We start from the raw sequence: 222,868 nt of genomic DNA, 5'->3' as shown, positions 1-222,868 counted from the left end.
CAGTGCACTGGATCGGCCACATGACAACGACATCAGGCAAGCGCTGGCAGCACTGGACCAGGTGACGGCCATCGTCACCTCGGGCCGCCGGCTGCAAGGTCTCGCCGAAGCGCTGGCGCTTGGCCTTACCGAATTGTCGCGCCTGCCATGCTTTTCGCTCGAGGGCGGCCAGTTGCGTCACGGCCCGATGGAGATGCTTGGCCCGCACATCGGCGTCATCCTGTTTCGCGGCAATGACCCGACGTCAGAGCTGGTGACCGCCATGGCCATATCCGTGGTCGAAGCCGGCGCGCCGCTGGTCGTCTTTGATTCGTCCGGGCAAGCGCCTGTTGCGGGTGCCATCACGCTTTCGTTCAAGCCGGCCTCCGGCATGGCCGCGATGTTCGCCATGCTGCCTCTAGCGCAGCGCCTGATGATCGCCTTCGCCGATGCCCGCGTCGACAATGCCGGCACGCCTGTCCGCTCCACCAAGATCACCAGGAGCGAGTGATGCGTCCGCTTGCGGTGATCGGCAACGTCAATGTCGACCTGATTGTCGGCCCGGTCGCGCCATGGCCAAAGGCGGGAACGGAGACCGTCGTCGACCATGACGAATTGCGCGTCGGCGGCCAGGCCGGCAATAGCGCGCTGGCATGGCAGGCATTGGGCGTCGATTTCGCCGTTGCCGCCAATGTCGGCGACGATCAGTTCGGCCGCTGGCTTCGCGAGGCCTTCGGCCGCCGTGCCGAGAAATGGCCGGTCCGTCCCGAAGGCACGACGTTGTCCGTCGGCATGACGCACCCGGACGGTGAGCGGACCTTCTTCACCACACGCGGACATCTGCCGCGCTTCAGTCTCGCCGATGTGTTTTCCGTTCTCGACGGTAGGGCGCTCTCCGGTGGCTACGCGCTGTTGTGCGGCTCCTTTCTGACCGAGGATCTGACACGCAACTACGAAGCGTTTTTCGACTGGGCGGACAGCCACGATATTGCCGTCGCGCTCGACACCGGCTGGCCGATCGATGGCTGGACCGAGGCCAATTGCGCCGCGACGCGCGCATGGCTGTCGCGCTGCGAGCTGGCGCTGTTCAACGAGGTCGAGACCGTGACCCTGGCGGGAAGGCCGAGCCCAGTGGAGGCCGCACGCGAAATCCGGTCGAGTATGAGGCGAGGCGCGACCTTCGTCGTCAAGCGCGGGCCGCTGGGCGCCATCGCCATCGGCCCGGATGGAGCGCTCGTCGAAGCCATGGCGCCCGATGTCCGGGTTGTCGACACGATCGGCGCCGGCGATGTCTTCAACGCCGCTTTCCTGGCGGCATTGGCCCAGGAGCAGCCGCTGTCGGCCTGTCTCTCCGCCGCGACGCATGTCGCCTCGCGTGCGATCTCCACCTTGCCCCGCAACTATGGCGGGCCGATGCATTTCGAGGAATCCACACATGAGCGCGCTTGAAATCCGCGACATCCGCAAGAGCTACGGCAGTGTCGAGACGCTGAAAGGCATCGACATCGCACTGCAGAGCGGCGAGTTCCTGGTGCTGCTCGGCTCGTCGGGCTGCGGAAAATCGACGCTGCTCAACATCATCGCGGGGCTGGCCGAAGCCACAAGCGGCGATGTGCTTATCGGCGGCCGCTCGATCCTTGGCGTTCATCCCAAGAACCGCGACATCGCCATGGTCTTTCAGTCCTATGCGCTTTATCCGAACCTGACCGTCCAGCGTAACATCGGCTTCGGGCTGGAGATGCGCGGCGTTGCCGCCGACGAGCGCGACAAGGCCGTGCGCGACGCGGCAAGACTGCTGCAGATCGAGACCTTGCTCGACCGCAAGCCGAGCCAGCTTTCCGGCGGCCAGCGCCAGCGCGTCGCCATCGGCCGGGCGCTGGTGCGCAAGCCGCAGGTCTTCCTGTTCGACGAACCGCTGTCCAACCTCGACGCCAAGCTGCGCCTGGAAATGCGCACCGAGCTGAAACGCCTTCACCAGATGCTGCAGACAACGGTCGTCTATGTCACCCACGACCAGATCGAGGCGATGACGCTAGCGACCAGGATTGCAGTGATGCGCGACGGCAGGATCGAGCAGCTCGGCACGCCCGAAGAGATCTACAACCAGCCGGCAACGCTCTATGTCGCGAGCTTTGTCGGCGCGCCATCGATGAACATGCTGCAGGCGGCTATCGCCGACGGAAAGCTGGCCATCGCCGATTCCAACGTGCTGATACCCTTGCCCGCAAGCTATCGGAACTCGGCCCGTGACGGCGCACAGGTGGTCGTTGGTATCCGCCCTGAAGCGCTTCGCGTGGCGACCAGTGCTGCAACGGAGTTGTCGTTGCCAGTGGAGATCGAGGTGACCGAGCTGACCGGACCCGAACTGGTCACCACGGCTCGCATCGGCGCGCAGCGGCTGACGGCCTGCCTGCCGCCACGGACCCGGCTTGCCAAGGGTGAAACATGCTGCTTCGCCTTCGACGACGCTGCACTTCGCTTGTTTGACCCGGAGACCGGCAAGGCTTGCCTGGATCAGCCCTGACCGGTGTCCTTGGGGGTCTGTGGCAATGCCGCAATTTCGAGAAGGGACGACACCAGCAGCTGCCGCTCGTCTTTCGACAGGACATCCGCATCGAAGAGGTTCATGCTACGCAGCCCCTCGATGGCGAGATAACAGACCAGCAGCGATTTCAGATCCTGCGTCTCGCCCTTCAGCCGTTCGAAAAGCTGCCGCTTGAATGTCTTTATCGGCGTCATGAAATCGGGATCCTCGGCGATCGCCGAAAAGATCCAGGATGCCGACGGCTGCTTGTCCTCGCAATCATCCGCCGACAGCCTGATGTAGACGGCGAGCGGGTTTTCGCCTTTGTCGCTGCTGTTGGCGGTTTCGAGCGCCTGCCCGAACTCGCGCAAATAGCCCTCGACCAGTCCCTGCATCAACTTGGCCTTGGTCGGGAAATTGTAGAGCAAGCCGCCCTTCGATACGCCGGCACGGCTGGCGACCGCGTCCAGCGACAGGCTGCCTGGCCCGGTTTCTCGTGCGACATCGGCCGCCGCGGCGAGGATTTTCTCACGCGAATTCGATCTTGGAGCTTTCATGGCCCCTCCCATCGCAAGCTTAGGCCCAATTGACAAGACCGTCCAGACGGTACAGTAAGACCGCCATTATTTGAAATCGGGACCTGCAGTCGATATGTGTCCCGATGTCCGAGCTTCGCGCCGGATTTCGACTGAGGGGACTTTCTTGTTCAAGCGCATCCTTCGTATCGTCATCATCGCCCTGGTTCTGCTTGTCCTTGTCGTCGTGGTCGGCGGCATTGTCGGCTTCAACTTCCTGCGCGACAACGGCATCAAGCAGTATTTCGCCTCGATGAAGCCACCGGCGGCGACCGTGTCGACGACGATCGCCAAGCCGTCGAGCTGGACACCGGGAGTCGAGGCGATCGGTACGGTCAGGGCGGTGCGTGGTGTCGATCTGACGGTTGAAACCACCGGCATCGTCAAGGAGATCCTGTTTCACGCCAATCAGAAGGTTGCGGACGGCGCAGTCCTGCTGCAGCTCGACGGTGCGGTCGAGCGTGCCGATCTAGAAGCGACGAAGGCGCAAGTGGCGGTCGTCCAGATGGCGCTGACGCGCGCCATTGAACTGCAGAGGCGCGGCGTTAATGCGGAGGCTACACTCGACACGGCGCGGGCAACCGCATCGGCAACCGCCGCGCAAGTGAACAAACTGCAGGCGGTGCTCGACCAGAAGCAGCTGACGGCGCCTTTCAGCGGCACGGTGGGTATCCCGAAAATCGAACTCGGCCAATACCTGGCGCCCGGCACCGTAGTGGTGACGCTACAGGATCTCGACACGATGCGGGTCGATTTCACGGTACCGGAACAACAGCTGCCTTCGCTGAAGATCGGCCAGACGGTGCGGCTGGGCATCGGCGGCGGCGAGATGCCCTACGCCGGCACCATTCGCGGCATCGACCCAAAAATCGACCCTTCGAGCCGGCTGGTCAACGTCCGGGCCGAGGTCGCCAACACCGAAGGCAAATTGACCCCTGGCCAGTTCGTGCAGGTTCGTGTCGAACTGCCCGAAGAGCAGAATGTGCTGACGCTGCCGCAAACGGCGCTGACGACCAGCCTCTATGGCGACTACATATTCGTGGTGCAGCCGGCGAAGCCCGCTGGAGCGCCGCCCGCGCAGACAGCCAAGCCGGAAGAAAAGCCCACTTCGTCGGCAACCGAAAAGCCGGCGGACGCCAAGCCTGCAGACACCAAGGCGGCTGATGCCAAGCCGGCTGATGCCATGAAGCCAACGGCTGATGCAACCAAGCCTGCCGCCGATGCGGCAAAGCCAGCGGACAAGCCTGCCGATCCGGCCAAGCCGGCCGCGGAAGGCGACAAGCCTGCGCTGGTGCTGTCGCAGGTCTTCGTCAAGCCAGGCCGCCGCAATCAAGGCATGGTCGAGATCGTCGAGGGGCTGAAGGCCGGTGACGAGGTCGTTACCGCCGGTCAGAACCGACTCTTCAATGGCATGTCCGTAGCCGTCGACAACACCATCGACCCGACCAAATCGGCGAACAAGCAGGCCGACCCGCAATGAGTTTTTCCGATATCTTCATTCGCCGGCCTGTCCTTTCGACCGTCCTGGCATGCATGATCCTGCTCCTGGGTTTCCAGGGAATCTTCAACCTGTCGATCCGGCAGTATCCGAAGGTTGACGAAACCGCGATCACCATTACGACGGCGTATCCGGGCGCTAGCGCCGACCTGATCCAGGGCTTCATTTCCGCCCCGATCGCCCGCGCCGTCGCCTCGACCGAAAACATCGACTACGTCACCTCGTCGAGCCGTCCTTCCTCCAGCACCGTGACGGTGCAGATGAAGCTCGGCTCCAACCCCGACGTCGCGCTGACCGAAGTGCTGTCCAAGGTCCAGGGCGTGCGCGGCACCTTGCCGGACGCCTCCAAGGACCCGGTCATCGTCAAGGGCACCGGCCAGCAGTTCGCGATGATGTACATCTCGATGCAGAATCCGAACATGACGAAGGAGCAGCTGACGGAGTATATCGAGCGCGTCATCCGGCCACGCATGTCGACGGTCGAAGGTGTCGCCGACGTGCAGATCTTCGGCGCCCAGGAATATTCGATGCGCGTCTGGATCGACCCGATCAAGCTTGCCGCGCGCGGCGTGACGGCCTCGGACGTGCTGACGGCGATCAACAATTCCAACTTCCTGTCGGCGCCCGGCAATACACAGAACGAGTATGTCGTCTCGTCGATCACAGTACGCTCGACGCTGCAGACGCCGGAAGCGTTCGCCGAGCTGCCGCTGCGCTCGACCGACGGCAATGTGGTACGGCTGCGCGACGTGGCCCGCGTCGAACTCGGCGCCGAGAATACCGACACCAGGGTCAGCTTCAACGGCAAGCCCGGCACCTTCCTCGCCATCTTCCCGACGCCAGCGGCCAACCCGCTGACCACGGCGGCGGCGCTCACCAAGCTCGTGCCGCAGATTCAGGAGACGCTGCCGAAGGGCATGACGATCGAAGTCGTCTACGATGCGACCGGGCAGATCAGCGCCTCGATCGACGAGGTGTTCAAGACCATCGCCGAGGCGGTTGCCATCGTCATCGTCGTGATCCTTTTGTTCCTTGGCTCTTTCCGTTCGGTGATGATGCCGATCGTCACCATCCCGCTGTCGCTCATCGGCGTCTGCTTCCTATTGTTTGCGGTCGGCTATTCGATCAACCTTCTGTCGCTGCTGGCCATGGTGCTGGCGATCGGCCTTGTCGTCGACGACGCCATCGTGGTGGTGGAGAATATCCATCGCCACATGGAAGAAGACCATATGACGCCAATGCAGGCGGCGTTCAGTGGCATGCGCGAAATCGCCTCAGCCATCGTCGCCATGACCATGACACTGGCCGCCGTGTTCGCGCCGCTGGCCTTCACCGGCGGCCTGACCGGCGCGCTGTTCCGCGAATTCGCCGTCACGCTTGCCGGCTCCGTGGTGCTGTCAGGCGTCATCGCCGTCACCATCACCCCGATGATGTCGGCGCGCCTCTTGAAGTCTGGCACGCCCGGCCGGTTCCAGCGCATTGTCGACGGCGCTTTCGCGCGGGTCGAGCACGTCTACGAGAGGGCGGTCACCGGTTCGCTGAACTATCGTCCGCTGACGCTGATCATCGTGCTTGCGCTTGTCGGCGTGACCGGCTTCATGTTCACCAAGACCTCGACCGAACTGGCGCCGGAAGAGGACCAGGGATTTCTGCTCTCGATTGTGACAGGGCCACGCTATGCGACGTCCGATTACACCGAGACATACGTCAACCAGATGCTCGGCCTTGTGAAGGATATTCCCGAGACGCGGGCACAGTTCTCGGCCGTCGCCTTCAGCGGCGAGACAAACAGCGCTTTCGTCGGCTTTGCCTTCAAGGACTGGGCGGAACGCAAGCGTAATTCCAAGGAATTGCAGGCCGACATTACGGCCCGTCTCGCCAAGGTGGCGGGTGTCCAGGCCTTCGTCTTTGCGCCGCCGACGCTGCCGGGCTCCGGTGGCGGCCTGCCCATCGCCATGGTGGTGCGATCGACCGGCGATTCCTCGGAAGTGTACGAGGTGGCCGAGCAGATCAAGAACAAGGCGCAGGCCTCCGGCCGCTTCATCGTCGTGCAGAATTCGATGGCCTATGACGCACCGCAGGTGACGGTGACCATCGATCGCGACCGCGCCGCGGCACTAAACCTGCCGATCGCCGATATCGGCCGGACGCTGACGCTGCTGGTCGGCGGTGCCGAAGTGGCGCAGTTCGATCGCGACTCCAACAGCTACGACATCATCCCGCAGGTGCCGCAGGAATTCCGCGACAATCCCGAAAAGCTCGGCGAGTACTTCGTGCGCAGCGTCACCGGCGAGATGGTGCCGCTGTCGGCCGTGGTGAAGATCTCCAACAATGCAGCACCGGCCGCCATCGAGCAGTTCAACCAGCTGAACTCGGCGACGATTTCCGCGCTCCCACTGCCCGGCGTCACCACCGGCGACGGGCTGAAGGCGCTGGAGGACATCGCCAAGGAGAACCTGCCCGATAGCTTCTTCATCGACTACTCCGGCCAGTCCAGGCAGGAGAAGGAACAGGGCAACACCATCCTGATCGCCTTTGCGGCGGCCGTCATCGTCATCTATCTGGTGCTGGCGGCGCAGTTTGAAAGCTTCCGCGACCCGCTGATCATCATGATGGCGGTGCCGCTGTCCATCTTCGGCGCCATTGTGCCGCTCAATCTGGGCCTCGGCACGCTCAACATCTATACGCAGGTCGGCCTGATCACGCTGATCGGCCTGATCACCAAGCACGGCATCCTTCTGGTCGAGTTCGCCAACCAGCAGCGCGAGGCCCATGGCATGCGGCGGCGTGACGCCATCATCGCCTCGGCCAAGGTGCGCCTGCGGCCGATCCTGATGACGACGGCGGCCATGGCGCTCGGTGTGGTGCCGCTGATCACATCCAGCGGCGCTGGTGCCGCGGCCCGCTACTCGATGGGCCTGGTGATCTTCACCGGCATCCTGGTCGGCACCATGTTCACGCTCTTCGTCGTGCCCATGTTCTACACCTTCATCGCCAGCAAGGACCTGCCGCACCACGCCGAGAAGCCGGATCCCAAGCTGATGCCGGCACTGCAGGACTGAAGCAATTCCAGGAAAAGTGTGTCGCAGTTTTCGTCCGGAATTGCGTAAAGGCAGATGACAAAAAAAGAGGCCGGAAAATTCCGGCCTCTTTTTTTGGGCTGGGCTCAATACCGTCGGTTTAAGCTGCACTCAATACCCGAGAAGCTTTCCTGCGGGAGTCTCGAACGAGGCACGGCAGTTGGCCGGCCCGTTCCACAGCCTGCTACTTGACGATGAGGATGCTGGTGTTGGTTGGCCCGAACATTTCGACAAGCTGATAGAAATCTGCCGCATTGTCGGGATGCAGCCGCACGCAGCCATGCGAAGCCGGCCGGCCAAGGCGCTTGATTGCATTGGTGGCATGCACCGCATAGCCGCCACTGAAGAAGACCGAATGCGGCATCGGCGCGTTGTCGTACTTCTTCGAATACCACATCGCATGCATGCGCGTCGGCTTGAACGAGCCGGTCGGCGTCACATGTGCCCCGTCGCCGGTGGAAACTTTCCAGGCGAAGGCCGGCCGGCCGTCGACCGAGACTTCCATGATCTGCTGCGAGAGCGAAACCCGCGCCACGATCTTGTTGGCGGCATGGGCAGCGCCTGAGCCGGCGCCGAGCAGAAGTGCTGCACCCGTCAGGGCGGCGGCCGTGATGTTGATGAGCTTGGCGGAAATGGCGGTGTTCATGATGTCCCCTCTCTCTGCCGGGCTGGCCGGCTCCAATTCGATGGCCGCTTATCCCAACATCATGTTTCAAGCAGATTTCGCGAAATGCGCGTTTGTGTTTCGAATCTGTTTCCCCTGGTTAACAAGCAGTGCCGTCCACGGAGCCGAAATAGGGACCAGGACGCTGCCTGCTGGCGAGACCGTGATCCCCAAAAACATGAGTATTTGTCCCTAAACTAAATGCAAATTTCCTACATACGAAAGAAGAACCATCAATCCCGAAACCAACCTGCAACAGAGCGCAGCTTCGAGCGGCATGATCCGGATACGGGCCGCCAGCAAAGTTGACGCAACGAAAACAGCCGGTAACGAAAATGGAAACGAAATCGAACGCACTGTCCTGGCTTCTCAGGATCAGCATCGCGGCAACGGTCATCGGCGGCGTCGGCACGGTTGCCGGCAACCCGCTGACAAGCCTCGGCGCGATGACGTCTGGCGAGATTTCGACACTGCATGCCGCACTGTTTTTCGCCACGGTCTGGATTGTTTCCAGCCTGCGCATCGCTCGGCTCAAGGCCCTCTGGCGGGTCGGTCTTAGGCTGACGAGAATGCGCGGCCCCTCCGGCAACTTGCTGCCGAGAGGACCGAAGGCCCGCGCCGCGACGGGGGGCTCCTGAGCGGCGCGGGCTCTTCGGGAGTATCCTGAAGAGCCCTGCAACACACATTTGGGGAACTGGTTCGATGAAAACGAAATTTGCCGCTTCGGTGCTTTCCGCACTGCTTTACGCGCAGGGCCTGCTCGGCTTTGCCGGCGTTGTCACCGTGCTGCTCAGGGACCGCGCCCATGCGAGCGAACTCACCATGGGCAATGACATGCCATCGGGGCCATCGCTGCTGGTGGTGCGCTGAGCGTCGGGGCATCGGATCCAAGTGGAGAATCCGATGCTCAACCGAAGAGATGGCCTCAGCGCCCGTTCGTCAGTCGGCGAATTGCTGCGGCGGATCGAACCGATAGCCGGCGCCGCGTATTGTGGTGATGGTGTCGGTGTCGAGCTTGCGGCGCAGCCGCACGATGCGCGAATCGATCGAGCGATCGAAGGCGTCGGCGTTTTCGGCCGGTGCCGCGGCTATGATGTCGTCACGCGTCAGCACTTTGCGCGGACTGGCCAGGAACAGCCTGAGCAGCGCCACCTGACCGGGCGAAAGCTGTTCTTCCGTCCCGGAGCGATGCATGACCATGGCCGATCTCAGATCGACGGTCGCGTTCTCCAGCACGATCAGCTCCTGGGTGCCCCTGCCGCGCCGCGACAGCAGGCCGCCGACACGGGCGGCGAGTTCTCTGACATTGAGCGGGCTCTCGACGACGTCGGCCGCGCCAAGCTCGAGCGCCAGCACCTTGTCAACGAGATCGGCCGGCCGGCAGATCAGGATGAAATCCGGCCCGCCCTCGCCGCCATGGCGCCTGAGCAGGTCCCGCCCGTCCGCCTGGCTGACGCTGTCGCCGACGACGACGACGTCGATGCCCTTTCCCGACAGCAGCGATTCGGCCTCCCATGGCTGCCGCGCCTGGCGCACATCGTGGCCCCGCCGATCGAGATGGTCGGCGAGTTCGGTCGCGACCACTTCGGCGACGGAAACGAGCGCAATGACGGATCGTGCGGCCATATTTTCCAACCGTTCCCTGGCAACCGGATATGAGTGCTGGACATCATGTTTATACCCAATCTACTTTCCACTGAAAGTGGGAGCGAAAGCATCGTGCGGGCAAGAATTGTCATCGTCGAGGATGAGCCCGACCTGAGGGACGCGGTCGCCGAGTATCTGGGCGCCGCCGGCTATGACGTGGTCACCGCCGAAAGTGCCGCCGCCGCGCGCAGCCTTGTTGAAACGCGGTCGTTCCATCTCGCCATCCTCGACATCGCCATGCCGGGCGAGGATGGCCTCTCGCTCGGCCGCTGGCTGCGGTCGCGGCTGCCGATCGGCATCATCTATGCGACCGCCGCGGGCACCGCGCTCGACCGCATCGTCGGGCTGGAACTCGGCGCCGACGACTACATCGTCAAGCCCTACGAATTGCGCGAGGTGCTGGCGAGGGTCCGCAGTGTGTTGCGCCGGGTCCCTCAGCCGCAGGAGCCGCAGGGCAAGAAGGCCTCGACGGATCGCCGCTCCGTTGCCTTCGGCCCTTTCCAGGCCGATCTCGACGGCAGGCTGGTCACCGGCGTCAATGGCGCGGTGATCGACATGGCCAAGAGCGAATTCGACGTGCTGGAGGTTTTCCTGACCCGCGCCAACCGGCTGCTGACCCGCGCCGCGATCTCCGAGGCGATCGGCTTCACCGAAGACCCGGAATCGTCGCGCGCGGTCGACATTCGCATCATGCGGCTACGCAAGAAGATCGAGACGGACCCGGCCAATCCGAAATTCCTGCGCACGGTGCGCGGCGAAGGCTATATCTTCTCGCTGCCGACCGGCGACGGCAACTGAGCACCGAGGCCAGAGGGTTCGGTTTGCGGCCGTTGCTCGTCGATCGAAATTGGCACGACTCTGGAATGACGGCAGAAGATGACCGCTGAAGCAGCAAGCACGGATATGCAAGGGCTCAGGCAGGGCGCGGCGATGGCGGCCGTGCGTGTCGTTCGCCGGCTGCGCGAGGCCGGCGACTGGCAGCGCGAGATGGAAGGCATATTGGAGACGCTGTGCCGTGCCATGGAATGCCAGCGCGGCATCCTGTTCCGCTTGCGCGAACTGCCCGGACAGGGCTTCGCGCAGTCTGTCGCCGCCTACTGGATCGACCCCGACTTCGGCGGAGAACTGGCATCCCCTACCGTCATCATGCAGTCGGTCGTCAATTCGGACCCATTGCTGGAGCGGGTGGCCGAGGATGAACGGCAAGGCAAGATCTTCGCCGGGCATACGCGCAACCTCGAAGGATTCCTGAGAACCGATTTCGAAAAGCAGAACATCAAGTCGTTCCTGTCGGTGTCGGTCTTCGCGCACGGCCATCTTTGGGGCACGCTGGCGGTCAATGACTGCGTCGACGAGCGCGAGTGGACCGACGAGGAAGAAGCGACGCTGCACATCATCGCGCTCGCTATCGGCGACGCTATCGAGCGATCGCCCTCCGACGCCCATGCCAGCGAGGTCATCCGCCGCACCATGTTGCAGGCCTCGCTCGATGCCATCATCGTCATCGACGAGACCGGCTCGATCATCGAGTTCAACCCGGCCGCCGAGAAGATGTTCGGCTTCCTGCGTAGCGACATCCTCGGCAAGGACCTGCTCGACACCGTCGTGCCGGAATACTACCGCAAGGGCTATTCGTCGGGGGCCGAATACATGTCCGGCCGCGGCGCTCCGATGGTCGGCCAGCGGCTTGAGACGGTGACCCAGAACGCCGCCGGCGAGGTGTTCCCGATCGAGCTGACGGCAACCGAGATGCGGGTCGCCGACCGCCGCCTGATCTTCGGCTCGATCCGCGACCTGCGCGACAAACTGCGCGCCGAGGAGGAGATCGGTCGCCAGCGCGAGAAGCTGCACCAGAACGAGAAGATGGCGGCGATGGGTTCGTTGCTGGCCGGCGTCTCGCACGAACTCAACAACCCGCTGGCCGTGGTGGTGGCGCAATCGACGCTGCTGCACGAATTCGCCTCCGATCCGCAGACCAAGGTGCGTGCCGAGAAAGTGCGCGCCGCCGCCGAGCGCTGCGGCCGCATCGTCAAGAGCTTCCTGTCGATGGTCCGTCTTCATCCCGCGGCACAGGCCGAGACCGATCTCAACCAGGTGATCCGCGCAGCCCTCGAGGTGACCGCCTACGGCGCGCGATCAAGCGGCATCATCATCGACACCGATTTCGCCGCCGGCCCGCTGTTGGTCATGGCCGATGCCGACCATGTGACCCAAGTGGCGGCCAACTTCCTCATCAACAGCCAGCATGCATTGGCCGGCGTCGCCGGCGACCGGCTGATCAAGGTGCGGACGTTCCGCAGCGACCGTGCCAACCCCTGCTTCTCGGTCGAGGACAACGGCCCCGGCGTGCCTGAAGCGATCCGCGGCCGCATCTTCGAATCCTATTTCACCACCAAGCCGGTCGGTGTCGGCACCGGCATCGGCCTGTCGATCTCAAAATCGATCATCGAGCGGCACAATGGCAATGTCTGGTTCGAGGAAGTCGTGCCGAGGGGCGCGCGTTTCGTCGTCCAGCTGCCGCCCATCGCGGCCGGCGTCGCCAGCGCCGGCGAGAACCAGCCGCGCTCGAGCGGCTTGCGCCATGCCTTGATCATCGATGACGAGCCGGATGTCGCCGGCTCGCTCTCCGACATTCTCGAATTGATGGGCATCAAGTCGCGGATCGTTCCTGTCTGGGAATCGGGCACCGCCACCTTGAGCGGCCACATGCCGCCCGACATCGTCTTTTCGGACCTGCGCATGCCAGGCATCAGCGGCATATCGATCTATCGCGAGTTGCTTGCCGAAAAGCCTGATCTGGCACGACGTTTCGTGCTGGTCACCGGCGACCTGATCGGCGCGAAAGCCGAAATCGAGGCCTTGCCCGTGCAACAGCGGCCGCAGATCCTGGAGAAGCCGTTCAGCACGCTGGACGTACGCAGCGTGCTGTCCGCCATTGCCGAACAGGCTGCATTGAAAGGATAAAAAAAGAGGCCCCCGGCCGACGTCGCGGCGGGGAGCCAAAGAAGAGCGCGCTGGAGGCAGCGCTCGGGGAGGTCGGAGCTTGATCCCAAGATGGGAACCGGTTTCGGGATCAGGCTTCGACAAAAATCAGAAAACGTTCGGCGTGCCGGTCAACGGTGCGGCATTGGCGATCATGCGGATCGCGCGGGTCTTGTGCGCTCCGGACTGCATGGCGATGGCGCGCAGGCAATCGATGCTCTCGGCACCCCAGGCCTGGCCCTTGCAGGCGAAGTCGATCGCCGGCACCGGCAGACGCGCCGTCTTGGTCGTGGTCTGCGCGCCGTCAACGACGTTGGCTGGCGGATTCAACGAAGCGAAGGCCGGCCCGATTGTTGGCGTGAACGCCATGCCGATGAAGGCACAGGCAGCCAGCATGATGAACATCGCCATGGGGTGGTCGCTGGCGCGCTGGCGCAGCGCCAGTTTCGGACGGCGGTCATTGCGCTCTGGAGCCTGGAAGCGGCACTCACCGCGGGTGGTCTGGATTTTCGCAAACATCGTCTTCCCCTTCGCTGAGTTTCTTTTTGGCGATGAAACGAACTTAGCTGAGCTGTGTAACAGCGCGAAGGTGACGCAAGACTGGCAATGTAACGGGTTATGAAACAGTGTTTCGGGCAGAATCGGGCAAAAGCGGTCACTCAGTTCGCATATCTTCTCGAAGGATGATCCTTCGCCCAGATCCGACGTTGATTGCCGTGGCGCCGCCGGAACGCAGTCAAAGCCAGCGAGCGGCAAGGCCTTTTTTGCCCCTGCAAGGCGCTTTGTCCTCCGCTCCGTTTGCTTCGCGAGTTCGTGTCGGGACAGCGCCTTTGAAACCATGACTAACACCCGGATTCTTCGGGATTTTCCGGACCGACAGCCGCGCGGATTTTGGCTCCAGTCGACACGAAGATTCCATCCTGAAAGTTGATGAATTTTCACAAGTCATTGCATTTCAATGAAAAATATGTTTTTATTGAATGAGTATTCAACAAAAAGAAGAGACGTTTATGAACCCGCACCTCCGTGACGTGGCGATCCCCAACGATTGGGACCGGCGGGGACTACCGGGCTGGAGTTACCATTCCGATGCCCTTCTCGAGCTTGAGAAGGAGCTCGTCTTTCGCAACCATTGGCAGATCGTCGGACATGTCTCGGACATACCGAATGCCGGCGATTACCTGACCATGGACGTGGTTGGCGAACGCGCTTTGATCGTGCGCGGCAAGGATGGCGCCGTGCGCGGCTTCAACAACATGTGCCGCCACCGCGGCAGCCGCGTCGTCGCCGACAGCCAGGGCAATTGCAAGAATGCGCTGGTGTGCCCGTTCCATGGCTGGGTCTACAATCTGGACGGCTCGCTGCGCGGTGCTGCACGCCCGCGCTCGTTCCCCGATCTCGACAAGACCGAATTCGGCTTGATGCCGCTCGATCTGGAGGTCTGGATGGGCTTTATCTTCATCCGCTTCCGCAATGGCGGGCCGCAGCCTTCAGTGGCTGAGCTGATGAAGCCGATCGAGCCCGAGTTCGCGCATTACAACGCCGCAGACATGGTGCCCTCCTGGGGCATCTGGACCCAGAAGACCCCGGTCAACTGGAAGTCGGTGCGCGATGTCGACAATGAGGGCTATCACGTTGCCATGGCGCATCCCGCCCTGCAGGATCTCTACGGCGCCACCTATTTCGACGAGCCCTTCATCAACGGCGTGTCGCGCTCCTTTGCCACCTACAACCCGCATGCCGGCCGCCGCTGGAGCGTCAGGAACTACGTCAAGATCGCGCCCGAGCCGGCGCATCTGCCCGACTATCTGAAGAAGGCCTGGGTCTATTACGGCATCTTCCCCAATGCGGTCATTTCGGTGATGCCGGAATCGGTGCAGTTCTACCAGGAGTTCCCCCTGTCGACCGGGCAGACCCTGCTGCGCGGCGCCATCTATCGCTACCGCGACGAGAGCCGCGAGCAGGCCGCCGCCCGCTATCTCTCCTTCCGCATCGATCGCGATACGATGTCGGAGGACGTCCAGCTTTCGGTGTGGTCAAACGAATCCATGCTGTCCGAAGCCTTCGAGGGTTTTTATCTCTCGGACCTCGAATATGGCGTGCGTACGCATCACGACCATCTGCGCAAGATGCTGCCGGTGCTGGGCCTGGAGACCGCACCCGACGAGAAGGATATGTGGAATCTGAACGACGCGCTCAGGTCGCGATCGTAGCCTTCTGTTCTGCAACGCCCAGCAATTGGCGAAACCATCGATGAGAGTGCCCCTCTCCCCCGTCACTATACGGGGAGAGGATGCCGGCAGGCAGGTGAGGGGCAGCACCAGGCTTGTGAGGTAACTACACAGGCAGGGCATCGGGTGCAGCCAGTCGCCAATGCGAGCGCCGCCCCTAATCCTGCCGGCACCTTCTCCCCGTGGAACGGGGAGAAGGGACTATCCCCGCCACACCCCTTCCTTCCTCAAATCATCCATCGTGCGCGAAATGCCCTCGCGCAAGATGCCGACCATGTCGTCGATCTGCTCGCGCGTGATGACCAGCGGTGGCGACATCACGCACATGTTGATCAGCGGCCGGACCAGCAGGCCAAGCTCGTGGCAATGTGCGTCGATGCGCTTGCCGACATCCTTGTCGAGCTGCAGCGGATCCTTGCTCTCGCGGTCCGCCACGCATTCGACGCAGCCCATCAGCCCGAGGCCACGCACCTCGCCGACCAGCGGCAGCTCTTCCAGCGTCTTCAGCTGCGCCTGGAAATAGGGCGCGACGTCCTGTGCATGGGCAAGCACACCCTCTTCCAGCAGGTCGAGGTTCTTCAGCGCCACGGCGCAACCGACGGGGTGACTGGTGTAGGTCAGGCCGTGGCCGAACATCGCGTCGGGGTGATTCGAGCGCCGCAACTCTTCCAGCAACCGCTCCGAGATGATGATGCCGCCAAGCGGGAAATAGCCCGAGGTGACGCCCTTGGCGAAGGTGATCATGTCGGGATCGATGCCGAACACGTCGCCGGAGGCAAAGACATGGCCAAGCCGGCCGAAGGCCGTCACCACCTCGTCGGAGACATAGAGGATGTCGTTGTCGCGGCAGATCTCGCGGATACGCTTTAAGTAGCCGTCGGGCGGCACGACGACGCCGCCGGATGCCTGCACCGGCTCGCCGACGAAAGCGCCGATCCTGTCGGCGCCGACGCGGGCGACCGTGTCACGAAACTGATCGACCAGGAAATCGGTGAAGGCGGCAAGGCTCATACCGTGCGGGCGGCGGAACGGATCGGGCGAAGACAGCTTGATCACCAGCTCGTCGGCGCCGTCCATCCAGTCGCGGTCGCGCGGACGGCCGTTGAGCGAGGCCGACAGATAGGTCGAGCCGTGATAGGCGCCGCCCCGGCTCAGGATCAGCTTCTTTTCCGGCCGGCCGCGCACATTGTTGTAGAATTGCATGAAGCGCAGCGCCGTCTCGACGGCCGAAGAGCCGCCTGTGGTGTAGAAGACGTGGCTGAGATCGCCTGGCGCATGGCCGGCGATGCGCATGGCGAGTTCCGCCGACGGCGCGTTCATCGTGTACCACGGCGTGTTGTAGGACAGCGCCATCGCCTGGTCGTACATCACCTTGGCGAGTTCCTCGCGACGGTGGCCGACATTGACGCACCACATGCCGGCAGGCCCGTCGATCAGCCGCTTGCCGGCGCTGTCGGTGATGTAGATGCCGTCGCCTTCGCCGATCAACGCGCGCGCTTCGGCACCGACAGAGCCGGCGAACGGCCATGGCTGGATGAGATGGCGCTTGGCCAGCTCGACGGCATCGTCAACACCGATATCAGCCGGTTCCGTCGTTCTCAGATCTCTCGCAGCAGCCACAATCGCCTCCACATCATCCAATCGAATTTCTCAGGCATGAAACTCAGCGTCAAATGCCGGAAATGCCAGCTTTCTTCACTCAATTTTGAATGTCCGTTCAATCAATATCGCAGAAATAGCGCTTGATTTCAATCCGCGGATGCGCGCATGATGAAAGAAAGCCGGCAAGGAGAACAAGGAACCGGCGCCAGCACAATGGGAGCCGCATGGCGGGACAGTCCAGGCCAGCAACCGACATCACACCCGGAGCCCTGCAATGACGGCGGCGGCGGAAGGGTCGTCCCCGTTGCGGATGACGCGGGCCAGACGAAATGCCCTTCTGCAATCCGAACCCGTCCAGGGCCTTGCCCTGATCAGCCCGACCTTCATCTACGCGCTTGTCCTTCTCGTCCTGCCGATCCTGGTGGTCATTGCCCACTCCTTCTGGACGCAGAACTACCTGACCATCGACCGCACCTTCACGCTGGAGAACTACCGCGTCGCACTGACCGAGCCGATCTACCGCGACCTGTTGTGGCGCTCGCTCTACATCTCGCTGACGGTCAGTCTGTTCACGGTCATCCTGGCCTATCCGATCGCCTACTTCATTTCCTTCCATGGCGGCCGCCACAAGAGCCTGTGGCTGTTCCTCATCACCATCCCGTTCTGGACCAGCTATCTGTTGCGCGTCATGTCGTGGAAGGTCATCCTCGGCTACAACGGCGTCCTGAATTCCGGTCTGATGGGCCTCGGCATCATCGACGAGCCATCGACCGCGCTGCTCTACAATTCGACCGCCGTCATCATCACGCTCACCCATGCCTGGGCGGCCTTCGCCATCCTGCCGATCTTTGTCTCGCTGGAAAAGGTCGACCGCACGCTGGTCGAAGCAGCCACCGATCTCGGCGACGGCCCGCTGCGCTCGTTCCTGCGCGTGACCCTGCCGCTGTCGGCCCCCGGCGTCATCTCGGCGGCGCTGATCGTCATGATCCCAACCGTCGGCGACTATGTCACCCCGAAGCTCGTCGGCGGCAAGGACGGCGTCATGATCGCCAACGCCATCCAGGCGCAGTTCGGCAAGGCCTCCAACTGGCCGCTTGGTGCTGCCCTGTCCGTCACCACCATGCTGATCGTGACGCTGATGGCGGGCGCCACGGTGCTCATCATCCGCGCCCTGCAGAGGCTGGCGCGATGACGGCGGTGCGGCGCTTCCTGTCAGGCGGCTGGCTGCCGGCCTACGCGTTCCTCTACGTCGTGTTTCTCTACCTGCCGGTCATCTTCCTGCCGATCTTCTCGATCAACACGGCGGCGACGCCGAAATTTCCGCTCTCCGGCTTCACCTTGCACTGGTACGAGGATCTGCCCCGCACCCCGGCTTTGCTCGACGCCGCCTGGAACAGTCTGATCGTTGGGGTGTCGGCCGCTATCCTCTCCACCGTGCTCGGCATCCTCGCCGCCCGTTCGATCACCCGCTACCGCTATCCCGGCCGTCGCACCATCAACGGCCTGATCATGGCACCACTGGTGCTGCCCGAAGTGATCGTCGCCATCTCGATGCTGCTGGTGATGCTGCAGCTTGGCTTGAGCCTGTCGCTGTTCACCGTCGTGCTCGGCCATGTCCTGGTCTGCATCCCCTATTCGATGACGGTGCTGACCTCCGGCTTCGAAGGCTTCGACCGCAGTCTGGAAGAGGCTTCCGCCGATCTCGGCGAGAGTGCCTTCGGCACGTTCCGCCGGGTGACGCTGCCGATGGTGGCGCCAGCGATCATCTCCAGCCTGCTGGTCTGCTTCACCATCTCGCTGGACGAGTTCATCATCGCCTTCTTCCTCACCGGCACCGATGCGACGCTGCCGATCTACATCTGGGGCCAGCTGCGCTTCGCTGCGAAGCTGCCCGGCGTGCTGGCGCTGGGCACGCTGCTGCTGGTTGCCTCCTTCGTGCTGATGACCGTCGCCGAAATCCTGCGTCGCCGCGCGGCCAGACGCACCCAGAACGAGGGAGGCCTCTATGCCTGAGCAGCCGCAAATCGACCTGCCCAAAGTCGAGCGTCCTCAGGACGACCGGTCCAGGCCGGAACGAGCGATGATCGAAATCCGCAGCGTCACTCGCAGCTATGGCGCGTTCAAGGCGCTCGACGACGCCTCCTTGACCATCATGGAGGGCGAATTCTTCTCGCTGCTCGGTCCGTCCGGGTGCGGCAAGACCACGCTGTTGCGCATGATCGCCGGCTTCGACAATCCGACCAGCGGCTCGATCTCGGTCGGCGGCCAGCCGATGGAAGGCATCCCGGCCAACCGCCGGCCGACCAACATGGTCTTCCAGAGCTATGCGATCTTCCCGCATCTCAATGTCGAGCAGAATGTCGCCTATGGGCTGAAGCGGCTGAAGCTGCAGGGCGTCGAAGAAAAGCGTCGGGTCGAGGAAGCGCTGGCGCAGGTGTCGCTGACCGGCCTCGGCAAGCGCCTGGCGACAGAACTTTCCGGTGGCCAGCGGCAGCGCGTCGCGCTCGCCCGTGCTCTGGTGATGCGCCCAAAGGTGCTGCTGCTCGACGAACCGCTGTCGGCGCTCGACAAGAAACTACGCGAGCAGATGCAGGTCGAACTGCGCCGCCTGCAACAGGCGGTCGGCATCACCTTCATACTGGTCACCCACGACCAGTATGAAGCGCTCGCCATGTCCGACCGCATCGCGGTGATGTTTGGTGGAAAAATAGCGCAGGTCGCCTCACCGAAGGAAATTTACCAACGGCCAGTCAACCGGCAGGTTGCAGACTTCCTCGGCGGCATGAATTTCGTCAAGGCGCAAATTGTCGAGGAGAATGGCGCCTCGCTGGTTGTCGACACGCTGGGCTTTGGCCGCGTCAAGACCGACAAGCCCAAGGCCTTCGTCCGCAATGGTGGCACAGCCACGCTCGGCATCCGGCCGGAGCGCCTGCGCGTGCTGTGGGACAATGCGACGGCGAAGTTCGAGGTCGCCGGCAAGGTGGTCGAACGCCACTATTTCGGCGAGATCACCCATCTGATCGTCGAGATACCGGGACTGGAAAAGCCACTGTCGGTGACCGAGACCAACGATTTCGGCGCCGACGACATCCCGGTCGGCACCTTGATCCGCCTTGCCTACGATCCCGAGGCGCTGGTGGCTATGGCCGACTAGAGCAATTCCAGGAAAAGTGTGAAACGGTTTTCCCGGGAAAAGCGCGTAGCGCTTTCCCTAGGGAATTGCGTCAAAACAAGGGGAGCATGATCCCGAAAGTGGGAACCGGTTTTCTCGGACCAGCGGAAACCGTTTGTCCAGAGATCAGGCTCAGCCAAGAATTTGAAGCTCGGCCATGATCTTGCGCGCTGCGATGCGTCCGGCGACGATGGCGCCTTCGACATAGCCTGGAAATGACGGCGACAGTTCTGAACTGGCGAAATGCACCGGTGGCGCGCCGGTGAGAAGCGTATGCTCGGCGTCGGTCGCCGTCGCATCGATGATGAGATCGCCGTAGGCGCCGCCGCTCCAGCGATCATCCGTCCACTCGCGAAAGCTGAAATCGGCCATGTCTGCCGATTCCGGACCAAGCGCTTCCGTCAGCCTCGCCGTCACCTCGGCGCGCAATCCAGCATCGCCGAGCCCGCGCCAGCGCAAGGCGAGCGGCCCGCCGACGAAGACGACCAGCGCCGCGTGATCGTCGTCCTTGCCGACATCACAGGCAAAGAGCCCCGGCAGGTCGCGCCACATCACCATGCCGCTCAGGCCGCGGTCGCGCCAGAAGGCGGTGGGATAGCGCACCAGCACCTTGATCACCGCGCCGCTTTGCCAGACCGCCAGGGATCTTTGCAGGCCAGCCGCCAACGGCGGCGTAAAATCCAGTTTCGCGGCCATCGTCGGCGGAACGGCAATCAACACCGTCCGTGCCTCGACGGTGCCCGCCACCGATGCGAGACGAACCCTTCCCGGCCCATGGTCGATCGCCATGACCGCTGCACTCAACCGCAGCCGGTCGCCGAGATCGCGGGCCAGTTCGTCGGCCAGCGAATGCATGGTTTCGCGCACGAAATACTGCAGCTCCGTCACCTCATTGGTGATCCGCCGGTCATTGTCGATCAGGTGCCACAACGGCAGCTTTTCCAGGGCCTGACACCACAGGCCCTGGATCATCGAACGGAACACCGCCTTGGCGTCAGCAGGATCATTCTGGCCATCGAGCCATGTGGCGACGGTCAGGCCGGCAATCGCCGGATCGTCAGGCGCGATCGCATTCATGCGGTCGCGGATCACCATCGAGCCGGCATAGGCGCGTTCCCCCTCCCGGGCGGACATCGCCGGTTGGGCGACGAAGTCGCCATCGAGATAGGTCTCAACCAGCGTCTTGCCGCGCGCCTCAACCATGGCCATCAGTTCCGGCATGTCCTCGCACAGGAACTGGCCGCCGCTGTCGATGCGCTCGCCAAGCCCGTTCTGTCTGGACTCGACGCGCCCGCCGACTCGGTCGCGCGCCTCGAGCAGCAGAAAGTCGATGCCGGCGGCCTTCAGCTCAAGCGCTGCCGACAGGCCAGTGAAGCCGGCGCCGACGATGACGACGTCGGTCCTTTCCGGTTCGCTCGTCAATAGCCGGCCTTAATCTTCTCGAACTCGGCCACCATGCGCTGCTTGAGTGCCGGCGCCACCGGCTGCTGGAACAGCGTCTTGTCGAGGAACGCGTCGAGATTGTCGAAGCCGCGGTCGGCCAGCACCTTGTGGTCGATAGCCGCCATGCCGGCGCCATTGCCATGGCCATAGCCGAAGGTCTTGACTATGTAGTCCGACACCGCGGGTGCGTTGACGGCATTGAGGAAATTATAGGCTTCATCGAGCTTGCCCGGCGCATCCTTCATCAGCACATAGCCGCACACCCAGGTCGAAATGCCTTCCTTGGTGTCGCGGTTCATGACGATCGGCATGCCTTGACCCTTGAGCGTCACGAAGGTCTCGTTCCAACCCCAGACGAGGTCGACCTCATTGCCGATAAAGGCCTGGTTGAGGTCGGTGTCGTCGGTCCAGTAGAAGCGGATGTTCTTGTGCACGTCGCGCAGGAACGCGGACGCCTCCTGGAACTGCGCGTCGGTCATCTTGGTCCAGTCCTTGAGGCCTATGACCAGACTTGCCAGCGCATAGGCGTCGTCGACATTGTCGCCGATGGTGACGCGGCCCTTGAACTTCGGATCGGCGAAGATCCTGAGCGACTGTGCCTGATCAGCCGTCACCTTGTCGGAGCGGTAGAGCAGCGAGGTGTTGCCCCAGTCGAACGGCATGAACCAGGCCTTGCCGTCGGCGGTGGTGGCGAGATCCCTCATCGCCATGATGCCGGGATTGAGGTCTTTCCAGCCGGCGATCCTGGAGGTGTCGAGCGGCTGCAGCATGCCGGCCTCGCGCCACTTGACCACGCTTTGCGAGCAGGGGTGGGCGATATCGGCCTTGAAGCCCGCCCGCATCTTCTCGAAGGCTTCGTCCTCGTCGCCAAAGAAAGCGAAGGTCGGCTCGGCGCCGTATTTGGCGGCGTAGGCGGGGTGCAGCAGCGGATCCTCATAACCCGACCAGTCGAACACCACGAGGTCGCCACCGCCTTCCGCCCACGCATAGACCGCGCCGGCGCCGATCAAACACGCGGCGGCGAGGGCAAGGCTGCGTAGCACTGACTTCATGGCGCGAACTCCCCCATCGCGAAAAACATCGCTGCGAGGTTAGGAGAATTCGGCGGCCTTGGCGAGCCCGTCCGCTCGCCATGTCGGCGGGCGGACGACACTCCAAACAGGCTCAATAACCGGCTTTGATCTTCTCGAATTCGGCAATCATCTTGAGCTTGAGGTCCGACGGCACCGGCGACTGGAACAGCGTCTTGTCGACGAATTTCTGCACGTCGTCATAGCCCTTGTCCTTCAGGATCGCCTGGTCGACGCCGGCCATGCCCTTGGCGTTGGCCTGGCCGTATCCCCAGTCCTTGACCAGCACCTTGGCGGTCTCCGGATCGTTGACCGCGTTCAGATAGTCATAGGCCTTGTCGATATTGCCGGGCGCGTCCTTGAACAGCACGTAGCCGCAGACCCAGGTCGAGATGCCTTCGTCGGTGTCTTTCTTGGCCTTGATCGGCACGCCGGCCGCCACCGACTGCACGGTTGCATCGTTCCACGCCCAGGCGAGATCGACCTCGCCGCCGCTCAGCAACTGCACGACGTCGGTGGTGTCGGTCCAGTAGGAGCGCACGTTCTTGTGCACCTGGCGCAGGAAATCCGATGCCTGCTTGAACTGGTCGTCGGTCATCTTGGTCCAGTCCTTCAGCCCGATGGCCAGACTGGCAAGCGCGTAGGCGTCGTCGACATTGTCGCCGATCGACACCCGGCCCTTGAACTTGGGATCGGCAAAGGCCTTCAGCGACTGCACATCCTTGGCGTCGATCTTGGAGGAGTTGTAGGTCACCTGCGTGTTGCCCCAGTCCCAGGGCATGAACCAGGCCTTGCCGTCCGATGTCGTGGCAAGATCCTTCATCGCCATGATGCCGGGATTGAGGTCTTTCCAGCCTGTGATCTTGGACGTGTCGAGCGGCTGCAGCAGGCCGGCTTCGCGCCATTTGATCACGCTTTGCGAGCAGGGATGACCGAGATCGGCCTTGAAGCCCGAGCGGACCTTCTCGAACGCTTCGTCCTCGTCGCCGAAGAAGGCGAAGGTCGGCGAGTCGCCGTTCTTCTCGACATATTTCGGATGGAAGCTCGGGTCTTCGTAGCCGGACCAGTCGAACACGATCAGGTCCTTGTCGGCCGCGATCGCCAATGCGGCGGCGGACGCCGCCAGCGTTCCAGCCAGTGCCAGGGTCAATGTCAAGCGTCGAGTGAATGTCTTCATTGCTGTTCCATCCTCTGTCTTGTTCTGATTTTCTTATGGTTTCGTCGCACCGCTGGCCTTCCCCGGATAGTGTTTGGGGAATGCCGCCGACAGGAATTCATTGGCCGCTTGCAAGGCAGTCTCGCGGGTGGTGTCCTCGGTCCCCATCATCAACCGCAGCCACAACCCCTCCAGCATGGCACTGAGCGCCAGCGCCATGACCTGCGGCTCATAGGCGTAGTCGCCGCTCTGCTTGAGCGTCGCGCACAGGTCGATGAAGATGGTCTGATAGAGGGCGTCGCGGGCGCTGCTCAGCGCCTGATAGGTCGGCCGTGACTTGGCCTCGCCCCAGAAGGCGCACCAGGCGGCGAGCTTGCGCTTGTTGCAGATCGAGCGGTCGAAATCGGCCGCGACTAGGGCCTGGAGCTGGCGGGCGGGATCATCCCCTGCCTTCTGCAGGGCATTGCGCCAATGCGCGGAGTACTCGTCATACATGTACTGCAAGGTCGCAATGAGCAGCTTTTCCTTGCTCTCGAAATGGAAATTGACGATGCCGCGCGACAGCCCCGCACCGTCGGCGACATCGGCCATCGTCGTCTCCGAATAGCCGCGCTTGGCGAGTGAATCGATCGTCGCTTCGATGAGCTGAAGCTGCCTGACCTCCTTCGAGGCCTTGCGGCCGCGCTTCTCGGATTCGGTTTTCCGCGCCGGTTCAAGAACGGGATCCCTGGCCTCTGCCGTCTTCATGGGTGTGATGGTCTCCAGCATCGCCGGCTATCCCTTTGCATCCGGCTTCCACCCGCGAAGATGAGTGGGACGGTGTTCGCCACTGTCAAGCACCTTCTGCATGGCTTCCCAGGTTCGGATGTTCTTGTCGACATAGGCGGCGCCGACCACGGCCGCGACCGTCGGATAGAGCGGCCCTTTCAGTCTTTCCAGCTCGCCGCGCGCGACGTCGCGGTACCAGGGATTGCGGTCCCTGACGGTGACATCTGCAAAGCCGGCCCGGCGCATCGCCTGCGCGTAACGCGCCGGCGACGCCATGGCGAACGACAAGCCTTCGGCGGCGACGTACGCCTTCATCTCGGACGACGGTTCGCCGTCATGCGAGATCATCCAGTTGGAGGCGGCGAAGACGCCGCCCGGCTTCAGCACCCGGAAAATCTCCGCGAACAGGCCCTCCTTGTCCGGCACATGCAGCAGCGCATCCTTGGAGAACACGACATCGAAGGAGCTATCGGCGAACGGCAGTGGTCCCGACGGGGCCTGAACGAAGCTGGCGCGATCCGTGAACCCGCGAGCGGCGGCGCGCTTCCTCGCCGTTTCGATCACCGGCTGTTCGACATCGAAACCGGTGGCGTGGGCGACGCCATGGCGTTCGACCAGATGCAGCGTGATGCCGCCCGAGCCGCAGCCGATGTCGAGAATTGTCTTGCCCTTGAGCGAGAGCCCTTCGACCACCCGGTCGACCTCGTCCGGCCCGCCCGGCGACAGGTAACCATCGCCCCACAGCGCCTCGAGGAAGCGGATGGCGGTGTCGTCATACTCAGGCTCGGCTGCTACCGTTTCGATCATCGCACCTCGGCCCCATCAGCCGATTTGAGCACTTTCGATTGCCGGCAAAGCGTAGCGCATACAGGGCAAAACGCAACACCATTTGTTGAACATTCATTCAATATGGCTGGACAAAATAGCGGCTGCCATGCCAAATTCCGCGCATTCGGGAACAGATCACGCAAAAATGAAGAGCGGGTCAGAATGAAGACTGGGCCAAAATGAAAGCTTGGGATGCGATCATCATCGGCGGCGGACACAACGGATTGGTCAACGCCTGCTACCTGCAGCGCGCCGGCCTCGACGTGCTGGTGGTCGAGAAGAACGACTGGGTCGGCGGTGCCGCCACCAGCCGGGAATTGACGCCGGGCTTCCTCTATTCCAACTGCTCCTATGTCTGTTCGCTGTTTCGCCCCGAGATCATGCGCGACCTGGAACTGCCGCGCTTCGGCCTGCAGGTCATCTCTTACGAGGGCGGTGCGGTGTTCACCCGCGACGGCGACTACCTCGCCAACTACCGCGACCACGATGCCCACCGGCGCGAATTTGCCCGCTTCTCGAAGCGCGATGCCGAAGCCTATGACTGCTACGCACGCGACGTGACGCGGCAGTGCCGCTTTATCCAGCCGCTTCTGATGCGCACCGCGCCCGACCCGACCAGTTTGCGGCCGCGTGATCTCGGTGAACTGCTCTATCTCGGCAAGAAATTCGCCGGGCTGTCGGCCGAGGAGATGGCGCTGACGCTGCGCTTCTGGACGATGTCGATCTCGGAGTTCCTAGACGAATATTTCGAGACCGATGTCATCAAGGCAAACTTCGCTTTGTCCGGCATCATCGGCACAGCGCTCGGCCCGATGTCGCCCGGCACGGCTTACGTGCTGCTGCACCACTATATGGGCGAGGTCGACGGCTCGGTCGGCGCCTGGGGCTATGCGCGCGGCGGCATGGGCGCCGTCACCAAGGCGCTGGCCGCGTCGTTCAAGGCGTCGGGCGGAACCATCCGCACCGGCGCCGAGGTCGATCATGTGCTCGTCCAGCGCGGCAAGGCCAAGGGCGTGGTGCTGGCCGGCGGCGAGGAGATCCCCGGCAAGCTCGTCGTCTCCAATGCAGATGTGAAGCGCACCTTCCTGAAGCTGGTCGAGGAGAAGGAACTGCCCGACATTTTCCTGCGCCGGGTCAGGAACTTCAAGATCCGCGGCTCGTCCGGCAAGGTCAACATCGCGCTCGATTCGCTGCCGGAATTCCCGGCCCTGCCGAAGGATTCGCCGGTGTATCGCGGCGACATGCATTTCACCGATTCGATGGAGCGCATGGAGCGCGCCTATGACGACTGGAAGGCTGGCCGCTGGTCGGCGGATCCCTTCCTCGACATGGTCATCCCGACGACGCTCGACCCGACCATGGCGCCACCCGGCAAGCACTTCATGAGCTGCTTCGTGCAATACGCACCACCGAAGATTGGCGGTCGAGAATGGACCGATGCCGACCGCGACGGCTTCGCCGAAAGCGTGATTTCGCAGATCGCCGAGTACTCGCCGGGTTTCCGCGACCGCATCGTTCACATGGAGGTTCGCACGCCACGCGAGATCGAGGCCGAGGTCGGCCTCACCGAGGGCAACATCTTCCAGGGCGAACTGACCTTCGACCAGCTTTTGTTCAACCGTCCCGTGCCGGGTTACGCGCAGTACCGGTCGCCGGTTGGTGGCCTCTATATGTGCGGCTCCTCGACCCATCCCGGCGGCGGGGTCATGGGCGCGCCCGGCCGCAATGCCGCGGCCGAAATCCTGCGCGACCTCGCCAAATCGACCTCGCATATGAGCCCTGCCCATGACGTCATTTGATGCGATCATCGTTGGCGGCGGCCACAATGGCCTCGTCGCCGCGGCCACGCTGGCGAAAGCCGGCCGCAAGGTGCTGGTGCTGGAGGCCGGAAGCGAAGTCGGTGGTGCCGCGCGCACCGAGGAATTCGCGCCAGGCTTTCGTGTCTCCTCCGTCGCCCATCTGCTGAACCGGCTGCATCCCGATGTGGTGAAGACGCTGGATCTTGAGAAGCACGGGCTAAAAGTCGCCCGCGGCGACTTCATGCCATCGGTTGCGCTGTCGAAGGATGGCCCGCCGCTGATCCTGCATGGCGCCTATGGCGAGGTGCTGACCGGCTCCAATTCGTCCGAGCAGTCCGCCTGGAAGGAATTGCGCGCGCAGCTGCTGCGCTATGCCGACATCCTGAAACCGTTCCTCTCCCGTCGGCCGCCCGATCTCGCCGGCATGTCGCTGCTCGAGACCGCTTCACTCGGCCAGACCGCGCTGGCGCTGAAAAAACTCGGCAAGGAAGACATGCGCGACTTCCTGCGCGTGCTGCTGATGAACGTTGCCGATCTGCTCGACGAGCAGTTGGATGACGAGCGGCTGAAGGGGCTGCTTGCCTTCGATGCGACGCTTGGCAGTCATCTCGGCCCACGCTCGCCGACCTCATTGCTCGGTCTCTACTACCGGCTGGCAGGCGCGACCGGCGGGGCTACCGGCGCGCAGATACTGCCGCAAGGCGGCATGGGCGCGGTTGTCGCCGCCATCCGTTCCTCGGCGGAAAAGGCCGGCGTCGCCATCCGCACATCGGTGCCGGTGGCGAAGATCATCGTCGAGAACGGCCGTGCCGTCGGCGTCGCGCTCGACAATGGCGAGGTGCTGCGCGCCAGGACGATCGTCTCCGCCATCAATCCGGCGACCACCTTCCTCGACCTCGTCGGGCCGCGCGAGATCGACACCGGCTTCGTTCGCAAGGTGAAGAATATCCGCATGAAGGGCGATACCGCCAAGCTCAATCTGGCGCTCGACCGGCCACCGCAATTCACTGGTGTCGATACCGCCAGCCACAAGGGACGGCTGGTCATCGCCCCCTCGCCCGATCACGTCGAACGCGCCTTCAACCCCTCCAAATATGGCGAGTTCTCGGCCGAGCCGGTGATGGAGATCACGCTGCCCAGCCTTGCCGACCCGTCGCTCGCGCCCGGCGGCGCCTGCGTGCTGTCGGCGGTCGTGCAATATGCGCCCTACGCGCTGAAAGAGGGCTGGGCTGCCGGCAGGCCGAAATTCCTCAAGGCGATCATGGCGCAGCTCGAGGCCTATGCGCCTGGCATCGGCAAGAGCATTGTCCACGCCGAGTTGCTCACGCCAGCCGACATCGAGAGGCGCTATCGCATGCCGGGCGGCCATTGGCACCACGGTGAATTGCAGGCCGACCAGATGCTCATCTCGCGGCCCGTCTCGGGTTGGTCAGGCTACGATACACCCGTCGATGGGCTGTTCCTGGCCGGCGCAGGTTCGCATCCCGGGGGCGGCGTCTCTGGCGCTCCCGGCCTCAACGGCGCGCGGCGCATCATCGCGATGAAGGGGTAAGCCATGGCCCGGGCAACCAAGAACAAGCCCATCTCCGCGCGCATCGCCGCGCAGGGCCATTTCCGCACGCTTCGGCTCGGCACGCCGTTCCAGCCGCGCATCGACGCACTGGCCAAAACTCAGGACTGGTACAATTGGGCCGGCTACCGCGCGCCGCATTCACTGTGGGACGAGGAACTCGAGTATTTCGCCATCCGCAGTCAGGCGGCGCTGTTCGACATTTCGCCGATCACCAAATACCGGATCGAGGGGCCGGACGCCGAAGCCTTCCTCAACCGCGTTACCTTGCGCGATGTCACCAAGCTAAAACCCGGCCGCGTCCACTACACGGCGTGGTGCGACGACGAGGGCTTTGTCCTCGACGACGGCACGCTGTTCCGGCTGTCGCCGACGCGCTTCCGGCTGTGTTCACAAGAGCGGCATCTCCCCTGGCTGCTCGACAGTGCCATCGGCTTCGACGCAACAGTTGAGGAGGAGACCGAGGCCGTCGCGGGCCTCGCTTTGCAGGGACCGACCTCCTTCGCCGTGCTGCGCGATGCCGGCTTCGCCGGCGTCGATAAGCTGAAGATATTCGACCTAGCGGACTTCCCGCATGACGGCGGCGTCGTCAGTATTTCGCGCACCGGCTTCACCGGTGATCTCGGCTACGAACTGTTCGTGCCGGTCGACAAGGCGCTGAGCCTGTGGGACCGGCTGATGACGGCGGGCGAACTGCGCGGCATCAGCGCCATCGGCTACACCGCGCTCAACCGCGCCAGGCTCGAGGCCGGGCTGATCGTCGCCAATGCCGACTTTACCACCGCCGAGCACGCCATCCGCGCCGATCGCCTGCGCATGCCAGACGAGATCGGCCTCGGCTTCATGATCGATCTCGAGAAAGGTCATTTCAACGGCCGCCGCGCCATCCTCGAAGCCAGGGCGAAACGCAAGCTGCGTCATGTGCTGGTCGGGCTGGAGATCGAAGGCAACATCCCCGCCGAACACGCCATCGTCTACTACAAGAAAAGCCAGGAGGTCGGCCTGGTCAGCGCCGCCATGTGGTCACCGATGGCCAAGCGCAACATCGCCATCGCCTCGCTGGCGCGGCCGTACGGTGATAGCATGGTCGAGGACCTCTGGGTCGAGATCTACGCCATGCGCGAGCTGCAGTACCAGAAGCTGATGAAGCGGGCCAAGGTGGTGGCGCGGCCCTTCATCAAGCTCGACCGCCGCACCGCCAATCCGCCGGCGGATTTCTGACCATGACCGACGAAGCCGAACTGGAAGCAGCCGAACAGTGGGAGCTGGTCAACACGCCGTTCGGCGAGAAATGGTCCGGGCGCACACGCTATGCCGCCGCGATGTTCTTCTACAAGCGTGGCGAGATGACCGCCGAGACGCTTGAGGTCTACCGCATCTGCGCGCGGCTCGATTCGGAAAATCCGCTGCCAATCATCCGGGATCGTGGCGTTGGCAAGGACTGGCTGAAGCGCATAGGTTTCGGATAGATCTTTCTAACCGATGGTTTTCTCGAGCATGCTGAGCCAGTTGCGATAGGCGATCTTCTCGATCAGCGCGCGGCCGAAACCGCGCGCCGCCAGCGCATCGATCAGCTTGGGCAGGCCGGCGACGTCGCCGATGACGGCCGGGATCATGGCGCCGTCGAAATCCGAGCCGAGGCCGACACCGTCTTCCCCCAGCGCCTGCAGCAGCGAATCGACATGGCGCACCATGATGTCGAGGCTGGTGTCGGCATTCATGCGGCCGTCATCGCGCAGAAAACCGGTGGCGAAGTTCAGCCCGACCATGCCGCCGGACTCGCGGATCGCGCCGAGCTGCCAGTCGGTGAGATTGCGCGAATGGCCGCAGATCGCATGCACGTTGGAATGGGTGGCGACCAGCGGCGCATCGCTAAGCGCAGCGACATCGCGAAAGCCCTTCTCGTTGAGATGCGACAGGTCGATCATGATCTTCAGCTGGTTGCAGCCCTTGACCAGCGCCTTGCCGGCATCGGTCAGCCCGGGGCCGGTGTCCGGCGAAGACGGAAAGCGGAACGGCACGCCATGACCGAAGGCGTTCGGCCGGCTCCAGACGATGCCGAGCGAACGCAGGCCGGCGGCATGCAGCACGTCGAGCATGGTAAGTTCGGGATCGATGGCCTCGACGCCTTCGATGTGAAACACCGCCGCGATCGAGCCTTGCACCATGGCGTTGCGCACATCGCCGGCACTACGACAGACGGTGAGCGCTCCGGCTCGTTCCAGCCTGAACAGGATCGAGGCCATCGCGATCGTCGAGGTCAAAGCATCGGCGCGCGGAACCTCGGGCGGCAGCGGCTCTGCATCGCTCGGCGCCAACGGCACGGCGCTGCGCCTGGATTTCTCGACGGGCGGCGGAAAGATGGCGAACATGCCGCCGGCAAATCCGCCGGCCTTCGCGCGCGGCAGGTCGATGTGGCCGCCCGATTTCCCCTCGAGGAACAGCTTTTCGACGTCTGTGTCTTTGGACTGGTAGAGTCTGAGCAACGTATCGTTGTGGCCGTCGAAGACGGGAACGAGGTCGGTTTCGGTCATTGGGGGATCATTCGGTTCGTTTGTCGGCGCGGTGGCTGCGGCATATCATATCCACTTGGGCAAGATGCGCTACCCGTGCAAATGCCAAAGCCATCCCGGCGGCCAAAGCCAGCGGGATGACAGCCTGATGTCGCGCCGTTCCGATCGAAGAAATGCCGGCCGATCCTACTGCTTCAGCACGTCGGCCCATTCGTGATGGCGGCGGAACTGGGCATTGGCGAAGGGGCAAAGCGGGATGATCTTCTTGCCCGCCGCACGCGCATCCTCGACGGCGCGAGTGACGAGCCGAAGCCCGGCACCCTGGCCGCGAAAGACGTCCGGCACTTCTGTATGGTCGATGATGATCTGGTGCTCGCCGATCTTGGTGAAGGTCATCTCGGCCTCGGCGCCATCAGGCCCGCGCAGGACATAGCGACCCTTGGAACCGCGATCCTCCAGTTCGATTTCAGGCAGTTGGTCCGGCATCGCTATACTCCCTGGATGGCACCGGCAAAGAGACGCCGTGCCGCCTCGATTTCGTTTGGCCGCACCTCGTGCCCGCCTTCATGCCACTCCACTGTGACATCGGCGCCGTCGGCGCGCAAATAGGCTTCGAGCCGCGTGGTCAGGTTCGGTGGGCAGATCGGATCGCGCCTGCCGGCGGTCACGAGAATGTGGCGACCGGCAAGGCTGCCTTTCACCTCCGGTTCGAACGGGATCAGCGGGTGCATCAGCACCGTGGCATCGAACACTGCCGGCGCGGCGAACACCACCGAGGCCAGGATGTTGGCGCCGTTGGAATAGCCAAGACCAAACACGGCCGAAGGCTTTGCCGCTTCGACATGGGCCTTGACGAAGCCGGCCATCTTGTCTGTCGCCCGCGCCAGATCGTCCATGTCGTAGACGCCCTCGCCGGTGCGGCGGAAGAAGCGCGCAGCACCTTGTTCCGACACATCACCGCGCGGCGAGATGATGGTCGCCTCAGGCGCGAGATCGCGCCCCAGCGACAGCAGCTGGTTCTCATCGGCCCCCGTGCCATGGAAGACGAAGAGCAGCGGACCGCCCGGTGAACCGGGCAGCAGCTTGTGAATGTAAGCGTCCTTGCTCATGATCTCAGCCTTCCAGCTTCTGCAGATGCTGTTCGAGGTAGGGCCGCAGGTGCTGGTGCTGCGTCGGCAGCTTCAGCGCCTCACCGAGATGAGCGGTATCCTCATCCCTGTCAAAACCCGGTTCGTTGGTGGCGACTTCGAACAGCACGCCACCCGGTGTGCGGAAATAGATCGCCCAGAAATAATCGCGATCGATCACCGGCGTCACGCCATAGCCGGTGTCCATCAACGCCTTGCGCACTTCGAGCTGCTTGGCGCGGTTCTCGACGGCGAAGGCGACATGGTGGACGGAGCCGGCGCCGAGATCGGCGAAGGCGGCAGCCGGCAGCGATTCGATGTCGACGACATCTGCGCCATTGCCGTTCTTCACCGCCAATCGCCTGACGTTGCCGGACTTTTCGATTTCCTCGTAACCCATGAACTTCAGCAGCTCCGCGGTGGCGCCGCCATCCTTCAGGCGCAGCGACACGGAATGAAAGCCGCGGATCGCCTCATCAGTGGGAACACCGCCCTTTGCCCACGGCGCTCTGCTGTCGGCCTTGTCCTCGACCAGCGCGAAACCGTCGCCATCGGGACCGGCAAAGGCCAGACGCTTCTCGCCGAAGGTCTCTTCGCGCGACAAGCCGGTGACGCCCTCATCGGCGAAGCGCTTTTCCCAATAGGAGAGCGTGCCTTCCGGCACCGAATAGACCGTCGTGCCGACTTCGCCGACGCCATGACGGCCCTTGCCGATGTCGGGAAACGGGAAATAGGTCATCACCGAACCGGGGGTGCCGGCCTCATCGCCATAGTAGAGATGATAGACGTCAGGCGCGTCGAAATTGACTGTCTTTTTGACCCGGCGCTGACCGAGTTTCCTGGTGAAGAAATCATTGTTCTGCCGGGCATCCCTGGCCATCGAGGTGACGTGATGCAGGCCCTTGATCTGGTCGAGCATTGTCTTGCTCCTTCCCTTGGTGCTGGTGCGGCCCTTGCCGCTGTCCACGCCAATATGAGGACGCGACCGCATGCGGCAAAGGCGGCAAACGCAGAATGGACTGTGCTGTAAAAGTGAACAATCTAAAGAAGTCTGTTCACCAATTGATAAACTTGTCAGGCTTGCGCCATGGCCGGAATTCGGTTCCATGATCGGCGTTTGACCATCATGGGACAAGGGTATCGCGAGTGACAGGAAAAGCCAGGCGCCCGAACATTCTCCTGATCACATGCGACCAATGGCGCGGTGATTGCCTGTCGGCCGCCGGCCATCCGGTGGTGAAGACCCCGAATGCAGACGCGCTGGCGGCCGACGGTGTGCTGTTCAGGCGGCACTACGGTGGCGCAGCACCTTGCTCGCCGGCCCGCGCCTGCCTCTACACCGGCCTCTACCAGATGAACAACCGCGTTTGCCGCAATGGCACACCGCTCGACGCCCGTCACGGCAACATCGCGCTGCATACCCGGAGCCTCGGCTATGATCCGACGCTGTTCGGCTACACCGACGTGTCGCTCGACCCGCGCCTGCTGGCGCCGAGCGACCCGCGGCTGCAAAGCTATGAGGGCGTGCTGCCGGGATTCACGGTGCGCCAGTTGCTACCCGAGCATCAGAAGCAGTGGCTGTCCTGGCTGAAGCAGCGGGGCATCGATGTCAGCGCCGGATCTCCCGACATCCATCGCCCGGTGAACGACGGCGGCAAGGTGGAGGCCACCGTCAGCAACGCACCGCCCGTCTACTCGAAGGACGCAACGCCAGCGGCCTTCCTGACCGGCGAATTCATGCGCTGGCTCGGTGAGCAGGAGCAGGCCACGCCGTGGTTCGCTCATCTCTCCTTCATCAGCCCGCACCCACCCTTCATCGTGCCGGAGCCATACAACACGCTGTATGATCCAGCCGACGGTGCCGCCTTCCGCCGTGCGGCGAGCTGGCAGGCCGAGGCAGAGAGCCATCCCTATCTCGCCTATGATCTCGGCCAGCAGAAGCAGGCCAAGTTCCGTCCTGGCTCCAGCGGCAAGGTGCATGATTGGAGCGATGACAACTTTCGCCGCGTCCGCGCGATCTATTATGGCATGATCTCCGAGGTCGACGCGCAGCTCGGCCGGATCTGGCAAGCGGTCAAGGCGGCGGGCGCCTGGGACGACACCATCATCGTGCTGACCTCCGACCACGCCGAGATGATGGGCGACCATTTCATGCTGGGCAAGGGCGGCTACTTCGACGGCAGCTACCACATTCCGCTGATCATCCGCGACCCGCGCCAAGGCAAGGCGGCCGGTAGCGTCGATCATTTCACCGAAGCGGTGGATATTTTGCCGACGCTTCTCGACCTGCTTGGTCAAGATGCCGCTCCGCACCTCGATGGACACTCACTGAAGCCGTTCATCAAGGGTGAGCAGCCGTCAGTCTGGCGCGATGCCGCGCACTGGGAATTCGATTTCCGCTCAATTGCCGGAGGCGAGGCCGAACGGCATTTCGGCATCGCCTCAAATCAGTGCAACCTCGCCGTCATCCGCACGGAAAAATTCAAGTATGTGCATTTCGGCGGCGGCCTGCCGCCGCTGCTTTTCGACCTGGAAAGCGATCCGGGCGAATTGAACAGCCTCGCCGCTCATCCTGCCCATCAGGCCGTGCGGCTGGGGTTCGCCGAAAGACTGCTTGCCTGGCGAGCCGAACATCTCGACCAGTCGTTGGCATTGGCCGAACTGACCGACCACGGCGTCGTGGGTTATATCAGCAGAGGACAAGGAGAGGGCAGTAGGTAAGCCGACGGCCGCAACCCTACTGCCCTACTGCCATTATTCGTTCCTACTGCACGATCAGACGCTGCTGGTCGCGTTTCTCGGCATAGCTGCCCTTATCGTAGGCGGTTTGCGCCTCGAGCTGTTCCTTGGTGAAGGTCGTGTACAGGTACTTCTTGCCGTCCTTGTCGGTCATGAATTTGAGATTATCCATGCCGACCGCGACTTCCTTCTCGCCAATGCCGAGGAAGCCGCCGACATCGACGATCACCGCATCGGTCTTGCTGTCGGGCGCCAGCACGACGTCGCCAATCTCGCCGACCTTGGCGTCGTTGGCGCCGTAGACGATCGTGCCCTTCAGTTCATCGCCTCGGATTTCGCCAACCGGCATCTCGGTCAGTGTCGACTTGTCGATAGCTGCCGTCTGAGTTTGATCCGGAGCCGTGGCATCGGGTGTCGTAGCCTCCGCGGTCTTGTCCGCCGTGGTGTCGGACGGTGCAGCGGCCGGCGCCGTTGCCGCGGGCTCATTGGACGCCGTCGTCGCCGGTACCGGGTCATAGGCCTTGCGGTTGAAGTCCGGCTGCGCCTGTAGCTCTTCTCTGGTGGTCTGGGCTACGAGCCAGCGGTCGCCGTTCTTCTCGGCCCACTGAGCCTTGCCGAACTCATAGGCAACATTCTTGGCGCCAAGACCAAGGAAGCCACCGACGCCGATGATCAGCGACTCGGCCTTGCCCTCCTTCGTCAAAACGATGTCGTTGACGCTGCCGATGTTCTGCGCGTCATCACCGGTGCCGTTGTAGACGGTTTCGCCGATGATGTTGGTGGCGAGATTGCCGTCGGCACGCTTCACCGCCTCAGCCGGAGCAGCATTCAAATCGACAGGCGTCTGCGCGGTATCCGTCGTCGCCGGCGCCGTCGGCGCCGTTGCATCGGTCGATGCGGCAGGAGCAGGAGCCGGCGCATAGGGTTTGCTGTCGAACTCCGGTTGCGCCGTCAGTTCGTCCTTGGTCGTCTGGGCGACCAGCCAGCGGTCACCGTTCTTCTCGGCCCATTGCAGCTTGCCATAGTCGAAAGCGACGTTCTTCGCTCCGACACCCAGAAAACCACCGACGCCGATGACGACGGATTTGGCCTGGCCTTCCTTGTCGAAGACGACATCGCTGACCTTGCCGATGCCCTCGGCGTCATCGCCGGTGCCGTTGTAGACGGATTCGCCGATGATGTTGGTGACGATGCTGCCTTCGGCACTCGGCACCGGAGCGGCGGCTGGTTCCTGGACGGCAGGGGTCTGCGCTGGCGCCGCGGTTGTCGCACTCTGCGCGTAAGCCCCGGTCGCGACCAGCGTTGCGATTGCAGTCGTGGCTAAGAGGTTGCGGATCATGTCAGTCTCTCCTCGTGCGTGATTTCGTGCACGCCACGCCCAGTTGAACCCTCACTGAGGGGATCGGACGCGGCATCTGCTACAGCTTCACAACGTCGTGACCATGCTGTTGTTCCGACAAAAAAATGCGCGCCGATGGTGAAAACCAGGGGGATATACGAGGCGGCCGTAGAATGCGTCGTGTGAATTTCGCTGCTCTTGAAACGGAACCTTTCCCGCTTCGTCACGTTTCAGCCTGTGGCTGGGCCTGTCCCGGCCCAATTGCGATTGAATGACGGAGCGGGGCATGAAATTTGCAGCGGTGCTGAACCGGGACGGCGGCACCTTGCGCAATACGGACCTTGCCGTTTTCTCCGACAAGATGCGTCAGACCCTGGAAACGGCAGGCCACTCGCTCAGCATTGAAATTGTTGACGGCAAGGACGTGGTGGAGACGCTCGACGGCGCTGCATCGCGCCGCTCCGTCGACGTCGTACTGGCCGGCGGCGGCGACGGAACCATTTCTGCCGCGGCCGCTCGGCTGATGGGCACCAGGAAGGCGCTCGCCATATTGCCGGCCGGCACCATGAATCTGTTCGCACGCGGACTGGGCATTCCACAGTCGCTCGATGCCGCGCTGAAATCCTTCGCTGACGGCGAAATCATCGCGGTCGATATAGCCACCGCCAACGGCCGGCCCTTCGTTCACCAGTTCTCGATCGGCATGCATGCGAAGATGGTGCAGCTGCGTCAGAAGATGGAATTCGGTTCGCGCTTGGGAAAAATCCGCGCCTCGGCCAGGGCGGCCTGGGCGACGATCAACAATCCACCGGCGATGAATGTGACGCTCAGCATCGGCAAAGCCGAGATGGCGGCCCGCATTACCGGCATCGGCATCACCAACAACCTGTTCGGTGAAGGTCACCTGCCTTACGCCGACAACCCGGCGGGCGGCGTACTTGGTGTCTATGTCACGGTGGCGCAACAGCGCGCCGAACTGGTCAAATTCTTCTTCAACATGGCGCGCGGCAAGTGGCGCGACAACGAGCACGTGGAAATCCATCAGGCGGACAGAACGGTCCTGAAAATCCATTCGGGCAGCAGGAGGTTTCGCGCCGTCATGGATGGTGAACTGGTCAGGCTTGACCGTGAGACGACGATCGAAATCCGGCCCGGCGCGCTGAATGTCCTGGTGCCGGCCAGCATCGCCGAGGCAAAGGCTGCCTGATGCGACCGCGGACGATGAAGGTTGAAAATCTAGCCGCCTGGCGCGCTTCCTTGCTCTGTCGCCGGCGTCTTGGCCAATTCACCATAGATTTCGGCGATGCCCCAGGCAACGAAGGCCAGAAGCAGCGCGGCAATCAGGATACGCAAGCCGTGCCAGCCCCACCGGCCCTGACGCGCTTTGTTTTCAGGAATGATCTTGACCATTGTCGGTCCTTGTCTCGTTTCGCGCCGACTGGCGCGCTCGGCAAAACACGGTCGGGTAACGGTTCCTCGCTAGGATGGTTCCGGGAAGCCGGCTGGTTGCAGGCCGGCAGGTCCGTGAATCGGGCAAGACCAGGACGGGGTATTGGGGACTTGGGTGGATAGCAAGGCAGAAACAGTGCCGGATCTGCCGGCCGAAGTTGCGCGCGCGGTCAAGGACGAGGACCGGCTTGCCGTGCTGAAGGGGCTGGAGGTGCTGGACACGGCGGCCGATCCGGATTTCGACCGCATAAGCAGCCTTGCCGCGGCGGCGATGCACGCGCCCATTGCCTTGGTGACGCTCGTCGACCACCAGCGGCAGTGGTTCAAATCCTGTGTCGGTCTGGACGAGACCGAAACGGCGACCGACATATCCTTCTGCGCCCATGCCATTGCCGCCGGCGACGAGCCGATGGTGGTGACGGATGCAACGACGGACCCACGCTTCAAGGCCAACCCGCTGGTCACCGGCAAGCACCATGTGCGCTTCTATGCCGGCGCGCCGATGATCGTGGCGGGCGCCCGCATCGGCACGCTGTGCGTGCTCGACCGCAAGCCGCATGCCTTTCCGTCCCGCGCCAGGCTTGAGCAGTTGAAGGCGCTCGCCGGCCTCGCCGCCAGTCTGTTCACCTTGAAGGATGCAACCCGCAGCGGCGCCATCGCCGAGGCAGCACTCGTGCGCGAGGAAAAGCGGCGCGCCATCGCGCTCGATGCCGCTTCGCTCGCCAGCTGGGCATGGGACATCCGCACCGACATCATCGAATGCGACACCTTGCTGTCGGAGCTGTTCAACTTGCCGCGCTCGAACCGGCTGCGGGCGCGCGACATCCTCACCGCCATCGATCCACGCGACGTCTACCAGACCGAAACCCGCTTTCGTGACGCCTTGACCGGCAGCGACGACTATTTCGGCGAATACCGGGTGAAGGACTTTCATCCACCGCGCTGGCTCGCCACGCGCGGCCGTGTCATCGAGCGCGATGGCGGCGGCAGGCCGACACTGATTTTCGGCGTCAACTACGACATCACCGAGCGCAAGCTTGGCGACGAGCGGCAACGGCTGCTGCTGCGCGAGCTCAACCACCGCGTCAAGAACACGCTGGCGACCGTCCAGGCGTTGGCGACGCAGACCGTGCGGCATGCCCGCCAGCCGAGTGAATTCCTCGAAGCCTTCGGCTCCCGGCTTCAGGCCCTGGGCATCGCCCACAATCTGTTGTCCGACCGCGAGTGGCGCGGCATCGGTATCCGCGAACTCGTCCAGATCGAGGTCAGGCCGTTCGACACGACCGAACAGCCACGCATGACGATCTCCGGCGACGAGTTGTTGCTGTCCCCCGACCAGGCCGTCGGACTTGGCCTGATCCTGCACGAGCTGGCCAGCAATGCGCTGCAATATGGCTCGCTGTCGGTGGCGTCCGGCAAGGTTGATCTCGACTGGAAGACGCAAGGCAGGAAGGGTGCCCGACGCCTCGTGCTGACCTGGCGCGAAAGCGGCGGCCCGCAAGTCGCTCCGCCGGAGCGACACGGCTTCGGCTCGATCCTCATCCGCCGCAGCCTCGCCAAGGTCATTTCAAGCGAAGTGATCCATGAGTTCCGGCCGGAAGGCGTGTTTTGCCAGATATCGATGCCGCTGGAAGATCTGTCGAAGTGACAGATCATGAAGGTCAGCGAAGCAAAAGTGGAAGCCGGTTTTCGGATCCCCCAATTCACCCGGGGGAGACCGACGACCTTACTTCCGCTCGTCTTCATCCGAATCGTCGGGTTTCACGTTTTCGCGGTAGATGGCGTAGGCGGCCAGCGCCACGGCCGGGCCCAGAATGACGCCGAGACCGCCTTTTCCCTTGAGCAGTGCCGGCAGCACGGCAAGCGCGGCGGTGATGCCTATCGCTTTCATGTCGGCATTGCGTCGTTGCGCCCGGCGCCGGGCGCGCGCGCCTGCGGATATCTGGTAAATCAGCAGGATCAGCCCGGCAAGCACCAGGAACCCGGCGCCGAAGCCCAACGCGGCCGCTTGCGATCCGTAGCGGGTTGCGGCCCAGATGTAAGCTGCCCCGACCAGAAAGCCGAGGCCGCAGAGTGCAGCGATTGCGGCGAGCCCATAAACGATTGCCGCCGTGCGTGCACGCCGCATGGCGGCCACGGTTTCGCCAGAGGCGAGACCGGAAATGAGGGATGCCAGCATTCCCATCTGGTATGCGACTAGCGACGCGCGAGAAGCGCGAAGAGGAAGCCGACGCCGGCAGCGATCGCCAGTGACGTCACCGGCTTTTCGCGCACGCTTGCCATCATCTGCGCTTCGATATCCTTTGCGTTGCCGCGCAGACTGTCAAAGGCTGCTTCGCCCTGCGCACGCAGCTGCTCGACCCCTTCCGTGGCCGCACGGCGCGCGGTGCCGTAACCATGCTCGCCGGTCTTGGCCAGCTGCTTGGTTAGCTTGTCGATATCGGCCTTCAACTGCCTGATATCGGCTTCCAAGTCTGAATTCGGCCGGCCTTCGTTAGCGGTCTTTCCTGCGGCAGTTGCCATTGCTTAACTCCTTGTGATTGCTTGATTTCAAACGCGCCGCATGTCTCAAGGTTCCGAGAACCGGGACAAAGTAGCCGAAAACGCCTGCGCGCGCACCCGATCCTAGCGCCTCGCGAAAGTCGCTTCGTCAGATCAGCGGCCGGCGCGCCTCGCCCAGCCCTTCCCAGCCGGCGAGCTGCTTGAGCCCTTCATTGTCGGTGACCTCGCAACCGCCGTCGCGCCAGACAATCAGCTTGCGATCCATCAGCTTGCGGATCGTCTTGTTGGTATGAACCAGCGACAGGCCGAGCGTGTCGGCGATGTGCTGTTGCGTGATTGGAATCTGGACGGATTGCTTGCCGTTCAGTCCGACGACCTTGGCCCGGCTGCCGATGAAGGCGATAAGGTAGGCGGCACGCTCGATTGCGCTGCGGCGCCCGAGGCTGAGCAGATTCTCGTCCAGCATGCGCTCTTCGCGCGAGGCGATCCAGGTGATGTCGTAGGCCAGCCCGGGATGGTTGCGGTAGAGCTCGTGGAGATACTCGCGTTCGAAAACGCACAGCAGCATCGGCGACAGGGCCTCGACGGAATGCTGCATCTCGCCCATCACGCTGCCCTGTAGGCCGATCAGATCGCCGGGCATGAGATAGTTGAGGATCTGGCGGCGGCCGTCCCGCATCAGCTTGTAGCGAAACGCCCAGCCGGAGAGCACGGTGTAGAGATGAGCGCTGTGGCTTCCCTCCACCAGGACCGTGGCTCCCTTGTCGACGGCGAGCTCGCCCTTCTTGAATTTGCTGATGAAGGCCAGTTCCTGCTTTTCGAAGTCGCGGAAAACCGGTAACGGCCGCAACGGGCAGTTCTCGCAAGGATATTGGCGGCTGGAGAAAGCGCGACCGGTCTGGCCTGACATTTCGACCCCTCTTCGAGTAGCCCGGTCTTCAGAAGGCTGCGTGTCAAACGCGTTGCGCAGATCGAGGTTCCGGGGCGGGCACATGTCTTTTTTAAATGACAGCTCACCAAATAGCGATCATGACTTTCGGTGCGTTTCGAGGAGCCTTTGCCTGTGCCCCCTTTGCTTGACGGATTGCGGATTCTGGTCCTGGAGGATGAATTTCTCATCGCCATGGATGTCGAGCAGCTTTGCCGTGACCATGGCGCCGGCGAGGTGGTGATCGCTCGCGATCTGGCCGAGATCGACGGCCGGCAGGTCGCCACGCACTTCGACGCCGCCATCGTCGACCTCATGCTGGGCGGCACCTCGACGCTCGATTTCGCCTCGGGACTGCGCGCCGCGGGGGTCCCTTTCGTGTTCGCCTCGGGCTATTCGGATCCCGATGAAATCAAGGCATCGTTTCCCGGCGTCAGGCTGGTCGGCAAGCCCTATTCGGGTGATGACCTCATGCAAGCCGTGGCGGCGGCCTGCGGGCGCGCTGCTCCCGGTTGCGACACGATCCCGACTTAAGGTGTGTAGAGGTTCAGGTCTGGCCGAAATGCTGGTTTTCGAGAACCGGAGCTGAGCGCACTTAAAGTACGTGAGCGCCGGAAGCGCAGAAACCGGCGTTTGCAGGCCAGCATTCATCTGAACATCACCACACCTTGGTGCGATCGCGCCTCGCGATCGCAGGTCAGCTGGCCGGTGAGCCAGTTACCTGAGCCGAGATTGCATCCGGACCATACTCGTCTTCCCCGGAGATCTTCAGGATCTCCTGCAATCGCGTGCGGGCCCGGCTGACGCGGCTCTTGATCGTCCCGACCGCACAACCGCAAATCTCGGCGGCTTCCTCGTAGGAAAAGCCCGACGCACCGATGAGGATGATGGCTTCGCGCTGGTCCTCCGGCAATTGTTCGAGAGCGCCGCGAAAATCCTTCAGGTCGAGCTGGCCATGCTGGGCCGGATGAACGGCAAGCCTGGCCGTCATGATACCGTCGCTGTCCTGCACCTCACGCCCACGCTTGCGCATCTGCGAATAGAATTCATTGCGCAGGATGGTGAAAAGCCACGCCTTGAGATTGGTGCCGGGCTGGAAGCTCTCATGCTTGTCCCAGGCCTTGACCAGTGTTTCCTGGACGAGGTCGTCCGCCTTGTCGGCGTTTTGCGTCAGCGACACGGCAAAGGCGCGCAAGCTCGGGATTGCCCCAAGCAGATCGGTCTTGAAGCCTTGGGAGACCGCTGCCATGCCTCAGTCCTTCTTCTGTGCGGGTTCGGCCTGTTCCAGCTGACTGAGCAACTGGGCGAAGCGATCCGGCACATCGTCAGAGACCAGCTCGTCGTAATATTGTTTAAGTTTGCGTCCGATTTCGGAGTTCGGCCCGAGTGCGTCACCGGAACCGTTCCGGCGCCTGCCCGCGACGCCAGCCAGAATATCTTTCGTCATATCCTTCATTTTGCCCTTGTATTCCCAGCGCCCAAGCCGCTCACAATATTACTCGACACAACGCAAGCGACACCCTCGTCTGGTTGCCCATCCCGAATTCAAACGCCGTCCCGGCGCTTTAGTTCCATCAAGGTCGGAACTTTTTCTCAAGACCCGCGTTGTTTACCGGGGCTTGCAATCAGCTTGACCTGCAATATGCAATCACGTCATTCTGAGGGAGACGTCTTACCATGAGCTTATCCGCCACCATCGCACCACATCTGCCGTTCCTGCGCCGCTTCTCGCGGGCCGTTTCCGGATCGCAGGAGAGTGGCGACGCGCTGGTCGCCGCGATGCTCGAGGCCATCATTGCCGATGTCGATATCTTTCCCGAGGCTTCGAACGAGCGCATTGCGCTGTACAAGGTTTTCGCCAAGCTGTTCACATCGGTCGCCATCCGCGTTCCGCAGGAGCAGCCGCAATCAGCATGGGAACAGCGCGCCGCCGCCAATCTGAATGCGATTGCGCCGCGCCCGCGCCAGGCCTTCCTGCTCGTCGCCGTCGAAGGTTTCAGCGAAGACGAAGCCGCCGAGATTCTCGATGTCGGCGACCAGGAGTTTTCAGAGCTGCTTGCCCAGGCAAGCAACGAGATATCCCGCCAAGTGGCAACGGATGTACTGATCATCGAGGACGAACCGCTGATCGCCATGGATATAGAAGAAATGGTCGAGAGCCTCGGCCATCGCGTCGTCGGAACGGCGCGCACTCATGCCGAGGCGGTGACTATGTTCGCCAAGACGCGGCCGAAGATGGTGCTGGCCGACATCCAGCTTGCCGACGGCAGTTCGGGCATCGAGGCTGTGAACGAGATCCTGTCGTCGACATCGGTGCCGGTGATCTTCATCACCGCCTTTCCCGAGCGTCTCCTGACCGGCGAACGCCCCGAGCCAGCCTTCCTGGTCACCAAGCCGTTCAACCCCGATATGGTCAAGGCACTGATCAGCCAGGCGCTGTTCTTCGATCGCCAGGCGAAAGCCGCCGCGTAAGGCCGCAGCACTTCCTGACGACGCCACATCAAGGACCGCCTGACGCGATGCATCAGGCGGTCTTTTGGCATGCCGCACCCGTCACCAGCGAATTACCGGCGCCACCCTGCTCAGAACGATTTGCAGGCATCGCCTTTTTCGGCAAATGGTGGAACAAACCGCATCTAACCACGTTTTCATCGCACCATTCGAAGGAGATGGATCATGCTTTACTGGGCGCTCGTATTTCTCGTCGTGGCAATCATAGCCGGCGCGCTTGGTTTCGGCGGCATCGCCGGCACGTCTGCCGGCATAGCGCAGATATTGTTTTTCATCTTTCTCGCTTTCCTTGTGATTTCGCTTCTTGCCGGCCTGTTCAAACGGGCGTGACGACCGAGCGATCATCCGAGCGAACACTGGAAGCCGCACCCCTCAAACGGTTTCCAGCCACCGCCGGGCGGTATCCTTAAACGGATGCCGCTCGGCGGACTGCTTTTGGAGCCCGGTTTTCGGGTAACCCTCGTTGGAACCCATTTCACAGTGAGCCGTTCAGCCTTCAGCCCTGAGTTGGGTGGACAGATTGGCCGATGCGTTCCAGAACCGAAGATAGGAAAGACAACGTGCAGAGCGATGAAGTCATCGCCCTGCATCCTGCCGAAAGCGGGATGCAACTTGGCCGGGCTCTTCTCCACGCGCTGCACAATGCCGGCATTTCCGTTCTCTATCAGGATCGAGAAATGAAAACGGTGTGGGCGCGCAACATGCGTGCGCCCTGGGTTTCCGACACCGCTGACGGCAACGGCATCCTCCCAGCGGCGCAGGTCGACCGCATCGGTGCGGCCAAGCGCGACGTGATCGCATCCGGCAATCCGCAACGCCTTGAAATCAGTGTTCCCGCCGAAGACGGCTTTCGCTGGTTTCAGGTGTGGGTCGACGCCGACCATGGCGATGGCGGCACAGTGCAGGGTGTCGTCACCACCATGGTTGAAACGACCGACCAGAAGCGCCGTGAGCAGACCCTGACGACGCTATTGCGCGAAGTCAGCCATCGCTCGAAGAACCTCCTGGCGATCATTCAAAGCATAGCCACCCAGACTGGGCGCTATTCCGATGGCATCGCTGATTTCCTGACCCGCTTTCGCGGCCGGCTGCAATCGCTGGCCTCGTCCCAGGATCTGGTGACGTCCTCCAACTGGCGGGGCGCGGCACTTCGCGAGTTGGTGTCGGGCCAAGTCGGTCGCAACGGGGTGGATCCGTCGCACGGCCTGCGCTTCCGCGGCGCAAATCCCTATCTCAATCCCAACGCCGCGCTGCACATCGGCCTTGCCATACATGAACTCGCCGTCAATTCGGTCAGCTATGGCGCCCTTTCGCATGCGGACGGCTTCGTCGAAGTAACGGCCGATCTTGAAACCGCTGCCGAGGGCGTCGCGCTGTCGCTGATATGGGCCGAGGCGATATCGGCGAGCGACATCGAGCGCAGCCAGAAGCGCTTCGGCAGTGTCGCGCTTGAGCGGGTCGTGCCCGCCTCGCTGAACGGAACTGCAACGCTTGAAATAATGCCGGACCGCCTTGAATACCGCCTTGTCGTTCCTCATGGCAATTTCGAGACGGAATGAGCGCGCGCCTTCGCTAGCTCGTCCTTAACCGGCTATTCACCATAAAAGCGGATGCTGTTTTTCCCAGACACCGCTGGAACCCGCCGCGCCGCCGGACATTGCCGCAGCTGCCTGGGTCTGACCGCGGTGATCGTCGCGGTCGTCCTGTTGCAGCTGGTCTCCTGAGGTCCATCCCCGCGCCTGCAACCGCAGCCAACGCCGGAATTACCCATCGCGCCGCGTTATTTCGCTCGGCGGCCCGGCGGTCAGGAACTTTGGCGACCATCGACCGTTACTATGGCGAGAGGACATGTCGCCATGGAACACATCGCTGCATTGCTGCTGGTTATCGGTTGCTCGAACACGATGGCCGACTGCCGTGAACTCCAGGTACCGGTTAGCGTTTTCGAGACCGCCGAGCAGTGTGTCGCCGAACGGCCGTTCGCCATGGGCGACTTGCAGGGGCAGGCCCAGCGCATCGTCGCCAAATGCCTTGCCGTGGATCCGGCGCTCGAAGACGACTATGATCAGATCGTCTGGAACGTGCGTGCGGATGGCACACTCGATGCTTCCCTGGAAATTTCCAACGTCGTGATGGCATCGAGCGCGGTGCGCCCAGAAAAAGACTATCTTAGCCAAGAATAAATTCGAGCAGCAAAGGCCGTCATTTCGTGCTAAATGGTTGCTGGAGCTTACCAAAAGTGTGGACACCAAGTGAGGAGTGACTCTATGCGGAAGATGATTATTGCCATGATTGCGGTGGCTGCCCTCAGCGGCTGCACCAGCACCGAGCAGGATGTCGTTGGCGGCGGCCTGATTGGCGCCGGTATCGGTGGCCTGGTCGGCGGCGGCAAGGGCGCGCTGATCGGCGCGGCTGTCGGTGCCGGATCCGGCCTGCTGGTTCGCAGGCTGCAGAACGGCTATTGCCAGTATCGCGATCATCGCGGCCGGATCTACACGGCTCGCTGCAACTAGTTCGGCGATAATCGAAATGTCGATCCGGAGACCGGTCCGCCGGTCTCCGGATTTTCGATGTCTGGACGCTAAATTTTTGTTCGCCTGACGGTCGCTGTTGGATCAATTCCAGGAAAAGCGTGAAACGGTTTTCCGTCCGGAATTGCGTCAAACAAGGCCCTAGGCCGTCAGCGGAATTCTGATCTCCACATTCAATCCGTCATCGCGATAATCGCGATGGATCGTACCGCGCAATTCGCGCGTGACGTTGAGGTCGATCAGCTTGGTGCCGAATCCGGTCTTGGCAGGCGCTTCGAGTTTCTTCTGCCCGGTTTCCCGCCAATTGAGAGCCAGCACGCTGTCGCGCCCACGTCCTTCGACCGACCAGTCGACCTTGAGCGCGCCAACTGAATTGCCGGCTTCGCCATATTTCAGCGCATTCGTCGCGAGTTCGTGGAAAGTCAGGCCGAGCGCTTGCGTCGTGGTTTCGTCGAGCAGCACCTCCGGTCCCGACAACAGCTCTTCAGGCAGCTCCTTGCCGAACACCTGACCAAGTTCGATGCGCAGGAGGTCGCCAAGATCGGCCTTCTGCCAGCGCGAGCGCGTCAGCATGTCCTGAGATGCCGCCATCGCCTGCAGCCTGGCGGAGAAGGATGAGGAAAACTCGTTGACGTCAGTGGCTCGCGAAGCCGTCTGGCGCGCGATCGCCAGCACCCTGGTGATCGAGTTCTTGATGCGATGCTTCATCTCCTGCAGCATCAGGTCTTTTTCGAGCAGGCTCTTTTCTGTCGTTTCGTGCAAACGCGAGGCCGCCTCATAGGCCCGCTCCTGATAGCGTGCCACCAGCGCGATGGCGCCCGCCAGCAGCAGTCCGAACAGCCCCAGCATCACCGGAATGGCGCGCGACGACGGCTGCGAGAAGGCGCTTGTCGGCCGGAACAGGACCGTCCACGGTTGGCCGGCCACCGTGATCTTGCGGGTGATCAACAGCCTGTCCCCGAAGGAGGAAGCCGGCGGCGTCTCCGACCGGAACAAGAGATTGTCGCCACTCACCTCGCCGTCGTAGATTTCGGTGTTGACCGGCAGCAGCGGCGAGCGGCTGAGCGCTATCTGGAACAGGTCCCGGGCCCGAAAAGCCGCATAGAGAAAGCCGGCCGTCGAGGACCTCGACGCATTGATGACATCGGGTGCGGTTTCGACATTGAGCCGCACGAAGACGAAGAAGCCGGTGAAGGTCTGCGCAGCACCCGTATTCTGGCCCAGTTGCACCAGCCCGCTGGCGTGCTGCTGGTCGTCCGACATTGCCTTTTCGATGGCCGCGCGCCGCACAGGTTCGCTGAACATGTCGTAGCCGATGCTGGTCTGGTTGGACGGGTCCAGCGGCTCGAACAGCACGATGGGGGTACGCCAGGGCTGCGTGGTATCAGGATAGATTGGGTGGCTGACACCCCAGTCGTGCAGCATATCGCGTTCGACCGCAGCCTCGTCGCCGGCCTTGGCCAGCCTGAGAAAGCCGATACCGCGCAAGCCGGCGAAATTGTTGTCGACATCGAGTGCGTTGAAGAACGCCTTGAACTCGTTCTGGGAGATATCGCCGTTGCGGGCATCGAACAGCGCCCGGGTCGACCGCAGCAGCGACAGATGCAGGTCGATGCGGCTCTCGATCCGGTTGAGCGCATCGTCGGCCGTTGCTTCGAACTTGATGCGTGCGGCCTCCTGGGTCGCGAAATAGGCAAACCCCGCCATCGTCATGCTGATCAGCGCAACGGCGATGAACGCGACGATTGGAAAAAGCTTCTTCAACGTATGATGCGGTCCATGGGCAATGTCGGACCTTTATGGGCAAGTCGCCGTGCCAACACAATGGCAAGGCCAAGCCATCATGACAGCTGGCATATCACATGACCGGCAACCTGCGACCGGCATGCTCGTCCGGCCAGGGCGATACTGCCTGCCGGCAGGCCGGAGCATGATCCCGAAGAGTAGTCCCAAGTTTCGGAAATGATCATACTCGAACAGGCTCTAGGCGGCGATTTTCAGCGCGCCTGGCCCCGGAATGGCGCCGGGTGGGCATTTGCCCAGAATGATCATGCCGAGCACCTCGTCCTGGGTCACATCGGTGGTGTGCGCGGTGCCGACGACCTGGCCGTTCTTCATGACGCAGACCCGATCGGCAAGCTCGAACACGTCGTGGATGTCGTGACTGATCAGGAAGATGCCGATGCCGTCGGACTTGAGCTGCTTGACCAGCTCGCCGACCTGCGCTGTTTCCTGCGGACCAAGTGCCGCCGTCGGCTCGTCCATGATCAGGATGCGGGCGTTGAACAGGATCGCGCGCGCGATCGCCACCGATTGCCGCTGTCCGCCCGACAGCTTGATCACCGGCTCCTTGAAGCGCTGGAAGCGGGGATTGAGCCGACCCATCACCTTGCGCGCCTCGGCCTCCATCGCAACGTCGTCGAGCGTGCCCCAGGCGGTCATCAGTTCACGGCCGAGGAACAGGTTGGCGGCGGCATCGACATTGTCGGCCAACGCCAGCGTCTGGTAGATCGTCTCGATGCCGTATTTCTTGGCGTCGCGCGGGTTGGAGATCGATGCCTCCTCGCCATTGACGAAGATCTGGCCTGAGTCGCGCTTGTAGGCGCCGGACAGGATCTTGATCAAAGTCGACTTGCCGGCACCGTTGTGGCCGAGCAGCGCCACGACCTCACCGGGGAAAAGATCGATCGAGGCGTCGTCAACGGCGCGGATGCCGCCAAAGGCGATCGATATGTTCCTCATGTCGATCAGCGCGGTGGCGGCGGGATCAGTCTTGTCAGTCATGGCCATGCCTCCTAGACGCGCTTGCGATAGACAGTGTCGAGCCAGACGGCGATGACCAGCACGGCGCCGACGACGATGCTCTGCAGGGGTGAGTCGACTCCGAGCAGCACCATGCCGGACTGCAGCGACTGCATCAGAAGTGCGCCGAGCATGGCGCCGATGATCGTTCCCGAACCGCCGGCGAGCGACGTGCCGCCAATGACGGCGGCCGCGATGACCAGCAGTTCATCGAGCGTTCCAAGCACGTTGGTGGACGAATTCTGCCGGGCCGAGGAGATCGCGGCGGCGATCGTCGCCAGCACGCCCATGATCATGAACACCTTCATGGTGATCCAGCGCGTGTTGATGCCGGCGAGATTGGCAGCCTCCGGATTGCCGCCGATGGCAAAGACATAGCGGCCAAAGCGGGTGCGGTTGGTGATGAAGGTCATGACCAGCCCGACCGCGACCGCCATCAGCACCGGTATGGCGATGCCATGGGCGATGAACAGGCCGCCTTCGGGAACGGTGATGTTGTTGGCCGCCGCGTATCTGTTCACGATGCCGATCGGCCATGGATAGGAATTGGCGAGCCACACCGCACCCATGATGACGGCGCAAGTGACGGCGCCGAGCAGCGTCTCGGCCCAGATCGGCCGCAGCGGGAACCGAAAACGCTTGCGCTGCACGCGGCCGTTGAACAGCGCAAACACCACGGCAAGGCAAGCGACGATACCGACAACCCAGCTCCAGGTCGCACCGATCGATCCCGCCGGTCCGCCGCCCATCAGCTGGAAAGTGGCGTCAAGCGGCGCCACCGTCTGGCCGCTGGTGACCCACCAGGCGGCACCGCGCCAGACCAGCAGGCCGCCCAGCGTGACGATGAAGGCGGGCACTTCGAGATAGGCGATGACAAAACCCTGGAAGGCGCCGATCAGCAGGCCGAGCGCCAGGCCGATGACCAATGCCAGAACCCAGATCCATGGATTGCCGAGTTCGAGCCCGACGAACCGCACCAGGAAATGCACTTGCGCAAAGCCCATCACCATGCCGATCAGGCCCTCGGCGGAACCGACGGACAGGTCGATGTTGCGCATGACGATGACCAGCACCATGCCGCAGGCCATGATGGCCACCGCGGATGTCTGCACCGACAGGTTCCACAGATTGCGCGGCGTGAGGAAGGTGCGGCTGTCGAAATCGAGCGGATTGACACCAAGGCGCAGGCTGGAAATGACGTGCAGTCCGATCCAGATGATCAGCAGCGCGCCGACCATGCCGAGCATGCGGGTGTCGATCTCGGTCGCTTTCAGGAACCGGGCGACCACGCCGAGTTCCGACGCGCGCGCGGTGTCGACCTGCGGGTTGGACGTCGTGTCGGTCATGATTTCCTCCCACCGGCTTGCCGTCTGACGCGGATGCCGGAACCCAGCCTAGAAGCTATCCGCCTGATGCGGAAACACAAAACTTTTGAGAAAACGCCGCGGCCTTTGGGCCGCGGCGTTGATATCGAGCAGGTTCGGCCGCTATTAGTTGCAGGCCGCGACGGTGCCGGCGGCAACACCCGCGCAGACTTCGTCCTTCTTGATCCAGCCAGCGTCGATGACGACGTTGAGATTGTCCTTGGTGATGGCAACCGGGGTCAGGAACAGCGACTTGACGGTGTTGCCGCCCGGCGTCGTGAAGTCCTTGGCGCCGGCGATGTCGCCCGTCTTCTTGCCGTCGGCCAGCTGCGAGGCGATCTCGGCGGCATTCTTGCCGAGTTCGCGCGCGTCCTTCCACACCGACACGGTCTGCGTGCCGAGCGCGATGCGGTTCAGCGCGGCGTGGTCGCCGTCCTGGCCCGAGACCGGCACGGTGCCGGCCAGGCCTTGCGCCGTCAGCGCCGCGACGACGCCGCCGGCGGTGCCGTCATTGGCCGCGACCACCGCGTCGACCTTGTTGTCGTTGGCGGTTAGGAACTGCTCCATGTTCTTCTGGGCGTTGGCAGGCAGCCAGCCGTCCGTATAGGCCTCACCGACATTCTTGATCTTGCCGCTGTCGATGGCCTCCTTGAGCACTTCCATCGAGCCCGAGAACAGGAAGTCGGCATTCGGGTCGGCACCCGAGCCCTTGATGAAGACGTAGTTGCCTTCCGGCTTGGCCTTGAACACTTCGCGGGCCTGCATGCGGCCGACTTCCTTGTTGTCGAAGGTCAGATAGAAGACGTCCTTGTTCTCGATCAGCCGGTCATAGCCGACGACCGGAATGCCTTCGTCCAGCGCCTTCTGCACCGCCGGGCCGATGGCCGAGGCATCCTGCGCCAGGATGATCAGCGAATTGGCGCCCTGCGAGATTAGGCTCTCGACATCGGTGAGCTGCTTGCCGGGATTGGACTGTGCGTCTGCGGAGATGTACTTGTCGCCGGCGGCCTCGATCGCCGTCTTCATGGCGGCCTCGTCGGTCTTCCAGCGCTCTTCCTGGAAGTTGGACCACGACACGCCGATGACCTTGTCCTTCGCCTGCGCGACCGACACGAGCGTCAGCGACATGGCGACACCCGCCAGGATGGCGGCTGTGAATCTTTTCATATTATCCTCCCTGCGCCGCGTATGGCGCGACCAAACTGACCCGTAGGCCGGCACAGAAGCTCTATTTTTTCGAGCCTCGAAAAAATACTGATCCAACAGCCGAACGCTGTCAACATCGATTCTGATGGATTTTGATGTCTCTCTGAATTTTTTTCGAGCCCCGGAATAAATAATGACAGGATGGCAGGCTTCTGCCAGAATTTGATCGGCGCATGTCGCCCAAAAGTGCGCAGCGGTTTTGGGCGACATGCGCGGAAACAAGGCCTGAGGTGCTTCGCGCTTCAGGCTCCGCTGACAGCCTTCGGGGGGCACGAAAGGCTGCAGCGACCGGGAGGATGTGAAAAAACATGTCGGTCGGAATCCGCCACGACGATCTGCGCCGTCGCAACCGGGCGATGGTGATTGCGGCCGTGCGTCGCGCCGGACAGCCGTCACGCACCGAGATCGCCGCGACCACAGGCCTCAGCCACTCGACCATATCGGCGATCTCCTCCGACCTGATCGGCGAAGGCATCTTGGCCGAGAGCAAGCCGAGCGAGGCCGGCTCGCTCAAACGCGGCCGGCCGCAGGTCGGCCTCAGCCTCAATCCGGAAGCAGCGGCAGTGATGACCGTGGTGCTGTCGCTGAACTTCCTCTCCGTCGCCGTCATCGACTATGCCGGCCAAGTGATCGCCGAGGAACAGCGCCGGCTCGACACGCTGACCATGTCGCGCGACGCGCTGGTCGGCGAATGCGTCGCCATCGTGCGGCGCCGCCTCGAAGATCCCGATCTCGACGTCCGCAATGTCGCCCGCATCGCGCTGGCGATCCAGGGCATCACCGACACGCGTGCCCGCGCCATGTTGTGGTCGCCGATCACGCCGCACACCGATATCGCCTTCGCCGACATACTCGAGGACGAGTTCGGCATTCCCGCCACCATGGAGAACGACTGCAACATGATGGCGGTGGCGCTGCGCTGGCGCGACCCTGATCGCTACCGCGACGACTTCATCGCCATCCTTTTGTCGCACGGCATCGGCATGGGCCTGGTGCTGAAGGGCGAACTGTTCACCGGTACCCATTCATCGGGCGGCGAGTTCGGCCACATGATCCATCGGCCGAACGGCGCGCTGTGCCGCTGCGGCCGGCGCGGCTGCGTCGAGGCCTATGCCGGCAACTACGCCATCTGGCGCAACGCAAGGCAGATGAGTGAGGACGCAGAACCAGTCGCCGATGTCAGCGACGCCGATATGCGCGCCCTGGCGACCGCGGCCCGCGAAAGCGATGGACCCGAGCGCGAGGCCTATCGCAAGGCCGGCGAAGCGCTCGGCTACGGTCTCGGCAGCCTCTTCGCGCTGATCGATCCGGCGCCGGTCGCCATGGTCGGTGTCAGCGCCGCGGCCTTCGACCTGATCGAGCCGGCATTGCGCGAGGCGATTGCCCAGACCGCAGGCGGCCAGCACTCGAAATCGATTTCCTTCGACACCGAGCCGAACGAACTGCCACTGATCCGCGAAGGCTGCGCCATGCGCGCACTGACCTTCGTCGACCAGGAAATTTTCGCGCTTGGCACTCACACAAGATCCGGCATCGTCGGCAAGAACGTCGCGTGAATCAGACGGGAGTCAATCTTCCCTGATCGCGTATCCCGCCCCACGAATGGTACGGATGACGTCGGGCATGCGGCCATTGTTGACCGCCTTGCGCAGCCGGCCGACATGCACGTCCACCGTGCGCTCGTCGATGTAGATCGTCTCGCCCCAGACATTGTCTAGCAGCTGGCTGCGCGAAAACACCCGACCGGGATGACGCATCATGAACTCGAGCAGGCGGAACTCGGTTGGTCCGAGCCGGATCTCGCTCTTCTTGCGATAGACCCGGTGCGATTCACGATCGAGCACGATGTCGCCGACCTTGAGCACGCTGGACAGCACTTCCGGCTTGGCGCGGCGCAGCAGCGCCTTGACCCTGGCCATGAATTCGGGGGTCGAGAACGGCTTGACCAGATAATCGTCGGCGCCGGTCGAGAGGCCGCGCACACGATCGCTTTCCTCGCCGCGCGCGGTCAGCATGATGATCGGCAGCCGCTCGGTCTCGGGACGCATTCTTAGCCGGCGGCAGAGTTCGATGCCGGAAACCGCCGGCACCATCCAGTCGAGCACCAGAAGGTCGGGGACGTTCTCCTGCAGCCGGATTTCGGCCTCGTCGCCGCGCGTCACCACCTCGACCTGGTAACCCTCGGACTCCAGATTGTAGCGGAGCAGCACGCCCAGCGGCTCTTCGTCCTCCACCACCATGATGCGTGGCGCGATCATCGACTGGTCACCCCTGTCATCATGCCGCCGGCGCGGACATTGTCGTCTCGTCCTGCTTCGGACGATTGGCGGGCAACTGCGTACCGGTCAGAACATAATACGCATTCTCCGCGATGTTGGTGACGTGATCGCCGATCCGCTCGAGGTTCTTGGCGCAGAACAGAAGATGCGTGCAGGCGGTGATGTTGCGCGGGTCTTCCATCATGTAGGTCAGGAGTTCGCGGAACACGGAGGTGTATTTGACGTCGATGCGCTCGTCGTCTGCGCGCAGTTTCGCCAGGGCCGCGGCGTCGCGCGCCGCATATTCCTCGATGACACCCTGCACCTGGATCAGCACCAGCTGCGCCATTCCGTCAATGGAATGCGACAGGTCGCGCGGCGTGACGCTGAGGCCGACGGTGCCGACGCGCTTGGCGATGTTCTTGGCAAGGTCGCCAATGCGTTCGAGATCGCCGGCCATGCGGATCGAACCGACGACATGGCGCAGATCGTCGGCCATCGGCTGCCGCTTGGCGATCAGCGTGATGGCGCGGTCATCGAGCTCGCGCTGGCGCGCGTCCATGATCGCGTCGTCTGAAACAACGCGCTGTGCCAGCGCGTTGTCGGAATTCAGCAGCGCCTTGGTGGCACCACCGACCATCGAGCCGGCGAGATCGCCCATGTCACTGATGAGCCTGCTGATCTGTCCGAGATCCTCGTCGAAAGAAGCGACTGTGTGTTCGCCCATGATCCTGTCCCTCGTATGCCTGAGCTCAGCCGAAGCGGCCGGTGATGTAGTCCTGCGTGCGCTTCTCGCGGGGCGACGTGAAGATCTTCTCGGTGCGGTCGAACTCGACCAGTTCGCCCAGATACATGAAGGCAGTCTGCTTCGACACGCGCGCCGCCTGCTGCATGTTGTGGGTGACGATGACGATCGTGTAGTCGGCTTGCAACTCGTCGATCAGTTCTTCGATCTTGGCGGTCGACAGCGGGTCAAGCGCCGAGGCCGGCTCGTCGAGCAAGATGACTTCCGGCTTCACCGCCACGGTTCGGGCGATGCAGAGCCGCTGCTGCTGGCCACCGGAGAGGCTGAGGCCGCTGGCGTTGAGCTTGTCCTTGACCTCGGTCCACAGAGCCGCACGCTTCAGCGCCTGCTCGACGCGGCCGTCCATCTCCGACTTGCTGAGCTTCTCATAGAGCCTGACGCCGAAGGCGATGTTTTCATAGATCGACATCGGGAACGGCGTCGGCTTCTGAAACACCATGCCGATCTTGGTCCGCAAAAGGTTGAGGTCCTGCGAGCGGTCCAGAACGTTCTGGCCGTCGAGCAGCACCTGACCCTCGGCGGTCTGCTTGGGATAGAGTTCGTAGATGCGGTTGAAGACGCGCAGCAGCGTCGACTTCCCGCAGCCCGAAGGACCGATGAAGGCGGTGACGCTGCGCTCGGGCAACGACAGCGTGATGTCCTTCAGCGCCTTGCTCTGGCCGTAGTAGAAGTTGAGGTTCTTGACCTCGATCTTGGCCTTGCTGGCGGTTGCCTCGGCGGCGATCGTCATGTCTGGAGACAACATCTGGCTCATTTGTCCTCTCTGCGTCCTGTCAGGCTGCGCGCAAAGATGCTGAGCGCGAGAACCGTCAATGTGATGATGAGTGCGCCGGTCCAGGCCAGTTGCTGCCATTCCTCGTAAGGGCTGAGAGCGAACTGGAAGATGGTCACAGGCAGGCTGGCCATTGGCGCGTTGAGATTGCTCGACCAGAACTGGTTGTTGAGCGCCGTGAAGAGCAACGGCGCCGTCTCGCCCGAGATACGGGCGATCGACAGCAATATGCCGGTGACGATGCCGGACAGGGCAGCGCGGTAGGCGACCGACTTGATAACCACCCAGCGCGGCGCACCGATCGCAGTGCCGGCTTCGCGCAGCGCGTTCGGCACGAGGTTGAGCATGTCCTCGGTGGTGCGCACGACGACCGGGATGACCAGGATGGCAAGCGCGACGGCGCCGGCGATCGCCGAGAAATGCCCCATCGGCCGGACCATCAGTTCGTAGACGAACAGGCCGATGATGATTGATGGCGCCGACAACAGGATGTCGTTGATGAAGCGCACCACGGTGGTGAGCTTCGAGAAGCGGCCGTATTCGGCCATGTAGGTACCGGCCAGCACGCCGATCGGCGTGCCGACGATGACGGCGATGATGGTCATCACCACGCTGCCATAGATGGCGTTGAGCAGGCCGCCGGCGTCACCGGGCGGCGGCGTCATCTGCGTGAACACGTCGAAGGACAGGCCGGCAGTACCCTTGTAGACCAGTGCGCCGAGGATCAGCGCCAGCCAGGCAAGTCCGATGCCCGCGGCGGCGACGCAGAGCGTCATCATCACGGCATTCTTCCGCTTGCGGCTCTGGTGAAGCGATGTGGCTGTCGACATCGGTCAGGCTCCCGTGCGGGCGTCAATGCGCATCAGCATGTAGCGTGCGATGGCGAGGATCAGGAAGGTGATGACGAACAGGATCAGGCCGAGCGCCACCAGAGAGGAGGTGTAGAGGTCGCCGACGGCTTCGGTGAATTCGTTGGCGATGGTGGCGGAAATCGTCGTCGCCGGCGCGAACAACGAGGAACTGATGCGGTGCGCGTTGCCGATGACGAAGGTCACCGCCATGGTTTCGCCGAGCGCGCGGCCGAGGCCGAGCATGACGCCGCCCATGATGCCGATCCTTGTATAGGGAATGACCACGCGGCGGGTCACTTCCCAGGTCGTGCAGCCAATGCCGTAGGCGGACTCTTTCAGCACCGGCGGCACCGTGTCGAAGACGTCCTTGGTGATCGAGGTGATGAAAGGCAGCACCATGATGGCAAGGATCAGCGACGACGTCAGCAGGCCAATGCCATAGGGCGGACCGGCAAACAGGCTGTTAAGACCGGGAATGCCGTGGAACGTACCGATGATGAATGGCTGCACGGTCGTCTGCAGGAAGGGCGCCAGCACGAACAGGCCCCAGATGCCGTAGATGATCGAGGGGATGCCGGCGAGCAGCTCCACCGCCATGCCGATCGGGCGCCGCAGCGGGCGCGGGCAAAGTTCGGTGAGAAAGATGGCGATGCCGATGCCGAGCGGCACGGCAATCAGGATGGCGATGGCGGATGTGATGATGGTGCCATAGATCGGCGCCAGTGCGCCGAATTTCTCCGTCACTGGATTCCAGCTCTCGCTGGTCAGGAACGAGAAGCCAAACGTCGACAGGGCCTGCCAGGAGCCGGCAAACAGCGAGATCGCAACGCCGCCGAGCAGGACCAGCACCAGTATGGCGGCGCCCCGGGTCATGCCGTGGAAGATCGCGTCGGTCAGCGCGAACCGCCTGACAGTCGCGTCGCGCGAACCTCGAATGGCTGGCAAGGCTTCCTGGACAGCGCTCATGTGAAGCTCGGCTCTTTGAGTGGAGGGAAAAGGAGCGCCGCGGCGCGGCGCTCCCTCAAGGGGATATTATTCGCCGACGTAGATGGGCTTGCCGTCGGTCTGGATGTCGGCCTTCCACGAGGCCTTGATCAGGTCGACGACGCTGTCGGGGATCGAGACGTAGTCGAGCGCCTTGGCGGTTTCCTTGCCGTCCTTGTAGGCCCAGGCAAAGAACTTCAGCGCTTCGCCGGTCGCTGCGGCGTCGTCGGGGGTCTTGTGGATCAGCACCCAGGTCGAAGCAGCGATCGGCCAGGTGGCGTCGCCGGGCTCGTTGGTGATGATGACGTTGAAGTTCTTCGCGCCCTTGAAGTCGGCATTCGAAGCAGCCGAGCCGAAGGATTCGAGCGACGGCTCGACGACCTTGCCGGCGGCATTCAGCATCTTCGAGTAGGACAGGTTGTTCTGCTTGGCGTAGGCATACTCGACGTAGCCGATGCCGCCGTCGGTCTGCTTGACGGTGTTGGCAACGCCTTCGCTGCCCTTGGCGCCGACGCCGACCGGCCATTCGACCGCCGTGTCCGAACCGATCTTGTCCTTCCAGTCGGGCGACAGCTTGACCAGATAGTTGGTGAAGTTGAAGGTCGTGCCCGAGCCGTCCGAACGGTGGACGACGGCGATTGCCGTCGACGGCAGGGTCAGAGTCGGGTTCAGCGCCTTGATCGCGGCATCGTCCCAGGTGGTGATGGCGCCGAGGTAGATCTGCGCGATCGTCTTGCCGTCAAGGATGAGTTCGCCCGGCTTGACGCCGGTCAGGTTGACGATCGGCACGATGCCGCCCATCACCATCGGGAACTGCACGAGGCCGTTCTTTTCCAGGTCTGCGTCGGACATCGGCTTGTCGGTGGCGCCGAAGGTGACAGTCTTGGCGATGACCTGCTTGATGCCGCCGCCCGAACCGATCGACTGGTAGTTGAGGCCGACGCCGGTGTCTTTCTTGTAGGTGTCGGCCCACTTGGCGAACACCGGATAGATGAAGGTCGAGCCGGCGCCGGAAAGATCAGCTGCCATCGCCGCGGAAAGGGTGAAGGTGGACGCCGTAGCCATTGCAATAGCAACGGCCGCCGAGCGGATGAAATGTCTCATGTGGCCTGCTCCTGTTCGGAAGATGGTCTCTCGGCGCCATTCCTCTCGGCGCCCGCTGAGGCCAATAGCCTTCGATTATTACAGTCGCATGACAGTTTGATGTCACCCCGGTAACGCGTCATCGGAGTGGGGAAAATGCCGGCCGGCCGGCATTCGCGACGGAGCCCGGCTTTGCGCCGGAATCAGGCACTTGCACCGTTTCAACTCGAGACCGGTCTGCGGTTTCGCGATCGCCGGTCGGCAAAGAAAATCCGGACGGGAGCGCGTTGCTCTCGACCACATGTTGTGGCCGGGCCATCGCCGAAAACAGGTCCGTTGGGGTAGGTTGACGCTGTCTCATGCCGGCGGTCGCTGCTCCCGCCCGTAACTGGAGGAGCGGAATTCGATGTGGCCATTGTCTCGGCTGGACGCCGCCTTTGATATGGTGCGATCGCGCCATAGTCTTGCGTCGGCGCGCAAAGCGAATCTCCGCCGAATCTACCACAACGCGGCCAATGCATGTCGCCCGAACTGGCCCCGGTCATGGGAAGAACGACGTGCGCAAACAAAGATCTGAAGCGCGCATCGCCTGGATCCGTTCAAATGCGACGCGCTTTAGGGGGCGACGCCGGCCTTTAGCCGGCGTTGCGCTGAGCCTGGCGGCTGACACCGACCCAGCGTTCGACCTTCTCGAGAAGGGCCCTGGGGCTGATCGGCTTGGGCAGATAGTCATCCATGCCGGCCTCCAGGCAGCGTTCGCGATCGCCCTTCAGCGCATGCGCGGTGACGCCGACGATCGGCACATGCGTGCCGGTTTCTTCCTCCAGCCGGCGAATGGCGGCGGTGGCTTCGAGCCCGTTCATCTCCGGCATCGAGACGTCCATCAGGATCATGCACGGGTTGAGCCGGCCGAAGGCGTCGAGCGCCTTGCGGCCATTGCCGACGATCTCGAAACCATACCCGGTCTCGCCGAGAATCTGGGTGAAGACCATCTGGTTCACCTCATTGTCCTCGGCGACCAGGATATCCAGCCTGTCGCCGCCGCCCGTCGCGGGTGGCCGGGGGCGCACCGAGGGCGGCTGCAGCAGCGCCCTTTGTTCCGACGGTGTCGACTGCTGTGGCCGCGCGACGCTGCGTGGAGGGATCCCGGCTGCCGGCGGCTGGGTGTCGGTCGTGTTGTGGCGATGCCGCTGGATGGTGGCGACCAGCGTCTCCAGCAGCACCGATGACCGCGCCGGCTTGATCAACTGGGCGTCGATGCCGAGATCGCGATAGCTGGTGTTGGCGAGCGACTGGTCGACCGAGGTCAGCATGATGATCGGCGTGCCAACAAGGCCGGCGGTGTTGCGCACGATCCGCGCCATTTCGGCGCCGCTCATGCCCGGCATCTGGTAGTCGAGCACGACGCAGTCGACCGGCACGCCATAGGCGGCGGCGGCGATCAACACCTTGAGACCCTCGGCACCGCTTTCGGCTGCGCAGGAATCGAACGTCCACGATGTCATCTGCTCCGTCAGGATGGCCCGGTTGACGGCATTGTCGTCGACGATCAGCACGCGTGCGCCGGTCACGTCGACAGGCATGATGCGTTGCCCGTTCTGCTGTCCGGCCCTCGGCAGCGTGACCGAGAACCAGAAGGTCGAGCCCTTGCCCTCGGCGCTCTCGACACCGATGTCGCCGCCCATCAGTTCGACGAGCCGCGACGTGATGGCAAGGCCGAGGCCGGTTCCCTCGTGCCGCCTCGTCGACGAGGTGTCGACCTGGCTGAATTTTTCGAACACCAGTTTTAGCTTTTCCTCGGGGATACCTATGCCGGTATCGGTGACCGAGATCGTCAGTTTTGTCCCGGTTGGAACCCTTTCGCCGGTAACGTCGACCAGCACGTGGCCTTCATCGGTGAATTTCACGGCATTGCCGAGCAGGTTGGTGACGATCTGTCTGATGCGGCCGACATCGCCGACGAACAGGCTCTCGAGACGAGGCTCGATGCGCACGATGAGCTCGAGGTCCTTTTCCTTGGCGCGTGTCGACACCAGCGTCGCCACATCCTCGATCGCCTCGGCAAGGTTGAAGGGCGCCGGATCGAGCACCAGCTGGCCGGCGTCGATCTTGGAGAAATCCAGGATGTCGTTGATGATGGTGAGCAGCGCGTTGCCCGATTTGACGATGATGTCGGTAAACGTCTTCTGTTTCGGATCGAGGTCCGATTTGGCCAGCAGTTCGGCCATGCCGAGCACGCCGTTCATCGGCGTGCGGATCTCGTGGCTCATATTGGCGAGGAATTCCGACTTGGCGCGGTCGGCGAGTACGGCGCGCTGCCGCGCCTCGCGCAGCTCGGCCTCGCGCGTCTTCAGCTCGGTGATGTCGGTGGTCGATCCGATCAGGTAGAGCGAACCGTCGGAGGCGATCATCGCCCCCTTGCGGGCAAACTGATGCCTGACGCTGCCGTCGGCTGCCGTCACCGTCTCTTCGACCTCCTGGGTTTCACCGGTGCGCAGCACCGCAAGGTCGCTGTCGACAAAGGCCTGGCCGTCCGGCCCGAAGATCTCGATGTCGGTCTTGCCGATCGCCTCTTCCTTGGCGAAGCCGGTCAGATCGCACCAGCCCTTGTTGACGTAGAACTGCCTGAGGTCGGAGCGCTTGGCGTAGATCGACACCGGCACGTTGTCGATCAGGCTGCGGAACACCTCGTTCTCGCGCATGCTCTCCTCCAACGCGCGCTCGCGCGCCTTGACGTCGGTGATGTCGGTGCTCGAACCGACCAGGTGCACCGATCCGTCCAGCGCTACCAGGCGGCTCTTGCGCGTCATCAATTGCCGAACCGTGCCGTCGCGATGGGTGACGGGTTCCTCGACCTCCTTGACTGTGCCTCTCACGGCGACTTCGGTGTCGTCATGGCTGTAGCTATCGGCGTCCTGCGCACCGAACAGCTGGCGGTCGGTTCGGCCGATGACGTCTTCCTTGGCGAGGCCGGTTATCGCGCACCAGGCCTTGTTGACGAACTCTATGCTCAGGTCCTGCGCCTTGATGAAGGCGGCCACCGGCAACTCATCCAGCACGTGCCGGAACAGATCGATCTGGCGCATGCTGTCGCGCAGCGCCTTTTCGCGGCTCTTGATCTCGGAGATGTCGACGCGAACGCCGATGAACGTGCCATCGTCGGTCCGCATGTCGTAGACCTGATACCAGCGCCCGTCGGGATTGAGGCGCTCGAACGAGGAACTCGGCAAGCGATAGCGGGCGAGGATCGCGTCCAGCCAGCGGGCGGCGTCGTCGTCGTAGAGCTTGTCGACTTGCGGGTCGCCGCTTGAGCGGAAATAGCCGTTCGAATGGCCGAGAATGAGCGCTTCGCGGAGTGTGCAGCCGGGCTGCCATGCCGGCTTCAAAGCCGGCAGCGTATCCTGGATCTTGCGGTTGGCGAAAACGAACTTGTCGTCGCGATCGTAGATGATCACGGCCGCCGGCAAGGATTCCAGCACGCTGGCGAGATGCTTGCGAGCATCCTCGGCCTCGGTCTCGCGGCGCTTCATGTCGGAAATGTCGAACAGGAAACCGGCGACGTAGTTGCGGCCGCTTGGCATGCCAACGCGGCTCTTCCTGACGATGCGCGAGCGGCTGGCGCCATCGGCCTCGAAATTTTCTTCCACCTCGTAAGCGCGCCCGGTGGCAAGCACGTCCCGTTCGCTCTGTTCGAAAAGCGCGACGTCGCGCCCTGACAGGAAATCGCCGCCGGGCTTGCCAAGCATGGCTTGCTGCGTCTGGCCAAACAAGGCAGCGAACGCCTCGTTGACGAACACAAACCGCAAATGATCGTCCTTGACGAAGATCGGATCCTTGACGGCGTTGATCACCGCTTCCGCCAGCCGCGCTTTCTCCAGCGCGTCGGCAAGTTCGGCCTCGCGATCCTTCATGTCGGTGACGTCGACATAGGAGATCAGCCGCTTGCCGCCGGCGAGCGGCGCCATCGACGAGATCAGCGTGCGGCCGTCATTGCGCGGGAACTGCCGTGATCCGCATGTGCCGGCCCTGATTTCCGCCTCGCGATCGGTGATATGCCGCTGCCATGTCGCGTCGTCGGAACCAAATGGGTCGACGTCGCGGCTGGCGTCCATCAGCTCACGGAAGCTGCAGCCGATCTCGGCCCGCCGGGCGTCGATCTGCCAGAAATCGTAGAACGCACGATTGATGACTTCAGCGCGCAAATCGGCATCAAGGACGAGGACACCGATCGGCATCTGGTCGACCATCGTACGAAGGTTGGCGAAGGTCTCGGTGGTCCTGGCATTGGCGTTCTCGACTTCGGCGTCGCGAAGCTTCAGCTCGGTGATGTCGTAGTAGGTCAGCAGGCGCTTGCCACCGGACAGTGCGGTGACCGAGAACATCATGGTTCTGCCGTCAGCGTGGAGAAACTCGCGTGGCGCCACCGAGCCGGCGCGGATCTCCTCCATGCGGGTGGCGAGGTAGCGCTGCCATTGCCGTTCGTCGATATCGCCATAGATGCCATTGCGGCGGTTGAGTTCCATCAACAGGCTGAACGGAGCGCCGACGGTCACGGCACCTTCCGGAATCCTGGAGAGGTCGCGATAGGCCTTGTTGACGATCAGCGTGTCGAGCCTCGCATCCAGCAGCACGACGCCCATGTGCATGGCGTCCATCGTCCGCTCGAGATCGGTAAGATGCTCGGCGGGTTCGCCGTCCGTCGGCGGTCTCTGCTCCAGGGTCCCGAAGGCGGCGGCCAGCGCTGTGACGTTGCGGCCAATGCCGCGATAACCGGCAAATCTTCCCTCGCCATCGAACCTTGGAAAGCCTGATGTCAGGATCCAGCGGCAATCGGCGCGGCCACCTTTCAGTTTATGGACGACATCGCGAAACGGCCGCTGCGCCTGCAGATCCGCCAGATGCGCGGCACCGCTGCGGTCACCGTTCAGGTCCTGATTGAGGAAGTCGAAGCGGAACCGGCCAAGCACAGCAGCCGGGTCGATGCCGGTGGCAGCCTGGTAGTTCTGCGAAAGCCAGGAGAAGCGCAACTCGGCGTCGGTTTCCCAGACCCAGTCCGAACCGGCTTCAACCAGTTGGCGAAGCGTGTCACTCGAACCCATGTCCGCAACGGACGACAAGCCATCGTCGCCATGCGCTACCGATTTGCGAGGCCCGCGCTTGCCGCGCGCGCCGATTGTGTCGTCCGATTCCGCCATGCCATCCCCACCCCGAAACCAAGGCCGAACCCTCCTTCGCGGTCCGTCGGCGGAATGTGCCCGAGAAGCATTAACGATCCGCTAACCTTAACGATCGGTTAGATATATCGGCCGACACGGCCAGCGCTATTCCGCCGGGTTGCCGGCGGGATCGAAGCCGCTATATAAGTCCCAAGGGATATTGCGGATGCTTGGACGGATTTTGCCTTTTTTCATGGGGCTGGCGCTGCTTTTCGGCGGCGGCTGTTCACGCAGCTATGACGGCACAGTCATCATCCCGAGGCCACTCGATGTCCGGCGCATCTGGGACCGGCCGCCACCACATGTCGAATACGGGCAGGTTGAAGAAGGTGCCTTTCCGGTAGCGCCGCAGCCGCCACAGCGGTTTTCCGAGCGCAGGGTCGTGAGCCATGCCGCGCCAAGGCGGCACCGGACGAGGGTCTCGACACCGCCTTCCTCGACTGAACCGGCGAAGCTGCTGACGTGCAGAAACGTCAGCGAGCCCGGCAAGAGAGCCCGCATGGTCTGCGAATAGCAGATTGATCGGCAAATGCCTGTCAGCAAGCTCTGTGTTCAGAGCGAGGCGGCGCCCTTTTTGGGCTCCTTCGCACCGAGCTTGTCGAGGGCAAAACGCACCTGGCGCAAATCGTCCTGCCAGCCGTCTTCGTCGCCCATCGAGCTCTCCGAGGCAGCCCGCTGCAGCCCACGCGCCTCGGATTCAATCTCGCGCAGTTCAGCGATTTTCTGTTCGGTGGTCAGGGAGCCGTCTTCGACGATCTCCAGCACCCGCATTTCCCTGAACGTGGCCATGGCGTTTCTCCTGCCTGATGTCGATCACAACGCCGTGAGCGCCCCTCTGTTCCAGACCAGGCTAATGTTCCAGCCAGATCGGGACAGCCCCTGCAACCAGCCTTCCGCCAATCGCCAAGGGCCAGCGGTCAGTTGCCCGGGAAGAAGGCTGGGCCAACCACGCGCACCTTCAGGCTGAGTTCCCAAACAATCCGGCAAGGCCGACGATCGCCGAGGGTCCGCAGCGCGATGGGGCGGAATCCGTCGTTACCGCCCGCTGCCTTTGAAACCTTTGCCCGACCTTCAGCGTTGATGGCCAAAGGAGAACGCAGATGTCGATCCACTTCACGGTCTCGGACCTGACAAGAAACCTGTTTCACTCGCTGGGGCTGGATCACGAGCGCGCGCCAAGGCCTCTCAACGCCGAGCAAAGGCTGTTGCTGGAATGCTATCTGGCCGGCCATGTCCCGGAATCGGCCTGGAACGACTACGTCTTCGAGACGCCTGACCTGGCCCGGCATGCCGAGGCAAGGCGCAATCATCACTGAGCCGCCACGGGCCGCGAGCACCACCCCTGAGGTGCTTGTTGGCTTACTTGGGGGAAGCGAATTGCAACGTGAACACGTTGCCGGCGACCCCTTGCGCCAGCTTCGGTGAGAAGGTCAGGGGCAAGCAATTCTGCAGGGCCGTTGTTGCGGCATCGACAAATGACTTTTTCGCATTGGCGTCGCCGTTGACCTTGATGGCTGTCGGCCTCGGCGGGCCGATCAGCGTGCCGTCCCGCTTGAAGCTGAAGCTCAAGGTAACGCTGGCAGTCCCGGCATCCGCCGGTGGCGTCCAGCACGCCTGGATCGCGGCGCCGACATCGCTCATTGTGTTGAGTTCAGCGGCATTGGAAGGATGAACAGCGCCCGCCAGCATCACGCCCGCAATCGCAACCTGCCTCGCAACGCTTTTCATCGCCAGCCCTCGTCTCACTCCTGACCGGCAATCCATGCCGGACTGCCGAAATGGATGGTAGGGCCAACGCCGGCAATGACAATATCTCTCGGCAAAAGTTGACGCCAAAAAAGCGACGCCCGACGAGGCTTGCGTGGCCTTATCCCTGCTCGATCGTGTCCGGCGATAACGTGCGAAAGCAAAAAGGCCGGCATTGCGCCGACCTTTCCTTCCACCTCGGCGCCAGTACATCCGTGGTCGGGGGGGTGAATTATCGGCAGTAGACAGGGCTTTGGTTAACGAATCCTTAACCTCAGGTCCCCTTAACCTCAGGCTTGGGCCTGCGACTTCACATGGGCGATGTAGCCGCGCACGTCGCCGGCCGGCTCGCTATAGGCCTTGCCGAGCGCCTTCTCGATCGCCGCCATATATTCCTTGGCCCATTTGGGCAGTGGATAGTCGATGACCGCCAGGAACTCGAGTGTCGCCGCCAGGCGGATGTCGGCGATCGACGGGCTCTTGCCGCCGATGAACGGCTTGCCGTCCCTGAAAAAGCTGTGGAAGACATCCAGCGGCTCGGCGATCGCGGCCATCGCGGCCTTCTGGGCTTCGGACTTCTTGTCTGGGTGGGCGTCGCTGTGGCCGACCTCGCCGGCATATTGCGGAAAGCCGAGGAACGGATAGGTGGCGCGCGCCACATAGGGGTAGAGCGTACCGACCAGGTAGAACATGGCACTATCGATCATCGCCCGCTTGGCCGGCGCTTTAGGGTAGAATTTCTCCAGCCCGTGTTTGTTGGCGAGGTATTGCATGATGGCGCAACTCTCCCACAACACGCCTCTGGGAAGGCCCTTGTCCTCGATCATTGGCGTCAAATGCGAGGGGTTTCGCGCCGTGAATTCCGGCGAACGGGTGTGGCCCCAGGCATCGGTCTCGTCGGCACCCAGCCCGGCCGCGCGCGCGAACACGCGAACGGTCATGTTGTTGACGCTCGGCTTCAGCATGCTGAGCTTCACGCCGGGTTTCTTCCCCGGCTTCGCCTTGGCCTTCGCAGCGGGCTTGGCCGCTGCCTTGGCCGCCGGCTTTGCCGCCGCTTTCGCCGCCGGCTTGGCGGCTGCCTTGGCCGCGGGTTTCTTCAGGCTCTTCGTCGCTGTCTTGGCCATTTGTTCCTCCCTCTGGTTTTGTTCAGTATGGGTTCTTCGGTGCCCGGTCATCCGACAAGGTTGCGCGGGAACGCTCTACCAGCGCCTGGATCGCATCGGCGAGATGCACTTCGGCAATATTGTAGTCGCCGCGCGCGACACGCAGCCTGTGCGCTTCCATCAGCACGTCGGCATGGGTGAAGCCCGCCGGCGGCTCGAAGCGGTAGGAGGCGAGCTCGATCAGCAGGCCGAGCGTATCCTCGAAATAGATCGAATCCATGAAGCCGCGATCCTTGACGCCGCTGTGCTTGATGCCGCGCTCGTCGAGCCGGGCAACCGCCTGCAGGAAGGTGACGCGCGACACCGAAAAGGCGATGTGATGGACGCAACCCGGATCGGTCGGCGTGCGTCGCTTCTCCGGCGTGCGGCTCTCGTCGGTGAAGATGGTGATCAGCCGGCCGTCGCCCGGATCGAAATAGAGGTGGCTTTCCCTGGGCTTGTCGAGATTGGGCTGTTCGAAGATGAACGGCATGCCGAGCACGCCTTCCCAGAAATCGATCGAGGTCTGGCGCCCGGCGCCGACCAGCGTGATGTGATGGACACCCTGCGATTGCAGTTTCTGCATTGGCCTTCCTCCCCGCGCGGCATCACCTGCCGGTCTGGACCTGGTCAGGGTCTGACGTTCTGCGCGCCGTTTGAGCCGTGCCTCGATCCATGATGCGAATGCTAATGCAATCGGCCCCGCTGCGCCAGAAGCGACGAATGCCGCCTGGATTGAACGATCGTTGGAGACGGAAATCCTTGGTACGCCCAAGGGGAATCGAACCCCTGTTCCCGCCGTGAGAGGGCTGACTTTACGAGGCTCCGACGTTCGCGTTAGTGCGCAGAAGTTCTTATTTTACAAGGCTTTCGTTCTCTATCGTTCACCTCTGTACACGGACGTATATTCGACGTATATTCGACGTGTTTTCAAATCAACACGGCGGAAACACGATGGCAAAGACCCTCAAGGAAGCCCCAATCACCACGGCAAGCGCCCGCTCGAAACTGGCGGCCGGCGAATATCCCCGGCGCCTCGATGCAGACGCGGCTGTCTGGTATCGCAAGGGCAAGCGCGGCGGTGTCTGGTTTGCGCGCTGGCGCAATTGGGGCGAAGGTGCCAACTACCTTCAGTCATCTGTTGGTCCGGCGAACGACGTCAACGACAAGCCGACTGACGGTCTGCTGACCTTTCCACAAGCAGAGACGCAGGCACGCCAGATCGTTCAACAGGCCCGCCAGGAGCAAAAAGCCGCCGCCGCCGGCCCCGCTCTTACCGTTCGTGGCGCCGTCGAAACCTACATTGCCGAGCGCGATGCGCGGGACGGCCGCAGAAAGGGCCGTGCGGTACGCTCTGACGCCGGTCAGCGGCTCAGGCGGTATGTGCTCGGGCAGGACAAGCGCGGCAATCAGGAGGCTATTCCCGCCGCCCCGCTGGCGACGGTGATCTTGCACATGTTGAAGGAAAGCGACCTCCTGAGGTGGCGGGCAGACTTGCCCGAAGAATTGAAGGGCTCGACCGAGCAGCGGCTGATCAACGATCTGAAGGCAGCGCTTAACGGCGCCTATTCCACGCACCGGGAGCGGCTGGAGCCGACATTGCCGGCCATCATCAAGCATGGGCTTAAGGCCGAGAAGTCGGACAGCGACGACGCCGTACCACTCGCCCGCGACAACCAGATTTTGACCGCCGCTCAAGTGGGGACGGTGATCAGCGCCGCCCGCAAGATCGATGCTGAACAAGATTGGGATGGTGATCTGTTTCGTTTCGTTGTGGTGCTCGCGGCGACAGGAGCACGGTTTTCACAGATCGCCCGCATGAAGGTCGGCGACGTACAGAGACCCCAAGGCCGGTTGATGATTCCAAGCTCTCGCAAGGGCAGAGGAGGCAAGATTGCCAGCATACCCTATCCAGTCGGCAAGGACGTATTGGACGCGCTGCTGCCTGCCACCGCAGGCCGGGGCAATGGTGAAATCCTGCTGGAGCGATGGCGCAGCAAACAGGTTGCCGGTTCGATAGGATGGGAACGCGCTGGCCGCGCCGGGTGGCAGTCTTCGAGCGAATTGCAACGGCCCTGGAACGAAGTCCGGCAGCGGGCCGGAATGCCAGCGGTGATCCCTTACGGCCTGCGGCATAGTTCGATCGTGCGAGGCATCCGGGCAAACCTGCCAATCAGGCTTGTGGCAGCGCTTCATGACACTTCAGTGCCGATGATCGAAAGGCACTACGGCCGATGGATTGTTGACGGCCTCGAAGATCTTGCCGCCGCCGCCGTTGTGCCACTGGTTCCGCAGGATAATGGCGCCCGCGTGGTTCAGTTGAGAGGCGGGGCTATATGAGCCACCTCCCCCTCTTGGAAGCTTTGGAAAAGGCGGCAGCAACGTGGTTTCCCACCGGTGGCAGTCCGGAAGAGGGCGAGCAAGCCGTGAACAAGTTCCTTGGTATGCTTCGAACCGGCAATTTGACCGTCTATTACTTCGACATTGTGCGGACGCGCCAAACCATCGGAGCAAGCTTCTGGCAGCCGCCCGAGGCCGTTGCCGATCTGGCAGACGGGCGATATTGGCCGTTCGGGCGGCCGGAAAAGTGGTACGAGAACCGCCCGAACCATCAAATGCTTGTCGATGCCGATGAATTGCAGCTTGCGATGTCACCCGGCCGCAACGAGACCGTGGCGGCGGAAAACGACTGCTGGAAATGGCTCCATGCCGAAATGTCCGCTTCTCCGGCATTGAACCCACGAACGAAAGAGGGTTGGCGAACTGAAGCAACCGACAGGTTCAAAGTCGGCAAGAACGCCTTTGACCGAGCTTGGGCACGCGCTATCACGTCATCCGGTTCCGTTTGGGGCGAGTCCGGTCGGAAATCGGCTCACTGAAATCAACCCACCAGTTTAATCGCACCGGCTATTTCTCGGGTCGCTCATTCACAACATTGCCCATGAACTTCAACACGTTCATGGAGCACTGCAATGGACGACTACCACCACAAAATCGGCCTCACAATCGAGGAAGCAGTTGATCGCTCCGGCATCGGCCGCACGAAGATTTTCGAGGCAATCAAGCTGGGCAAACTGACGGCAAGGAAGGCCGGCCGCCGCACGATCATCCTCAACGAGGAGCTTTCCGACTATCTAAAGTCGCTTCCGGTGAGGGAGGCCGCTTGATGACCGGCCTCTGTCATGTCTCGGAGCAGGCTATCACCACTGCAGCGGAATGGCTTGCCCGCACCCCACGCGAGCGCATCGGGACGCCGATTGTTCCGACCTTGCGGAATCAGTTTGGCCTTACCGTCGAAGGCGCTATCGAGGCTATCAGAGAGGCCCAGGCGCTAAGGAGCGGCGCCAATGCTGCATCCTGAAAAGCGAAACCCCAGCGCTGCTAACGCCGGGGTCGCTCTAAATATCAAGGCGCAGGGCAGCACAATTGACACTTCGGAAATTAACTGGAAACCAGTTGATTTTCAAGCGAAACGATTGCAGGCCCGTTTTCATATCTCGTGGCCGCTGGCGGTGATCACCGCAGAGCATATCTATGGGCGGGCACCCGCATGATCGCGACGCTCGACACTCCACACCAGCAGCACATTGACTGGCTCCTGAAGAACGGCGTCACGACGCCTGCGATGGTCAACCCGTTGGCGATCCTGCTTGCTCGTGGCGAGCGAGCTCGTGATGGTTGGTTCGAAGCCGATGAGGCTGGCCCCTTCTGGTTTGTGTTTGATGAACCGGAAGACGTTGTCTTCTGGCAACCCCGCACTGGTCAGCTTGCCACCCATGAAGGCCGCGCTTTCGCTCTCGGCGAGGATGCGATCTGTAATCCTTGGACGTTCAGTTTCGACGGCCATCTGAACATCTTCGCAAACCCCCTCGATTGGCTTCGGGCAAAGCGAGACGGGATTGTCGTTCTCGACTGGACGCGGGCATTCGATCGGCTGCGGGACTGCCCCAGGATCTCCGTCGCCGAAGAGTGTCTGTTTCTCTATCGCCGGCACATGCACCCGCCGCAACTGCCTGAACTATACGTCCAGGCCGGCAGGATGGCGGTTGCATGAACAATTCCGTCATCCCGATCGAAGAATATGACGCGGCATACCGTGGCGTCGACTATGACGGCAAGCCGGCTCAGGCTCAGTTCCGGCTTACAGCAGCGCCTTTCGTGTGGCGCGATCCGACCGACATCCCGCCACGGAGATGGCTGTTCGGCGGGCACTACATTCGCGGCTACGTCACCGGCACGGTGGCTCCCGGCGGCATGGGCAAAACGTCTGTTGTACAGACCGAAGCCCTGTCAATGGTCACAGGCCGCGATATTCTCGGAATCAAGCCAGTCCTGGCATCGCTCAAAGCCTGGATATGGAACCTGGAAGATCCGACCGAAGAGGTGGAACGACGCTTTGCTGCCTCAGTCGTTCACCACGGCATCGACCCGCAAACCCTCGCCGGCAGGATGTTTGTCAACTCCGGCCGCGACACGCCCTTAGTGATCGCCCGCAAGGTCAAGGATGCGATCACGGTCGCCGAGCCGGTCATTGATGCCCTGGTCGCCGAGATCGTCGCCAACGGGATCGACGTGCTGATAATCGACCCGTTCGTCAGCAGCCATGGCCTTCCCGAGAACGACAATGCGGCGATCGACGCCGCCGTGAAGGCGTGGGGGCGTGTTGCTGGTCGCGGCAACTGTTCAGTCGAACTGGTGCACCATGCGCGCAAGCTCAATGGCGATGCAATATCGGCTGACAGCGCACGAGGCGGCAGCGCCTTTGTGGATGGCTGCAGGGCGGTGCGCGTTATCAACCGCATGTCCGACGAGGAAGCGTCTCGGCTTGGCGTTGCCGAGCCTAGGCGGTTTTTCTACATGCTCGCCGATAAGCAGAACATGGCGCCACCAGCGGACAAGCGCGACTGGTATCAACTCGTCTCTGTGCCGCTGGCCAACGGTGACAACGTTGCAGCCGTGGATAAGTGGACGCCGCCTAACCCGTTCGATGATGTCACGCCCGATCACCTGCGGCGCGTCCAGGCACTCTTTGCCGCCAGCGATTATCGCGAAAGCGATCAGTCACCGGAATGGGGCGGCTATGCCGTGGCCACCGTGCTAGCCCTCGATGCTGGCAACGGCAGAAAGGCAAGCGAGCGAACAGGGGCACAGAAAGCCGCCAGATCCAAGGTCAAGGGCATCCTGCGGACATGGCAGGACAACGGCGCAATCATCACGGAGATGCGTCAGGACGCCAAGCGTATGGACAAGCTGTTCTATGCCTGCGGTGAACCAGCATGAGAGCCGGCGGAAAACTTTTCCGTGGCCTCCTGCCGCACTGCCTCACCCCCAAGTGCGGCAAGGTGCGGCAACTGCGGCAAATGCACTGCCTCACCACCACCCTTATAGGGGTGTGGGGTGGGGCGGGGCAGGCAAGCAGGGCAAACTTCAGGTGCGGCAAAAGGTGGGCCCAAGACACGCCCCGCCCAAGACACGCCCCAGCAACGCTACTTTTCCCGAGAGAGCCACAAGAGGGCTCCGTCAACCCTGCCAAAGAACTGGTCGCATCGCATGTCTTCGCCGTGCAAAGGCGGAAACAGTACGCTGCCGAACGTAGGCGAACGTTTGAAATCAATGACTTAGGTTTCGCCTCATGATACATATCGCATATATGTCGAATAAGGAGCCTTTTGAAGTGCTCGCCAATACCCAAGCCATAGCCGCCGCAAAGGTAGCCGAAAGCCCTGCGAATAGCCGGCCATTAGCGATTGACATGCTCGATCGGCGTACGCGCGAATGGCGGCGGCGTGGCGAGTTGATCGCCGTCTTCACCGCAGCACTTGCCGGGAACGCCGTTTCGCCCATCCTGGCAGCCAAGATCGAAACTGCCGCAGAGCTTGCCGTCGTCGCCGAGATGACCCGCGCAAGCTTCATGGCTGGGTCTGGGGCCGTGGCCGATGATGTCGTGCGCACTGCAAACCAGGCCGCGAAGGCAGAGAAGGCGCTCGGCATCGCCGCTCGCACCAAGCCGCAGAAGCCGAGCCTCAACACCTACCTGTCAGGCGCCGGTGCATGAAGCCACGCGTCACAATGAGGCATGCGCTCACCGACCCGCAGTTGCTCGGCGGCGCCCTTCCCGGTGAAAGCTGGGCGATCTGGCGCACGCTGCTAATCGCAGCCATGGGAGAGGCTCTAACCGATGACGAGCGTGCGGCCTTCACTGCCATCACCGGCCTTGAGCGGGAGTCGCTGGAGCGCGTTGACGAGCTTTGGGCGATCGTCGGCCGCCGAGGCGGCAAGACCCGCGCTGCTGGCACGTTGGCGGCCTATGTAGGCGGCCTGTGCGACCATTCCGAGTATCTCGCGCCCGGCGAGCGTGGTGTGATCCCGATCCTCGCCGCGAGCACGGCACAGGCGGGCAGGGCCTTCATGCATGCAAAGGGCATCCTGCAGCATTCGCCGGTTCTCTCGGCGGAGATAGACGGCGAGCCTACGGCTGACACAATTCGGCTCACCACTGCCATCGATATCGAGGTGAGGCCCGCCAACTTCCGGACGGTGCGATCGATAACCGCCGTCGCAGTGATCGCCGACGAGATAGCCTTCTGGTCAATCGAAGGGGCGGCAAACCCAGACACTGAGATCCTGAACGCAGTCCGGCCATCGCTGGCCACGACAGGTGGGCCGATGATGGTCATATCGAGCCCGTATGCCCGCAAGGGTGAACTCTGGACCACCTATCGCAAATACTACGGTCCGGAAGGCGCCGATCCGCTGATATTGGTGGCGAAGGGACCAAGCACGACGTTCAACCCGCTCTTGCCGCAAAGAGTGGTTGAACGTGCCTATGAACGGGACGAGGCTGCGGCCAAGGCTGAGTACGGCGGCGAGTTCCGCAACGATATCGAGGCACTGCTGACCCGTGAGGCTGTCGAGGCGGTGACGATCAAAGGCATGCTCGAGCGGCCACGCATGTCAGGGCACGGCTACTTCGCCTTTGTAGACCCATCGGGCGGCTCAGCAGATAGCTTCACGATGGCGATTGGCCACAAGGAGGGCCTCGATAACCCGCACGCCTTCATCGACGCGGTGAGGGAGCGCAAGCCGCCATTCTCGCCCGAGCAGGTGGTGGTCGACTTCGCCACGCTGCTCAAATCATACGGCATCACGACCGTCCAGGGAGACCGCTATGCCGGCGAGTGGCCTCGTGAGCAGTTTCGCAAGAACGGCATTCAGTACGAGCTTTCCGATCTCAACAAATCCGAGCTCTACCGCGATCTGGTCCCGGTCATCAATTCGCAGTCCTGCAGCCTGCTCGATATCGACAAGCTCGCGTTGCAGTTGATTGGACTGGAGAGGCGCACCGCCCGAGGCGGTCGCGACAGCATTGACCACCCGCCTGGCGGCCATGATGACGTAGCGAACGCTGTTGCCGGCGTGCTGTCGCGGATCATGTCGCGTCAGTCGAGCTACACCCTGGATCATGTCTGATGAGATCAAGCGTCGTCCACCTTACAGCGCCAGAAACAGAGCGCTATTCCCGCGCGGTGCTTATGCGCCACGATGACATCATTGGCGTTAAGGCGGCTGCCGACCACGCTCATCGAGACGACAAGACAATCCGGCGCTGGTGCAAACTACATGGCATTGGCCGTCAGGCAGGCCGCAATGCGCCCCTGGAGATAAGCAGGATCGGACTGGAGATGGTCATGCATGGTGACTGGCAGGCTCTGGAACTGCTCAGGGCCGGGCAGCGGACCCATCCCGACGTTATGACGTATTTCGATTTCGTCGGGGTCGCGCCTTAAATCCTGGAAGCTGTTCGAACCGAGAACTAGGTGATAGGCGTTTAGCACTGGCTGAACCCTATTCGAATGAGGGCATCGCATTGGTTCCCATTTTCCTCGACCCGGTATTGCTCGCACCACTTGCCCTTTGGCTCTACCATGTAAGAAATCTGGCCTGGCAGGTGGTCGGAGCAATAATCATCGGGGCGGCGTATGCAGCACTTTCGATCAAAATTTTATATATACACGCGGCTCCCGAAGCTGTTGTCGCCGCCGCAGTCTTATCGTCTTTGCTCATTACCGCACTTGTTCGGGTCGCGACGGCTTATTCGCCACCCGTCATTGAATGGTTCTCTGCAAACCCGCTTCGCCGATCTTTAGGTCTGGCGATTCTGGTCGCCGTTGGTCTGGCTGCGGTTATCGCCCCCGGAGCAATAATGGCAACACAGGTCCAGAATCAAATAGCCGCCAAGCAGGCCGGCTAAGCCACTGAAGTTTGCGGCAACCAAATGTCCGCACATGCCCATCCATGTCCAATCCCCAAGATGATGGAGCCATGATCTCTTAGCCCGATCGAAATCGAATCGGGATTTTAAGAGATGGCTCTTACCCCTACCAATCAGACCCGGAAGGCCGATGACATCGTTGCCGTCGCGCTCAATGGCGGCCGCGTCACGTTCGGCTTTCGCGCCGCGCTTTTCGAGGCCGCCGCGCGCGCCGGCGTCAGTGTGAACGAATTCGTCTTGCAGTCCGCCGCCGAAAAGCTGGTCGCTGCCGGCCTTGACTTCCCAGGCGTCTTCCATCCCGGCGATATCGACGCCCACAACGACAACCATGGACAGAAGGCAAGGCGCAAAGCATGAACGCGACCATTTCCCTCGATGATCGGATTGCCGCAGCCTTTACCGGCTCGCCGACCTCTGCCGACCTTGCCGCGCTGCTCCAGGCCGTAGGCGCCGCCGATGCCAAGGCAAAGGCGGACCACGCTGCAGCCAAGGAACGGGCGCTCGACCCCGTCATACCAGCCGCCGACGTCGCGAAGGCACGAAAGGCGATGGAAGACAGCGAATTCTCTTCCGCCCGAATGAGCACCGCTACGGCGCGGCTCAACGAACTGCTTGCGACGGCAAAGGCTCGCGAAGCGGAGGAAGCCAGAAAGCAGGAAATGGCCGCTGCCATAGTCGAGCGTGACGCGCTCGCCACCGACCTGGCCAGGGAATATCCAGAGATCGAGCGAAAGCTTGTCGACCTCATGTCTCGCCTGGCGGCGAACAATGATCGCCTCGCCCGCGCAAGCGGTGGCGCCGTGGTGCGAACAGCCGAGGGCATCGCGCGCCGCGCACCAGAGAGTTTCGAGGTGCAGCCCGCTTATTCCATGCCGCAGCTGGCTCTGGCGCTGAAACTGCCGTCGTTCTTCGGTTCCCAGCAAGGCTACGCCTGGCCAAAGTTATCGGGGCGCTGAGATGTCGTTGCCCATCTCAGATTTCCCGATATGCGCGGGAGGGGAGTTTGCTTGTTCCTTTCGCCCCTCCCGCAAACCGCTCGTCGATGGTGATCAGCAATGACGATTATTAGCGACAAATGCACCTCAGCTTGCCGATCAGGCGCCTGCGATTGTGGCGCGCTGGTCAGCGATGTCCTGCAGAACCGGACGTTCCACATCCCCCTCATGATGAAGGACGGCGCCCCTTCGCAACCTGAAAGAAAGATCTTCGATATGATGACCGATGCCGAAAAGCGAACGATGAAGGACAGCGTCAAGGGCATGCCTTTGTACAAAGCGGCAGCCCTGCCGATCTATGACGGTGTGCGCGGCAGTTTCGCGGCTGGCCGGCCGGCGCCAGAATACTACGCCATCGTAGACGGAGCCTCGTGCGGCGATGCCCTCGGCGGTCGCGAGAGAAGCTTCGCCAACATCGACGCCGCGGCCCAATCGATCGCAGCTCGTCAACAGCGCGATTACGATCTCACCAACGCTTGGCGCACTCCAGTGAACGACAACAAGGGCCGTTGATCCACAATGGCAGAAGAACCAGCCGGCTCAGTCAACATCGACATCAAGGGCAATCTTGCGCCGTTTGAACAAGCGTTGGCAAAAGCCAAGCAGATGGCCGACCAGTTCGATGCCCAAATTAGCCAAAAGCTTTCCGGTGCCGGGGTCTCTGCAGGCCTGGCCAAGATTTCGGCCGGGATCGAAAAAACCAACGAACTTCTGGCGCGTATGACTGGCACGACCAAGGCGACGGCATCCGCCTTGTCGAATGTCGCCGACGAGGCCACCAAGGCCAACGCGGCGCTGAAGACCATCGATGTCACCACGACCGCTGCGAGCACGTCAGCGACCAGGCTGAACGCCGCGCTTGCCACGAACATGGCCACCACCAAGGCCGGCTTCGCTGGGCAGGCTGGCGTCATCAAGGGTGTTGCCGAGGAAACGGAGCACCTTGGCACCGCCGGTCGGCTTGGTGCCACCCAGATGGCATCCCTAGGCCATTCCGCACGGTCCGCGATCGAAAGCCTCGCCTTGGGCGTGCCGGTAACACAGGCGCTCACCGCTCAGGCCAACCATCTTTCCTACGCCTTCAGCGGCCCGCAAGGTGTCATTGCCGCCTCCGCTGGCGCGAGAGCGGCCTTTGCCGGATGGCTCACTTCCGTGCCTGGCCTTCTGACAGGTGCCGGCATCGCGGCGGTTGCCGGCGTGGCTGCGTATGTCATCGAGGCCCGCAACAGCATCAAGAGCGTTGACGAGGTGTTGTCCGAGCACAAGTCGTTGATTGACGAAATTGCGGCTGCCTATCCAGAAGCGGGGAAGGCTGCTGCTTCATATGCCGAAGCGGCCAAGCGCATTCCGCAATCCGTCGCTACCGCCGACATTGTTGAGCAGGCCAAGGAAAACAAAAAGACCCTGGACGACCTGATGGGCAGTCTCTCGACTCGGGTTAAGTTGCTGAGCGAGGAATGGGGTCTCGTCGGCTCGGCCGGCACAAAGGCGTTCGGCGACCTGGCTCAGATCGCCAATTCGGGCGCTGCGGACGCGGCTGATCGGCTCGAGAGCGCTCTAGGCCGTATGCGCATCGATCCGAGTTTGAATGAGAATGCGCGCCAGTTCGCGAAGGAACTGCAGGGTGATGCCACGGCGGCAGCGGCGCTTCAGGATGCCTTGAATGAGAAGAACGCCATCAAGGATATCGTTGCCGATGGCAAGAAGGCGGCGCAAACGCTGTTCGATGTCAGCAAGGGCTTTGGCGACGTTTCAGCCAAAGCCGGTGGCGCGGATGCGATCATCGGCAAGTTTTTTGGCACTCTGAACTCAGGCGATCGCTTTGGCGTGACACGTTCGATTGCGGATCAGTTCGGAAGCCAACTCACAGGCCAGCTTCAGGCCACTGTCGGCATGTTCCAGACCGTCGACCAGGCAGTGCAGGAAGCAAGGCAGAACCAGCTAGCCGGTATGGTCCAGCTTCAAGCGCAGTTCCACGCTACGACCACTGAGGTTGACGTCCTGAAGCAGGCGCTCGCCACGGCCGGCGGCAAAGACAACATCGGTGCATTCTTCGGCGACGTGTCGAACATCGCCAACGCCAACGCAGAGATCGAGAACTCGGTCTCGACAGTCCAGAGGCTGTTTGCCGCGATGGCCACCGGCAACACCAGTGTCAACGCTGTAAGCCAGGGCCTCGAAATGATCAGGCAAACCCTGATCAACGACGGCTTCCCCGTCGATAGGGTCGATGCCTTCTTGAACCGGTTGGTTGGGGTCAATCAGCAGCTTGTCGCCGATCAGAGCCAGGTGCATCAGCTTGGCGCGGCGATCAACGCGCTCAAGGACAAAACGGTCAATATCACCGTTGTAACGCGCAAAGTCGGTTCCGGGACGCAAACCTCCAATCAAGTTCCAACCACCTACGGCGGGGCGGAAAGCGCCGGCACCGGCTCCAGCTATGGCGTGAGCGGTTCCAGCGGTGTCAACGTCACGCGCTTTAGCAGCAACGGCTCGCCGGTTTCACAGACGCCGATCTTCAACACGTCAACGAACTCGTGGGGCTACACCCAGCCCACGACCTATCAAGATCCGACTGTGCTGAAGCAAGTGCACGACATGTATGGCTTCGACAGAGGCGGTATGATCCACCCGGGCGACAGTCAGCAAGTTTCGTTCTTCAAGTCGCCGGATGAGGCCGTGGCTATCCTGACACCAGGCCAGCGCTCGGCTCTGGCCGATCCGCAATCCGCCTTCACCGGACAAGTGGCCACGCGCGAGACGGATCGCATGTGGCAGACTCAACTGAACATCGAAAGCAATACCAGGGAAACCGCCGCGCTGCTCGATGATATCAAGGTGAAAAGCGCCGTCAGCAGCTCGGGCCTGTCGTCGGGTTCGTCCTATGGCGGAACGTCATCTGGTGGCGCCACCACTGACCGCAGCGAGCGCGATACCTATTTCAACCAGGTGCTCAACGATGCCAAGGCCAACTATCAGAACGCAAGGGCGGCGGGCGGCGGCGACGGCATCCTTGGCTATGGCTTGGGCGGTCTGTCCGCCACCCCGTTCCAGATCGCTCTTAACCTCACGAAACAGAAATACGGGTTCGATAGCGGTGGAATGATCGCGCCTGGTGACAGCCAAAAGGTTGAATTTTTCAAGAACCCGAATGAGCGCGTCATCGTGGCTCGTCCAGACCAGTTCGAGGACCGGCGCTCAACTGGCTCGTCCACATCGTCCGACAGCACCAGCCAGCGTCCGATCCAAGTGACAATACCAATCACCGTCCAATCTGGCGCCCAAGTAAACAGGGACAGCATCGCCGAGATGCGCAGGCAAGCGTCGCTTGCGGTTCGCGATGCAATGAGGGGCATCAATGGTCGCTAGCGCTTGGCTCGCCTTTGCGCTCTCCGCTGGCGTCGTCCTGGCGCTGGCTTGGCCCTTCTAGGAGATCACCATGTTCATTCAGATGCTAGGCGGTCGCGGCAAGGGCGCAGTGGTCTCAATAGGCGGCGGCAATGGCGACAGCGACGGAGGATTTATCGACCCCCCAATTGTCACCACGACGGCCAGCGGCAACACGACTGTCACCGGCAAAGTGAAACCCGGCTCTTTCGGGAAATTCGTTTATCCCATGGCTTCTATTGCCGCCGGCAGACAGTACACGTTTCGCACGACCGCTAGTTTTTCCCAGCTCTCCAAACAGGGCAAGCTTGCAATGGTCGGGTTTGGGGTCAAGAACGGGAATGATTTCCACCTTGCCGGCCTTCGTGGCGACGGCTCGACCGGCTGCACGGTCTATGAAGTTTATGGCACGCCTCCCAATGGCTGGAACAAGGAGACAGGCCACACAACGGCAGATAGCGGCGCTCCGGCCCATGGAACGCAGTACAGCGCCTATCATCGCCTGACGACCTCCGCAGGCGGCACGACGGCTGATTATGCCACGTCGGCCGATGGCGTGGCCTGGACTGAGGAGCTTTCCGACTTCGCCTTGACGCCGTTCACCAACGTCTCCGGGGTTGCCACGTTCGGCATCGCACTTTGGTTCAACAACTCAGACGCCGGGCAATTCTCGATCCTCATCGATCAGTTTGCCGATGCTGCGGCGCCATCCTTTGCGCTCGACGGTCTCACGCCGACTGCTGCATGGTCAGTTGGCCGTGATCTGGCAGCCGCTTTCGTCGGAAGCGCCCGCTACACGACGGCAACCGGCATAAACAGTCTAAAGGATCAAACCGGCAACGCCCGCAACCTCGACGTTGCATCAGGGCCAGCGCAGCCGATCGTCACCACGGATGGACCGAACAGTCGCGCTTGCGCGGACTTCAATGGTTCCAGCATGACCCTGTTCGGGGCTGCCTCCAGCAATTTCATTACGTCAACTGGCGGTTACATGATCGCCAGCTTCGTTGCTGACGCAATCACCCAGAACGATGCAAACGCTTCGCACAATCACCTGATCCTTGGGTGTTCCAACGCGCAGTTCGGTCTCAATCTCCAGAACACCGCAGGCACTCCCGAGACGGTCCATTCCGTCATGTTCAACGGCACTACGCTGTATCTCGCATCGAGCGCAGCAATTACTGTCGGCACTGCCTACGTGGTCGAGTGGCGGTACGATGGCAATTTCGTCTACCTTCGGGTTAACGGCGGGACGGAAATAGCAACTGCAACAACGGGCGGCATCAACACGGTCTATGCCTTCACCATGGGCGGCAACGGCTACCTGATGAACGGCAAGGTGTTTGAGGCTGCAACCTTCGGTGCGACGATCCCGACACAGGGCCAACGTGATGCGCTGGTGGCCAATTTCAAGACCTGGCTCGGGATATAGAAGGGACGGCGCGACGAACGCCAAGATCAAGGCATCCTAGTTTCGACTTCCCCTGCTGCGTCCGCCACCGGCCTCGGGTTAGCGTTTTTTGCGAACGGGTAGGCGTATTGGCCAAGGTAGCTTGAAGGCACCGGGTCATCGATGCCGTACTTCTCCGGAGTCGATGTTCCGGGAATGCGATAGGTGCCAAAGATGACATCGAGGATGGAGAGCTGGGCGGCGAAATTGGTGTCATAGGCCTCCCGCTCGTTGGCGTGGTGCCAGTGATGGAACTGCGGCCCGGCGATGATCCACTTGAGTGGACCCATCGGCAACCGAACGTTAGCATGCAGGAGCATAGCCTGAGCCCGGCCAATCAAGGCAAATATCGCGATGGCCTCCAGCGAAAATCCTAGGAAGAAGATCGGAACCACCGAGACAGCCTTTGTGGCGATAAGGTCCACAGGATGCGAGTGGAAGGCCGCCAGCCAGTCCAGTTCCTCGATGCCGTGGTGGATTGCATGGAACTTCCAAAGCCACGGAATCTCGTGGAAGGCGCGGTGGGCAACATAGAGGCCGATATCTGCAATCACGGTCACTTCGACGACCTGGAGCCAGAGCGGTTGGCCGCTTACCGCCTGCGATAGAACGGCAGGGGTCAGCACCGATGCGGCACCGATAGCTCCCGCTGTTATCAGGAGGAAGGCAAACTTCAGGATGAAGCTGTTGAAGATCGCGTAGACGAGGTCGACGCCTAAGCCTTTGCGAAGAATCTTGATTGGTCGCTCGGCAAATAGCTGCTCTAGCGGGATGAAGATCAGCGCGCAGATCAGCAACCCTTTGATGCCAAAAATGTCCACACGAGCGTTCCCCACCCGCACTAATTGAACCACCTACCCGCCCCGCACGCAAGCGGATGGTTACCGGGTAGTTAACAACAGTAAGCGGGAGCTTTCGGGCCTTTAACCTATAGCGTGACGCTCGCCCCACATGCCTGCATCGGGAAGGGGTCGAACCTCCGATGTTGACGACCTGTCGACAAGTGCTACCACAATGCCAAGGCCTAACGCGAAGGCTCCAGCGAGCACGAAGAAGGTGACACCGATTCTAGCGTTGTGCTGATTGCTTTCCAGAGCCTTGGCGAGATCGTCGAAGACTGTTTCCATTGGCCGACGCTAACAGGCGTCAGGCAACAAGGCGTTAACGCTACGAGGGCATCCAGGCGAGCGCAACCGCAACTGGAAACCGACCTTTGGTCAAGGGACTTAGGGACTTCAGTCTTAATTGAGCTATTTCTAATATGCCTATAGCTTAGGCAACGCGGGAGGGACGTCCAATCAAAACCCGCAGTGACCGGTGCGGCTTTCGCATCCCCAAGATAGCCCCAAGGCCGCACCGGCCATCGTATCCACACGGTTCAGCCCGGTGGGCAAGGTGAAGTATGCCAGCCGGACCTGAGCTGCCCGCAAGAACCACCTACATCGTCAGCGTTTTCGAGGCTCCGCATTGGCGCACCGTACTCACCACGAAGGACAAGCAAGCGGCCTTCGATATGGCCAAGGAGATCGGCGACAGGGTGCGGATTGAGGAAATCACGCCGAAGCCGAAATAAGCGGAGGGCGGGCCCGACACCTTTGGCTTTGGGAACTCCGAGACGCCGGGCCCTTGGACCGGAGAGATGGGTGAATCTCCCAAGCCCCGTCTATAATGTGCCTCTGATATAGGCCGATGGCAATTTCACTTCCGCAAGCGCGAACGCCTACGAAAGCAGCAGGTAAGCGCCCATAGCGGCCATCAGGAGGCAAGCGGCCATGCCAACCATATCGCGCTGCCTGTAGCGCCAAACGGCGCCAGCGAACATCGTGGCGGTGATGGCAGCGATGTAGACCGGGATCAATGCCACCAACCTGCCGCGCGTCCGACCTCGACCATCGCGCCGACACAGGTGGCGAGTGTGGCGAAAAAGGCCAACCATCGCTCAAAGCTTGCGAGCTTTCTTTCGGTGACAAGCTTCTCGCCGTCCCAATAGAGTTCGTTCGTCTTGGGATCGATGCCGATATGGCTCAGGCCGTCGAGGCTTATGATTTTGACGTGTTTGGGCCAATGCGTCGGCGCGGTGCTATTTGAATACGCCTGAGGGCCGTCAGCCATCAACCGACTATCCGTTCGATCGTGATTTTCTTCCCTCGGGAGAGTGCGACCAGCAACCCGAGAATGATATCCCCGAAGAGCCAAAGCCAAAGTAGCATGCCGACCGCGAGTGTCCCGCCGATGGCAGTGCCAGCCTGTCCGGCGGCATCAGTGGTGGCTTGAAAATGCTCACTGGAAATCTTGATGGCGTAGAAGATCCACAGCCCCATCAGCGCGTTGAAGGCCAGGAACATCCACCAGAAGATCATGCCGAAGAAACCGCGCCTGCGGGTTTCTACACGTTCGATCCGTGTTGCCATTGTATTGCCTCTCCCATTGCTTCCCGTGCACACCACCGGGTTGTTAGAAAGAATCGACGGTTCCGTCCTGATAGACAATTCGCTTAACGGAGACTTCTGTCTTCGCAGTCCCTGCAGCAACAGGACCAATCATCTTGCTGTACGCATCGTCGTGCATGAACTGGTTATCTTCCCAAAAGAAAAACGTATCGCTCTCTGTCGATCCACCGGGCAGTATGCTTATGTCCAACTTGCTATCGTTGGCCAAAATCTCGTCGCCAAATGCATCCCTGATGGTGATTAAGAGGGCCAATGCTGAGACGCGTTTTGCGGACGCGTTCGAGAAGGAGAGATGTAGCTCAATCCTTGAGTTATAGATACGCTGGCTCAGGTTCTCCTCTCGAACAGTGAAGCGCGCCAGCGCCAGTTTAACTGGCGAGTCGGGCATGCTAGCTGACGGCTCTGCTTTCAGCGGGAGCGGTTCATTCGGCTTTAGCGCATCGTAGCAGGCTAGTCTGTCGACGCCGTCTACCAGTTGCCGACAATTTTCAATGTTTTGGAAGGATTGGGCGTTGGCGGCGCACGCGAACACAAGCGAAAAGCTCGCTAGAACCAGCTTGAACATCCCATTTACTCCCCATAGCCGCTAGTAGAGCGAGATCAATTCTTCACGTTGCCCTTAAGCACTTGGTCTCTCAACCAACCGGTCTGCGTGAAGTTATCTACGACCACCGAGTACCACGCCGCATTCGCCTTGCTTGCTGACATGGATCCGTATTCGCACATTGAGAGGCCACGAACCGGGGTTCCGTAAGCGTTCGGCGCGTCGTAGCTGATGAAGAGCGTAAACTTTGTGGGTGGATCCTTGTCGCGAACATCGTCGTTGTACATCCTGGTCCACAAATCCCGATCCGATTTAGTGGTCGCATCGCGGTCCTTTAGATAGTCTACCAAGGACAGTGGTTCGGAACTTTCCGTAATTTCTACCCGCTTGTAGCCGGCAGGTGCGAGAAGGCGTTTCTTTAAGACTGACTCGCAAGCTCGGGTCATTGGCGATACGAACGGATTGTAATCACTGTTAAGCACAAAGAAGGCCGCAACTGCCGCGACAGCAGCAGTTGAGGCCATAAACAGCCATCTGTTCAAGGAAAAGCCCTCCCATCCCCTGCGATGACAATCGCGCAACTTGAAAGCGCGCGCAAGCGGGCTCCCCGAAGGGCGTAGAGGTTAGGGCTTCCTCAACCTCACCCCGGCGCCGCCGCCATTCTCGGGGATGAACTCGACGCCGGCCGATTCGAGAGCGGTCTGAATTGCTCTCAGCGTCGACGCCTTAGGGTCGCTGGTCCCGCTCTCAAGATTGTTCAGGCCCGTTGTCGATATCCCCGCGCGCTTCGCAAGCTCTGCTTGTGTCAGACCGAGCATAGCCCGGGCGCCTCTGATTTGATGTGGTGAGATCATGCCGCAATCTACGGCGAACTAGAGATAATATCAACTGCGCTTGACACTTTCGGCGCTTGTGGTTAATTCAACCACGCTTGATAATTTCTCAATAGGAGCACCTGATGCCGAACACCCATGTTCCGGCGGCCGGCGAAGCTATGCCTGCTGCCGAGGTAATGCCGATCATCGGAAGATTTTCCCGCCGCGCCCTGCTTAGCGCCTTCGCCATTCCAGCCTTGGGGACGCTTTCCGTGCTTCCGGCGCCCCAACTGCCAGAACCAGCCATCGGGGGACCATCATGGAAGGCGCACGTATATGGCGCGTCCACCAGCCCGTACCCGATAGAATTCGAGAAACTGGGCGCCAGCACGATCTTGGATGGCTTCCGGCAGTGGCGAGACCGTCAACAAACGGATCTGGACGGTATCAGCGACGAGGATCTAGACCGCTACATCGCGGATGTAGATGACATAGTTGGAGGGATGGTTGCAGCACCCGCAACCACGGCGGCAGAGTTCGCGGCGCAGTTCATGGTCGTCTGTAGCGGCGACACGATCGAGTGCCAGAACGCCGCCCGCAAACTCCATGCTCACGCGCAAACTCTTATTCGGGGGCTGCGGCTATGAGCGCGCATATCAGAACGTTGAAGCCCCTTGGAATGCCGAAGGGCATGGACCCGCGCACATGGCGCCAGTCCGTCGAGAAGCGCCTGAACGACCTCCTGGACCGTGCCATGTCGCTCATCACGGCGCTCGATCTCATGGAAGCAGATTGCGATCTGGAGGAAACGGCCGACGACGAGCCGTCCCTTGGGTGCCTCGATGATCTGGAGCAGGACAACAGCGACTATGAGGAAGGCGGGGACGCCGAACCGTGCCCAGATATCTACGGCGAAACGATCATGTGGCCCGACGACATGAAGTCTCAGGAAGTGCTGGTGTCGCCATGACTGGCCCGAGTGACAGCCTCGATGATCTGGAAGGCGACATTCGCCACGTCTCGACGCTCATCCGCACAATCTACGATGTCGCGACCGATACGCCCATGCCGGTAAACGCATCCGCGAGGGAGGCCATGCAGCAAGTTCTAGATCTGCTCTGGATAGCTCGTGACCTCGCCGAACAATTGACCGTCAGCGCTTCAGCCTGCCACCATAGGGTGATTGATGAACGCAAAAAAACCGCCGGCTGAAGCTTCCCGCCAATTGGCGGACCCGGCCCGCTGCCTCACGGTGGCGGGCTTTTCGTTATCCTCTTACAGCAGCGGGTCTCAAGGCCTCAGCCAATCGATCTTTCCAGCCTTCCACGTGCACGATTCGCGCTTCGTGGAGTTCATTATTTAGAATTTCCGCCTTCGAGTTTTGAGACGTGAGCTCCCAGTTTTGGTTGAAGATATAGATCGCATTATCAATTCGAATGCTCTCAAGAGCCACCTTACCGACCTCAGGGAACTCATAAGCAAGGTAGTCCTGAAAACCGCCGTGCCCTACATAGATATTCGTAGGGCCGTGACTTCGGATTGTCTCAAGGCGATCCTCAATTACTCGCTGAACGTTTGCTCCTGCGCGACCTATCGCAGGCGCTATATGTTCTCGGATCCTCTCCCAAGGATATGCCCCTTGGGGAAGCATCTTCCAATTTACGGTACGCAGAATCGGCGGCTGGTATGCCTGCAAGTCGGCCGTCACCAGATCACACTCTCCGAAAAGCTCCAGAAACAGGTTTATCGTGTGCCTATTTCGCTCGACGTCCTGTTCGACATGTCTAAGGATGGGAGATGTGAGAAGAATCTCAGCCGCTGCATTTGCGACCGTCAACTGAACAGATGGAGGGCTTACGAACTCACGAGGATAGCAGTCGCGGTGAATATCCCGCATTTCCTCATGTTCTTCAACCGCACCCCGGCCAGCCCATTGTTTCCATTTCCAAGAGACAGTTCGGATGTAGCGCGATTCCTTCGGTTGATCTCTGAATACGTTCCATCTCCCATTTGAGTTAAAACGCGATACGGGACCGATCGGAGCTGGCAAGACTGTATCGCCCACTTCCGGATCTTCAGAGAAGCCTGCCCGGATGAGCCTGTTGGCAGGTATCCCGTGTAAAGCTTTGATGACGCGAAAAGACGCGCCAGCAGGTATCAACGCCAAGTAGTTCTCGACATTTATAACTCTGCTCCGTTGGATTGGCATGTTCTCCCCCTCGTGTCGCATCCATATCACCTGGACCTGTCTATAGTCGCAGGAACGCGTGCGAAAGCAACGGTTGCCGTTCACACAAATTCGCAGGGGTTTATTCGGCGGATATTCGATGAATAAGGGAGAAGGTCGCTAAGTGCTTGAAATCATTGGTACGCCCAAGGGGAATCGAACCCCTGTTCCCGCCGTGAGAGGGCGGTGTCCTGACCGCTAGACGATGGGCGCGTTCAAGAACCGGCGATATAGGCTGACGGCTGGGAAAAAGCAACTGGGGTTCGGCCGCTTTACCGCATCGCGGAAAAACTGGCCACAAGCCTACGTTTTCGGCTCGATCAGATCCCAGAGATTGCCGTGCAGATCGGCGAAAACCGCCACCGTGCCATAGGGCTCGAAGCGCGGCGCCTCGCGGAATTCGACGCCCTTCTCCAGCATCGCCGCGTGGTCTCGAGCAAAGTCGTCGGTTTCGAGGAACAGGAAGACACGGCCGCCGGTCTGGTTGCCGATGCTTTTCCCTTGTGCCTCGTCGGAAGCCTCGGCCAGCAGCAACCTGGCGCCCTGCCCGTTGGCCGGCGCCACCGTGACCCAGCGTTTGCCGCCGCCGAGATCGACATCCTCGACGAGCAGGAAGCCCAGCCGCTCGACATACCAGGCAATCGCCTCGTCATAGCTGGCGACGACCAGGGCGACGGTCGCGACGCGGCGATGTTCGGCGAACCCGGTCATCCCTGAGGCTTGCTCCTGTGTTGCCGCCCGCTCATTTGTTGCGAATTGCAAAACGGCCGATCAGACGGCGCTCTGTCATGTCGTAGACGAAGATCGTGCGACTGCCGTCAGTGAGCTCGGCGTCGATGGAGACGCGATTGCCGGACAGCGACTGGCTGACCACCTTGGCGCCGACGGGCAGCACGATGTCGCCGCTGACCGGCTCGCCGGCTGGCACCTGGATGTCACTGGCCAGCGCCGGGTTCGCCGGCGGTGCGTTGCGCGCTTTATAGACAAGGGCACCGATCACCACCATAAGGGCGAGGAACAGCAGGCCGAGATTGATCCCGACGAAGCGGACGAGTTTCCTGCGCACCTTTTCGACATCGGGGTCGAGCGGTTTCTCCTGATCTTCCTCGGCAATTGGGCTGGCCATGGCAAATAGTCCGGAACGGTTTTTCAATGAGCGCTCATAGCGAAGAGGCCCCTGAATTGATAGAGGACCAATTCATCGCGGCAGCCCCCACCGTGCTGGTGGCCAGCGCGGATGCGGCCGGTCAGCGCCTCGACCAGTGGCTGGCAGCGAGCCTCGGCCCGGATATGTCGCGCAGCCGCGTGCAGATGCTGATCAGGCAGGGCGCGGTCTCGGTCGACGGCAAGCCCATCAGTGAGACCAAACGCAAGATGACGCCGGGCGAAAGCGTCTCGGTGGCCATGCCGGAGCCGGAGCCGGCGGAGCCACAGGGCGAGAGCATCGCGCTTGATGTGCTCTATGAGGATGACGAACTGATCGTCATCAACAAGCCGGCTGGCCTTGTCGTGCATCCCGGCGCCGGCAACTGGACCGGCACGCTGGTCAACGCGCTGATCCATCATTGCGGCGACAGCCTTTCCGGCATCGGCGGCGTGCGCCGGCCGGGCATCGTCCACCGCCTCGACAAGGAAACCAGCGGCGTCATGGTGGTCGCCAAGACCGACCGCGCCCACAAGTCGCTGTCCGAAGCCTTCGCCGATCACGGCCTGACCGGCGATCTCGAACGCGCCTATCTGGCTTTGGTCTGGGGCATACCGCAGAGGCCTACGGGAACGGTCGACGCACCGCTCGGCCGTGCCGCCGACCGCGTGCGCCGCGCCGTGGTTCCGGAAGGACGCGACGACGCCCGCCATGCCGTCACCCACTTCGCCGTGCGGGAGCGCTTCGGCGTCGTTCAGCAGGAGTTCGCCACCGCCAGCCTGGTCGAATGCCGGCTCGAGACCGGCCGCACCCACCAGATCCGCGTCCACATGGCGCATATCGGCCATCCGGTGATTGGCGACCCCGACTATGGCCAGGCCTTCCGCACCAAGGCCAACCGCCTGCCCGAACCGCTGAAAAGCCAGGTCAAGGCATTTTCCCGGCAAGCTTTGCATGCCTGGCTCCTTGCATTTCGCCACCCGACTACCCATTTATCGATGAGGTTCGAGGCGCCGACACCGAGGGACATGGAGGAACTCGTCAACGGCTTTCGCAAGCTCTGAACCGGTCACCAACAAGCTTCAAGCTAGCCATCAAAAAACCTGACTGGCATTGTTCACTTCAGCGTGACACACTGTTTCGTGTTGAACAAACGCCTGTCTTTTCTGGTTTTGTTCCTGTATAAGATCTGATGTCGCGGGCGAGCCTTTTGGTGCTCGCGTCACATGCCCGCCGCGTTTCGGGGGCATCACTCCAATAGAGAGGGGGCGCTATCATGGCCCAGTCATTACCCAGTATCGTTTCCGGCGAAGGCGGCCTCAGCCGCTACCTGGAAGAAATCCGCCGCTTTCCCATGCTGCAGCCGCAGGAAGAGTACATGCTCGCCAAGCGTTATGCCGAGCATGAGGACACCTCCGCCGCGCACAAGCTCGTCACCAGCCACCTCAGGCTCGTCGCCAAGATCGCCATGGGCTATCGCGGCTATGGCTTGCCGATCGGCGAAGTGATCTCGGAAGGCAATGTCGGCCTCATGCAGGCCGTGAAGAAATTCGAACCCGAGCGTGGCTTCCGCCTCGCGACCTACGCCATGTGGTGGATCAAGGCCTCGATCCAGGAGTACATCCTGCGCTCGTGGAGCCTGGTCAAGATGGGCACGACCGCCAATCAGAAGCGCCTGTTCTTCAACCTGCGCAAGGTGAAGGGCAAGATCCAGGCGCTCGACGACGGCGACCTCAAGCCCGACCAGATCGCCGAGATCGCCACAAGGCTGAACGTTTCCGAAGCCGAAGTGGTGTCGATGAACCGGCGCCTGTCGGGCGACGCCTCGCTCAACGCCCCGATCCGGGCGAGCGAAGGTGAATCCGGCGAATGGCAGGACTGGCTGGTCGACGACCACGAAAGCCAGGAAGAGATGCTGATCGAGCAGGACGAGCTGGAAAACCGGCGCGGCATGCTGTCGGGCGCTCTTGCCGTGCTCAACGAGCGCGAGCGGCGCATCTTCGAGGCTCGTCGCCTCGCCGAGGAGCCGCTGACCCTGGAAGAGCTGTCGGCCGAGTTCGACATCAGCCGCGAGCGCGTGCGCCAGATCGAGGTGCGCGCCTTCGAGAAGGTGCAGGACGCGGTCAAGGCCGCCGCTAAGCGCCAGACCCAGGCGCTGCGCACCATCGAGGTCCAGCCGGCGGCGTAAAGCCAGCTTCGGCACCGAAACAAACACAACGGCGGCGTCAGGAAACTGGCGCCGCATCAGGCCCGGTCTGCCGGGCTCGAAGCCTTGCGAGTTGCACGCTAGCGGTTCCGCCTTGGCGCATGCCGGGCTTCCTTGTGACAGCGAGCGCCCCTATAAGCACCATCATAGGGTGGAGCTGGTCATGCGTTTTGCTATCGATTCGGTTAGGCAACATTTCGGGTCGTTGGTCGTGATTGGCTGGTCTGAAACAGGAAAGCCGGTTCTAGTGGTCAATGGCATCGAGCACCAAGGCGCGTCGGTTCCCATGTCCCGCCCGGACGTCGTCGATGTGTTTGGTGAATCGGCCGGAGAATGGGGCTGGATGGCCATTTTTCATGTGCCGGAACCCATCGACCTCGCAGATGGTACTGTGGTCGCGATAAGGGACGGCAAGCAACTCCATATCGTTGAAATCACGGCGCTTCCGCTCGAGCAGCAAATGCAGGCGTCATCCATTTTTGTTGATTTCATGCAGATCATTCGGGACGCTCAGGAAGGTCAGGCGATTCTGGAAATCGGAAGCCGCGCCCGAAGTGGAATATCACGGCGCGATATGTTCGTGCCCAAACTGAAATATGTTGGGCTGGATATCATGGCTGGCCCAAACGTCGATGTTGTCGGCGATGCTCACAATCTGCCGGTGGAATTGAACAATCGATTCGATTTTGCTTTTTCTGCCTCGACCTTCGAACATTTGCTAATGCCTTGGAAGGCGGCACTGGAACTGAACCGGGCGCTCAAGCCAGGTGGCATCGCCTATATCCAAAGCCACCAGACGTGGCCGATTCACGAGGAGCCGTGGGACTTCTTCCGATTCTCCAAATATGCCTGGACCGGACTGTTTAATGTCCACACCGGATTCGAAATGGTTCGCGCCGATCATTGGCACAACGCCTCTATTGTTCCCGGCTTTCCTATCGGCGCGCTCAAGGGCTTGGGAGATCAGCCGGCCTTTATGTTGAGCGCGTGCATCGTTCGCAAGATTAGTGATCCCTTGGTCATCTGGGCAGGCAATCCCGCTGAAATTACCGACCTGAACTACGACCACGCGCTGCCAGTCACCGCGGTGTAAGCGGGCAGCACCGCGGATCAACTGCGGGCAGAAACAAAAACAGGATTAGCGCCAATGCGGCGACCCAAAAGTGTCGAGTGGAAACTTTAGATATCGCCGGCCATTGGCTTCCGGGTCCGGCAGCCGTCCGCCATTCATGTTGACCTGCAGCGCATGCAGGATCAGCCTCGGCATCGGCAGTGTCCTGTCGCGAGTTTCACGCAGGGCGACGAAATCAGCCTCGGTGCGCGCGGCAACGAGATGGATGTTGCCGGCTTTCTGCTCGCCGATCGTACTTTCCCACAACGGCTCGCGCCCACCGGCCTGATAGTCATGGCCGACGAAAACGCGCGTCTCGTCAGGCAACGCCACAATGTCCTGGATCGAGTGCCAGAGCCGCGCGGCGCTGCCGCCTGGAAAGTCCGTCCTCGCCGTGCCGCTGTCGGGCATGAACAGCGTATCGTGGACGAAGGCGGCATCACCGATCACATAGGTGATCGAGGCCAGCGTGTGCCCGGGCGAGAACAGCACCTTGACCGGAAGGGTGCCGACCCGGAAGGTCTCGCCTTCTCCAAACAGCCTGTCCCACTGCGAACCGTCGGCGGGAAAATCCGGCCAGTTGTAGATCGCCTTCCACAGTTTCTGGACGTCGACGATCCTGTCGCCGATCGCCGTGGGCGCTCCGGTCTTCTGCTTCAGGTAATGTGCCGCCGAGAAATGATCGGCGTGCGGATGGGTATCGAGGATCCACTCGATGCTCAGCCCCTGCTCGCTGACAAAGTCGAGCAAGGCATCGGCATTCCCGGTCGCCGTGGCGCCGGACTTCTCGTCGAAGTCGAGGATCGGATCGATGATGGCGCATCGCTTGGTTGCCGGGTCGGCGACGACATACTGGATAGCCCCGGTTGGCTTGTCGTAGAAGCCGCGGACCTGCGGCCTGGCCAAAGCTACGTCCAATTTCGGTTTCCCCAACCCTTGATGCATGTCGCCCAAAGTGGCCCCGGTTTCGGAGAGCGACATGCATAAAAACAAAGACCTACAGTGCGTCGCCTGAATCCGTTCGGACGCGGCGCACTTTGGTCGGCAGGAATGATTTTCTCTACCGGCACCCGAGAAGAGCATGGTTGTCCGCTCGGGTGACCCAGTCAAGTATCATTTCGCTCGCAGCAGCGAGAAAGCCAAAAACCGTTCCGAAGGGTCGCGGTCAGGCGGTCGGCTGCTTGGTCTTCCTGAGATAGGGCAGGATGGTTTCGTAAGCGCCGAAACGCTTGATTGCATCCTCGTTGGAAACCGCGGCGGTGATGATGACATCCTCGCCCTGCTTCCAGTTCGCCGGCGTCGCCACCTGGTGTTTGGCGGTCAGCTGCATGGAATCGACCGCGCGCAAGATCTCGTCGAAGTTGCGGCCCGTGGTCATCGGGTAGGTAAGCACCAGCTTGATCTTCTTGTCCGGCCCGATGACATAGACCGACCGCACCGTGGCGTTGTCGGCGGGCGTGCGGCCCTCCGACGTCTCGCCGGCGCCCCCAGGCAGCATGTCGTAGAGCTTGGCGACCTTGAGGTCCTTGTCACCGATCAGCGGATAGTTCACCGAATGGCCGGTCGCCGTCTTGATGTCGTCCTGCCATTTGCCGTGGCTTTCGACCGGATCGACCGAAATGCCGATGATCTTGACGTTGCGCTTCCTGAAATCGCCCTCCAGCCCGGCCATCGTGCCAAGCTCGGTCGTGCAGACCGGAGTGAAGTTCTTCGGATGGCTGAACAGGATCGCCCAGCCGTCACCGATCCATTCATGGAACTTGATCGTCCCTTGTGTGGTCTCGGCGGTGAAGTCCGGCGCGATGTCGTTGATACGAAGGCTCATGGCACATCTCCCCTGTAACAAATTTCGCCAGCAGGGAGGACGGCGGGCGGCAAATCACGCCGCCATCGAGGCGTCCACGCTCCGGCATGGCCGCATCTTAGCGCAAAAATCGTGACCGCGAGATAATATGAAACTCTTGTCGGCGGCAGAACGAGTATTTTTGTGCTGCCGACGGGCAACGCTGGCGCATGCGAGCTTTGGGATGGACAGAAAGGCTGCGTGCCGCCTCAGGCCTTGTTGACCGCCAGCGTCGCCGTCAGGTCTTCCATCCGCTGCGCCAGCGCGCCAAGCGCATTGGTCAGCACGCCGTCGTTCTTGTCGGCCTTGGTCAGCGCATCGTCGCGCGTCTTGCGCAAGGTCAGCACTTCGCTTTCCATTCCCTTGACGCGCTTCTGCAGTTCCGAGAGTTCGTCCATCACCATGATGCCGGCCATGACGGTGAGCCGCTGGTCGCCGATCTCGCCAAAGGAGTCCTTCAGATGCAGGACATAGCGGTCGAAGCGTTCGGCAAGATCGATCAGGTGCTCTTCCTGGCCTTCGTCGCAGGCCATCCGATATTGCTTGCCGTCGATGGAAACCGTGACTTGTGCCACCTGTCCAGCCCCCTATCTGTCCAACACAGCGCGGATGGTTTCCATGGCGGTCACCAGCCGTCGCGATACTTCCTTGTTGGCGTCTTCCAGCCTTTCGGCGCGCGCTTCGGAATTGTCGAGTTCCTGCGCCAGCCGGGAGCGGTCGGCATTCATCCGCTGCACCTCGGCCTCGGCTTCCGAGTAATCGCGTTCGTGCTCGAGCTTGGCGGCAACGGCATTTTCCAGCCCCTCGATGGCCTTGCCCAGCCTCGCGATGACTTCCTTGAGTGTGGCTTCCCCGGTCATGGCCTTCGTCCTGTGCCCTGCCCATCACCGAATCGTTCGCGTTCAGAACGCGTTATCCGTGAAACATTAGGCACCGGGTGAAGGCAACGTCAACAAAGCTCTCGCGACTGTCCCCTGCTAACGCTAATGTAGGCCCGCCGCCGGCTTCACAAGACCGGCAAAGGCACACCGATTTGTTGACTAAAACCCCGCGCCTGCTATGTGTCGCGCACCCTTTTCAAGGCTATCCCAAGCCCCCAAACCCCCAATTCTGGAGGAACCATGACGTCGCGTGAACAACATGACCGGATGGCCAATGCGATCCGCTTTCTCTCCATGGACGCTGTCGAAAAAGCCCAGTCCGGCCATCCCGGCCTGCCCATGGGATGCGCCGACATCGCCACGGTGCTGTTCACGCGCTTCCTGAAATATGATCCCAAGGCCCCGCACTGGGCCGACCGCGACCGCTTCATCCTGTCGGCCGGCCATGGCTCGATGCTGCTCTATTCGCTGCTGCATCTGACCGGCTACGAGGACATGACCCTCGACCAGATCAAACACTTCCGCCAGTTAGGCTCGAAGACCGCCGGCCACCCTGAATATGGTCACGCCACCGGCATCGAGACGACGACCGGCCCGCTCGGCCAGGGCCTCGCCAATTCGGTCGGCTTCGCCCTCGGCGAGCGCATCATGAACGCCGCTTTCGGCAACGACCTGGTCAATCACTACACTTATGTGCTGGCCGGCGACGGCTGCCTGATGGAAGGCGTCAGCCAGGAAGCCATCGCGCTTGCCGGCCACCTCAAGCTCAACAAGCTTATCGTCTTCTGGGACAACAACAACATCTCGATCGATGGCCCAGTGTCGCTCGCCGACAACACCGACCAGGTCGCCCGCTTCCAGGCTTCCGGCTGGAACGCCAGCCACATCGACGGCACGGATCCCGAAGCGATTGCCTATGCCATCGAAGCCGCCCGTCATTCCGACAAGCCGACGATGATCGCCTGCAAGACGACCATCGGTTTCGGCGCGCCGACCAAGGCCGGCACCAACAAGGCGCACGGCTCGCCGCTCGGCGCCGAGGAGATCGCCGGCGCGCGGAAGTTCTTCAACTGGGATTCGCCGCCCTTCGAGATTCCGGCCGACATCCTCGACGCCTGGCGCACAGCCGGCAAGGCCGGCGTCAAGGCACGCACCGACTGGGAAGGCCGCCTCGGCAAGGCCGATGCGAAACTGAAGGCTGAGTTCGAGCGCCGCCTCAGTGGCAAGCTGCCGTCTAACTTCGACGCCGTCATTGCCGACTACAAGAAGAAGCTCTCGGCCGACAAGCCGAAGGTCGCTACCCGCAAATCGTCCGAGATGGCGCTCGAAGTCATCAACGGCGCCGTGCCCGAAACCATCGGCGGCTCCGCCGACCTGACCGGCTCCAACAACACCAAGACCAGCCAGACCAAGAACATCACGCCGGACGACTACGGCCAGCGCTATGTCCACTATGGCATCCGCGAGCATGGCATGGCCGCCGCGATCAACGGCTTGACGCTGCATGGCGGTCTCATCGCCTATGGCGGCACCTTCATGTGCTTCTCCGACTATGCCCGCCCGTCGATGCGGCTTGCCTCGCTGATGGGCATCCGCTCGATCTTCGTCATGACCCATGATTCCATTGGTCTGGGCGAAGACGGCCCGACCCACCAGCCGGTCGAGCATATGGCGGCACTTCGCGCCATCCCCAACCACAATGTCTTCCGTCCGGCCGATGCGGTGGAAACCGCCGAGTGCTGGCAGATCGCTCTCGAGTCGGAAAAGACGCCCTCGACGCTGGCGCTGACCCGCCAGAACCTGCCGACGGTGCGCACCGAATTCGTCGCCAAGAACCTGAGCAGCCAGGGCGGTTACGAACTGGCCGCCGCCAGCGGCGAGGCCGCGGTGACGATCTTCGCCACCGGCTCCGAGGTCGAGATCGCGCTCGCCGCCCGCGAATTGCTGGAAAAGCATGGTCATCCGACCCGCGTCGTATCGATGCCTTGCTTCGAACTGTTCGACAAGCAGAGCGACGACTACCGCAAGAAGACGATCGGCAACGCGCCGGTGAAGATGGCGATCGAAGCCGGCATCCGCCAGGGTTGGGATCATCTCATCGGCTCCGATGGCATCTTCATCGGCATGACCGGCTTCGGCGCCAGCGGCACCATCGAGCAACTCTATCCGCATTTCGGCATCACTGCTGATGCAGCTGCGAAGGCAGCGGAAGCCCGCCTGCACGGCAAGTAAAGGCCTATGCATGTTGCCCAAAAGCGTATCGCGGTTTTGGGACAGCGACATGCATGGAACAAAAAGGCTCCGGCGAAACCGCGCAAGGCGATTTCGCCGGACTGGCCCAACCTAATCGATTTAAATCCACGTCGCTGCGGCTGGATTCTTTCCGCTTCCGCCGCTATGAAGCTGCGGACCCATCGTCTGGCCCCCAGCTCCCAGGGAGAGAAAAATGACCGTCAGAGTTGCCATCAACGGATTCGGCCGCATCGGCCGCAACATCCTGCGCGCCATCCATGAATCCGGCCGTAAGGACATCGACGTCGTCGCGGTGAACGACCTCGGCCCGGTCGAGACCAACGCCCATCTCTTGCGCTACGATAGCGTGCATGGCCGATTCCCGCACGAAGTCTCTGTATCCGGCGACCAGATCACCGTGGGCAAGGAAACGTTCAAGGTCACCGCGATCAAGGACCCGACCCAGCTGCCGTGGAAGGAACTCGGCATCGACATCGCGCTCGAATGCACCGGCATCTTCACCGCCCGCGACAAGGCCGCCGCGCACCTGACCGCCGGCGCCAAGCGCGTCATCGTCTCGGCTCCGGCCGAAGGCGCCGACCTCACCGTCGTCTACGGCATCAACCACGACAAGCTGACCAGGGACCACATCGTCATCTCGAACGCGTCGTGCACCACCAACTGCCTGGCCCCGCTGGCTGCCGTGCTGCACGAGACGGTCGGCATCGAAAAGGGCATGATGACGACGATCCATTCCTACACTGGCGACCAGCCGACGCTGGACACCATGCACAAGGATCTCTACCGCGCCCGCGCCGCGGCACTTTCGCAGATCCCGACCTCGACCGGTGCCGCCAAGGCGATCGGCCTGGTGTTGCCCGACCTCAAGGGCAAGCTCGACGGCATCTCGATCCGCGTGCCGACCCCGAATGTCTCGGTCGTCGATTTCAAGTTCATCGCCAAGCGGTCAACCACCGTCCAGGAGATCAATGAAGCGGTCATCGCCGCTTCCAACGGCAAGCTGAAGGGCATTCTCGGCGTCACGCATCACCCGAACGTCTCGATCGACTTCAACCACGATCCGCGGTCCTCGATCATGGCGCTCGACCAGACCAAGGTGATGGACGGCAACTTCGTTTCGGTGCTGTCCTGGTACGACAACGAATGGGGTTTCTCCAACCGCATGTCCGACACTGCCGTCGCCTTCGGCAAGACCATCGCCTGATCGCAACGCTTTCTTTTCGAGACCTGAAACGCCCGGCTTTGTCCGGGCGTTTTTCATGAGAGCGCCGTGCGCCTTCTCAAATTGTGTCCTGAGCGCCAAAGCGCCCGAAAATCAGCGGCATAGGGCAAAAAGCCACCCTGCCGCCTTGCACTGGTCACGTCTTCGCCCCACTCTGCCGTAAACCAGGAGACAGGTGAATTTGAGGGGCTGATTTCACGATGGAGCATGCGATCTATCTCGTCACGCTGGTCGGCACAGCGCTTGTTGTCGCCGCCGCGTTTTCGAGCCTGATCGCCTTCCGCTTCGGCGCCCCGCTTCTGCTTCTGTTCCTCTGCATCGGATTGGCCACCGGAACAGACGGTCTCGGCATCCAGTTCGACAACGCCCGGATCGCCTATTTTGCCGGCTCACTGGCGCTGGCCGTTATCCTGTTCGATTCCGGTTTCGGTACGCCGCTCAACGCCTTGCGGCAGGCGGCAGGCCCGGCCCTGTCGCTGGCGACCTTCGGCGTGCTTCTCACCACAGGCCTGTTCGGCACCGCCGCCCACTATCTGCTCGACCTCACCTGGCTGGAATCCTTCCTGCTCGGCGCCGCCGTCGCCTCCACCGATGCCGCGGCGGTGTTCTTCCTGCTGCGCGCCGGCGAGATCAATCTGCGCGAACGGGTGCGCTCCACCCTCGAGGTGGAATCCGGCACCAACGATCCGATCGCCATCTTCCTGACCATCACGCTGGTCGAGATCATCGCCGCCCACGTCAACCCCGAGGCCCATGTGCTGGTCGCCAGCCTGTTCCTCGGTTTCCTTGTCAATATGGGCCTCGGCGCCGTCGTCGGCGTGCTCGGCGGCCTCGCCATCGTGCGCCTCGTCGACCGGCTCAATCTCGATCACGGCCTGCTGCCGATCTTCGTGCTGACCCTGTCGCTGATGATCTTTGCCGCCGCCGGTGCCATTGGCGGCTCGGGCTTCCTGGCGGTGTACATCGCCGGCCTGATCGCCGGCAATTCCGACATCCGCGCCGTCACCATCCTGAAACGCTTTCAGGACGGTATGTCGTGGCTGGCGCAGATCATCATGTTCCTGATCCTCGGCCTGTTCGCGACGCCGTCGCAGTTTCCGGCGATCATGGTACCGGCTGTAGCGCTCGGCCTGTTCCTGATGTTTGTCGCGCGGCCGGTCGCCGTCTGGCTCTGCCTGATCCCGTTCCGCCTGCCGCGGCCCGAGGTGGCCTTCGTCTCCTGGGTCGGCCTGCGTGGCGCGGTGTCGATCCTGCTCGCCATCACCCCGCTGCTCGGCGGGTTGGAAAACGGCCGTGTCATCTTCAACACCGCCTTCATCATCGTGCTGGTGTCACTGGTCATCCAGGGCTGGACGGTCGGGCCGCTGGCGCGCCGCCTGGGCCTGATCGTGCCGGCCCGCCTTGGCCCGCTGGACAAGGTCGAGCTGGAATTGCCGGGCTCCGCCCATCACGAGCTTCTTGCCTATCGCGTCGCACACGGCAGTCCGGTGGCGCGCGGCGAGCGCATCCCGCGCTGGGCACGGCCCTCGCTGGTATTGCGCGACGGCCGCTCGATGCGCTTCCAGGACATGGGCCGGCTCGCCGCCGGCGACCAGGTCTACATCTTCGTGCCGGACCGCTATCCACGCCTGCTCGACAAGTTGTTCGCCAGCCGCGCGGTGGTCGACCCCGAGGATGCCGATTTCTTCGGTGCTTTCGCCGTCGACCCGGCACGTTCCGCCGCCGAACTGGAGGCGGCCTATGCGCCGGGCCTGACCGAAGCGGAACAAAAGCTCACCGTCGGCGCATTGGTCACGACGCGGCTCGGCGGCCATGCCGAATATGCCGACCGCGTGCTGCTCGGCTCGATCGAGTTGATCGTCCGCGACGTCGACGACAAGGGCAAGATCACAGGCCTCGGCCTTTCCTTCGAGCCGACCGCGCCGGTGGCGCGGGTGCCGGTTTTCCTGAGCGCCGGCGAGATCGGCGACCGTCTCTCTGCCTTTATCCGCAACTGGCGCAAGCCGACTGAAACGCAACTGGCAGAGACGCGGGCGGACGACAAACCGGCGCCGGAGCCGGCGGCGGAAAAGGCGACGCCCGAGAGCTGACACAGCGATCGTTCGCGCTGCCTCATGTCCGCCTGCCGGCCCAGCCTTGGCACGGACTTCAAAATTTCGCTTCCGCCGCGGCCTAAGCCTTGCATCATCGTTGGCGCGGGGTATGGTCCCGGCGATTTTTCGCGAAAGGAATCCGCATGGCCGCCTTCAAGACCCTCGACGACATCGGCAACATCAGCGGCAAGCGCGTGCTCGTGCGCGTCGACCTCAACGTCCCCGTCGCCGACGGCAAGGTCACCGACGCCACCCGCATCGAACGCATCGCCCCAACCATCGCCGAGCTCTCCGGCAAGGGAGCCAAGGTCATCCTGCTCGCCCATTTCGGCCGCCCCAAGGATGGTCCCTCGTCCGAATTCTCGCTGGAGCCGATTGCCAGGGCGACGGCTGAGGTGCTCGGCCGCCCCGTCGGCTTCGCCAGCGATTGCGTCGGTGACACGGCGGGAAGCGCCATCGCCGCCATGGACAAGGGGGATGTGCTTCTGCTCGAAAACACCCGCTTCTACAAGGCCGAGGAAAAGAACGATCCGGCCTTCACCGAAAGGCTTGCCGCCGGTGGCGACATCTTCGTCAACGACGCGTTTTCCGCGGCGCATCGCGCCCACGCCTCCACGGAAGGGCTGGCGCGTCTGTTGCCGGCCTTCGCCGGCCGCGCCATGCAGGCGGAGCTCGAAGCGCTGGAGAAGGGTCTGGGAAATCCGGTCCGTCCGGTCGTCGCCATTGTCGGCGGCGCCAAGGTCTCGACCAAGATCGATCTGCTGATGAACCTGGTGAAGAAGGTCGACGCACTGGTCATCGGCGGCGGCATGGCCAACACCTTTCTCGCCGCGCGCGGCACCGATGTCGGAAAGTCGCTGTGCGAGCATGACCTCGCCAACACTGCCAAGCAGATCATGATCGAGGCGGCCGAGGCCGGCTGCGCCATCATCCTGCCGGTCGACGGCGTCGTCGCGAAGGAATTCAAGGCGGGTGCCGCCTGCGAAACCGTCGCCATCTCGGATGTGCCGGCCGACGGCATGATCCTCGATGTCGGCGCCAAAACGGTGAAGACCATTGGGGAATGGATCGACCGCGCCGCGACTCTGGTCTGGAACGGTCCGCTCGGCGCCTTCGAGATCGCGCCCTTCGACCATGCGACGGTGGCGGCGGCGAAGCACGCGGCGGCGCGCACCAAGGCCGGCAAGCTGGTCTCGGTTGCCGGCGGCGGCGATACGGTGGCGGCGCTCAACCATGCCGGCGTCGCTGACGACTTCACCTATGTCTCGACCGCTGGCGGCGCTTTCCTGGAGTGGATGGAGGGCAAGCCGCTGCCCGGCGTCGATGTGCTGAAGCGCTGAAGCAACTGCAGCCAGGCGGAAACGCCTGGCTGCAGCGAATGCGGCTGAAACGAACAACCCGATCAACACAAGGAGAGCCGACGGGGGCTCTCAAGACTTTCAATCGATTCGAGCTTTCCGATGCCATTCCTTTGGCGGTAGACTTCCGTTAAGCGCGGAAACAACCGTTTCAGGAGAAGCAGAATGAGCGAACGTCTCGAAGACATTGCCGCCGCGATCGTGGCTGATGGCAAGGGCCTGCTGGCCGCCGACGAAAGTTCCGGCACCATCAAGAAGCGTTTTGACGTCATCGGCGTCGAATCGACCGCCGACAGCCGCCGCGACTACCGCGAGATGATGTTCCGCGCCAGGGAGGCGATGACCCGGTACATTTCCGGCGTCATTCTCTACGACGAGACGATCCGCCAGAAGGCCGCCGACGGCACGCCGCTGGTCGACATCATCAAGGCGTCCGGCGCCATCCCCGGCATCAAGGTCGACGCCGGCGCCAAGCCGCTGGCCGGCTTCCCCGGAGACACCGTCACCGAAGGGCTTGACGGCCTGCGCGAACGCCTTGCCGACTACCACAGGCTCGGCGCCCGCTTCGCCAAATGGCGCGCGGTGATCGACATCGACAGCGGCAAGGGCGTGCCTTCGGCCAATTCGATCAGCTCGAACGCCCATGCGCTCGCCCGCTATGCGGCGCTTTGCCAGGAGGCCGGCATCGTGCCTATCGTCGAGCCGGAAGTGCTGATGGACGGCGCCCATGACATCGACACCTGCTATGAGATCTCGAAGGCGACGCTGATCAAGCTCTATGACGAGCTCCATGCGGCGCGTGTCGTGCTCGAGGGCACGATCCTGAAGCCCAACATGGTGCTGGCAGGCAAGAAGTCGGGCAAGGTGAGCAGGCCGGAAGAAGTCGCGGAAAAGACCATAAAACTGTTCCGCGAGACCGTGCCGGCGGCGGTACCGGGCATCGCCTTCCTCTCTGGTGGCCAGGAGGACGAGGAAGCGACCGCCAACCTCAACGCCATCAACGCGATCGGGCCGCATCCGTGGAAGCTGACCTTTTCCTATGGCCGCGCGCTGCAGGCCGCCCCGCAGAAAGCATGGAGTGGCAAGGCGTCGAACGTCGCCGCCGGTCAGGCCGCCTTCACCCACCGCGCCCATATGAACCATCTGGCGGCACTCGGAAAATGGAAGGCGAGCCTGGAACAGGCCGCCTGACAGGGCTTTCCCTCTTCCTTCAAGCCCGGGCCGCTGCGCCCGGGTTTTTTGTTTGTGGCGTACCTGGGCTTGGGATGGGCTTCTCCGTCCTTATTTCCTCTCCGGCGCTGAAGCATGATCCCGAAAAGTGGAATCCGGTTTTCGGAGAAGATCATGCTCGAACAACACCGGCGATGTCGGCTTTCGCCCATCCCGAACGTCCTTGGGATGACAGACAGGGAGAGGTTCATGCATCGCAACAAGGTCGTTTCGCGCGAAGACTGGTTCCAGGCGCACAAGGCACATCTGGCCCGCGAGAAGGAGCTGACGCGGCTTCGCGAGCGCATTTCGGCTGAACGGCGTGAACTGCCCTGGCTGAAAATCAGGAAAGACTATGTCTTCGAGACCGGGCAAGGGCCGAAAAGACTGGCCGACCTGTTTGCCGGAAACAGCCAGTTGATCGTCTACCACTTCATGTTCGGGCCGGGGTGCAATCATCATTGCGAGGGCTGCTCGTTCCTTGCCGACCATATTGACGGCGCCGACCAGCATCTCAGGCATCACGACGTGTCGCTGGTCGTGGTCTCGCGGGCGCCGCTGGCCGAACTGCTGCCCTACAAGCAGCGCATGCGCTGGAAGTTCGACTGGGTGTCGTCCTATGCCTCGGATTTCAACTTCGACATGCAGGTCTCCTTCACCGACAAGCAGATCGCCGCCGGCGATACCACCTACAATTTCGAGACCCGTCCCCGGACGTCGAAGGAACTTCCCGGCACCAGTGTTTTCTACCGGGACGGGACCGGCGACATCTTCCTCACCTTCATGTCGCGCGCCCGTGGCGGCGAGGCGTTGATCGGCACGTATGATTATCTCGACATGACGCCGAAGGGCCGCAACGAAGCCGGCCCCTACCACGGCCTGATGGATTGGGTACGGCTGCATGATGAATATGGCGACAGGTCTGGAACACAGGAGACCTGTCATGATTAGGGCACGCGACAGGCATCCGCCGGTCGTTCACGTCAGGCGCAACATGCGCTAAAGGATGCGCATGCAGCGCCTTCTCGCCCTCCTCACCTGGCTCGCTTACCCGGTCTATGTCTGGCAAGGCCTCGGCGTGCGCCGCCGCACCACGCGCATGCTTCCGGCGCAGGGGCCGGTCATGCACGATCTCGCCGGCAAGGCGCCGCCAATCTCGCTTCTGGTGCTGGGGGATTCTTCGGCCGCCTCAGTCGGCATCGGCAATTCGGAAAACGGACTTGCCGCGCAACTCGCCGTGCTGATTGCGCAGAGTACAAGCCGCGCCGTGCGCTGGCGGGCCGCCGGCTTCAATTCGGCGACCTCGGGCCAGATCCGCGACCACGTCCTGCCCAATCTGTCGGCGGATCCGTGGACGCATATCGTGCTCGCCATCGGCACCAACGACACCAAGAATTTTCACTCGGTGCCGCGCTTCAAGAAGGAGTTCGGCGGCCTGCTCTACGCGCTGCGCGCCAAATGGCCGGAGGCACGCGTGGTGTGGTCGCCGGTGCTGGAGTTCACGCGGGCGCCGGCGATGCCGCCACTGCTCGGCAAGATCCTCGAGATCCGCGCCGCCGCAATGAACCGGATGGGCGAGCGCCTTTGCCTGGAGCGCGGCGCGGTGCCGGCACCGCGCCTGCCGATCACGAATCCTGAAGAGGGTTTTGCCTCCGACGGATTTCACGCTTCGGAAGCCGGCTACCGGGCCTGGGCCGAGCATCTCGTCGGCCCGGTGCTTGCCAGCTGAACGACTGGCGGCGGCCTTGCTCAGTGCGGGCTATGTCCAATGTCCGAGCACGGCCGTTATGGAAATTGCCGCCATCGCCAGCAGCGCCAGCTTCCAGAAATCGCTGCGCCGCTTCAGCCCCGGCCAGCCGAGCGGCTTGATCAGCTGGATGACCATGATGCCAACAATGACGAGCGCGAGAAGTTTCGACATGCCGCCTTTGAACAGCAACGCGGCCGGCTGTCAAAGCGCCTCGTTCATTCCCGGGAGAGAATGGACGCCGCGATCCCGAACCGGGTACGCGGCACCCACCCTTGACCGGGGCAATCTACTTCAGCGGCTTGAGGCCAGCCTCGATCGAGGCACGCTTCGGTTCGAGGAACGGCGGCAGGGCCAACTTTTCACCCAGCGTTTCCAGCGGCTCGTCGGTGGTGAACCCCGGCCCGTCCGTGGCGATCTCGAACAGGATGCCGTTCGGCTCGCGGAAATAGAGCGAGCGGAAATAGTAGCGCTCGACCTCGCCGCTCGACGGCAGACGGAATTCGGCCAGCCGCGCCGTCCATTGATGCAGCGTCTCCTGGTCCGGCGCCCTGAAGGCGACGTGATGGACCGCACCGGCGCCTTGCCGTGCCGGCGCCAGACCCGGCTGCACCAGGACATGCAACTCCGCCGCCGGGCCGCCCTCGCCCATTTCGAAGACGTGAACCTGGCCCTCTGGCGAGGCATGGTCGCGAGCCTTGCGCATGTTCATTACCTGCGTCACCACCGCCTCGGTGTTGGTGATGTCGGGAACGCTGATGACGATCGGCCCGAGCCCGCGGATCTGGTGCTCGGCCGGCACCGGGCTTTGCGCCCAGGGATGGCTATCGCCCTTGCCGCCATCGCTGACGAGACGCAGGCGCTGGCCCTCGGGATCCTCGAAATCCAGGCAGGGGTAGCCGCCAACGTCGGCGATCTCACTCGTCACGATGTTTTCGCCGGTCAGGTGCTGCTTCCACCAGGCAAGGCTTTCCTGGCTGCCGACCCGGAGGCTGGTCCGCACGATGCTGTGCGTGCCGCGCCGCTCACGGCCAACCGGCCAATCGAAGAAGGTGAGGTCGCTGCCCGGTGTCGCTTCGCCGTCGGCATAGAAGAGGTGGTAGGCCGAGGTATCGTCCTGGTTTACTGTCTTCTTGACCAGCCGCAAGCCCAGCACCTTCGTATAGAAATGAAGATTTCCAGGCGCATTGGCGGTGATGGCGGTCAGATGATGGATTCCTGTCAGTTGCAGGCTCATGGTCGTCTCCCTGTTTTTGGGGGAAGAATTTTCTCCTTCCATATCAGAACTGTGGCCACGTCACTGAAGGCCGCGTATCCGGACAGTCCGTCGCCAGAGATTAAACAGTGGAACCTCGACAGTATCCTTGCTGTGAACAATCTCAGCCGCCGAGCCTGTTGCGGGCCGCCGTCCGATGCAGCGAAAACGGTGCCTTTCCTCGGCATAGGCACCCAGTCGCAACTATCGTCCGCGCCCTGCCATCCTCCTGACAGACTGCTGTCAGGAGGGGTATGCGATAGTGTCTCCATTCAGAGAGAGGAGACTAGCCATGAACGGTTTTACCATTCTGCGCGGCATGCAGCACTATGTCGGCAAGATCCGGACGATGCGCAACGAAATCCGCACCCAGCGGTTCATGAACTCGCTGCCAGCGGACCTTCGCAAGGATATCGGCTGGCCGGACATGTATTCGGAACGTCGCCATCGCGGCAATTGAGACGAATTTTTCGACACAGCGGTTGGATGTGGGCGCCCCAACGCCCAGATAAGTGGTCCGGCGCGCGAGGGATGGAGCGAGCTCATGCCCGAACAGAAGACAATCGGCTTTCTTTTCATCGAAGGCTTTGCCGACTGGGAATATGGCCTGCTGGCGGCATCGGCGGTCGAATGGTTCGGCGCCCGCACCGTATCGCTGACATCAGATGGCAAGCCGGTGACCGGGATCAGCGGGTTTCGGCTGACGCCCGATCGCTCGGCCGAAATTGGTGACAATGCCGATCTCGATGCCATCGCCGTCATCGGTTCCGACCAGTGGGCGGGCGAGGCGCCACCGGATACGGCGGAACTGCTCACCGCCGTAGCGTCGCGCGGCGGCGTCGTCGGCGGTATCTGTGCCGGCACGCTGGCGCTGGCCCGGGCCGGCTTGTTTGAGACGGCCATGCACACCAGCAACGGCCGCGACTGGATCAACAGTCATGAAGCCGGCTATGCCGGCGACGACAACTATCAGGACGTGCCGTATGCCGTCGCCGACGGCAAAGTCGTATCCGCGCCAGGCTCGGCGCCCGGCACATTCGCGCTCGCCTTTCTGAAGACGCTCTATCCCGAAAGAGGCAGCGATGTCGCGCAGATGCGGACGCTGTTCGCCAAGGAGTATGCTGAAGCCTCCTGACAGTATGCTGTCAGGAGGTACGTGCAATGGTGCGAAATCGAGATGCTGTGCATCGGCGGTCGAGAGGACGATCGATGAAAAGCTGGAACGACAGATTGAACACACAAGGTATCAACGGCGTGAAACCGACGCCGCGCACGATGGCCGATGTCATCGAAGGCCAGCCGATGCTGGTGCCGACCGCGCGCCAGGTCGATGATTTCATCCGCTCAATTCCGGAAGGCGTCGAGATGGATGTCCGTGCGCTGCGGACGGCACTTGCCATCGAGCATGGCGCCGAAGTGACATGCCCAATCACCATCGGCTATCATCTGCGCACCGTCGCCGAGGCAGCCAACGAAGATCTCGAACGCGGCATGACACTGAGCGATATCGCACCGTTCTGGCGCGTGCTCGATGCGAAGACGCCGACCACCAGAAAACTGTCCTTCGGCGCGGCGTTCGTCGCCGCGCAGCGCAAGCGCGAAGGGCTGAAACCATAAACGCCGAGGGACCATACGATGCGCCGCGCTGACAGGCTCTTCCAGATCGTGCAACATCTGCGCGGTGGCCGTCTGGTCACCGCCCAGAAGCTCGGCACGTGGCTCGAGGTTTCCGAGCGAACCATCTACCGCGATATCGCCGACCTGCAGTCGACCGGAGTGCCGATCGACGGCGAGGCCGGCGTTGGCTACATGATGAGAGAGGGGTTCGACCTTCCGCCGCTGATGTTCACGCGTGACGAGATCGTCGCGTTGGTTGCCGGCGCCCGCATGGTGCGCGCCTTTGGCGGCGCCGCAATGGCGCGCGCCGCCGACGAGGCGCTGATCAAGATCGGTGCGGTGCTACCGGATGCCGAGAAGGACCGCATCGCCCGCACCGAGATCCACACGCCGATGTGGGTGGTCAGCGACACCGCCCGTGAGGCGATCGACCTGATCGAACGTGCGGTCGAAAAGCGCCAGGTGCTGACCATCGACTATTGCGACGAGGCCGGCCGCGGCACCGCCCGGGATGTCCGTCCGCTCGGCCTGTGGTTCTGGGGCAAGGTGTGGACGCTGGTCGCCTGGTGCGAGATGCGCGATGATTTTCGGGCCTTCCGCATCGATCGCATCGCCTCGGTGATCATCGCCGGCCGCATCTTCAAGCCGGAGCGCGGCAAGCAGCTTGCCGACTTCTACCGCGCGGTGGAGCGCAGCGAGGATTACGGCATGGCACCGGACCGATCGGCGCGAACCTAGAGCAATTCCAGGAAAAGTGTGGAACGGTTTTCCCGGGAATAGCGCGTAGCGCTTTGCCTTTGGGAATTGCGTCAAAACAAAACGATAGAGCGGTTCTGCGTTTCCGTGAAACGACGAACCGCTCTGAGATTGCCGGATCGCACAAAAAAGCCCGCTCGAAGCGGGCTCTTTTCTTGGGCAGTCGGAGACCTTACTCGTCTTCGTTGTCCGTGTTCTTCGACTTCAAGGCCGAGAGCTTGGCGAAGACGGCGTTGGCGTCGAGTTCGGCATCCTCGTCCTTCGGCTTCTCCGGAGCCGGCACCAGCCGCTCGGTCAAGGCCGCCGGCAATAGCGTGTCGCCGACCGGCTGCGCCTGTTCGCGACCACGCGAAGCGCGGTTGACTTCCATGTCGAGGTCGATCTGCGAAGCGAGGCCCAGCGTCACCGGGTCCATCGGCTGCAGGTTGGCCGAGTTCCAGTGCTTGCGCTCGCGGATCTGCTCGATCGTCGACTTGGTGGTGCCGACGAGGCGCGAGATCTGCGCGTCCTTCAGTTCGGGATGGTTGCGCACCAGCCACAGAATGGCATTCGGCCTATCCTGGCGCTTCGACAGCGGCGTGTAGCGCGGACCCTTGCGCTTGGATTCCGGCACCCGCACCTTGGGGTCCGAAAGCTTCAGGCGCTGGTTCGGATCCTTCTCGGCGCGCGCGATCTCGTCGCGGCTCAGCTGGCCGGTCATGATCGGATCCATGCCCTTGATGCCTTGCGCCGATTCGCCGTCGGCGATAGCCTTGACCTCGAGCGGATGCAGCCCGCAGAACTGCGCAATCTGCTCGAAAGAAAGCGCGGTGTTGTCGACCAGCCAGACGGCGGTCGCCTTGGGCATCAGCAGCGTATTGGCCATTGCAAAAAATCCTTCTCGTTCGCCCGCGTTCCCGCGCGGGCGGTGGTTTAGAGCCACCAAAATGGGAAATTCGCGGCTTGTATAACCGCTCTGTCGCCGCTTCGCAATGTTTTTGGATGTCATCGGCCGGAAACCGTGCAACCCACGGCTACCGGAACAGGCGCGCTTCAGTCGGCGTCAGATCGAAAAGGCCGGTCTGCAGCGTTGGCCAACGCAACATCGAGCGGCGGGCAGCCCTGCCCGAACCCGTACAGGCTGAGGCCGCGGTCGATCCCGCCTCGCCATCCGGTCTCCAAAACGACAAAACCCGCCGGACTGGGTCCAGCGGGTTCGGAACCGCGACGGATAGCCCGTCTGATGCGGCTCTGGCTTCTATAGCAGGGTCCGCGTCTCAGAGCGGACCCTGCCCGACGTCAGATGGTCTTGCGGGCAATCTTCTCGATGTCGGCGCGGTTGATGCCGAGATCGCTGAGCTGGCGTGCGTTGAGGCGGTTCAGTTCGCGCACAGTCTCGGTGTACATGCGCCAGTTACGGAAAGCACGGATCGGGTTCATGGTAGTCCTCCAAATGGGTTGTTCGTTTCGGTGATGCTCAAATAGTCATCATCGAGCGGGACTTGAACGGCTGATTTTGCATAGCAATGATGCAAATGCTGCATTGCACCATTAAGCCTCTGTTCATCTTGTGGGCAGCGAGACGCACGCCGGGGACGTGTCGAGATTCAGGAAGCGCAGGAAGCCGCCATTTGCAGCATCAATCACCTGTATCTCGATGCGTCCTAGCCGACGTCGAGCACGATCTTGCCGATGTGCTCGCCGTCCTCCATGCGCTCATGCGCCCGCCAGGCCTCGGTGAGCGGGAAGATCATGTCCATGACGGGAGCGACCTTGCGGGTGCCGAGCAACGGCCACACCTGCGCCTCCAGCGCTGCCGCGATCGCCGCCTTGAATTCGACGGTGCGCGGCCGCAGCGTCGAGCCCGTGTGGGTCAGCCGCTTGACCATGATCTTCGAGAAGTCGGCGCTCGCCACGGCGCCGGCCTGCACGGCAATCTGGACAATGCGACCCTCCCCGGCGGCGGCCTCGTAGTTGCGCGCCACATAGTCGCCGCCGACCATGTCGAGAATGACATTGGCGCCCTTGCCGCTCGTTGCCTCTTTCACCGCGGCGACAAAATCCTCCTCGCGATAGTTGATCGCCCGGTCGGCGCCAAGCTTCAGGCAGGCGTCGCATTTCTCCTTGCTGCCGGCGGTGGTGATGACATAGGCGCCGAAAGCCGAGGCAAGCTGGATCGCCGTGGTGCCGATGCCGGACGAGCCGCCATGGACGAGCAGCGTCTCTCCGCTCTTCAGGCCGCCGCGCTCGAACACATTGTGCCAGACGGTAAAATAGTTTTCCGGCACAGCCGCGGCTTCGGTGTGGGTAAAGCCGGCCGGCAGTGGCAGCACGCTGCCGGCGTGGACCTTGACATATTCGGCATAGCCGCCGCCGGGCGTCAGCGCACAGACGCGGTCGCCGACGCGCCAGCGCGATATGTCATCGCCAAGCGCGGCCACTTCGCCGGACGCCTCGAGGCCCGGCAGGTCGGATGCGCCGGGCGGCGGCGGATAGGCGCCCTTGCGCTGCTGGATATCGGGCCGGTTGACGCCAGCGGCATGCACCTTGATCAGGATCTCGCCGGGGCCGGGCTGCGGCACGTCACGCGTTTCGGGTTTCAGCACCCGGGGGCCACCCGGCTCCGAGATCGCGATGGCCGTCATTCTTGCCGGAATTTTCTGTCCGATCGCCATGAGATTTCCTCGCCGTTGTCCGATCGGCTGTTTGCATCGACGCCCCTGCCCTATGTATGCTGATTGCCAAATCAGGCAAATGGCCAATCTGGGAAGAGCGACGATGGCGATCTTCGACGACGAACCCAAGAAGAAAGCGCGCCCGCACGAGATCGGGCAGGACCTGTCGCTGCTTTCGGTCGGTGAGTTGACCGAGCGGATCGGCATCCTGCGCGATGAGATCACCCGCCTGGAGAACGAGCTCAGGGCCAAGGACAGCACCAAATCGGCCGCCGAGGCGCTGTTCCGGCGCGGATAGACACGGGCGCAAGACTCGCCGCCGAAAAGCCCGAATGCGACTGTCTTCAGACCCAGCGCCCCGCCAACCCGAGCCGGATCAAACAATGTTCGCAACCTACCGACCGATCCTCTCGCTGCTTCGCGGCACCGCCTTCCTGCTCGCGGCGTCTGGATTGCACGGGCTGCTGTTGCCCCTGCGCGGTCAGCTGGAAGGCTTCTCGACCGCATCGCTCGGCCTGATGGGCACGGCCTGGGCCGGCGGCTTCGTCACCGGCTGTTTCTTTGCACCGCGCATCGTGCGCCGCGCCGGGCATGTGCGTGCCTTCGGCGCCTTTGCCGCGTCGGGCGCCATCGTGGCGCTGCTCACCGGGCTGATCATCGACGAGTATGTCTGGATCCTGCTGCGCGCCTTCACCGGCTTCACCATGGCCGGCGCCTTCATGGTCATCGAAAGCTGGCTGAACGAGAAGGCCACCAACGAGAACCGCGGCACCGTCTTTGGCCTCTACATGATGGTCACCTATGCCTCGATCATGGGCGGACAGATGATCGTCGCCGGCGGCGATGTGAAGTCGGCATCGCTGTTCATGATCACCGGCATCCTGTTTTGCCTGTCGCTCATTCCGACCGCGGTCTCGACCGCTTCACACCCCAAGCCGCTGCAGGATGTCTCGCTCGACGTCAAAGGCCTTTATGCCAATTCGCCGGTGTCGGCTGTCGCTTGCCTGTTGATCGGCATCGCCAACGGCGCCTGGGGCACGCTTGGCGCGGTCTATGGCGCCCGCATCGGCATCTCCACGGCCGAGATCGCGCTGATGATGAGCCTGGTGGTGGTTGCCGGTGCAGCCATGCAGCTTCCTGCCGGGCGTCTCTCGGACAAGACCGACCGGCGCTTCGTTCTGGCGGGTGCTGCCTTCGGCGCGGCTCTGTTCGCCATTGCGATCTTCCTGTTCGAGCCACGCTCCAGTGTCTTCGTCATCGTCTGCACTGCCGCCTATGGTGCCTTCGCCTATACGCTCTATTCGATCGCTGTGGCGCATGCCAACGACCACGCCCGCTCCGAGGATTTCGTCAAGGTGTCGGGTGGCCTGTTGCTGCTTTACGGCTTCGGCACGATGATCGGACCCCTGCTGGCAGCCGCCCTGATGGGCTGGATGCGCCCCGAGGGCCTGTTCCTGGCGACTGCCTTCGCGCATCTTTGCCTGGCGGGCTATACACTGCTGCGCATCAGCCGCCGTGCTCCGGTACCGATCGGCGACCGTGACGCCTTCAAGACGCAGCCGGCCGACCGTTCGGTGACGCCGGAAGCATTGCGACTTGATCCCAGAAGAAAAGCAGAAGCAGACGGTTGAGATTCGAAAGGCTTTGCCTCACAAATACAGCATGATCTTTTCCGACGCCTTCATGGCGATTGCCGATCCCAACCGGCGCCATCTTCTGGAAGAACTTCGCCGCGGCCCGAAAACCGTCAACGAATTGGCCGCGGGTTTGCCCGTATCGCGCCCAGCCGTTTCGCAACATTTGAAAGTGCTGCTCGATGCCGGGCTGGTCAACGCCAAGGCCGAAGGCACCAGGCGCGTCTACACGGTGAGCATTGCCGGCTTTCTCAAACTCAACATCTGGCTCGATCAGTTCTGGGAAGCCTGACCCGTTGGGCCAGGACAACACCTGCGGCGCAGATCAGCCCTCCTTCCGCAAGAATGCGCCGAGCGCGTCGAGCAGCTCGCCCGTTCCGTGTTCGCGTGTGGCTGAATTATCATGGCCGTCGAGAAAGGCGCCTTGCTCGGTCAGCACCAGCCGCGTGCCCGTGCCCTCGGCAAGAAGTTCGACAGTTGCCAGCGAAACCGAAATGCGGGTTTCGCCAAACAGCATGTCGTAGCTGTAGACGATGCGCTGATCCGGCACGATGTCCTGGTAGGTGGCAGTGTAGACGTAGATCGGCCCGTCCTTGGGTCCGCCAGCATTGACCTCCTTGCCGCCGACACGAAAGTCCATGTCGTACCGGCCGGGTATCGGATTGTCGGGGTCCGCGAACCAGCGCCGCTTTGCCGCCGGATTGCTCAACGCGAAATAGACTTTTGCGGGCGACGCAGGGTAGCTGCGTTCAATGACGAAAGTGGAATGGACGACGGAACGTTTTGTCATGATGGGCTCCTCAGTTTCCTTCGGTGTCATCGCCGGTCTCGGCCAGAAAATCGCCGAGCCGATCCAGCCGGCGCTCCCAGGCGAGACGCCGCTCATTGATCCAGTGTTCGGCCGCTCTCAGTGCCTTGGGTTCGATCTGGCAGGTGCGTACCCGGCCGAGCTTCTGTGTGCGCACGAGGCCACTGGCCTCCAGCAGGTTCAGATGCTGAACGACGGCCGACAGCGACATCGCCAGCGGCTCGGCCAGCTGGCTGACCGAAGCGGGGCCGCGCGACAGCCGGTCGACCATCTGTCGCCGCGCCGGATCGGCGAGCGCCTGGAACATCAGATCGATCTGGGCAGGATCGTGCAGCATCGCGATCAGCCGTTGTTGTAGGGGAAGAACTTGAAGTAGGGTTGCGCTTCCTCGATCACGCGGGCGAAAGCAGGGCGCTGCACCAGGCGGTCATGGTATCGCTTTACGGCAGCATACTCGTTGCTGAACGGCTCGACCTTGTTGGCGTAGAACAGCGCGGGAGACGCCGCGCAATCGGCCATGGTGAACGCGTCACCCATCGCCCAGGTCTTTGTCCGCATGTCCTGTTCGATGATGGCGTAGGAATTGCGCAGCTGGGCGCGGGCCTGCTCGACGCCGAACGGATCGGTCTTGTCCTGCGGCCGCAACCGGTCGCCGACGATCTTCTGCATCGGCTCCTGCACATAGAAATCATAGAAACGATCAGCCTGCCGGACTGCCAGCGCGAGGTCGACGTCGGCGGGAACGAGGTCGACCAGCCCCGGATGGTGCGCGGCGAGGTATTCGACGACGATGGTCGATTCCAGCACCGTGCGGTCGCGCGCATGGTCGCGCAAAGCCGGCATCTTGCCGGTCGGCGAAATCTTCAGGAAGGCCGCCCGCGACTCGGGATCGCCGAGATCGACGATGACAGGCGTGAACGGTATGCCGTTCTCATACAGCGCGATCAACGGCTTCCAGCAGAAGGAGGCCAGCGGATGGAAATGAAGCGTCAGGGACATTTCTTGCTCGTCTGTTTCGGGATGCGTCGGTGGCCGGTGCCGTACTGATTGCCAGGATTAATCACTGAAGCATTTACTTAACTATTGCCACAGACCTTGCTCGTCAAGACCCGCGCGGGGCGCGCCTCAACCGGCTTGGGTGTGGCCGACGATGGCGGAAGATATCATCGTCCAGTCGTCCGGATGCAGCTCGTGGCCGCCGCCTGCGATCCGAAGAATTTTCGCACCGGCGACAGCCTCGGCCAGCGCCTCGCCGTGCTCGACCGGAAAGATCGGGTCCGCCATGCCATGGATGACCAGCAGTGGCGCCGTCATCTCGCGCAGCCGACCCTTCCACGCATCGCCACCCCTAAGCATGAAGTGATTGGTCGCGCTCAGCAGGCCACCGGAGCGGTCGTAATCCTGCTCGACAAAAGCTCGCATCCGAGCCTCATCGAATGGGTGCGCGGTGCTGGCGATCGCCTGCGCGTCCTTGACCACGAAATCGATCACCTGGCCACGATCCGACCAATCGACTTTCGCGCCCTCAGCCGAATGCTTGATATAGGCATCGCTCGTCTGCGGCAGATGCGAGGTGTCGATCCCCACGGGTGAGCTGCTGATGACGGTCAGCGAAGCGACGCGGGACGGGTGTTTCAGCGCCACAAGCTGCGCGATCATGCCGCCCATCGACATGCCGACGACATGCGCCTTGCCGACGCCGTGGTCGTCGAGCACACGCATCGCATCGTCGGCCATGTCGTCGAATGTGTAGGGCGGCTCGCCCGGCGGATATTTGGTCGAGCGGCCGGTGTCGCGATTGTCGTAGCGGATGACAAACAGGCCGGCATCGGCCAGTTTCCGGCACAGCGCCTCCGGCCACCAGAGCATCGAAGCCATCGCTCCCATGATCAGCAACAGCGGCGGGTTTGCCCGATCGCCAAAGGCTTCGGATATGATCTGGGGACGTTCGATCGTCGTCATGGCGCAGTCTCCCGTTTTGCAAAACTGATTGCATTTTGCAATCGGTTGCACAATAGTAAAACTGATAAGATAATGCAACCGGTTTTTGGAGAAAATCTCATGAGCATGGATCGCCGGTCCGGATGCCCGATCAACCTGTCGCTCGAAGTTTTCGGCGACCGCTGGAGCCTGATCATCCTCCGCGACATGATCTTCGGTGGCAGGCGGCACTTTCGCGAACTGCTCAATGGATCGATGGAAGGCATTGCCTCCAACATCCTTGCCGACCGGTTGAAGCGGCTGATGGGGCTGGGCATGCTGACCAAGGCAGACGACCCCAGCCACAAGCAGAAGGCGATCTACAGCCTGACCGAGATGGCGATCACACTGGTGCCGATCCTGGCCCATCTCGGCGCCTGGGGCCGTGTCTGGCTGCCGGTCAGCGAGGAACTCTCGATCCGCGCCGAGCTTCTGGAGAAAGGCGGGCCGCCAATGTGGGACAAGTTCATGGACGAGTTGCGCCACGAGCATCTCGGCAGGCCGCTCGATACGGCGACTGGTCCTTCTATCCGCGCGACTTTGCAGGCCGCCTACGAGGCCGTGGTCGCCAGCAAGTCCCTCGCCGCCAGCCCGGCCGCTTGACCAACTTATTTTCCCGTTTGGGGGCCGGCTCTGCTAGAACAGGCGGAAAATCACAATTCACGGGATTGGATAAGGTCTTGGTTGAGAACTCTCGGGATGCCGCCCGCGCGCGTGCTGACCTGCGTTTCAAGAAGCAGGAAGAGGCGGCAACGGTTCGCCAGAAGGCGATGGCCGAATACGTCGCCGAGAGCGACGCCCGCCAGGCCAAAACCAACAAGTTGCGGGCGCTGCGTCTCGCCAAGGAAGCGGAAGACCTTGCCAACGCGCCGGCGGCACCCGCCAAGAAGCCGGCCCGCACCAAGAAGAAATAGCCCTCCTCCAGGCACGTCTGGAGCAATTCCAGGAAAAGTGTGAAACGGTTTTCCCGGGGAAAGCGCGCAGCGCTTTCCCTGGGGAATTGCGTCAAACAAAGAGAGGGGAGCCATAGCGATGGCGCCATGTCCGGATGGTGTCGGTGAACGCCGCTTTCCATTCCGCCTCTTCATGCGAAGCTATTTCAACCGAAACCGGGATTTTGCCGTGCCCGTCGACGGTCGATGATCGACGCGTTTCAACCAGGAGACTGCCATGACCGCACTGTCGCTCGAAAAAGCCGTTGAGATCATCGATGCTGCCTTTGCCAGGGGTGCCGATCTCAAGCTCAAGCCGCTCGGCGTCTCGGTGCTCGACGCCGGCGGACATCTGGTCGCCTTCCAGCGCCAGGATGGCGCCTCGTTCCTGCGTCCGCAAATGTCGGCCGGCAAGGCCTATGGCGCGCTGGCCATCGGCATGGGCTCGCGCCGGGTCGAGGCCTTCGCCAAGGAGCGCCCGCACCTCGTTGCTGGCATCTCGGACGTGTCTGGCGGTCGCGTGTTGCCGGTCGTCGGCGGGGTGTTGATCCGCGACAAGGCCGGCGCCATCATTGGCGCCGTCGGCATTTCCGGTGATACCTCGGACAATGACGAAGCCGCCGCCATCGCCGGCATCGAGGCCGCCGGCTTCACCGCCGATCCAGGCTGAGGCCTTGGCCCTAGTTTAGATTTATGTCACGACTGGCCGACCGCATCGACACCGCGAATCCGGCCAGCACGTCGAACAGCGCGATGACCATCAGCGTGAAGAACACGGAATGTGCCGCACCCTTCACCAGCAGGAACTCGACCAGGAATGCGACGAAGACCAGCGTCGACAGAAGATGGTCCATGATCGAGGCATTGGTCGTTCGCACCGACTTCGCCATTTCGAGGAAAAGGAAGATAAGCCCGAGCAGCACCATCAGGTCGCCCAGCGTCATCGAGAACACGCCGCCCGACATCATGCTGAACGAGAAGATTTCGTTCGCCCACGGGTCGTCCCCGCCGCCGAATATTCCGAGCAGGCCGAGATTGTAGAGCACGAAAGGCACGATCAAAAGCGGGACGGCACCGAACATCTGGCGTCTCCATATGGGGGCAATCCTTTGTAGAATGCGCCACGGGCACGCCGTCAAGATTTTTCGTGAGGAGCCACGAACACGGTGAAAGACCGGATGCAACAACCGTGTCAGCCGAGCGCTCGGCTGACACGGAGCAATTCCAGAGAAATGTGAAACGGCTTTCCGTCCGGAATTGCATCAAACGACGAGATAGCGGGCTCAGCGCTTGAATTGACCGGCGCGCACGGCCGCACCAATGACGTTGAGGATGATGTGGCCGGCGGTCATCGAGGTGATCTCGTTGATGTCGCGGGCGGGCGCGATCTCGACGATGTCCATGCCAACGACACGCCCCTTGGCGAACAAGCCCTTGATCAGTTCGATCGTCTGGCGATAGCTGACGCCGCCCGGCTGCCAAACGCAAAAAGACCGGCCACTGGCCGGTCTTTCGGTAACTCAAGACTTCAAAAAAGCTGGTCTCAGCTTTCCTTGGGCGTCAACACCTGACGACCGCGATACATGCCGGTCTTCAGGTCGATGTGGTGCGGACGGCGCATTTCGCCAGAATTCTTGTCCTCGACATAGGTCGGGGCCTTGAGGGCGTCGGCCGAGCGGCGCATGCCGCGCTTGGACGGAGAGGTTTTTCGTTTCGGAACGGCCATGGATATGCTCCATTACATGGTCAAAAAGCCCCGCCCGCCCTCGTGAAAGGGCCGTGTCGGGGCCGGAATCTGAGAAAGTCGGGTGCCTATACACGCCCTGCACCGTTTTGGCCAGCACTGCCGCGAATTTTTTTGAGCTGGCTACTGGAGACAGCCGACATAGGCGCCGGAGCGGCCGGCGCGCCGCTCGATCAGATTGGCGAGCCGTCTCAGGCCCGGCCCGGGCTTCGCCGGATTGCGGGCGATCGGATTTGGCAAGGAGACGGCCAGAAGTGCGGCCTGCCGCCGCGACAGCTGTTTTGCCGAAATGCCGAAATGGTGCTGTGCCGCGGCCTCGATGCCATAGATGCCCGGTCCCCACTCGGCGATGTTGAGGTAGATTTCCATGATGCGCCGTTTCGACATCACCGCGTCGAAATAGACGGCCAGCGGAAGTTCGACGACCTTGCGCACCGAACCCAGCGGCCGTGACCAGAGAAACAGGTTCTTGACCGTCTGCATAGTGATGGTCGAGGCGCCGCGTGTCGCCTCGCCGGCCAGCGCATCGTCGACGACGCCCCTCAGCTCGCCGAGATCGACGCCGCGGTGGAAGCAGAACTGCCCGTCTTCCGACATGATCACGGAATTGGCCAGCACCGGCGCCACATCGTCGATCGACACCCAGCGGCGGTCGTAGCCGGAAAACGTCGAAAGGTCCTTCAGCATCAGCGTCGACACCGGATGCACGAAGGACGGCAGATAGAGCAGCGTCAGCACCGTTGGTATCAGCGCCAGCACCGCGGCCACGACGATGCCGCGCCGGACCCAGCGCTTGAGACTGCGGCGGTTCACGCCCCGCGATCTCGTCGCCATGTCCAGCTTTTCGATTTCATGATCGACGATCGGTTCCGCCAAGCCGCCCAACCCGTGCTTCTCCCTGCTCCGGCATAATGGCGCTTGGCTTCTTGCGCAACGTCTGAGTGTCGGCTACCGGTCCCGGCCATGACGAATGACGACGAAATGGCCTTCGAAATGGCGCTCATTGGACGTGCAGCAGCCGTCGAGGTGCTGCTGCGGCGGCTGCTCGACGACCGGGCGCTTTCGGGCGAGATAGCGCGCCCCGATCGCCTGATGGCGGCCATGCGCCACGGCGTGCTGAACGGCGGCAAGCGCCTGCGCCCCTTCCTGGTCATGGAAAGTGCGGCCCTTTTTTCCGCCGACGGCGAGGCGGCACTGCGCATCGCGGCCGCTCTCGAGTGCGTGCATTGCTATTCACTGATCCATGACGATCTGCCCGCCATGGACGATGACGACCTGCGTCGTGGCCAGCCCACCGTGCATAGGGCCTTTGACGAAGCGACCGCCATCCTGGCCGGCGACGCCTTGCTGACGCTTGCCTTCGACATCATTGCCGACGAGGCGACCGTGCTGCCGGCGGAGCGACGGGCCGCCCTGGTGCTGGCGCTGGCTCGCGCGGCTGGGACAGGCGGCATGGTCGGTGGCCAGAAGCTCGACCTTGAGGCCGAACAGGCGCCGCCGGACGAGGCCGGCATCATCCGGCTGCAGGCGATGAAGACCGGAGCGCTGATCCGCTTCGCCTGCGAGGCGGGCGCGCTGATCGCCGGCGCTCCTGCCGAGGACCGTGAGCGGCTGGCCGAATTCGGCTCGGCGATCGGCCTCGCCTTCCAGCTTGCCGACGATTTGCTCGACCTGACCGCGGATGCCCGGCAGATGGGCAAGGCAACCGGCAAGGATGCCGCCGCCGGCAAGGCGACGCTGGTGGCGCTGCATGGCGCGAACTGGGCACGCAGCCAGCTTCATGGGCTTGTCGAACAGGCGCATGAATTGCTCGCGCCCTATGGCGAGCGTGCCTTGCTGCTGAAGGAAGCGGCGACATTCGTGGCGGCGCGGACCAGCTGACATCAGACCAACCAGGACGTCGGCCCGATCGGATTGCGAAATTCGTCTGCTTTGCGCCATGAACGGACGCAGCGCCATGCATCGACGTGGACTGACCAAACCAGCCTTTGCCACGCCGGCCGCTCGTAGGCGGACCTTCGCCGGAACCGGCATTCTGACCCAGAGACGACCTCGGTTGCTCAATGAGGGGGCCAACGGGCCGGCTTGGTCCGCCGGCCATTGGTTACGACTGGCTCAAGCCGCCTTGATCTTCATCTCTTCTTCGCCGCGCACCATTTTGGTCACGGCGGCGAAGTCGAGCTTGCCGGAGCCGAGGACCGGCACTTTCGCAACCACGCGCACTTCGGCCGGCACCATCAGGTCCATGGCGCCGTTGGCCTTGGCGAAGGTCAGGAACTCGGCGCGGGTGGCGCCGGCCGCCTCGGTGATGAGGATCAGCTTTTCGCCCTTGCGGGCATCCGGCACGGTGGCGACGGCCGACAGCAAGCCTTTCCACAATTCGCCCGCGAGCGCCTCGACCGCAGCCAGCGAGATCATCTCGCCGCCGATCTTGGCGAAGCGCTTGGCACGGCCACGGATGGTGATGAAGCCGGCCTCATCGACGGCGACGACGTCGCCGGTGTCATGCCAGCCATCTGCCAGCGGTTCGAGCACGCCCGGCTTCTCGGCCCTGAGATAGCCCGCCATGACATTGGGGCCGCGCACGAAAAGCCGTCCACCGTCATCGACGCCGGGTACCGCATCCAGGCGATACTCCATGCCCGGCATGATTTTGCCGACGCTGCCGGAGCGGTTGTACATCGGCGTGTTGATGGAAATCACCGGCGCGGTTTCGGTCACGCCGTAGCCCTCGAGGATGCGCAGGCCGAACTTCTCCATATAGGTCATGCGCGTCGCCGCCTTGACCGGTTCGGCGCCAGCAAAGCAATAGCGCACCGAGCGGAAATCGTAAGGGTGTGCCGTGCGGGCATAGCCTGCGAGGAACGTATCGGTCCCGAAGATGATCGTCGCGTTCGATGCGTAAACCAGTTCCGGCACGATTCGGTAGTGCAGCGGCGAGGGGTAGAAGTAGACCGGCACGCCAGAGATCAACGGCAGCACCGTGCCCGCCGTCATGCCGAAGGAATGGAAGATCGGCAGCACGTTGAAGACCTTGTCGCCCGAATGGAAGTCGATGCGCGATGCGGCCTGGGCGGCATTGGCGAGGATGTTGCGATGGGTGAGCACCACGCCCTTGGGCGTGCCCTCGGAACCGGACGTGAACAGGATCACTGCCGGATCGTCGGGCTTGCGGGCGACCCGCGGCGCGCTTTTGCGCAAGAGGCCGAGCAGCTTGTCCTTGAGGCCGATGGTAGCCCGCAGGTCATCGAGCCAGACGATGCTCACCGAGCGGCCGAGCTCTTCGACGACGGCGCCGAGCTTGGCCTGTTCGATGAAGGCGCGCGACGTGAGCACGGTCCGCACCTCGGCGGCCTTGCAGGCGGACAGGATGTTGGCAGCACCGGCGGTGAAGTTCATCATCGCCGGAACCTTGCCGGCCGACATGACGCCGAGCAGCGTCGCGCAGGAGCCGTTGGCGTTGGGCAGCATGATGCCCAGAGTCTGCTGGCCGGCATACAGGTTCTCGAATTTCTCGCCCAGCACTGCGGCAGCCGTCAGCAGCTTGCCGTAGCTCAGCGAACCGGTGACCGGGTCCTGAACGGCGAGTTGCTTCATGCCGCGCTCGCTCGCCGTCTGGATGATCTTTTCCAGGACAGTCGTGTCGATGTCCTGTGTGCGGAAGACGAGGTCCGACATCACCTGGTAGAGGGCGGCACCCGCCGCAGCGCGACGCTTGCGGCCCTTAAGTTCCTGCTGCACTTCGAGCTTGACCGGTTCCAGGATGGTCACCTTGACCTTCGGGAACAGGCGGCGGCGCACATGCTGCGAGGTCAGCCGCGAAAAGTAGCTCTTCTCCAGCCCGTCGATGCGCACCGGCACGACCATCGAGCCGGTCTTGTCGGCCACCATGGCGGCGCCGTCATAGACCTTCATCAGGCCGCCGGTGACGGTGATGCGGCCTTCCGGGAAAATGACCAGCGGATCGCCGCCCTGCACGATCTTGATCAGCGTGCGGGTCGACATCGGCTTGGATGGGTTCAGCGGCAGCGCGCGGGCGAGTTTCATGAACGGCTTCATCCACCAGGCCTGGGCGATGGTATGGTCGATGGCAAAGACCGGCTCTTCATCGGTCAGCGTCAGGGCCAACGGACCATCGAGGAAGCTGACATGGTTGAGCGCCAGTATGGGTGCCGGGCCGGCGGCCTTGAGATTTTCCATGCCCTCGACTTCGAGGCGGTGGAACGCACGAAACAGGATGGAGACAAAATCGCGGAACGCGTTGGTCGGCAGGTATTTCAGCATCAGCCAGGCGGCGACGGCGTTGAACGCGGCGAGGCCGAACAGGATGGCTCCGGTGGAGACGCCGGCTGCCTGGATCGTGGCGACGAGTATGCCGCCGACCGTCATGAAGCCTGCATTGACGATGCTCACGGCGGCGACGACGCGAGCGCGGCGTTCTTCAGGCGACCAGGCTTGCACGGCGGCAAAGGTCGGCACCACAAGGAAGGCACTGGCAATCGCCATTCCGGCAAGGTCGATCGCAACATGGATCGTGTTTGGCCCGGCGAAGAACAGGGCAAGGGTTTCTGCCCTGGGCGATGGCTGCATGCTCCAGATGGTCCAGGCCAGGTCCAGGCCGAACAGCGCAAGCAGCGCCGTGCCGACGGGTGCAGGCAAGAGCACGATACGGCCCTGCGACATCCACGCGGCAATGGCGGAGCCAATGGCGATCGATACGGCGAACACTGCGAGATAGACGGTGACCGCCATCTCGTTGCCGCCGAGCGAATCCTTGACCAGGGTCGGCAGGATCGAAAGGACGATGGCGCCGATCAGCCAGAACCACGACGTCATCAGTCCGGCGCGCCAGATTCTTTTGTCGCCACGCAATCCGTCGACCTGACGCCAGGTCGAGCGAAAGATATTTTTGTCGATGACGAGGTCGGGGGCCGCAGAACCGGTGGACGGGATGTAGCGGCTGACAAACCAGCAACTGACCGCGAGGATCATCATGATCGGCCCGAAGACCGAGACGCCTATGCCATCGGCCGAGACGATGCCGCCGGCGATGGTGCCGCCGAGGATGGCCGCGAAGGTCGCCGACTCGATCCAGGCATTGGCACCGGGCAATTCCTTGCGCTCCAGATGATCCGGCAGGATGCCGTACTTGATCGGTCCGAACAGCGCCGAGATGATGCCGAACATCAGCAACGCCACCATCAGTACCGGGATCGACGACAGCGCGATGCCGACGACGGCGACGCCAGCAGCGGCGATCTCGATGAATTTCAGCCGCCGGGCGATGAGGGCCTTGTCGAAGCGGTCGGCGATCTCGCCACCAAGGGCGGACAAGAGCAGGAAGGGAGCCATGAACACGGCACCCGCCAGGGTGACCAGTGACGCCGCCTTGTCCGCCGCCAGCGTGAACAGAATAAGGAACACCAGCGTGTTCTTGAGGAAATTGTCGTTGAAGGCGGACAGGAATTGCGTCCAGAAGAGAGGCGCAAAGCGCCGTGACGTCATCAGATGGCTGTTCGCATGATTGTTCGAGGCGATGTCCATAGCGGCGACTTCCATTGGGCAAGACCGTTGCAATCCTGATCGGATCGATCGGCGGTCTTGCGTGATTTGAGCCTTGTTGTAGCGGGAACCCGATTACACTTCGTTACTGCGGCTGACGTCCATCAGCAGCTTCTCGTTCTGGCAACTTCCTGTCGGTTGATGGAGCGGCTTGCTTCTCCGCGTCACACCGCGCCTTGGTGAGATCGAGGTATGCACGAGCAATAGTCGCGGCCATCGCATAGAGCCCCTTGGCGGCCAATCATGCCTCCATGAAGGTGATGCCGTCCACGCTCATCGAGGCGGCAATGGCGAAACCGGCCATGGCGAACGTTTTCCAGGCACTTGAGTTTTCTTGGGCGCATAGTTGTTGGTGGTCATTCGATATGATCTTTTCGTTTCAGGGTTAAGTCGGGTCGGTGTGGGTCTGTTTCAGGCCGGATACAATCAAGCCGGCTTGCCAATCGTTTTCGCCAGCCGTTTCGAGCACGGCGTCGGCGCATGGTTCTAGTCCACACACGAACGAAATTTTAATGTAAATGAAGCGTAATCCCGACCATTAAAATGGTGCGTATGTGTTGGGGTTGCGCATGCCGGAATATTCGTCTTTCATCCGGTCGGTCCGGATCCGCTATATTTCAGGGTTGCTGATTTTCGCGCTGGCTTCAGCGGCGATCATGATAGCGCTCGATCGTGTCAATTCCTTTCGACATGACATCGATACGCTGAGCAGCAATCTCGTGGTCTTTACCCGTGACCTGCGCAACGCGACCAGCTTTGCCGAGACGACCGGCACAGCCTGGCGGGCGGAGACGCGCGATGCCCTCACCTCATCGGCGCGCGGCCATTCGGAGCGCCTGACCGGCGAGATCGAGACGCTGACCGAGCAGCTTGCCGCGATAAGGTCACGCCTTTCGGGCAAGACCATCAACGAGCTCGAATCCGCTTCCGTCAACGGCGACCTGTTCTGGTCCCCGCGCGACATGGTGCGCAACTTCAACCTGATGTCGATGGCGCAGAAGGTCGACGAATGGAGCTATCGCGAAATCCGCAACCAGAATGACCTGTTTGCCCAGCCCATGCTGGTCCGCGTCCGCACCGCCATGGACGATGAGCGCCATCTGGCCGATGCCTCCAGCGACAGGCTGCTGCTGTGGGCAAGCGGCATCCTGTTCGCCGCCCTTGCCATCGTCGCCTTCTGGATCTTCCGCCCGATGGAAGTGGCCATCCGCCGCGCCTTTGCCGAATCCGCCGAATCCCTATTCAAGGCCGAGGCCGCCGACCGCGCCAAGTCGGAATTCCTGGCCAATATGAGCCACGAAATCCGCACGCCGATGAACGGCGTGCTGGGCATGGCCGAACTGCTGGCCAAGACCGACCTGACGGCGCGCCAGAAGACCTTCACCGACGTCATTGTCAAATCCGGCAACGCGCTGCTCACCATCATCAACGACATCCTCGATTTCTCGAAGATCAATGCCGGCCAGCTCACCCTCGATCCTGCCCCCTTCCGTCTTTCCGAGGCGGTCGAGGACGTGGCGACGCTGGTGTCGGCGCGCGTCGCCGAAAAGAATCTCGAACTGATCGTGCGGGTCGACCCGCGCCTGCCGGCCCATGTCGTCGGCGACGCCGGACGGTTCCGGCAGATCGTCACCAACCTGCTCGGCAACGCGGTGAAATTCACCGAAAAGGGTCATGTGCTGATCGATGTCGGCGGCGAGATCGTCAATGACGTGGTCCAGCTCAAGGTTCGCGTCGAGGACACCGGCATCGGCATACCGGCCGAGAAACTCCAGAACGTGTTCGAGAAATTCGCCCAGGTCGACGGTTCGTCGACCCGCCGCCACGAGGGCACCGGCCTCGGCCTCGCCATCGCCGCCCGCCTCGTCGACCTGATGGCCGGCAAGATCGGCGTCGAGAGCGAGATCGGCCGCGGCTCGGTGTTCTGGTTCGCGGTGCCGCTGCCCGCGCATCATGCCGCGGCGCGCGACGAAATCGTGCCGGTCGACGTCACTGGCGCGCGCGTGCTGGTCATCGACGACAATCCGGTCAACCGCGAAATCCTGCTCGAGCAGCTCAGAAGCTGGAGCTTCGACTGCGCCGCCGCCGAAAGCGGCGCCGTGGGCCTGGCTTTCCTCGATCGCGCCTTTCAGTTGGGAGCCGCCGTCGACTGCATCATTCTCGACTACCAGATGCCCGGCATGAACGGCGCCGACGTCGCCAGGGCCATTGCTTCCGACAGCCGGCTGGCTTCCATTCCGGTGGTGTTGCTGACATCGGTCGACCAGGTCGATTTCGGCAAGATGATCATCGACTTCGGCATCGCCGCCCACCTGACCAAGCCGGCGCGCTCCGCAGTCCTGCTCGGCACCGTCATCTCGGTGGTCCAGAAAGCCCGCTCGCAGGTCGGCAAGGCGCAGTTCGTCCGCGAACCGATCGTGCAGGCTCCCCCGGTTGCGCCGCCCGCTTTCACCGTTATCCGTGGCCCGGCAAAGCCGGTCGCCACCGCGCCGGAATCGGCGGCCACGCCTAACGGCCCGATCGACATCCTCATTGCCGAGGACAATGATGTGAACCAGCTGGTGTTCGGCCAGATCCTCAACGGCCTTGGTCTCAGCTACCGCATTGCCGGCAACGGCCGCACGGCGGTCGAGATGTACCGGGCGCTGCGCCCCAAGCTGATCCTGATGGACGTCTCGATGCCGGAGATGAACGGCTACGAAGCGACCCGCGCCATCCGCGCCATCGAGACCTCGTCGGGCACCCACATCCCGATCATCGGCGTCACCGCGCATGCACTGAAGGGCGACCGCGACAAGTGCATCGAAGCCGGTATGGACGACTACCTGCCCAAGCCGGTCTCGCCCGACCGCCTCGGCACCAAGATCGGCACCTGGCTCAGCGAGACGGTGGTGGCGAAGACGGCTTAGCCACCTCCATCGATGCATCAGACGGCTGCATCCAGATGATAGCGGCGCATCCAGTCAAGGCTCGTTTGGTCGGAGAGCTTTGCAACGCCCGGGCTTACATCCTCGGCATTCGGCGCTTGAACGCCCAGGGCTTCGCAGATGCCCTGCAATGCTGCAGCCGGATTGCTTGAAAGGCGCTCATAGCCAACCCGCAGCGGAATTATGCGTTGTTCTGCAAACCAAATGTTCCAGGCCGCGTCATAGGCCTTGAGCGCCGTGAGCTCACGTTTGATCCGCCCGAAATCATAGTGCGGCTCTTTTGCGGGTGCGACCCTTTCGATCTCGGTGCCATCAGGAGCGATATGCCAGAGACCTGTTTGCTCGGCTTTGACCAGGGAGACAGCCTGCGCAAGCTTGTTCTCACGCGAGAGATGTATGTAGAGAACATGGCCGAATGCTTTTTCGAAACGCGCCTCGTCTGACGGAAGCCGTGGGAAAATCTGACCGAGGATTGCTGACAGCTCATCCAGGTTTTCGCGCATCAGACGAAGCCCGAAAATGCCTGTTCCACCCTTGCCCGCGGTAATTGCCGCATCGAGATAGGCGACATTGAATTCGAGCTCGCTCATCGTGTCGCGATCGGGCAGGTTCCAGTCTACGGCCCACTCCGAGACGTCCTGCCGCCGATAGAATGAATGAGGATTGCCGGCCGTCTTGGTGGAAGCCAGAAGCTTGCACAGCAAGGTGCTTCCGGTTCTCGGAGTGCCGCAGATAATGTATCCATCGAACATCTAACGCCCATGCCGTCGGAGGCAGCGCTGTCGCCCCAGCCAAATGATGGCCGCCGCTATAACTGAAATCTTTGCTGGCTGCGACGGGCGCATTCGAGCGGCGTAAGCAGGCTGCTGTCGACTTCGAGGTCGCAAGTTAGATTACCGGTTGCGCACCACCACGCACGCTCCTCCGACGCTCTGCAATTTCTGGCAGATGACATTGGCGGCGGCGCGGTCATCAACACCGATCCTGACCGCATAGATGCCGCGCCGGCCGATCGGCGTGCGCACCCGGCTGACCACCGGATCATGGCCGCTGAGCAGGACCGGAAACCGGCTTCTTACCCGCAGCCACTGGCCGATCGCGGCGCTGCGGCGGAAGTTGCCGGCCACCTGGATGCCCCACGGTTTAATATTGATCAAGGCCATCGCCACGGTCTGCGACATGATCACAGGCAGCCTGCGGCAAGCCACGGCAAAATCCACTTTTGCATCGAGCGGCTCGACCTTGCCGGCATAGGCCCGGTCAGTGAACATGTCGACCGGCTCGCCCATGATGTCGAAAACATAGCTCTCGGTCTCCATCGGCAGGAAACCGCCGGAACCAAGCCAGCGCGAGACCCGGCTTTCACCGGAATTGTAGGCGGCCGCCGCCAGGCCGAGATTGCCGTAGCTGGCTTTCATTTCGGCGAGATACTTCGCCGAGGCCGGAATCGCCTGGTTGATGTCGAACGAGTTGGCAAGGCCGCGCATCTTGGCAGTGCCTGGCATGAACTGCGCGATGCCTTCGGCGCCGACCGGACTGACGGCGTTAGGATCGAAACGGCTTTCCTTCCAGATCAGCCGGGCGAAAAAGTCCCGCGGCAGGCCGTTCTGATCGGCATGGGCCTGGATCAGGGTGCAGACCTTGTCGATGAGCCTCTGCTTGGCGGATTGCGGCGGATCGGCCTGAGTCAGCGTCGACCAGCCCGGTCCGCACAACAAAATCAGCGCCGCCCAGAGGAAACGCGGCATTTTGATCTACTCTGCCGCGGCTTTGCCGCGACCAAACCGTTGCTCGATATAGTCGGCGACCATTTTCTCGAAATCCGCAGCGATCGACGGCCCGCGCAGCGTCGCCGCCTTCTTGCCATCGACGAAGACAGGCGCCGTCGGCGTCTCGCCGGTACCGGGCAGCGAAATGCCGATGTCGGCATGCTTGGACTCGCCCGGGCCGTTGACGATGCAGCCCATCACCGCGACCTTGAGGTTCTCGACGCCGGGATATTTTTCCCGCCACACCGGCATGTTCTTCCTGAGATCGGCCTGGATGTTCTGGGCCAGTTCCTGGAACACGGTGGAAGTGGTGCGGCCGCAGCCGGGGCAAGCGGCGACGATCGGCACGAACTGCCTGAAACCCATGGTCTGCAGCAATTCCTGCGACACCTGCACTTCACGTGTGCGGTCGCCATTCGGCTCCGGCGTCAGCGAAATGCGGATGGTGTCCCCGATGCCTTGCTGCAGCAGAATGCCCATCGCGGCCGACGAAGCGACGATGCCTTTCGAACCCATGCCGGCCTCGGTCAAGCCAAGATGCAGCGCATGGTTGGAGCGGGTGGCGAGTTCGGTGTAGACGGCGATCAGGTCCTGCACGCCGCTGACCTTGGCCGACAGGATGATCTTGTCGCGGCCAAGGCCGATTTCTTCCGCCATTTCGGCCGACAGGATCGCCGACTGCACGATCGCTTCGCGCGTCACTTCCTGCGCCGTCAGCGGGAAGCCCTGGGCCTGATTGTCGTCCATCAACCGGGTCAAAAGCTCCTGGTCGAGCGAACCCCAGTTGACGCCGATGCGCACCGGCTTGTCGTATCTGATCGCCATCTCGACGATTGCCGCGAACTGCCGATCCTTCTTGTCCTTGAAGCCGACATTGCCCGGATTGATGCGGTATTTTGCCAGCGCTTCGGCGCAGGCCGGATGATCGGCCAAAAGCTTGTGGCCGATATAATGGAAATCGCCGACCAGCGGCACGTTGATGCCGAGCCGCGCCAGCCTTTCGTGGATGCGCGGCACGGCGGCGGCACTCTCGTCACGATCAACGGTGATGCGCACGATCTCGGAGCCGGCGCGGTGCAGCGCGGCAACTTGCGCAACCGTCTGGTCGACATCGGCCGTATCGGTGTTTGTCATCGACTGCACGACGACAGGCGCGCCGCCGCCGACGACCACGCCGCCGACATCGACGCCGACCGAAGTGCGGCGGGGGAAGGGAGAGGAAAAATATCCGGTCATGCCGGCAGCCTTTTGTCTCTGGAGCGCCATGTGTCCCCTTGGACGCACAAAGACGCCCTGGGCCGATGCGCTATGGTCCGGGCATGAGGTGGAGGAGCAAAGATGGCTTGTCAATGGCGACAGGTCGCCACTGGCCGCAATTGGCCCGCCGCCGGAATCAGAAACGACCCACGATCCGGCGACGGCCGAAGTGGAAATTGAGCTGAATGGAAGTGCAGGCTCGACTGAGATAGCCCAGTGTCTGGAGATCAAAACCCAACACACCGGCGGCAGCTGCCGCCGGCAAGAGAGGCCGTGGATCGTGATCGGCTATGTCAGGAGGGCATCAATGCGTGGTCGGTTGCGCTCTCAGTTTTTCAATCTCGTCCTTGAGTGCCAGCTTGCGTCGCTTGAGATTCACGATTTCGAGGTCGTCGACCGATGGATGGTTCATCGCGTCATCGATTTCGCGCTCGATGTCGCCGTGTTTCCGCTGCAACTCATCAAGATGGGATGCAAGAGACATGATTGGTTCTCCCTTTCATGGATTCCTCGATTGCAGCCGTCACGGCGCGTCCACCGCAGGTTCGCTTCTGTGACGGCACGGTGACAGTGTGCCACCTTCCGGCAGCGATGTCGAATGCTGCGTGGTAGCATTCCACGACAATGTGAAATGTGATATGGGCTGCGCGCCGGTGACAAAAGACCCCGGCCCCGCCCAATCAGGCCCAGTTTTTGGGCGCCGCAGACGTGCAGACGGTAGAGAATGTCCGATCAGGAACAGGCCGATATTCGCCTCGAATTTTCCCGGCTGAAGCAGGAACACGCAGATTTCGACGCGGCGATCAACGCGATGATCGCCACGAACTGCGACCCGCTGCAGATCCAGCGCATGAAGAAGAAGAAGCTGTTCCTCAAGGACCGGCTGATGGCGCTGGAAGACAAGATCATTCCCGACATCATCGCGTGACGGCAGAGCCCGGTCGCGCCCCCTCGTCTTGCGCTTATCCGGCGATCGAAAGCCTGGCGGCGCGGTCGCGCAGCAGGCCGATGAGACTGCCGGTCCGCTCCTCGGACGTGTCGATGGGAACCACCAGGCACATCGTCGCCTCGACCTTGCCAGGCCCTGAAAAGACGGGTGCAGCGAGGCATTTCGTATACGCATCGACAAGGCCCGAGGTGACGCAATAGCCGGTGGCTTCAGCCTTCGCTATGTCGGCGACGAAGTCGTTGAGAAGCAATCTGCGGCCGTCCGGCAGGATGAGATCATCTTCGGATACCATGTCTTGGATCCGGGCCTGTTCGAAGCCCGCCAGAAGCAGCCGTCCCGAAGCGGTCCAGGGCAGCGGTATCTGCAGGCCGGTGGCGGAGCTGATGCGGAACGGCCTGGTGCCCGGGCTTGAATGGACGATCGTATAGCGGCCGCTCTGCAGCATACACAGTTCCGAGGTTTCTCCTGTTTCGCGCGACAGATTGTCGACCTCCTGGCGCCCGCGCCTCAAGAGGTCGTTGCCCCGCACATAATCCATTCCGTAGAGATAGAGCTTCTTGCCGAAGTAGACGCGATTGCCGTCGCCTGCCATTTCCAGCAGGCCGGCATCGACCAGCGATCGCACGAGCGTGTAGGTCGTCGAGCGGGGTGCGTTCACCCCCTTGGCAAGATCGCCAATGCCGATCGCCCGCTGCGTCGTATGAAGAAACTCCAGGATCTCGAGCACCCGGTTGAGGCCTTTTTCGCGGGAGCCCGAAATCTTCTCGCCGGCTGAAACTGCCAAGGCACTGCCATCTTGCATTGTCGATTCCTCGTGTTAGTATCTGTCTTGTACAGGATACATACGTCTCTTGTAAGAGACAATCGCCCTGAAAATCAACGATGCGTGTATTGCCTGTGCATAGGGGAACACAACACGAAAGGAGGTCGCCGTGAACGACACATCCGGAAGACGTGATTTTCTGAAATTGGGAATGGCAGGACTGGCCACGGCTGGCGTGCTGGCAACCGTCGATGCCCAGAAGGCTGCTGCCCAAGCAGCACCCGACAGTCTGCTGCGCACTGTACTCGATCGCGGCAAGCTGATCGTCGGCACCGGCAGCACCAACGCGCCCTGGCACTTCGAGAACGATGCCGGCGAACTGGTCGGCATGGACATCACCATGGCGCGCATTCTTGCCAAGGGACTTTTCGACGATCCGACCAAGGTCGAATTCGTCATGCAGGACCCGGCGCAGCGCATTCCCAACGTGACCACCAACAAGGTCGACATCACCATCCAGTTCATGACCATGAGCGCCCAGCGCTCGCAGTTGATCAATTTTTCCCGGCCCTACTATGTCGAGGGTGTTGCCTTGCTGACCCTTCCGACCGCCGAGAACAAGACGTTCGATAAATTGCTTGCCGCTGGTTCGGCGACACGCGTCTCGATCCTGCAGAACGTCGATGCCGAAGCATCGGTGCACATAGCTCTGCCGCAGTCGCAGGTGATGCAGATCGACACCCAGGCCAACGTGTTGCAGGCGCTGGAAGCCAAGCGTGTCGATGCTGCCGCGGTTGATCTTTCGACCGTGCGTTGGCTTGCCTCGCGCAATCCGGACAAATACTTCGATGCCGGCAAGAGCTGGTTCTCGATGCTGTATGGCGCGGCGCTCCGGCAAGGCGATCTCGACTGGCTGACCTTCGTCAATCAGACCTTCACCATCGCCATGTTCGGTCACGAAACGGCGCTATACGACGCCGCGTTCAAGGATTACTTCGGACAGGAGCCACCGGCCCGCCACCCTGGTTTTCCGGTCATCTGATCCAGTTGGCGGAAGGGCAGCATTCGGCGCCCTTCCGCCAGCTTCTCCTCGACGGCCCTTCGCACTGAGGCGGACGCATGGGCTATGCCCTCAACTTCAACTTGATCTGGCGACATTTCGACAAGCTGTGGGGCGGGCTGCTGCTCAGTCTCGAACTGGCCGTCATCTCGATCGCCATCGGCATCGTCATCGGCCTGGTTCTGGCGGTCTGGTATGTCTCGGCAGGGCGCGTGGTGAGATCGGCCATCGCCGCCTATGTCGAATTCATCCGCAACGTGCCGCTGATCCTGCTCGTCTACCTCGTCTTCTATGGCTTGCCGACCGTGGTCGACCTCGCCTACAGCGCCCAGACCTCGTTCATCCTGACGCTGGCGGTCTATAGCGGAGCCTACCTGGTCGAAGTGTTTCGCTCGGGTCTCGAAGCGGTTCCGCGTGGCCAGCTCGACGCCGGCAAGGCAATTGGCCTGACGCCATGGCAGCGACTGCTCCACGTGCGCCTGCCGACCATGCTGCGCATCACCTTGCCGGCGCTGTCCAACACCTTCATCTCGCTGTTCAAGGACACTTCTATCGCGTCGGTCATTTCGGTACCCGAGCTCACCTACGGCGCCCAGTGGATCAACTTCAACACCTTCCGCATCGTCGAGGTCTACCTGGTCACAACGGCGATGTACCTCTTGACGGGCTATGCGCTGCTCTTCGCGCTACGGCTCGTCGAGCGCCGATTCAGGGCGGCGCGCTGACATGCTGACCCAGATCGCCTATGCCTTGCCGTTCCTCGCCCAAGGCTTTGCCTTGACCCTGTGGGTGTCACTGCTGGTCGTGGTCCTGTCGCTCATCGCCGGCGTCCTGCTGGGCGTCGGCCTGGTCTATGGTCCGGCGCCGCTGCGCTGGGCAGTGCGCATCTTCAGCGACACGATCCGCGGTATTCCGATCCTGGTGCTGATGTTCTTCGTCTATTACGGCCTGCCAGCGATCGGGCTTCATCTGCCGTCGTTCTGGGCCGCCGTGCTTGCGCTCACTCTGTTCAAGACGGCGCAGGTCATCGAGTACCTCAGGGGCGCGGTCGGCTCCATCCCGAAAGGGCAGTCGGAAGCGGCGATGGCGATCGGGCTGACCTTTCGCCAACGGCTGACCTACGTCATTTTCCCGCAGGCATTCAGGCGCTTCCTGCCACCCTGGATCAACGGCGTCACCGATGCGGTCAAGGGCAGCGCTCTGGTGTCGCTGCTCGGCATCACCGACCTGATGCAGGCCATCAACCAGGTCATCGGCCGCACCTATGAGGCCATGCCGCTCTACATCCTCGGTGCGCTCATCTACTTCGCGGTCAACTATGCCCTCTCGCTCGCCAGCCGGCGGCTCGAGCGGCGTTTCTCCTTCATCCGGGAATAGCAATGTCCACAAGTTCGAACGACACCCCGGCCCTTCTCGACGTCCGCGACGTTTCCAAATCCTTTGGCGCCGTCCAGGTCTTGCGTTCGGTCAGCCTGCTTGTGGCGCGCGGCGAGGTGGTGACGGTCATCGGCCCCTCGGGCAGCGGCAAGACCACGCTGCTGCGTTGCGTCAACTTCCTGGAAAGCTACGACAGCGGTTCGATCCGCATCGACGGCAAGGAGGTCGGCTTCCGCGACCCGGGAACCCGTCAGCGCCGCAGCGAACGCGATCTCGCCGCGATGCGCGCCGAAACCGGGATGGTGTTCCAGAGCTTCAACCTCTTTCCGCACCTGACGGCGGCCGGCAACATCATGCTCGGGCTGCGCAAGGTGCGGGGAAAAAGCGAAGCTGAGGCGCGCTCGATCGCCGAGCATTGGCTCGGCCGGGTCGGCCTTGCCCACAAGGCAGACAGCCTGCCGGCCGAACTGTCCGGCGGCCAGCAGCAGCGCGTCGGCATCGCGCGCGCCGTGGCGATGGAGCCGAAGATCCTGCTGCTCGACGAAATCACCTCGGCGCTCGACCCCGAACTCGTCGGCGAGGTGCTGGCCGTCGTGCGCAGCCTCGCCGAGGACGGCATGACGATGCTGATGGTGACGCACGAAATGGCCTTCGCGCGCGACGCCTCGAGCCGTATCGTCTTCATGGCCGATGGCGGCGTCAGCGCCCTCGGCCCACCGAAGGAGATTCTCGCGGCGGAGACCACCAACGAACGCCTGCGCACCTTCCTGGCGCGCTTCCGCGCCTCGCATTTCTGACACCGGACAGCGAAAGCTGTCGCAAGGAGCATTTGATGACGCCTTATATCCGGCTCGCCGAACTCGGCTTGACGCTGCCCGAGCCGCCGACCCCGATCGCCAACTTCGTCACCCATGCCGAAAGCGGCCGGCTGATCTTCCTTTCCGGCCAGGGGCCGCTGCGGGCCGACGGCACGCTTTGCACTGGCAAGGTAGGAGAGGACGTGACGGTTGAGCAGGCCTATCAGCATGCCCGCCTAACCGGCCTCAATCTGCTCGCCGTCATGCATGCCGCCGCCGGCGATCTCGGCCGTATCGTGCGCGTCGTCAAGCTGCTCGGCTTCGTCAATGCGATACCGACCTTCAGCGACCACCCGAAAGTGGTCAACGGCTGTTCCGACCTTTTCGCCGATGTCTTCGACAATATCGGCGGCCATGCTCGCTCGGCAATCGGCGTCGGCTCCTTGCCCGGAAACATCACCGTCGAAATCGAGGCGGTCGTCGAGATCGCCGCCTGACTTTTAGAAATGGAATCCGAGAGATGAAAACCTATTCCGCCGACGGCTCCAACACCACCATCCGCGAACGGCTCGGCCTTCGCCCGATCATCAATGTCTCCGGCACGATGACTGCGCTTGGCGCATCGATCATCGTCCCGGAAGCGATCGCCGCCATGTCTGAAATGGCCTCGCAATGGGTGGAGATGGATGATCTGCAACGTGCCGCGAGCACAGTCGTTGCACGCCTCACCGGCGGCGAGGCAGGCTTCATCACCGCCTGCTGCGCCAGCGGCATCACCATGGCGATCGCCGGCGCGATGACGGGAACCAATCTGCTCGCCATCGAGCGCCTGCCGGACGACACCGAAGGCCTCAAGTCGGAAGTCATCGTCCAGCTCGGCCACATCGTCAATTACGGCGCGCCGATCGACCAGTCGATCCGGCTGGCCGGAGCAAAGACCATTCCCGCCGGCACGGTCAGCGTGACCCAGGACTACCATGTGCGCGACGCGATCCGCGACCGCACGGCGGCGGGCCTCTATGTCGTCGCGCACCACACCGTGCAGTACGGCATGCTGTCGCTGGAGGAATTCTGCGAGATCTGCCACGCCAGGGGAGTCCCGGTGATTGTCGACGCGGCTTCCGAATATGATCTGCGCGGCTTCCTGGCGCGCGGCGCCGACATTGTCATCTACAGCGGACACAAATTCCTCAGTGGACCGACCAGCGGCATCGTCACCGGTCGCAAGGATCTGGTGCGCGCCGCCTATCTGCAGAACCGCGGCGTCGCACGCGCCATGAAGGTCGGCAAGGAGAGCATCGCCGGCACAATGGCCGCACTGGAAGCCTGGGAAAGGCGTGACCATGACGGCATCCGCCGGCGCGAAGAGGCAGCGCTCAACCTGTGGAAGGACACGCTGCAGGGACTGCCGGGCATCGTTGCCAGGATCATTCCCGACCCGACCGCCAATCCGCTCGACCGGCTGCAGATCTTCGTGTCGCCCGAGAGCCGGTTCACCGCCGCCGGCCTCGCCTCGGCCCTGGCCGCGGGCTCGCCGCCTATCATCGTGCGCAATCATGAGGTGGAACGCGGCCATTTCTTCCTCGACCCGTGCAATCTGCATCCCGGCGAAGCGGAGATCGTCGCCGAACGGCTGCGAACCATATTGACCGCCGGCGACCGGCCCATCGACGCCATGAAGCCTGTCCGCAAGGATTCGTCCGGCGCCTTGCGCTGGCCGGACTAGACGCTTGCAGGCTGGCGTCATCAACGCGCGCCATCACGAACCCGTGAACGGCCGGACCTGTCGCAGCCGGGAATAAACCACCGCGACCCCGGGTCTCCTCAGCATACGCCACTCCTGGCGTTGAGGAGACCGACATGACCCATCACCACGATGACGAGAGCGGATGCGACGGCTTCAGCCGCCGCCACGCGCTGGAATGCATGATCTGGGCCGGCACCGGCGTGCTGTGGACGATTTCAGGCGGCGTGCCGGTGTCGCTCAACCTGCTTGGCGCCGCACAGGCCGCCGAGACCATGGCCAGCGGCTTCACCTTCCTGCAGATCTCCGACAGCCATATCGGCTTCGACAAGGCGGCCAACCCGCATGCAATCGACACGCTTAAGGAGGCAATGGGCAAGATCCAGGCGCTGCCGCAAAAGCCCGCCTTCATGATCCACACCGGCGACATCACCCATCTTTCCAAGCCGGCACAGTTCGACAACGCGGCTGAGATCATCGGCGGCGCCGGCTTCGACGTGCACTACGTGCCGGGCGAGCACGATCTGATCGACGACGGCAACGGCAAGGCCTATCTCGACCGTTACGGCAAGGGCACCAAGGGCGCCGGCTGGTATTCGTTCGACGAGAACGGCGTGCATTTCGTGGCCCTGGTCAATGTCGTCAACCTCAAGGCAGGCGGACTCGGCAATCTCGGCGCCGAGCAGCTGGCGTGGCTGGCCGACGACCTGAAGGCGGTCAGCGCCTCGACACCGATCGTCGTCTTCGCCCATATCCCGCTGTGGGCGGTCTATCCCGAATGGGGCTGGGGCACCGACGATGCGGCACAGGCGCTCGGCCTGCTCAAGCGGTTCGGCTCGGTCACCGTGCTCAACGGCCACATCCACCAGATCATGCAGAAGGTGGAGGGCAACGTCACCTTCCACACCGCGCGCTCGACCGCCTTCCCGCAGCCGGCGCCGGGCACCGCCGCCTCGCCCGGACCGATGACCGTGCCGGCTGGCCAGCTGCGCGGCCTGCTCGGCACCAGCACCGTCTCCGTGAAGCAAGGCGGGCAGGACCTCGCCATCATCGACTCGACGCTGGCTTGAGCCTGAAGGGAAATCACCATGATCTGCATACGCCTTCCGGCCCGGCACATGGCCGCGATCCTCACGGCTTTCACCTTGACCACGGCGACCTGTCAGCCGCTGCGCGCGGCCGATGCGCCGATGGTCAAGATCGAAAATTTCGCCTTCACGCCACGGGAGTTGACGATCAAGCCCGGCACCACCGTGACCTTCAGAAACGACGACGACATTCCGCATCTGGTCGTCGCCAGCGATTCCTCCTTCCGATCCAAGGCGCTTGACACCGGTGACACATATGAATTCACCTTCACCAAAGCAGGCGACTTTGCCTATTTCTGCGGGCTTCACCCGCACATGCAGGGCAAGATCACCGTCGCGCCCTGAGGGCGCATGGCAGAACCTGCCCGGAGTGCCGGATCATGCTGCTGTGTTGAGCGAGAAGGCCTTGGCCGAGCGCTTTGGCGAGGTGGTGCTGCCCCATCTCGGCGATGCGCTTGCGCTCGCCCGCTGGCTGACCGGCAACGCCGTCGATGCCGAGGACGTGGTGCAGGAGGCCTGCGTGAAGGCACATGCCGGCATCGCCGGCTATGCCGGCGGCAACGCCCGCGCCTGGCTGCTGACCATCGTGCGCAACACCGCCTACACCTGGATGTCGCGCAACCGGCCGCGCGGCGTGCTGGCCGTCGGCGATCTCGGTGATCTCGACGAGATGGCGGCGGCGCACGGCACCAGCCTGCCGGACGCAGACGGCCCGGAGGCAGGCCTGATCGCCAGGGCCGATACGGCAGCACTGGAGGCAGCCATTGCGGCACTGCCGCAGCCGTTTCGCGAGACCCTGGTGCTGCGCGATATCAACGGCCTCAGCTACCGCGAGATAGCGGCCCTGCTCAGCGTGCCGATGGGCACGGTGATGTCGCGGCTGGCCCGCGCCCGCGGCCTGCTTGTGTCTGAACTGGGGAGAGCGCCATGACCAACCATGACGACGGACTGCCCAACGATCCCGAGGGCATCAGGCTGATGATCCATGCCCTGGTTGATGGCGAACTCGACGCGGCCGCAGTGATGGCGGTGGAGCGGCGTATCGCCGCCGACCCGCAGCTTGCCGCCGAGCATGCCCGCATCGTCGCCTTGCAGGCGGCAGTCAGCCGCTTGCCGCGCCCCGACGTCAGCGACGCCTTTCAGGCCCGCATCGCGGCGATCGGCATGGCAGTCACAGCTCAACATGCGCAAGACGAGCCGGCGGAGCCGCAGCAGGGCACGCCGTCGGCTCAACCGGGGTTGATTGCCCAGATCGGGGGAGGCCAGAGACGAAACGCCGAGACACGTTCGCCCCAGCAGACCCTGCCAGGGGCGCGCCGTTTCGGCTCGTTTGACTGGCGCGCGCTGGCAGCTTCGATCGTGGTCAGCGCGGTGTTGGCCAGCGGGGCGACGCAATGGGTGATGGTCAACACCGCGTCCGACAATTTCGCAGCAGGGGTCGCCAGCGGTCATCGCCGCAGCCTGCTTGCGGCCAGCCCGATCGACGTCGTCTCGTCCGACCGCCACACGGTGAAGCCGTGGCTCGACGCCCGAGTGGGCGTGTCGCCGCCGGCGCCGGACCTTGCCCAGGATGGCTATGCACTGATCGGCGGCCGGGTCGAGGTAATCGCCGACCGGCCGGTGCCGGCACTGGTTTACCGTCACCGCGAGCACCTGATCACACTGGTCGCCGAACCGCAGCAGGGCGGCGGCACCACCGCGCCGGACGACCTCTCGTCGGGCGGCTTCTCTCTGGTGCACTGGAGCGACGGCGCCTTCTCCTACTGGGCGATCTCGGACATGGAACGGCCCGAACTCGACGATTTCGTCGCCCGCTTCCGCAAAGCGGCGAAGTGAGGACGATCATGCCCCTTTGCTGATCCCACCGCCCTGACAGGTCCTCCTCCCGTGTACGGCGCCAGCTGAGAAATCGCCTGCTCATGGCGAGCATTTGCGCGGCGCGGTCCGGCCGGATTGTTGCCGGGTCACCGCTCGCAGACCTTCAAAACAATAACTTTACAAATATTCATGTTTGTGTGAAGTTATGAGAATTGAAGGGTCGATCATGACAGCCAATCGCTTCGCCACGCGCCTGAATTCCTTTGCCTCGCGGCCACAGGCCGAGTGGCCCGATCTCACCGGCAAGCCGTCACTGATGCAGATGGCGGCACGCGCCGCCAAGGTTGCCGGGTTGACCGACCTTGATCTGAATTTCCCCGATCATGTCGGCGAAAAGCCCGCCGAAATCGCGCGGAACCTTGGTGATCTTGGCCTCTCGATCAATGGCTTTGCCATGCGCTACTACTCCAACCCGGCCTTCAAGCTCGGAGCCTTCACCAATCCCGACCCGGCGGTGCGCCGTGAAGCGATCGACTTGACCAAGGCCGGCATCGACGCAGTGCGCGCGGCCGGCGCCAACCTGATGACGCTGTGGCTCGGACAGGATGGCTTCGATTACGCCTTCCAGGCCGACTATGCGACACTATGGCAACACGAAATCGACGGAATTCGTGAAGTTGCTGCGCATGACCCCGATTGCCAGATCAGCCTGGAGTACAAACCCAACGAGCCGCGCTCCTACAGCCTGATGCCGGATGCAGCGACGACCTTGCTGGCGATCCGCGAGGTCGACCTGCCCAATCTCGGCGTCACGCTCGACTTCGCCCATGTGCTCTATGCCGACGAGCAGCCGGCCTTCGCCGCTGCCCTGGTGACGCGGCACAGCAAGTTGCTCGGCGTGCATCTCAATGACGGCTACGCCAAGCGCGACGACGGCCTGATGGTCGGCGCCGTGCATACGCTGCAGACGATCGAACTGCTCCGCCAGATCCGCAAGGACGGCTACGCCGGCGCCATTTATTTCGACACCTTCCCCGACATGACCGGGCTCGATCCGGTGCAAGAGTGCGAAGTCAACATTGCCACCGTCAAGCGCATGCTGCGCGTCGTCGACCGGATCGACCAGGACAATCGCCTGTCCGCCGCTGTCGACCGCCAGGACGCGGTGACGTCACAGGCCATCATTCAGGAAATCATGCTCGGTCCGGAGGGCTGAGGCGTCCAGGAAAACTGAGGCGTCGAGAGCCGCCACCGTTTTCAACAAGGCCACCGTTTTTCAACAAGGGAGGAATGCAATGAAATTTCTGTTAGCCACCACCGCCGCTGCCTTGATGGCGCTGTCGATCGGCTCGGCCTTTTCAGCCGAGCTTGCACCGCTCAATTCCGATACCGAGAAGGACCGCATCGACTGGTCGCAGGTCGAGACCAAGTTCGGTGCATTGCCCAAGCTGCCCGACGGCACCAAGGCCGGCGCCGTCTCCAAGACGCTGACCAATGAATACTGGCGCTCGCTCGGTGAGGGCTACAAGGCATTCGGCGACAAGGTCGGCGTGCCCGTCGTCTATCAGGCGGCGCAGAGCGAAGGCGATCAGCTCGGCCAGCTCACCATCGCCGAGGGCTTGGTGACGCAAGGCTACAACGTGCTGCTCGTCTCGCCGCAGACGGACGCCAATCTGCAGCCGATCATGGAACAGGCCAAAGCCGCCAATGTGCCGGTTGTCAATGTCAACGACGCAGTCATCCCGCAAGCCGAACACTATGTCGGCAATGTCCAGCGCGACAATGGCGTGCGCGTCGCCAAATGGTTCATCAAGAACCGTCCGAATGGCGGCAAGGTCGCCATCGTTGAAGGCCAGGCCGGCGTCTACGCCGCGGTACAGCGCACCGACGGCTTCAAGACCACCATTAGCGAGTCCGGCAAGTTCGAGGTCGTCGCCAGTGTTCCCGGCAACTGGGACCGCCAGACCTCCTATGACGCGGCCACCAACATCCTGCAGCAGCACCCCGACCTGATCGGCTTCTATGCCAACAATGACGGCATGGCGCTGGGCATCGTCGAAGCGGTCAAAGCCGCCGGCCTGCAGGACAAGGTTGCAGTGTTCGGCACAGACGGCATCTCCGACGCCTATGCCTCGATCCGCGCTGGCGAACTGACCGGCACTGTCGACAGTTTCCCGGTGCTGACCGGCGAGGTGGCGCTGGAAACGGCGCTGAGGCTGGTCGCCGGGCAGAAGCTGCCCCGTGTCGTGGCCACGCCGCAGGCGCTGATCACCAAGGACAATGCCGACCGCTATTCCGGCGCGGGCGACGCCGTGCGCAAGGCACTGCTCGAGGACGCCGCGGCGGGCCAGTAGGACAAAAGGATAGGGCCGGGCGGCGGGTGCCGGCCAGAGCACTTCGCTCGCGGCTGGCATCCTTCCCCGGAGAATAGAACCTCATGTCACCCCGACTGCAATTCGCAGGCATTTCCAAGCTGTTTCCGGCCGTGCGTGCGCTCAACGACGTGTCCTTCTCGGTCGGAGCCGGTGAAATCCACGGGCTGCTCGGCGAGAACGGCGCCGGCAAGTCGACGCTGCTGCGCATTCTGTCGGGCGTCTACAGGCCGACGGCAGGAAGCGTCCTTATCGACGGCAAGCCGGTCACGCTCGCCAATCCGGTGGCGGCGCGCGCGGCGGGCGTCGCGATGATCCATCAGGAACTGCAGCAGGTGCCGCGCCTCAGCGTCGCCCAGAACATGTTTCTCGGCCATCCGCTGACCCGCGGCGGCATCTTCGTCGCCCGACGAGAGCAGGAGCGCCGCGCCGCCGACGCTCTTGCTGCAATAGATCCTTCCATCGATCCGGCTGCACCCCTAGGCACTCTGAAGGTGGCACAGCGGCAGATCGTCGAGATCGCCCGCGCGCTGCTCGACCGCGCCCGCATCGTCGCCATGGACGAGCCGACATCGAGCCTGACGCCGAGCGAGTTCGAGCGCCTCGCCGAAGTCATCACAGGGCTCGCGCGTGACGGCGTGGCGGTTGTCTATGTCTCGCACAAGCTGGACGAGGTGTTCGGCATCTGCGGGCGCGCCACCATCATGCGCGACGGTGTCGTTGTCGATTCCGTCGATCTGGCAAGCCTGTCGGAGAAAGCGGTCGTGGCGATGATGGTCGGCCGCGAGCTGGCACAGGAGCACCATAGCTCCCATGCCTCCCGCGAGATCACGCTGAGCGTGCGCGGCCTGGCCTCGGCCACGAAAGTCCGCGACGTTTCGTTCGACCTGCACCGTGGCGAGGTGCTCGGCATTGCCGGTCTCGTCGGCTCAGGGCGCACCGAACTGCTGCGCCTTCTGGCCGGCGTCGACCGCGCATCCGCCGGTACGATTGCAATCGACGGCAGAGCGACGCGATTTTCCAGCCCACGCGACGCGATTGCCGCAGGCATCGGCCTGGTGCCGGAAGAGCGCAAGCGCGAGGGCATCGTGCCGCTGCGGTCGATCACCAGCAACATGGCGCTGGCGTCGATGGGTGTGTTCGCGCCGCGCGGCGTCATCGATCACATCAGGCTGAAACAGGTTGCTGCCGAGAAGATGAGCCGCGTCAATCTGCGGCCGTTCCTGCTCGACCGGCCGATCCGGCTGTTCAGCGGCGGCAATCAGCAGAAGGCGATCATCGGCCGCTGGCTGGCGGCGGGCACGCGCATCCTCTTGTTCGACGAGCCGACGCGCGGCATCGATGTCGGCGCCAAGGCGGAGATCTATCACCTGATCGAGGAACTCGCCGCCGAAGGTCATTCTGTGATCGTCGTCTCCTCCGAGCTTCCCGAGGTGATCCGGCTTGCCGACCGCGTGCTGGTCATGCGCGACGGCACGATCGCCGCCGAACTCGACAGAACCGACATCAGCGAACAGGCGATCGCGGCGCACGCCATCCCGCAAACGCAAACGCCGGCCGCAGGGCCGGCAAGGCAGTAGGTGACGGATATGTCGGATACCACTCTTGTCCAGCCACGGGCCGAATTCCTGCGCGCGTTTTCCATGCGCGACGCCGGCACGCTGATCGGCCTTGTCGTGATCCTGGCCGTCTTTGGCGCGCTGGTGCCCGGCTTCTTCGCCGAACGCAACCTGATCAACATCCTGCAGCAGTCAAGCATCAATGCCTGCCTGGCGCTAGGCATGACGCTGGTCATCATCTCCGGCGGCATCGACCTGTCGGTTGGGCCGACGGCGGCACTCTCGGCCGTCATCTCGGCCTCGATGCTGGTTGCCGGGGTGCCGTTTCCGCTCGCCATCACCGCCGGCTTTGCCATTGGCCTCGCCTGCGGTCTCGTCAACGGCGTGCTCGTCGCCTATGTCGGGCTGCAGCCCTTCATCGTCACATTGGGAACGCTCAGCACCTACCGGGCGCTGGCGCTGATCTACACCGGCGGCAATCCGGTGCTCGGCCTTCCGCCAGGCTTCCGCGCCATCTTCAACGGCTCGCTGTTCGGGTTGCCGCTGGCGGTCATCATCGTTGCCGGCGTCGCTGTCGTCGCCTGGGTCGTTTTGAAGAAGACGCCCTTCGGCGAATATCTGCTTGCCGTCGGTGGCAATGAGGAGGCCGCCTATATTGCCGGCGTTCCGATCGCCCGCACCAAGATCGCCGCCTACATGATCTCCGGGCTGCTGGCGGCCCTTGCCGCGCAGATCCTGATTGGCCGGCTGGGTGCCGCCGAACCCATCCTCGGCAATCTCTGGGAGCTGGACGCCATCGCTGCCGCAGCCATCGGCGGCGCCTCGCTGATGGGCGGCAAGGGCAGCGTCGTCGGCACCATTCTGGGCGCCGTCATCCTCGGCGCCATGCGCAACGGTTTGACGCTGATGAACGTGCAGTCCTTCTATCAGCTTCTGGCAACTGGTCTTATAATCCTCGCCGCGATGCTTATCGATCGTGTGACGAGGGGGCGTGGATGACCTTGAGCGGGCTGGACCTGAAAGCGGTAGGACCGCGCATCCGCATGATGATGCCGCATCTCACCCCGCTGGAGGCAAAGGTGGTGGAAACCGTCTTTGGCCGGCGCGGCTTTGACGAGAGCATTCCGCTGAAGCGGATCGCCGAGGAATCCGGCGTGTCGGAAGCGATGGTCGTCAAGATCGCGAAGAAGCTCGGCTTCTCCGGCTATCGCGACTTCCGCACCGCCGTCTATGAATACAGCCGCCTGCCGACCGCCGAAATGCACCAGGAACTGTCGTCCGACGACAGTTCGGCCGAGATCGTGCAGAAGGTGTTCCGCACCTCCATCCAGGCGCTGGAGGAGACGCTGGCCATCCTCGACATCGAGGATTTCGACCGTGCCGCCGATCTGCTCTACCGCGCAGCGAATCGCGACTTCTACGGCGTCGGCGGTTCGGCACAGATCGCGCGCGACGTCTCGCACAAATTCCTGCGCATCGGCATCCGCGCATCGGTCTACGACGATTCGCACATGATGCTGATGTCGGCCTCGCTGCTCGGCGCGGACGACATCGCTGTCGGCTTCTCGCATTCAGGCAACACGTCAGCCGTCATCGACGCCATTCAGCTGGCCCGCAAGAACGGCGCCCGGACACTGGCCATCACCAATTACGATAACTCGCCGCTGGCCGCGGTCGCCGACATCGTGCTGTGCTCGACCGCACAGGGCTCGCCGCTGATGGGGGAGAACGCGGCGGCGCGCATCGCCCAGCTTAACATCCTCGACGCATTGTTCGTGGCAGTGGCCCAGCGCGACTATCAGGCGGCGGAGCGCAATCTCGGTCGCACCATGTCGGCGGTGGCATCGAAACGAAAAGACCGGGGCTCATGAGGACAACGCCGCTGGTCACCGTGTTCGGCAGCCTGCACTACGATATCATGGTCGACGCCCCCGACCGCCCACGCAAGGGCGAGACCGTGACCGGCCATGCCTGGCACCCGAAATGCGGCGGCAAGGGCGGCAACCAAGCGGTCTCTGTGGCGAGGGCCGGTATGCGCGCGGCGATGATCGGCGCCGTTGGCGACGATGATTTCGGCACGGCGCTGCTGACCAATCTCGATCGTGCCGGCGTCGACCGCCGCTTCGTTCGGGTGGCGCCGGGCGCCGGCTCCGGCATGAGCGTGGCGATCTTCGACGAAGGCGGCGACTATGGCGCAGTGATCGTCTCAGGCAGCAATTTGACGCTGGATGACAAGGACATCGCGGCTGCCTCCGATGCGGTAACACAAACTTCCGTGCTGCTTTTGCAGAACGAGGTACCGGAAGCCGCCAACATTGCCGCTGCTCGCGCGGTAAAGGCACAGGGTGGCCGCATTCTGCTCAACGCCGCCCCCGCGCGCAAACTCTCCGGCGAGTTGATCGCGCTCGTCGACATCCTGGTGGTCAACGCCATCGAGGCGGAATTCCTGGCTGGCCTGGCGGTGGTCGAAACACTGGAAGGCGCTTCACAGGCGGCGCGGCGTCTGGTCGATCTCTGCCCGACAGCAATCGTTACGGCGGGCGGCGAGGGCGTCGCCTGCTGCGACCGAAGCGGTGGGGCCTTCGCGTTGCCGGCCATCCCGGTCAAGGTCGTCAGCACCCATGGTGCGGGCGACGAATTCGTCGGCGCGCTGGCCGCGGCGCTTGCCCGTGGCGAGGTCATGCGGGCGGCGGTCACCGCCGCCAACGCCGCTTCGGCCTTGCTGGTCTCCACACCCGAAGCCGAGCGCGCCGGCGTCTGATATCTCGGCTCCCGGGGAGCACTTTTCGCCTTGCCGAACGACAGCGACGGCCACGTATCCTTGCGGCACCGCCCGAATTCCGCTAAGGCGCGCGTTTGTCGCCGGGGAGCAAGGACTTGGACGATCAACGCGCCGACGTCGCCATCATCATGGGCAGCCAGTCCGACTGGGCGACCATGCGCCACGCCGCCGAAACGCTGGAGGCACTGGGCATCCCGCACAAGCGGCTGATCGTCTCCGCGCATCGCACACCAGACCGGCTCTATGATTTCGCCAAGGGCGCCAAGGCGGCCGGTTACAAGGTGATCATTGCTGGCGCCGGCGGTGCGGCGCACCTGCCCGGCATGACGGCGGCGATGACACCGCTGCCGGTGTTCGGCGTGCCGGTGGAATCGAAGGCGCTCTCCGGGCAGGATTCGCTGCTCTCAATCGTCCAGATGCCGGCCGGCATTCCCGTGGGTACGCTGGCCATCGGCAAGGCTGGCGCCACCAACGCAGCGCTGCTGGCTGCCGCCGTGCTGGCACTCTACGACAACAAGCTTGCCACGCGGCTGGATGCCTGGCGCGCCGCGCAGACCGCCAAGGTTGCAACCGAACCGACGGAAACGCCATGAGCCTGCCCGCCGGATCGACCATCGGCATCATTGGCGGCGGTCAGCTCGGCCGCATGCTGGCGATGGCCGCCGCCCGGCTCGGCTACCGCTCGGTGGTGCTGGAGCCGCAGCCGGATTGCCCGGCAGCACAGGTCGCCAACCGACAGATAACAGCCGCCTATGACGACGCGGCCGCTCTTGCCGAGCTGGCGGAGGCAAGTTCCGTCATCACCTACGAGTTCGAGAACGTTCCGGTTGCGGCCGCCAGCGCACTTGCCGCCAAGGTTCCGGTCTATCCGCCGGCGCGCGCGCTTGATGTGGCGCAGGACCGGGTAAGCGAGAAGACATTCCTCAATGGCATCGGCATTGTCACGACGGATTTCCGTCCGGTCGGCAATGACGACGAGCTGACGGCGGCGCTGAAGGCCTTCGGCGGCAGCGGCATCTTGAAGACCCGGCGCATGGGCTATGACGGCAAGGGCCAACGTGTCTTCCGCAACATGGAAGCGGGCGGCTTTGCCGGCACCTGCGAGGCGATGGGCAATGTGCCGCTGATCCTCGAAAGCTTCGTGCCGTTCGAGCGCGAGATTTCGGTGATCGCCGCGCGTGGGCTGGACGGCGCGGTCGCCGCCTACGATCCGGCCGAGAATGTCCACCGCAACGGCATTCTCCATACATCGACCTTGCCCGCTGCCATAAAGCCCGAAACGGCGGAAGCGGCACGAGCAGCGGCATCGAAGATATTGTCGGCGCTCAACTATGTCGGCGTCATCGGCGTCGAGTTCTTCGTGCTGGCTGACGGGTCGCTGCTGGCCAACGAGATCGCGCCCCGCGTCCACAATTCCGGCCATTGGACGGAAGCCGCCTGCATCGTTTCGCAGTTCGAGCAGCACATCCGCGCCGTCGCCGGTCTGCCGCTTGGAAGCCCGGACCGCCATTCCGACTGCGTGATGGAAAATCTGATCGGCGACGATGTGCTGCGTGTCCCGAAGCTTCTCGCCGAGCCCGATCTGTTGCTGCATCTCTACGGCAAGTCCGATGCGCGCCCCGGCCGCAAGATGGGCCATTTCACCCGGATCAGCCTTCGCGCCTGACCTGAGAAACGCTCTATTGCACGTCGACGCCCTCGTCCTCGTCGGGAGTGGCGCAACTCGCGTCGCCTTCTTCGCAATTGGCCGCGGCAGCGAGCTGCTTGATACGGTCATTGGTCAGCCTGGTCAGGCACTGTGAAACTTCCATCGAATGGATCGAGCCGCCCACGCTGGCTGCGGTGGAATGAGCGCATTCGGCGTCGCGAAAGGTGATCCACGCCCGTTGCGCCGCCTGCAGTAGTCTCTTGCCGTCGGCGTCATCCGAGCTGATGAGATCCTGGTAGGCCTTGTTCAGCCTGGCGTCGGCCGCCTGGTAATCCTCGCCGGCGCAGATGTTCATCATCTGCTGGCTGTCGTCGCCGCGTTCGCATTCCTGCGCGTGGGCGACCGAAGCCCCCGCCAGCAAGACAAGGCAGGCGGACAGCAACATCAGGCGCATGGTCATCCCCAAATCACTTCACGGCGGCCGCATCATCCCCGCCGACTTGAGGCCGCGCAATGCCGCAAGGCCGACATGGCGGATATTTGATGATATGGGGAGGCGAGGCATGCTTGCGGTTGACACGGACAAGGCTCCTCGTTTATGAGCCACCCACAGTTCAAAGGCGCGTCTTCTGGCGCGCCTTAAAATTTCGACCCGGATGGGTCCACACCGACAGGCAAGACCATGAAGATCAAGAATTCGCTCAAGGCGCTGAAGGCGCGTCACCGCGACAACCAGCTGGTTCGCCGCAAGGGCCGCGTCTACATCATCAACAAGACCGCCCCGCGCTACAAGGCACGCCAGGGCTGAGTTTGCGGCCGGAGGCGTGTTGCCTCCGCCCAGTTGATGCTTGTTGCTGGCCCTGACAGCCTTTCACGCCAAATTCAGTTTGACGTTCCGCCGCCCGGGACTAGAGTCCGGCGATGCGGATTCTTTTTGCATTCTTAACAGCCCTGCTTCTTTCCGGCGCCATGTCCTTGCCGGCGCGGGCGGATGACGCAGTCGCGCCACCGGCCGCTCCTGACGCGCCGCCGGTGGCAACGACGAAGCAGGCCCGCCTCGACCAGCTGTTCAGTGACCTGAAGCGCGAGCGCAACGAAAAGGCCGCCGAGCGCATTGCCGGCAACATCTGGAACGAGTGGTCCCAATCCGGCAGCGCCTCGATCGACCTGATGATGCAATGGTCGCAAAAGGCCATCGAGGGCCAGAAGTTCGACGTCGCGCTCGATTTCCTTGACCAGGTGGTGACCTTGCAGCCGACCTATGCCGAAGGCTGGAACCGGCGCGCCACCGTGCATTTCATGATGAAGAACTTCGGCAAGTCGATGTCCGACATCGACCACACACTGCAGCTCGAGCCGCGCCATTTCGGTGCGCTGTCCGGCCTGGCGCAGATCATGGCCCTGACCGGCCACAAGCAATCGGCGCTCGAGGCCTGGCAGAAGGTGCTGGCCATCTATCCGATGATGCGCAGCGCCCAGGACCAGGTCGCCACGATTTCGGAAGAGCTTGCCGGCGAAGGCATTTGATGGCCCGATCTCCCGCCGGGGCATGCTGAGATTCAGGTCAGGCCGAGCCGAGAATGGCGGTGTCCGAGAACCGGAGCGGGGCGTACTTTTGGGTACGTGAGCACCGGGAGCACAGGACGCCCCGTCGCAGGCCGGCCTCACCTTGAAAATATCAGGCATACCCAGAACTAATTCACCTCCAGCCCGTATTTCCCCCGCATGAACCTGATCTACGCTGCCCTCGCCTTCCTGATGGCGCTTGTCTTTGGCCTTGTCGCCGTCACCCGCGTCGGCTCGTGGCTGATCGAGCGGCGAAACCCGTCGATCGGCGACTTTGCCGACATCGGGGGCGCCCGCATCCACTATGTCCATGTTCCGGCGCCGGCCAATGCAGACCTGCCGCCGATCGTCTTCATCCACGGCGCCAGCGCCAATCTCAGGGATCAGATGCTGCCGTTGCGGCCGCTGCTCGAAGGCCGCGCCGAAATGCTGTTCTTCGACCGGCCGGGGTTCGGCTGGTCGGGGCGCGGCCCGGGCAACAACGAGGATCCGTCGGCCCAGGCCAACACCATCGCCGCCCTGATGGACCGTCTCGGCATGAAAAAGGCTGTCATCGTCGGCCATTCCTTCGGCGGCGCGGTGACCACGGCCTTTGGCCACGAGCATCCGGACAAAACGCTCGGGCTGGTCTTCCTCGCGCCGGCGACCCATCCCTGGCCAGGCGGCGCAACCTCCTGGTATTATGATCTGACGACCATTCCGGTGATCGGCTGGCTGTTTTCCGAGACGCTGGCCTATCCGGCGGGAACGCTGCAGATGGCTGATGCCACGACCTGCGTGTTCTCGCCCAACAAGGTGCCGGACAATTATCTCAGCCTGGGCTCGATCCCGCTGGTGCTGCGGCCATCGGCGTTTCGCGCCAACGCCACCGATGTCGCCGGGCTCTACCGCTATGCGCTTGGCGCCGCCCCGCACTACAACGAGATCAAGACGCCGACCGTGGTCCTTTCGGGCGACCGCGACAAGGTCGTCTATGCGGAGATTCATTCGGTCGGCCTCGTCCGCGACATAGCCGGCGCCGAACTCGTCTGGGTGCACAATCTCGGCCACAAGCCGGACTGGATCGTGCCCGACCTCGTCGTCGGCGCCATCGAGAAGGTCGCCGGCAAGGATATCGATCTGCAGGCGCTGGCCGGGCCAGTGGAGGCGCGCATCGCCGGCGACGCTTACGGCGCCGGCAGATGCGCCGACATCAAGGTGCCGCAGGCCGAACTCGCGCCGACCTGATCACGCCTGGAGCAAATCCACGAAAAGTGTGTAAGGGTTTTCCGTCCGGAATTGCGTCAAAACAAGGAGATAGAGCGGTTCTGCGTTTCCGTGAAACGATGAACCGCTCTCGTGGTTCAGGCGACCCCGTTTACCGGCTGGCCTGCACGTCCGATCCGACATAGGCGATGCGCAGCATGTTGGTCGAACCCGGTGTCCTCAGCGGCACGCCGGCGGTGATGATGACGCGGTCGCCCGGCTTGCCGAAACCTTCGTCGAAGGCGATGCGACAGGCGCGGTTGACCATGTCGTCGAGGTCGCTGGCATCGGGCGAGACGACACAATGCGTGCCCCACAGCAGCGACAGCCGCCGCGCCGTGTTGAGGATCGGCGACAACGCGATGATCGGCACTTGCGGACGCTCGCGGGCGGCGCGCAGGCCGGTGTTGCCGGACGCCGTGTAGGTGATGATCGCCGACAGTTTCAGCGTCTCGGCGATTTCGCGGGCGGCCAGCGAAATGGCATCGGCGCCGGTCGCTTCCGGCTCGGAGCGCTGCGCGTTGATGATACCGGCATAGGTCGGATCGGTTTCGACCTTGGTGGCAATGCGGTCCATCATCGCCACCGCTTCGACCGGATAGGCGCCGGCGGCGGACTCCGCCGACAGCATGATGGCGTCCGCGCCTTCGAAGACGGCGATCGAAACATCCGACACCTCGGCACGGGTCGGCACGGGGGCTGTGATCATCGATTCCAGCATCTGCGTCGCCACCACCACCGGCTTGCCGGCGCGGCGCGCCGCGCGCGTGATCTGCTTCTGGATGCCGGGCACCGCCTCGAGCGGCATCTCGACACCGAGATCGCCGCGGGCGACCATCAGCGCGTCGGACAGCTCGATGATCTCGGCCAGCCGGGCAACCGCCTGCGGCTTCTCGATCTTGGCCATGATCAGCGCCCGGCCGCGCGCGATCTTGCGCGCTTCGGCCAGATCCTCCGGCCGCTGCACGAACGACAGCGCCACCCAGTCGACGCCCGTGGACAGCACGGCATCGAGGTCCTTGCGGTCCTTCTCGGTCAGCGCGCCGACCGGCAGATCGGTGTCGGGCAGGCTGACGCCTTTCTTGTCGGAAATCGTGGTGCCGGCAATGACCGTGCAGACGATCGACTTGCCGTCGCCGCTTCTCACCGCCTTCAATTCGAGCTTGCCGTCGTCGATCAGCAAGCGATGACCGGCTTCGACCGAACTCAGGATTTCGGGATGTGGCAGATAGACCCTGGTCGATGTGCCGGGCTCCGGATTGTCGTCGAGCGTGAAGGTCTGGCCGACGGTCAGCACTTCCTTGCCATTGGCGAACTTGCCGACGCGCAGCTTCGGGCCTTGCAGGTCAGCCAGGATACCGATCGGCCGGCCGACCGCTTCCTCGACGGCGCGGATGCGTCCGACCAGCGTGCGCATCAGCTCATGGTCGGTATGGCTCATATTGATGCGGAACACATCGGCGCCCGCTTCGAACAATTTCTTCAGCATCTCTTCGGAAGAAGAGGCCGGACCGATGGTGGCTAGGATCTTGACCTTGCGGCTACGTCTCATTGACTGTTTGTTCCCGGGGCGGCTGGAGCGCCTCCCGTTGCGGGCTCATCGGTCAGCTGGACCATCCAGCTTGCCTGTTCGCCCGTGTCATATTCCTGGAATCCGGCGCGCTGGAAGCCCCGGGCGACGCAGTCGGTTACGCCGGCGATCTTGAACTCTTTTTCAGCCACGCACATGTTGATCGGGCCGTCCCAGCGTCCACCGCGCTCGGCGTCTTCTGCATAAAGATAGTAAAACCTCGATGACAGCGGCCCTTCGATCAACGTTTTGCAAGTTGATCCCTCGATGTGCCACCAGCCCTCGGTGATCCAGCCGGCCTTGGCGCGATAGCCGATACCGACGCCGACCAGGTTCTGCGTGGCGTTGCAGACACGGAAATCGGCACGCGCCGGCGAGGCCATGACCATCGCCGACAGGCCCACGGCAAGGGTCAGGAGCGGCATGGCAAAGGCAGAGCGCATGCGCTGCCTGCCGGCGGAAACCATCCGAAAACCCCTCAAGAACCACATCAGCATCTCTCTGCGCCCCTTTTCGGAAAAGTCCGGGCGCATGTCAACGCACCGTTTTGTCCAATTCCAATCGATTTAGAAAGGCTCCGGCGCACAATTCGCCAACTTCTGCCAGATTTCCGCAGAAACCTTGGCCAAACAACGGCATTGCGCAAGCGTCGTCTTCGTGGAATGACGATAGCACCCTCCCCGGAAGCCCGCGAACAGACCATTTCCCGCCAATGACCCGATCCACAGTTTTCGCGCCTGTCGACATCGTCGAAGGCGACCGCAAGCGAGGCATTGTGCTGTTGGGCGACCATGCCCGCCGCGACCTGCCGGAGGACTATGGCAGCCTCGGCCTGCCGCCGGCGGAATTCGATCGCCACATCGCCTATGACATCGGCGTCGAGGCGGTGACGCGCGAACTGGCTGCTCTGCTCGGCGTGCCGGCGGTGTTGGCCAATTTTTCGCGACTGCTGATCGATCCCAATCGCGGCGAAGATGACCCGACGCTCATTCGCCAGCTTTACGACGGCACCGTTGTGCCCGGGAATTATCCGATTGCTGCCGCGGAGCGCGAAAGACGGCTCGACCGCTTCTACCGGCCCTATCACGACGCCGTCGGGGCCATGATCGCCTCGGTCGCGCAGGCCTCCGCCCAGGCGCCCTTCATCTTCTCTGTGCATTCCTTCACCCCGGCCATGCAAGGGATCCAACGTCCCTGGCATGTCGGCATCCTGTGGGATCTGGATGACCGGGTGGCGCGGCCGCTGATCGACATGTTGGCCGACGACAAGAGCCTCGTGGTCGGCGACAACGAACCCTATGACGGCGCCTTGCGCGGTGACACCATGTACAAGCACGCCATCGTCAATGGCTTCGCCCATGTGCTGATCGAGATCCGCCAGGACCTGATATCAGACCAGAAGGGCGCGATCGCGTGGGCGCAGCGTTTGGCGCCGATCGTTGACGCGATCGACCACCGTCCCGATATACATGTGGTCAAGCAATTCGGCTCCCGCACCGGGCCGATTTAGAGCCGCAAGGAGGTTTCGATGACCGAACTCAGCGACGAGCAGAAGCGCGATTTCGAAGCTGCCGCCTTTCGCCGCCTGGTCGAGCATCTGCGCGAGCGCAACGACGTGCAGAACATCGACCTGATGAACCTCGCCGGCTTCTGCCGCAACTGCCTGTCGAACTGGTATCGCGAAGCAGCCAATGCCGACGGCGTCGACCTCGGCAAGGACCAGTCGCGCGAGATCGTCTACGGCATGCCCTATACCGAGTGGCAGGCGCTCAACCAGACCGAATCCTCGGACGCCAAGAAGGCCGAATTCGAGGCAAGGCGGCCCAGGGACCACTAGAGCAATTCCCGGAAAAGTGTGAAACGGTTTTCCCGCAAAAAGCGCGCAGCGCTTTCCCTAAGGGAATTGCGTCAGAACAAACAGATAGAGCGGTTCGGCGTTTCCGTGAAACGATGAACCGCACTCGTTCAACCCGGATACCCCTCGATCGCTTCCAAGGGCCAGGTTTGGCCCAAACGCTTTCCCCGAGAGAGTGCTTGACTGAAAATTGAATCGATCTAATTTGCCGCCGGAAGCCATTTTCGGACCGGATTCGCCTTATGAACGCGTCAAATGCCATGCTGACTGCCATTCGCGGACGATGGGCCGTGGCGGCTATTTTCCTCGCCAACGGCTTCCTGACCGGCAGCTGGGCGCCGCAGATCCCGGTGTTCCTGACCAGGCTGGAGATCACGAAGTTCACGCTCGGCCTGCTGATCCTGCTGTTCGGCGCCGGCGCCGTCACCGCCATGACCTGGTGTGGCCATCTGATCTCGAAACACGGTTCGCGCAGCGTGCTGCGCTGGTTCGGTCTCTGCGGCAGCCTCGGCCTGCTGGTCGTGGCGCTGGCGCCCAACGTGCCGCTGGCGGCCATCGCCATGTTCGTCTTCGGCGGCTCGATCGGCGGCATGGATGTCGCCATGAATGCCAATGCGGTGGTGGTCGAACGGCGTCTCTCCCGCGCCATCATGTCGTCCTCGCACGGCTTCTGGAGCCTTGGTGGCTTCGCCGGCGGCGCGCTTGGCGGCTTCGCCATCCAGAACTATGGCCACCTCACCCACGCAGCCGTGGTGACGGCGCTTGCCTTCGCTGTGATCGCGGTGGCGGTTGGCCATCTGGTCGGCGAGGACAGGCCGCAGGCGGCCGAGCATCATAAATTCACGCTGCCGGCAAACCCGCTGGTCTACCTCGTCGGCTTGATGGCGCTGCTGACGATGATCTCCGAGGGCGCGGTGCTCGACTGGGCAGCGCTGTATCTGCGGCAGGAGCTCGGCGCCGACCTCGCCATTGCCGGCCTCGCATACGCTGCCTTCTCCGGCGTCATGGCGATCATGCGTTTCTTTGGCGACGGCGTCCGCAATCGCTTCGGCGCGGTGACGACGCTGCGCGGCTCGGCGATCGTCGCTGCCGCCGGCATGCTGGTGGCCGGCCTGTCACCCTCGCCCTGGCTCGCCATCGCGGCCTTTGCCTTGTGCGGCTTCGGCATCGCCAACATGGTGCCGATCATCTTCTCGGCCGGCGGTAATCAGGAAGGCATGTCGTCGGGCACCGGCATGAGCGTCGTCACCACCATGGGTTACTCCGGCATTCTGGTGGCGCCGTCAGCGATCGGCTTCGTTGCCGAACATTCAAGCTTCGGCCCGATCTTCATTGCCATGTCGGGACTGCTGATCGTCGTGTTGCTGATGGCCGGGCTCGCTCACCGCGCCGAATTCGCGGCCGCGCCGGCCGAATAGCGCTTCAGTTCCTCGTAGAGAAAATCCGCCACGCGGCGGATGCGCACGCTGGTGCGCACGTCGCGATGCATGGCCAGCCACACCGGCAGCACCGGCAGTGGCAGGCCAGGCAGCAGTTTCTCCACCGATGGATCACGGTCGGCCAGCGGCTCCTGGCCGAGACCGATGCCGTTTCCCGCCCGCACCGCCTCCCACAAGACAATCTGGTTATCGGCCCTGAAGCGGAAACTGCCGCGGGCGACGGGAATGCCATACTGGGTAAAGCCTCGGATAATGTCATCGCTGCGGTCGAAGCCGACCAGGTCGTGGTTGACAAGGTCGGCGGGCTCCAGCGGGCGGCCGCGCCTGTCGAGATAAGATCTGGCCGCGCAGGCGCAGAGCGGAATATCGCAGACCTTGCGCGCCGTCAGCTCATTCTGCGCCGGCTTGACCATGCGGATGGCGATGTCGGCGTCGCGACGCAACAGGTTCTCGACCTGGTTCGAAGCAACGATCTCGACCTCGATGCCGGGCTCCTCGATACCGAGCCGCGTCGTCATCTCCGGCAGCACATAGGCCGCGACCACCTCGCTGGCAGCGATGCGCACCGTACCTTCGATCGCCTCGACCGAACCCAGCGCGAGCAATGAAAAGGCGCTTGCCTGCTCGCTGACCGCCTTGCCGCGCTCGAACAGCGTGCTGCCGGCTTCCGTCAGTTCATAGCCGCGCCGCCCACGCCGGAACAGCGTGACACCCAGCGCCTGTTCGAGCTCGCCGATGTGACGGCCGAGCGTCGGCTGACTTGCCGAGAGCTTTCGCGCGGCCGCCGACAGGCTGCCGGTTTCCGCCACGGTGACGAAACTCTTGATCAGATTCCAGTCGATTTCAGTCATTCATTTCTGACTATCAGAACCCCATCCATAGTCAATTTCCATTCGCATGCGAGGGGACCATATTCGGACTGCAAACATCAACACGGAGACGAAAAATGACCAAGATCGCAATTCTCGGTGCCAATGGCCGGCTCGGCCGCGTGGTCGCCAGGGCCTTCATCGACGCCGGCTATGATGTCCGCGCCGTCACCCGCAGCGGCAAGGTACCGGCCGAACTCAACGGCGCCACGGCCGTTGCCGGTGACGGGCTCGACCGCGAAGCGCTTATCCGTGCCACGGAAGGTGTCGACATCATCTTCAACGGCCTCAACCCGATCTACACCGAATGGGTCAAGTGCTTGCCGATGGCCGAGAACGTCATGGCCGCCTGCCGGGCGAACGGCGCTTTGCACCTTGCTCCGGGCAACGTCTACAATTTCGGCTCGCCGATACCAGCAGTGATCACCGAAGACACCCCATTCCACCCGACGACCGAGAAGGGCCGCATCCGCGTCGCCATGGAAGACCTGTTTCGCCGCGAGGCCGACGCGGGCCTCGTCCGCACCATTCTCCTGCGGGCCGGTGACTTCTTCGGCGGTTCCGGCAGCGGCTCATGGTTCGATCTGGTCGTCGCCGCCAAGATGAACAAGGGCATCTACACCGCGCCCGGCCCGGTCGATCTGGTGCATGAATGGGCCTACCTCCCGGATCTGGCCAAGGCTTTCGTTGGACTGGCGCAAAACCTGGACAAGCTCGGCTCCTACGAAGCGTTGAACTTCCCGGGCCATGCCGTCACCGACCGGGAGATCAAGGCAGCGGCAGAGACGGCGCTTGGACGCCCGCTCAAGATGACCTTGATGGCCTGGTGGGTGCTGCGCGCCGGCAGCCCGTTCGTGGCGATGTGGCGTGAGATCGTCTCGATGTCCTACCTGCGCTTCGAGCCGCATCAGCTGGCCTCGGCAAGGCTGGAAGGCATCATCGATGCGATCCCGCACACGCCGCTGGATCAGGCGATCGCCGAGGCTCTCGAGGACATCGGCATCACCACCATGAAGGGCGTTGCGAAGGCTGCCTGATATGGACGGCGCGTGCGCGGCCATCGCATGCCCCGCCCCATCTCTTCACACTGAAAAGCCTCTCTACGACTGAAAAGGCGGCTTAGAGCCGCCCCATCAACAGCAACAGCAGAAGCACCACCAGCACCACGCCAACAATGCCCGACGGCCCATAACCCCAGGAGCGCGAATGCGGCCATGTCGGCACCGCGCCGATGAGGACAAGGATCAGGACGATGATGATAATGGTGGTGATCGGCATGGGAACCCCGCGCTTCGACGTTTGCTACGACACAACGCTTTGGCGTTGCTACGAGACAATGCTTTTGCATTGCTCCGGGGACAACTCGTCGCATTGCCCTTGGGGGACAATGCAAAAGGCCGCCCGGTTGTTCCGGGCGGCCCTTTTGTCAGTGGTTCGCAGACAGGTTTATTCGGCCGCCTTTGGAAAAGCGATGGCCGGCTCGTCACCCACATCCAGGCCCGGCGTGCCGGTTGAAACCTTTCCCTTGCCGCGCCGGAATATCCGACGGAAAAACGCGTAGAAGCGGCTGTTCTTGCTGCGCGTGAAGATCATCAGCATCGACGGCGTCACCACCAGCGTCAGCAGGGTGGCGAAGGACAGGCCGAAGACGATCGCCGACGACAGAGAAATCCACCATTGCGTCGACGGCGCGTTGATCGTTGTCTCGTGATGGAAGATTTCAAGACCGAGGCCGAAGGCGATCGGCAGCACGCCGAGAATCGCCGACACCGCCGTCAGCACCACCGGGCGGGCGCGTTCCCTGCAGGTCTGCAACACCGCTTCCATCTTGTCCCAGCCTTCTTCGCGCAGCCGGTCATAGGTGTCGATCAGCACGATGTTGTTGTTCACCACCACACCGGCCAACGCGATGACGCCGATGCCCGACATGACGATGCCGAATGCCTCTCCCGTCAACAGCAGCCCCAGGAACACACCGATCGTCGCCATGACCACACAGGACAGCACCATCAGCACGCTGGTGAATTTGTTGAACTGCATCAGAAGCACGAGGAAGATCAGGAAGATCGCCGCCCCGAAGGCCTTGCCAAGGAAGGCGCTGGCCTCGGCGCTATCCTCGTTGGAGCCGGCCAGCTTCCAGCGTATGCCACTGCCAAGATCCATATCAGCGACGGCCTTGGTGACCTCAGCCTGTACGGCTGCAACCTGCGTGCCGGCGGCCACGTTGGCCTGGACGACCACCGTGCGGGCGCCGTCGATGCGGTTGAGAATACCGACAGTCGGCTCCGGCTTGCGCACGACGAAATTCGAGATCGGCACCGAGCCTTGTGCGGTCTGCACTCTAAGCTCGTCGAGCGTCGACAGCGTTCGCCGATCTTCAGGCAGACGCAGCCTTATATCGACGGCGTCGTCAGCGCCTGCCGGTCGGTATTCGCTGAGCTTCAGCCCGTTGGTCACCAGCTGCACCACGGTGCCGACCGAAGTCGGGCTGATGCCGTACTGCGCCGCCTTGGCGCGGTCAACCTCGAGCGCCCAGTCAACGCCAGGCGGCGGCAGACCATCGGAAATATCGATGACGCCGGGCACCTTGCCAATGCGAGCCGCGACGGCGCGCGCCTTGTCGTCGAGCCCCTTGGGGTCAATTGCCGAAAGCCTGATCTGGATCGGCTTGCCGGTCGGCGGACCGGCTTCGGGCACGCGCACCTCGACATCGACGCCGGGAATGCCGGCCATGACGCCACGCAACTCGTCCAGGATCTGGTTCGCCGATTTGCGCTCGCGCCAGTCGATGAATTCATACTGGATGACGCCGACAACGTCCTCGGGGACATCCTGGCCGCCGCCTTGCGTCTTGCCGACGCGGGTATAGACCGATTTGATGCCCGGCCAGCCGAGCAGCCGGTTCTCGGCAATCTTCGTCGCGGTGTCCATTTCGGTCAGCGAAAGATTGCCGCGGGCGTGCACGTAGAGCAGGCCATAGTCGGGCTCGACGCTTGGGAAGAACTCGACACCAGCACCGTATTTCGAATAGGCAAAGCCGACACCGAACAGCAGCGCAACAGTCAGCAAGACCACGGTGATCGGGAACCGCACCGCCTGCTTGACGATGGCCATGTACCAGCCGTCGCGATTGTCATCCTCATGGTGCTGCGGCGCCTTGGCGAAGATCGCGCCCAGCGTCGGAGCGAACACCAGAGCATAGAGCATCGAGGCCGACAACGTGACGATCAGAGTGATCGGCATGTACTTCATGAAGTCGCCGATGATGCCCGGCCAGAACAGCAGCGGCGAGAAGGCGGCGATGCGCGTCATGGTCGCTGCGATGACCGGACCGGCCATGCGCTTGGCGGCAAGTGCAAAGGCTTCCGCCTTGGGCATGCCCTCGCTCATCCGTCGCTCGGCGAACTCGGTGACGATGATGGCGTCGTCGACCAGCATGCCGACGGCCAGGATAAGGCTGAACAGCACGATCATGTTGATCGTGTAGCCCATCATCGCCAGCAGAAGGATGCCGATCAGGAACGACGATGGAATGGCCAGACCAATGAGCAGCGAGGCGCGGCCGGACAGCGCATAGAGAATGACGATGAACACCAGGATCACGGCGATCATGACGTGGTTCTGCAGATCGCCGAGCAACTGGTTGACGAAGACAGACTTGTCCTGCGTGTAGGTGACATTCATGCCTTCCGGCATCGTCTTCACGTACGCATCCGATACGGCCCGCACCTTGGTGAGCGTATCGATCAGATTGGCACCGATACGCTTCTTGACTTCGATGGCGATCGCCGGCTTGCCGTTGAGGCGGGTGATGGTCTCGGCATCGGCGAAGGTCGAGCGGATCGTCGCGATGTCCTTGGCCTGCACCACGGCATTGGGACCGGCGACCACCGGCAGAGCCGCGACATCCTCGGGCGTCTCGATCAGCGACGGCACCTTGACCGCGTATTTGCCTTCCGAGCCCTCGATGTTGCCGGCGGCGACCAGGCTGTTGGACGCGCCGACCGCACCGATCAGCTGATCGAGCTGCAGCCCATAGGAAGACAGTTTCATCGGGTCGATGACGACTTCGACGAGATCGTCTCGCGCGCCCTGCAACGAGCCCTCGAGAACGCCGGGCACTTCCTCGATCCGGTCCCGCAGTTCGCGCGCCGCAGCGGTCAACACCCGTTCGGGCAACTCTCCCGACAGGGTGACGACGAGGACGGGGAATTCGGAGATGTTGACCTCGGTGACAACAGGCTCCTCGGCCGCCTGCGGCAGGTCGGCCTTGCCGTCCTGCACCTTGCTGCGCGTGTCCTGCAGCGCCGTCGCCAGATTGGTCTGCGGCTGGAACTCGACCAGGACATAGCCGCCACCCTGGAAGGCGGCCGAGCGCATTTCCTTGAGGCCCTTCAGGCTCTTCAGCTTGCTTTCCATCGGCCGCAGCAGAAGACGCTCCGAATCCTCGGGCGAAATGCCCTGATAGATCAGGCTGACATACATCATCGGAATCGGAACGTCGGGTTCCGCTTCCTTCGGCGTTGACTGATAGGCGACCCAGCCGGCCAGCAGAAGGAAGACCAGGACCGAGATGGTCAGGCGGGCATTGTTGATCGCAAGTTTGACGATATCCATGGCTAACGCCTGTTCTTGAATTTCACGAGCTGCGCCGCAGCCGATTGTCCCCGCCCAGGGCTAGTCTGTCGCGACTGTTGCTACTGCGTGCCGGCAGGCGCCTCGCCCAGCAACTTCTGGATGGTCGCCTGGTCCGCCTCGACCGCATTGACCACATCGCCTTCCTTCACCAGTTCCTGACCGGCAACGATGATGCGCGCATCGGCCGGGATGCCGCCGAGCACGAGGCCGGTCGGCGTGTCGTCGACGAGGTCGATCGGAAAGAACGCCACCTTGTTGTCCTTGCCGACGGTACGGATGCCGAGGTCGCCCTTGTCGCCGAGCGTCACCACCGAGCGCGGCAGCAAGACAGCGTCGGTCGGTTGCGCGTTGAGCGCGATTTCCGCCGTCATGCCGGCCGGCACGGAGCCATCGGCATTGGGGATTGCCACCTCGACGCGGAAGGTGCGCGTCGCCGACGAAGCGTCGCGGCTGATGTAGCGCACGGTGCCTTCAACCGTCTGGCCGCTGACCAGACGGACATTGGCCTTGTCGCCGAGCTTGAGGTAGCGCAGGTCGCGCTCGCTGACTTCGCCGCGGGCAATGACCGGATCAAGCTTGAGGATGGTTGCCACCTCGCCGCCCTCCATGATGGAACTGCCAAGTTCCACCGGCACCCGGTCGATGACGCCGTCGAAAGGCGCCCTCACCTCATTGCGGTCGAGCAAGGCCTGTGCCGTTTTCAGCAGCGACTGCGCCGAGGTCAGGTTCGAGCGCGCGGTATCGAGCTGCAGCTTCGGCAAATTGCCTGTTTTCATCAGTCGCAGAGCTGCTTCCAACTCGGCCTGGCGCTGCACAACCAATTGCTTGGCGTTGTCGACCATCGAGATCTTTTCTTCCGCGGCAAGCATCATTACCAGATCGCCGGTCTTGACGTGCTGGCCCTGGCTGACCGGCAGCTTGTCGATAACACCGGCAACGCGCGCGCCCAGCACCGCTCGTTTATCGGCTTCGGTCAGTCCCGAAATGCGGATGGCGCGCGCATAGGTCTTGCGCGGCGGCGTCACCACCGCGACGGTGCGCAGCGGTGCTTTCGGCTCGGCTTCCGCCGCCTTGGGCTTGTTCGCGTTCGGCGCCTTGGCCTGCTCGACTTCGGCTGCCTTGGCCTTGTTGGCGGCGACGCTGCCGACCGACGAAAACTCACCTGTCGCCATCCAGGCCGCGAAACCAATGAGCACAACAACGGCTGCAAGCTTGTGAAACCTGATTCTCATCGTCGTTTTTTCCACTGCGGATTCGGCCAGCGTCCTCATAACGCGGGCGCGTCGCCGATATGGGTGCGCGCCAGGCCGTGTTCAATTTGCCGTGATCGGCGAAGCGCGTTTCTACATCAAAGTTGCACCGCAATATAGCCTTAAAGTTGCAAGACCATTACGGTACCGGGCAAGGTGAACCCACCGCCATCCAGTTTTCGATCGTTTGGAAGGTTGCTTCGGCCGAGCCCGGAGCCGGCTCACGATCCGACCCGGGCGTCCAGCCCCAGCCGACCAGCCTGTCGTCGCGAACATGCAGCGCGATATCCTCCAAACTGCGACCGCCATTGCGCGCCGGATCCTTGATCTGAGCGCAGATTTCGGCTGAGGATTTGCCGAACCAGGCCATCTCGGCCGGCGCCAGACGCCAGTTTTCGGCTCCGGGCGGCCCGTGCAATCCATTGGAATTGCTGGAGAAATGGCAAGTGGTACAGCGCAGGACCGGATTGCCGAAGCCCGATCCGTCAGCACCGCGCTGGACGTTGAAGGCGTGAATGCGCGTGCCGCCATAATGCACGCCGGACCATCGCGGCCGGTCGTCCGCGACATGACAGTCGGCGCAGCGAGGATGCGAGAACACCGCATAAATCTTGTCCCATTCGGACAAGCCTTTCGCTGCGTCGACTGGCGCCGGCGCCGGCGCCAGACTGTCTTGTGCAACTGCGAACGGCGTCGCAAGGACGAGCATGGCAGCAGGCGTCAGCATGATGAGGAGCCTCTTCATGCGAAGGCCACCGTCTTCGACAGTGGCAGCGTGCGGATGCGCTTGCCGGTGAGTGCGAACATGGCGTTGGCCAGCGCCGGTGCCGCCGGTGGTGTACCGACCTCGCCGACGCCGCCCATCTTGTGGAAATTTTCCAGGATGGCGACTTCGAAGACCGGGCACTGGAAGATCCGCATGGCGTCGAAATCGTGGAAGTTCGACTGTTCGACCATGCCGTCGGCGAAGGTGATTTCCTGTCCCATTGCCGCCGAAAGACCGTAGATGGCGGCGGAAATCAGCTGCGCCTCGATGATGCCCGGATCGAGCGCGGTGCCGACATCGGCGGCGATCCACACCTTCTCGATGCGGATGCCGGCCGGCGTGTCAGCCACCTGGACGATCTCGCCGACCCAACTGCCGAAGGACAGCGTGAAGGCCATGCCCTTGGCGGTGCCGGCGGGTAGCACCTCGCCCCATTTCGCCATCGCGGCGACCTTCTCCACCACCTTCACGGCGGAAGGATAGGCGGCCATCAGCGTCTTGCGCATCTCGACCGGATCGACTTTCCCGGCAGCGGCGATCTCGTCCATGAACCCTTCGTGGAAGAAGCCGTTGATCGAACTGCCGACCGATCGCCAGGAGCCGACGGGAATCGAGACAGGAGCGGCGACACCGCTGACCCGATAGTTCGGGATGGTGTAGGGCTGGTCATAGGCACCGTCGACGATGCTTTTGTCGGGCCCAAGCGGCGATATCGATGGGAACAGCCGGCGCAAGGTACTGGCTATCATGGATGGCGAGGCGATTTTCATGTCGACGGCGACCGGCATGCCGTCTTCGCCGAGCAGCGCCTGGAACTTGCCGACCGCCGCCGGCCGGTAGGCGTCGTGGCGCATGTCTTCTTCACGCGTCCAGGTCACCTTGACCGGACGCCCGCCTGTCTCCTTCGCCATCAGCGCGGCGCACAGCGCGTAATCCATCTCGACGCGGCGGCCGAAACCGCCACCCATGAAGGTGGTGTGGACGGTGACCTTGTCCTGTTCGATGCCGACCACGTTGGCGCAGAGCTGCCGCACCAGGGTCGGCGCCTGGTTGCCGCACCAGATGTCGAGGGCACCATCGCTGAACCGCGCCGTGGCGTTCATCGGCTCCATCGTTGCATGCGCCAGATAGGGCACCGCATAGTCTGCCTCGACGATCCTTTCGCGCGGCGCGTCGGCGAAGGCGGTGTCGACATCGCCATTGTCGCGCATCGCCGAGCCCTTGGTGCCAAGCGCCTGTTTCAGCACGTCTGATATGGCGGCGCTGCTGAGCGGATATTCGGGATCCGCCCACTGGGCGTCGATGGCGTCGGCCGCCTTGAACGCGGCCCAGGTGTTCTCGGCAATGATGCCGAAGCCGTGGCCGTAATTCGTCTCGAGCGGCACGATCTTGATTACGCCAGGCATCTTTTCGGCTTTTGCGAGGTTCGCCTTGGTCGGCTTCGACCAGAAGCGAGGGCTCATCTTGACCGTGCCGTAAAGCATGTCCGGCAGCCTGACATCGATGCCGAAGATCGGCGCGCCGGTAACCTTGGCCAGCATGTCGATGCGCTTCTGCGGCTTTCCCAGCAATTTCCAGTCGGCTCTGTCCTTGAGCCTGACTTCGGCCGGCGGCGCCATCGCGGCGGCGGCCGCGGCGACCGCGCCATATGTCAGCGACTTGCCAGACGCCTTGTGGACAATCGAGCCATTGGCCGTTTCCAGATCGGCGGCGGCAACGCCGAATTTCTGCGCCGCCGCCGCGATCAGCAACTGCCGCGCTGTGGCGCCCGCCTGGCGCATCTTGTCGAAGCCGTCGCGCGCCGAAGCCGAGCCGCCGGTGGCCTGGAGAGCAAGCAGCTTGCCGACCACGCCGAGACCTGAGCGCACCGCCTGCGCCGTCATGCTCTCGTCGAAGAAGGCGAACGGACCGCCCTCTTCCAGGATCGCTGCGTTGTAATAGGCATAGGACGCCGGGCCATGCTCGACCTTGACCTGGTCGAGACCGACATCGAGTTCTTCGGCGACCATGACGGCCAGCGTGGTCGAGATGCCCTGCCCCATCTCGGCGCGCGGCGCGACGATGGTGATGGTGTTGTCGGCGCCGATCTTCACATAGGGGTTGAAGGTCGCCTCACCCTCGCCGAGATCGGCCTCGAGCGGGTTCGGAAACGGTCTTCGATAATAGTAGTAGCCGACGGCAACGCCGCCCGCGACGGCGGCCGCGCCGATCAGAAACGTGCGGCGGGCGATCTTTCCGACACTGGCCATGCTCAGAGCCCCGCCGTCTTGAGCGCTGCAGCCTTCTTGATGGCCGAGCGGATCTTCGGATAGGTGCCGCAGCGGCAGAGATTGCCGCCCATGGCGTTGTCGATGTCGGCGTCGCTCGGGTCGGCGACCTGGTCGAGCAGTGCCACCGCGCTCATGATCTGGCCGGCCTGGCAATAGCCGCATTGCGCCACCTGTTCCTCCAGCCATGCCTGCTGCACCGGATGCAGCTTGTCCGCCGTGGCGATGCCTTCGATGGTGGTGATGGCGCCGCTGACCTCGCCGACCGGGAGCGAACAGGAGCGCACCGGCTGGCCGTCGACATGCACGGTGCAGGCGCCGCAGGCGGCGATGCCACAGCCAAATTTCGGTCCGGTCTTGCCAATGAGATCGCGCAGCGCCCATAGCAGCGGCATCTGCGGATCGGCGTTGATGTCGAATGACTGCCCATCGACGGTGAGGCGCATGGGGATACCCTTTTGTTGTCGTCCACAGCCCGAGGCGAAATGGCCAACCGGTCATTTCGCCTTCAAACAGATTGACAATTTACGTCATTTTGTCAATTGAGATTTTGCAGGATAATGTTGCTCCATGAATCAGACCGAAGACATCGCCGCCACCGACCCCAAACGCGTCCGTATCCTGGATGGCGCGATGAAGGTGTTCCTGGCCTATGGCTTCTCCCGCACCACCATGGACGACATCGCCCGCGCCGCAGACATGTCACGCCCGGCGCTCTATCTCCTGTTCAAGAACAAGACCGACATTTTCCGCGCCATCGCCATGATGGTGCTGTCGCGCTCGGTCGCAGCGGCAAAAATGGCGCTGGCCGGCGACGGCGCTTTCGCCGAACGCATGATGCGAGCCATCGACGAGGCATTCATCTCGATGATGAGCGCGGTCGTTGCCTCGCCGCACGGCGCCGAATTGGTGGACATGAAATCGAGCCTTGGCGATCTGGTCGGCTGCTGGCGCGGCGGTCTGGTCGAACATATCGCTGTCGCGATTCAGGACGAGGCAACCAGGAACGGCGTCGATCTAGCGGCCAAGGGCCTGTCGACGCAATTGCTTGCCGACATGCTGCTGGACGGGCTGGAAGGCATGAAGGCGCGGATCAGCGATCCCGAGGTGCAGCGGCAGGCGGCCGCTGCCCTGGTCAACGTGATCGGTCTGACCTTGAAAGCTGGATGAAGCCGAGCAGTGTCGAGATTTCGGTCAAGCCCGGCGGCGTTCCGCCTCGGGCTTCTTGCGCGCCGCAAGGAATTCCTTGACCCGCCGGCCGGGTGCGGGACCACGCACCGGCTTGAAGCCGTCATCGAGTTCGCCGGAGAGATCGAGCGTCGGCCGCTTGCCGACGGCATCGTAGTTCTCTTCCAGCCAGTCGCTGGCGGCGGTGCGGCCGAGATCGCGCAGATAGGTCAGGAACGCCCATTCGGCATTGACCTTCGATGACGCCGACAGGTCCTTGAACGCCTCGTCGGCATCGATGCGGTGCATGCGGATGTCACGGTATTCGCCATGCGGCAGACGGCCGGCGGCGATCAGTTCCTTGACGAAGGCGATCGAGCGGAATTCGCGCAACAGACCGGCGTTGAAGGTGATCTCGTCGATGCGGTTCTGGATCTCGTTGGCGCTCCTCGGCGTTCCCTCCCGCACCACCGGATTGATCTGCACCAGAAGCACATCCTCGGTCGCCGCCGTCTTGAAGAACGGATAAAGCGCCGGGTTGCCGCCATAGCCGCCGTCCCAATAGGGAACGCCCTTGATCTCGACGGCGCGGAACAATTGCGGCAGGCAGGCCGAGGCCATCACCGTGTCGAGATCGATCTCGCCATCGGAAAAGACACGCAACTGTCCGGTTTCGACATTGGTTGCCGAAATGAACAGTTCCATCGACTTGCAGGCGCGCACATTGGTGAAATTGATCTCCTGCTGCACCACGTCACGCAGCGGGTTGAGGCCGAGCGGGTTGGCGACATAGGGCGAAAACACCCGCGACATGGTGTCGAAGAAGAAATAGCCCGGCGTGTTCTCGATCGACCAGTTGCCCCAGGCGACATCCCACGGCATGCGCTGCACCGGGCTGAACCGGCCCTTTGCCGCCACCGCACGCCAGAAATCGTCGAGCTTCTGCCGCGCGCCGTCGACCCCGCCGCGCACGAAGCCGTCGGCCAGCGCCACCGCGTTCATGGCACCGGCGCTGGTGCCGGACACCGCCGCGATCTCCAGCCTGCCGTCCTCCAGCAACCGGTCGAGCACGCCCCAGGAAAAGGCGCCGTGCGAGCCGCCACCCTGAAGCGCGATGTTGATCTTCTTCGTCTCCTCCGCCTTGCCGTTTTTCGTCATGGCGTCGTCCTTGATCTGTCCCTTTGGGTGGGTGAGAAAATTTCGCCCCTCACGCCGCGGTCCATCCGCCGTCGATCGAGAGATGCGTGCCGTTGACCTGCGCCGCCGCGTCGGAACACAGGAACACCGCCGCTGCCGCGATCTGCTCGACCGTGACGAATTCCTTGGTCGGCTGCTTGTCCAGCATGACCTCGCGGATGACTGTCTCGCGGTCCATCTTGTGGGTTTTCATCTGGTCGGGGATCTGCGCCTCGACCAGCGGCGTCAGCACATAGCCGGGGCAGATGGCGTTGCAGGTGATCTTTTCACGCGCCAACTCGAGCGCAACCGTCTTGGTCAATCCCATGATGCCGTGCTTGGCCGAGACATAGGCCGATTTGAACGGCGACGCGACCAGGCCATGCGCCGAGGCGATGTTGACGATCCGGCCGCCCCCGGCCTTTTTCATCAGCGGGATCGCGGTTGCAATGGTGTGGAATGCCGATGAAAGGTTGATGGCAATGATGGCGTCCCACTTCTCGATCGGGAAGTCTTCAACAGGTGCGACATGCTGGATGCCGGCATTGTTGACGAGAATATCGACCGATCCGAATGTCTCGGCCGCCTCGGCGACAAGCGCCCGGCATTGGCCCGGCTTGGACATGTCGGCCTTGATGTAGGCGGTCTTCACGCCGTGCTGCCTGGCGATCGCATCGGCGATGGCGTGGTCGGCGGCCGTATCGGAGAAGGAGTTGACGACGATGGCGTGGCCTTCAGCCGCCAGGGCATGAGCGATGGCCAGGCCAATGCCCGATGTGGAGCCGGTGATAACTGCGGTTTTTCTGGCGGCCAAGGGTGGAGTCCTCTGGTTGCGGCAAGAGTGAGCTTATGTTGCAGTGCAGCATATATGCTCAATGCGACGCAATAACAGCGGCGGGATTTATGCAGCGAGATGAACTTTTTGTCATGAGCGACCGCGCAGCCCCTCGCCGGAAGCACATCGGCCGGATCGCTCCGTCCTTCGGCGGGCCGCCCCGCTCTGCAAAAGCGAAGCTTCAGGCGACGAGGTCCGGCACCGGCCCGACATAGCGCGACTGCGGCCGGATCAGCCGTCCGGTCGTCTGCTGCTCGCGGGCATGGGCGATCCACCCGGCGACACGCCCGGCGGCGAAGACGTTGCTGAATGCCTCCTTCGGAAAGCCCGCCGCCTCGAGCAGCAGCGCGGTGTAGAACTCGACATTGGTCTGCAGCGAGCGCGACGGCTTGGCGATCCGCAGCACGTCGAGCGCGGCTTGCTCCACTGTCTCCGCAAAAGCCAGTCGGCGACCGGTTTCGCCTTGGCTGCCGAGTTGCCGCACAACCGCCTTCAGCACGTCGGCGCGCGGATCGCGTACGCGGTAGATCCGGTGACCGAACCCCATGATGCGCTCGCCATGCGCGACCTCGTCGCGCAGCCAGCCGGCGGCATCGCCATGCGCCTCAATCGCATCCAGCATCTCGATGACCGGGCCGGGCGCACCGCCATGCAAAGGCCCCTTGAGTGCGCCGAGCCCGGCCAGCACGCACGATGTCAGGCCGGCCTGCGTCGACGCGACCACGCGGGTGGCGAAGGTCGAGGCGTTGAGGCCATGGTCGCAGACGGTCACCAGATAGGTGTCGAGCGCCTTCGCCAGCGCCGGCGAGGCAGCGCCGCCGTTGAGCATCCTCAACATGTCGGCGGCATGGTCGGCCCGGCTGTCCGGTGCGATTGGCTTCTCACCGTGTTGCAGGCGCAGCAAGGCCGGCGTCAGCACAGCCGGCGCAGCGATCAGCAGTAAGGCGTCCGTCCACGTTTCGCCGTCCGGCAGCAGCGCAATCCCAGCACGCATGGCGCTGTAGACATCGAGCGATGCCGGCAAGGGCAGTGAGGGCAAGAGCCGCTCGAACACTTCCGCACGCGCCTGGCCCAGCGCTCGCGCCAATTCGGCGTCGTCGGGAAGATCATCGAAAAAGCCGTCGAGCAGCAGGCGAACCACCTGCGCGTAACGCCAGCGTCCGGCCAGTTCCGGCAGCGAATGACCCCGGATCGTCAGATGGCCGCCGAGACCGTCCACGTCGGAGAGGACGGTTTCCGCCGCCACCACGTCATCGAGCCCATTCGCCATAGCCTGTCTCCTTGAACCGTTCCCCGATCGGAGATAAGGCTAGTCAACATGCTCATCAATCTTGATCAATAGAATCAATATATTGGAGGATCGGGTCCTGTCGGAATGGTTGTCACGGGAAGAGGCGCTGGAAAGGCTCAGGGTGCGGCCGCAGACGCTCTACGCCTATGTCAGCCGTGGCCGCATCGGCATGCGGCCCGACCGGACCGACCCACGCCGCAGCCAGTATCGCGCCGACGACATTGCCGCATTGGCCACCCGCCGGGCGCGCGGACGGAGCCCGGCGGCCATCGCCGAGAGCGCCATCGCCTGGGGGGAACCGTCGCTCGTCACTTCGATCTCGACCGTCTTTCACGGTCATCTTGTCTATCGGGGCCAGGACGCCGCAGCGCTTTCAGCGAGTGCCACACTGGAAGAAACTGCTGCAGTGCTGTGGGCTCTGTCTGGACCGGTGGTTTTCACAGCACCGTCGCCAGATGCGCCCCATCAAGCCGGTCGAGCCTCGGCCTTTGCACGCCTTGCCGTGCTTGCCGGCCAGGGGCGCCCATCGCTCGGGCGCAGCACCACCTCGCTGCATGCCGATGCCGCGCACGCTGTCGGCATGCTGGCCGGCGCCCTGGGTGCATCGGCGGGGTCGGATCCAGTCCATCAACGGCTGGCGCAGGACTGGTCGGTGGATGCAACGGGAGCGGACTCGATCCGCCGCGCGCTTGTCCTGCTCGCCGACCACGAACTGAACGCATCGACTTTCGCCGCCCGCGTCGCGGCCTCGACCGGGGCGTCGCTGGCCGCATGCCTTCTGGCGGGCCTGGCGACGCTATCGGGGCCACGTCATGGCGGCGCCGGTGAAGCGGTGATGCAACTGGCCGAGGATGCGGCGCGGCACGGCGCCGATGCGGCGATCCGGCGCTGGCTTGACCATGACCGGCCGCTGCCGGGGTTTGGTCACCCGCTTTATCCCGACGGCGATCCGCGGGCGGCGGCATTGCTGAGCGCGATCGACATCGATGATCTCTCGCAATCGATGCGCGATGCGGCCTTTGCCGCGACCGGCGCACGCCCGAACATCGACTTCGCTTTGGTCGTGCTGGCGCGCAGCCTCGGCTTGCCGCGCGATGCACCGTTCCGCCTGTTCGCGCTCGCACGCAGCGTCGGCTGGGCCGCCCACACGGTCGAACAGATAACGAGCGGAAGTATCATCAGGCCGCGCGGCCGCTATGAAGGAGTGCTGCCGTAGCATCGCGATAGCACTGTGCGCGAGCTACCGGATCTTCGCTCCGAAACGCTCACGACATCGTGTCGAGCTTGCGCTGCATGGCGGCGATCTGGTCCTTCAGTTCCTGAAGGTCGTCAGGCTTTTCCGGCGTTTCCTTCCTGGCCGGCTCGGGCGTCGGCGCAGCGGACGGGCCGGAACCGGCCGGTGGGAACGGCGTGAACAGCCGCATCGCATTCTGGAACATTTCCATGTTGCGGCGTGTCTGCTCCTCCAGCGCCTTGATCGGCGTGGCGATCTTCATCATGTCCAGCGGCGACTTGCCGATCGCCCCCTTCATCTGCTCGCGAAAACGTTCCTGCTCCTTGGAGAAGGCGAGCATCGACTGTTCGAGGAAGCTCGGCACGATCATCTGCATCTGGTCGCCATAATAGGCGATCAGCTGGCGCAGGAACGGGATCGGCAGCATGTTCTGCCCATCCTTGTTCTCCAACTCGAAGATGATCTGCGTCAGCACCGGATGCGTGATGTCGTCGCCGGTCTTGGCGTCCTGAACGGTGAACTCCTCGCCCTTCTTGACCATCTCGGCGAGGTCCTCGAGCGTCACATAGGTGCTGGTGCCGGTGTTGTAGAGGCGGCGATTGGCGTATTTCTTGATGATGATCGGATCGTCTTTCGCGGCCATCTGCATCCTCCCGGGGACACCGGCGCGCCCAGAGTAAGCCGCCGGTAACGATTGTGCCTTTTTTGAGGATATGCGCAAAAGCCTCATAATTCCAAGCAGTTTGTGCAGTGCGGGATCACTAAATGCTGCATAGCGGGCAAAATAATGCTGCGCAGCAACCGCCGTCGCAAGGCGCGACCTGCTTGCCGCGCATGGGCGCCATGCCCATTTCCGGTTTGACTTGGGTTCTGGAAAGGGCAAGAAAAGTCCTCAACGACAGAACAACACCCTTGAAGTCTGGAGAAGAAAATGTCCGCTTCCATCGTCATTGCCAGTGCCGCGCGCACGCCGGTCGGCTCCTTCAACGGCGCCTTCGCCGCCACGCCGGCGCATGAACTCGGGGCCGTTGTCATCAAGGAATTGCTGTCGCGTGCCGGTGTCGAACCGGGCGAGGTCGACGAGGTGATCCTCGGTCAGGTGCTGACCGCCGCTCAGGGTCAGAACCCGGCCCGCCAGGCATCGATCAATGCCGGCCTGCCGAAGGAAACCACCGCCTGGGGCCTCAATCAGGTGTGCGGCTCGGGCCTGCGCGCCATTGCACTCGGCATGCAGCAGATCACCTCCGGCGATGCCAAGGTGATCATCGCCGGCGGCCAGGAATCGATGTCGCTTTCGGCGCATGCCCAGCACCTGCGCGCTGGCGTCAAGATGGGCGACTTCAAGCTGATCGACACCATGATCAAGGATGGACTGTGGGATGCCTTCAACGGCTACCACATGGGCAACACCGCCGAAAACGTAGCTCGCCAGTTCCAGATCACCCGCGACGATCAGGATCAGTTCGCACTCGCCTCGCAGAACAAGGCGGAGGCCGCACAAAAGGCCGGCAAATTCAAGGACGAGATCGTCGCCGTCACCATCAAGGGCAAGAAGGGCGACACAATTGTCGACCAGGATGAGTACATCCGCCACGGCGCCACGATCGACGCCATGACCAAGCTGAAGCCGGCCTTCGACAAGGACGGCACCGTGACCGCTGCCAACGCCTCCGGCATCAACGACGGCGCCGCTGGTGCGCTGCTGATGAGCGAAGCGGAAGCCGTGAGGCGCGGCATCACCCCGCTGGCGCGCATCGTGTCGTGGGCAACCGCCGGCGTCGATCCGCAGATCATGGGCACCGGCCCGATCCCCGCCTCGCGCAAGGCACTGGAAAAGGCCGGCTGGTCGGTCGGCGATCTCGACCTGGTCGAGGCCAATGAGGCCTTTGCCGCGCAAGCCTGCGCCGTCAACAAGGACATGGGCTGGGATCCCTCGATCGTCAACGTCAATGGCGGCGCCATCGCCATCGGCCACCCGATCGGTGCGTCCGGCGCTCGCGTTTTCAACACGCTGGTCTTCGAGATGCGCCGCCGTGGCGCCAAAAAAGGCCTCGCCACGCTCTGCATTGGTGGCGGTATGGGCGTCGCCATGTGCGTGGAAGCGCTCTAAACGATATCACTGACCGGCGGCGCGAATGCACGCCCAAAAGTGTGCAGCGGTTTTGGGAAGACGACATGCATAAAAACAAACAGCCAAAGTGCGTCGCCTGAATTTATTTCAGCGCGACGCGCTTTAGCGGTCAGTATCCAGTGCCTGCCAAGCCCGACAACAGGGCGATACCAAAAAGGGGAAACGCATGAGCAAGGTAGCAATCGTCACGGGCGGATCGCGCGGCATCGGTGCGGCGATCTCGATCGCATTGAAGACCGCCGGCTATTCGGTTGCCGCCAACTATGCCGGCAATGACGACGCTGCGGCGAAATTCAAGGCCGAGACCGGCATTCCTGTCTACAAATGGTCGGTCGCCGACTACGATGGCTGCGCCGCGGGCATCAAGCAGGTCGAGGCCGACCTCGGTCCGGTCTCGGTGCTGGTCAACAATGCCGGCATCACCCGCGACGCCATGTTCCACAAAATCACGCGCGAGCAGTGGAAAGAGGTCATCGACACCAATTTGTCGGGCGTCTTCAACATGACGCATCCGCTGTGGAGCGGCATGCGCGACCGCAAGTTCGGCCGCGTCATCACCATCTCCTCGATCAACGGCCAGAAGGGCCAGGCCGGACAGGTCAACTATTCCGCCGCCAAGGCCGGCGACATCGGCTTTTCGAAGGCCCTTGCCCAGGAAGGTGCCCGCGCCGGCATCACCGTCAACGTCATCTGCCCCGGCTACATCGCCACCGAAATGGTCAAGGCGATCGACGAGAAGGTGCTCAACGAGCGCATCATCCCGCAGATTCCCGTCGGCCGCCTCGGCGAACCGGAAGAGATCGCGCGCTGCGTCGTCTTCCTCGCGTCCGAAGATGCCGGCTTCATCACCGGCTCGACCATCACGGCCAATGGCGGTCAATATTTCGCCTGAGGCAATTCCAGGAAAAGTGTGGAGCGGTTTCCGTCCGGAATTGCGTCAAGATAAAAGAGACGCGTCGCTCTGGGCAGCAAGATCGACGGGCCGGGAAACCGGTCCGTTTTTCGTTGGCGGCTTTGTACTTTCGACGCGCCCGGCCGGTCCCTGCCACAATCCAGCGCGCAGAGGTTAACAGCCGTCGGCTGGCCTGTGCGATACACCCATCACAACCTGTGGATTCTCGGTGGATAAGCTGTTCACAACACAAGATATTGGGGTGAACGAAACGGGAATATTCGGGCATCGCTGATTCGTCGCCGATTCGTTCCGGCTTTGAGCGGAACGTTAACGATGGCAGCCGGAATCGCCTGCCAAAACCTTAACACGGATTAGGAAAGATCAACAATTTCATAACCTTGGGTGAGGCGCACCAAGCGGCTATAGTTGTTCGCCGGCAAAGGTTAACGACAAAGCTCGCCCTGCATGAAACGGGCCAGTTCCATGATTCAGCATGTGGTGAGACTCGGGGTCGAAAAATCCACATGTAGCCGTGAACAAAAGCTGAATCTGGTCGAGTCACTGATTCGTCGCCTATTCGTTCCAGACTCGTTCCAACTGTTAATCCGCAACCGATCTGGAGCGTGACACAGTCGACTTCGAGCCGCCGGTGGAACATTCCGCTTTCGCTTCGCGCTCGAAATCCTTATGTGTCGCCTGTCATGCGCGCCACTTAAGGCACGCTCCCGACAACGAGAGGCCAGAAAGCCTTATTTCCAGGTCGATGAACATTCAGCCGAAACACACCGAGCCGCTGATCCTGTCGGGCCGCGACGTGACCGCCGTGCTTGGGCCGACCAACACCGGCAAGACCCATCTCGCCATCGAGCGCATGGTGGCGCACGACAGCGGTATCATCGGCCTGCCGCTCAGGCTGCTCGCGCGCGAGGTGTATAGCCGCGTCTGCGAGAAGGTCGGCGCGCACAAGGTGGCGCTCATCACCGGCGAGGAAAAGATCCAGCCGGCCGGCGCCAAATATTCGGTCTGCACCGTCGAGGCCATGCCGCGCGAGACCGATGCCGCCTTCGTCGCCATCGACGAGGTGCAGCTTGCCGGCGACCTCGAGCGCGGCCACATCTTCACCGACCGCATCCTGCACCTGCGCGGCCGCCAGGAAACGCTGCTGCTTGGTGCGGCCACCATGCACGGCATCTTGCAGCGCCTGCTGAAGGGTGTTTCGGTGGTGACGCGGCCAAGGCTGTCGCATCTTGCCTATGCCGGTTCCAAGAAGCTGACGCGGCTGCCGCGGCGCACGGCGATTGTCGCCTTCTCCGCCGACGAGGTCTATGCCATCGCCGAGCTGATCCGCCGTCAGCAGGGTGGTGCCGCCGTCGTGCTCGGCGCGCTCTCGCCGCGCACCCGCAACGCGCAGGTGGCGCTGTTCCAGGCCGGCGATGTCGACTATCTCATTGCCACCGACGCCATCGGCATGGGGCTCAATCTCGATCTCGATCACGTCGCCTTCGCCCAGAACCGCAAGTTCGATGGCTATCAGTACCGCAACCTGACGGCGGCCGAGCTCGGCCAGATCGCCGGCCGCGCCGGCCGGCATCTGCGCGACGGCACCTTTGGTGTCACTGGCCAGGTCGACCCGCTGGACGAAGAGCTGATCAAGAAGATCGAAGGGCATGACTTCGATCCGGTGAAGGTGCTGCAGTGGCGCACCGCGCATTTCGATTTCGCCAGCCTCGACGCGCTGAAGCGCTCGATCGAGACCAACGCCCCGGTCGAGGGGCTGACGCGGGCATTGCCTGCCGTCGATGCGCAGGCACTCGAGCACCTGTCGCGCGACGAGGACATCCGCGCACTTGCCACCGATGCCAAACGCGTTGCGCTGCTGTGGGAAGCCTGTGCCTTGCCCGACTACCGCAAGATCGCGCCGGCCCAGCATGCCGACCTCATTGCTTCGATCTATACCGACCTCGCCCGGCACGGCCATGTCGACGAAAACTACATGGCCGAGCAGGTGCGCCGTGCCGACACCACCGAGGGCGACATCGACACGCTCTCGCATCGCATTGCCCAGATCCGCACCTGGACATTCGTGTCTAACCGGCCCGGCTGGCTGGCCGATCAGGCACACTGGCAGGAAAAGACGCGCGAAATCGAAGACAGATTGTCGGATGCGCTGCATGAGCGGTTGACGAAACGCTTCGTAGACCGCAGGACTTCCGTCCTCATGCGGCGCCTTAGAGAAAATACCATGCCTGAAGCCGAAATTAGTCCCACCGGAACCGTCCTTGTCGAAGGCCATCATGTCGGCGAGTTGCAAGGGTTCCGCTTCACCGCTGACCAGACCGCCGGCGGCGAAGACGCCAAGGCCGTGCGCACCGCCGCCCAGAAGGCGCTGGCAGCCGAATTCGAGGCGCGTGCCGAACGCTTCGGCGCCTGCGCTAATGGCGACATCGCGCTCGGCTCGGACGGCACGCTGCGCTGGATCGGCGCCCCGATCGGCACGCTGGTCGCTGGGGAAGACGCGCTGAAGCCACGCCTGGTGCTGCTGGCCGACGAACAACTGACCGGCCCGGCGCGCGACAAGGTCGCGGCGCGTGCCGAACGTTTCGTCAATTTCCAGATCGAGTTGCTGCTGAAGCCGCTTGTCGACCTGAAAAACGCCCACCAGATTGCCGGCATCGGCCGCGGCATCGCCTTCCAGCTGGTCGAGAATTTCGGCCTCATCAACCGTCGCGACATCGCCGAGGAGATGAAGTCGCTCGACCAGGAAGGCCGCGCCGCGCTTCGCCGGCTCGGTGTGCGCTTCGGCGCCTACCATGTCTTCGTGCCGGCGCTGATCAAGCCTGCGCCCGCCGGATTGGTGACCTTGCTGTGGGCGCTGAAGAACGACGGCAAGGACAAGCCCGGCTTTGGCGACGTGGTCCATGCGCTCGCCTCTGGCCGCACCTCAGTGGTCATCGATCCGACCTTCGACAAGAGCTTCTACAAGCTTGCTGGCTACCGCAATCTCGGCCGCCGCGCCGTGCGCATCGACATTCTGGAGCGGCTGGCGGATCTGATCCGTCCGGCGACCAACTGGAAGCCTGGCCTCGGCCAACGGCCGGATGGCGCCTATGACGGCCAGTCCTTCATGGTGACGCCGCCGATGATGTCGATCCTTGGCGCCACCGCCGACGACATGGAAGAGATCCTGAAAGGTCTCGGCTACCGTGCCGAGCCGAAGCCGGCGGTCGAGGTCAAGGCGCGGCTCGAAGCGCAGGACAATGCCGCGCGCGAAGCGGCGGCTGCGAAGCTGGCGGCTGAAGAGGCGGCACGAGCAGAGCAGGCCAAGGCAGCTGAAGCCGAGGCAACGGACGCAGCCACGGCGGCAGCGGTCGAAGCGTCGGAGCCGGCTGCCGTTGCTGAAGCTGTCGCTGAAATTCCTGAAGAATCCACCACCGAAGCGCCAGCCGAGCCTGTCGCGGAAGAACAAACCGGAGTTCCAGCAGAAGCCACGGAAGAGGCCGCACCGGAGGCCATCGCCGGAGTGCCTGCCGAACCCGTGCTGGCTCCGGAGCCAGAGGCGGAAGCCGAGCCTGTCGCGGTCGCCTCTGCAGAGCCAATTTCCGAAGCCGCGCCCGCGACGGAAGCGGCACCAGAGCAGCCTGCTGTCGTGGCCGAAGCGGCCGCCGGCGAGGCCGCTCCTGAAGCCGAGGCGCCAAAACCCATCCTGTTGTGGCGTCAGGGCCGTTTCGAGCAGCGCCCGCGCAACCGCGACGGCCGCAACAATCGCCCACGCAACGGACCGGCCGCTCGCGGCCGAAGCGATGCACCGGCCGATGCCGCTGGCGCGCAGACGGCGGCCACGCCGGGAGAACGTCCGGCCCACGAGGGACGGCGCGACGGGGCCGGCAAGCCGCGCTTCGATCGCTCGAAGTTCAAGCCCAAGCCACAGGCCGAAGGCGAACCGAGGCGTGAGGGCCGGCCGCAAGGCGAGCGTCCCGACCGCCGCGATGGCCGGCCTGATTGGAAGGGTGGCAGGCCAGATGGCAAGGGGGGCGGCCCCGATCGGGCCAAGGGCGGCGCAAAGCCCGCCTTCCAGCCGAAGCCGCGTGAGGAGCGCCCGGTGCGCTACGATCCGGACTCGCCCTTCGCCAAGCTCGCCGCATTGCGCGACCAGCTGAAGAAGTAGGCCCGGCTCGCTGCGATGGTTGCCCCCACGGCTGCCCGAGACCGCCAGCGCATCGACAAGTGGCTGTTCTTCTCCCGCGCCGTGAAATCGCGCTCGCTGGCGGCGAAACTGGTGGTCGCCGGCCGCGTGCGCATCAATCGCGACAAAGCAGCGCAGGCCTCCGACATGGTCAAGCCTGGCGACGTGCTGACCATTACCCTTGAGCGGCGCATCTTCGTCTGGAAGGTGCTGAACCCCGGTGTGCGGCGCGGCCCTGCCGAAGAAGCCCGCACGCTGTATGAGGATATCTCGCCGCCGCCCGCGCCGAAGGGCGAAGCCCCGCCTGATGCAATTCCAGCGTTGCGCGAGGCCGGCAGCGGCCGCCCGACCAAGAAGGAACGCCGCCAGACCGACCGCTTGCTCGGCGAGGACTGACCTAGGTCACCCAAATGTGCGCGGTGATTTTGCGGCAACGACACGCACAAAACAAAGGCTGAACCCGGCAAACAACGTACTCTGCAGGACGTGACAGGCTTCCGCTGGACCTGCCGTCTGGAATTCCATTTCCGGAACGCCGGCAGCACCCGCAAAGGCTGCCCTTGCATGCGGCGGACAAAGGCGTTACCTCACGGAAAAAGCCCAACAAAAATGGGACTTCGCGGAGCCGACCGATGACCTATGTCGTGACCGACAATTGCATCAAATGCAAATACATGGACTGCATCGAAGTCTGTCCGGTCGACTGTTTCTACGAAGGCGAGAACATGCTCGTCATCCATCCCGACGAGTGCATCGACTGCGGCGTCTGCGAGCCGGAATGCCCGGCCGACGCAATCAAGCCCGACACCGAGCCGGGCCTCGACAAATGGCTGCAGGTCAACACCGAATACGCCGAGAAATGGCCCAACATCACCGCCAAGAAGGAACCTCCGGCCGACGCCAAATCCTTCGACGGCGAGGCCGGCAAGTTCGAGAAGTACTTCTCCGCCGAGCCCGGCGAAGGCGATTGACAACACGGCCGCAAAGGCCGGTATTACGCTAGGTAAGAGGCCCGTCGCATGAACCGCCTTGACAGGCGGCGCTAAGCTGTGGCCTTCGCTTCCGCAGCAAAACCTTGATTCTTCCGACTTTTTGTGTTACATCAGCCAAACATGCCGGTGACACAACGTCGATTTATGGCGCAGACGCCCCAAATCACTGAAAGGTGAAAATCCCATTCCGGACCAGAGCGATCTGGGCCAGGCGGTCGCACTATTGCGGTTGGCCGGTCCCGGCTTTTTCCGATGGGTTCATCTGTTGTGCGGCTAACGATCGGTTTCCCCGATCGCGCGAGTTCGGGCCGGCAGGACGCCGGTACCACAACAAGGAGTCCAGGGCGTAATGGCAACGATCACCCCGCAGAAGAAGTCCACCGCTGCGCGTCACGGTTTCAAGACTGGCGAGTACATCGTCTATCCGGCGCATGGCGTCGGCCAGATCGTCTCGATCGACGAGCAGGAAGTAGCTGGGCACAAGCTGGAACTGTTCGTCATCGACTTCCAGAAGGACAAGATGCGCCTGAAGGTGCCGGTCGCCAAGGCGACCTCCATCGGCATGCGCAAGCTGTCGGAGGAGGATTATGTCGAGCGCGCGCTGAAGGTCGTGCAGGGCCGCGCCCGCGTCAAGCGCACCATGTGGTCGCGCCGCGCCCAGGAATATGATGCGAAGATCAATTCCGGCGACCTGATCTCGATCTCGGAAGTGGTGCGCGACCTCTACCGCGCTGACAACCAGCCGGAGCAGTCCTATTCCGAACGCCAGCTCTACGAGGCGGCGCTCGACCGCATGGCCCGCGAGATCGCGGCCGTCAACCGCATGTCGGAGACCGAAGCCGTGCGCCTGATCGAGGTCAATCTCAACAAGGGCCCCAAGCGCGGCGCCAAGGCCGACAATGAGGAAGCCGAGCAGGAAGAAGCTGCCTGAGTTTCTTCGCCTTTGAAGTCATGAAAAACCCGGCCTCGCGCCGGGTTTTTGTTTCTCGGGAAGATGACGTTGGGGGATACCCGCGCCTACGCGTCGCCTCCACTTTCCTTTTCCGCCTCCTGCTTCAGCGTTGCGATGAAACGCCTGGTCCGCTGGTGCTCCGGATTGCCGAACAGCACGCCGGCCGGCCCTTTCTCGACGATGACGCCGGCATCGAGGAACACCACTTCCTGGGCGATCTTGGAGGCGAGGCGCAGATCATGCGTCGCCATCACCATGGTCGTCCCTTCGCTGGCCAGCTTCCCGAGCACGTCGACCACCTCTTGCGCCAGTTCCGGATCGAGCGCTGACGTCGGCTCGTCGCAGAGCAGCACCTTCGGCGACGGCGCAAGCGCCCGGGCGATCGCCACGCGCTGCTGCTGGCCGCCCGACAGGGTTGCCGGCCAGGCGTCGGCCTTGTGCGCCATGCCGACCTTTTCCAGCAGGGCCAGCGCCCGCTCGCGTGCGCGCTCCGTTGGCCATTTCAGCACCGTCACCAGCCCCTCCATGACATTCTCGATCGCGGTACGATGCGGAAAAAGCTGGAAGTTCTGGAACACCATGCCGGTCTGCAGGCGCAAGCGCTGGATATCCCTGGCCGCGACCTTGCCGCCAGGGCGGAATTCGAGCGTCTCGTCGCCGATGCGCACCGTACCGGAGGTCGGAATCTCCAACAGGTTGATGCAGCGCAGCAGCGTGCTCTTGCCGCCGCCGGATGGGCCGACAAGCGCGGTGACGCTGCCTTCGGCGATGGCGACCGTCACGCCCTTCAGTACGAGATTGTCGCCAAAACGCTTTTCGATGTTGGTGAGGCCGATCATGAGCGCGCCTCCAGGAAGCCGCCATAGCGGTTGAGTCGTCCTTCCAGCCGCGTCTGCAGGGCCGACAGCACCGAACTCATCGCCAGATAGAGGATCGCCGCCTCGACATAGAGGATCAGTGGCTCATAGGTGGTGGCGACGATGCGCTGCGCCGCCTGGAACATTTCCGGCACAGTGATCGCGGCGGCCAGTGACGTATCCTTGACCAGCGAGATGAAGGTGTTGGAGAGCGGCGGCACAGCGACCCGCCCAGCTTGCGGCAGGATGGTGCGCCGCATCGCCTGGCTCCAGGTCATGCCGATCGAATAGGCGGCTTCCCACTGGCCCTTCGGCACCGAGCCTATTGCGGCGCGGATGATTTCCGACGTGTAGGCACCGATGTTGAGCGTAAAGCCGATCAACGCGGCGGTGAAGGCGTCAAGCAGGATGCCTACCGACGGCAGGCCGTAGAAGATCAGGAACAGCTGCACCAGCAGCGGCGTGCCGCGGAAGATCCAGACATAGAAGCGCACAAGCGCGACCAGCGGCTTCGCCCCGAACAGGCGGGCAAGTGCTGCACCCAGACCGACCGTCAAGCCGAGAACGAAGGAAAGCAGCGTCAGCGGCACGGTGAAGATCAGCGCCGCCCACAAGAGCGAGGGCAGCGACTCCAGCATCAGTTGCAGCCAGTGCGGCACGTAAGACCTCCAAATGGTCGAGGCGGCTTCATCAAAGCGCGAATGTTGTCGGCATATCACGACAAAAGCGGCGGACCGTCAAAGACGGCTCGCCGCTTGATATCGCATGGGCCGGCGACCGGCCTCACCTCAAAAATTACTTCGAAACGTCCTGGCCGAAATAGGTGTCGGCAATCTTCTTGTAGGTGCCGTCAGCCTTGATGTCGGCCAGCGCCTTGTTGATCGCCGCAACCAGTTCCGGATCGCCCTTGCGCACGATGACGCCGGAATAGTCGGCGTTTTCCTCTTGCGCGGCGATCTTCACATTGGCGTCGGGCTTGTGCTTCTTGAAGTCGAGGAACGACAGGCTGTCATTGATGGTGGCGTCGGCGCGGCCGGTCAAAAGCAGCTGGATCGACTGGTCGAAGCCGTCGGTGCCGACGAGCTCGGCACCATTGGTCTCGGCGAGCTTGCCGAAATTCGAGGTCAGCGACTGCGCCGACTTCTTGCCCTTGAGATCAGCGAAGGTCTTGATGTCGGTGTTGTCGCCGCGCACGATCAGCACCGCCTTGGAGGCGATGTAGGGATCGGAGAAGTCGTACTTGGCCTTGCGCGCGTCGGTGATGCCGACTTCGTTGATGACGGTATCATAGCGATTGGCATCGAGGCCGGCGATCAGCCCGTCCCACTTGCCTTCGAGGAACTCGGCCTTGACGCCGAGCTTGTCGGCGATCGCCTTGGCGATTTCGACGTCGAAGCCTACCAGTGCGCCGGACGTGTCATGATAGGTGAACGGCGCATAGGTGCCTTCCGTGCCGACCTTGATGACGCCTGCCTGCTTAATCTGGTCGAGATTGGCGCCGGCATGACCGGCGGTAACAGCCAGAGCCTGCAGCGTTCCGGCGATGATAAGCGACTTGAGCCATTTCATTTTTCTGTGATCCCGTCCTTGGCCGGCTGTCCGGCATGTTGTGAGCGCTGGAAACTGACAGATACAAGTCGGAAAAATAAGGAACAGGATTTCAAAAATAACCGACTTCTGAAACCAGATTCTCGAAATAGCGTTTTTTGGCGGAGATCGAGGGCATCGCGGATCATCGCCGGAATCCCTCCAGCAGCCCAATCCAGCCACCAACAGCCACGGAACCATTCTCATGCATGGCACGTTTTGGATTTTCTAGGGCACGACGCCGCGATTTCAACCCGGGCGCCTGCCAAGTTTGCAAAGTCATCCGCATCGCCTGACCCAGGGAGCGCCTCATGATGGAAGACACGGCAGGACGGATCATGGTCCGCGCGGCAATGAGGGCTCCCTACCTCGAACGTGACGAAGAACATCGGCTGGCATTACTGTGGAAAGAGGACAACGACCAGAACGCGCTGCACAGCATCACGGTTGCCCATATGCGGCTGGTCATTTCAATGGCCTCCAAATTCCGTCATTACGGCCTGCCGCTCGGCGATCTGATCCAGGAAGGTCATGTCGGCCTGCTTGAGGCCGCCGCCCGCTTCGAGCCCGAGCGCGAGGTGCGATTCTCAACCTACGCGACGTGGTGGATCCGTGCCTCGATGCAGGATTACATCCTGCGCAACTGGTCGATCGTGCGCGGCGGCACCAGCTCGGCGCAGAAAGCGCTGTTCTTCAACCTTCGACGCTTGCGGGCGCGGCTGGCCAACGGCGCCGAACCACTGTCCAACGCAACGCTTTACCGCGAAGTCTCGGAGGCACTCGGCGTCTCCGAGGCTGACGTGGCGATGATGGATTCGCGGCTGTCGGCGCCAGACTCCTCGCTCAACATGCCAATTGCCGATGACGCGGGTTCGACCGAGCGGATGGATTTCCTGGTCTCCGACGATCCGCTGCCCGACGAGATCGTCGGCGACAAGATCGATGTCGCGCGCCGCTCGCTCTGGCTGAGGGAAGCGCTTCGCGCGCTCAACGCGCGTGAGCTGAGGATCATCGAAGAACGCAGGCTGAACGACGAGGGTGCGACGCTGGAAGCGCTTGGCGAGACGCTCGGCATCTCCAAGGAACGTGTCCGCCAGATCGAGGCGCGCGCCATGGAAAAGCTCAAGGTCGCGCTGGTGAAGCAGAACCCGGAGTTTCTGGCGACTGCCGCCTGACCGGCGGCACACGTCTTACTTGTCGGTGACGATCTTGACCTTGTCGCCGGCCGAGACCGCGGCACCGGGCGACAGCGCATTGAGGACGCGGAACAGGTCGAGCTTGCGGTCGACACCAACCATCTGGGCGGACAGCGAACCCATCGTCTGGCCGGGCTGAACGGTGACGACGCGGATATGCAGCGGCTTCAGGGCCGCCTTTTCCGCCGCGCTGAGGATACGGAACGATCCGCTGACCGAACGCGCTACGGTATCCAGGGAGGTGCTGGCGGATGGTGCCGCAGTCAGCAGCCGGTAGACCTGGCCGCCGGCGCGGATCACCGCGATGTCGAACTGCCAGCCTTCGGCGCCGGCATGCGCGGTCGCCGCCTCGTTGCCGTTGATCGTCTCCTCTTTGACGCTGCTGTCGTCGAGGCCAGCCACCCAGCCGCTGCGGATATAGTCGGTCAGCGCGCGGTTCTTGTCGATGGACACGCCATCGAAGCGGATGGCCATGTCGCCAGGCCCGGTTGCTGTCACAGCCGCGGCCGAATTGTCGATGATGAAGCCCTGTGGCACCGAGAAGGACACGCCAAGGCCCGGATGGAGGAAGGTCTCGCCACGCACATAGCCTTCCTCGGGCGTGTCGCCATAGAGCAAGCCGTCTATCCCGGCGAGGAAGGAATCACGGTCGCGTGTGCCGACGCCGGGTGCGCCGAACTGACGGGCATGGCGCTGCGCCAGATCGATGCGCTGCGGGGTGTTGGGGTGGGTGGCCAAGAAGTCGAGGCTGGCATCGGTGGCGCCGCTGATCGAGCGGAAGTCGGTATAGGCCGACATCGACTGCAGGAAGCGGCCGGCGGCGAAAGGATCGTAGCCGGCTTCGCCGATCGACTTGATGCCGATGGCGTCGGCCTCCAGCTCCTGGTTGCGCGAGAACTGCGCCAGCCTGAGTTTGCCGCGGATCAGCGCCGCCTTGGCGGTCGGGCTGTCGCCGAGCACATCGGAAACCACCTTGGTCGCCAGGCCTTCCTCGGCCTCCAGCTGCTGGCGCTGCAGGCCGTGATTGGCGGTGACGTGGCCCATCTCATGCGCGATGACCGCGGCCAGCTCGGCCGAATCGTTGGCCAGCGCCAGCAGGCCGCGCGTGATGTAGAGATAACCGCCCGGCAGCGCGAAGGCGTTGACGTTGGGCGAATTCAGGATGGTGATGCGATAGGTCTGCGTCGGATTGGCCGACACGACGGTCAGATTGCCAACCACCTTGGCGACCATGCGCTCGAGCTTGGGATCGGAATATTCGCCGCCATAGGTGGCCAGGATGCGCGGATGCTGCGCCTTGGCCAGTTCGGCGAGCTTGCTGTTGGCGGCGACATTGTCGACGGTGATCGGCCTGTCGGAAGGCTGGAAGCCGGATTCCTGAACCTCGGGCGGCGTGAACATCTGGCAGCTCGCCAGCGCCACGGCGAAGCCGGCCAGCGCAAGAAAGCGCGCCAGCGGATTCATTCGTAGTCTGTCAACGCCGATCGCCAGAACGGCTTCCTTTCGGGTCCCTGCGCATGACCACGAAAATCGGGGGCGATCTTCGGAACGTGTCATGCGCTATCTCAAACTGCTGCAGCATCCGTCGCGCGTCCCTCGGGGCGGGCGGCGGATGCTGCAGGCAAATCACGGCCTATGCCGGACCGGTGAGGCGGACCTAGCCACACTCCACCACTCATGGCAAGCAAACGCCACATCGCCTGGAGCCGGTTTGACCGTAAATTATGTCCGCTTCCGGGCAACATCCCGTGATACGGCATTCCCGGCGCTTGCACCGACATAGCGCCGGAACGCTTCCGGGCCAGCCCCGGTGAAGAAATCATCCGCCTTGCCGGTTGCCGCGACAACGCCGTTGTCCAGAAACACCACGTGCTCGCCGATGCGGCGGGCATCCCCCGGCTGGTGGGTGACGAACAGCACCGTCATGCCCCGTTCGGCGTGGACTGCGGCCACCAGATCCAGCATGTCGTCGCGCAGCGCCGGGCCGAGCGACGCAAAGGGTTCATCGAGCAGGAGCACCGGCCGGTTGCGTACCAGGACGCGGGCCAGGGCGACGCGCTGGCGCTCGCCGCCGGAGAGTTCACGCGGCAGGCGCTTTTCCTTGCCGCCAAGGCCGGTGCGTTCGAGCGCCTCGGCGATCGCGGCGCGGTCGGCTTCGGTCAGCCGCAGCGATGGCGAGCGGCCGAGCCCGACATTCTGCTCGACGGAAAGATGGGCGAAGAGGTTGTTTTCCTGGAACACCATCGACACAGCTCGCGCTGCCGGCGGCTCGGCGCTGACATCGGCGCCGCCGATCAGCACGCGGCCTGACTGCGGCGTCTCGAAGCCGGCCACCAGGTTGAGCAGCGTCGACTTGCCAGAACCGCTTGGCCCCATGATGGCGGTGATTTTCGACGCGGCGAAATCGACATCGAAGACAAGCGGCGCGTCACCATAGCTGAACGACACCTGGTCCAGCCGCACCGGAACACCCTTTTCAGACCTGCTGGCCGCCCCGTCAGGCATCCCGATCCTTCTCCCTTCCAAGCCAGTGCGCCGCTACGATCAACGCGAGGCAGACGAGGCCGAGCAACAGCGCCAGGCCGGCGGCGTCCTGCGTGCGGTAGCTGCCCATGCGCGCCAGCAGAAGGTAGGGCAACGTCTGCACGGAATCACTGCCGAACAGCGCGATGACGCCGAGATCGCCAAGCGACAGCGCCATGGCGAAAGCGAAAGCCGTGGCGAGCGGCCGCCGCAGCGATGGCCAGTCGACCACGATCAACCGGTTCCAGCCGGCAATGCCGAGCTGAGCACAGAGCCGTTCATGACGTTCGCTCGCCGCATCATAGGCGGGACGGACGGCGCGCAGTGCGAACGGCATCGCCATCACAGCGTTGACGGTGACGACCATGACCGGGGCGATGGCAAAGACATCGCCGACATGGCGCAGCAACAGGAACCAGCCCGCGCCGACGACGATCGGCGGCACGACGAGGACAAAACCGGCACCGGTATCGGCGGCGTGTTCCAGCATTCTCTTGGGACCAGTCCGGCGGTTCAACGCCAGCGCCCGGCGCGCCATGGTCAGCGCCAGCGACAACGTCACGGAAAGCAGCGCCGACAGGAAGGCGAGCACCGCACTGGTCAGCGTCGCCTGCCGCACGGCGACCTCACCGGCCAGCCGGCCGAGATCGGCGCCAAGCCCGGCCATCACCGTGGCGACCATCGGTCCGGCAACGAACAGCAGCGTCAGAACGATGAGCACGACGTTCAGTGAGGTCTCGGCCCCGTTGACCGAAAGATAGCGGCGTGTCGCAACCGGCAGATTGGTGTCGCCGACCACATTGGCGCCAAGCCGCGTCAGCGCCAGCACGACGGCAAACGTCAAGGCGATCTGCAGCAGGGTCAGCGTCACGGCGCGCGCGGGATCGAAATCGAAGCGCAGCGCCTGGTAGATGCCGACTTCGAGCGTCGTCGCGGCCGGCCCGCCGCCGAGCGTCAGCACGATCGTGAACGAGGTGATGCAGAGCATGAAGACAAGCCCGGCGACCCCGGGCAACGCCGCACGCAACGTTGGCCATTCGATCAGCCGGAACGCCGGCCGCGCCCCCATGCCGAGCTGGCTCGCCAGCCGCCACTGATCGGCGGGAATGGTCTGCAGTGCCTCGAGGAACAGCCGCACGCTGAGCGGCAGGTTGAAGAAGACATGGGCGACGAGGATACCCGACAGGCCATAGATGCCCGACCAGTCTCCACCGCCGATCACGCTTAACACGCCGGCGAAATAGCCGGCGCGGCCATAAAGCGCCAGAATGCCGAGTGCCGCGACGATGGCCGGCAGCGCCAGCGGCACGGCGAACAGCTGCAGGATGAAGGCGCGGCCAAAGAAGCGCGGATGCCGCGACAGCGCGCGTGCCACGAACAGTGCCGGCACCACCGAAAGCAGCGTCGAGAGTACGGCCTGCCACAAAGTGAAGCGAACAACGCGAAAGAGATAAGGATTGAAGGCTGCCCAGGCGCCGGAGAAATCGTGAACGCCTTCGACGAGCAGTCCGGCAAACGCACCGCCGATCAGCAGCGCGATGGCGGCAAGCGCGATGATACCGGCGCTGATGCGGGGGTCAGAGGACGCGCGTTGCACGCGGGACCGCCTGACCCGAGACCTGCCATTGACTGGAGTTCAGCGGGCGCCGCGTTCCTTCGCGCCTCCCTCTGTCCTGCCGGACATCTCCCCCACGAGGGGGGAGATCAGCCGTCACTAATCTCAGATGTCGCAGGACGAGCGCCAGCTCCCAAGCTGCCAATCTCCCTCCTTGAGGGGGAGATGTCCGGCAGGACAGAGGGGGGCGCCGTAGAGCACTCATCTTCGATCGGTTGCCACAGCCTATTTGCTCATCACCGCCAGCCATTCATCCACCCAGGCCTTGCGGTTGGCGGCGACCTCCTCGGGGCTGAACAGCAAGGTCTTGGTCGGCTTGACCAGTTTGTCGAAGGCCGGGTTGAGCGGCTTGTCGGTCTTGCCGGCCGGGAACATCCAGTTTGTCTCGGGGATGGCATCCTGGAATTTCGGTCCGGTCATGAAGGCCATGAACTTTTCCGCCAGCGGATTCTTGGCCCCTGTGGTGGTGATGCCGGCGACCTCGATCTGCAGATACTCGCCCTCTTCGAACGACGCCGCCTGGTAACGCTCGGTGTTCTCGGTGACCATGTGATAGGCCGGTGAGGTGGTGTACGACAGCACCATCGGCGCCTCGCCCTTGGTGAACAGGCCGTAGGCCTCGCTCCAGCCCGGCGTCACGGTCAGCACCTTCGCCTTGAGCTTCGCCCAGGCCTCCGGCGCCTTGTCGCCATAGACCGACTTCACCCACAACAGCAGGCCGAGGCCCGGCGTCGAGGTGCGCGGATCCTGGATGACGATCTTGTCGTCGGCACTGCCTTCGACCAGGTCCTTCAGGCTCTTCGGCGGGCTCTTCAGCTTCTCGGTGTCGTAGACGACGGCGAAATAGCCATAGTCGAAAGGCACGAAAATGTCGTCGCTCCAGCCGCCCGGCACACTGACATCGGACACCGCGCCATGTGGCGCAAACAGGCCTGTGGCCTTGGCATCCGCGGTCAGATTGGTGTCGAGGCCGAGCACGATGTCGGCCTTGGTCGATGCCCCTTCCAGCCTGACGCGGTTGAGCAGCGCGACGCCATCGGCGACCGAGACGAAGTCGACATCGCAGCCGCATTCGGCCTCGAATTCCTTCTTCACCACGGGACCCGGACCCCAGTCGGCGGTGAAACTCTCGTAAGTGTAGATGGTGAGCTTGTCCTTGGCCAAGGCCGGCCCGGACAGGACCACAGCCATCGCAGAGACAAGAGAGTATAAAAGCGTGCGCATCGGCGCCTCCTTCGTTCGAATTGAAAGGAATTGAGGCGTCGGACTGTCCGAAACGTCTAATCCCTCCGCCGGTACAAACCGGATCAGGTTCAGCGGGTTGGCGACTTGCCTCTCAGCCGGTCCGCGAAGATCGCGTCCGGCACCCCGTTAGAGCGTTTCGACACATAGGCCCGGCCGATCCCTCACGCAAGTGGGAGTTTGCCGGCCTTCCGTTTCCCGTGCCGGGCTGGTAAGGGCCACACGATATGAGCACATTCACCATCTTGCTTGGCGGCGATCTCATCCGCACGCCCCGGCTCGACCGCCAGGTCGCAGGCTCCCGCGTCATCGCCGCCGACGCCGGCATCGGCCATGCGCGGCTGCTGGGTCTTGTCCCGGAACTGTGGGTGGGTGATTTCGATTCCGTGCCCGCCAACCTGCCGGACGATCTCGCCGCCGTACCCCGCCGGACCTTCCCGGCGGAGAAGGACAAGACCGATGGCGAATTGGCCATCGCCGCCGCGCTGGAGCGCGGCGCGACCAGCCTGGTGCTCGCCGGCGCCTTCGGCGGCAAGCGCGCCGACCACGCCTTCCTGCATCTGGCGCTCGCCCTGCGGCTGGCCGAGGCCGGGACGAGGATGCTTCTGAGCAGCGGCGCCCAGGAAGGCGCCCCGCTGCTGCCCGGGAAAGCCGGCTTCGACTATGCCGACGGCACGCTGTTTTCGGTGCTCGGCTTTTCCGATCTTTCCGGCCTGACAGTCACCGGCGCCAAATGGCCGCTCGATCACGTCAAGGTGGCGTTCGGCTCGTCATTGACCATCTCCAACGAGGTCAGGGGTCGCCTCGAAGTCACGCTCGGCCATGGCCGCGCGTTGTTGCTCGCTCACCCTTATCCTCTACCTGAAAGCTGACATGGCCCCGCCTCTTCTCCATCTCGACGGGATAAAACTGACCTTCGGCGGCACGCCGCTGCTCGATGGCGCCGCCTTGACCGCGTCGGCCGGCGACAAGATCGCTTTGGTCGGCCGCAACGGGTCCGGCAAGTCGACGCTGCTGAAGATCGCCGCCGGCCTGATCGAACCGCAGGACGGCGAGGTGTTCCGCCAGCCCTCGGCGACCGTCCGCTATTTGCCGCAGATGCCCGACATGGAGGGTTTTGCAACGGTCCGCGCCTATGTCGAGGCGGGGCTCGGCCCCGCCGACGATCCCTATCGCGCCAGCTATTTGATGGAGCATCTCGGCCTGTCGGGCGAGGAGCGACCGAACGATCTTTCCGGCGGCGAGGCAAGGCGCGCCGCCCTCGCCCGCGTCATGGCGCCGGAGCCCGATATTCTGCTGCTTGATGAGCCGACCAACCATCTCGATCTCTCGGTGATCGAGTGGCTGGAAGAGGAGCTCGTCCGCACCTCCTCGGCGCTCGTCGTCATCTCGCATGACCGCCGCTTCCTCGAGCGCGTATCGCGCGCCACCGTCTGGCTCGACCGCGGCCAGACCCGCAGGCTGGACAAGGGCTTTGGCCATTTCGAGGAATGGCGTGACCTTGTGCTGGAAGAGGAAGAGCGAGAACAGCACAAGCTCGGGCGCCAGATCGTGCGCGAGGAGCACTGGCTGCGCTACGGCGTGACGGCGCGGCGCAAGCGCAACATGCGCCGGCTGGGTGAACTGCAGACCATGCGCCAGCGCTTCCGCGGCCATCGCGGCGCCGAAGGTTCGGCAACCATGGTGGCCAGCGACGCAGCCGAATCCGGCAAGCTGGTGATCGAGGCGAAAAACATCGAGAAGAGCTTTGGCGACCTCACCGTGGTCAAGGGATTCTCGACCCGCATCCAGCGCGGCGATCGCGTCGGCCTGGTCGGGCCGAACGGCGCCGGCAAGACGACGCTGCTGAAGATGCTGACCGGCGAGATGAAGCCCGACGCCGGTTCGGTGCGGCTCGGCACCAATCTGGAGATCGCCACACTCGACCAGAAGCGCGAGGCGGTCGACCCGCAGGAAACGCTTGCGCAATATCTCACCGACGGACGCGGCGAGAACCTCGTCATCAATGGCGAGCAGCGCCATGTCGTCTCCTACATGAAGGATTTCCTGTTCAAGGCTGAGCAGGCACGTACGCCGGTGCGCGAGCTTTCCGGCGGCGAACGGGCGCGGCTCTTGCTGGCGCGCGTGCTGGCGCGGCCGGCAAACCTTCTGGTGCTCGACGAGCCGACCAACGATCTCGACATGGAAACACTGGAGCTGCTGCAGGAATTGGTGGCCGGCTTTGCCGGCACGGTCATCCTGGTCAGCCACGACCGCGATTTCCTCGACCGCACCGTGACCAGCATCATCGCTCCGGACGGCGGCGGCCGCTGGATCGAATATGCCGGCGGCTATTCCGACATGCTGGCACAGCGTGGCGGCACCAAGCTCGACGACCGCAAGGCTCGCCCGAAGGCCGAAGCCGGCGAAGCCCCAGTGACGGCCAAAAGTGAGGCCGCGGCGCCAAAGGGGCCGGCGAAAGAAACTGTCGTTCAAGCAGAAATTCGCGCTGGAATCCCTGCCCAAGAAAATCGAGGCCGTGATGGCTTCCATCTCAAGGCTTGAGAACAACATCGCCGATCCGGCCTATTACGAGCGCGATCCGGCCTCGTTCCAGAAGACCATCGCCGCCCTCGACAAGGAGCGCGCGACACTGGCGGCGCTCGAGGAAGAGTGGCTGGAACTGGAGATGCTGCGCGAGGAGATGGAAGGGTAATGGTGTTCGCGGGCCTTATATTGGACGCATAAAGGGACGCGAACTCCATGCTTCAATCGAAGTCGGCGAAAATCCGTCGGCCATCAGTTCGCAGTTGATCGAAGACGCCAAAGCGTTGGGCATCAACATTTCTTGCGCCGCGGAGATGGGTATTGTGAAAGCGATCTCGGCGAAAAAGACGCGTCAATGGGCAAGAAGAGAACAACGAAGCCATTGCAAGCTGGAACGACCATGTCGGACGCAAAGGACTGCCCCAAGCCAAATATCGGCTGTTTTGATGTCGCCTAAGGCGCTCTCGTCTCAGCCCGCCGTCTTGGCCTGCCAGGCCTTGATCGCTTCGTCGAACACCTTCTCGCCGGGAATGCCCTTTTCCATGGTCAGCAGCGCCCGCCGACCGGTCTTGTAGACGACCGGCACGTCGATCCAGTCCTGCCCGCGAAGCAAGGTCATGTTGGCGTCCTCATCGGCCTTGGTGTCGTTGAGCGCGACGAGGAAGAAGCCGTCGGCGATCTTGGCAGGGATGCCGATCAGCGGGCTGCCGGCATCTTGCTCAGAACTCTTCATGGCGACACGCAGAATGTTGTCGACACCGCCGCCTTCGAAGCCGTCGGGCGTCAGGAAGATCATCTCGATGATGTGGCTGGCCGGCAGTGTCTGGTCGGTGTTGCGGCGGATGGTCATGCGCAACTGGATGTCCTTGCCCGGTATGGTTGCCTCAGCGCGGATTGCCGGCTCCGGCGGCAGGTCGCCACCGGGCGATTCCTGCACCAGTGACCAGACGATGCTGCCGGGCTCCGCCGAACCCTGGGCGGTGCTGGTGCGTTCTTCATAGAAGATCGCCTTCTGGCCGACCGGCAGCGCGGTTTGCGCGGGCGCGGCCGCCGGTGCTGGCGGCGTGGCGCCTGCCGGTGCCGGAGGAGTGGCGGCAGCATCAGCCGGCGCAGCGGGCGCTCCGCTGGCAGGTGGCGTTGCGGGTGCCGTACCCGGCGGCGGCGTTGCGGCGGGTGCGGCCGCGGCCGGGGTGCCGGCAGCCGGGGCGGAAACCGCCGGCGCGTTCGTCGCCGAGGGCGGCGTGGTCAGCGCGGCGACCGATTCGCCTTCGCCGATGCCGCTCTGTCCGCCGGCCGGGCCGGGATCGACTTCGCTGCCCTGTGGCGTCAGCCGCTGCGTGAATTTCGTGCCTTCGGTTTCTGTGCCGGCAGCTGCTGGCGCCGGCGGCGTTGCCGCGGCATCGGTTGCCGGCTTGGCCGGCGCCGGCTTCACCGGTTCGGTCTTGACGACCTTGGTGCTGCCGTCAAGTCCCAGCATCTTGCCGAAGGCGTCCTTGTTCAGCCAGATACCATAGCCACCGCCGGCAACGACCAGCAAGGCGACGATGGCGGCGATCAGCCCGCCATAGCTGCGCTTGCGTTCTGCCGGGCTCAGGCGCTCAAAAGTATCCGACACCGGCTCTTCGTTGCTTGAAAAGACATCGACCCCGTCGTCGGCCACCTCCTCGCTGTCCATGCCCGGAAGGGCCGTGTCAGCGCGAGCAGAAGGCGCCGCTGTCGGCTTTTGCCAGCTAGGCTCGACCTTGGCGACAGGTGGCGCCGGTCGATTTGGTTCCGGCTTGGCGAGAGGCGGCGGCGGCCAGGTCGGTTCTGCCTTCGCCGGTTGCCGTGTATGGCTCGGCTGGTTCTTGTTGCGGTCGATGGAAGAAAAGATGTGTTCCAGTTCCGCCAGCGGGTCGGTCTCCGGACCGCTCTTGGCATAGTCCCGCTCGACACTTACGACAGCGTCTTCCAGTGAGCGCTTCTGCTTGGCTATGACCTCGGCGGACAGCGGCGGCGAAAACTCCGCAAGTTTCTTTTCGAGCGCGGAACGCGCGCCGTCATAGATCCGCTTGCGCGTATCGAGTCCCGGCTCGCCGTGCTTGTCGAGCTGCCTTTTCAGAACAGAAACGAAATCTGCCATGCTTCGGTCGACCTGTATTTTGCTCCCGGGCCGGCCCCCGCAAATCAGCCGCGATGCCCCGGAAAGGCTGAGAAACTAGTCTTGAAACGGATCGGTCACAAGTATCGTGTCGTCCCGTTCCGGACTTGTGGATAGGAGCGCGACAGGGGCGCCGATCAGCTCCTCGATGTAACGAACATATTTGACGGCCTGGGCCGGCAGGTCGTTCCAGCTGCGCGCGCCGGCGGTGGTGCCTTTCCAGCCCTCCAGCGTCTCGTAGACCGGTTCGACGCGCGCCTGCGCGCCCTGGCTGGCCGGCAGGTAGTCGATCATCTCGCCGTCGAGACGGTAGCCGGTGCAGACCTTGATCTCGTCCAGCCCGTCGAGGACGTCGAGCTTGGTCAGCGCGATGCCCTTGATACCGTTGACGGCGACGGCCTGGCGCACCAGCACCGCGTCGAACCAGCCGCAGCGGCGCTTGCGGCCGGTGACGACGCCGAACTCATGGCCGCGCGTGCCGAGAAACTCGCCGATCTCGTTTTTCTGCTCGGTCGGGAACGGGCCTTCGCCGACGCGCGTCGTGTAGGCCTTGGTGATGCCGAGCACGTAGCCGATGGCGCCCGGGCCGACGCCGGAGCCGGCGGCCGCCTGGCCAGCGACCGTGTTCGACGAGGTGACGAACGGATAGGTGCCGTGGTCGATATCGAGCAGCGTGCCTTGCGCGCCCTCGAAAAGGATGCGCTCGCCGGCCCGGCGCTTGTCGTCGAGGATCTTCCAGACCCGGTCCATATAGGGCAGGATCTCGGCCGCGACCGAGGTCAGTTCATGCATGATGGCGTCATGCGTGACTTCGGCATGGCCAAGCCCGCGACGCAGCGCATTGTGATGCGTCAGCAGCCTGTCGACCTTCAAGGGCAGCGTTTCCAAATCCGCCAAATCCATCACCCGCACTGCGCGCCGGCCCACCTTGTCTTCATAGGCGGGGCCGATGCCACGACGGGTCGTGCCAATCTTCGTTCCGGAGTTGGAGGCGGCGTCCTCGCGGAATCCGTCCAGCTCCCGGTGCAGGGACAGGATAAGCGCTGTGTTTTCGGCTATTTTCAGGCGCTCCGGCGTCACGTCGACACCCTGCGCCTTGAGCTTTGCCACCTCGGCGACGAAAGCATGCGGGTCGAAAACGACGCCATTGCCGATGATGGACAGCTTGCCCTGCCGCACGACACCCGACGGAAGCAAGGACAGCTTGTAGACCTTGCCGTCGACGACCAGCGTATGGCCGGCATTGTGGCCACCCTGGAAACGCACCACCACATCGGCGCGTTCCGACAGCCAATCGACGATCTTGCCCTTGCCTTCGTCGCCCCATTGCGAGCCGACGACCACCACATTGGCCATGTTTCTTTTCCCTTGAGACGCCGCCGAGCGGCTTGAATATGGTTCGAAACGACAGGCCTCTATAACGTCAAGACCTCGTGAGCGCGACCTTTCTTTGCCGCCAAAAATGCGCTGAGGCACAACAATTTTCGGCTTTGACATCATTTACTTGGGCCGAAGGGGGCAATAGGCCGGCAAACACCGCTGCTCACCTCTGGCGGCCGGAATCCCGCGATGTATCGAAGCGCCTACATATTCCTGTTGCTCACCACCTTGCTGTGGGGCGGCAATTCGGTGGCCGGCAAGCTGGCGGTCGACCACGTCTCGCCGATGACGCTCGTCTTCCTGCGCTGGGTGCTGGCCGTGGCGATCATGCTGCCGATCGGCTTGCAGACGATACGCGAGGACTGGCCGATAGTGCGCAAGCACTGGCTCGTGCTGGCGGCCCTTGGCGCCAGCGGCTTCACCTTGTTCAACACGATCTTCTACACAGCGCTCAACTACACGACGGCGATCAACGTCTCGATCGAACAGGCGGCGATGCCGATCCTGATCATCGTCGCCAATTTCGTCTTCTTCCGCCTGCGCGTGAACTGGGCGCAGATTGTCGGCGTCGTGCTGACCATCGCCGGCGTGGTCCTGACCGCCTGCCACGGCGACCCGCGCCGGCTGTTGACGCTGGAGCTCAATTTCGGTGACGCCATCATGCTGGTCGCGGTGTTTCTCTACAGCGGCTATTCGGTCGGACTGCGGCTGAAGCCGCTGATGCACTGGCAGAGCCTGATGCTGGCCCTGTCGGTTGCCGCCCTCGTCACCTCGCTGCCCTTCTTCCTGTGGGAGGTCGCCGCCGGCAAGGTCATCGTGCCCGACGCGCGCGGCTGGGCGGTCATCGTCTATACCGCGATCGGCGCCTCGGTCATCTCGCAGATCCTCTACATCAGGGGCAACGAACTGATCGGTGCCAACCGCGCCGGCCTGTTCATCAACCTGGTGCCGATCTTCGGCACCCTGCTGTCCGTGCTGATCGTCGGCGAGACGTTCCAGCTCTATCAGGCACTCGCTTTGGTGCTTGTGCTGGGCGGCATCGGGCTTGCCGAATACAGCGGGCGCAAGGCAGCGAGACTGCCGTCAGCCAGGACACGCTGAACGAACGAAAGGCGCGGACCAGGCCGCGCCTTTCGATCTTTCGCAACAGCTCGGGATCACATCGCGTTGATGTCGAACTGCAGCCGCTTGGCCGAAGCGATCGACTTGTGCGCCTTGACCTGTTCCAGCACGTTCTCCGGGAACGGTGCATCGAGATAGAGCAGCGCGATCGCATCGCCGCCGGGCCGGTTGCGGCCAAGCTGGAAGTTGGCGATGTTGACGCCGTTCTCGCCGCACACCGTGCCGAGCAGGCCGATGATGCCCGGCGCGTCGGCATTGGTGGTGTAGAGCATGTGCTGGCCGACCTCGGCGTCGAGGTTGATGCCCTTGATCTGGATGAAGCGCGGCTTGCCGTCGGAGAAGCAGGTGCCGGCGATCGAACGCGTCCTGTGCTCGGTCGTGACCGTCAGCTTGATGTAGCCGTCGAACACGCCCGACTTGTCGCGCTTGACCTCGGCGACGATGATGCCGCGCTCCTTCACCATGATCGGCGCCGACACCATGTTGACGTCGGAGACCTGCGGCCGGATCAGCCCGGCAAGTGTGGCGCTGATCAGCGCGCGCGTGTTCATCGTCGCGGTCGAGCCGTCGAACAGGATCTCGACCTCCTTGATCGGATCCTCGGTGACCTGACCGACAAAGGCGCCGAGCACTTCGGCGAGCTTGACGAAGGGCTTCAGGCGCGGCGCTTCCTCGGCGGTGATCGACGGCATGTTGATGGCGTTGGAGACGGCACCCTTGATCAGGTAATCGGCCATCTGCTCGGCGACCTGCAGCGCGACATTCTCTTGGGCTTCCGCCGTCGAGGCGCCGAGATGCGGTGTCGCCACCACGTTCTCCATGCCAAACAACGCGTTCTGCTCGGCCGGTTCGACCTCGAACACGTCGACGCCGGCGCCAGCCACCTTGCCGCTCTTCAGCGCCGCGATCAGGTCGGCCTCGACGACCAGCCCGCCGCGCGCGCAATTGATGATGCGCACGCCGTTCTTCATCTTGGCGATCGCCGCGGCGTCGATGATGTTGCGCGTCTTGTCGGTCAGCGGCGTGTGCAGCGTGATGAAGTCGGCGCGGGCGAAAAGCTCATCCAGCTCGACCTTGTCGACACCGAGTTCCTCGGCACGTTTGTCCGACAGGAACGGGTCGAAGGCGATGACATGCATCTTCAGGCCAACGCCGCGCGTGGCGACGATCGAACCGATGTTGCCGCAGCCGATGACGCCCAGCGTCTTGCCGGTGATCTCGACGCCCATGAAGCGGTTCTTCTCCCATTTGCCGGCATGGGTCGAGGCGTTGGCTTCCGGGATCTGGCGGGCCAGCGCGAAGATCATGGCGACCGCATGTTCGGCGGTGGTGATCGAGTTGCCGAAGGGCGTATTCATCACGATGATGCCCTTGCGGCTCGCCGCCGGGATGTCGACATTGTCGACACCGATGCCGGCGCGACCGATGACCTTGAGATTGGTGGCGGCGTTGATCAGCTTTTCGGTGACCTTGGTAGCCGAACGGATGGCGAGGCCATCATATTGGCCGATCACTTCGGCGAGCTTTTCCTTGTCCTTGCCGAGGTCGGGCAGATAGTCGACCTCGACGCCTCGATCCTTGAAGATCTGCACGGCGGTGGGAGAAAGTTTGTCTGAAACGAGAACGCGGGGCATGGATTTGATCCTTTGCGATTGGCGTCCCTCCCGCTTGGGAAGGGTCGGCGCGAAGCGCCGGGATTGGGTTGTTACGGCCGACGCGGCCAAATCTTGTTTTGGATGATGAGAGCTGGGTGGAGATGACCCCACCCCGTCCTCCGGCCATCCTCCCTTCAGGGGAGGACTCAGGCCGCAGCCTTGAGCGACGCCTTCTGCGCGGCAAAGGCCCAGTCGAGCCAGGGCAGCAGCGCTTCGAGATCCGACGTCTCGACCGTCGCGCCACACCAGATGCGCAGGCCGGGCGGTGCGTCGCGATAGGCGCCGATGTCGTAGGCGACACCTTCCTTGTCGAGCACTGACACCAGCCCCTTGGCGAAAGCCGCCTGTCCGTCGGCGTCGAGCGCGGACACGTCCGAATCGGTGAAGGACAGGCAGACCGAGGTGTTCGACCGCGTCGCTGGCTCGACGGCGAGATGACCGAGCCATGACGACTTGCCGACAAAGCCGTCGAGGACGGCGGCATTGGCATCCGCTCTGGCGACCAGCGCCTCGAGGCCGCCGATCGACTTCGCCCAGTGCAGCGCGTCGAGATAATCCTCGACGCACAGCATCGACGGCGTGTTGATGGTCTCACCCTTGAAGATGCCTTCGATCAACTTGCCGCCCGAGGTCAGGCGAAAGATTTTCGGCAGCGGCCAGGCCGGCTTGTAGGTCTCCAGCCGCGCGACGGCTCGAGGCGACAGGATCAGCATGCCGTGCGCGCCTTCGCCGCCCAGCACCTTCTGCCAGGAGAAGGTGACGACATCCAGCTTCTGGAAATCGAGCCTCTGTGCAAAGGCGGCCGAAGTCGCGTCGCAGATGGTCAGGCCCTTGCGATCCGCAGGAATGAAATCGCCATTCGGGACGCGCACGCCAGAGGTGGTGCCGTTCCAGGTGAAGACCACATCGCGATCGAAGTCGATCTTCGCCAGATCCGGCAGTTCGCCATAGCCGGCTTCGATCCTGCGCACGTCGGCCAGCTTCAACTGCTTGACCACATCGGTGACCCAGCCGGAGCCAAAGCTCTCCCAGGCGACCATGTCGACGCCGCGCTCGCCGAGCAGCGACCACAGCGCCATCTCGACCGCGCCGGTGTCCGACGCCGGCACGATGCCGATGCGGTAGTCGGCTGGAACCTGGAGGACCTCCCGCGTCAGCTCGATCGCCTGTTCGAGCTTGGTCTTGCCGATTTTGGCGCGGTGGGAACGGCCGAGCGCAGCCGCTTTCAGCGCCTCGACCGACCAGCCGGGGCGTTTTGCGCAGGGACCTGAGGAAAAATTGGGGTTTGCCGGACGGAGTCCGGGCTTCGTATGCGTCGTCATCGTGGTCTATCCTTCCAGATAGTGGCCCCTCGTTGGGGAGGGGTGGCCCACGGACGGCGATATTCGTTCGGCCTTCGGGCGTCAAGAGGAAAGTTTTTGTCGCTGCCGGGATACCGGCGATCGGCGATCAGGATGTCGTGACTTCAAATGCAAACGGCGGACCGAAGAGATCCGCCGTCAGTGTCTTCATCCGTACCGAGCCTGCTACCAGAGATCGTAGCGCAGCCCGAGCTTGATCTGATGGTTGCTGATCCCCTTGTGGACCGGAAAGGAAGTCAGGCTTTCGGCCGTCACATATTCGGCGTCGGGGGCGGAAAAATACTGATAGCCCAGATCGACGGAAACATTCTTGGACACCTGATAGGCAAGGCCCGCATTCAGCGTATAGGCCAGGGAATATTTCGTCTTGTCGTCGTTCAGGACGAAATCGTCGGTGGGATCAAGGTTGTCGGTGAAATAGCTCGCCGAAAGCTTGCGCGTGCTGCGGACAACACCGATACCGGCGCCGAGATAGGGCGTGATCCCGACATAGGTGCCAAGATCGACATAGCCGTTGAGGATGCCCGAGAAGGCGTAATTCTTCAGCGATGCAGATGCTTCGGTTGACGTTGCCGGCGGCAACACGATCCCGGTATCATCATAGCCGACGCCGATCTTGTTGCCGGGCAGATAGCCGAGATTGAGATCGGCGCGCAGATAGTCGTTGAAATGGTAGCCGAAGCCGATGCTGGCAAAGATGGGATCTTCCTTGTCGCTGAAGCTGGCCGGCGTGAAGGCGAAATCCTCATTCTCGAAGCTCTTCTGCGCCAGATAAGAAACATCGCCGCGCAAATACCAGCCCGAGCCGACCTCGACCGGTACATAGTCTGGCGCCTGGTCGACATAGATCGGTGGATCGTAATCGGCAGCGAGTGCGGGCGTCAGCGGCACGAGGCCGAGTGCGGCAAGCGCCAGCAACATACGCGATGTGAGTGTCATGGTACCCGACTCCCGAATTTGGCGCCGCCAGCAATTGCAACGGCAGCCATCGTTTCAGGCATCATTGTTAACCATAGTGGTTAAGTGCCGGTTAAGGCTAACAGAGAGTTAGCGAATTCATTTCCGGCGGAAACTTTCATTCCAGGCGACCCAAACGAAAACCGCCCGGCTGATGCCGGGCGGTTCGCGAACTTTCAAGCAAAGCAAGTGTTACTTGGTGTAGACTGGCTCGGGTTCGGGCTGGTAGGCCACCGGAACGGAGCAACCGTTGTTGCCGCCAAACTGATAGCGCAGGCCACCGCGCACCTCGTGGGTGCTGATGCCGTCGTCGAAGCCAGGGCCGGCGCTGCTCGCATCCCATTCGAACATGCGGCCGCCCTGGATGTGGCTGTAGCGATAGCCCGCATCAAGGATCACCTTGTCCGTCAGGCAGTAGGAAGCACCTGCCATCAGGGCGTAGGCGAAACGCCAGTTGGATGCTCCGGGATTGGTCTCGGTGGTGTTCGGGTCGTAGACTGTATCCCACTTGACGCGCGCGCCGCCGATACCTGCGCCGACGTAAGGCGTGATGCCGTGCCAGGTGCCGATATCGACATAGGCATTGGCGAGCAGCAACAGGGCGCTCATCTTCGACACCTCGGTCGAGGTCGTGAGGAGATCCGAGGTACCGCCATCAAAGTTCGACTTGAACCAGTAATCGGCGGTCAGATCCGTCCGGAAGTGATCGTTGATCTTGTAGCCGACGCCGCCACCGAGCGAGAAACCGCCCTTGAGCTTGCCGAAGTCGAAACTCTTGCTGCCGGGGGTGACCGTACAGTTACAGGGATCGATGGTGTAAGTCATGTAGTCGATGCCGCGCAAGGTCGACTTGTGATAGTCAAGGTCGCCGCGAATGTACCAGCCACCGACATCGGCCGGTTGCTCGTAAACCGGCGGCGGAGCCTCTTCGACCACCGGCTCCTGAAGGTCGGCTGCGAACACCGGCCAGGCAAGGCCCGCGAACAGCGCGGCGAACAGGGCCTTTCTTGCTGTATTGAACATGCTTGTCACCCCTAGGAAGTTCGGAACGGCCATCGTGTCCGAAATGCGATTGGCTTTCAGTCGTGGATAATGAATTGCAAAGGTTAAAAGGCGTTTAACCCTGTTGCTTAACCACGAATCTCGAAACTTTTGAGGAAGCGGCGCGCGGTCTCCGGAGGCCGGGATCGCCGCCGGCCAACAAAAAAGCCCGCCGGAAAGGCGGGCTTTGAGCGGGTGGAGGTGCTACGGCGCGACACCCTCCGGCGCGCTGGGCGCGACGCCTCCGGGCGCGCTGGGGATCAGGCGGCGCTGCGCGTTTCCGAGATGACTTCGACGATGTCGTTGACGACGGCCTCGACCAGTTGCGGATCGTCGCCCTCGGCCATCACGCGGATCAGCGGCTCTGTGCCGGATGGGCGGATGACCAGCCGCCCGGACTTGCCGAGGCGGTGACGGGCGTCTTCGATGGCTGCCTTGACGGGAGCTTCCTCAAGCGGCTTGCCACCGGAAATTTGGACGTTCTTCAAAAGCTGCGGCACCGGTTCGAATTTCTTCGACAGTTCGCTGACCGGCCGGCCCTGCCGTTTGATGCAGGCCAGCACCTGCAACGCCGAAACCAGGCCGTCGCCGGTGGTCGAGAAGTCCGACAGCACGATATGGCCCGACTGTTCGCCGCCGACATTCAGCCCGTGTGCACGCATATGCTCCACGACATAGCGGTCGCCGACCTTTGTGCGGTGCAATTGCAGCTTCATGTCGCCGAGGAAGCGCTCGAGACCGAGATTGGACATGACGGTCGAAACGACGCCGCCGCCGGCAAGCCGCCCGCTCTGGTGCCAGGATTCGGCAATCAAGGCCATGATCTGATCGCCATCGACGATCGCCCCGTTTTCATCGACGATGACGACACGATCGGCATCGCCGTCGAGCGCGATACCGATGTCGGCGCGCACTTCGTGCACCTTCTTCTGCAGGCCGGCGGGATGGGTCGAGCCGCATTCCTTGTTGATGTTGAAGCCGTTGGGTTCGACATTGATGGCGACGACTTCGGCGCCCAGTTCCCACAGCGCTTCGGGCGCCACCTTGTAGGCCGCGCCATTGGCGCAATCGACGACGATCCTGAGGCCCGACAGTGACATCGAGCGTGGCAAGGTCCGCTTGGCGAATTCTATGTAGCGGTCATGCACGCCGTCGACGCGCTTGGCGCGGCCAAGTCCGTCGGAATCGGCGAGCGCCAGTTCGATATCCTTGTCGAGCATGCCCTCGATGCGCTCCTCGATCTCGTCGGAGAGCTTGTAGCCGTCGGGGCCGAACAGCTTGATGCCGTTGTCGTAATAGGGATTGTGCGAGGCCGAGATCATGACGCCGATATCGGCGCGCAGCGAACGCACCAGCATGGCGACCGCTGGGGTCGGGATCGGGCCGAGCAGGAACACATCCATGCCGGCGGCGCACAGGCCGGACACCATCGCATTCTCGATCATGTAGCCGGAAAGCCTGGTGTCTTTGCCGAGCACGACGCGATGACGATGACTGCCGCGCTGGAAGGAGAGGCCGGCGGCCATGCCGACCCGCATCGCGATTTCAGCGGTCATCGGAAACTTGTTGGCGCGCCCGCGAATGCCGTCCGTGCCGAAATAATTCCCTGCCATGCTAGCCAGATTCCTCGACAGTTCTTCCCGGCGCGTCATGCCACAATTGGCCAGGGTGCCATGATCACATTGTGTGATCATATGTTACCAATCCTTAGAAAACCATTGTTGTGCACTGCACACAACCTGGATGCAACCAACATGCTGGGACTGCCACGCTGCAATATACCAGTTATGCGAGCCTCTCAGCGCAGATGCACCTGGAAAATCTTGCTTTGAATCGGCAACCCGGCAGCAATTTCATCACCTTATCGGGAGGAGCCGAATTTCAGCGATATATACGCGACTTGGCATCTGGCGCAACCGCCCGTTGAGCGTTATTGATTTGCAGGGACGTATCATGGGCTGCTGCAACGGAGAAACGCTATGCTCATCCACCGACTTGCCACTTTGACCGGCCTCGCCGTCGCGACCTTGTTCCTGGCCGCGCCAGCCAACGCACTGACGATGGCCGAATGCAGCACGAAGTACAACGCCGCCAAGGACGCGGGGACATTGGCCGGGGCAACCTGGAACCAGTTCCGCAAGGCGCAGTGCGGCACCGACGCCGCAGCCACCACCGAAACCAAGCCAGCCGACACCAAGAAAGCAGCCGAAACGAAACCGGCCAAGGCGACCAAGGCGGCCGCCGCGGCGACCGACAGCACGGCCAAGGGCCTGACGGCGAAGGAATGCAGCGCCAAGTACCAGGCGGCCAAGGCTGCCGGTACGCTGAACGGCCAGAAGTGGAACGACTTCCGCAAGGCCGAGTGCGGCGCCGGCGCATCCGCCGCTGCCGACACCAAGCCGGCGACCACCAAGGCTGCCGCGGCTCCCGCCGACAAGGGTCTGACCATGGCCGAATGCAGCACCAAGTATCAGGCTGCCAAGACGGCCAACACGCTGAAAGGCATGAAGTGGAACGACTTCCGCAAGACCGAATGCGGTGCCGGCGCGTCGGATGACGACACCGTGCCCGCTCCGAGCGAGGCAAGTTACACCAAGGAGCCGGCAAAGCCGACGACTGTTGCGCCCAAGGGCGTCACTTTCCCGTCTGCGATCTCTCCGAAATATGCCAGCGAGACCCCCGGAAAGGGCCGCATGCATACCTGTCTCGACCAGTACTATGCCCTGAAGGACGCAAACGCGCTTGGCGGCCTGAAGTGGATCCAGAAGGGCGGCGGCTTCTACAGCCTCTGCAACGCCAAGCTGAAGACCTGAGCGTCACGTAGCTAGACAAACAAAAGCCCGCGAGGCGTCAGTTTCGCGGGCTTTTTGTTGCATTCGACAGTTGCCGGCCGCCGCGCCGCGCTGCATCAGGCGCTGCATCGACAGTACGAGTTCAGTGTCGATGCCTGCAGCCTTGCTGGCATCGATCAGATTGATATAGGCCTCGGAAGGCGTTGCTGCTCTGGCAGATCCACAAGGCGCCGGCGCGCTTCGGTGAGTTGAAGCGCCTGGCGCCTGACATCAGTGAAAAGATGCCGATCCAGCAGCTGCGCGAAATGGAAGCCGACGGCATCGTCCACCGCGCGGTCTTCCCCGAAGTTCCGCCCAGGGTCGAATACTCGATCACCGAATTCGGTATCGAGCTGGACAATGCCCTGATCCCGCTCTCAGGTGTGGCAAGCAACGCCGGCCGGACTGACAGGCAGCGCCCGGGCAAGGCAAGCGCGCTCGCGCCGCATGGCCTGTGACCCAACGCCGAACAGCAAAACGCCGCAGGTTGAAGCCCGCGGCGTTTTCTTTGATTTCGATGGTTTGCTAGCTTGACGGCTGCGGCTCCATGCCGCCTTCGGGCTCGGGGCCCTTCTTGCGCCGGCCACCCGACTTGGGCACGGCCGAGCCACGGCTTGGCGGTGTGTCGTCGCCGAGGTCGCGCGAGGGCTTCTGCCCGGCGATCAACTGCTTGATCTCCTCGCCGGACAGTGTCTCGTATTCAAGCAGCCCCTCCGCCAGCGCGATCCATTCCTTCTTCTTCTTGGTCAGGATGGATTTTGCCGTCGAATAGGCCTCGTCGATCAGGCGTCGTACTTCGGCGTCGATGATCTGCGCGGTCTCTTCCGAGACGTTCTGCGTGCGCGCCACCGAATGGCCGAGGAACACTTCTTCCTGGTTGTCACCATAGGCGACGTGGCCGAGCTTGTCGGAAAAGCCCCAGCGCGTGACCATGGCGCGCGCCAGCTTGGTCGCCTGCTCGATGTCCGAAGAGGCGCCCGAGGTGATGTTTTCCTTGCCGAACTTGAACTCCTCGGCGACACGGCCACCCATCATGATGGCGAGCCGCGAGATCATGTATTTGTAGCTCATCGAATAGCGGTCGCCTTCCGGCAACTGCATGACCATGCCGAGCGCCCGGCCACGCGGGATGATGGTGGCCTTGTGCAGCGGATCGGCCGACGGCACGTTGAGCGCCAGGATGGCGTGACCGGCCTCGTGATAGGCGGTCAGCGCCTTCTCAGCCTGGGTCATGGCCGACGAGCGGCGCTCGGCGCCCATCATGATCTTGTCCTTGGCGTCCTCGAACTCGGCCATGGTCACCAGGCGCTTGTTGCGCCGCGCGGCCATCAGCGCCGATTCATTGACGAGGTTCATCAGGTCGGCACCGGAGAAGCCCGGCGTGCCGCGAGCGACGACCTTGAGGTCGACATTGGGCGCCAAAGGCACGTTGCGCACATGCACCTTGAGGATCTTCTCGCGGCCGACGATGTCGGGGTTCGGCACCACCACCTGGCGGTCGAAGCGGCCTGGACGCAGCAGCGCCGGGTCGAGGACGTCGGGCCGGTTGGTGGCGGCGATCAGGATGATGCTTTCGTTGGATTCGAAGCCGTCCATCTCGACCAGCAGCTGGTTCAGCGTCTGCTCGCGCTCGTCATTGCCGCCGCCGAGACCGGCGCCGCGATGGCGGCCGACGGCGTCGATTTCGTCGATGAAGATGATGCAGGGCGCGTTCTTCTTGGCCTGGTCGAACATGTCGCGGACGCGGCTTGCGCCGACGCCGACGAACATCTCGACGAAGTCCGAACCGGAGATGGTGAAGAACGGCACATTGGCTTCGCCGGCAACCGAGCGGGCGAGCAGCGTCTTGCCGGTTCCCGGAGGGCCGACAAGCAACACGCCGCGCGGAATCTTGCCGCCGAGCCGCTGAAACTTCTGCGGATCGCGCAGGAATTCGACGATCTCTTCCAGATCTTCCTTGGCTTCATCGACGCCGGCAACGTCCTGGAAGGTGACGCGGCCATGCGCCTCGGTCAAAAGCTTGGCCTTCGACTTGCCGAAGCCCATGGCTCGTCCGGAGCCGGACTGCATCTGGCGCATGAAGAATATCCAGACGCCGAGGATGAGGATCATCGGCAGCCACGAGATCAGATAGCCGAACAGCGAATTGGAACCGTCGGTCTCAGGCCGCGCATTGATGGTGACGTTCTTGTCCTGCAGCCGCTGGACCAGCGACGGATCGCCGGGCGAATAGGTCTGGAAGCCGCTGGCATTGTCGGTGTAGGTGCCGGTGATGCGTTCGCCCGCGATGGTAACCGTCTTGACCCGGCCGGCCGCGACGTCCTGCAGGAACTGCGAATAAGGCACATCGCTGGAAGCCCCTCGCGTCTGCGGCGTCTGGAACAGATTGAACAGGGCGATGAGCAAGACCGCTATGATCGCCCAGAGCGCGAGGTTGCGATAGTTCGGATTCATCAATTGTCCCGTTGGCGTCCGCAGCGCGGACACACGTCATGAGAGGAAACTTGCGCCTAACATAGGGAGAGCGCCTCCCCTTGCCAAGCATAACAGCACGTCTGGGTTAAGCTTTAGCCCATCATCAATCGGCACTGTGGCCGCTGAAAGGCAAGGGCGGCACTGGGGCAGCCCCAATCAGCCCGGCGACGGCCCACGCCGGCGCCAGATCGAAGGACGGCAGGAAGCGGGCAAAGGGCGCAACGACCGGCCGCGCCTCAACCGCCCTCGGCACCCGGCTATCCCCCGGCAAATCAGGGCATTCACCGGCTTGCCACAACGCCGGCTCGGCGGCGAGCGCGGCGCGCAACAGGCTCGACGGGGTTTTCCCGTCACCGATCGCCAGCCGCCAGGCCGCCGCTGCCCCGAACGGGGCGATCAAAAATGCGCCGTGGCTGTCGTTCAATGTGATGCGCCGCCGGCCATCCCAGAGCGTGTCCCCGGTGACCGCGGCGGCGGGCGGCAAGCCGCGCGCCTCGCGGCGCAGGAAGATGCCGTCGCGCCGGAAATCGACCACCGTCCGCGACAATGTGGCGCAAAGAAATCCGGCCTTGAGCCGGCCAAACAGCGCCTCGCTGCGGGCCTGATCCGGCAGGAAGGCAATCCCGCCGATCGTAGCCAGCAGAAGGCGCAGCGCATAGACGGCCGCCCGATCGTCGCCGGTGTTCAGCAAGCCCGGGTCAAGACGAATGAGCCCGGCCGCCGGCTGTTCTGCGAAACGGTGGACTAAATCCGCGGCAGCCAGACCAAGCTGCCGGCGTGCGTTGCCCTTCTGCGCGGCCAGCGCCAGCGCATCGCCGATGCGCTGCACGCCGTCGTCGCCAGCGGTGAGCGCAGCGCGCATGCGCGGCCGCTCGAAAGCCGCGTCGACATTGGTCGGATCGTCGGCCCAACCGACATCCCGGCGCCGCAGGACGTCGCGCAGTGCCGCGCGCCGCATACCGAGAAGCGGCCGCACGATCCAGTTGCGCCACTCATACAAGGTGGCCGGTGCCATGCCGGCAAGTCCACGGCCTGCCGTTTCGGCATCGCCTCGGCCCTGTTCACGCGTCAATCCTTCTTTGCGTGCCTGCCGCATCAGCACCGTCTCCGCCTGGTCGTCGGCGGTATGGCCGGTCAGGATCAGGCCGATGCCTTCCGCTTGTGCTGCTGCGGCCAGCAGCCGGTAGCGCGCTTCTCGTGCCGCGGCCGGCAGACCGGTCGACGGCTTGGGGCCAGACCATGTCAGGATGCGGTGCGCGATTGCGTGCGTGGCGCACAGCCTCGCCATCCCCTGCGCTTCCGCTGCCGAACCCGGGCGCAAGCCGTGGTCGATCGTCACCGCCAGCAGTTTTGTGGCCGGCGCAATGCGGTCGAGATGTCGTTTGAGGAGAAGGAGCAGGGCGGTCGAGTCGCTGCCGCCAGACACGGCCGCAACTGCGCCGCGGGTAAAATCGATATGCGAAAAAAGGCTTGTCGAAAGGTCAGGCTCGATGTCGAGCATCAGCAGGCAGCCAGAGCCTTCTCCTGCTTGACGCGTTCCTTGAGCGCACCGGAAATATCGGGATAGCGCTTGCCGATCTCGCTGAAGGTGGCGCAGGCCACGTCGTGCTGCTTGAGGCCGACCAGCGACACGCCGAGCTTCAGCAGCATGTCGGGAGCTTTCTTGGCCTTGGGGTAGTCCTTGCTGGCGGCGAGGAAAATCTCTGCCGCGTCGCGGTATTTCTGCTGGCCGAGCAAAGACTCGCCAAGCCAGTAATGCGCATCCGCGGCTTTCGCATCCTTGGGGAAGCGGGAGATATGATCGCGAAAACCCTGCTCGGCGGTGCTGTAGTCGCCCGAGAGAATGAACTGATAGGAGTTGCGGTAGAGCTCCTCAGGGTCGTTGGTGGCCGGCAATGCCGCCACCACCGTGCCTTCGGACTTGCCGGCCTTGGCCGGGGCGCCGGCGGCGGGAGCGGTGTCCTGCGCCGGCGCGGTCGCCTGGGTGCTGCCGCCGGCATCGATGACGTTGCCGTTCTTGTCGACGGTGATGGTGCCGAAGGTCTTTTCCGGCGCTCCCGTTCCGGGAATCAGCTTCCCTGGGTCGCCATTGGGCGATTCGACGATGACGTCCTGGCCGGCGGCGGGCGCGGTGCCCGCATCGGCCGGCGCCTGCGTTGCCGGGGCCGCCGCCACATCATCGGTGTTGGTATTGGTGGTAGTGGCGTCCGATTTCTTCTGTGCCGGCGGCTGCCCGCCTTGCGTGCCGCCCTCAAGCTGCTGGAAGCGGAACTCGTTGTCTTCCTGCTGCTTGCGGATCTGCTCCTGCATCTGCAGGACCTGGAAATTGAGTTCCTCGATCTTGCCGTTCATCTGCCGCAGTTGCTCTTCCAGGCTGGTGACGGCCGTGCCATCGGACTGCACCAGCTGAACCTGATCCTGCTTCTTCTTCTCGCCAAAAAGGCTGGGCAACTCGATCGTCGGCAGATGGAAGGAAAAGCCGCTGTCGGTTGATTGCCCTGTGCCGCTCGCCCCCAAGCCGCTAGCCAAGGCGGTGACGCCTGATAGGAGCAGCAGCGCAAGCGTGCCGCTCAGAACCGATCTCAAATGCATGTGCCTCTCGCCGTGATTTCGTTAGCTTGTTCGCGCCTTCCAATCAGAGTGGGACCAGCCAAGCGCCCTCGGCTCATAGCAGGAGCCGAGACTTCGGCCAAATTTTGTTTCGGGCATCCGGAAATGAAAAAGGCGGCCCGAGGCCGCCTTTCGCAAGGGTGTGTTGCATTTTTGCCGCTGGATCGCCGCGCCTTCTTTTGACACGCCGGTCGGCTGCACGATGGCTCAGGAGCCGGCGCCGCTGAGCGTGGTGACCGCACGGCGGTTCTGCGACCAGCAGGAGATGTCGTCGCACACCGCGACCGGACGTTCCTTGCCGTAGGAAATCGTCTTCAGGCGGCTGGCCGAAACGCCCTTGGCGACGAGGAAGTCGCGGGTGGCGGCAGCGCGGCGGGCGCCGAGCGCCAGGTTGTACTCACGCGTGCCGCGCTCGTCGGCATGGCCTTCGACGACGATGGCGTACTGCTTGTACTGGTTCAGCCACTGCGCCTGGCGCGAAAGCGTCGTCTGCGCATCGGCACGGATCGAGGTCGAGTCCGTATCGAAAAAGATGCGGTCGCCGATGTTGACCGTGAAGTCCTTCGCCGATCCGGGCGTTGCCGCGCCGGCGCCGTTGAGGCCAAGGTCGGCGGCGTTGTTCGGCGTCTTCTTCGAGGCGCAACCGGTGATGGCGAGCATCGCCACCAGCGCGATCATGACCGGGTTTCTGGTAAGTGCTGCGATACGGCCCATGCCGCCTCTCCTTCGTATTTCGAGTGATTTCGTTGATCACCCAGTAACCACGTTTGGGTTAACCGGCATTCAAGAAACACGGTTAAAAATTGGTTTAGGCTGCCCGTCCGCAGCTGATTGGCCGAAGCCACATTTGGCGCGGACCCTAGGCGTAAATGCGGCCAAAACGCGACCAAGACGTGAAAAGGGGCCACAAAGGCCCCCTTTCTGGCAGCTATGACAATTGAGCGAAACTATTCGAGGAGCGGCGACCAGGCGGGGTCGGAGGCGAAGTTCGCCGTCGGGATCGATTGCTCGTTGCGGCCGGTGAGGTCGACCGAGACCAGCTTCGGGCCTCCGGCGGAATCGCGGAAGAACATCAGCACGCGGCCGTTCGGCGCCCAGGTCGGCCCCTCCTGCTGGAAGCCGGAGGACAGGATACGCTCGCCCGAGCCATCGGTCTTCATGACGCCGATCTGGAATTCGCCGCCGGTCTGCTTGGTGAAAGCGATGAGGTCGCCGCGCGGCGACCACACCGGCGTCGAATAGACGCCGTCGCCGAAGGAGATGCGGTTCTGGCCCGAGCCGTCGGCGCCCATCACATAGATCTGCGCGCGGCCGCCGCGGTCGGAGGTGAACACCACCTGGCTGCCGTCGGGCGAATAGGACGGCGAGGTGTCGATGGCGGTCGAGTTGGTCAACCGTGTCGTCGAACGGCTCCGCAAGTCCATGGCGAAGATGTTGGAGTTGCCGTCGTCGCGCAGCAGGCTCATGATCACCTTCTGGCCGTCGGGCGAAAAGCGGGGCGCAAAGGTCATGCCGGGAAAATTGCCGACCAGTTCACGCTGGCCGGTCTCGATCTGCAACAGGTAGACCCGCGGCTGACCGCTTTCATAGGACATGTAGGTGATTTCCTGCCGGTTCGGCGAGAAGCGCGGCGTCAGCACGATCGACTTGCCGTCCGAGAGATAGCGGACGTTGGCGCCATCCTGATCCATGATGGCGAGGCGCTTCTTGCGCGCGTTCTTGGCGCCGGATTCGTCGATGAACACGACGCGCGTGTCGAAATAGCCCTTCTCGCCGGTCAGCCGTTCATAGATCGCGTCGGCGATGATGTGGGCGACGCGACGCTGATTGGCGTCATTGGCAAAGAACTGCTCGCCGGACATCTGCTGGCCGGCAAAAGTGTCCCACAGCCGGTACTGGGCGCGGATGCGGCCGTCAGCCTCCTTGCCGACGCTGCCGGTCACCAGCGCCTGGGCATTGATCACCTTCCAGTCGTCGAAGCGCGGTGCAGCATCTGGATTGGAGATCTTCTCGATAAAGGCACTTTTGTCGATCGGCGCGAACAGGCCCGAGCGCTTCAGGTCGGCGGTTACGATCTCGGATATCTGGGCGCCAAGTGCATCGCCGCCCTGGAAATCCGTGATGGCGATCGGCAGCGGCTCGACATTGCCCTTGTTGACGTTGAGCTCGACGAGCGCCAGGGCCGGCAACGTGCCGGCAGCAGTCATGCCCATCGCCATCGCTGCGATCATCAGGAGCGGCTTGAGGATTGATTTCATGTCTTCTCGCTTCTCGTACTGATTTTCGGATACTCGGGCCTACAGCCCCAGCATCTCCCTTGGATCGAAGGTGACGCGGACGTCAGCCCAGATGTCCTGCTTACCCGCAGGGACCTGCAGGCCGGTGACATCGCATTTTTGCACTGCGCGAACGGCACTTTCGTCGAACTGGCGGTTTCCGCTCGACTTCTCGACATTCGGGCGGCCATCCAGCTTGCCGGAGGCATCCAGGTTGAATCGGACGACGACGACGAAGTTTTCCGAACCTTCAAGGCCAACCGGAAGGGTCCAGCAGCCGCCCAGCTGGCTTTCCAGGGCACCCATTTCGGATTTCGACAACTTCTGGCCCTGATCCTTGTCGCCGCCGAGCGACGCCTGTTGGGTCGAGCGCTTGGCCCCGCCGCCGGATGGCTTCTGCTTGTCCAGCAGCGCGGAGATCTCGTCGGCGTTGAACTGCTTGTCGTCGGACTTCGGCTTCGACGAAGCTTCCTTGACCGGCTTGTCGGCATCCTTGCGATCCGGCGCCTTGGCGCTTTCGGCCGGCGCCGGCTGCGGCTTCGGCCGCGCTTCGGGCGCGGGCGCCGAGTCCGGCAGCTGTGTCGCTTCGGTGGGTGGCTCCTTGGCTATGGCTTCGGCGACGGCGTCAGGCTTGACCTCGGGCGTCGGATCGATTGCCGCGGTCCTGTCCTGCGGCGGCGGGGTCGGCGCCGGCTTGGCCGGTGTCGGCTTGGGGTCCGTCTGCTTGACCGGCTCGGGCTTCACTTCTTCCTTGGGCGTCGGCGCCGGCGCCACTTCCGTTGCCGGAATGGGCTTGGGCTTTTCCTGCGGCTCCGGCACGTCCTCGGGCTTCGGCTTTTCGATCGGGGTCGGCGCCGGCGGCGGAGCCGATGTCATCTCGACCGGCTTCGGCTTGGCCTCCGGCGTTACCGGCTTGTCGGTGTCGACGCTGTTCTCGCCGACTTTCTGCGCTGCCGGCACGATGTCCGGGCGCTGGGTCGGCACGGGGGCCGGCTTTTCATGCATCACGGCCTTCTTGTCGCCCTGCAGTGTCTGCGCAATGGCTTCCATCGGCACGATGTCGACCGCCACCGACTCGACATCGGCGGACGGGAGTGCGGCCGGCGCCGACAGGGTGAACAGGCCGAAGGCCAGCACCGCCGTATGCATGATCACCGATGTGGTGAGGCCGGTCTTCATCGTGCGTCTATTGATCCTGTTCCTGCAGTGAAACCAGGCCGATATTCTTGTATCCAGCGGCCGAAATGCGGGCCATCACCTTCATCGCCGTGCCATAGTCGGTCAACTTGTCGCCACGGATGAAGATGCGCTCTTCATAGCCGGTCTTCGAGATTGCCTGCAGCTTGGCCACCAGTTCCTCGATCGGAATCTCGGTTTCCTGCAGGTAGATCTGGCCGGCGGCGTTGATCGAGACGGTGATCGGCTGCGTGTCGGCATTCATCGCCTTGGCCTGCGTGTCCGGCAGGTCGATCGGCACCCCGACTGTCAGCATTGGCGCCGCGACCATGAAGATGATCAGCAGCACCAGCATTACGTCGACCATCGGCGTGACGTTGATCTCCGACATCAGTGCATGGTGACGGCCGCGCCGCCTGTGGCCGCGCCCACCGCGTCCTCCCATGCCAACGGACATACCCATCAGTTACTCCTCAGGCCTTGGGGGCCACTTTTTCATCGATTTGGCGCGAGAGTATGGCGGAGAACTCATCGGAGAACCCTTCCATGCGCACCGCTATCTTGCTCGCATCGGACGACAGTTTGTTGTAGGCGATGACGGCGGGGATGGCGGCGAGCAGGCCGATGGCCGTCGCCAGCAGCGCTTCGGCAATGCCGGGCGCGACCACCGCAAGACTGGTGTTCTTGGACCCGGCGATCGCCTGGAACGAGGTCATGATGCCGATGACGGTGCCGAACAGGCCGATGAAGGGTGCCGCAGAGCCTGTGGTGGCGAGGAAGCCGAGGCGACCCTCCAGCTTTTCCATTTCGCGGGTCAGCGCCAGGTCCATCGCCTTGTCGATGCGGGTCTGCAGCCCGAGCGGCGTTTTGGCGCCCTTCTCGAAGCTCTTCTTCCACTCGCGCATCGCAGCCACGAAAATCGCGCCCATGCCGGTGGTCTTGCGGTCGGCAAGCGTCCGGTAAAGCTCTTCCAGCGACTGCCCTGACCAGAACACCTGCTCGAAACGGTTGAGCGCCAGCCGCATGCGGGCATAGGAAACCAGCTTGTCGACGATGATCGCCCAGGTCCAGACCGAAGCGCAGAGCAAGCCGATCATGACCAGCTTGACCACCCAGCTGGCCTGGCTGAACAGCGCCCAAATCGACAATTGCGCGCCCGGGTCGGCGAGTGCGATATTTTCCATCGTTACGTCCTTAAGATTTCCGGGCTAAGCTGGCGGCTGGCCCCTGGCATCCCTTGTGGTCGGTTCGCACGAAGCTACCGGAACAACCCCAAACCGTGCCGTTGGTGGCCTTTTCGGGGCAAATATTGGTGAAAGGAAGGCGCCTGATCACGCCAATCTTCACCAATCTCTTCATGAACCGTTATGGTTAAGGATGGGTTAGTGAATATGGCGCGGCGCATTGCCACGCCCCGTGGCGCGGCACATGCGATCGCCAGCGGTCGCAATCCGTCAAAAGCGCCTCGTCTGGATGGATTCAGACGATGCGCATTGGGTGTTTGTTCTTATGCATGTCGTTCCCCCGAAACCCGGGGCCACTTTCGGGCGACATGCATTAGTCGGCCACGGGCAATGCCTTGGGCATGAACGCCGCCACCCATTCCCTGGGAAAGCGCCTTGGCCGGCCATTCTCGCCGATGATCGCCGCCTCGACCTTGGCCTCGACCAGCACCTCAGCGCCGCGTTTGAGCTGCTGCGCCATGAAGATGCGCGCGCCGGATATGTCCTCGGTGCGGGTGTCGACAGTCAGGATGTCGTCGATGCGGGCGGGGCCGCGAAAGTTGATCTCCATGCGACGCACCACCCAGACGATCTTCTCGCCATGCTTGCCGTCGGCAAGCTCGGTGTGATGCACGCCGGTAAGCCTGAGATAGTCGGAGCGGCCGCGTTCGAAGAATTCGAGATAGCGCGCATGGTAGACGACGCCCGAGAAATCGGTGTCGGCATAGTAGACGCGCGCCATCAGCCGGTGGCCGAACTCCGTCAGCGCACCGGAAAGCCCCGCCAGCAACGCCGCCGATTCACCATGATCGTCCATTGCGCTTTCCTTTTTGGGCCTGACCGGGCACCTAAAGCGTGGCGCGCTTCAGGCAATTGTTTTCCGTGCGTGCCGTTGTCCCAAAGCCGCTACACACTTTTGGACGACACGCACTGGCTTGGCGCATGAACCCGATGGCACTGTTGACGGCGATGATCAAGACCTTGATGGCGGCGCTGTTTGTGCTGCTGGCTCTGTCGCTGCCCAGCCGGGCGGCCACCTTCATGATGAAGCGCGGCCTCAATCTCGACCAGTGGACGACGTGGCCGGGCGAGGCGCAGTGGGGCGACGCCAAGGCCATCCTGCCCTATCCGGAATGGCGCAAGTTCCTCAACGAGGGCGACCTCAAGGCGCTGAAGGACGCGGGCTTCGATTTCCTGCGCATGCCGGTCGATCCGTCGCCCTTCCTGTCCGACCAGACCGTGGCCTTGCGCGACGACCTCTATGCCAGCGTGCTGGACTCGGTGCACATGATCAACCGCGCCGGGCTGAAGGTGGTCGTCGACATGCACCTGATCCCGGCCGGCGGCAGCCGCAAGATCGGCATGGCCGAAGTGATGGATGACCCTCAGGCCTTCGACGCCTATGTCGACATGGTGCGCAAAATGGCCCGCACGCTGGCCGGCGAAGATCCTGCCCGAGTCGCCTTCGAGCCGATGAACGAACCGATCGTCGACTGCGACAGCGACGGCACCAGCCTGTGGCCGGATCGGCAGCAGAAGCTGTTCGCGGCGGCGCGATCCTCGGCCACGAAACTGACCCTGGTGCTGACCGGCGCCTGCTATTCCGCCGCTTCGGCGCTGGAGAAGATCGATCCGAAAACGATCCCCGACGACAACGTCATCTGGACCTTCCACTCCTACGATCCATTCCTGCTCACCCATCAGGGCGCGACCTGGGCCGGCGACTTCATCCCCTATGTGACCGGCCTGCCCTATCCGCTGACCGCGGTGCCGCAGGCACAGCTCGAGGTGACGCTCGACACCATCCGCGCCAGGATCAAGGCCGAGGCGCCATGGACGCGGCAGAGCGGCCTGCTTGCCTATCTCGACGAACAGGTCGCCAGCATGGACAGTCCCGACAAGCTGCTCGGCCTGATGGATGCGCCGTTCAAGAAGGTCGAGGCGTGGGCGAAGGCCAACGGCATCGAGCCGCAAAATATCGCGCTTGGCGAATTCGGCATGATCCGCCAGGAATATGGCAACGCCTATGTGATGCCGGCTGCGTACCGGGCCGCCTATGTCAGGGACATGATCGCGCGCGCCGAGGCGCATGGCTTCTCGTGGTCGGTGTGGAGCTATGGCGGCGCCTTCGGCATCGTCGATGCCTTCAACGGCGACAAGGCCGAGCCTGACGTGATGGATGTGATCCGCGGGCTGCATTGACCGTTCACCCGAGGTCGATCGACAGGATTTCGGGGCGCATCCCGAAACGCACCGGCAGAATGCTGAAGCCAAGCCCGCCCGAGACGATCAGATTGCGTTCATTCTCGACGACGTGGCCATAGGCATAGCGATTGCCGAAACGCGACGGCACGATAGGCGAATAGCCGAACAGCCGCACCTGTCCGCCATGGGTGTGACCGGACAGGGTCAGCGACACCCGCCACGGCACGGTGGGAAAAATATCGGGCTCATGGGCGAGCAGAATGACCGGCGAGCTGTCGCTGACTTTGGCCAGCGTGCCGTCGAGATCGTCCAGCCCCTTGAAGCCGGCGCGGTCCCTGGTCGGGAGCAGGGCCAGCTGGTCGGCGAGCCCGGCGATCCAGACACCCTGCCCATCCTTTTCCAGGCGCACGACATCGTTCTCCAGGACGGGGATGCCGACCGCCTCCAATGCCTTGCGCGCTATGGTCGGGCCGGCTCCGGCGCGCTGCGCGAAGCCGTCGCCCCACCAGTCGTGGTTGCCAAGGATCGACAGCACGCCAAGCGGCGCCTTGAGGCCCGACAGCGCGGACGCCCATTGCGATGGCGTCACCCGGCCCGTCACCAGGGGCATGCCGGCAAGGTAGTCGCCAAGCAGGACGATCAGGTCCGCTTGCTGCGCATTCGCGTCCTCGACAAGCGAAGCGATCCGCTCGGGCGTCATCCATGGCCGGCAGGCATGGATGTCGGCGAGCGCGACGATGCGCAGCTTCAATCCCGCCGGCCAATGCGGTGGCGTCAGCGCATAGCGCTTCACATGCGTCAGCAGCATCGGCTCGATGCCGACCGCATAGGCGCCGAACGCGGCAACGGTCAGGAAGGAACCGCCGACAAAGCGCAGGAACCCGCGTCTGGTTATCATGGATTGGCTCCGGCACTTGATCGCGGTGACAGTCGCAAGGCATCGTTAAAGTCGACGATTGTGCCGGCAAACCGACCAAGATGAGGAGATTTTGCGCAAGGACATTCACGGATCCTTGATCGCAGGTCCGCGTCCATTCGCCGGGGCCGCTACTCTTCCTGGAACAGGTTGATCTGCTGCTGCGCCAGATCCTTCGGCGCGTCGAGGCCGAGATGCCGCCAGGCATTGGCCGTCAGCATCCGGCCACGCGGCGTGCGCTGGATGAAACCCTGCTGGATCAGATAGGGCTCGATGATGTCCTCGATGGCGTCGCGCGGTTCGGACAGGCCGGCGGCGATCGTCTCGATGCCGACCGGGCCGCCACCGAAATTGCGGGCGATCATCGACAGATAGCGGCGGTCGAGGGCATCGAGGCCGAGCGCGTCGACCTCCAGCCGCGTCAGCGCCTCATCGGCGATCTGGCGGTCGACATGGCCATCGCCGGCGACCGAGGCGAAATCCCGCACCCGGCGCAACAGCCGTCCGGCGATGCGCGGCGTGCCGCGCGCACGCCGCGCGATCTCCAATGCGCCATCGTCGCCGAGCGGCATTTGCAGGATGCGCGCGCCGCGCCGCACGATCTGCTCCAGTTCCTCGACGGAATAGAAATTGAGCCGCACCGGAATGCCGAAGCGGTCGCGCAGCGGATTGGTGAGCAGGCCAAGCCGCGTCGTGGCGGCGACCAGCGTAAACCGGGCGAGGTCGATCTTGACCGAGCGCGCCGCCGGTCCCTCGCCGATGATCAGGTCGAGCTGGAAATCCTCCATTGCCGGATAGAGGATTTCCTCCACCGCCGGGCTCAGCCGGTGGATCTCGTCGATGAACAGCACGTCGCCTTCTTCGAGATTGGTAAGCAGGGCCGCGAGGTCGCCGGCCTTGGCTATCACCGGGCCGGAGGTCGAACGGAAATTGACGCCGAGCTCGCGCGCCATGATCTGCGCCAGCGTCGTCTTGCCCAGGCCCGGCGGCCCGACGAACAGCACATGGTCGAGCGCCTCGTTGCGGCCCTTGGCGGCCTCGATGAACACTTTGAGGTTGGCCCGCACCGCCGCCTGGCCGACGAAATCGTCAAGCGTCTGCGGCCGCAAGGTCTGCTCGGCATCCTCGCCGCGTTTTTCGGGGGCAATGAGACGGGGGGACAGGCTCATGGCGCCTTCCTTACACACAGCGAGGACCTGAACAATCGAACCCTCACCGCGCCAGTTCCTTCAGCCCGAAGCGGATCAGCTTCGGTGCATCGGCATCCTCGCCCGCCGTCTTCAGCGCTGCCGCCACCGCATTGGCCGCGGTGTCGCGCGAATAGCCGAGATTTACCAGTGCCGAGACGGCGTCGGTGATGGGCGCCGGTGCGACGCCATCACCGAGCTCCTGCTTCAGGCCGATGGTGCCCGAGGCAGTTCCGGCATAGGCAGGCGCCTTGTTCTTCAATTCGGTGACGATGCGCTCGGCCACTTTCTTGCCGACACCGGGGGCACGAGAGACCATGGCGATATCGCGCAGTGCTATCGCGTTGGCGAGATCGGCCGGCGCCAGTGTCGACAGGATGGCCAGCGCCACCTTGGCGCCGACCCCTGGCACATTGTTCATCAACAGCCGGAACCATTCACGTTCCAGCTGCGACTGGAATCCGTACAGCCGCAGCATGTCCTCGCGCACATAGGTCTCGATGAACAGCACCACCGCTTCGCCCGGCGCCGGAAGTGCGGCCAGCGTGCGCGCCGAGCAATAGGCGACATAGCCGACGCCATGGATATCGACGAGGCAATGATCCTCGTCGATCTCGTCGAGCGTACCCTTGAGTTTGCCGATCATTGCCTAACAGCCTCTCACGATGCCAATGCTGCCATCCGGTAGGCGACACTCTGCCGGTGATGCGCGTGGCAGATGGCGATGGCCAGCGCATCGGCGGCATGTTCGGTATCGAAAGTGGCTTTCGGCAACAGCACCTTCACCATCATGTGGATCTGCTTCTTGTCGCCATGACCGACGCCGATCACGGCCTTCTTGACGGCGTTGGGCGCATACTCGGCAACGACAAGGCCCGCACGTGCCGGCACCAGCATGGCGATGCCGCGCGCCTGGCCAAGCTTCAGCGTCGCCACCGCGTCCTTGTTGACGAAGGTTTGTTCAACCGCCGCCTCGTGCGGCATGGCGGTGTGCAGGATTTCGGCGAGCCCGTCATGCAATTGGCACAGCCGTGTCGCCAGCGCCGCCTTGTCGTCGGAACGCACTGTGCCGGAGGCGACGAAGCGCAATGAATTGCCGAGGCTCTCGACGATGCCCCAGCCGGTGCGCCGAAGCCCCGGATCAATACCGATGATGCGAATCGCTTCCCCCATCCGACGAGTTTACCTCCGGCGGACAGCGATGCCAGCGAAATGTGAACAAACCAGAAACGAAGAGGCAGGCCGAGGCTTAACCGCGGGCGAAAGCCGTGTTGAGCAGGCTGATCTGGTCGGAAACCGGATTGGGCCTGCGAGCCATCGGTTGCATGTCGACCACGTCGCCGGAACCATAGATCTCCTCGTCCATGCGGCGCACAAGCGCCTGCAGGCGCAGCGAGCGGGTGACGAGGTCGAGGAAATCCTTGGGCAGCTCTGCCCAGCCGGCGGCTTCGTCATGGGCGGAAGCAGTGTCGAGGCGGACCTTGGACTTTTCCGACGCGACCTGATCGCGGGTCATCTCGCCGGAATTCGCCGCGCGCTGCAAAAGCAGCCAGGAGGCAACCTGCATCAGCCTTGTGGTCAGCCGCATCGATTCGGCCGCATAGAGCGTGGCCCCCAGCCTTGACAATTTCTTTGCCTCGGAGCGGCCCTTGCCGTCGAGATACTCCGCCGCCTGTTCGACCAGGCCCATGCCTTCCTGGTAGAGGGGCTTGAAGGATTGCGTGAAAACCCGGCGCTCCGCCAGTTTGACGGTTTTCGCACTGCCCTTCGAAAGCTCGTTCATTGCTACGCCCCCTGCACCTACAGCTGGCCGATTCGGCTCACTGCCGATACACCCAGCACCCTATAGAACTGAAGCTTGAAAATGCGCTTCGTTCCCGGCGAAGGCAAGCACATGTTTAACAGAAGGTTAACGGCGAGCCGCTGTCGGGCGCCCTGAAATCCGGACAAAAAAAGAGCCGCGGATGAGGCGGCTCTCAGGAGTTTAACAGGGAGGCGTCAAACAAAGTGGCTCCAACCACTCGGTAAGAATCCAGATCACTGGATGGACATAGTAAACACCTGTAAAGCTTAATGAAGCCTTAACAGCGCGTGTGTTTTTTGACCGAACGCCGCCGTCCTGTGCCGTAACAGCACAGCCCGAACCTCGTTCCAGGCTCAGATCAGGCCTTCTTCCAGATAGCCGGCAAGGCGATGAAGGCAAACAGCAGCATGGCCGCGTAGAAGCCCATCGAAGAAATCCCCACCAGCGGCTCGATCGCGGCGTTGCCGGCAAGCAGGAAATAGAGGCCGATCAACAGGCCGATGCCGCTGATTGCCGTCAGCCAGAAATGGATGGTGGCGAGCATCTTTTGCCCGACTGCCGGAAACAGATGGTAGAAGAAGGCGAAGACCGCCGACATCAGCCACCCGGCGACCATCGTGTGGGCGTGGGTCGGCATTTGGCCGTGGTCCTGGCTGATCGCCATGTGCAAGCCGAGCGCCATGCCGCACAGCGAATAGATAATGGCCAGCGTGAAGAAATTCCGTGCTACCCCTTGCATATGTCCCCCGAATTGCCTTTTCCCGTGTGCGGGAATGGGTTGATCGTCAGGCGATTCCTGTCGCCGCCGGGCTCCCGGCATCGGCGCACTAGCATCGGCACTGTTTCCAGACGATGTCGCACCAACCCCTCCCGACACTTCTCACGATGGCAGAAAACCAGGCAGCGCGTCCGCCCATCCAGGCGATTTCGCGCGCTGGCGGGAAGCTGAAACAGAACCGGATTTTCCGCGACATCGTTGCGAAACACGCGCCGCGCTAAACGCCTCGCTCCTCTGACGGCTGGCGCCAATCGTGCCCTGCCTGAACCCTCCAGAACACCCAGGGAGCCACCATGGACTGGTACGCGATCGTCAAATTTCTCCATATCGTCTCGGCCAGTTTATGGGTCGGGGGCGGTTTCGTGCTGTTCCTGCTCGGCGTGCTTGCCGAGCGCGCCGGCAACATCGAGGAAAAATTGCAGGCGATGCGCGCCAGCGGCCAGTTGGGTGGCCGTTTCTTCGCGCCGATGTCGATGCTGACCCTGATCTTCGGCCTCATCATGTGCAGCTTCTGGGTCGGCTTTTCGGATTTGTGGATCATTATCGGTCTCATCGGCTATGCCACGACCTTTTCGATCGGCATGTTCATCTTCAAGCCGACCGGCGAGCGCATGGGCGCGATGATCGCCAAGGAGGGCGTCACACCGGCTGTTCTGGCCATCGGCCAGCGCATGATGAGCGCGGCTCGCTTCGACTATGCGGTGATGCTGGTGATCATCGCCGATATGGTGCTCAAGCCGACCGCGCATGACATCGGCATCCTTGCCGGCATGGCGTTGGTCGTGGCAGCAGGCGCCACACTGGCCCTTGGTGGCAATCGTCGCCTCGTGCCGAGCGCCGCCTGACACCGCCGTGATGGTCAGGGCGGTGCGGCCGCCTCACCTCTACATCAGACCGGCGACGCCATCCCACAGCAGCTTCAGCGCCACCACCGCCACGGTTGCATAGGTGAAGGGATAGAAGGTTTCCGGGCGCATCCGCCGCACCAGCCACGCCCCGGCGATGGTCGACAGCGGCGCCAGCGGCATCAGCACCGCCGATGCCGTCAGATTGGCGGTGTCGAACTGGCCGAGCGCGAAATAGGGCACGAGCTTCAGCGCATTGGTGGCGGCAAAGAAGATCGCCGCGGTGCCTGACAGAATCTTGGGGTCGAGCCGGATCGGCAAGGCATAGACCTGGAACGGCGGGCCGCCGACATGGGCGACGAAGCTGGTGAAGCCGGCGACTGTTCCCCAGATGGCGGCAGCCATGCGGTTGGGCGCGACCGCGTGGTCGACGCCATGGCGAAACTGGAGGTAGAGCCAGCGCAGGACGAAGATGATGGCGACGGCGCCGACGATCAGCCGCACCGCCTCTTCGGTGACCAGTGCCGCCGTCAGCCAGCCGAGGCCGATGCCGATGACGGCGCCCGGCATCATGTCGACCAGCATCTTGCGGTCGTAGACGCCCCACCATGTCCACACCGACACGATGTCCATCAAGCACAGGATCGGCAACAGGATGGCGGCCGCCTGCACCGGCGGCATGGTCAGCGCCATCAGCGGCACGCCGACGAAGCCGACGGCGCCGCCGAAGCCGCCCTTGGACAGGCCAACCAGAATGACCGCCGGGATGGCAGCCGCGTAGAACCACGGATCGAGAAGCAGGCCTGACATGAGGAGGGGCTGGGCTGGAGGGAAGCGTATCGACGCTTGAATAGCCTAGAATTTTGAGCGGAGCGACAGCAAATGTAAGCGTGGCAGCGGGCACGCCTGGCCAATGCCATTCCTTCGCCCGACCAGCCCTCTGCAAACCAGGGCGAGACCGGTCTGGTCAGGATGCCTGCAAAACCTTTGCCCTCTCACGGGAGGCGGTTGCGTCGAGCGGCGGCGGCCGCCGCCGGATCGGCTGCGCCTTGATGATGGCGGTGCTGGTCTCGGCCTTGTCGGCGATGCGGTCGAGAATCCCGTCGAGATCGCCGATCGAGCGCACGAACAGACGGGCGACGAAGCAGTCATCGCCCGTCACCTTGTCGCATTCGCCAAATTCGGGGATCTCCTCGATCAGCTTCTGGACGATGTGCAGCTTGCCCGGCAGCGGCCGGATGCGAACGATCGCCTGCAGTGTATAGCCGAGTGCCAGCGGGTCGATCTCGACGGTGAACGCCCGGATGACGCCACGTTCCTCCAATCGTCGAAGCCGCTCCGAAACGCTTGGCGACGACAGCCCGACTTGGGCAGCCAGGTCCTTCAGCGAGGTGCGCGCGTCCTTGACCAGGATTTCGAGGAGATTTCGGTCGAGATCGTCCAGCATTTTACATTTCTCGCGAATTTGGAGCCATGCCCTAATATAAATAGGCATTTTATCCATACTACCTTTTCTATCAGATGGAAAGCTCGGGCGCCGCATGAGATTATGCGAGATCAACGGGTTCGGAGGTTTGTTGTGAACGATACAGTGCGCGGCACGGTCGAAATGTCCGCCGCAATGGCGATCCTGGGAACGATCGGATGGTTCGTCGTCCTCTCCGGCCAGCCGATCATGGATGTGGTGTTCTGGCGTTGCGCTTTCGGCGCGCTGACGCTGCTGGTCATTTGTGCCGGGCTGGGGTTGCTGCGCAACAGGCTGTCGCTACGCATCATTGGCATCGCCGCGCTCGGCGGCGTCGCCATCGTCGTCAACTGGCTGCTGCTCTTTAGTGCTTTCTCCCGCGCCTCGATCTCGATCGCCACCGCCGTCTACAACACGCAGCCCTTCATGCTGGTCGGCTTCGGCGCGCTGTTCTTCGCCGAACGGCTGACCCTGACCAAGCTGACCTGGCTGGCAATCGCCTTCGCCGGTATGGTGCTGATCGTGCAGGCCGCCCCTGATGCCGGCGATGTCGGCACCGATTATTTTACCGGCATCGTCATGGCGTTGGGCGCCGCCTTCTTCTGGGCCGTCGCCGCCATTGTCACCAAGAAGCTCAAGGGCACGCCGCCGCACCTGATCGCGCTGATCCAGGTCTGCGTCGGCGTCGTCATGCTGGCGCCCTTCGCCAATCTTTCCCAGCTTCCGGCCGATGCGTGGAGTTGGGCCATGCTGGCGACGCTCGGCATCGTCCACACCGGCCTGATGTACATCCTGATGTACGGCGCCATCCAGAAGCTGCCTACGCATCTGCAGGGATCGCTGTCCTTCATCTACCCGGTGGTCGCGATCCTGGTCGATGTCGTGGCCTTCGGCCATCGGCTGCATCTGAGCCAGATCGTCGGCGCCACAGCAATTCTGATCGCCGCCGCCGGCATGAATCTCGGCTGGACGCTGTGGAAGTCGAAAACGCCCGTCGCCAGCCCCCACCCGATCAAGTGACGCGGGCCCGCCGGACGCC

Annotated in this window: 226 protein-coding genes, 1 tRNA gene, 3 pseudogenes and 1 riboswitch (1 of these 231 cut by a window edge); of the genes and pseudogenes, 116 read left to right on the top strand and 114 right to left on the bottom strand. The window is 62.9% G+C overall.

The window, feature by feature from the left end:
* The 3 genes in view from AC1RZR_RS08795 to AC1RZR_RS08785 are tightly spaced (each overlapping or abutting the next) and all read left to right on the top strand, a layout consistent with a single transcriptional unit that may run on beyond the window.
* A protein-coding gene (locus AC1RZR_RS08795) for an SIS domain-containing protein (protein ID WP_481828255.1) crosses the window boundary here: on the top strand, positions 1-490 show its final stretch. Its footprint begins 533 nt before the window's first position; the window shows 490 of its 1,023 coding nt (coding positions 534-1,023); its start codon lies beyond the left edge, outside the window; the stop codon is at positions 488-490.
* On the top strand, positions 490-1,428 hold the full coding sequence (locus tag AC1RZR_RS08790; RefSeq protein ID WP_481828254.1) for a PfkB family carbohydrate kinase: 939 nt from the start codon (positions 490-492) through the stop codon (positions 1,426-1,428). The genes AC1RZR_RS08795 and AC1RZR_RS08790 overlap by 1 nt, the downstream gene beginning before the upstream one ends.
* Positions 1,415-2,503 carry an ABC transporter ATP-binding protein gene (locus tag AC1RZR_RS08785; RefSeq protein WP_481828253.1) on the top strand — a complete coding sequence of 363 codons (1,089 nt, stop codon included), beginning with the start codon at positions 1,415-1,417 and terminating at the stop codon, positions 2,501-2,503. The genes AC1RZR_RS08790 and AC1RZR_RS08785 overlap by 14 nt, the downstream gene beginning before the upstream one ends.
* Here the strand turns inward: AC1RZR_RS08785 and AC1RZR_RS08780 are convergent.
* Positions 2,494-3,060 carry a TetR/AcrR family transcriptional regulator gene (locus AC1RZR_RS08780; protein ID WP_481828252.1) on the bottom strand — a complete coding sequence of 189 codons (567 nt, stop codon included), beginning with the start codon at positions 3,058-3,060 and terminating at the stop codon, positions 2,494-2,496. The genes AC1RZR_RS08785 and AC1RZR_RS08780 overlap by 10 nt on opposite strands.
* A 145-nt stretch (positions 3,061-3,205) precedes the next feature.
* Between AC1RZR_RS08780 and AC1RZR_RS08775 the strand changes: the two genes are divergently transcribed.
* The gene (locus AC1RZR_RS08775; RefSeq protein WP_481828251.1) at positions 3,206-4,558 is read left to right on the top strand and encodes an efflux RND transporter periplasmic adaptor subunit; all 1,353 of its coding nucleotides are present in this window, start codon (positions 3,206-3,208) and stop codon (positions 4,556-4,558) included.
* Positions 4,555-7,638, top strand: a complete 3,084-nt coding sequence (locus tag AC1RZR_RS08770) for an efflux RND transporter permease subunit (protein WP_477269481.1) — start codon at positions 4,555-4,557, stop codon at positions 7,636-7,638. Before AC1RZR_RS08775 ends, AC1RZR_RS08770 begins: the two co-directional genes overlap by 4 nt.
* A 202-nt stretch (positions 7,639-7,840) precedes the next feature.
* Here AC1RZR_RS08770 and AC1RZR_RS08765 read toward each other — a convergent pair whose 3' ends face one another.
* Positions 7,841-8,302: a L,D-transpeptidase gene (locus tag AC1RZR_RS08765; protein WP_477269479.1), complete on the bottom strand. Its 462-nt coding sequence runs from the start codon at positions 8,300-8,302 to the stop codon at positions 7,841-7,843.
* A gap of 353 nt (positions 8,303-8,655) precedes the next feature.
* On the opposite strand from AC1RZR_RS08765, the gene AC1RZR_RS08760 reads away from it, so the two are divergent.
* A complete protein-coding gene (locus AC1RZR_RS08760; RefSeq protein ID WP_481828250.1) occupies positions 8,656-8,958 on the top strand; it encodes a hypothetical protein in 303 nt (100 codons plus the stop codon).
* Positions 8,959-9,022: 64 nt separating this feature from the next.
* Complete coding sequence (locus tag AC1RZR_RS08755; protein ID WP_379105302.1) at positions 9,023-9,190, top strand: hypothetical protein; 168 nt, start codon at positions 9,023-9,025, stop codon at positions 9,188-9,190.
* Positions 9,191-9,259: 69 nt separating this feature from the next.
* Here AC1RZR_RS08755 and AC1RZR_RS08750 read toward each other — a convergent pair whose 3' ends face one another.
* Entirely contained in the window at positions 9,260-9,946 is a 687-nt protein-coding gene (locus tag AC1RZR_RS08750; protein ID WP_477269475.1) for a winged helix-turn-helix domain-containing protein, read from the bottom strand.
* A 45-nt stretch (positions 9,947-9,991) separates the two neighbouring features.
* Between AC1RZR_RS08750 and AC1RZR_RS08745 the strand changes: the two genes are divergently transcribed.
* Positions 9,992-10,765 (top strand): response regulator, encoded by a 774-nt coding sequence (locus AC1RZR_RS08745; protein ID WP_481828249.1) that lies wholly within the window; start codon positions 9,992-9,994, stop codon positions 10,763-10,765.
* Between the two features lie 78 nt (positions 10,766-10,843).
* Positions 10,844-12,931, top strand: coding sequence for a GAF domain-containing sensor histidine kinase (locus tag AC1RZR_RS08740; RefSeq protein ID WP_477269472.1), 2,088 nt, complete (start codon positions 10,844-10,846; stop codon positions 12,929-12,931).
* 126 nt (positions 12,932-13,057) lie between these two features.
* On the opposite strand, the gene AC1RZR_RS08735 is transcribed toward AC1RZR_RS08740, so the two are convergent.
* On the bottom strand, positions 13,058-13,468 hold the full coding sequence (locus tag AC1RZR_RS08735; RefSeq protein WP_481829042.1) for a hypothetical protein: 411 nt from the start codon (positions 13,466-13,468) through the stop codon (positions 13,058-13,060).
* A 491-nt stretch (positions 13,469-13,959) separates the two neighbouring features.
* Here AC1RZR_RS08735 and AC1RZR_RS08730 point away from each other — a divergent pair, with 491 nt between their 5' ends.
* A complete protein-coding gene (locus AC1RZR_RS08730; RefSeq protein ID WP_477269468.1) occupies positions 13,960-15,162 on the top strand; it encodes an aromatic ring-hydroxylating oxygenase subunit alpha in 1,203 nt (400 codons plus the stop codon).
* 219 nt (positions 15,163-15,381) lie between these two features.
* Here AC1RZR_RS08730 and AC1RZR_RS08725 read toward each other — a convergent pair whose 3' ends face one another.
* The gene (locus AC1RZR_RS08725; protein ID WP_481828248.1) at positions 15,382-16,800 is read right to left on the bottom strand and encodes an aminotransferase; all 1,419 of its coding nucleotides are present in this window, start codon (positions 16,798-16,800) and stop codon (positions 15,382-15,384) included.
* A gap of 256 nt (positions 16,801-17,056) precedes the next feature.
* Between AC1RZR_RS08725 and AC1RZR_RS08720 the strand changes: the two genes are divergently transcribed.
* The 3 genes from AC1RZR_RS08720 (at position 17,057) to AC1RZR_RS08710 (ending at position 19,936) form a co-directional block, all read left to right on the top strand.
* Positions 17,057-17,974: an ABC transporter permease gene (locus tag AC1RZR_RS08720; protein WP_481828247.1), complete on the top strand. Its 918-nt coding sequence runs from the start codon at positions 17,057-17,059 to the stop codon at positions 17,972-17,974.
* Positions 17,971-18,795 carry an ABC transporter permease gene (locus tag AC1RZR_RS08715; protein WP_477269462.1) on the top strand — a complete coding sequence of 275 codons (825 nt, stop codon included), beginning with the start codon at positions 17,971-17,973 and terminating at the stop codon, positions 18,793-18,795. Before AC1RZR_RS08720 ends, AC1RZR_RS08715 begins: the two co-directional genes overlap by 4 nt.
* Before the next feature lie 67 nt (positions 18,796-18,862).
* The gene (locus AC1RZR_RS08710) at positions 18,863-19,936 is read left to right on the top strand and encodes an ABC transporter ATP-binding protein (protein WP_481829041.1); all 1,074 of its coding nucleotides are present in this window, start codon (positions 18,863-18,865) and stop codon (positions 19,934-19,936) included.
* 150 nt (positions 19,937-20,086) lie between these two features.
* Here AC1RZR_RS08710 and AC1RZR_RS08705 read toward each other — a convergent pair whose 3' ends face one another.
* From AC1RZR_RS08705 to AC1RZR_RS08685, 5 genes are all read right to left on the bottom strand, one after another.
* On the bottom strand, positions 20,087-21,376 hold the full coding sequence (locus tag AC1RZR_RS08705) for a flavin monoamine oxidase family protein (RefSeq protein WP_481828246.1): 1,290 nt from the start codon (positions 21,374-21,376) through the stop codon (positions 20,087-20,089).
* Positions 21,373-22,449, bottom strand: a complete 1,077-nt coding sequence (locus AC1RZR_RS08700) for an extracellular solute-binding protein (protein ID WP_481828245.1) — start codon at positions 22,447-22,449, stop codon at positions 21,373-21,375. The genes AC1RZR_RS08705 and AC1RZR_RS08700 overlap by 4 nt, the downstream gene beginning before the upstream one ends.
* A 112-nt stretch (positions 22,450-22,561) precedes the next feature.
* The gene (locus tag AC1RZR_RS08695) at positions 22,562-23,644 is read right to left on the bottom strand and encodes an ABC transporter substrate-binding protein (RefSeq protein WP_481828244.1); all 1,083 of its coding nucleotides are present in this window, start codon (positions 23,642-23,644) and stop codon (positions 22,562-22,564) included.
* A gap of 33 nt (positions 23,645-23,677) precedes the next feature.
* The gene (betI, locus tag AC1RZR_RS08690) at positions 23,678-24,391 is read right to left on the bottom strand and encodes a transcriptional regulator BetI (RefSeq protein ID WP_477269454.1); all 714 of its coding nucleotides are present in this window, start codon (positions 24,389-24,391) and stop codon (positions 23,678-23,680) included.
* A gap of 6 nt (positions 24,392-24,397) precedes the next feature.
* Positions 24,398-25,198, bottom strand: coding sequence for a class I SAM-dependent methyltransferase (locus AC1RZR_RS08685; RefSeq protein WP_481828243.1), 801 nt, complete (start codon positions 25,196-25,198; stop codon positions 24,398-24,400).
* Between the two features lie 200 nt (positions 25,199-25,398).
* Between AC1RZR_RS08685 and AC1RZR_RS08680 the strand changes: the two genes are divergently transcribed.
* The 4 genes from AC1RZR_RS08680 to AC1RZR_RS08665 are packed head-to-tail and all read left to right on the top strand — an operon-like array spanning position 25,399 to position 30,057.
* Positions 25,399-27,018, top strand: a complete 1,620-nt coding sequence (locus AC1RZR_RS08680; RefSeq protein ID WP_481828242.1) for a phytoene desaturase family protein — start codon at positions 25,399-25,401, stop codon at positions 27,016-27,018.
* A complete protein-coding gene (locus tag AC1RZR_RS08675) occupies positions 27,005-28,570 on the top strand; it encodes a phytoene desaturase family protein (protein WP_481828241.1) in 1,566 nt (521 codons plus the stop codon). Before AC1RZR_RS08680 ends, AC1RZR_RS08675 begins: the two co-directional genes overlap by 14 nt.
* A 3-nt stretch (positions 28,571-28,573) precedes the next feature.
* Positions 28,574-29,809: an aminomethyl transferase family protein gene (locus AC1RZR_RS08670; protein ID WP_481828240.1), complete on the top strand. Its 1,236-nt coding sequence runs from the start codon at positions 28,574-28,576 to the stop codon at positions 29,807-29,809.
* A 2-nt stretch (positions 29,810-29,811) separates the two neighbouring features.
* Positions 29,812-30,057: a hypothetical protein gene (locus AC1RZR_RS08665; RefSeq protein ID WP_481828239.1), complete on the top strand. Its 246-nt coding sequence runs from the start codon at positions 29,812-29,814 to the stop codon at positions 30,055-30,057.
* Between the two features lie 6 nt (positions 30,058-30,063).
* Here the strand turns inward: AC1RZR_RS08665 and AC1RZR_RS08660 are convergent, their stop codons facing one another.
* The 4 genes from AC1RZR_RS08660 to AC1RZR_RS08645 all read right to left on the bottom strand — a co-directional run bounded on the left by AC1RZR_RS08660 (position 30,064) and on the right by AC1RZR_RS08645 (position 33,147).
* Complete coding sequence (locus AC1RZR_RS08660; protein ID WP_481828238.1) at positions 30,064-31,122, bottom strand: dipeptidase; 1,059 nt, start codon at positions 31,120-31,122, stop codon at positions 30,064-30,066.
* A gap of 165 nt (positions 31,123-31,287) precedes the next feature.
* Positions 31,288-31,587, bottom strand: a complete 300-nt coding sequence (locus tag AC1RZR_RS08655; protein WP_095089283.1) for a GNAT family N-acetyltransferase — start codon at positions 31,585-31,587, stop codon at positions 31,288-31,290.
* A gap of 2 nt (positions 31,588-31,589) precedes the next feature.
* Positions 31,590-32,210 (bottom strand): alpha/beta hydrolase, encoded by a 621-nt coding sequence (locus tag AC1RZR_RS08650; RefSeq protein ID WP_481828237.1) that lies wholly within the window; start codon positions 32,208-32,210, stop codon positions 31,590-31,592.
* 4 nt (positions 32,211-32,214) lie between these two features.
* Positions 32,215-33,147, bottom strand: a complete 933-nt coding sequence (locus AC1RZR_RS08645) for a VOC family protein (RefSeq protein WP_477269437.1) — start codon at positions 33,145-33,147, stop codon at positions 32,215-32,217.
* A 227-nt stretch (positions 33,148-33,374) separates the two neighbouring features.
* Here AC1RZR_RS08645 and AC1RZR_RS08640 point away from each other — a divergent pair, with 227 nt between their 5' ends.
* Positions 33,375-34,949 carry an alkaline phosphatase family protein gene (locus AC1RZR_RS08640; RefSeq protein ID WP_481828236.1) on the top strand — a complete coding sequence of 525 codons (1,575 nt, stop codon included), beginning with the start codon at positions 33,375-33,377 and terminating at the stop codon, positions 34,947-34,949.
* A 43-nt stretch (positions 34,950-34,992) separates the two neighbouring features.
* On the opposite strand, the gene AC1RZR_RS08635 is transcribed toward AC1RZR_RS08640, so the two are convergent.
* Positions 34,993-36,306 carry a PRC-barrel domain-containing protein gene (locus tag AC1RZR_RS08635; protein WP_481828235.1) on the bottom strand — a complete coding sequence of 438 codons (1,314 nt, stop codon included), beginning with the start codon at positions 36,304-36,306 and terminating at the stop codon, positions 34,993-34,995.
* Between the two features lie 286 nt (positions 36,307-36,592).
* Here AC1RZR_RS08635 and AC1RZR_RS08630 point away from each other — a divergent pair, with 286 nt between their 5' ends.
* Positions 36,593-37,513, top strand: coding sequence for a diacylglycerol/lipid kinase family protein (locus tag AC1RZR_RS08630; protein WP_477269431.1), 921 nt, complete (start codon positions 36,593-36,595; stop codon positions 37,511-37,513).
* Between the two features lie 29 nt (positions 37,514-37,542).
* Here AC1RZR_RS08630 and AC1RZR_RS08625 read toward each other — a convergent pair whose 3' ends face one another.
* Complete coding sequence (locus AC1RZR_RS08625; protein ID WP_481828234.1) at positions 37,543-37,716, bottom strand: hypothetical protein; 174 nt, start codon at positions 37,714-37,716, stop codon at positions 37,543-37,545.
* A 154-nt stretch (positions 37,717-37,870) separates the two neighbouring features.
* On the opposite strand from AC1RZR_RS08625, the gene AC1RZR_RS08620 reads away from it, so the two are divergent.
* Positions 37,871-39,403, top strand: coding sequence for a sensor histidine kinase (locus tag AC1RZR_RS08620; protein ID WP_481828233.1), 1,533 nt, complete (start codon positions 37,871-37,873; stop codon positions 39,401-39,403).
* Between the two features lie 78 nt (positions 39,404-39,481).
* On the opposite strand, the gene AC1RZR_RS08615 is transcribed toward AC1RZR_RS08620, so the two are convergent.
* The 3 genes from AC1RZR_RS08615 to AC1RZR_RS08605 form a co-directional block, all read right to left on the bottom strand.
* Positions 39,482-39,940: a hypothetical protein gene (locus AC1RZR_RS08615; RefSeq protein ID WP_477269425.1), complete on the bottom strand. Its 459-nt coding sequence runs from the start codon at positions 39,938-39,940 to the stop codon at positions 39,482-39,484.
* Positions 39,941-39,951: 11 nt separating this feature from the next.
* On the bottom strand, positions 39,952-40,278 hold the full coding sequence (locus AC1RZR_RS08610; protein WP_477269423.1) for an ElaB/YgaM/YqjD family protein: 327 nt from the start codon (positions 40,276-40,278) through the stop codon (positions 39,952-39,954).
* Between the two features lie 127 nt (positions 40,279-40,405).
* A complete protein-coding gene (locus AC1RZR_RS08605) occupies positions 40,406-41,167 on the bottom strand; it encodes a Crp/Fnr family transcriptional regulator (RefSeq protein ID WP_477269421.1) in 762 nt (253 codons plus the stop codon).
* Positions 41,168-41,380: 213 nt separating this feature from the next.
* Between AC1RZR_RS08605 and AC1RZR_RS08600 the strand changes: the two genes are divergently transcribed.
* Positions 41,381-41,719, top strand: coding sequence for a response regulator (locus AC1RZR_RS08600; RefSeq protein ID WP_477269858.1), 339 nt, complete (start codon positions 41,381-41,383; stop codon positions 41,717-41,719).
* A gap of 163 nt (positions 41,720-41,882) precedes the next feature.
* Here AC1RZR_RS08600 and AC1RZR_RS08595 read toward each other — a convergent pair whose 3' ends face one another.
* Together AC1RZR_RS08595 and AC1RZR_RS08590 are read right to left on the bottom strand one after the other, a co-directional pair.
* Positions 41,883-42,434, bottom strand: coding sequence for a sigma-70 family RNA polymerase sigma factor (locus AC1RZR_RS08595; protein ID WP_027037058.1), 552 nt, complete (start codon positions 42,432-42,434; stop codon positions 41,883-41,885).
* A 3-nt stretch (positions 42,435-42,437) separates the two neighbouring features.
* Complete coding sequence (locus tag AC1RZR_RS08590; protein ID WP_184875843.1) at positions 42,438-42,641, bottom strand: NepR family anti-sigma factor; 204 nt, start codon at positions 42,639-42,641, stop codon at positions 42,438-42,440.
* A gap of 221 nt (positions 42,642-42,862) precedes the next feature.
* Between AC1RZR_RS08590 and AC1RZR_RS08585 the strand changes: the two genes are divergently transcribed.
* From AC1RZR_RS08585 to AC1RZR_RS08565, 5 genes are all read left to right on the top strand, one after another.
* A complete protein-coding gene (locus tag AC1RZR_RS08585) occupies positions 42,863-43,657 on the top strand; it encodes a response regulator (protein ID WP_477269418.1) in 795 nt (264 codons plus the stop codon).
* Between the two features lie 204 nt (positions 43,658-43,861).
* On the top strand, positions 43,862-44,026 hold the full coding sequence (locus AC1RZR_RS08580; RefSeq protein ID WP_027031438.1) for a DUF1328 domain-containing protein: 165 nt from the start codon (positions 43,862-43,864) through the stop codon (positions 44,024-44,026).
* 197 nt (positions 44,027-44,223) lie between these two features.
* A complete protein-coding gene (locus AC1RZR_RS08575; RefSeq protein WP_481828232.1) occupies positions 44,224-45,255 on the top strand; it encodes a sensor histidine kinase in 1,032 nt (343 codons plus the stop codon).
* 297 nt (positions 45,256-45,552) lie between these two features.
* Positions 45,553-45,879, top strand: coding sequence for a hypothetical protein (locus AC1RZR_RS08570; protein WP_481828231.1), 327 nt, complete (start codon positions 45,553-45,555; stop codon positions 45,877-45,879).
* Positions 45,880-45,963: 84 nt separating this feature from the next.
* Positions 45,964-46,209, top strand: a complete 246-nt coding sequence (locus AC1RZR_RS08565; protein WP_258590249.1) for a YMGG-like glycine zipper-containing protein — start codon at positions 45,964-45,966, stop codon at positions 46,207-46,209.
* A 159-nt stretch (positions 46,210-46,368) separates the two neighbouring features.
* Here AC1RZR_RS08565 and AC1RZR_RS08560 read toward each other — a convergent pair whose 3' ends face one another.
* From AC1RZR_RS08560 to xylF, 4 genes are all read right to left on the bottom strand, one after another.
* A complete protein-coding gene (locus tag AC1RZR_RS08560; RefSeq protein WP_481828230.1) occupies positions 46,369-47,991 on the bottom strand; it encodes a CHASE domain-containing protein in 1,623 nt (540 codons plus the stop codon).
* 219 nt (positions 47,992-48,210) lie between these two features.
* Positions 48,211-49,011, bottom strand: a complete 801-nt coding sequence (locus AC1RZR_RS08555; RefSeq protein ID WP_477269408.1) for an ATP-binding cassette domain-containing protein — start codon at positions 49,009-49,011, stop codon at positions 48,211-48,213.
* Positions 49,012-49,022: 11 nt separating this feature from the next.
* The gene (locus AC1RZR_RS08550; protein WP_481828229.1) at positions 49,023-50,375 is read right to left on the bottom strand and encodes a sugar ABC transporter permease; all 1,353 of its coding nucleotides are present in this window, start codon (positions 50,373-50,375) and stop codon (positions 49,023-49,025) included.
* Between the two features lie 144 nt (positions 50,376-50,519).
* Complete coding sequence (gene xylF, locus AC1RZR_RS08545) at positions 50,520-51,560, bottom strand: D-xylose ABC transporter substrate-binding protein (RefSeq protein WP_477269403.1); 1,041 nt, start codon at positions 51,558-51,560, stop codon at positions 50,520-50,522.
* A 347-nt stretch (positions 51,561-51,907) separates the two neighbouring features.
* On the opposite strand from xylF, the gene AC1RZR_RS08540 reads away from it, so the two are divergent.
* Positions 51,908-53,155 carry an ROK family protein gene (locus AC1RZR_RS08540; RefSeq protein WP_477269401.1) on the top strand — a complete coding sequence of 416 codons (1,248 nt, stop codon included), beginning with the start codon at positions 51,908-51,910 and terminating at the stop codon, positions 53,153-53,155.
* A gap of 12 nt (positions 53,156-53,167) precedes the next feature.
* Here the strand turns inward: AC1RZR_RS08540 and phoB are convergent, their stop codons facing one another.
* The 7 genes from phoB to AC1RZR_RS08505 form a co-directional block, all read right to left on the bottom strand.
* Positions 53,168-53,857 carry a phosphate regulon transcriptional regulator PhoB gene (gene phoB, locus AC1RZR_RS08535; protein ID WP_010911896.1) on the bottom strand — a complete coding sequence of 230 codons (690 nt, stop codon included), beginning with the start codon at positions 53,855-53,857 and terminating at the stop codon, positions 53,168-53,170.
* Between the two features lie 19 nt (positions 53,858-53,876).
* Positions 53,877-54,584 carry a phosphate signaling complex protein PhoU gene (gene phoU / locus AC1RZR_RS08530; protein ID WP_481828228.1) on the bottom strand — a complete coding sequence of 236 codons (708 nt, stop codon included), beginning with the start codon at positions 54,582-54,584 and terminating at the stop codon, positions 53,877-53,879.
* Between the two features lie 25 nt (positions 54,585-54,609).
* Complete coding sequence (pstB, locus tag AC1RZR_RS08525) at positions 54,610-55,416, bottom strand: phosphate ABC transporter ATP-binding protein PstB (RefSeq protein ID WP_379105227.1); 807 nt, start codon at positions 55,414-55,416, stop codon at positions 54,610-54,612.
* Positions 55,413-56,264: a phosphate ABC transporter permease PstA gene (gene pstA, locus AC1RZR_RS08520; RefSeq protein ID WP_379105225.1), complete on the bottom strand. Its 852-nt coding sequence runs from the start codon at positions 56,262-56,264 to the stop codon at positions 55,413-55,415. The genes pstB and pstA overlap by 4 nt, the downstream gene beginning before the upstream one ends.
* Positions 56,265-56,267: 3 nt before the next feature.
* Positions 56,268-57,251: a phosphate ABC transporter permease subunit PstC gene (gene pstC / locus AC1RZR_RS08515; RefSeq protein WP_481828227.1), complete on the bottom strand. Its 984-nt coding sequence runs from the start codon at positions 57,249-57,251 to the stop codon at positions 56,268-56,270.
* 66 nt (positions 57,252-57,317) lie between these two features.
* Positions 57,318-58,373 carry a phosphate ABC transporter substrate-binding protein PstS gene (gene pstS / locus AC1RZR_RS08510; protein ID WP_481828226.1) on the bottom strand — a complete coding sequence of 352 codons (1,056 nt, stop codon included), beginning with the start codon at positions 58,371-58,373 and terminating at the stop codon, positions 57,318-57,320.
* Between the two features lie 614 nt (positions 58,374-58,987).
* Entirely contained in the window at positions 58,988-63,547 is a 4,560-nt protein-coding gene (locus AC1RZR_RS08505) for a PAS domain-containing protein (protein ID WP_481828225.1), read from the bottom strand.
* Positions 63,548-63,734: 187 nt separating this feature from the next.
* Between AC1RZR_RS08505 and AC1RZR_RS08500 the strand changes: the two genes are divergently transcribed.
* Positions 63,735-64,082 carry a hypothetical protein gene (locus AC1RZR_RS08500; RefSeq protein WP_481828224.1) on the top strand — a complete coding sequence of 116 codons (348 nt, stop codon included), beginning with the start codon at positions 63,735-63,737 and terminating at the stop codon, positions 64,080-64,082.
* A gap of 38 nt (positions 64,083-64,120) precedes the next feature.
* Here AC1RZR_RS08500 and AC1RZR_RS08495 read toward each other — a convergent pair whose 3' ends face one another.
* Positions 64,121-64,357 carry a hypothetical protein gene (locus AC1RZR_RS08495; protein ID WP_379095644.1) on the bottom strand — a complete coding sequence of 79 codons (237 nt, stop codon included), beginning with the start codon at positions 64,355-64,357 and terminating at the stop codon, positions 64,121-64,123.
* Between the two features lie 311 nt (positions 64,358-64,668).
* On the opposite strand from AC1RZR_RS08495, the gene AC1RZR_RS08490 reads away from it, so the two are divergent.
* A complete protein-coding gene (locus AC1RZR_RS08490; protein ID WP_477269390.1) occupies positions 64,669-64,884 on the top strand; it encodes a hypothetical protein in 216 nt (71 codons plus the stop codon).
* 43 nt (positions 64,885-64,927) lie between these two features.
* On the opposite strand, the gene AC1RZR_RS08485 is transcribed toward AC1RZR_RS08490, so the two are convergent.
* From AC1RZR_RS08485 to AC1RZR_RS08475, 3 genes are all read right to left on the bottom strand, one after another.
* Positions 64,928-65,296 (bottom strand): UCP034077 family protein, encoded by a 369-nt coding sequence (locus tag AC1RZR_RS08485; RefSeq protein WP_481828223.1) that lies wholly within the window; start codon positions 65,294-65,296, stop codon positions 64,928-64,930.
* 308 nt (positions 65,297-65,604) lie between these two features.
* Entirely contained in the window at positions 65,605-66,438 is an 834-nt protein-coding gene (locus AC1RZR_RS08480; protein WP_481828222.1) for a glutathione S-transferase family protein, read from the bottom strand.
* 22 nt (positions 66,439-66,460) lie between these two features.
* A complete protein-coding gene (locus tag AC1RZR_RS08475) occupies positions 66,461-67,042 on the bottom strand; it encodes a VOC family protein (RefSeq protein WP_481828221.1) in 582 nt (193 codons plus the stop codon).
* Between the two features lie 254 nt (positions 67,043-67,296).
* Between AC1RZR_RS08475 and AC1RZR_RS08470 the strand changes: the two genes are divergently transcribed.
* The 15 genes from AC1RZR_RS08470 (at position 67,297) to AC1RZR_RS08400 (ending at position 80,542) form a co-directional block, all read left to right on the top strand.
* Complete coding sequence (locus tag AC1RZR_RS08470) at positions 67,297-68,796, top strand: tyrosine-type recombinase/integrase (protein WP_481828220.1); 1,500 nt, start codon at positions 67,297-67,299, stop codon at positions 68,794-68,796.
* Positions 68,793-69,335, top strand: a complete 543-nt coding sequence (locus tag AC1RZR_RS08465; protein ID WP_481828219.1) for a hypothetical protein — start codon at positions 68,793-68,795, stop codon at positions 69,333-69,335. Before AC1RZR_RS08470 ends, AC1RZR_RS08465 begins: the two co-directional genes overlap by 4 nt.
* A gap of 93 nt (positions 69,336-69,428) precedes the next feature.
* Positions 69,429-69,623 (top strand): MerR family transcriptional regulator, encoded by a 195-nt coding sequence (locus tag AC1RZR_RS08460; RefSeq protein WP_481828218.1) that lies wholly within the window; start codon positions 69,429-69,431, stop codon positions 69,621-69,623.
* A 180-nt stretch (positions 69,624-69,803) separates the two neighbouring features.
* A complete protein-coding gene (locus AC1RZR_RS08455; RefSeq protein ID WP_481828217.1) occupies positions 69,804-70,010 on the top strand; it encodes a hypothetical protein in 207 nt (68 codons plus the stop codon).
* Positions 70,007-70,510: a hypothetical protein gene (locus AC1RZR_RS08450; RefSeq protein WP_481828216.1), complete on the top strand. Its 504-nt coding sequence runs from the start codon at positions 70,007-70,009 to the stop codon at positions 70,508-70,510. Before AC1RZR_RS08455 ends, AC1RZR_RS08450 begins: the two co-directional genes overlap by 4 nt.
* Positions 70,507-71,736: an AAA family ATPase gene (locus AC1RZR_RS08445; protein ID WP_481828215.1), complete on the top strand. Its 1,230-nt coding sequence runs from the start codon at positions 70,507-70,509 to the stop codon at positions 71,734-71,736. The genes AC1RZR_RS08450 and AC1RZR_RS08445 overlap by 4 nt, the downstream gene beginning before the upstream one ends.
* Positions 71,737-72,208: 472 nt before the next feature.
* Positions 72,209-72,511, top strand: coding sequence for a hypothetical protein (locus AC1RZR_RS08440; RefSeq protein ID WP_481828214.1), 303 nt, complete (start codon positions 72,209-72,211; stop codon positions 72,509-72,511).
* Positions 72,508-73,926: a hypothetical protein gene (locus tag AC1RZR_RS08435; RefSeq protein ID WP_481828213.1), complete on the top strand. Its 1,419-nt coding sequence runs from the start codon at positions 72,508-72,510 to the stop codon at positions 73,924-73,926. Before AC1RZR_RS08440 ends, AC1RZR_RS08435 begins: the two co-directional genes overlap by 4 nt.
* Entirely contained in the window at positions 73,926-74,243 is a 318-nt protein-coding gene (locus AC1RZR_RS08430) for a hypothetical protein (protein WP_481828212.1), read from the top strand. The genes AC1RZR_RS08435 and AC1RZR_RS08430 overlap by 1 nt, the downstream gene beginning before the upstream one ends.
* Positions 74,244-74,323: 80 nt before the next feature.
* On the top strand, positions 74,324-74,707 hold the full coding sequence (locus tag AC1RZR_RS08425) for a hypothetical protein (protein ID WP_481828211.1): 384 nt from the start codon (positions 74,324-74,326) through the stop codon (positions 74,705-74,707).
* Between the two features lie 114 nt (positions 74,708-74,821).
* Positions 74,822-75,085 carry a hypothetical protein gene (locus tag AC1RZR_RS08420; RefSeq protein WP_481828210.1) on the top strand — a complete coding sequence of 88 codons (264 nt, stop codon included), beginning with the start codon at positions 74,822-74,824 and terminating at the stop codon, positions 75,083-75,085.
* On the top strand, positions 75,082-75,684 hold the full coding sequence (locus AC1RZR_RS08415; RefSeq protein WP_481828209.1) for a hypothetical protein: 603 nt from the start codon (positions 75,082-75,084) through the stop codon (positions 75,682-75,684). Before AC1RZR_RS08420 ends, AC1RZR_RS08415 begins: the two co-directional genes overlap by 4 nt.
* Before the next feature lie 207 nt (positions 75,685-75,891).
* Entirely contained in the window at positions 75,892-76,236 is a 345-nt protein-coding gene (locus AC1RZR_RS08410; RefSeq protein WP_481828208.1) for a hypothetical protein, read from the top strand.
* 75 nt (positions 76,237-76,311) lie between these two features.
* A complete protein-coding gene (locus tag AC1RZR_RS08405; protein WP_481828207.1) occupies positions 76,312-79,092 on the top strand; it encodes a hypothetical protein in 2,781 nt (926 codons plus the stop codon).
* A gap of 70 nt (positions 79,093-79,162) precedes the next feature.
* Positions 79,163-80,542, top strand: a complete 1,380-nt coding sequence (locus AC1RZR_RS08400; RefSeq protein ID WP_481828206.1) for a hypothetical protein — start codon at positions 79,163-79,165, stop codon at positions 80,540-80,542.
* Between the two features lie 26 nt (positions 80,543-80,568).
* Here the strand turns inward: AC1RZR_RS08400 and AC1RZR_RS08395 are convergent, their stop codons facing one another.
* Entirely contained in the window at positions 80,569-81,381 is an 813-nt protein-coding gene (locus AC1RZR_RS08395; protein ID WP_481828205.1) for a sterol desaturase family protein, read from the bottom strand.
* A gap of 581 nt (positions 81,382-81,962) precedes the next feature.
* Between AC1RZR_RS08395 and AC1RZR_RS08390 the strand changes: the two genes are divergently transcribed.
* Positions 81,963-82,133, top strand: a complete 171-nt coding sequence (locus AC1RZR_RS08390; protein WP_481828204.1) for a hypothetical protein — start codon at positions 81,963-81,965, stop codon at positions 82,131-82,133.
* A gap of 281 nt (positions 82,134-82,414) precedes the next feature.
* Here AC1RZR_RS08390 and AC1RZR_RS08385 read toward each other — a convergent pair whose 3' ends face one another.
* The 5 genes from AC1RZR_RS08385 to AC1RZR_RS08365 form a co-directional block, all read right to left on the bottom strand.
* Positions 82,415-82,672 (bottom strand): hypothetical protein, encoded by a 258-nt coding sequence (locus AC1RZR_RS08385; protein ID WP_481828203.1) that lies wholly within the window; start codon positions 82,670-82,672, stop codon positions 82,415-82,417.
* Complete coding sequence (locus AC1RZR_RS08380) at positions 82,672-82,971, bottom strand: hypothetical protein (protein WP_481828202.1); 300 nt, start codon at positions 82,969-82,971, stop codon at positions 82,672-82,674. Before AC1RZR_RS08380 ends, AC1RZR_RS08385 begins: the two co-directional genes overlap by 1 nt.
* Before the next feature lie 43 nt (positions 82,972-83,014).
* Positions 83,015-83,575: a hypothetical protein gene (locus AC1RZR_RS08375; RefSeq protein ID WP_481828201.1), complete on the bottom strand. Its 561-nt coding sequence runs from the start codon at positions 83,573-83,575 to the stop codon at positions 83,015-83,017.
* A 35-nt stretch (positions 83,576-83,610) separates the two neighbouring features.
* The gene (locus AC1RZR_RS08370; protein ID WP_481828200.1) at positions 83,611-84,096 is read right to left on the bottom strand and encodes a hypothetical protein; all 486 of its coding nucleotides are present in this window, start codon (positions 84,094-84,096) and stop codon (positions 83,611-83,613) included.
* Between the two features lie 81 nt (positions 84,097-84,177).
* Positions 84,178-84,408 (bottom strand): helix-turn-helix domain-containing protein, encoded by a 231-nt coding sequence (locus AC1RZR_RS08365; RefSeq protein ID WP_481828199.1) that lies wholly within the window; start codon positions 84,406-84,408, stop codon positions 84,178-84,180.
* Positions 84,409-84,512: 104 nt separating this feature from the next.
* Between AC1RZR_RS08365 and AC1RZR_RS08360 the strand changes: the two genes are divergently transcribed.
* From AC1RZR_RS08360 to AC1RZR_RS08350, 3 genes are read left to right on the top strand one after another with little or no spacing between them, the layout of a single operon-like run.
* Complete coding sequence (locus tag AC1RZR_RS08360) at positions 84,513-85,016, top strand: hypothetical protein (protein WP_481828198.1); 504 nt, start codon at positions 84,513-84,515, stop codon at positions 85,014-85,016.
* Positions 85,013-85,339 (top strand): hypothetical protein, encoded by a 327-nt coding sequence (locus AC1RZR_RS08355; RefSeq protein ID WP_481828197.1) that lies wholly within the window; start codon positions 85,013-85,015, stop codon positions 85,337-85,339. The genes AC1RZR_RS08360 and AC1RZR_RS08355 overlap by 4 nt, the downstream gene beginning before the upstream one ends.
* Entirely contained in the window at positions 85,336-85,581 is a 246-nt protein-coding gene (locus AC1RZR_RS08350) for a hypothetical protein (protein ID WP_481828196.1), read from the top strand. Before AC1RZR_RS08355 ends, AC1RZR_RS08350 begins: the two co-directional genes overlap by 4 nt.
* A 55-nt stretch (positions 85,582-85,636) precedes the next feature.
* Here the strand turns inward: AC1RZR_RS08350 and AC1RZR_RS08345 are convergent, their stop codons facing one another.
* From AC1RZR_RS08345 to AC1RZR_RS08330, 4 genes are all read right to left on the bottom strand, one after another.
* Positions 85,637-86,578: a hypothetical protein gene (locus AC1RZR_RS08345; protein ID WP_481828195.1), complete on the bottom strand. Its 942-nt coding sequence runs from the start codon at positions 86,576-86,578 to the stop codon at positions 85,637-85,639.
* Between the two features lie 156 nt (positions 86,579-86,734).
* Positions 86,735-86,809, bottom strand: a tRNA-Glu gene (locus AC1RZR_RS08340).
* A gap of 90 nt (positions 86,810-86,899) precedes the next feature.
* A complete protein-coding gene (locus AC1RZR_RS08335; protein WP_481828194.1) occupies positions 86,900-87,307 on the bottom strand; it encodes a VOC family protein in 408 nt (135 codons plus the stop codon).
* Positions 87,308-87,338: 31 nt separating this feature from the next.
* Positions 87,339-87,722 carry a fimbrial protein gene (locus tag AC1RZR_RS08330; RefSeq protein WP_481828193.1) on the bottom strand — a complete coding sequence of 128 codons (384 nt, stop codon included), beginning with the start codon at positions 87,720-87,722 and terminating at the stop codon, positions 87,339-87,341.
* A 26-nt stretch (positions 87,723-87,748) separates the two neighbouring features.
* On the opposite strand from AC1RZR_RS08330, the gene AC1RZR_RS08325 reads away from it, so the two are divergent.
* The 3 genes from AC1RZR_RS08325 to AC1RZR_RS08315 all read left to right on the top strand — a co-directional run bounded on the left by AC1RZR_RS08325 (position 87,749) and on the right by AC1RZR_RS08315 (position 91,039).
* The gene (locus AC1RZR_RS08325) at positions 87,749-88,804 is read left to right on the top strand and encodes an RluA family pseudouridine synthase (protein ID WP_481828192.1); all 1,056 of its coding nucleotides are present in this window, start codon (positions 87,749-87,751) and stop codon (positions 88,802-88,804) included.
* 212 nt (positions 88,805-89,016) lie between these two features.
* On the top strand, positions 89,017-89,928 hold the full coding sequence (gene rpoH / locus AC1RZR_RS08320; protein ID WP_378922708.1) for an RNA polymerase sigma factor RpoH: 912 nt from the start codon (positions 89,017-89,019) through the stop codon (positions 89,926-89,928).
* 181 nt (positions 89,929-90,109) lie between these two features.
* Positions 90,110-91,039, top strand: a complete 930-nt coding sequence (locus tag AC1RZR_RS08315) for a class I SAM-dependent methyltransferase (RefSeq protein ID WP_481828191.1) — start codon at positions 90,110-90,112, stop codon at positions 91,037-91,039.
* A gap of 45 nt (positions 91,040-91,084) precedes the next feature.
* On the opposite strand, the gene AC1RZR_RS08310 is transcribed toward AC1RZR_RS08315, so the two are convergent.
* The 4 genes from AC1RZR_RS08310 to AC1RZR_RS08295 form a co-directional block, all read right to left on the bottom strand.
* On the bottom strand, positions 91,085-92,002 hold the full coding sequence (locus AC1RZR_RS08310; protein WP_481829040.1) for an MBL fold metallo-hydrolase: 918 nt from the start codon (positions 92,000-92,002) through the stop codon (positions 91,085-91,087).
* Between the two features lie 220 nt (positions 92,003-92,222).
* Entirely contained in the window at positions 92,223-92,882 is a 660-nt protein-coding gene (locus tag AC1RZR_RS08305; protein ID WP_477269374.1) for a peroxiredoxin, read from the bottom strand.
* 227 nt (positions 92,883-93,109) lie between these two features.
* Positions 93,110-93,475 (bottom strand): cell division protein ZapA, encoded by a 366-nt coding sequence (locus tag AC1RZR_RS08300; RefSeq protein WP_477269372.1) that lies wholly within the window; start codon positions 93,473-93,475, stop codon positions 93,110-93,112.
* A gap of 12 nt (positions 93,476-93,487) precedes the next feature.
* Complete coding sequence (locus AC1RZR_RS08295) at positions 93,488-93,760, bottom strand: DUF4164 domain-containing protein (protein WP_013529251.1); 273 nt, start codon at positions 93,758-93,760, stop codon at positions 93,488-93,490.
* A gap of 261 nt (positions 93,761-94,021) precedes the next feature.
* Here AC1RZR_RS08295 and tkt point away from each other — a divergent pair, with 261 nt between their 5' ends.
* The 7 genes from tkt (at position 94,022) to AC1RZR_RS08260 (ending at position 103,645) form a co-directional block, all read left to right on the top strand.
* On the top strand, positions 94,022-96,013 hold the full coding sequence (tkt, locus tag AC1RZR_RS08290; RefSeq protein WP_481828190.1) for a transketolase: 1,992 nt from the start codon (positions 94,022-94,024) through the stop codon (positions 96,011-96,013).
* Positions 96,014-96,227: 214 nt separating this feature from the next.
* Positions 96,228-97,238, top strand: a complete 1,011-nt coding sequence (gene gap / locus AC1RZR_RS08285; protein WP_477269367.1) for a type I glyceraldehyde-3-phosphate dehydrogenase — start codon at positions 96,228-96,230, stop codon at positions 97,236-97,238.
* A 218-nt stretch (positions 97,239-97,456) separates the two neighbouring features.
* Positions 97,457-99,346 (top strand): potassium/proton antiporter, encoded by a 1,890-nt coding sequence (locus AC1RZR_RS08280; protein ID WP_481828189.1) that lies wholly within the window; start codon positions 97,457-97,459, stop codon positions 99,344-99,346.
* A 146-nt stretch (positions 99,347-99,492) separates the two neighbouring features.
* The gene (locus AC1RZR_RS08275; RefSeq protein WP_477269363.1) at positions 99,493-100,689 is read left to right on the top strand and encodes a phosphoglycerate kinase; all 1,197 of its coding nucleotides are present in this window, start codon (positions 99,493-99,495) and stop codon (positions 100,687-100,689) included.
* Between the two features lie 183 nt (positions 100,690-100,872).
* The gene (locus AC1RZR_RS08270) at positions 100,873-101,898 is read left to right on the top strand and encodes a class I fructose-bisphosphate aldolase (protein ID WP_481828188.1); all 1,026 of its coding nucleotides are present in this window, start codon (positions 100,873-100,875) and stop codon (positions 101,896-101,898) included.
* Positions 101,899-102,126: 228 nt separating this feature from the next.
* A complete protein-coding gene (locus AC1RZR_RS08265; RefSeq protein WP_481828187.1) occupies positions 102,127-102,867 on the top strand; it encodes a DUF899 domain-containing protein in 741 nt (246 codons plus the stop codon).
* Positions 102,868-102,928: 61 nt separating this feature from the next.
* The gene (locus tag AC1RZR_RS08260) at positions 102,929-103,645 is read left to right on the top strand and encodes an SGNH/GDSL hydrolase family protein (protein ID WP_481828186.1); all 717 of its coding nucleotides are present in this window, start codon (positions 102,929-102,931) and stop codon (positions 103,643-103,645) included.
* A gap of 30 nt (positions 103,646-103,675) precedes the next feature.
* On the opposite strand, the gene AC1RZR_RS08255 is transcribed toward AC1RZR_RS08260, so the two are convergent.
* Positions 103,676-103,837 carry a hypothetical protein gene (locus AC1RZR_RS08255; RefSeq protein ID WP_082525434.1) on the bottom strand — a complete coding sequence of 54 codons (162 nt, stop codon included), beginning with the start codon at positions 103,835-103,837 and terminating at the stop codon, positions 103,676-103,678.
* Between the two features lie 115 nt (positions 103,838-103,952).
* Positions 103,953-104,900 (bottom strand): ring-cleaving dioxygenase, encoded by a 948-nt coding sequence (locus AC1RZR_RS08250; RefSeq protein WP_481828185.1) that lies wholly within the window; start codon positions 104,898-104,900, stop codon positions 103,953-103,955.
* A gap of 310 nt (positions 104,901-105,210) precedes the next feature.
* On the opposite strand from AC1RZR_RS08250, the gene AC1RZR_RS08245 reads away from it, so the two are divergent.
* From AC1RZR_RS08245 to AC1RZR_RS08230, 4 genes are all read left to right on the top strand, one after another.
* Positions 105,211-105,378 (top strand): hypothetical protein, encoded by a 168-nt coding sequence (locus tag AC1RZR_RS08245; protein ID WP_111544436.1) that lies wholly within the window; start codon positions 105,211-105,213, stop codon positions 105,376-105,378.
* An 84-nt stretch (positions 105,379-105,462) separates the two neighbouring features.
* The gene (locus tag AC1RZR_RS08240; RefSeq protein WP_481828184.1) at positions 105,463-106,053 is read left to right on the top strand and encodes a DJ-1/PfpI family protein; all 591 of its coding nucleotides are present in this window, start codon (positions 105,463-105,465) and stop codon (positions 106,051-106,053) included.
* 74 nt (positions 106,054-106,127) lie between these two features.
* Positions 106,128-106,535 (top strand): hypothetical protein, encoded by a 408-nt coding sequence (locus AC1RZR_RS08235; protein ID WP_477269350.1) that lies wholly within the window; start codon positions 106,128-106,130, stop codon positions 106,533-106,535.
* Between the two features lie 18 nt (positions 106,536-106,553).
* Complete coding sequence (locus tag AC1RZR_RS08230) at positions 106,554-107,273, top strand: helix-turn-helix transcriptional regulator (RefSeq protein WP_481828183.1); 720 nt, start codon at positions 106,554-106,556, stop codon at positions 107,271-107,273.
* A gap of 190 nt (positions 107,274-107,463) precedes the next feature.
* On the opposite strand, the gene AC1RZR_RS08225 is transcribed toward AC1RZR_RS08230, so the two are convergent.
* The 3 genes from AC1RZR_RS08225 to AC1RZR_RS08215 form a co-directional block, all read right to left on the bottom strand.
* Positions 107,464-108,156 carry a DUF1013 domain-containing protein gene (locus tag AC1RZR_RS08225; RefSeq protein WP_379095517.1) on the bottom strand — a complete coding sequence of 231 codons (693 nt, stop codon included), beginning with the start codon at positions 108,154-108,156 and terminating at the stop codon, positions 107,464-107,466.
* 413 nt (positions 108,157-108,569) lie between these two features.
* The gene (locus AC1RZR_RS08220; protein ID WP_183447736.1) at positions 108,570-108,710 is read right to left on the bottom strand and encodes a DUF1127 domain-containing protein; all 141 of its coding nucleotides are present in this window, start codon (positions 108,708-108,710) and stop codon (positions 108,570-108,572) included.
* Between the two features lie 224 nt (positions 108,711-108,934).
* Positions 108,935-109,945, bottom strand: a complete 1,011-nt coding sequence (locus AC1RZR_RS08215; RefSeq protein ID WP_481828182.1) for an NAD(P)H-quinone oxidoreductase — start codon at positions 109,943-109,945, stop codon at positions 108,935-108,937.
* Positions 109,946-110,048: 103 nt separating this feature from the next.
* On the opposite strand from AC1RZR_RS08215, the gene AC1RZR_RS08210 reads away from it, so the two are divergent.
* From AC1RZR_RS08210 to AC1RZR_RS08200, 3 genes are all read left to right on the top strand, one after another.
* On the top strand, positions 110,049-110,243 hold the full coding sequence (locus tag AC1RZR_RS08210) for a DUF1192 domain-containing protein (RefSeq protein ID WP_379095511.1): 195 nt from the start codon (positions 110,049-110,051) through the stop codon (positions 110,241-110,243).
* 85 nt (positions 110,244-110,328) lie between these two features.
* Positions 110,329-111,576 carry an MFS transporter gene (locus AC1RZR_RS08205; protein WP_477269342.1) on the top strand — a complete coding sequence of 416 codons (1,248 nt, stop codon included), beginning with the start codon at positions 110,329-110,331 and terminating at the stop codon, positions 111,574-111,576.
* Between the two features lie 31 nt (positions 111,577-111,607).
* On the top strand, positions 111,608-111,871 hold the full coding sequence (locus tag AC1RZR_RS08200) for an ArsR/SmtB family transcription factor (RefSeq protein ID WP_477269340.1): 264 nt from the start codon (positions 111,608-111,610) through the stop codon (positions 111,869-111,871).
* 33 nt (positions 111,872-111,904) lie between these two features.
* Here the strand turns inward: AC1RZR_RS08200 and AC1RZR_RS08195 are convergent, their stop codons facing one another.
* The 4 genes from AC1RZR_RS08195 to AC1RZR_RS08180 form a co-directional block, all read right to left on the bottom strand.
* Positions 111,905-112,369, bottom strand: coding sequence for an SRPBCC family protein (locus AC1RZR_RS08195; RefSeq protein WP_477269338.1), 465 nt, complete (start codon positions 112,367-112,369; stop codon positions 111,905-111,907).
* 10 nt (positions 112,370-112,379) lie between these two features.
* Positions 112,380-112,724, bottom strand: a complete 345-nt coding sequence (locus AC1RZR_RS08190) for an ArsR/SmtB family transcription factor (RefSeq protein WP_111544445.1) — start codon at positions 112,722-112,724, stop codon at positions 112,380-112,382.
* A 5-nt stretch (positions 112,725-112,729) separates the two neighbouring features.
* A complete protein-coding gene (locus AC1RZR_RS08185; RefSeq protein WP_477269336.1) occupies positions 112,730-113,386 on the bottom strand; it encodes a glutathione S-transferase family protein in 657 nt (218 codons plus the stop codon).
* 126 nt (positions 113,387-113,512) lie between these two features.
* Positions 113,513-114,349 (bottom strand): alpha/beta fold hydrolase, encoded by an 837-nt coding sequence (locus AC1RZR_RS08180; RefSeq protein ID WP_477269334.1) that lies wholly within the window; start codon positions 114,347-114,349, stop codon positions 113,513-113,515.
* A 99-nt stretch (positions 114,350-114,448) separates the two neighbouring features.
* On the opposite strand from AC1RZR_RS08180, the gene AC1RZR_RS08175 reads away from it, so the two are divergent.
* From AC1RZR_RS08175 to AC1RZR_RS08165, 3 genes are all read left to right on the top strand, one after another.
* Positions 114,449-114,970, top strand: coding sequence for a winged helix-turn-helix transcriptional regulator (locus AC1RZR_RS08175; protein ID WP_477269332.1), 522 nt, complete (start codon positions 114,449-114,451; stop codon positions 114,968-114,970).
* Between the two features lie 77 nt (positions 114,971-115,047).
* Positions 115,048-115,281, top strand: coding sequence for a hypothetical protein (locus AC1RZR_RS08170; protein ID WP_477269330.1), 234 nt, complete (start codon positions 115,048-115,050; stop codon positions 115,279-115,281).
* Positions 115,282-115,537: 256 nt separating this feature from the next.
* On the top strand, positions 115,538-115,969 hold the full coding sequence (locus AC1RZR_RS08165) for a GlcG/HbpS family heme-binding protein (RefSeq protein ID WP_111544449.1): 432 nt from the start codon (positions 115,538-115,540) through the stop codon (positions 115,967-115,969).
* Between the two features lie 10 nt (positions 115,970-115,979).
* On the opposite strand, the gene AC1RZR_RS08160 is transcribed toward AC1RZR_RS08165, so the two are convergent.
* The 4 genes and pseudogenes from AC1RZR_RS08160 to AC1RZR_RS08145 form a co-directional block, all read right to left on the bottom strand.
* Positions 115,980-116,381, bottom strand: a complete 402-nt coding sequence (locus AC1RZR_RS08160) for a hypothetical protein (RefSeq protein WP_378922757.1) — start codon at positions 116,379-116,381, stop codon at positions 115,980-115,982.
* A 201-nt stretch (positions 116,382-116,582) separates the two neighbouring features.
* Positions 116,583-116,771 (bottom strand): annotated as a pseudogene (locus AC1RZR_RS08155) (arginase family protein); the annotation flags it as partial.
* Between the two features lie 71 nt (positions 116,772-116,842).
* A complete protein-coding gene (gene rpmF / locus AC1RZR_RS08150) occupies positions 116,843-117,025 on the bottom strand; it encodes a 50S ribosomal protein L32 (protein ID WP_008834724.1) in 183 nt (60 codons plus the stop codon).
* A gap of 141 nt (positions 117,026-117,166) precedes the next feature.
* Positions 117,167-117,928, bottom strand: coding sequence for a biosynthetic peptidoglycan transglycosylase (locus tag AC1RZR_RS08145; RefSeq protein ID WP_477269317.1), 762 nt, complete (start codon positions 117,926-117,928; stop codon positions 117,167-117,169).
* A 78-nt stretch (positions 117,929-118,006) separates the two neighbouring features.
* Here AC1RZR_RS08145 and AC1RZR_RS08140 point away from each other — a divergent pair, with 78 nt between their 5' ends.
* Complete coding sequence (locus AC1RZR_RS08140; RefSeq protein ID WP_481828181.1) at positions 118,007-118,924, top strand: polyprenyl synthetase family protein; 918 nt, start codon at positions 118,007-118,009, stop codon at positions 118,922-118,924.
* A gap of 234 nt (positions 118,925-119,158) precedes the next feature.
* Here AC1RZR_RS08140 and AC1RZR_RS08135 read toward each other — a convergent pair whose 3' ends face one another.
* Positions 119,159-122,587 (bottom strand): acyl-[ACP]--phospholipid O-acyltransferase, encoded by a 3,429-nt coding sequence (locus AC1RZR_RS08135; RefSeq protein ID WP_481828180.1) that lies wholly within the window; start codon positions 122,585-122,587, stop codon positions 119,159-119,161.
* Positions 122,588-123,174: 587 nt separating this feature from the next.
* On the opposite strand from AC1RZR_RS08135, the gene AC1RZR_RS08130 reads away from it, so the two are divergent.
* Entirely contained in the window at positions 123,175-125,514 is a 2,340-nt protein-coding gene (locus AC1RZR_RS08130; protein ID WP_477269311.1) for a response regulator, read from the top strand.
* A gap of 17 nt (positions 125,515-125,531) precedes the next feature.
* Here the strand turns inward: AC1RZR_RS08130 and AC1RZR_RS08125 are convergent, their stop codons facing one another.
* The 4 genes from AC1RZR_RS08125 to AC1RZR_RS08110 all read right to left on the bottom strand — a co-directional run bounded on the left by AC1RZR_RS08125 (position 125,532) and on the right by AC1RZR_RS08110 (position 129,042).
* Positions 125,532-126,284 carry a Stf0 family sulfotransferase gene (locus tag AC1RZR_RS08125; RefSeq protein WP_481828179.1) on the bottom strand — a complete coding sequence of 251 codons (753 nt, stop codon included), beginning with the start codon at positions 126,282-126,284 and terminating at the stop codon, positions 125,532-125,534.
* 141 nt (positions 126,285-126,425) lie between these two features.
* Positions 126,426-127,280, bottom strand: coding sequence for a transglycosylase SLT domain-containing protein (locus tag AC1RZR_RS08120; RefSeq protein WP_481828178.1), 855 nt, complete (start codon positions 127,278-127,280; stop codon positions 126,426-126,428).
* A gap of 6 nt (positions 127,281-127,286) precedes the next feature.
* A complete protein-coding gene (ispG, locus tag AC1RZR_RS08115; protein WP_477269305.1) occupies positions 127,287-128,537 on the bottom strand; it encodes a flavodoxin-dependent (E)-4-hydroxy-3-methylbut-2-enyl-diphosphate synthase in 1,251 nt (416 codons plus the stop codon).
* Positions 128,538-128,862: 325 nt separating this feature from the next.
* A complete protein-coding gene (locus AC1RZR_RS08110) occupies positions 128,863-129,042 on the bottom strand; it encodes a YdcH family protein (protein WP_027023510.1) in 180 nt (59 codons plus the stop codon).
* Positions 129,043-129,282: 240 nt separating this feature from the next.
* On the opposite strand from AC1RZR_RS08110, the gene AC1RZR_RS08105 reads away from it, so the two are divergent.
* Positions 129,283-129,486: a YdcH family protein gene (locus AC1RZR_RS08105; RefSeq protein WP_095089397.1), complete on the top strand. Its 204-nt coding sequence runs from the start codon at positions 129,283-129,285 to the stop codon at positions 129,484-129,486.
* Positions 129,487-129,520: 34 nt separating this feature from the next.
* Here AC1RZR_RS08105 and AC1RZR_RS08100 read toward each other — a convergent pair whose 3' ends face one another.
* Complete coding sequence (locus tag AC1RZR_RS08100) at positions 129,521-130,309, bottom strand: IclR family transcriptional regulator (protein ID WP_477269302.1); 789 nt, start codon at positions 130,307-130,309, stop codon at positions 129,521-129,523.
* A gap of 130 nt (positions 130,310-130,439) precedes the next feature.
* On the opposite strand from AC1RZR_RS08100, the gene AC1RZR_RS08095 reads away from it, so the two are divergent.
* The 18 genes from AC1RZR_RS08095 to AC1RZR_RS08010 all read left to right on the top strand — a co-directional run bounded on the left by AC1RZR_RS08095 (position 130,440) and on the right by AC1RZR_RS08010 (position 146,533).
* A complete protein-coding gene (locus tag AC1RZR_RS08095; RefSeq protein ID WP_477269300.1) occupies positions 130,440-131,312 on the top strand; it encodes a transporter substrate-binding protein in 873 nt (290 codons plus the stop codon).
* 77 nt (positions 131,313-131,389) lie between these two features.
* Positions 131,390-132,055, top strand: coding sequence for an amino acid ABC transporter permease (locus tag AC1RZR_RS08090; protein ID WP_477269298.1), 666 nt, complete (start codon positions 131,390-131,392; stop codon positions 132,053-132,055).
* A 1-nt stretch (position 132,056) separates the two neighbouring features.
* Entirely contained in the window at positions 132,057-132,707 is a 651-nt protein-coding gene (locus AC1RZR_RS08085) for an amino acid ABC transporter permease (RefSeq protein ID WP_379095453.1), read from the top strand.
* A gap of 2 nt (positions 132,708-132,709) precedes the next feature.
* Positions 132,710-133,504, top strand: a complete 795-nt coding sequence (locus tag AC1RZR_RS08080; protein ID WP_481828177.1) for an amino acid ABC transporter ATP-binding protein — start codon at positions 132,710-132,712, stop codon at positions 133,502-133,504.
* Between the two features lie 35 nt (positions 133,505-133,539).
* The gene (locus tag AC1RZR_RS08075) at positions 133,540-134,001 is read left to right on the top strand and encodes a RidA family protein (protein ID WP_477269294.1); all 462 of its coding nucleotides are present in this window, start codon (positions 133,540-133,542) and stop codon (positions 133,999-134,001) included.
* A 23-nt stretch (positions 134,002-134,024) separates the two neighbouring features.
* A complete protein-coding gene (locus AC1RZR_RS08070; protein WP_477269292.1) occupies positions 134,025-135,230 on the top strand; it encodes an aminotransferase class V-fold PLP-dependent enzyme in 1,206 nt (401 codons plus the stop codon).
* A 134-nt stretch (positions 135,231-135,364) separates the two neighbouring features.
* Positions 135,365-136,318: a metallophosphoesterase family protein gene (locus AC1RZR_RS08065; protein ID WP_481828176.1), complete on the top strand. Its 954-nt coding sequence runs from the start codon at positions 135,365-135,367 to the stop codon at positions 136,316-136,318.
* Between the two features lie 18 nt (positions 136,319-136,336).
* Positions 136,337-136,681, top strand: coding sequence for a cupredoxin domain-containing protein (locus tag AC1RZR_RS08060; RefSeq protein WP_481828175.1), 345 nt, complete (start codon positions 136,337-136,339; stop codon positions 136,679-136,681).
* A gap of 46 nt (positions 136,682-136,727) precedes the next feature.
* The gene (locus AC1RZR_RS08055; protein ID WP_481828174.1) at positions 136,728-137,267 is read left to right on the top strand and encodes a sigma-70 family RNA polymerase sigma factor; all 540 of its coding nucleotides are present in this window, start codon (positions 136,728-136,730) and stop codon (positions 137,265-137,267) included.
* Positions 137,264-138,172, top strand: coding sequence for an anti-sigma factor family protein (locus tag AC1RZR_RS08050; RefSeq protein WP_481828173.1), 909 nt, complete (start codon positions 137,264-137,266; stop codon positions 138,170-138,172). The genes AC1RZR_RS08055 and AC1RZR_RS08050 overlap by 4 nt, the downstream gene beginning before the upstream one ends.
* Before the next feature lie 208 nt (positions 138,173-138,380).
* Entirely contained in the window at positions 138,381-139,370 is a 990-nt protein-coding gene (locus tag AC1RZR_RS08045; protein ID WP_477269282.1) for a sugar phosphate isomerase/epimerase family protein, read from the top strand.
* Positions 139,371-139,449: 79 nt separating this feature from the next.
* On the top strand, positions 139,450-140,508 hold the full coding sequence (locus AC1RZR_RS08040) for a sugar ABC transporter substrate-binding protein (RefSeq protein WP_477269280.1): 1,059 nt from the start codon (positions 139,450-139,452) through the stop codon (positions 140,506-140,508).
* An 83-nt stretch (positions 140,509-140,591) separates the two neighbouring features.
* Positions 140,592-142,106, top strand: coding sequence for a sugar ABC transporter ATP-binding protein (locus AC1RZR_RS08035; RefSeq protein ID WP_481828172.1), 1,515 nt, complete (start codon positions 140,592-140,594; stop codon positions 142,104-142,106).
* Between the two features lie 9 nt (positions 142,107-142,115).
* Entirely contained in the window at positions 142,116-143,084 is a 969-nt protein-coding gene (locus AC1RZR_RS08030) for an ABC transporter permease (RefSeq protein ID WP_477269276.1), read from the top strand.
* Positions 143,081-143,956: a MurR/RpiR family transcriptional regulator gene (locus AC1RZR_RS08025; RefSeq protein WP_481828171.1), complete on the top strand. Its 876-nt coding sequence runs from the start codon at positions 143,081-143,083 to the stop codon at positions 143,954-143,956. Before AC1RZR_RS08030 ends, AC1RZR_RS08025 begins: the two co-directional genes overlap by 4 nt.
* A complete protein-coding gene (locus AC1RZR_RS08020; protein ID WP_481828170.1) occupies positions 143,953-144,846 on the top strand; it encodes a ribokinase in 894 nt (297 codons plus the stop codon). Before AC1RZR_RS08025 ends, AC1RZR_RS08020 begins: the two co-directional genes overlap by 4 nt.
* A gap of 116 nt (positions 144,847-144,962) precedes the next feature.
* Entirely contained in the window at positions 144,963-145,460 is a 498-nt protein-coding gene (gene purE, locus AC1RZR_RS08015; protein WP_481828169.1) for a 5-(carboxyamino)imidazole ribonucleotide mutase, read from the top strand.
* A complete protein-coding gene (locus AC1RZR_RS08010; RefSeq protein WP_481828168.1) occupies positions 145,457-146,533 on the top strand; it encodes a 5-(carboxyamino)imidazole ribonucleotide synthase in 1,077 nt (358 codons plus the stop codon). Before purE ends, AC1RZR_RS08010 begins: the two co-directional genes overlap by 4 nt.
* A gap of 13 nt (positions 146,534-146,546) precedes the next feature.
* On the opposite strand, the gene AC1RZR_RS08005 is transcribed toward AC1RZR_RS08010, so the two are convergent.
* Complete coding sequence (locus AC1RZR_RS08005) at positions 146,547-146,969, bottom strand: lysozyme inhibitor LprI family protein (protein ID WP_481828167.1); 423 nt, start codon at positions 146,967-146,969, stop codon at positions 146,547-146,549.
* Positions 146,970-147,197: 228 nt separating this feature from the next.
* On the opposite strand from AC1RZR_RS08005, the gene ykgO reads away from it, so the two are divergent.
* From ykgO to AC1RZR_RS07990, 3 genes are all read left to right on the top strand, one after another.
* Positions 147,198-147,323, top strand: coding sequence for a type B 50S ribosomal protein L36 (gene ykgO, locus AC1RZR_RS08000; RefSeq protein ID WP_006327841.1), 126 nt, complete (start codon positions 147,198-147,200; stop codon positions 147,321-147,323).
* Between the two features lie 113 nt (positions 147,324-147,436).
* Positions 147,437-148,042, top strand: a complete 606-nt coding sequence (locus AC1RZR_RS07995; protein WP_477269266.1) for a tetratricopeptide repeat protein — start codon at positions 147,437-147,439, stop codon at positions 148,040-148,042.
* Between the two features lie 198 nt (positions 148,043-148,240).
* A complete protein-coding gene (locus tag AC1RZR_RS07990; RefSeq protein ID WP_481828166.1) occupies positions 148,241-149,308 on the top strand; it encodes an alpha/beta fold hydrolase in 1,068 nt (355 codons plus the stop codon).
* Between the two features lie 130 nt (positions 149,309-149,438).
* Here AC1RZR_RS07990 and pyk read toward each other — a convergent pair whose 3' ends face one another.
* Together pyk and AC1RZR_RS07980 are read right to left on the bottom strand one after the other, a co-directional pair.
* Positions 149,439-150,878, bottom strand: coding sequence for a pyruvate kinase (gene pyk / locus AC1RZR_RS07985; RefSeq protein WP_477269262.1), 1,440 nt, complete (start codon positions 150,876-150,878; stop codon positions 149,439-149,441).
* Positions 150,875-151,321 (bottom strand): DUF1036 domain-containing protein, encoded by a 447-nt coding sequence (locus AC1RZR_RS07980; protein WP_481829039.1) that lies wholly within the window; start codon positions 151,319-151,321, stop codon positions 150,875-150,877. The genes pyk and AC1RZR_RS07980 overlap by 4 nt, the downstream gene beginning before the upstream one ends.
* Here AC1RZR_RS07980 and AC1RZR_RS07975 point away from each other — a divergent pair.
* From AC1RZR_RS07975 to AC1RZR_RS07960, 4 genes are all read left to right on the top strand, one after another.
* Positions 151,278-151,466: a hypothetical protein gene (locus tag AC1RZR_RS07975; protein WP_477269880.1), complete on the top strand. Its 189-nt coding sequence runs from the start codon at positions 151,278-151,280 to the stop codon at positions 151,464-151,466. The genes AC1RZR_RS07980 and AC1RZR_RS07975 overlap by 44 nt on opposite strands.
* A gap of 142 nt (positions 151,467-151,608) precedes the next feature.
* Complete coding sequence (locus AC1RZR_RS07970; RefSeq protein ID WP_481828165.1) at positions 151,609-152,406, top strand: N-formylglutamate amidohydrolase; 798 nt, start codon at positions 151,609-151,611, stop codon at positions 152,404-152,406.
* A gap of 18 nt (positions 152,407-152,424) precedes the next feature.
* A complete protein-coding gene (locus AC1RZR_RS07965; RefSeq protein WP_481828164.1) occupies positions 152,425-152,733 on the top strand; it encodes a DUF1244 domain-containing protein in 309 nt (102 codons plus the stop codon).
* A gap of 260 nt (positions 152,734-152,993) precedes the next feature.
* Positions 152,994-154,169 carry an MFS transporter gene (locus AC1RZR_RS07960; RefSeq protein ID WP_477269254.1) on the top strand — a complete coding sequence of 392 codons (1,176 nt, stop codon included), beginning with the start codon at positions 152,994-152,996 and terminating at the stop codon, positions 154,167-154,169.
* Here AC1RZR_RS07960 and AC1RZR_RS07955 read toward each other — a convergent pair.
* Complete coding sequence (locus AC1RZR_RS07955) at positions 154,133-155,041, bottom strand: LysR family transcriptional regulator (RefSeq protein ID WP_477269252.1); 909 nt, start codon at positions 155,039-155,041, stop codon at positions 154,133-154,135. The two genes, AC1RZR_RS07960 and AC1RZR_RS07955, sit on opposite strands and share 37 nt — an antisense overlap.
* 95 nt (positions 155,042-155,136) lie before the next feature.
* Here AC1RZR_RS07955 and AC1RZR_RS07950 point away from each other — a divergent pair, with 95 nt between their 5' ends.
* The gene (locus AC1RZR_RS07950; RefSeq protein WP_477269250.1) at positions 155,137-156,096 is read left to right on the top strand and encodes an NAD-dependent epimerase/dehydratase family protein; all 960 of its coding nucleotides are present in this window, start codon (positions 155,137-155,139) and stop codon (positions 156,094-156,096) included.
* A gap of 82 nt (positions 156,097-156,178) precedes the next feature.
* Here the strand turns inward: AC1RZR_RS07950 and AC1RZR_RS07945 are convergent, their stop codons facing one another.
* From AC1RZR_RS07945 to AC1RZR_RS07920, 6 genes are all read right to left on the bottom strand, one after another.
* A complete protein-coding gene (locus AC1RZR_RS07945; RefSeq protein ID WP_477269248.1) occupies positions 156,179-156,337 on the bottom strand; it encodes a DUF3309 family protein in 159 nt (52 codons plus the stop codon).
* 168 nt (positions 156,338-156,505) lie between these two features.
* The gene (locus tag AC1RZR_RS07940) at positions 156,506-159,676 is read right to left on the bottom strand and encodes an efflux RND transporter permease subunit (RefSeq protein ID WP_481828163.1); all 3,171 of its coding nucleotides are present in this window, start codon (positions 159,674-159,676) and stop codon (positions 156,506-156,508) included.
* A gap of 80 nt (positions 159,677-159,756) precedes the next feature.
* Entirely contained in the window at positions 159,757-160,929 is a 1,173-nt protein-coding gene (locus AC1RZR_RS07935) for an efflux RND transporter periplasmic adaptor subunit (RefSeq protein WP_477269245.1), read from the bottom strand.
* Positions 160,930-161,086: 157 nt separating this feature from the next.
* Positions 161,087-161,692 carry a hypothetical protein gene (locus tag AC1RZR_RS07930; RefSeq protein ID WP_477269243.1) on the bottom strand — a complete coding sequence of 202 codons (606 nt, stop codon included), beginning with the start codon at positions 161,690-161,692 and terminating at the stop codon, positions 161,087-161,089.
* On the bottom strand, positions 161,689-163,962 hold the full coding sequence (locus tag AC1RZR_RS07925; RefSeq protein ID WP_477269241.1) for a xanthine dehydrogenase family protein molybdopterin-binding subunit: 2,274 nt from the start codon (positions 163,960-163,962) through the stop codon (positions 161,689-161,691). The genes AC1RZR_RS07930 and AC1RZR_RS07925 overlap by 4 nt, the downstream gene beginning before the upstream one ends.
* Positions 163,963-163,964: 2 nt before the next feature.
* Complete coding sequence (locus AC1RZR_RS07920) at positions 163,965-164,426, bottom strand: (2Fe-2S)-binding protein (protein WP_477269239.1); 462 nt, start codon at positions 164,424-164,426, stop codon at positions 163,965-163,967.
* A gap of 124 nt (positions 164,427-164,550) precedes the next feature.
* Here AC1RZR_RS07920 and AC1RZR_RS07915 point away from each other — a divergent pair, with 124 nt between their 5' ends.
* Positions 164,551-165,150 (top strand): TetR/AcrR family transcriptional regulator, encoded by a 600-nt coding sequence (locus tag AC1RZR_RS07915; protein WP_477269237.1) that lies wholly within the window; start codon positions 164,551-164,553, stop codon positions 165,148-165,150.
* A gap of 24 nt (positions 165,151-165,174) precedes the next feature.
* On the opposite strand, the gene AC1RZR_RS07910 is transcribed toward AC1RZR_RS07915, so the two are convergent.
* The 3 genes from AC1RZR_RS07910 to AC1RZR_RS07900 all read right to left on the bottom strand — a co-directional run bounded on the left by AC1RZR_RS07910 (position 165,175) and on the right by AC1RZR_RS07900 (position 168,428).
* Entirely contained in the window at positions 165,175-166,305 is a 1,131-nt protein-coding gene (locus AC1RZR_RS07910; protein ID WP_481828162.1) for a patatin-like phospholipase family protein, read from the bottom strand.
* 49 nt (positions 166,306-166,354) lie between these two features.
* Positions 166,355-167,137 carry a 3-hydroxybutyrate dehydrogenase gene (locus AC1RZR_RS07905; protein ID WP_477269233.1) on the bottom strand — a complete coding sequence of 261 codons (783 nt, stop codon included), beginning with the start codon at positions 167,135-167,137 and terminating at the stop codon, positions 166,355-166,357.
* A gap of 202 nt (positions 167,138-167,339) precedes the next feature.
* Positions 167,340-168,428: a citrate synthase/methylcitrate synthase gene (locus AC1RZR_RS07900; protein ID WP_481828161.1), complete on the bottom strand. Its 1,089-nt coding sequence runs from the start codon at positions 168,426-168,428 to the stop codon at positions 167,340-167,342.
* A 97-nt stretch (positions 168,429-168,525) separates the two neighbouring features.
* Here AC1RZR_RS07900 and AC1RZR_RS07895 point away from each other — a divergent pair, with 97 nt between their 5' ends.
* Positions 168,526-169,665: a citrate/2-methylcitrate synthase gene (locus tag AC1RZR_RS07895; RefSeq protein ID WP_481829038.1), complete on the top strand. Its 1,140-nt coding sequence runs from the start codon at positions 168,526-168,528 to the stop codon at positions 169,663-169,665.
* A gap of 49 nt (positions 169,666-169,714) precedes the next feature.
* On the opposite strand, the gene phaR is transcribed toward AC1RZR_RS07895, so the two are convergent.
* On the bottom strand, positions 169,715-170,326 hold the full coding sequence (phaR, locus tag AC1RZR_RS07890) for a polyhydroxyalkanoate synthesis repressor PhaR (protein ID WP_477269229.1): 612 nt from the start codon (positions 170,324-170,326) through the stop codon (positions 169,715-169,717).
* 288 nt (positions 170,327-170,614) lie between these two features.
* Here phaR and AC1RZR_RS07885 point away from each other — a divergent pair, with 288 nt between their 5' ends.
* From AC1RZR_RS07885 to AC1RZR_RS07860, 6 genes are all read left to right on the top strand, one after another.
* Complete coding sequence (locus AC1RZR_RS07885; RefSeq protein WP_477269227.1) at positions 170,615-171,793, top strand: acetyl-CoA C-acetyltransferase; 1,179 nt, start codon at positions 170,615-170,617, stop codon at positions 171,791-171,793.
* A gap of 187 nt (positions 171,794-171,980) precedes the next feature.
* On the top strand, positions 171,981-172,706 hold the full coding sequence (gene phbB / locus AC1RZR_RS07880; protein ID WP_379095354.1) for an acetoacetyl-CoA reductase: 726 nt from the start codon (positions 171,981-171,983) through the stop codon (positions 172,704-172,706).
* A gap of 766 nt (positions 172,707-173,472) precedes the next feature.
* Positions 173,473-176,874, top strand: coding sequence for a helicase-related protein (locus tag AC1RZR_RS07875; protein ID WP_481828160.1), 3,402 nt, complete (start codon positions 173,473-173,475; stop codon positions 176,872-176,874).
* Positions 176,875-176,889: 15 nt separating this feature from the next.
* Positions 176,890-177,288 carry an RNA-binding S4 domain-containing protein gene (locus tag AC1RZR_RS07870; protein WP_477269222.1) on the top strand — a complete coding sequence of 133 codons (399 nt, stop codon included), beginning with the start codon at positions 176,890-176,892 and terminating at the stop codon, positions 177,286-177,288.
* A gap of 236 nt (positions 177,289-177,524) precedes the next feature.
* Positions 177,525-177,863, top strand: coding sequence for a ferredoxin FdxA (gene fdxA, locus AC1RZR_RS07865; protein WP_013529180.1), 339 nt, complete (start codon positions 177,525-177,527; stop codon positions 177,861-177,863).
* Positions 177,864-178,233: 370 nt separating this feature from the next.
* Positions 178,234-178,815 (top strand): CarD family transcriptional regulator, encoded by a 582-nt coding sequence (locus AC1RZR_RS07860; protein WP_006327799.1) that lies wholly within the window; start codon positions 178,234-178,236, stop codon positions 178,813-178,815.
* Positions 178,816-178,901: 86 nt separating this feature from the next.
* Here the strand turns inward: AC1RZR_RS07860 and AC1RZR_RS07855 are convergent, their stop codons facing one another.
* The 3 genes from AC1RZR_RS07855 to AC1RZR_RS07845 form a co-directional block, all read right to left on the bottom strand.
* Complete coding sequence (locus tag AC1RZR_RS07855; protein WP_477269219.1) at positions 178,902-179,675, bottom strand: amino acid ABC transporter ATP-binding protein; 774 nt, start codon at positions 179,673-179,675, stop codon at positions 178,902-178,904.
* Positions 179,672-180,352: an amino acid ABC transporter permease gene (locus AC1RZR_RS07850; protein ID WP_477269217.1), complete on the bottom strand. Its 681-nt coding sequence runs from the start codon at positions 180,350-180,352 to the stop codon at positions 179,672-179,674. Before AC1RZR_RS07850 ends, AC1RZR_RS07855 begins: the two co-directional genes overlap by 4 nt.
* 136 nt (positions 180,353-180,488) lie before the next feature.
* Positions 180,489-181,262 (bottom strand): amino acid ABC transporter substrate-binding protein, encoded by a 774-nt coding sequence (locus AC1RZR_RS07845; RefSeq protein WP_477269215.1) that lies wholly within the window; start codon positions 181,260-181,262, stop codon positions 180,489-180,491.
* 329 nt (positions 181,263-181,591) lie between these two features.
* Between AC1RZR_RS07845 and AC1RZR_RS07840 the strand changes: the two genes are divergently transcribed.
* Entirely contained in the window at positions 181,592-182,455 is an 864-nt protein-coding gene (locus AC1RZR_RS07840; RefSeq protein WP_379095331.1) for an RNA polymerase factor sigma-32, read from the top strand.
* A gap of 15 nt (positions 182,456-182,470) precedes the next feature.
* Here the strand turns inward: AC1RZR_RS07840 and AC1RZR_RS07835 are convergent, their stop codons facing one another.
* The 4 genes from AC1RZR_RS07835 to thiB all read right to left on the bottom strand — a co-directional run bounded on the left by AC1RZR_RS07835 (position 182,471) and on the right by thiB (position 187,838).
* The gene (locus AC1RZR_RS07835; protein ID WP_481828159.1) at positions 182,471-183,940 is read right to left on the bottom strand and encodes a M48 family metalloprotease; all 1,470 of its coding nucleotides are present in this window, start codon (positions 183,938-183,940) and stop codon (positions 182,471-182,473) included.
* Between the two features lie 258 nt (positions 183,941-184,198).
* Complete coding sequence (thiQ, locus tag AC1RZR_RS07830) at positions 184,199-184,981, bottom strand: thiamine ABC transporter ATP-binding protein (RefSeq protein WP_477269210.1); 783 nt, start codon at positions 184,979-184,981, stop codon at positions 184,199-184,201.
* On the bottom strand, positions 184,974-186,596 hold the full coding sequence (gene thiP / locus AC1RZR_RS07825; protein WP_481828158.1) for a thiamine/thiamine pyrophosphate ABC transporter permease: 1,623 nt from the start codon (positions 186,594-186,596) through the stop codon (positions 184,974-184,976). The genes thiQ and thiP overlap by 8 nt, the downstream gene beginning before the upstream one ends.
* A gap of 243 nt (positions 186,597-186,839) precedes the next feature.
* Positions 186,840-187,838 carry a thiamine ABC transporter substrate binding subunit gene (thiB, locus tag AC1RZR_RS07820; protein WP_481828157.1) on the bottom strand — a complete coding sequence of 333 codons (999 nt, stop codon included), beginning with the start codon at positions 187,836-187,838 and terminating at the stop codon, positions 186,840-186,842.
* A gap of 43 nt (positions 187,839-187,881) precedes the next feature.
* A riboswitch (TPP riboswitch) is annotated at positions 187,882-187,995 on the bottom strand.
* Positions 187,996-188,083: 88 nt separating this feature from the next.
* On the opposite strand from thiB, the gene AC1RZR_RS07815 reads away from it, so the two are divergent.
* From AC1RZR_RS07815 to AC1RZR_RS07800, 4 genes and pseudogenes are all read left to right on the top strand, one after another.
* Positions 188,084-188,728, top strand: a complete 645-nt coding sequence (locus tag AC1RZR_RS07815; RefSeq protein WP_481828156.1) for a thiamine diphosphokinase — start codon at positions 188,084-188,086, stop codon at positions 188,726-188,728.
* 1 nt (position 188,729) lies between these two features.
* Positions 188,730-190,551 (top strand): annotated as a pseudogene (locus AC1RZR_RS07810) (ABC-F family ATP-binding cassette domain-containing protein).
* Positions 190,552-190,645: 94 nt separating this feature from the next.
* Positions 190,646-190,699: pseudogene (locus tag AC1RZR_RS07805) on the top strand (hypothetical protein); the annotation flags it as partial.
* A gap of 64 nt (positions 190,700-190,763) precedes the next feature.
* Positions 190,764-190,829 carry a hypothetical protein gene (locus AC1RZR_RS07800; RefSeq protein ID WP_477269852.1) on the top strand — a complete coding sequence of 22 codons (66 nt, stop codon included), beginning with the start codon at positions 190,764-190,766 and terminating at the stop codon, positions 190,827-190,829.
* 22 nt (positions 190,830-190,851) lie between these two features.
* Here the strand turns inward: AC1RZR_RS07800 and AC1RZR_RS07795 are convergent, their stop codons facing one another.
* Both AC1RZR_RS07795 and AC1RZR_RS07790 read right to left on the bottom strand, forming a co-directional pair.
* Positions 190,852-192,504, bottom strand: a complete 1,653-nt coding sequence (locus AC1RZR_RS07795; RefSeq protein WP_481828155.1) for a hypothetical protein — start codon at positions 192,502-192,504, stop codon at positions 190,852-190,854.
* A gap of 75 nt (positions 192,505-192,579) precedes the next feature.
* On the bottom strand, positions 192,580-193,878 hold the full coding sequence (locus AC1RZR_RS07790) for an adenylosuccinate synthase (RefSeq protein ID WP_477269198.1): 1,299 nt from the start codon (positions 193,876-193,878) through the stop codon (positions 192,580-192,582).
* A gap of 213 nt (positions 193,879-194,091) precedes the next feature.
* On the opposite strand from AC1RZR_RS07790, the gene AC1RZR_RS07785 reads away from it, so the two are divergent.
* On the top strand, positions 194,092-195,003 hold the full coding sequence (locus tag AC1RZR_RS07785) for a DMT family transporter (protein WP_481828154.1): 912 nt from the start codon (positions 194,092-194,094) through the stop codon (positions 195,001-195,003).
* 56 nt (positions 195,004-195,059) lie between these two features.
* Here AC1RZR_RS07785 and serA read toward each other — a convergent pair whose 3' ends face one another.
* The 5 genes from serA to glmM all read right to left on the bottom strand — a co-directional run bounded on the left by serA (position 195,060) and on the right by glmM (position 201,651).
* Positions 195,060-196,658 (bottom strand): phosphoglycerate dehydrogenase, encoded by a 1,599-nt coding sequence (serA, locus tag AC1RZR_RS07780; protein ID WP_379095305.1) that lies wholly within the window; start codon positions 196,656-196,658, stop codon positions 195,060-195,062.
* Between the two features lie 167 nt (positions 196,659-196,825).
* Positions 196,826-198,001, bottom strand: coding sequence for a phosphoserine transaminase (locus AC1RZR_RS07775; protein WP_481828153.1), 1,176 nt, complete (start codon positions 197,999-198,001; stop codon positions 196,826-196,828).
* Positions 198,002-198,205: 204 nt separating this feature from the next.
* Positions 198,206-198,979: an outer membrane protein gene (locus AC1RZR_RS07770; protein WP_481828152.1), complete on the bottom strand. Its 774-nt coding sequence runs from the start codon at positions 198,977-198,979 to the stop codon at positions 198,206-198,208.
* A gap of 210 nt (positions 198,980-199,189) precedes the next feature.
* A complete protein-coding gene (locus tag AC1RZR_RS07765; RefSeq protein WP_477269189.1) occupies positions 199,190-200,020 on the bottom strand; it encodes an outer membrane protein in 831 nt (276 codons plus the stop codon).
* Positions 200,021-200,298: 278 nt separating this feature from the next.
* On the bottom strand, positions 200,299-201,651 hold the full coding sequence (glmM, locus tag AC1RZR_RS07760) for a phosphoglucosamine mutase (RefSeq protein WP_477269187.1): 1,353 nt from the start codon (positions 201,649-201,651) through the stop codon (positions 200,299-200,301).
* A gap of 366 nt (positions 201,652-202,017) precedes the next feature.
* On the opposite strand from glmM, the gene AC1RZR_RS07755 reads away from it, so the two are divergent.
* Positions 202,018-202,851: a hypothetical protein gene (locus AC1RZR_RS07755; protein WP_481828151.1), complete on the top strand. Its 834-nt coding sequence runs from the start codon at positions 202,018-202,020 to the stop codon at positions 202,849-202,851.
* Positions 202,852-203,033: 182 nt separating this feature from the next.
* Positions 203,034-203,327, top strand: a complete 294-nt coding sequence (locus tag AC1RZR_RS07750) for a winged helix-turn-helix transcriptional regulator (protein ID WP_481828150.1) — start codon at positions 203,034-203,036, stop codon at positions 203,325-203,327.
* A 67-nt stretch (positions 203,328-203,394) separates the two neighbouring features.
* Here AC1RZR_RS07750 and ftsH read toward each other — a convergent pair whose 3' ends face one another.
* From ftsH to ybgC, 9 genes are all read right to left on the bottom strand, one after another.
* Complete coding sequence (gene ftsH / locus AC1RZR_RS07745; RefSeq protein ID WP_477269181.1) at positions 203,395-205,323, bottom strand: ATP-dependent zinc metalloprotease FtsH; 1,929 nt, start codon at positions 205,321-205,323, stop codon at positions 203,395-203,397.
* A 124-nt stretch (positions 205,324-205,447) separates the two neighbouring features.
* On the bottom strand, positions 205,448-206,845 hold the full coding sequence (gene tilS / locus AC1RZR_RS07740) for a tRNA lysidine(34) synthetase TilS (protein WP_481828149.1): 1,398 nt from the start codon (positions 206,843-206,845) through the stop codon (positions 205,448-205,450).
* Positions 206,845-207,936: a tol-pal system protein YbgF gene (gene ybgF, locus AC1RZR_RS07735; protein ID WP_477269177.1), complete on the bottom strand. Its 1,092-nt coding sequence runs from the start codon at positions 207,934-207,936 to the stop codon at positions 206,845-206,847. The genes tilS and ybgF overlap by 1 nt, the downstream gene beginning before the upstream one ends.
* A 225-nt stretch (positions 207,937-208,161) precedes the next feature.
* A complete protein-coding gene (gene pal, locus AC1RZR_RS07730) occupies positions 208,162-208,668 on the bottom strand; it encodes a peptidoglycan-associated lipoprotein Pal (RefSeq protein ID WP_477269175.1) in 507 nt (168 codons plus the stop codon).
* A gap of 233 nt (positions 208,669-208,901) precedes the next feature.
* Positions 208,902-210,185 carry a Tol-Pal system beta propeller repeat protein TolB gene (tolB, locus tag AC1RZR_RS07725; RefSeq protein ID WP_477269850.1) on the bottom strand — a complete coding sequence of 428 codons (1,284 nt, stop codon included), beginning with the start codon at positions 210,183-210,185 and terminating at the stop codon, positions 208,902-208,904.
* A gap of 66 nt (positions 210,186-210,251) precedes the next feature.
* Positions 210,252-211,409: a cell envelope integrity protein TolA gene (gene tolA / locus AC1RZR_RS07720; protein ID WP_481828148.1), complete on the bottom strand. Its 1,158-nt coding sequence runs from the start codon at positions 211,407-211,409 to the stop codon at positions 210,252-210,254.
* A gap of 7 nt (positions 211,410-211,416) precedes the next feature.
* Positions 211,417-211,869, bottom strand: coding sequence for a protein TolR (gene tolR, locus AC1RZR_RS07715; RefSeq protein WP_477269171.1), 453 nt, complete (start codon positions 211,867-211,869; stop codon positions 211,417-211,419).
* Between the two features lie 10 nt (positions 211,870-211,879).
* Positions 211,880-212,590 carry a protein TolQ gene (gene tolQ / locus AC1RZR_RS07710; protein WP_023758651.1) on the bottom strand — a complete coding sequence of 237 codons (711 nt, stop codon included), beginning with the start codon at positions 212,588-212,590 and terminating at the stop codon, positions 211,880-211,882.
* Between the two features lie 373 nt (positions 212,591-212,963).
* Entirely contained in the window at positions 212,964-213,446 is a 483-nt protein-coding gene (ybgC, locus tag AC1RZR_RS07705; RefSeq protein WP_481828147.1) for a tol-pal system-associated acyl-CoA thioesterase, read from the bottom strand.
* A 134-nt stretch (positions 213,447-213,580) separates the two neighbouring features.
* On the opposite strand from ybgC, the gene AC1RZR_RS07700 reads away from it, so the two are divergent.
* The gene (locus AC1RZR_RS07700) at positions 213,581-214,831 is read left to right on the top strand and encodes a glycoside hydrolase family 5 protein (protein ID WP_481829037.1); all 1,251 of its coding nucleotides are present in this window, start codon (positions 213,581-213,583) and stop codon (positions 214,829-214,831) included.
* 4 nt (positions 214,832-214,835) lie between these two features.
* On the opposite strand, the gene AC1RZR_RS07695 is transcribed toward AC1RZR_RS07700, so the two are convergent.
* From AC1RZR_RS07695 to AC1RZR_RS07670, 6 genes are all read right to left on the bottom strand, one after another.
* Positions 214,836-215,732, bottom strand: coding sequence for a metallophosphoesterase (locus tag AC1RZR_RS07695; RefSeq protein ID WP_481828146.1), 897 nt, complete (start codon positions 215,730-215,732; stop codon positions 214,836-214,838).
* A 149-nt stretch (positions 215,733-215,881) separates the two neighbouring features.
* Complete coding sequence (gene ruvB, locus AC1RZR_RS07690; protein ID WP_477269167.1) at positions 215,882-216,919, bottom strand: Holliday junction branch migration DNA helicase RuvB; 1,038 nt, start codon at positions 216,917-216,919, stop codon at positions 215,882-215,884.
* Positions 216,920-216,962: 43 nt separating this feature from the next.
* Complete coding sequence (ruvA, locus tag AC1RZR_RS07685) at positions 216,963-217,583, bottom strand: Holliday junction branch migration protein RuvA (protein WP_481828145.1); 621 nt, start codon at positions 217,581-217,583, stop codon at positions 216,963-216,965.
* Between the two features lie 14 nt (positions 217,584-217,597).
* Complete coding sequence (gene ruvC / locus AC1RZR_RS07680; RefSeq protein ID WP_481828144.1) at positions 217,598-218,110, bottom strand: crossover junction endodeoxyribonuclease RuvC; 513 nt, start codon at positions 218,108-218,110, stop codon at positions 217,598-217,600.
* A gap of 76 nt (positions 218,111-218,186) precedes the next feature.
* Entirely contained in the window at positions 218,187-218,720 is a 534-nt protein-coding gene (gene rcdA / locus AC1RZR_RS07675; protein WP_477269165.1) for a protease adaptor protein RcdA, read from the bottom strand.
* A 379-nt stretch (positions 218,721-219,099) separates the two neighbouring features.
* Positions 219,100-219,480, bottom strand: a complete 381-nt coding sequence (locus tag AC1RZR_RS07670; protein WP_481828143.1) for a hypothetical protein — start codon at positions 219,478-219,480, stop codon at positions 219,100-219,102.
* 332 nt (positions 219,481-219,812) lie between these two features.
* Between AC1RZR_RS07670 and AC1RZR_RS07665 the strand changes: the two genes are divergently transcribed.
* Positions 219,813-220,364 carry a DUF2269 family protein gene (locus AC1RZR_RS07665; RefSeq protein WP_477269162.1) on the top strand — a complete coding sequence of 184 codons (552 nt, stop codon included), beginning with the start codon at positions 219,813-219,815 and terminating at the stop codon, positions 220,362-220,364.
* 39 nt (positions 220,365-220,403) lie between these two features.
* On the opposite strand, the gene AC1RZR_RS07660 is transcribed toward AC1RZR_RS07665, so the two are convergent.
* Entirely contained in the window at positions 220,404-221,174 is a 771-nt protein-coding gene (locus AC1RZR_RS07660; protein WP_477269160.1) for a sulfite exporter TauE/SafE family protein, read from the bottom strand.
* A 157-nt stretch (positions 221,175-221,331) separates the two neighbouring features.
* Positions 221,332-221,811: an Lrp/AsnC family transcriptional regulator gene (locus AC1RZR_RS07655; protein ID WP_379103885.1), complete on the bottom strand. Its 480-nt coding sequence runs from the start codon at positions 221,809-221,811 to the stop codon at positions 221,332-221,334.
* Positions 221,812-221,943: 132 nt separating this feature from the next.
* On the opposite strand from AC1RZR_RS07655, the gene AC1RZR_RS07650 reads away from it, so the two are divergent.
* A complete protein-coding gene (locus AC1RZR_RS07650) occupies positions 221,944-222,849 on the top strand; it encodes a DMT family transporter (protein WP_477269158.1) in 906 nt (301 codons plus the stop codon).
* Positions 222,850-222,868 lie beyond the last annotated feature (19 nt).

It is taken from the genome of Mesorhizobium bavaricum (genome assembly GCF_056781655.1).
Note: the sequence above shows the minus strand (reverse complement) of the source record. Positions and strands in the feature narration are given on the sequence as shown.

Coding starts and splice junctions, on each gene's coding strand:
- AC1RZR_RS07945 (WP_477269248.1), bottom strand. CDS start 156,337: ATGCCGATCACCACCATTATCATCATCGTCCTGATCCTTGTCCTCATC.
- AC1RZR_RS08035 (WP_481828172.1), top strand. CDS start 140,592: ATGTCACCCCGACTGCAATTCGCAGGCATTTCCAAGCTGTTTCCGGCC.
- AC1RZR_RS07915 (WP_477269237.1), top strand. CDS start 164,551: ATGAATCAGACCGAAGACATCGCCGCCACCGACCCCAAACGCGTCCGT.
- ftsH (WP_477269181.1), bottom strand. CDS start 205,323: ATGAATCCGAACTATCGCAACCTCGCGCTCTGGGCGATCATAGCGGTC.
- AC1RZR_RS08165 (WP_111544449.1), top strand. CDS start 115,538: ATGACCGCACTGTCGCTCGAAAAAGCCGTTGAGATCATCGATGCTGCC.
- AC1RZR_RS08665 (WP_481828239.1), top strand. CDS start 29,812: ATGACCGACGAAGCCGAACTGGAAGCAGCCGAACAGTGGGAGCTGGTC.
- AC1RZR_RS07885 (WP_477269227.1), top strand. CDS start 170,615: ATGTCCGCTTCCATCGTCATTGCCAGTGCCGCGCGCACGCCGGTCGGC.
- AC1RZR_RS07755 (WP_481828151.1), top strand. CDS start 202,018: ATGCTCATCCACCGACTTGCCACTTTGACCGGCCTCGCCGTCGCGACC.
- AC1RZR_RS08555 (WP_477269408.1), bottom strand. CDS start 49,011: ATGACTGACAAGACTGATCCCGCCGCCACCGCGCTGATCGACATGAGG.
- AC1RZR_RS08760 (WP_481828250.1), top strand. CDS start 8,656: ATGGAAACGAAATCGAACGCACTGTCCTGGCTTCTCAGGATCAGCATC.
- AC1RZR_RS07670 (WP_481828143.1), bottom strand. CDS start 219,480: ATGCAAGGGGTAGCACGGAATTTCTTCACGCTGGCCATTATCTATTCG.
- AC1RZR_RS08635 (WP_481828235.1), bottom strand. CDS start 36,306: ATGATCCGCAACCTCTTAGCCACGACTGCAATCGCAACGCTGGTCGCG.
- AC1RZR_RS08225 (WP_379095517.1), bottom strand. CDS start 108,156: ATGGCCAATACGCTGCTGATGCCCAAGGCGACCGCCGTCTGGCTGGTC.
- AC1RZR_RS08655 (WP_095089283.1), bottom strand. CDS start 31,587: ATGCCGGACCAACTGCCTGAAATCGAACTGGAGGATCGCGGTTCCAAG.
- AC1RZR_RS08090 (WP_477269298.1), top strand. CDS start 131,390: ATGGGCTATGCCCTCAACTTCAACTTGATCTGGCGACATTTCGACAAG.
- AC1RZR_RS08215 (WP_481828182.1), bottom strand. CDS start 109,945: ATGGCGATCGGACAGAAAATTCCGGCAAGAATGACGGCCATCGCGATC.
- AC1RZR_RS07845 (WP_477269215.1), bottom strand. CDS start 181,262: ATGAAATGGCTCAAGTCGCTTATCATCGCCGGAACGCTGCAGGCTCTG.
- AC1RZR_RS08085 (WP_379095453.1), top strand. CDS start 132,057: ATGCTGACCCAGATCGCCTATGCCTTGCCGTTCCTCGCCCAAGGCTTT.
- AC1RZR_RS08585 (WP_477269418.1), top strand. CDS start 42,863: ATGAGCTTATCCGCCACCATCGCACCACATCTGCCGTTCCTGCGCCGC.
- AC1RZR_RS08185 (WP_477269336.1), bottom strand. CDS start 113,386: ATGTCCCTGACGCTTCATTTCCATCCGCTGGCCTCCTTCTGCTGGAAG.
- AC1RZR_RS08580 (WP_027031438.1), top strand. CDS start 43,862: ATGCTTTACTGGGCGCTCGTATTTCTCGTCGTGGCAATCATAGCCGGC.
- AC1RZR_RS07950 (WP_477269250.1), top strand. CDS start 155,137: ATGACCAAGATCGCAATTCTCGGTGCCAATGGCCGGCTCGGCCGCGTG.
- AC1RZR_RS07875 (WP_481828160.1), top strand. CDS start 173,473: ATGAACATTCAGCCGAAACACACCGAGCCGCTGATCCTGTCGGGCCGC.
- AC1RZR_RS07935 (WP_477269245.1), bottom strand. CDS start 160,929: ATGAGAATCAGGTTTCACAAGCTTGCAGCCGTTGTTGTGCTCATTGGT.
- phaR (WP_477269229.1), bottom strand. CDS start 170,326: ATGGCCGCGAAAGACGATCCGATCATCATCAAGAAATACGCCAATCGC.
- pstA (WP_379105225.1), bottom strand. CDS start 56,264: ATGTCGACAGCCACATCGCTTCACCAGAGCCGCAAGCGGAAGAATGCC.
- AC1RZR_RS08685 (WP_481828243.1), bottom strand. CDS start 25,198: ATGATCGAAACGGTAGCAGCCGAGCCTGAGTATGACGACACCGCCATC.
- AC1RZR_RS08610 (WP_477269423.1), bottom strand. CDS start 40,278: ATGGCAACTGCCGCAGGAAAGACCGCTAACGAAGGCCGGCCGAATTCA.
- AC1RZR_RS07980 (WP_481829039.1), bottom strand. CDS start 151,321: ATGCCGCTCCTGACCCTTGCCGTGGGCCTGTCGGCGATGGTCATGGCC.
- AC1RZR_RS08625 (WP_481828234.1), bottom strand. CDS start 37,716: ATGGTCAAGATCATTCCTGAAAACAAAGCGCGTCAGGGCCGGTGGGGC.
- AC1RZR_RS08020 (WP_481828170.1), top strand. CDS start 143,953: ATGAGGACAACGCCGCTGGTCACCGTGTTCGGCAGCCTGCACTACGAT.
- AC1RZR_RS08700 (WP_481828245.1), bottom strand. CDS start 22,449: ATGAAGTCAGTGCTACGCAGCCTTGCCCTCGCCGCCGCGTGTTTGATC.
- AC1RZR_RS07930 (WP_477269243.1), bottom strand. CDS start 161,692: ATGAAGAGGCTCCTCATCATGCTGACGCCTGCTGCCATGCTCGTCCTT.
- AC1RZR_RS08375 (WP_481828201.1), bottom strand. CDS start 83,575: ATGTTCAAGCTGGTTCTAGCGAGCTTTTCGCTTGTGTTCGCGTGCGCC.
- AC1RZR_RS07970 (WP_481828165.1), top strand. CDS start 151,609: ATGACCCGATCCACAGTTTTCGCGCCTGTCGACATCGTCGAAGGCGAC.
- AC1RZR_RS07900 (WP_481828161.1), bottom strand. CDS start 168,428: ATGGCGAATGGGCTCGATGACGTGGTGGCGGCGGAAACCGTCCTCTCC.
- AC1RZR_RS08125 (WP_481828179.1), bottom strand. CDS start 126,284: ATGTTCGATGGATACATTATCTGCGGCACTCCGAGAACCGGAAGCACC.
- AC1RZR_RS07860 (WP_006327799.1), top strand. CDS start 178,234: ATGGCAACGATCACCCCGCAGAAGAAGTCCACCGCTGCGCGTCACGGT.
- AC1RZR_RS07700 (WP_481829037.1), top strand. CDS start 213,581: ATGGCACTGTTGACGGCGATGATCAAGACCTTGATGGCGGCGCTGTTT.
- AC1RZR_RS08230 (WP_481828183.1), top strand. CDS start 106,554: ATGCGCCGCGCTGACAGGCTCTTCCAGATCGTGCAACATCTGCGCGGT.
- AC1RZR_RS08605 (WP_477269421.1), bottom strand. CDS start 41,167: ATGTCAGGCCAGACCGGTCGCGCTTTCTCCAGCCGCCAATATCCTTGC.
- tkt (WP_481828190.1), top strand. CDS start 94,022: ATGACGTCGCGTGAACAACATGACCGGATGGCCAATGCGATCCGCTTT.
- AC1RZR_RS08420 (WP_481828210.1), top strand. CDS start 74,822: ATGGCTCTTACCCCTACCAATCAGACCCGGAAGGCCGATGACATCGTT.
- AC1RZR_RS08645 (WP_477269437.1), bottom strand. CDS start 33,147: ATGCTCGACCAGATCAAGGGCCTGCATCACGTCACCTCGATGGCCAGG.
- AC1RZR_RS08630 (WP_477269431.1), top strand. CDS start 36,593: ATGAAATTTGCAGCGGTGCTGAACCGGGACGGCGGCACCTTGCGCAAT.
- AC1RZR_RS07965 (WP_481828164.1), top strand. CDS start 152,425: ATGACCGAACTCAGCGACGAGCAGAAGCGCGATTTCGAAGCTGCCGCC.
- AC1RZR_RS08335 (WP_481828194.1), bottom strand. CDS start 87,307: ATGACCGGGTTCGCCGAACATCGCCGCGTCGCGACCGTCGCCCTGGTC.
- AC1RZR_RS08480 (WP_481828222.1), bottom strand. CDS start 66,438: ATGGCCAAGACAGCGACGAAGAGCCTGAAGAAACCCGCGGCCAAGGCA.
- AC1RZR_RS07660 (WP_477269160.1), bottom strand. CDS start 221,174: ATGTCAGGCCTGCTTCTCGATCCGTGGTTCTACGCGGCTGCCATCCCG.
- AC1RZR_RS08350 (WP_481828196.1), top strand. CDS start 85,336: ATGACTGGCCCGAGTGACAGCCTCGATGATCTGGAAGGCGACATTCGC.
- gap (WP_477269367.1), top strand. CDS start 96,228: ATGACCGTCAGAGTTGCCATCAACGGATTCGGCCGCATCGGCCGCAAC.
- AC1RZR_RS08415 (WP_481828209.1), top strand. CDS start 75,082: ATGAACGCGACCATTTCCCTCGATGATCGGATTGCCGCAGCCTTTACC.
- pstS (WP_481828226.1), bottom strand. CDS start 58,373: ATGAGACATTTCATCCGCTCGGCGGCCGTTGCTATTGCAATGGCTACG.
- phbB (WP_379095354.1), top strand. CDS start 171,981: ATGAGCAAGGTAGCAATCGTCACGGGCGGATCGCGCGGCATCGGTGCG.
- AC1RZR_RS08200 (WP_477269340.1), top strand. CDS start 111,608: ATGATCTTTTCCGACGCCTTCATGGCGATTGCCGATCCCAACCGGCGC.
- AC1RZR_RS08105 (WP_095089397.1), top strand. CDS start 129,283: ATGTCCGATCAGGAACAGGCCGATATTCGCCTCGAATTTTCCCGGCTG.
- AC1RZR_RS08600 (WP_477269858.1), top strand. CDS start 41,381: ATGGATGTCGAGCAGCTTTGCCGTGACCATGGCGCCGGCGAGGTGGTG.
- AC1RZR_RS08100 (WP_477269302.1), bottom strand. CDS start 130,309: ATGCAAGATGGCAGTGCCTTGGCAGTTTCAGCCGGCGAGAAGATTTCG.
- AC1RZR_RS08255 (WP_082525434.1), bottom strand. CDS start 103,837: ATGTCGAAACTTCTCGCGCTCGTCATTGTTGGCATCATGGTCATCCAG.
- phoU (WP_481828228.1), bottom strand. CDS start 54,584: ATGGGCGAACACACAGTCGCTTCTTTCGACGAGGATCTCGGACAGATC.
- serA (WP_379095305.1), bottom strand. CDS start 196,658: ATGCCCCGCGTTCTCGTTTCAGACAAACTTTCTCCCACCGCCGTGCAG.
- AC1RZR_RS08220 (WP_183447736.1), bottom strand. CDS start 108,710: ATGAACCCGATCCGTGCTTTCCGTAACTGGCGCATGTACACCGAGACT.
- AC1RZR_RS08550 (WP_481828229.1), bottom strand. CDS start 50,375: ATGACCGACACGACGTCCAACCCGCAGGTCGACACCGCGCGCGCGTCG.
- AC1RZR_RS08195 (WP_477269338.1), bottom strand. CDS start 112,369: ATGACAAAACGTTCCGTCGTCCATTCCACTTTCGTCATTGAACGCAGC.
- AC1RZR_RS08120 (WP_481828178.1), bottom strand. CDS start 127,280: ATGCCGCGTTTCCTCTGGGCGGCGCTGATTTTGTTGTGCGGACCGGGC.
- ruvC (WP_481828144.1), bottom strand. CDS start 218,110: ATGGGGGAAGCGATTCGCATCATCGGTATTGATCCGGGGCTTCGGCGC.
- rpoH (WP_378922708.1), top strand. CDS start 89,017: ATGGCCCAGTCATTACCCAGTATCGTTTCCGGCGAAGGCGGCCTCAGC.
- AC1RZR_RS08400 (WP_481828206.1), top strand. CDS start 79,163: ATGTTCATTCAGATGCTAGGCGGTCGCGGCAAGGGCGCAGTGGTCTCA.
- AC1RZR_RS07910 (WP_481828162.1), bottom strand. CDS start 166,305: ATGACGAAAAACGGCAAGGCGGAGGAGACGAAGAAGATCAACATCGCG.
- AC1RZR_RS08565 (WP_258590249.1), top strand. CDS start 45,964: ATGCGGAAGATGATTATTGCCATGATTGCGGTGGCTGCCCTCAGCGGC.
- AC1RZR_RS08745 (WP_481828249.1), top strand. CDS start 9,992: ATGTTTATACCCAATCTACTTTCCACTGAAAGTGGGAGCGAAAGCATC.
- AC1RZR_RS07695 (WP_481828146.1), bottom strand. CDS start 215,732: ATGATAACCAGACGCGGGTTCCTGCGCTTTGTCGGCGGTTCCTTCCTG.
- AC1RZR_RS08750 (WP_477269475.1), bottom strand. CDS start 9,946: ATGGCCGCACGATCCGTCATTGCGCTCGTTTCCGTCGCCGAAGTGGTC.
- AC1RZR_RS08045 (WP_477269282.1), top strand. CDS start 138,381: ATGACAGCCAATCGCTTCGCCACGCGCCTGAATTCCTTTGCCTCGCGG.
- AC1RZR_RS08430 (WP_481828212.1), top strand. CDS start 73,926: ATGAGATCAAGCGTCGTCCACCTTACAGCGCCAGAAACAGAGCGCTAT.
- AC1RZR_RS08485 (WP_481828223.1), bottom strand. CDS start 65,296: ATGAAAAGCGTTGCGAGGCAGGTTGCGATTGCGGGCGTGATGCTGGCG.
- thiQ (WP_477269210.1), bottom strand. CDS start 184,981: ATGCCTGACGGGGCGGCCAGCAGGTCTGAAAAGGGTGTTCCGGTGCGG.
- AC1RZR_RS08210 (WP_379095511.1), top strand. CDS start 110,049: ATGGCGATCTTCGACGACGAACCCAAGAAGAAAGCGCGCCCGCACGAG.
- phoB (WP_010911896.1), bottom strand. CDS start 53,857: ATGATCGCGCCACGCATCATGGTGGTGGAGGACGAAGAGCCGCTGGGC.
- AC1RZR_RS08495 (WP_379095644.1), bottom strand. CDS start 64,357: ATGGCCACGTTCAGGGAAATGCGGGTGCTGGAGATCGTCGAAGACGGC.
- AC1RZR_RS08505 (WP_481828225.1), bottom strand. CDS start 63,547: ATGGCGGAATCGGACGACACAATCGGCGCGCGCGGCAAGCGCGGGCCT.
- AC1RZR_RS08160 (WP_378922757.1), bottom strand. CDS start 116,381: ATGTTCGGTGCCGTCCCGCTTTTGATCGTGCCTTTCGTGCTCTACAAT.
- AC1RZR_RS08575 (WP_481828232.1), top strand. CDS start 44,224: ATGCGTTCCAGAACCGAAGATAGGAAAGACAACGTGCAGAGCGATGAA.
- tolB (WP_477269850.1), bottom strand. CDS start 210,185: ATGATCGCAGCGATGGCGATGGGCATGACTGCTGCCGGCACGTTGCCG.
- tolA (WP_481828148.1), bottom strand. CDS start 211,409: ATGAAGACCGGCCTCACCACATCGGTGATCATGCATACGGCGGTGCTG.
- AC1RZR_RS08450 (WP_481828216.1), top strand. CDS start 70,007: ATGATCGCGACGCTCGACACTCCACACCAGCAGCACATTGACTGGCTC.
- AC1RZR_RS08005 (WP_481828167.1), bottom strand. CDS start 146,969: ATGCGCCTGATGTTGCTGTCCGCCTGCCTTGTCTTGCTGGCGGGGGCT.
- AC1RZR_RS08650 (WP_481828237.1), bottom strand. CDS start 32,210: ATGAGCAAGGACGCTTACATTCACAAGCTGCTGCCCGGTTCACCGGGC.
- tolR (WP_477269171.1), bottom strand. CDS start 211,869: ATGGGTATGTCCGTTGGCATGGGAGGACGCGGTGGGCGCGGCCACAGG.
- AC1RZR_RS08025 (WP_481828171.1), top strand. CDS start 143,081: ATGACCTTGAGCGGGCTGGACCTGAAAGCGGTAGGACCGCGCATCCGC.
- AC1RZR_RS08235 (WP_477269350.1), top strand. CDS start 106,128: ATGAAAAGCTGGAACGACAGATTGAACACACAAGGTATCAACGGCGTG.
- AC1RZR_RS08295 (WP_013529251.1), bottom strand. CDS start 93,760: ATGACCGGGGAAGCCACACTCAAGGAAGTCATCGCGAGGCTGGGCAAG.
- AC1RZR_RS08360 (WP_481828198.1), top strand. CDS start 84,513: ATGCCGAACACCCATGTTCCGGCGGCCGGCGAAGCTATGCCTGCTGCC.
- ruvA (WP_481828145.1), bottom strand. CDS start 217,583: ATGATCGGCAAACTCAAGGGTACGCTCGACGAGATCGACGAGGATCAT.
- AC1RZR_RS08365 (WP_481828199.1), bottom strand. CDS start 84,408: ATGATCTCACCACATCAAATCAGAGGCGCCCGGGCTATGCTCGGTCTG.
- AC1RZR_RS08570 (WP_481828231.1), top strand. CDS start 45,553: ATGGAACACATCGCTGCATTGCTGCTGGTTATCGGTTGCTCGAACACG.
- ruvB (WP_477269167.1), bottom strand. CDS start 216,919: ATGAGCCTGTCCCCCCGTCTCATTGCCCCCGAAAAACGCGGCGAGGAT.
- AC1RZR_RS07870 (WP_477269222.1), top strand. CDS start 176,890: ATGGTTGCCCCCACGGCTGCCCGAGACCGCCAGCGCATCGACAAGTGG.
- AC1RZR_RS07975 (WP_477269880.1), top strand. CDS start 151,278: ATGACCATCGCCGACAGGCCCACGGCAAGGGTCAGGAGCGGCATGGCA.
- AC1RZR_RS08330 (WP_481828193.1), bottom strand. CDS start 87,722: ATGGCCAGCCCAATTGCCGAGGAAGATCAGGAGAAACCGCTCGACCCC.
- AC1RZR_RS08410 (WP_481828208.1), top strand. CDS start 75,892: ATGATGAAGGACGGCGCCCCTTCGCAACCTGAAAGAAAGATCTTCGAT.
- AC1RZR_RS08130 (WP_477269311.1), top strand. CDS start 123,175: ATGCCGGAATATTCGTCTTTCATCCGGTCGGTCCGGATCCGCTATATT.
- AC1RZR_RS08070 (WP_477269292.1), top strand. CDS start 134,025: ATGAAAACCTATTCCGCCGACGGCTCCAACACCACCATCCGCGAACGG.
- thiB (WP_481828157.1), bottom strand. CDS start 187,838: ATGCGCACGCTTTTATACTCTCTTGTCTCTGCGATGGCTGTGGTCCTG.
- AC1RZR_RS07855 (WP_477269219.1), bottom strand. CDS start 179,675: ATGATCGGCCTCACCAACATCGAAAAGCGTTTTGGCGACAATCTCGTA.
- AC1RZR_RS07835 (WP_481828159.1), bottom strand. CDS start 183,940: ATGAATCCGCTGGCGCGCTTTCTTGCGCTGGCCGGCTTCGCCGTGGCG.
- AC1RZR_RS08075 (WP_477269294.1), top strand. CDS start 133,540: ATGACGCCTTATATCCGGCTCGCCGAACTCGGCTTGACGCTGCCCGAG.
- AC1RZR_RS07665 (WP_477269162.1), top strand. CDS start 219,813: ATGGACTGGTACGCGATCGTCAAATTTCTCCATATCGTCTCGGCCAGT.
- AC1RZR_RS08040 (WP_477269280.1), top strand. CDS start 139,450: ATGAAATTTCTGTTAGCCACCACCGCCGCTGCCTTGATGGCGCTGTCG.
- AC1RZR_RS08180 (WP_477269334.1), bottom strand. CDS start 114,349: ATGACGACGATCGAACGTCCCCAGATCATATCCGAAGCCTTTGGCGAT.
- AC1RZR_RS08245 (WP_111544436.1), top strand. CDS start 105,211: ATGAACGGTTTTACCATTCTGCGCGGCATGCAGCACTATGTCGGCAAG.
- AC1RZR_RS07770 (WP_481828152.1), bottom strand. CDS start 198,979: ATGACACTCACATCGCGTATGTTGCTGGCGCTTGCCGCACTCGGCCTC.
- AC1RZR_RS08140 (WP_481828181.1), top strand. CDS start 118,007: ATGACGAATGACGACGAAATGGCCTTCGAAATGGCGCTCATTGGACGT.
- AC1RZR_RS08050 (WP_481828173.1), top strand. CDS start 137,264: ATGACCAACCATGACGACGGACTGCCCAACGATCCCGAGGGCATCAGG.
- AC1RZR_RS08710 (WP_481829041.1), top strand. CDS start 18,863: ATGATCGAAATCCGCAGCGTCACTCGCAGCTATGGCGCGTTCAAGGCG.
- ybgC (WP_481828147.1), bottom strand. CDS start 213,446: ATGGACGATCATGGTGAATCGGCGGCGTTGCTGGCGGGGCTTTCCGGT.
- AC1RZR_RS08240 (WP_481828184.1), top strand. CDS start 105,463: ATGCCCGAACAGAAGACAATCGGCTTTCTTTTCATCGAAGGCTTTGCC.
- pstC (WP_481828227.1), bottom strand. CDS start 57,251: ATGAGCGCTGTCCAGGAAGCCTTGCCAGCCATTCGAGGTTCGCGCGAC.
- AC1RZR_RS08280 (WP_481828189.1), top strand. CDS start 97,457: ATGGAGCATGCGATCTATCTCGTCACGCTGGTCGGCACAGCGCTTGTT.
- AC1RZR_RS08310 (WP_481829040.1), bottom strand. CDS start 92,002: ATGCATCAAGGGTTGGGGAAACCGAAATTGGACGTAGCTTTGGCCAGG.
- AC1RZR_RS08695 (WP_481828244.1), bottom strand. CDS start 23,644: ATGAAGACATTCACTCGACGCTTGACATTGACCCTGGCACTGGCTGGA.
- AC1RZR_RS08785 (WP_481828253.1), top strand. CDS start 1,415: ATGAGCGCGCTTGAAATCCGCGACATCCGCAAGAGCTACGGCAGTGTC.
- AC1RZR_RS08305 (WP_477269374.1), bottom strand. CDS start 92,882: ATGAGCCTTCGTATCAACGACATCGCGCCGGACTTCACCGCCGAGACC.
- AC1RZR_RS08490 (WP_477269390.1), top strand. CDS start 64,669: ATGTCGATCCACTTCACGGTCTCGGACCTGACAAGAAACCTGTTTCAC.
- AC1RZR_RS08010 (WP_481828168.1), top strand. CDS start 145,457: ATGAGCCTGCCCGCCGGATCGACCATCGGCATCATTGGCGGCGGTCAG.
- AC1RZR_RS08345 (WP_481828195.1), bottom strand. CDS start 86,578: ATGCCAATCCAACGGAGCAGAGTTATAAATGTCGAGAACTACTTGGCG.
- AC1RZR_RS07795 (WP_481828155.1), bottom strand. CDS start 192,504: ATGGCAGATTTCGTTTCTGTTCTGAAAAGGCAGCTCGACAAGCACGGC.
- AC1RZR_RS08595 (WP_027037058.1), bottom strand. CDS start 42,434: ATGGCAGCGGTCTCCCAAGGCTTCAAGACCGATCTGCTTGGGGCAATC.
- AC1RZR_RS08540 (WP_477269401.1), top strand. CDS start 51,908: ATGTCGGTCGGAATCCGCCACGACGATCTGCGCCGTCGCAACCGGGCG.
- AC1RZR_RS07925 (WP_477269241.1), bottom strand. CDS start 163,962: ATGGCCAGTGTCGGAAAGATCGCCCGCCGCACGTTTCTGATCGGCGCG.
- AC1RZR_RS07940 (WP_481828163.1), bottom strand. CDS start 159,676: ATGGATATCGTCAAACTTGCGATCAACAATGCCCGCCTGACCATCTCG.
- AC1RZR_RS08265 (WP_481828187.1), top strand. CDS start 102,127: ATGCATCGCAACAAGGTCGTTTCGCGCGAAGACTGGTTCCAGGCGCAC.
- AC1RZR_RS08080 (WP_481828177.1), top strand. CDS start 132,710: ATGTCCACAAGTTCGAACGACACCCCGGCCCTTCTCGACGTCCGCGAC.
- AC1RZR_RS07955 (WP_477269252.1), bottom strand. CDS start 155,041: ATGACTGAAATCGACTGGAATCTGATCAAGAGTTTCGTCACCGTGGCG.
- AC1RZR_RS08390 (WP_481828204.1), top strand. CDS start 81,963: ATGCCAGCCGGACCTGAGCTGCCCGCAAGAACCACCTACATCGTCAGC.
- AC1RZR_RS08110 (WP_027023510.1), bottom strand. CDS start 129,042: ATGTCTCTTGCATCCCATCTTGATGAGTTGCAGCGGAAACACGGCGAC.
- rpmF (WP_008834724.1), bottom strand. CDS start 117,025: ATGGCCGTTCCGAAACGAAAAACCTCTCCGTCCAAGCGCGGCATGCGC.
- AC1RZR_RS07960 (WP_477269254.1), top strand. CDS start 152,994: ATGAACGCGTCAAATGCCATGCTGACTGCCATTCGCGGACGATGGGCC.
- AC1RZR_RS08460 (WP_481828218.1), top strand. CDS start 69,429: ATGGACGACTACCACCACAAAATCGGCCTCACAATCGAGGAAGCAGTT.
- AC1RZR_RS08325 (WP_481828192.1), top strand. CDS start 87,749: ATGAGCGCTCATAGCGAAGAGGCCCCTGAATTGATAGAGGACCAATTC.
- pal (WP_477269175.1), bottom strand. CDS start 208,668: ATGGGCCGTATCGCAGCACTTACCAGAAACCCGGTCATGATCGCGCTG.
- xylF (WP_477269403.1), bottom strand. CDS start 51,560: ATGAAAAGATTCACAGCCGCCATCCTGGCGGGTGTCGCCATGTCGCTG.
- AC1RZR_RS08755 (WP_379105302.1), top strand. CDS start 9,023: ATGAAAACGAAATTTGCCGCTTCGGTGCTTTCCGCACTGCTTTACGCG.
- AC1RZR_RS08380 (WP_481828202.1), bottom strand. CDS start 82,971: ATGGCAACACGGATCGAACGTGTAGAAACCCGCAGGCGCGGTTTCTTC.
- AC1RZR_RS08205 (WP_477269342.1), top strand. CDS start 110,329: ATGTTCGCAACCTACCGACCGATCCTCTCGCTGCTTCGCGGCACCGCC.
- AC1RZR_RS08270 (WP_481828188.1), top strand. CDS start 100,873: ATGAGCGAACGTCTCGAAGACATTGCCGCCGCGATCGTGGCTGATGGC.
- AC1RZR_RS08355 (WP_481828197.1), top strand. CDS start 85,013: ATGAGCGCGCATATCAGAACGTTGAAGCCCCTTGGAATGCCGAAGGGC.
- AC1RZR_RS08440 (WP_481828214.1), top strand. CDS start 72,209: ATGCTCGATCGGCGTACGCGCGAATGGCGGCGGCGTGGCGAGTTGATC.
- AC1RZR_RS08500 (WP_481828224.1), top strand. CDS start 63,735: ATGCTTGGACGGATTTTGCCTTTTTTCATGGGGCTGGCGCTGCTTTTC.
- AC1RZR_RS07920 (WP_477269239.1), bottom strand. CDS start 164,426: ATGCGCCTCACCGTCGATGGGCAGTCATTCGACATCAACGCCGATCCG.
- AC1RZR_RS07655 (WP_379103885.1), bottom strand. CDS start 221,811: ATGCTGGACGATCTCGACCGAAATCTCCTCGAAATCCTGGTCAAGGAC.
- AC1RZR_RS08435 (WP_481828213.1), top strand. CDS start 72,508: ATGAAGCCACGCGTCACAATGAGGCATGCGCTCACCGACCCGCAGTTG.
- AC1RZR_RS08445 (WP_481828215.1), top strand. CDS start 70,507: ATGAACAATTCCGTCATCCCGATCGAAGAATATGACGCGGCATACCGT.
- ybgF (WP_477269177.1), bottom strand. CDS start 207,936: ATGCATTTGAGATCGGTTCTGAGCGGCACGCTTGCGCTGCTGCTCCTA.
- AC1RZR_RS08720 (WP_481828247.1), top strand. CDS start 17,057: ATGACGGCGGCGGCGGAAGGGTCGTCCCCGTTGCGGATGACGCGGGCC.
- AC1RZR_RS07785 (WP_481828154.1), top strand. CDS start 194,092: ATGTATCGAAGCGCCTACATATTCCTGTTGCTCACCACCTTGCTGTGG.
- AC1RZR_RS08465 (WP_481828219.1), top strand. CDS start 68,793: ATGAGCCACCTCCCCCTCTTGGAAGCTTTGGAAAAGGCGGCAGCAACG.
- AC1RZR_RS08250 (WP_481828185.1), bottom strand. CDS start 104,900: ATGAGCCTGCAACTGACAGGAATCCATCATCTGACCGCCATCACCGCC.
- AC1RZR_RS08765 (WP_477269479.1), bottom strand. CDS start 8,302: ATGAACACCGCCATTTCCGCCAAGCTCATCAACATCACGGCCGCCGCC.
- AC1RZR_RS08740 (WP_477269472.1), top strand. CDS start 10,844: ATGACCGCTGAAGCAGCAAGCACGGATATGCAAGGGCTCAGGCAGGGC.
- AC1RZR_RS08735 (WP_481829042.1), bottom strand. CDS start 13,468: ATGTTTGCGAAAATCCAGACCACCCGCGGTGAGTGCCGCTTCCAGGCT.
- tolQ (WP_023758651.1), bottom strand. CDS start 212,590: ATGGAAAATATCGCACTCGCCGACCCGGGCGCGCAATTGTCGATTTGG.
- AC1RZR_RS08030 (WP_477269276.1), top strand. CDS start 142,116: ATGTCGGATACCACTCTTGTCCAGCCACGGGCCGAATTCCTGCGCGCG.
- AC1RZR_RS08455 (WP_481828217.1), top strand. CDS start 69,804: ATGCTGCATCCTGAAAAGCGAAACCCCAGCGCTGCTAACGCCGGGGTC.
- AC1RZR_RS08275 (WP_477269363.1), top strand. CDS start 99,493: ATGGCCGCCTTCAAGACCCTCGACGACATCGGCAACATCAGCGGCAAG.
- AC1RZR_RS08780 (WP_481828252.1), bottom strand. CDS start 3,060: ATGAAAGCTCCAAGATCGAATTCGCGTGAGAAAATCCTCGCCGCGGCG.
- AC1RZR_RS07840 (WP_379095331.1), top strand. CDS start 181,592: ATGATGGAAGACACGGCAGGACGGATCATGGTCCGCGCGGCAATGAGG.
- AC1RZR_RS08060 (WP_481828175.1), top strand. CDS start 136,337: ATGATCTGCATACGCCTTCCGGCCCGGCACATGGCCGCGATCCTCACG.
- rcdA (WP_477269165.1), bottom strand. CDS start 218,720: ATGAACGAGCTTTCGAAGGGCAGTGCGAAAACCGTCAAACTGGCGGAG.
- fdxA (WP_013529180.1), top strand. CDS start 177,525: ATGACCTATGTCGTGACCGACAATTGCATCAAATGCAAATACATGGAC.
- AC1RZR_RS08590 (WP_184875843.1), bottom strand. CDS start 42,641: ATGAAGGATATGACGAAAGATATTCTGGCTGGCGTCGCGGGCAGGCGC.
- AC1RZR_RS08260 (WP_481828186.1), top strand. CDS start 102,929: ATGCAGCGCCTTCTCGCCCTCCTCACCTGGCTCGCTTACCCGGTCTAT.
- AC1RZR_RS08615 (WP_477269425.1), bottom strand. CDS start 39,940: ATGGGAATGCTGGCATCCCTCATTTCCGGTCTCGCCTCTGGCGAAACC.
- AC1RZR_RS07775 (WP_481828153.1), bottom strand. CDS start 198,001: ATGACGACGCATACGAAGCCCGGACTCCGTCCGGCAAACCCCAATTTT.
- betI (WP_477269454.1), bottom strand. CDS start 24,391: ATGCTGGAGACCATCACACCCATGAAGACGGCAGAGGCCAGGGATCCC.
- AC1RZR_RS08770 (WP_477269481.1), top strand. CDS start 4,555: ATGAGTTTTTCCGATATCTTCATTCGCCGGCCTGTCCTTTCGACCGTC.
- ispG (WP_477269305.1), bottom strand. CDS start 128,537: ATGACCGGATATTTTTCCTCTCCCTTCCCCCGCCGCACTTCGGTCGGC.
- AC1RZR_RS08675 (WP_481828241.1), top strand. CDS start 27,005: ATGACGTCATTTGATGCGATCATCGTTGGCGGCGGCCACAATGGCCTC.
- AC1RZR_RS08680 (WP_481828242.1), top strand. CDS start 25,399: ATGAAAGCTTGGGATGCGATCATCATCGGCGGCGGACACAACGGATTG.
- AC1RZR_RS08190 (WP_111544445.1), bottom strand. CDS start 112,724: ATGCTGCACGATCCTGCCCAGATCGATCTGATGTTCCAGGCGCTCGCC.
- AC1RZR_RS08475 (WP_481828221.1), bottom strand. CDS start 67,042: ATGCAGAAACTGCAATCGCAGGGTGTCCATCACATCACGCTGGTCGGC.
- AC1RZR_RS08385 (WP_481828203.1), bottom strand. CDS start 82,672: ATGGCTGACGGCCCTCAGGCGTATTCAAATAGCACCGCGCCGACGCAT.
- AC1RZR_RS07765 (WP_477269189.1), bottom strand. CDS start 200,020: ATGTTCAATACAGCAAGAAAGGCCCTGTTCGCCGCGCTGTTCGCGGGC.
- AC1RZR_RS08660 (WP_481828238.1), bottom strand. CDS start 31,122: ATGACCGAAACCGACCTCGTTCCCGTCTTCGACGGCCACAACGATACG.
- ykgO (WP_006327841.1), top strand. CDS start 147,198: ATGAAGATCAAGAATTCGCTCAAGGCGCTGAAGGCGCGTCACCGCGAC.
- AC1RZR_RS08065 (WP_481828176.1), top strand. CDS start 135,365: ATGACCCATCACCACGATGACGAGAGCGGATGCGACGGCTTCAGCCGC.
- AC1RZR_RS08135 (WP_481828180.1), bottom strand. CDS start 122,587: ATGGACATCGCCTCGAACAATCATGCGAACAGCCATCTGATGACGTCA.
- AC1RZR_RS08790 (WP_481828254.1), top strand. CDS start 490: ATGCGTCCGCTTGCGGTGATCGGCAACGTCAATGTCGACCTGATTGTC.
- AC1RZR_RS07790 (WP_477269198.1), bottom strand. CDS start 193,878: ATGGCCAATGTGGTGGTCGTCGGCTCGCAATGGGGCGACGAAGGCAAG.
- AC1RZR_RS08715 (WP_477269462.1), top strand. CDS start 17,971: ATGACGGCGGTGCGGCGCTTCCTGTCAGGCGGCTGGCTGCCGGCCTAC.
- tilS (WP_481828149.1), bottom strand. CDS start 206,845: ATGCTCGACATCGAGCCTGACCTTTCGACAAGCCTTTTTTCGCATATC.
- AC1RZR_RS08730 (WP_477269468.1), top strand. CDS start 13,960: ATGAACCCGCACCTCCGTGACGTGGCGATCCCCAACGATTGGGACCGG.
- glmM (WP_477269187.1), bottom strand. CDS start 201,651: ATGGCAGGGAATTATTTCGGCACGGACGGCATTCGCGGGCGCGCCAAC.
- AC1RZR_RS08670 (WP_481828240.1), top strand. CDS start 28,574: ATGGCCCGGGCAACCAAGAACAAGCCCATCTCCGCGCGCATCGCCGCG.
- AC1RZR_RS08175 (WP_477269332.1), top strand. CDS start 114,449: ATGAGCATGGATCGCCGGTCCGGATGCCCGATCAACCTGTCGCTCGAA.
- pstB (WP_379105227.1), bottom strand. CDS start 55,416: ATGAGCCAGATGTTGTCTCCAGACATGACGATCGCCGCCGAGGCAACC.
- AC1RZR_RS07995 (WP_477269266.1), top strand. CDS start 147,437: ATGCGGATTCTTTTTGCATTCTTAACAGCCCTGCTTCTTTCCGGCGCC.
- AC1RZR_RS08315 (WP_481828191.1), top strand. CDS start 90,110: ATGCGTTTTGCTATCGATTCGGTTAGGCAACATTTCGGGTCGTTGGTC.
- AC1RZR_RS07990 (WP_481828166.1), top strand. CDS start 148,241: ATGAACCTGATCTACGCTGCCCTCGCCTTCCTGATGGCGCTTGTCTTT.
- pyk (WP_477269262.1), bottom strand. CDS start 150,878: ATGAGACGTAGCCGCAAGGTCAAGATCCTAGCCACCATCGGTCCGGCC.
- AC1RZR_RS07815 (WP_481828156.1), top strand. CDS start 188,084: ATGAGCACATTCACCATCTTGCTTGGCGGCGATCTCATCCGCACGCCC.